Source organism: Alcaligenes sp. SJTW-7 (genome assembly GCF_047716895.1).
Lineage (GTDB): Bacteria > Pseudomonadota > Gammaproteobacteria > Burkholderiales > Burkholderiaceae_B > Alcaligenes > Alcaligenes ammonioxydans.
On record NZ_CP136682.1, the window covers coordinates 742303 to 971553 of the forward strand.

Genomic DNA, 229251 nt, shown 5'->3' on the forward strand with positions numbered 1-229251 from the left:
CAAACCCAGGGCATTCCGGGCGATGCGCTGGTGGTGGAAATTACGGAGCGTCTGTTGCTCGATGATCAGGGGCAGGCCTTGCAGCAGCTGCGCTCCTTGCGTGAATATGGCATGAGTGTGGCGCTGGATGATTTCGGCACAGGCTATTCCTCTCTGTCCCATTTGAAGCGCTTTTCCATCAATGTGCTCAAGATTGATCAGTGCTATATCCGTAATTTGGCGCTGAGCAGCGAGGATCTGGTCCTGACCCAGGCCATGATCGTCATGGCGCAAAAACTGGGTTTGCGCGTCGTGGCAGAAGGAGTGACCAGCCACGAGCAGCTGGACTTGCTCAACCATGCCGGCTGCGATTACATGCAGGGCTATTTGTGCTCGACGCCGATCCCGGCAGACGAGTTTGTGGATTGGTGCAAGACCTGGAATCGGGACCATGCAGGGGGATTTGCCGCGGGTCTGTATCCCGTGGGTCCCCAGGCGCTGCAGTAAGAAGGTCTGTTCAGGCGACGCGGTCGCTGGACATGTCGGCGTGCCGCACCCCCGGTGCTCAGGATGAGCGGCGAGCGCGCCAGGCAAACATAATCAGCAAGAGGCTGGCCCAGATCAGAAAGGGCAGGTTGCCGTATTTTACGTAGGGTGTCAGGCCAGTGGTGCCCTGTACTTCCACATCCAGTACGCCCGGTGTCAAGGGCGGCAGCACGGCGCGAATCCGTCCATACGGATCAATGGCAGCCGTCATGCCGGTGTTGGTCGCGCGCAGCATGGGACGTCCTGTTTCCAAGGCTCGCATGCGCGAGATCTGCAAATGCTGGCTCAAGGCCCAGGAGTCCCCGAACCAGCCCAGATTGCTGATATTTAGCAGCACGCTCGCCCCCTGCTGACCAGGGCGGCCCTGGACGGCCTGGATGATCTCTTCACCAAAAACGTCTTCATAGCAGATATTGGCCGCGACACGACCTTCTGGCAGCTGGAAAGGAGCTTGTGGCAGGGCGCCCCGGTGAAAGTCACCCAAGGGGATATTCATCATGTCCACGAACCACCGAAAGCCGGCGGGGATGAATTCGCCAAAGGGCACGAGATGGTGTTTGTCGTAGTAGGCAGCAGTGCTGTTGATGATGTCCTGAGGCTGAGTTTGGGGGGTGATCAGCAAGGCACTGTTGGTATAGCTGAGTTTGCCATCGACCGTACCGCGATCCATGGGTACGCCCAGCACCAGATTGGCTTGATGACGTTGGGCCAGTTCTGTCCAGCGCAACCAGAAGCTGGTTTCCAGACGGTTCTGCAAAACCGGGATGACGGTCTCGGGCAGGACAATCAGACGCGGCGCGTCCTCGGGGGATTTGGCGTCCAGATTGGCCAAGTCGTAATAGCGTTCTATGCCCTCGCCCATCGCGGGGCCAAACTTGGCGCTCTGGTCGACATTGCCTTGCACCAGCCGGGCGATGAACGGATCACCCTGAGGTTTAACCCAGGCGATATGCGGCAAACTGATGCCGATCAGGCCGAAAACCATGGCGATGCCAATACCAATGGCACTAGAAGGGCTCTGGTTTTTGTCTTTGGAGGCGGCAAACTGGGCGATGACCGCGGCACTGAAGGCGGACAGCCAGGCCAGACCATAGACGCCGACAAGTGGAGCCCAGCCGGTAAACATGCCTTCCGCATGGGCGTAGCCGATGTTCAGCCAGGGGAAGCCGGTCAGTAGCGTGCCCCGCAGCCATTCGCTCAGCGCCCAGCAGCTTGCAAACCCCGCGGACAATAGCAGTCGTGGTAGCCAGGCATCACTATTGTGTTTGGGACGCAGCTTTTGCCACACGGCCGCAGCCAGGGCGGGGAAAAGGGCCAGTGCAGCTGCCAGCAGCAAGACCCCCAGGGCCGCCAGCCAGGATGGCATCCCGCCATACTGGTGCATGCTGATGTAGAGCCAATACACGCCGACGGCAAAGTTGCCCAGACCAAACCAATAGCTGCGTCCGAAAGCTTGTCGTAACGACTGCGCTGCCATGATCTGCGAACAGGCTATGGCTAGCAGGGTGATCTGATAAAACGGCAGAATCCAGGAGGGCAGCGGGCCTATCGAAAAGGACAGGGCATGCAAGCCCCCCAGAGCCAGCATTAACGCGACGCGCAGCGCCTGGGGGACAGGTTTGGAATCAGGATTGTTCAAGATGGGGCTCGGCGGGTGTGGCTCGCTGAACGTGCAGCCAAAGGGCTCGTTTGGCATCGGCACGCACGACGGTGATGCTGATGCCGTCAAGCTGGGCGACATCGCCCCGGCGAGGGATGTGCCCCAGTTCGGATGCCAGCCAGCCACCCACGGTATCAAAGTCGTCGTTGGGCAGATTGGTATGGAACGCTTCGTTGAAATCGGGGATTTCGGTCAGGGCCATGACCCGCCAGCTGTCAGGGCCTGCCTGGAAAATGGTCTGTTCGGCATCTTCATCGTATTCGTCCTCGATGTCGCCGACAATTTGTTCCAGCACGTCTTCCATCGTGACCAGCCCGGCGGTGCCGCCATGTTCGTCAATGACGACGGCCAGGTGATTGCGGCTGCCACGGAACTCATGCAGCAGCACATTCAGGCGTTTGGTTTCGGGAATGAACACGGCAGGGCGGATCAGTGGCCGCAGATCCAGTGTGGGGTTGGCAATGGACAGCAGCAAGTCTTTAGCCAGCAATATACCGATGATGTTGTCGCGTTCCGTCTCATAGATGGGGAAGCGGCTGTGGCCCGTTTCAATAATGATGGGCAGCATCTCGGTCAAGGGCTTGGCGATGTCCAGCATATCGATCTTGGAGCGCGGCACCATGATATCGGCCACCGTCTTGTTGGCCATATCCAGCGTTCCAGCGATCATGGAGAGCGATTCGTCGTCGATGACTTTGCGAGCGTGGGCCGCAACCAGGACAGACTTAAGGTCTTCTCGGTCTTCGGGCTCGTGACGCCGATTGAAAAAAGCACTTAAGCGAGAGATAGGATTGTTTGAGCTGGCCTTGGAAGGGCGGGGCTCAGGGTCGGTAGCAGAGTCTGACATTGTCCGAAGGACGAGTTAAGGAAAAATTAAGCATAACCGAAAAACGATGACAAGGTATGGACCTGTCATCATTCGCAAGGCGTGAAGCACGGCGCGTATTGATGCGGTTTTGTCATCGGCGGCCACACGAAGCCGGCACAGCGCGCGCTAGCGTTCCTGATAGGGATCAGGAATACGAAAGCTGGCCAGCACGGCTGTTTCCAGTGCTTCCATGTCCTGGGCCTCGTCTTCTTCGAGGTGGTCATAACCCAGCGAATGCAGGCAGCCGTGCACAACCAGATGAGCAGCATGATGCAAAAAGGGTTTGTCTTGTTCCTGGGCTTCACGTTCCAGAACGGGCAGACACAACACAATGTCGCCATGGACCACGCCGTCTTCGTCCTGACCATATTCAAAGGTCAGCACATTGGTCGCGTAGTCGCGATCTCGGTAGCTCAGGTTCAGGCTTTGGCCTTCCTGGGCTCCCACAATGCGCAAGGTGGCAGACAGACCCGTAAAGCGATCCTCGGGGTGGATGCGTTCGACCGCCATCTCAAGGGTGCGCTGCATCCAGCGGCGGATACGGGAGCGGCTCAGTTCGGGACATTCAACAGCGTACTGGACGCTCAAGGACAGATCAGGCATCACCGGCTCGTTCGTATGCGTCCACAATTCGCGCAACCAGGGGGTGGCGCACCACATCACGGCTGCTAAAGCGCGAGCAGGAAATACCTTGCACGTTTTCCAGCACCGTGACGGCATGGGTCAAACCACTGCGCTGGCCTTTGGGCAAGTCCACCTGGGTGGGGTCACCAGTAATAACGGCCTTGCTGCCAAAACCGATACGGGTCAGGAACATTTTCATCTGTTCCGGCGTGGTGTTCTGGGCTTCGTCCAGAATCACAAAAGCATGGTTCAGCGTGCGGCCGCGCATGTAGGCCAGCGGTGCGATCTCGATGGTCTGCTTCTCAAACAGGCGCTGCACTTTTTCCACGCCCATCAAGTCGTACAGGGCGTCGTACAGGGGGCGCAGATACGGGTCCACCTTTTGGGCCAGATCGCCGGGCAAAAACCCCAGCCGCTCACCGGCTTCCACTGCCGGCCGGGTCAGAATCAGACGATGGACGGATTCGCGCTCCAGTGCATCAATGGCGCAGGCCACGGCCAGCCAGGTTTTGCCGGTACCGGCCGGGCCGATGCCAAAGTTGATGTCGTGGTTCAGAATGTTGCGCAGGTACTCGCGCTGACCAGGGGTACGTGGCCGCAGGTCGCGTTTGGCCGTGCGCAGGGAAATGTCGTCCTGACCCACAGGAGGCAGCTCGGGCAAAGCCTCTGGCGCAGGTTCCTTTTCGTGGCTGCGGCTGGCGCCCAGCTCGACCAGACCCAGTTGGATATCGTCGATATTGAGCGCCCGATGCACTGCGCGCGAATGAAACCAATCAATGGCCTTGGCGGCCTGTTCCGCACGCGCGCCTTCAATCGAAACATGGCTGCCACGCCGACGCAGCGTGACGTCGTAGGCAATGGCAATCTGCTTGATGTTCTCGTCCAAGGGGCCACACAGATTGGCCAGATGGGTGTTGTCCCCATCCAGACGCACAGCAGTGGGCAGGCGGCGGCGTTGACTAGTCATAGATCAGGCTCCTGCAACCCGGTCATGGGTCACGATTTCTCCGCGCAATGTGTTGGTCAGTACCTGGGTGACATGCACATCCACGATTTGTCCGATCAGGCGAGGATCACCCGGGAAGTTGATGATGCGGTTGTTTTCGGTACGGCCTTTCAGTTCCGAATCGTCTTTGCGTGAGGTGCCTTCGACCAGAATGCGCTGCACGCTGCCGACCATGGCCTGGCTGATGGCCTGGGCCTGTTCGTTCACCAGTGCTTGCAGGCGGTGCAAACGGTCCAGTTTTTCTTCTTTGCTGGTGTTGTCTTCCAGGTCGGCGGCAGGCGTGCCAGGGCGACGGGAGTAGACAAACGAGAAGGACTGGTCGAAATTCACATCGCGAATCAGTTTCAGGGTTTTCTGGAAATCCTCTTCTGTCTCGCCGGGAAAGCCGACGATGAAGTCCGAGGAAAGGACGATATCCGGTCGGGCTTCGCGCAGGCGGCGCACGATGGATTTGAACTCCAGCGCAGTGTAGCCGCGTTTCATGGCAGCCAGAATACGGTCGCTACCTGCTTGCACCGGCAGGTGCAGGAAGGGCACGAGCTTGGGCAGATTGCCATGGGCTGCGATCAGGCGCGAGGTCATTTCCTTGGGGTGCGAGGTGGTGTAGCGAATGCGCTCGATACCGGGAATCTCGTGTACGTATTCCAGCAGCATGGCGAAGTCGGCAATTTCGCCCGCCACGTCGGTAGGGCCACGGTAGGCGTTCACGTTCTGGCCCAGCAGCGTCACTTCACGCACACCCTGGTCGGCCAGGTCAGCCACTTCCATCAGCACGTCGTCAAAGGGACGGGAGACTTCGGGGCCGCGGGTGTAGGGCACCACACAGAAGCTGCAGTACTTGCTGCAGCCTTCCATGATGGACACAAAGGCCGAATAGCCTTCCACGCGTGCGGGGGGCAGGGCGTCGAATTTTTCGATTTCCGGAAAGCTGATGTCCACCTGCGAGCGGCCGCTGTTGCGCCGCTTGACGATCAGCTCGGGCAGGCGGTGGAGTGTCTGGGGGCCAAACACCACATCCACGTAAGGCGCGCGACGAATAATCGTGTCACCTTCCTGGCTGGCCACACAGCCACCCACGCCAATGACCAGATCGGGATTCAGCGCCTTCAAGTGCTGGACCCGGCCCAGGTCCGAGAACACCTTTTCCTGCGCCTTCTCGCGTACCGAACAGGTATTGAACAGGATGATGTCGGCTTCTTCGGGATTGGTGGTCAACTCCACGGGGCGATCCTGATTCAGGATATCAGCCATTTTTTCGGAGTCGTACTCGTTCATCTGGCAGCCAAAGGTGCGAATGAAGAGTTTGCGGGCAGGTTTGGCGGCAGCGTCCGCCGTGTCGGGGCTAGGGTGTGTGGTGTCAGTCATAAGAGAAGCCGTGACGGGTGTATATCCCGCGGGCCATTGAGAATGAAGAATCGAGCATTATAACGCCCCGTCTTACAGGGGGCACAAACAAGGGACTGTTCTTGTTCAACTTGTTGCGGGCAGGCCGCCCCTCAGAGGTGCGTTTATGGGAAGCCGCCACAGGGGTGAACTGGCCGTATCTGACGCGTTCAACTCGGCCCTCTTGCGAAGGGCTTTCTATGAATATATGATTCATATGTGTTTCATATAGAGGTTGAGTGATGGGTATTGTCAATATTGATGATGAGTTACACGATCAGTTGCGCAAGGCGAGCACCGTTTCGTGTCGCTCCATTAACGCGCAGGCTGCCTTCTGGATACGTATGGGTTTGCTGTGCGAATTGAATCCCACTTTGAGCTTTAACGACATCGTTGCCCGAGAGATGAGGGCGGTCGGTTTGGGTGAGCCGGCGGTGCCCCTGGAACAAACGGAGCCCGCATGATCAAGACGGCAGGCGAAATTGCCTTGATGGCCGAGTCGGGTCGTTTGCTGGCGCAAGTGTTCACGCGTCTGGATCAGTTGGATCTGATTGGCATGAACACCATGCAGGTCAATGATCTGGTCGAGAGCTACATCGTCCAGGACCTGCAAGCCCGGCCCGCCAGCAAAGGGCAGTACGGTTATGCCTATGTTCTGAACTCATCGCCCAATCAAGTCGTGTGTCACGGTATGCCGTCCACGGCGGATGTGTTGAAAGAGGGAGATATCGTGAACTTCGATATCACCCTGGAGAAGAATGGCTTTATCGCGGATTCCAGCAAAACCTACACGGTGGGGCAGGTTACGTCTGCTGCGCAAAAACTGGTCGATGCCTGCTATATGGCGATGTGGAAAGGCATACAAGCCGTGCGTCCGGGCGCGACTTTGGGTGACGTGGGATTTGCCATCTCGCAATACGCACGCACGAACGGCTACTCCGTTGTGCGCGATTATTGTGGGCACGGCATCGGACGAGAAATGCATGAAGCCCCCGAGGTCCTGCACTGGGGTACGCCGCGCACAGGCTTGCGATTGAAGGAGGGCATGGTGTTCACCATTGAACCTATGCTCAATCAAGGCGGTCATGCGGTGCAAACCGGGAAAGATGGCTGGACCGTACGTACCTGTGATGGCTTGCTGTCGGCACAGTTTGAGCACACGGTGGCTGTGACAGAAAGTGGTGTGCGTGTATTGACGCTGCGGCCGGATGAAACCATCCCGCATTAATTAAGTAGACTGCGCTTATTTTGTTCCCTCGACTGTCGGATTGTTGTGTCTTATCCGGTCCTTGCAGCGTGTGGGCTGAGAGTGGCGGCGATAAGCTCTATCAGCCTTATGGAAATGAGATTCGCTCTAGACAGCGCTGGAGCCGCTACAGCAGTAAGGTTCTGCCATATTGCCATCGCAGTATTGCTCGCTGTATAGCTGTCGTGCCGAGGTCTCTCTTTAGATCAATATAGGGTGGCAGGCCTTTGTTTTCTTGGGGGACCCGAGCCGGTCAGCTTGGCGGGCCATTCGCCCGTGCGGTGCACGGGTCCCCTTGTCAGTGCTCTGCTGCGGGCGGGTCGTGAACTCGGAGCGCAGTTTGTCCCCCGGACAAACCACAAGCGTGCTCCTCAAACAGCACGACCCTTGCATCCCGCATCAGAGCACTGCCTGTGGCGAACGGCCTGACTCGCCCCGCCGACCGGCTCGGGTCCCCCAAGAAAACAAAAAGAGGCTTGTTGCTGCCACCCTATTGCTTGCAATCTAGCAGCCTTAGAAACAAAAAAGCCCGACATTGTTTTAATGTCGGGCTTTTCTTTAACAGCGACTAAAGAAGCAACTTAGCCTTCTACAACCTCGCCGCCTTCGTCTTTCTTGATCGGCTTGACCAGATCCTCACGTTTCACGCCCAGCCACATGGAAATAGCGGCAGCCACGAACACGGAGGAGTAGATACCAAACCAGATGCCGATGGTCAGCGCCAGCGAGAAGTTGTGCAGTGTGGGGCCGCCGAAGAAGAAAATCGACAGCACCATCATCTGGGTAGAACCGTGGGTGATGATGGTACGCGAGATGTTCTGGGTAATGGACAGGTCGATAATCTCGGCTACCGACATCTTGCGCTGCTTGCGGAAGTTTTCACGGATACGGTCCATCACCACAACGGATTCGTTCACGGAGTAACCCAGCACCGCCAGCACACCGGCCAGTACCGACAGCGAGAATTCCCATTGAAAGAAAGCGAAAAAGCCGAGGATGATGACCACGTCGTGCAAGTTGGCAATGGCACATGCCAGTGCCAGCTTCCATTCAAAGCGGAAACCCAGATAGAGCAAAATACCGGCGACCACAAAGGCCAGGGCCATCAAGCCGTTATGCAGCAACTCCTGTCCCACCTGTGGCCCGACGAACTCCACACGACGCAGTTCTACGTCCGGGTGTTGCTGCTTCAGTGCCTGGATGACCTGTTCGCTTTGCTGGGTGGAATCCTGCCCATCCAGGATGGGCAGGCGGATCATGATGTCCTGGGAGGTGCCGAAGTTCTGTACCTGGAAATCGGTGTAGCCCAGAGACTGGACCGAGCGGCGCACATCTTCGACCTGTACGGTTTGTTGATAATGCACTTCCATGACTGTCCCACCGGTAAATTCGATGGACAGGTGAAAGCCGCGCACGATAATAAAAACAACCGCTGCGATAAACGTCAGAAAACTGATCAGGTTCAGCACCAGTGCATGGCGCATGAACGGGATAGTGCGGTGAATACGAAAAAATTCCATGATGCTTTATGCCTGTAGTTGGGCCTGGCCGGCTTGCGCCGGCCCTGGCGCTTTACTTCTTGTCCTGTGGCTTCCAGACCTGGCCGATCGAAATCCCTTGCAGGCGACGACGGTTGCCATACCAGAGATTGACCAGGGCACGAACCCCAACCACCGAAGAGAACATGGAGGTCAGAATACCGATCACGTGTACAACCGCAAAACCGCGGATGGGGCCGGAACCGAAGGCCAGCAAAGCGACACCCACAATCAGGCTGGTCAGGTTGGAGTCGAAGATCGTGGCCCAGGCACGATCAAAACCCAGGTGAATGGCCTGTTGCGGGGAAGCACCATTGCGCAGTTCTTCGCGGATACGCTCGTTGATCAGGACGTTGGCGTCAATGGCCATGCCCAGCGTCAAGGCAATGGCGGCAATACCCGGCAAGGTCAGGGTCGCCTGCAGCATGGACAGCACGGCCAGCAGCAAGAGCACGTTGAAGGTCAGGCCAATGGTCGAGAACAGGCCGATCAGGTGGTAATACAGCATGATGAAGATGGCAATCGCAATAAAGCCGTACAGCGTGGCGTTAAAGCCCTGGCGAATATTGTCGGCACCCAGGCTGGGGCCAATGGTGCGCTCTTCGATGATGCTCATGGGCGCGGCCAGTGAACCGGCACGCAGCAGCAGGGAAATGTCAGCCGCTTCCTGGGCATTCATGCTGCCGCTGATCTGAACCTGACCGTTGGGGATTTCGCTGCGGATAACCGGTGCAGTGACCACTTCACCCACGCCATTCTCAAACAGCACAATGGCCATGCGTTTGTTGATGTTGTTGCGGGTAATATCGCGAAAGATCCGTGAACCCTTGTTGTCCAGCGTCAGGTTGACAGTGGGCTGTTGGGTCTGCGAGTCGCGGCCGGGCTGGGCATCCTGCAGGTTTTCGCCTGTCAGGATTACCTGGCGACGCAGCAGCAAGGGGGCGCCACCGCGCTCGGTATAACGCTCCAGCCCAAAAGGCACGGTGCCCGAGTTCAAGGCAGCAACGGCAGCGGGGGAGTCTTCCACCATGCGCAATTCCAGCGTGGCAGTACGACCCAGGATTTCCTTGGCCTTGGCCACATCCTGCACGCCGGGCAACTGGACGACGATGCGGTCGGAACCTTGTTGCTGGATAACTGGTTCAGCCACGCCCAGCTCGTTGATCCGGTTGTGCAAGGTGGTGATGTTTTGTGTGAGCGCGTTTGTCTGGACTTGAATGGTGGCGGTCTCGGTCAGCCGCGCCGTCAGCCCGCTGTCGCCCGCAGGGGTAAAGGCCAGGTCGGGGATGGCACGACGAAGCTCAGACTGGGCGCGGTCGCGTTCGTCAGCCGAAGCAAAGCTCAGGCGCAGGGACTGGCCTTCACGCTCAATAGTGCCAACCGGTACCTTGGCTTCACGCAGCACACTGCGGGCGTCCGCGACCATGGAGTCGTAGCGGGCTGTCAGGGCGCCTTGCATATCGACCTGCAGCAGAAAGTGTACGCCGCCACGCAGGTCCAGCCCCAGATGCATGGGGTGCGCGCCCAGCGCGGTCAGCCAGGCGGGCGAGGCAGACACCAGGTTCAGGGCGACGGTGTAGTCGGGAGCAGACGCGGCAGAGTCCTTGTTCAGCTCGCGCTCGATCAGGTCCTTGGCCTTGAGCTGGACGTCAGTAGACGCAAAACGGAAACGCGCTGTGGCGCTGGGTCCGTTCTGTTCAAAATACGAGCCCGTCGTAGGGATATTGTTCTGCTTGAGCAGCGCTTCAACATGCGTGATCAGGCTGGTTTCAAGCCGGACCGTGGATTTGGCGCTGGAAACCTGCACAGCAGGAGACTCACCAAACAGATTGGGCAAGGTATAGATCAGGCCGATCGCCAGCGCGACCAATACGATGGCATATTTCCAGAGGGGATAACGATTCATGGGATATCTACGACGGGTGCAGAAATGGCAACCCCGGACCGAGGTCCGGGGTCGGAGGCATTACAGCGACTTGATGGTGCCTTTGGGCAGAACAGTCGTAACGGCCACGCGTTGGACCAGAACTTCGACGGGTTTGTCGGTCAGGTTGGCCACTTCAACGGTCAGGTAGTTGTCGTGAACTTTGCTGACTTTGCCCAGCAGACCGCCGGAGGTGATGACTTCGTCGCCTTTGGCCAGGTTGGACACCAGGTTGCGGTGCTCTTTCTGGCGTTTCATCTGAGGACGAATCATCAGGAAGTACAGCACAACAAACATCAAGATGATGGGCAGCATGCCCATCAGGGCGTTTTCGCCGCCGGCAGCTGCCTGGGCGGGGATGAGAGTCAGAATGTCAACAGCGGACATGTGGGGCTCCTGAGGATTTTTTTGTGTGGGTTGTCAAAAACTAACGGTGTATTGTAGCGGCACTTTATTGCCGGATCACAAACAGCCTGTTATTCGATGCCGCGTGCCCGGTCCTGGTGAAATTGCTCCCGCCAGGCTGCAAAACGCTTTTGCTCGATGGCATCGCGCATCTCTTGCATGATCTGCAAATAGAAATGCAGGTTGTGCAAGGTATTCAAGCGTGAGCCGGTAATCTCATTGGAACGCTGCAGGTGATGCAGGTAGCCACGCGAAAAATGCTGGCAGGTATGGCAGCTGCAACTGGGGTCCAGCGGGCGGGTATCGTCCCGATAGCGGGCGTTGCGGATCTTGATATCGCCGTAACGCGTGAACAGCCAGCCATTGCGCGCATTGCGGGTAGGCATCACGCAGTCGAACATGTCCACGCCCTGGCTGACGCCTTCGACCAGATCCTCAGGCGTGCCCACACCCATCAGATAGCGCGGGGCATGGGCGGGCAGTTTGGGGGTGGTGTGCGCCAGAATGCGCATCATGTCTTCTTTGGGTTCGCCGACCGACAGACCACCAATGGCGTAGCCCTCAAAGCCGATTTCCGTCAGGCCCGCCAGTGATTCGTCGCGCAGGTCTTCATACATGCCGCCCTGCACAATCCCAAATAAGGCATTGGGATTGCTCAGACGCTTGAATTCCTCGCGTGAGCGACGGGCCCAGCGCAGGGACATACGCATGGATTTGGCCGCCTCGGTGTGAGTGGCCGGGCGATCGTCAATCAGATAGGGCGTGCATTCGTCAAACACCATGGAAATGTCGGAGTTCAAGGAATACTGGATCTGCATGGACACTTCAGGCGTTAAAAAAAGGCGTTCGCCGGTGATGGGGGAGGCAAATTTCACCCCTTCCTCGGTAATTTTGCGCATGCCTTTCAGACTGAATACCTGAAAACCGCCCGAGTCGGTCAGGATGGGCTTGTCCCACTGCATGAAGTTATGCAGGCCCTTGTATTTGTCCATCACTTCCGTACCGGGACGCAACCACAAATGAAAGGTATTGCCCAAGATGATCTGGGAGCCGATGTCCTTTAATTCGTGCGGCATCATGGCCTTGACGCTGCCATAAGTGCCTACCGGCATGAAAATGGGGGTTTGCACCACACCGTGGTTCAGGGTGATCTGGCCACGGCGAGCGGCGCCGTCGGTGCTTAAAAGGTCAAACTTCAGTCCACTCATGGGGTAGGGGGCTCAATGAACATAGCATCGCCATAACTGAAAAAGCGATACCGGGATTGGACGGCGTGCTGGTAGGCACGTTGTATGGGTTCGATCCCCGCCAGGGCTGACACCAGCATCAGCAAGGTGGACTGGGGCAAATGAAAATTGGTGATCAGTGCATCAACCCATTGATATTGGAAGCCGGGAGTGATGAACAGGCGTGTATCGCCTTCAATACTGCCATCGGCGCAGCGCTGGTTCATGCCGGGCTCTTTGCTGGCGGCCGATTCCAGTGAGCGCACGCTGGTGGTGCCCACGGCGATGATGCGGCCACCCGCAGCCCGGGTTGCCTCAATCTTGGCCAGGGTGGCGGCGGGTACGTGGTAGCGCTCGGCGTGCATGACGTGTTCGCTGATATTGTCGACACGCACCGGCTGGAAGGTGCCGGCCCCTACATGCAAGGTGACAAAGGCCTGGTCCACGCCTTGCGCACGCAAGGTGGCCAGCATGTCGTCGGTAAAGTGCAGGCCTGCCGTAGGAGCGGCCACGGCACCGGGGTGTCGGGCATAAACGGTCTGATAGCGTGATTCGTCCTGCTCATCGGCCGCATGGGTGATGTAGGGGGGCAGGGGCGTGGCCCCGTACTGCTCCAGCATGTCCAGCACGGGTTCATGAAAGCGCAGGGCAAACAGGGCATCCTCGCGGCCTGTGCAGTCGGCCAGCACCTTGCCATCGGCCAGTTCCAGCAAGGTGCCTGGCTTGGGCGACTTGCTGGCGCGGATATGCGCCAGGGCGGTGTCAGGGCCGGTCACGCGCTCGATCAGCACTTCGACTTTGCCGCCGCTGCTTTTCTGACCATGCAGGCGCGCCTTGATGACTCGCGTGTCATTAAAGACCAGCAGATCGCCTTTGCGCAGCAGGCCAGGCAGGTCGGTGAACTGGCGGTCATGCAATTGGCCGGCCCCGTCCAGATGCAGCAGACGGCTGCCTTGGCGCTGGGCCGGAGGGCTTTGAGCGATCAGCTCGGGGGGGAGCTCGTAGTCGAACTGGGCGATGGTTAAAGAGGGATCGATGCTCATGGTTTGTCGTAAAGGGCCACGGACTGCAAGGTCGGGCCTGATGGGGTAACCGACTATTTTAACGCTTTGCCGTCAGATTGCTGAATCGGCCATATCCGCAGTGTTTTTCTTTCGGTATGCTTGGGTTTTTCCTGAATTGATCTGTTGGAGACGAGGGCATGGGTGTTTTGAAGACAAAGCCTGTTTTGAGTCGTTGCAAGCATATGGCTCTGGTAGCCTTGCTGATGGTGCAAGGCGCCTCACTGGCTCTGGCCCAGGCCCTGCCTCCCGAGTTGGCGTCGGTCTGGAGTGCCAGCCGCCTTCCCCAATCGTCTTTGTCGATTGTGGTGGACGAGGCAGATGGCCCGCGTCTGATTGGCGTCAATCCCCAGGAGCCCCGCAACCCCGCTTCGGTCATGAAGCTGGTCAGCACCTGGGCTGGCTTGTCCGCCTTGGGGCCGGAATATACCTGGCGCACCACCTTGATGGCCCAGGACGGCCTGCAGGTTGATGAGCAGGGCACCTTGAAAGGACCCTTGTATATCAAGGCGGGAGGCGATCCGTTTCTGACCGTGCCGCAGTTATGGGACATGTTGCGTGAACTCCGTTTGCGTGGGGTGAAGAATCTGACCGAAGTGATTGTGGATCGTTCCATTTTTGGCAATGTGACGATCAATCCGGGGGATTTTGATAACGCGGGTGATCGACCCTATAACGCCAGCCCGGATGCCATGATGGTCGGGCTGGGAGCCTCCCGGCTGGTATTTCAACCTGATGCGCAGGCGCGCAAATGGGTGGCGATTATTGATCCGCCGCTGCCGGGTGTGCGCGTGCAGGGTGAAGTGGAGTGGTCGACCGCAACGTGCCCGGGCTCACCGGTGATCGGCACCCAGATTCAACCCGAAGCCGGGGGCATGGTGGTACGCGTCAGCGGTAAGGCGGCCGCCTCTTGTGGCGAATTCAGCGTGTATCGTCTGGTGCACTCTCAAACTGAGTTTTTCGACAAACTGTTTCGCAGTCTGTGGCGCGATCTGGGCGGCACCCTGGCGCGTGATATCAAGCCTGGCCGGGTGCCGGGTCGTGCCCAGGCCATTACCTGGCATGATTCGCAGTCCCTGTCTGACCTGATCCGTCTGGTGAACAAGCAAAGCAATAATGTGATGGCCCGCACCATCTTGCTGACCGTGGGCGCGGAGATGAGCGGTCCCGGGGCCACCGTGGCCAGCGGCGAGCGGGCAGTCATGAACATATTGGGACGCCAGGGCGTCAACACCAGCGGCTGGGTTGTGGACAATGGCTCGGGCCTGTCGCGCAACGGACGGGTGACCGCCGGCGGCATGGCTGATATGTTGAAAGTTGCCTGGCGCTCGAACTGGATGCCTGAATATATTTCCTCTTTCGCCATCTCCGGTGTGGATGGCACGGTACGTTCACGCTTGCGGGACGACGAGGTGCAGGGGCGCGCCCACCTGAAAACAGGCACCTTGCGCGACAGCCGTGCGCTGGCCGGTTACGTGCTGGGAGCGAGCGGAAAGCGGTATATTGTTGTCATGACGGTCAATGACGAACGTTCTGCCTCTGCCCGGCCCTTTTTTGACGCAGTGGTGAAGTGGTTGGCAGTGCGTTAATGATCACGATAGTGCGGGCTGCTGTGCAGCGGCCCTGTTTGTAGTTTGTTCCTAATTTGATGAAGCAATCATGCCCATACACGAAATACGTCACCCTTTGATCCGCCATAAACTGGGCCTGATGCGCAAGGCAGATCTGAGCACGAAAAATTTCCGCGAAATGTCCCAGGAAATCGCCTCCTTGCTGACCTACGAGGCTTGTAAGGATTTGCCCCTGGAGCCCACCACGATTGAAGGCTGGTGTGGGGATGTGGAAGTGGAAAAGCTGGCAGGCAAGAAAGTGACGGTGGTTCCCATCTTGCGTGCCGGTATTGGCATGCTGGACGGGGTGTTGAACCTGATTCCGGGTGCCAAGGTCAGCGTGATCGGCATCGCCCGAAATGAAGAGACCCTGGAGGCCCAGGCCTATCTGGAACGTCTGGTCGGGGAGCTGGATCAGCGCCTGGCCCTGATTATCGACCCCATGCTGGCAACCGGAGGTTCCATGGTTGCCACCATCGATCTGCTGAAGAAAGCAGGCTGCAAGAACATTCGCGCCCTGGTGCTGGTGGCAGCGCCTGAAGGCATTGCCACTCTTGAAAAACACCACCCTGACGTACATATCTATACCGCGTCCATTGACAAGCACCTGGACGAGCATGGTTATATTGTGCCGGGCCTGGGGGATGCGGGGGACCGTATTTTCGGCACCCGTCAAAAAGTGCAGGACGGCGAGGTGTAGGCCGGGAACTTGTCGCGCTTTTTTACAATCCCTTGCTCGTCCCCTAGAGGGGATAGGCATAATAAAGAGTCAAACCTACGTTTCACTGAATTCAGGATGTGCATGAAACTGAAAGCTTGGATGGCTGCTCCGCTGTTGGTGATATCGGGCCTGGGTTCGGCTCAGGCCGGTCTGTGCGACGTCCCTTTCATGCGTGATGGCGGCCAGGTTCAATTGACGGGTTCGGGTTTTCTGGCCATGGGCGCAGACCTTGCTTTTTCCGACGTGAAAAAGCAGGGGGGCGACCAGTGTCAGGCGCGCGTACAGGGCAAGGCTAGTGTGGCCCTGGCTGGCTTACCGGCCAGCAAGCCCAATATTGACTATGTCATGACAGTGCGTGATGGTCGTACCCGCTTTCAGCGTGACGATGGCCGAGGTGGCTTGGAAGCGGTCCACGGTTCATTTGACTTGCGTTTGCTGGGGCTGTTTTCCTACGAGCACGGCGGCTTGCAGGAAGGCCAGACCTTCCCCCGCCAGGACTTCCAGATCAATCTGGACAAACGAGCCCAGTCCAATGTGCTGCGTGTCCATACTGGTGCCAAAACGGTGGGCGCCCAGCAGACGGTGCAGACGGCCTTGGGCAATTACGAATGCTGGCCGATTCGCTACCAGCGAGAGATCGAGCCTACCCAAGCCAGTTTCAGCGGCATCAGCCTGCCTATTCCGGGTATTAATTCTCAGGTTACCGATTGGTACTGCCCGGAAGTGCAAATGGTGATGAAGCAGGAAAGCATTCAGAATGGTGTACCGTCTACGGTAGACGTGACCCACTTGAAGTAAGCTTGCGACGCGTCCGTTGCAGGTTTACGGAGTATCTTTATCCTGAATAGAGCGGGTTAAAGAATTTTGTGCGGCGCTGTGATGGCGTCATTCACTTGGCGATACGTATTTGTCGCGTGTCCCTTTCAACTGCAAGGAGTTATTTATGGCTACCAAGAAAAGTCTGGAAAACAGCGGAGACAAATTCATCGAGGAAGTGAAAGCGAGCTTGGATGAAGCTGAGCAACTGATGCGTGAAGCAGCCGAAGCGACGGGCGATAAAGCTGGAGAGCTCCGTGAGCGAGCTTTGCGTTCATTGCGTGTGACCCGCGATTCGCTGCATGATGCCCAGGAAGCGGTGGTTGAGCATAGTGTTCGTGCGGCCAAGGCCACCGATAACTATGTGCATGACAAACCCTGGCAAGCCATCGGCGTGGCCGGTATTGTGGGCCTGATGTTCGGCATGCTGATCAGCCGTCGTTAATCTGTCTGTGCTCTGCGCTGCTGACTGGTTTCAGCAGCAGAAAAAGTAGCCCTGCCGATCCGAACCTTCCGGTTCGGATCGGCAGCCTCTTCGCAATCAGGCTCCTGACATTGCGTGCAATGGCAGGATGTCGCAGAGCAGGAATAAAACATGGCGCTAAGGCAAACTATCAGTCAGCTTGGTTCTACCTTGATAGGGGCCGTCAGTACTCGATTGGAGCTGTTCGCTCTGGAAGCTGGCCAGCAAAAGGCGAGCCTGATCACGCTGTTTAGCATGGTGTTCGGCGCGCTGCTCTTCTCAACGCTGGCAGTGCTGGTGTTCAGCTTGCTGCTGGCTTTGTATTTCTGGCCGACAGAATATCGCTACTGGGCTCTGGGCGTGTTGGTCGTGCTGTATGCGGGTTTGGGAGTGGGTCTGTTCATGGCGGTACGCCGTCGTTTGACCTCCGGTCCGATTCCTTTTTCGGCCACTTTGTCCGAGTTGCGTCGCGATGTTGCATTTATTGAGCGCTTGCGGGATACCGAAGGAGACGGTAAATGAGCATCAAACAAGAGAGCATGTCTGCCCAGGAGCGGGCTGTGCGTATTGAATTGTTGCGAGTGCGCGCCTCCCTGGAGCGCCAGACTTTATCGTCCCAGGTCCATTCGCTGGGGCAGGACTTAAGCCCTGGCAATTTGTGGAACAGTGTCAAACCTTCTGGTCTGAGCATGGGCGGCGTGGTTAGTAATGCGTTGTCTTTGTCGCGTCGTTATCCGTTTTTGCTCTCCGGTGCATCGGCATTGCTGAGCAGTTTGGGTGGGCGCTGGATGCGGATTGGCGCTCTGGCCCTGGGAGCGTGGAAGTTGTACGACTCGTCTAAATCAGCGCGTGAAAAAGCCCGCAATGTTCTGGTTCCCGTGCGACGCAGTCCCCGCGTGGACGAGTAAGTGGCGCGTATTTTGAAAAACCGGCTCCGGCCGGTTTTTTTTGCGTCTGATCCTGGCTTTGCATTCTGCCCGACTGGTTTTTGAGGGCAGCAGGGCTTATGCTCCCGATAATCAATAATTCCAATTGAACTAGACCCACCCCAGGAGACATCGCCCGTCATGCAGGTGCCATTACTGAATGCGTTAAGAACTTTTACGGTATCGGCGCAAAGGCTGAACTTTACCAAGGCAGCCGAGGATTTGCTGGTCTCCCCCTCAGCGGTCAGCCATCAGATCAAAGTGCTGGAGGAGTATCTGGGCTGCAAACTGTTTTTGCGCAAAAACCGTTCCCTGGAGCTGACGGATCAAGGGCAGTTTCTGTTTGATCGTTTGCAGCGGCCTTTTTACGAGATCAATCAGGCCTTGCGCGAATTGCGTATGCCACACGGCAAAAGCCGCATCAATCTGTCCTTGCGCCCCTTTGTGTCCAGCATGTGGTTTACCAGGCAGCTGTGTGACTTCTGGTTGAAGCACCCGGATATTGAAATTAATTTACTGCATAGCTTGCAGGCGCCGGATTTCTTCAGAGACAACATCAATTTTGCGATTGTCTGGGGCAAGCAGGGGGACTGGCCGCACTTACAGACTTTGCGCATCATCCCCGGTAATTTGACGCCCGTGTGTGCGCCATCGTATTTGCAGGCGCATGGCCAGATTAGGTCTTCGGCAGATCTCAACCAGCATGTGCTGATTCACGAAGAGAATCAACTCTGTTGGGAGCAGTGGTTACGCAAGGCGGCTGGTCAGGAACTGACGGCTAAAAAGAGCTTTCATATCGATGACACGAATGTACGCCTGAATGCGGTTCTGAACGGTCAAGGGGTGATGCTGGGTTGTCCGGCTCTGTTGCAGCCACTGATCGAGAAAAAGGAACTGGTTCAGCTGTTCGATGTTTGTCTGGATGAATACGCGTATTTCCTGGCTTATCCCAAAGAGGCGAATCATAGTCGGCAGGAGCAGGAGTTTGTGGATTGGGTGGCGTCCATTGCAATCCGCTAGGCGGTAGGGTCGGAGCGTTTCCCCGGCTGGCGTTCAGTGATGGGACTTTCTCAGTTTTACTGGGGTTGCCACTGCCACTGCCACTGCCACTATCCCTTTGTCCCTAGTCTCTAAGGTAATGCTTGAGGCTTGGGAGGCCGTTCTTGCAACGCATCGGGCTTGTGAACCCTTTATTGCGCGCTATTTTGCTCACCTCAGGCATGGAGCGGACTTGCCAGCGGCCGTTCCGCAGACCTTGAATCGGGGTTGAGGCCGGACTGGTCGTTCTCAATCCGCAACGATTGCAGCCTTCCGTTTCTCCTTCCTTCGTTTCAACAACAAAAAAAACTCATCGTTCCGTCAAATTTACTCAATTTTCAAGCGCCACTCCCTGTCGCATCATGGGCCTGACCAAATAAAAGCCATTCATGGTGCTCATGCAAACCAGAGGAGATATCGAGATGAATCATGCTGTGCGCTCGCCGATTGCGATTGAAGAATTTGACCGCAGCTATTTTCAGCAGGAAACCGACGAGGTTTTTGCCTTGCCTCCCGAGTGTTTTACCTCGGAAGCGTTTTTTCAGTTTGAACTGAATGCTGTGTGGAAGAAGCAGTGGTTCTGTGTGGGCCGTGCAACCGACATCCCCAATGCCGGTGACTTCTTCACCTTTGATGTAGGCAATGATGCCTTGTTCGCCATTCGCACGCGTGAAGGCGGGATCAATGTCCTGTCCAACGTCTGTCGCCACCGCAATATGCTGTTGCTGGAAGGGGCGGGGAATGTACGTCGCATCAGTTGCCCCCTGCATGCCTGGGTGTACAACATGGAAGGTGAACTGGTTTCGGCTCCCGGCCTGACGGATACTGACGCCAGTTTCGACCCCAAGAGTGTCTGTCTGCCCAAGATCCGCACCGAGGTCTGGGAAGGCTTCATCTTCATCAACTATGACGCCACCGCGCCCGCTTTGCATACCCGTCTGGGTAATCTGGGCAAGCAGTTGGCCAACTACCGCATGGCCGAACTGAAGTCCTCGGAACCCTTGAAGATGGAGAGCTTCGACTGGAACTGGAAGATCTTCAATGACGAGTGCTATCACTGCAGCTTTTTGCACGCCTCGTCCTGGGGAGGCATGTATGAAACCAATCCGGACCGGGTGGATGAAACCGCTGTCTTTAATGATGTGCCCAATGGCATTGTGTCCTACAACCTCATCTCCACACATAGAGATGCTGCACCCACCCATACCGGCTCCATTTTGCAGCCGCCCATGGATGGCTTGACCGACCAGGAACGTACCCAGCTTTCCTACGTGACGGTGGCCCCCAACCTGTTGCTGGTGGCCATGCCCGACAAGGTCAAGTATTTCATGTGGTTGCCCAAAAGTGCCCAGCAGTCCACCTATGGTGTGTCCTGGATGTACCCGCAAGCCACGCTGGAGCGTGAGGACCACAAAGAGAAGTTCGATCAGGAACACGACGATCTGTACCCCGTCATGATCGAGGATCTGTTTGCCTGGCGTCGTTCGCATCAAGGCATGCAGTCCAACTTTGCGTCCCGTGGCCGTTTGACCAACGAAGAGCTGGTCATCAAGCGTTTGCAGAACTGGCTGATCGATCTGTACCGCGCCGAAGAGCGTCGTGCGGACGAACAAAGCCGGGTGTTGCCGATCAGAGCGATCGCCTAAGGGAGCAGGAGCCGCATCATGCAGCAAACTTTGCAAACACGCGTGCTGAAGAAAACCAGGCTCTCGGACCGTGTCGTCGGTCTGACCCTGGGTTTGCAAAACGGGGCCGAGTTTCCCGCCTGGGAGCCGGGGGCCCATATTGAGTTGGAGCTGGCGGTCTCGCAGAGCGAGCCGCTATACCGTCAGTATTCCCTGTGTGGCCAGCAGGCCAACACCCGTGAATGGCAGATTGCCGTTCTGAAAGAGGACGCGGGGCGAGGGGGCTCGGCCTACATCCATGAAGTGTTGCAAGAAGGGGATGCGCTGGCTGTCAGTCTGCCGAAAAACCACTTCCCCTTTGCTGCCAACAAGAAGTGCTTTTTTATTGCCGGTGGCATAGGCATCACGCCTATTGTGCCCATGGTTCAGGCGGCTGCAGCCGCTGGCCTGGACTGGCATCTGTTGTATCTGGCCAGAAACGCAGCAGATTTTATTTTTCTGCAAGAACTGCAGCAGGTGGACGGCCAGCGCATCACCACGCATGCCTCCAATCAGGACGGCCTGTTTGATCTGCAAGGAGCATTGAAAGCGCTGGATGCACAAACCGTCGTCTATTCCTGCGGTCCGCAGCCGTTGCTGACGGCCTTGGAAAACTATCAACAGGAACAGGCCGACAGTGGCTGGCAACTGGTGCTGGAGCGTTTCTCGGTGGAGACCGATCCAGCCATGCTGCAGGGCAAGAGCTTTACCGTGACGTTGCAAAAATCGGGCAAACGCATTGCGGTAGCCGGGGATGAAACGATTCTGGCGGCCTTGAAACGGGAAGGCATACGGGTCAAGTGCTCATGCCAGAACGGAACTTGCGGGACTTGTGAAACTGGGGTGATTGCCGGTCTGCCGGAGCATCGTGATTTTGTGCTGTCTGAGCAGGAACGCCAGCTCAATGAAACCATGATGATTTGTGTTTCGCGTGCCGTGTCGGCTGAATTGGTATTGGATCTATAACAATAAACAGGAGAAACACCATGAAGAAAGTGGTGGTTACAGGCGGTTCGGGCCGTGTGGGCTCGTACGTCGTACAGCAATTGATGCAGACCATGGATGTGGTCGTGGCGGACTTAAAGCCCAGCCAGCATCAGGTTTCCTTTGTGCAAACCGATGTGATGGATCTGGACGCGGTTCGTGCCGCGACCAAGGATGCGGACGCGGTTATTCACTTGGCCGCTATCGATTTTGACTGGAAAGCGCCCGAGGAGCAGTACATCAATGTGAATGTACGAGGCACTTGGCATGTACTACAAGCTTGTCGGGAAAATGGCGTAAAAAAAGTGGTGCTGTGTTCCAGCATCTCCGCCTGCGGCCTGTCGGAAATGCGGGCGGACTGGAAGCCCCAGTATCTGCCCGTGGATGAAGCTCACGACAACAAACCTTATCAGGCTTACAGCGTCAGCAAAATCATGATGGAGCAGATGGCCAAGAGTTTCAGCGAGGCCACGGATATGGAGATTATCTGCCTGCGTCCGCTGGCCGTGGTGTTGCCCGAAACCATTCACGAATATATCCAGTTTGTGGACAGCCCCGACCGTAACTGGCTGTTTTATTACATCTGGGCAGCGGACTTGGCACGCGCCTTTGAGGCGGCCGTGAATCTGCAAGGTCTGCGCTACGGCGTGTTTTTCATCAGCGCAGACGATAGTTCCCACCCCCTGGCAACGACAGACTGGTATCAGCAGATTATTGGTCCTGTGCCTGAAATCAAGAACCCGCGCTGGTATCAGAACAATCCTCGTGCTTCTATTTTCAGCAGCCAGGCCGCCAAGGAAATTCTGGGATGGCAGCCAAGTACGGATTTCCAGCACCTGCGTGAGCAATACGCGGTGGAAAAAGACCTGGCCTGACGGGCCCAGGTACCCATGATGAATAATTTGAACACGGAGACTTGAGCATGACGGGTATTAAAACCGGTACGCTGGATTGGACAGGCGACAACCCTTTTATTTATTTAAAGACCGACCCTGAGCAGGATTGGTCGTCCTTGTCCCTGTATTTTCGCATTGCCAGCTCGGCTTATGGCAGCGGCCAGGCCATTCTGGTTCTGGACAAGCCCTACGAGGACGGACAGGACAATGACGCGCGTTTGCTGATCACGGACAACCAGCCCTTGGCCCACTATCTGGTGCAGGATTTTGTGCGCCATTTCGGCCTGTTTCGCAAGGCGGTGGCGCTGGACAGGTTGCAGGTGTTTGATGACGGCGTTTTTCAGACGGTGAACCGTTTCCCGGAACTGGTCAGCGAGTCTGTGACCTCCGCCCGTGCTGGTCTGACGGTGGAGTTGCAATGGCATCAAATGACGCAACCAGCTATTTGCGTGGATCTGCCGCAAAGCCAGACCCAAACCCAGAAGCACGAAATGATGTGTGTGTTTCACCCGGCGCAGCAAGCCAAGGTGCTGATCAATGGCACGGCCTTGCCGGGCAACACCATCGAGCGTGACTTTAACGGCTCGCGTGCGCAGTCCGCCAGTCTGGCGAACAGCGAGACCTGGGTGCGTGTGGCATAAGGAGACGAGATGGCTCAGCATGTAGAGACACAGGCTCTGGCCGTGATGCCAGCCTGGACGGGGGTGCGGTCCCTGCAATCCATTTTGCCTTCGCAAGACCGCCTGGTCTTGCATGCCGGGCCACCGTTTCGGGATGCGCAGGAACTGCCTGCTGCGATACGAAACTCGGTCCTGATTGGCATACTGTACGAGGGGTGGGCCACGAGCAAGCAAGAGGCGCAAGCCTTGCTGGAGGCGGGCGGCGTGCAGCTGGCCCCCGCTCAGGATTATGGGGTGGTCGTGCCGCTGGCCGGCGTTGCGACACCGTCCATGTGCCTGATCGAGGTCAGCGACAGCAATCGGCCCGAGAACAAAAAATACTCGGTGTTCAATGAGGGCATGCAGTGGTGCACTCGACTGGGTATTTTTGCTGATGAGATGGTGCTGCATCTGCGTTGGCTGCATCAGGATTTGGGTGCACGGCTGGCCGCGCAGTTCCAGGGGCCGGTAGAACTGGCACCCATCGTTCAGGCGTCCTTGCTAAATGGTGATGATGGCCATGCGCGGACCCTGCATGCTTCCCGGCAACTGGCCGACATTATTGTCTCCTGGGGCATCAATGATGAGGCCAGTCAGACTTTCCTGCATGGCGCGATGGCCTGGGCATTGAATTACTGGATGGCGGCCAGCGCGCTGATCCTGGCATATCAGACACCTGCCGATGGCGCTAACGCCATTGTTAAAGTGGGGGGCAATGGTTTGCGTTTTGGTTTGCAGCTGGCCGGCTCCACGAGCTGGTTGGTGACGGATGCTCCTGTCATTGCGGGCAATAAAGAGCCCGGCCATGAGCAGGCGAACGCACTGGGTGCCTTGGGTGACAGTGCCGTGGTGGATTTTGTGGGACTGGGTGGTCAGTGTCTGGATCTGGCCAGTCTCAGTGCCAGAAATCTGCAGGCATTCCTGCCCTCGGATTATCTGACGCGTCAAAGTTTGTTCTTGAAGACTCGCTTGCCTTTTCTGGCCGGACGCCCCGGCATTACCGATTTTGCGCAAGTGATGGCCAGCAATACCGGACCGTTGGTGCTGCTGGGCATGATTGACGGTGCTGGCGAGCGTGGTCGTGTTGGCGGCGGGGTGGCGACGGTGGACGCCTCTTTATTGCAGGCTCTCAAGGAGTGGCACAATGAAACGACAGTGGTTTAAGCTGCCTTTGCATCAATTGCTGCATGCTCTGCATTCGGGTCAGGCCAGTCTGCCCGAGATCGTGGCCTCGTTCTATGAGCGTATCGCCCTACGTGATGACAAGATCGGCGCCTGGCAGTATTTGATTGATCAAGAAGACTATCTGGCCGAATACGAAAGTCGCAGCGATTTTTACAAGGCCTCGCCCTTGATGGGCCTGCCCTTTGCGGTCAAGGACGTGATTGACACGGCGGGCATTCCCACTAGCATGGGATCGGCCATTCACCAGGATCGGATTCCAGACATGGATGCTTCCTGTGTTACCGCAATCAAAGCGGCAGGCGGCATCTTGATGGGCAAGACGGTCACGACCGAGTTTGCTTACTTTCAGGCAGGCAAGACAAACAACCCGCATGATGCCGAGCGCACACCCGGTGGTTCGTCCAGCGGCTCTGCTGCCGCTGTCGCTGATTTCATGGTGCCGGTCGCCTTTGGCACACAGACGGCGGCCTCGGTCATACGACCCGCCTCTTATTGCGGTTGCACAGGCTATGTAGGCACCCGCAATGAGTTTTCCTTACGCAATATTCAGCCCTTGGCGCAGTCGCTGGATTCGCTGGGGATACTCAGCAATGATGTGCTGGATACGCTTTTGCTGCGTAATCTGCTATTGCACAAACCGTTGAATCTGGCGGCGCCAGGCACCCAGAGCAGCAGTGTGTTCACGATGTTTACCGGCCAGGCACTGGGCGAGGTTCAAGACAAGATGCTGGAGACCCTCCAGGCCTGCCAGCAGGATCTGATCGGGCAGGGGCATCAGTGTGTGGATTTTCCCTTGCAGGACAGCATTGTTGAGCTGACGTCATTGCACGCCCAGATCATGGCTTACGAGGTGGCGCGCAATCTGGTGTATGAACAACAGCACCATGACAGCTTGAGTGCCCATGTGCAGTCCTTGATTCGTATGGGACTGGCTTTTCCCTACAAGGACTACATCGCGGCCTTGCGGCGGGCGGATACACTCAAACAGCGGCTGCTGGACTGGTTCGAACAGGCAGGGGCGGATTTCATCCTGGCACCTGCGGCAGCAGGGATAGCGCCTTGTAAAACCGAGGGCACCGGGGCGCCATTCATGAGCCGGGCCTGGCAACTGTTGGGCTTGCCCGTGGTCTCCCTGCCTTTGGGTTATGCCCAGAAAATGCCGATGGGCTTGCAGTTGATCGGCAAGCCGCATCAGGATGATGATTTGCTGCTGCAGGCGCTGCAGTTTCAGCAACATTTTCTAAGTACGGATTCGGTTCTGGCCGTGTAATTTCCTGTTTTCTTTTTTCTTTTGAACGCTCTGTAAAAACAGAGCGTTTTTTTTGACGCTGCGCTTTTACAGTTTAGGCAGTAAGTATTTTTCCAATAAGCACTTCAAACCGTAGAGTGCTCCGCCGATAATCGCCGCAATGGCCAGAAAGTCGGCGCTGAACACACTTTGTTCCTTATCGGCCAGTTCCATATAGATGTGTTCGTTAGCGGGTCGCGCGTAGGTCATGGGAATGGAAGGCCTGGGCAAGTCCGCCTGCAGGACCAGATAGTTGCCATTCGGGCCTGCCTGCAACAGAAGCGTGTCGACCGGGGTGGGGGCCAAACCATTGCTGTTTCCCAGTTCGCACAGTGTCCGGGCTCCTTGCGCCCAGTTGTCCTGGCTGTCCGGACAGTAGGCCTGAATGCTGTAGCCGTTGCTGAACTGCACCGTCAGCCACCCTTGGACGTGCGAGGCGGGGTCGCTGCTTACAGTTACGTTGGTCAGGCTGACAGTGGTCATGGTGCAAATTCCTTGGCAGTGCAAACGCGCTTTTCAGTCTGCTTAGGGCAAGGACTCAGTCTATATTTGATGCGCGCTTCAACAGGCTATTCTATAGAAGCTGGCATGGGAATATGGCTTTAGGTATAGATAGAATCACCTTGAGAAGACTGGCTTTTAATGTAAATCAAATTGTTTCGTAAAAAAACAGCCCTGCAAAGCAGGGCTGTTGATAGCGGAAAGCTGGCAAAAGAGGGAAAGCCTAGCTGGCGCTTGCCTTGCCCATGTTGATAGCCGGTTTGGCATCATGGGCCGGTTCGGTGTGATAGCGACGTAGCGGCTTGTTGGCCGTTTCGGGCATCAGAACCGTAACCCAGAAAAAGCACAATACCGCGACGATCGTGACGTAAAAAGCCGGAGCCAGGTAGCTGCCAGTCTGGGTGGTCAGCCAGATGGCCAGGTAGGGCGCCGTACCGCCAAAAATGGCGAAGGTGATGTTGTAGCACATGCTGGAGGCGGTATAGCGCATGTCGGTGGGGAACATCTCCGAGAGCAAGGTCACGGCCACGACACTGGCGGCCACCTGCCCGATACCAATGATCAGCATGCCGAAAATGGCCGCTTCCAGGGACGCTCCTTTGCTGACGATCATGTAGGCCGGTATGGTGAACAGTGCATGCCAGACAGCGGCAAACTGCATCATGCGACGGCGGCCCACCCGGTCCGAGATCACGCCGGCAATGGGGGTCAGGGCGGTGACAAACAGCAGGGCCACCATGTTCGCGGTCAGGGACTGGACCGAGGACAAGCCAATGACCGTGCGCAAAAAGGTGTTCATGTAGGTGGAGAAGATATAGAAAGACAGGGCGTACAGCACAATGAAGCCGCCCAGCTTCACAATATTGGAACCCTCTGCCTTGAATACCTGGGAGGCGCTGTAGCTGAGCTGCCCTTTCTTCTCTGCACGCATCTGTTGAAACTCGGGCGATTCGGCCAGATGATCGCGGATGAAGAAGGCCACAATACCCATGGGGATGGCCAGCAGGAAGATGATCCTCCAGCCCCAGTCACCCATGGCGTCGGTACCCACAATCGCAGCCAGACCGGCACTGATACCGGCAGCCAGCGCAAATGCAAAGTACGTGGCGCCAGACATGGCCCAGGCGTAGGAATTACGCTTGTTCATGGGGCTGTGCTCAACCGTGTAGATGGTGGCGCCTGTGTATTCGCCACCGGCCGACAGCCCCTGGATACAGCGGATGATAATCAGCAAAACCGGTGCCCAGATACCAATACTGTCATAAGTTGGAATCATGCCAATGGCCGCGGTCGAGCCGGACATCAGCAAGACGGTCAGGGCCAGGATTTTCTTGCGGCCAATCCGGTCGCCCAGTCTGCCGAAATAGATGCCGCCTAGAGGCCGCACAATAAAGGACACCAGGAATACCGCAAAGGTGGCCAGCAAGCCGGCCATCTTGTCTTCCGAAGGGAAGAAGTTCTGTGCAATGTAAACGGCCATATAGCCGAACAAGGCAAAGTCAAACCATTCAACGATCGTGCCGGCCGCTGAGCCCATCATTACTTTTTTAATGTGACCGGTCTCGGTATGTTCCGATTCGGCCACCGTGTTTGCCCTTTGCATACTTATGTCTCCTCAAGTATTGGGACTATCTGTTTTTTGAAATCAAACCCTGTGGGGGTAGCTGGTTTTTTATTATTTACTGGCGTGTGTGGCTGTCTTTTATTCGTATTGGTATTGGTTGGATGCTCGATCAGAGCACCGGCTGCAACAGGATGAGTTCCTCCTTTTTGTAGGGCTGGGCATCCGGTCCTGGCCTGCTTGCAAAGCGCCATCCAGTGCGTGCTAGATAAGCTAATCCTCTGCCAATCGCTTGTCCATTCACTATTCACGCACTATTATTGACCGCGATGTTATCAATCTAAAATATGAGCAAAATCATGATTCCCGCACGCCTGGATTTGCATCATCTGCGGGCCTTTAAAACGGTGGCCGAACAGTTGCATTTCAAAAAGGCGGCCGAGCTGCTGCATATCACGCAGCCAGGGCTGACGCGCATCATCAAAAAGCTGGAAGATGATTTGCAGGTGGATCTGTTTGAGCGCAGCACCCGCCAGGTCCGGCTCACGGCGGCTGGTTTTTTGCTGCTGCAGGAAATTGAACAGGTGTTCGTGCATCTGGAGCGCGGCATCGAGTTGGCTCAGAAAGCCAAGTTTGGCGATATTGGGCATCTGATCATTGCCTACAATGACTATGCGGTGCAGGACGTGCTGCCCAGAACGCTGGAACATTTCAAGCAGCAATATTCAAACATCACAACCGATTTGTTATATATGCCCACGCAGCAGCAAATTCAGGGCTTGCAGCAAGGCAGTCTGGACCTGGGTTTTGGCTTTGCCTTCTCGGATGATCCCGAAGAGCTGGGCGTGCAGTGGAAGCCTGTGTGTCATGATGACCCGATTGTGCTGTTGCAAAGCGATCATCCCTTGGCCCGGGAAAAGTCCATCCCCTTGGTCGAGCTGGCCCATGAGCGGTTTGTGGTGGGCAGCAAGACACACTGGCAGGTCTGGCGCCGCTACTTTTATTCATTGTGCCGACATGCCGGTTTTCACCCCAACTCTGTGCAGGAAGCCAGCACTATTACCGGCATCATGAGCATGGTGGCGGCCAATATTGGCATCGCCATTTTGTCGCAATCCTTGCGCAAATATGTACACCGTGATCTGGTGGCGATTGATCTGGATTTGTCCGGGCAGCATCCGCAATCCTTTATCAACATCATGTGGCAGGAAAGCAATGCCAATCCTTGCGTGCCTTTATTCATCCAGACCATTACCTCGGAGCTGATGACGGCGCGAGCCTGAGGCTTGAGTATTTCTCATGGACCCTTGATGAGCGGTCATGATGCAGGGCGGGCTGTTTTGCTACAGTGCAGTTTTTAAACCCGTCCCCTGCTATGAGTACTTCCACAATACAGTTTGGCCTGGATCACGTCATGCTACGTGTGCTGGACCTGGACCGATCGCTGGCTTTTTATCGCGATGTTCTGGGCATGCAGGTAGTGCGTCACACGGATTATGAATCCGGCCGTTTCACCAATGTCTTTCTCAGCTTTGACCCGAGCACGCAGTCCAGCCTGGAACTGACCTGGAACTGGGATCAAGACGAACCTTATGAAAAAGGCGGGGCGTTCGGTCATCTGGCCCTGATGGTCAGGGACGTGCATCAGGCAGTGGATTATCTGCAGGAGCAGGGGGTCAGAATCAAAACCCCACCCAAGCAGATGAGTCATGGCAAACGTACGATTGCTTTCGTATTTGATCCCGACGACTACCTGATTGAGCTGGTGGAGCCGCTGGCTTAGGCCTGACCGGCGCATTGGGAAGGCCAGGCGGCCGGCCTGCTTGGTGTGCCGGCTTAATGCACCCAATAAAACAAAGACCATGCACCGTTGCGGTGATGGTCTTTGTTGCGTTTGATGCGTACGGGCTAAACGCGCGCTCTGCCTTACAGCCCTAGCGAGCCCCACATATCATCCACTTTCTTTTTGGTGGACTCATCCATTTTGATCGGTGTGCCCCATTCGCGCTGGGTTTCTCCCGGCCACTTGTTGGTGGCATCCATGCCCATCTTGCCACCCAGTCCCGAGACGGGCGAAGCAAAGTCCAGGTAGTCGATAGGGGTGTTCTCGACCAGCACAGTATCGCGCACCGGGTCCATGCGGGTGGTCATGGCCCAGATCACTTCCTTCCAGTCGCGGGTGTTGACGTCCTCGTCCACGACCACGATGAACTTGGTGTACATGAACTGGCGCAGAATGCTCCAGACCCCGAACATCACGCGTTTGGCGTGGCCCGCGTACTGCTTGCGTATGGACACCACAGCCAGGCGGTAGCTGCAGCCTTCGGGTGGCAGATAGAAGTCCACGATTTCGGGCAGTTGCTTGCGCAGCAACGGTACAAAGACTTCGTTCAGCGCGACACCCAGAACAGCAGGCTCATCAGGTGGTTTGCCGGTATAGGTGCTGTGATAGATCGGGTTGCGACGCATGGTAATGCGCTCGACCGTAAAGACCGGGAACCAGTCCTGCTCATTGTAGTAACCAGTGTGGTCGCCATAAGGGCCTTCCAGCGCCATTTCGTAGTGGCTGTCGGCAGGCGGTTTCATGCCTTCAGGCACGTCGGGTGTCAGGGCGTCCGGGTGATTGCTGGGCAGGATATGGCCTTCCAGCACAATTTCGGCCCAGGCAGGCACGGACAAGTCGCTGCCCAGTGCCTTGGCAACTTCGGTGCGTGAGCCGCGCAACAGCCCGGCAAACTGATATTCGGACAGGCTGTCCGGGACAGGTGTGACCGCCCCCAGAATGGTGGCAGGGTCTGTCCCCAGAGCAACCGCAATCGGGAAGGGTTTGCCGGGATTTGTCAGGGCGTGGTCGCGAAAGTCCAGTGCTCCGCCGCGATGGGACAGCCAGCGCATGATCAGCTTGTTGCGACCAATCAGTTGCTGGCGGTAAATGCCCAGATTCTGGCGCTTGGCATGTGGGCCTTTGGTAATGACCAGACCCCAGGTCAACAAGGGAGCGACGTCACCAGGCCAGCACAGTTGCAAGGGAATCTGGTTTAGGTCCACATCCTTGCCTTCCAGTACGACTTCCTGGCAGGCAGGAGAGCGTACGTGCTTGGGGCTCATGTCCCACAAGGCGGATTTGAGCATGGACACTTTGGACAGTGCATCGCGCATGCCGGTGGGGGCTTGCGGTTCTTTCAGATTGGCCAGTAGTTCGCCTGTGTCGCGTAATGCCGACACCTCTTGCGCGCCCATCCCCCAGGCAACGCGTTGCGGCGTACCGAACAAATTGGCCAGGACCGGCATGGCGGCCTTGACGCCTTGATGCTGGGCATTCTCAAACAAGAGTGCCGGTCCACCGGCACGCAGTACCCGGTCACTGATTTCAGTCATTTCCAGCGAGGTGGAAACGGGCTGCGTAATCCGCTTCAGATCGCCCCTGGCTTCCAGTTGGGCAATAAAGTCTCTCAAGTCACGGTATTTCACAGAAGAACGGGGCTCCGCTTGCAGATATTTTGGTTAAGACCTTGAACAGGTTCTAAGGTTAACATCGGGCAGTTAGCAATACTAAGGATGAACCCATGGGCTTCCAAGATATGGACTATGTACTTAGTCGCTCAGCCCGTACCCTGACGTATCGCATCGGCGAGTTTGTACATGTGTGTGCCATGTATCTGGGCATAGCCGTACTGGTGACGATTGCAGCCTGTGTGGTTGTACCTTCCATGCGTGCTCAGTTTAACCAGCTTTATACCGGTCTCGTGCAAACCCTGCGCCCCGAGGCGGTCAAATACGATGCGTACAGTCTGGCGGTCTGGCCGGCAGACACGAGTCAGCCGGCCCTGTCTGAAGATGGCCAGGATTTGACCCAGACGGAACAGCAGCAGGCGGTTTCTGCCTATCAGGGCTTTATGAAAAATCTGCGTGCCTCGGTGACGGGGCAGCCCATCGCAGGCGTGACAGCCGCCCAGCAGCAGGCCTTGCGCAGCTACCTGGCGCGCAAGTACAAGATCGCCTATTCGGTATCCGGGGCCCTGATCCACACGGCTTTTATTGTGGGCAAGGAAAAGAACCTGGACCCACAACTGATTCTGGCCGTCATCGCCATTGAGTCACGTTACAACCCCTATGCAGAAAGTCATGTGGGGGCCCAAGGGCTAATGCAGGTCATGACTAAAGTCCATAAAGAGAAGTTTGATATCTATATGGAGGGCACGCTGGCGGTATTGAGCCCTGAGGCCAATATCCGGGTGGGCGGTCAGATTTTGTCCGACTGTATCCGTCGCCGTGGTTCCATTGAAGGGGGACTAGCCTGTTATGTGGGGGCCACCGGCCCCAGCGATGGTGGTTACGGGGCCAAAGTGCTGGCAGAGCGTCGCCGTATTGCCCTGGCCTCCGGTATCCCGGTCCGGACACGCTAGGCGGTCCGGATGGGAGGTAACGAGTGTCTGGGCGTCTGAGGGCCGGGCCCAGAGCGGGGCTTAGCGGCCCAGGAACTGGCCCAGACGACTGATTGCCTCTTGCAGGCGGTCCATGCCGGTGGCATAGGACAGGCGCAAGGTATAGGGCGCGTGAGCGGTGCCAAAGTCTCGGCCCGGTACCGCTGCCACACCGGCCTCGTGCAGCAATTGCTGCGAGAACGCATCGCTGTCCTGGCTGTATTCACGGATATCCGTATAGATATAGAAAGCGCCATCCGGGCGGACAGGCACGCGCAGACCCAGACGCTCCAGCTCGGGCAGCAGGTAGTCCCGCCGTTGCTTGAAAGCCAGACGGCGTTCTTCGTAGATCGCCATGGTTTCCGGCTCAAAGCAGGCCAGGGCGGCATGCTGGGCCAGTGAGGGGGCGCAGATTGCCAGGCTGGCGGCCATGCGCTCGCAGGCTTCGGTCATCCAGGAGGGCAGGATCAGCCAGCCCAGACGCCAGCCCGTCATGTGGAAGTACTTGGAAAAGCTGTTAATAACAATAATGTCCTGATCCAAGGTCAAGGCGCTGAGGGGCGCCTGTTCGTAAAACAGACCCAGATAAATCTCGTCCATGATGATAAAGCCATCACGGGCGCGCACTTCCTTGATCAGCTCTTGCAGGGCTGGGCGGGAAATCGTGGCACCTGTCGGATTGTTGGGCGAGGCAATCAGCACGCCGCGCGTGTTGGGACCCCAATGATCGCGAATGTGCTGGGCGCTCAGTTGAAAGCGTCCTTCTGCCGAGGCGGGGATCAGACGGGCTGTGCCGCCCGCTGCCATGATGAAGTTCTGGTTGGCCGGGTAGGAGGGGTCGGGCATCAGCACTTCATCGCCGGGATTGATCAGGGCCAGGGTCGCCAGTGACAGGGCGCCCGAAGCCCCTGCCGTGACCACGATGCGAGACGGGTCGACACGGGCCTGGAACTGCTGTTCGTAATACAGGGCGATGCGCTCGCGCAAGGCGCTCAAGCCCGCTGGGGCGGTGTACTGGCCCAGGCCTTGATTGCTGGCCTGATGCAGCGCATCGACCACGGCTTGCGGGGCGGTAAAGTCCGGTTCACCTATGCCCAGGCTGATAATGTCGCGGCCCGTGGCCTTTAAGGCATTGGCCTGTTTGAAGAGTTCAACAGCATGAAAAGGAAGAACGTGTTCGGTACGACTGGCGAGGCGGGACATACGGCAAATCTCGGGTAAAAAGTGTATTGTAGGACCTTGCTCAAAAGGGCGTCAGGTGGCTGTGGCAGGTGCGCATGCTCAAGAAGGGTGCAAGCCGGCGGGCCAGTTGGCCTCAAGTGTAGGTTTGTTGCAGGAAAAGTCTATGGTTTCTTCGTCCAGGCGTGCATTTTTGATGGGTCGTCGTCCTCCCCAGACGGCCTGGCAGTCATTTTGTTCGCGTCTGAAAGCCCGGGTTCAGGGCGAGTGGTCCTTGCTCAGTGCGGAGCCGGATCATGAACAGGCGCGCCTGGAGCCGGCTTCCAGCGCGGACGTGCATATGGTGTTGACGCTGGCCGCCGAGTATGGGGTCACGGTGTGTCTGGAGGGTGTGCCGCAGGCTAGCGAGACGGATGGTCCGGTGATTGTTCTGGCTCCGGGTCGACAAATGGCACGCTGCGACCGTCTGGAACCCAACTCCAATCGCTGGTTTGTTCAGCCGGGTTGTTTGCTCGGAGAGATGGAGGCCAAAGGCTTTCAGGGGCTTGCCACTGCGCCTGCCGGCATGACGGTGGCCGCCTGGCTGGCTGACCGTCGTCAGCATGATTGGCCCAGTGGTCGTACGGCGTTGTCGGGTGTTCTGCATTGCTCGGTCATTCTGGCGGACAACACACAAGCGGCGCTGGGCCCCTTCGGACAGGACAACCGTAACCCTCTGGACAGCCTGCGTATGCAGCAGTTGATCCCCGCTTTGTTTCGCTTGATGGGCGAGCCCGACACGCAGGCCCTGCGTCAGGAGCATTGGCCCTGCCGTTACCGCCTGGATGCGCTCGAACCACGTGACGGCGATGGCATCAATCTGGCGCATCTGATGTTGGGCCACGGTGGTGATCTGGCCTGGGTGGAGTGGCTGGTGCTGGATGAGACCGTGCTTAGTGGCTCGGACCCGCAAGACTGGTCCTGGCCCAATCAGGAGCAGCCGTGGCAGGCCCAGGATGTGGATAGCCGCATCAAGGCCCTGTTTGATCCCACCGACCGCTTTTCTTATCCTGGCCAGATGCTGTGAGTTTGTCCTGGCCCGTGCTTGACCCCTGATGTAACTCAAGGGCTAGAATGGTTCCTGCCTGGGCCGCAAAGGCTCGGCAAGGCGACCGGGATGGAGGCTGTCAGCAGGGCAGATGAGGGCAGACGGTTTGAACAGGCTGCAGGTCTGTTTGAATGGACGCTGTTAGACAATGGCCGCTTTCAGGCGATCCCGGTCCGTTTTAAATGGATTTTTGAGTGGGTAACAGCATGGACGCCAATTTTCGGAAAGCAGCTCTGGAATATCATGAACAGGGCAGGCCCGGAAAGCTTTCGGTCACGCCGACCAAGCAATTATCGAACCAGCGGGATCTGGCGCTGGCGTATTCGCCCGGGGTGGCAGCCGCTTGTGAAGAAATCGTCAAGGACCCACAAAACGCCTTTCGCTATACCGGGCGGGGCAATCTGGTCGGCGTCATCTCCAACGGTACCGCCGTGCTGGGTTTGGGAAATATCGGCGCCCTGGCCTCCAAGCCCGTCATGGAAGGCAAGGCCGTGCTGTTCAAGAGCTTTGCCGGTCTGGATGTGTTTGACATCGAGATCAATGAAACCGATCCCGACAAGCTGGTCGACATCATCGCGGGTCTGGAGCCGACCTTTGGCGGCATCAACCTGGAAGACATCAAGGCGCCCGAGTGCTTTGAAGTCGAGCGCAAGCTGCGCCAGCGCATGAGCATTCCTGTTTTTCATGACGATCAGCATGGCACGGCCATTTGCGTCACCGCTGCCTTTCTGAACGGCTTGAGCGTGGTTGAAAAAGACATCAAGCAAGTCAAGGTGGTGACGTCCGGTGCGGGTGCGGCGGCCCTGGCCTGCCTGGACCTGATGATTGATATGGGGCTGCCACTGGAAAATATCTGGGTTACGGATATTGATGGCGTGCTCTACGAAGGTCGCTCCGGCAATCCTGTGCCCGAACTGGCCCGTTTTGCCAAGCAGACCGATGCCCGTACCCTCAGTGAGGTGATCGAGGGGGCCGATGTATTCCTGGGGCTGTCCGCCGGTGGCGTACTCAAGCCCCAGATGCTGGAGAAGATGGCGGCCCGACCGTTGATTCTGGCTCTGGCCAACCCCAATCCCGAGATCCTGCCGGAAGACGCCCACGCCGTGCGTGATGATGTGGTCATGGCAACCGGCCGGTCGGACTATCCGAATCAGGTCAACAATGTATTGTGCTTCCCCTACATCTTCCGTGGGGCGCTGGACGTGGGGGCCACCACCATTACGCGGGGCATGGAAAAAGCCGCTGTGCAGGCCATTTGCCAGTTGGCACGCGAAGAGCAGGATGAGGGCGTTGCGGCTGCCTATGGGCTGGAAGAGGTCTCTTTCGGTCCGTCCTTCTTCATTCCTCGTCCCTTTGATTCGCGTCTGATTGTGCGTATTGCTCCGGCCGTGGCCAAAGCGGCGATGGAAGAGGGCGTGGCGACCCGTCCCATAGCGGACTTGAACAACTACATTTATCAGCTACGCCAGTTTGTTTATAAATCCGGCTCCTTCATGAAGCCAATTTATTCACTGGCTCGGGGGCTGGTGCAAGATGGTGCCAAATCCCGTGTGGTCTTTAGTGAAGGCGAGGACGAACGCGTCCTGCGCGCCGTACAGATTATTGTGGATGAGGGGTTGGCCAGTCCCATCTTGGTGGGCCGTCCCGCTGTCTTGCAACAGCGCATTGAACGTTATGGTCTGCGTCTGCGTCTGGGCATTGACGTGGAGGTGACCAACCCCGAACAGGACGATCGCTTCCACCGTTACTGGACCAGTTACTGGGAAATCATGTCGCGTCGCGGTATCAGCAAAGAGATGGCTCGCGTGGAAATGCGGCGTCGCCCGACCCTGATCGGGGCCATGATGCTGCATCTGGGCGATGCCGATGGCATGATCTGTGGCACAGTGGGACGTTACGAAAATCACCTGGAACTGGTGGACCAGGTCATTGGCAAAGCACCGGGTGTCAAAACCTATGCTGCCATGAATATTTTATTGCTCAGTGAGCGCAGTGTGGCCCTGACCGATACGCACATTAACCACGATCCCGATTCGGACCAGGTGGCCGAGATCACCCTGGCGGCAGCGCGTAAAATGCGCCAGTTCAATATCGAACCCAAGGTGGCTCTGCTGTCCAGTTCCAATTTCGGGACCAATAATTCGCCCGCAGCGGTCACCATGCGCGGTGCGCTGGAGCGCGTGCGCCAGCTCGACCCCAGCCTGGAAGTGGATGGTGAAATGCACGGCGACTGCGCTCTGGATGAAAAGGCCCGTCATCAGATCCTGCCGACCTCGGCCCTGAGCGGCGAGGCCAATCTGCTGGTCTGCCCGAACGTGGAAGCGGGCAATATTGCCTACAACCTGCTCAAGACGGCTGCGGGTGGTAACGTGGCAATTGGCCCTTTCCTGCTGGGAGCCCGGGCACCGGTTCATATCATGACCTCGACCTCGTCAGTGCGCCGTATCGTCAATATGACGGCCGTCACGGTGGTGGATGCCAACGTCGCTACTGAAGGCTGATACGGATCATGATTCAGCGCTCACCCGCCCCGCTGGCCTTGATCCTGAACGGGGGCGGGGCGCGCGGCGCGTATCAGGCCGGGGTGCTGGCCGGCCTGCTGGAGCTGCTGGACCCGGAGCGCAACCCCCAGTTCAGCAATCCTTTCGATATTATTTGCGGCTCGTCGGCCGGTTCCATCAATGCGGCCGGTCTGGCCTGCCGCGCAGATAAACCGCACGAAGCTGTCGACCATATACAACAGCTGTGGGGGTCCTTGCGCACCAATGACATCTTTCATGCCGACCCCTTGCAGTTGCTGGCCACCAGTGCGCATTGGGTAGCCACGCTAGCCCTGGGCTGGCTGGCCCCCCGTCTACGCGATCATGTGCCGCACTCCATGCTGGACAACTCACCCTTGCGCGAGTTGCTGGAACAGAGCCTGGACTTTGAGCGCCTGCAACGCAATCTGGCCCAGCAGCATGTGGGGGCGCTGGCCATTACCGCTGCCGCCTACACCACTGGCGAGCACCTGACTTTTTACCAGTCGGATGAGCGCATTCGCCCCTGGACACGCAATCTGCGTCGCGCCATTCCCGGCGTCATCGGAGTGGACCATCTGATGGCTTCCAGCGCCATTCCCTTCATGTTTCCGGCGCAGTCACTGCAAGTGGGTAAGCAAACTCAATGGTGTGGTGACGGCACTATGCGTCAGTTGGCCCCCATCAGTCCGGCCATACATCTGGGCGCCCATAAAGTCTTGATTGTGGGGACGGGATATGCGGACAACACGTACCACGAGCAAGAATGTGCAGACCCGCCATACCCCTCTTTGGCGCAGATCAGTGGCTATGCCTTGTCCAACATATTCCTCGATAGTGTGTCAACGGATATTGAACGTATGGAGCGGATCAATACATTGCTTGCCTATATGCCTGCAAATGTATTACAAAGCCAATCGCTGCGTCCTGTCAGCACGTTTGCCATCACCCCCAGCCGCTCGCTGGATGAAATTGCCACCCGGCATATTCATCAGATGCCAACTGCTGCACGTACCCTATTTCGAGTACTTGGTGTATCTTCAAAGTCCGGTCCGACCACAGGCGGTGCATTAATTTCATATTTGTTATTCGAGTCCGGCTACACCCAAGAGCTGATCGAGTTAGGAAAGACCGATACCATGAGTCGTCGTGAAGAAGTATTAGCGTTTTTTAAGGAAGCGTCCTGATGAGCCAATCCCTGACTTTGCAAGAGGCTTTGCAACAAGGCGGCGTGCTCGACGCAACGGGCCTGACGGCTGCTGATTTTCTGAAGCAGGCACAGGACCAGGGGCTCACTGCCCTGGAAGTAAGTTGCGATCGTGCGCGCAATCGCTCCGCTGTGCTGCGAGCAGTCGCCAAAGCTGTTGATTACCCTGAATTTTTTGGTGGCAATCTGGATGCGCTCTACGATTGCCTGTGCGACACCGTACTGGATCAAAAGGCTGGTTTGGCCTTGTGGCTGGACAACCTGCACAGTGGCGATCCCGCATTGGAAAAAGACGCCCAGGCTATCTTGGGCGTGTGTGAGGATGTGCATGCCTGGGCCTCGAACAACGAGCGCCGTTTTGTCTGTGTTGTTTTACATGCCGGCAAGCATCCTGATCCGGAACCAGGCGAGACCCCTGCCTCCTACTCCAGCCAGGACGAGGAATAAGCCTTATTCCCAGCCTTGCAAGGCGCTGATCGCTGCCGTCAGCGCCAAGGCAGCGGTCTCGGTTCGCAGTACGCGGTGCCCGAAGCGAATGGCCTGCGCCTGGGCAGCCAGCGCCACTTTTTGTTCTTCGGGCGACCAGCCGCCTTCGGGGCCAATCAAAATGGTGACGGCCTGGTCCTGCGGCTTTATGGCTTGTGCCAGTTGCTGAGGCGCATCAGGGTCACAAAACAGATGCAGACCCGTTCGGGCATCCCGAAAGTAGTCGGACAAGCTCAGCGGCGCCGCCAGTTCCATCAGACGATTGCGGCCACACTGCTCGCTGGCTGACTCGATGACCCGCTGCCAGTGGACCATGCGTTTGGCCTGCCGTTCCGCGCTCAGTTGCAGCACGCTGCGTTGCGCGCGAATCGGCACCAGGCAGCTCACTCCCATTTCCACCGCTTTTTCGATAATCCAGTCCATTTTGTCGCTGGAGGCAATGCCTTGCAGGACGGTAATGCGGCCAGCCAGTTCGCGTACGGGTGTTTCGGCCGCCCCCAGGTTGGCAAACCCTTTTTTGCCCTCGATGCGCAAGGTAGCGGGAAATTGGGTGCCCAGTCCGTCAAACAGGACGATGTCCTGCCCATCTTTTAAACGCAGTACCCGGATGGCGTGATGCGCCAGGGCGTCGGGCAGGGCGATCTCGGTGTGGGCCGTCAGGGCAAAGGGATGATAAAAACGGGGAGCTGCCATATCAGGACACCATCAAGGGTAAAAAAACCGCACAAGCATACCGTACCTGGGCTGGGGGAAGAAAGCGCAAGGCCGCAGCGCAAGTGAGGGCGATTTAGCGCCAGCAATGCTAAAATAGCGCGTTTTATAAACTAATCAGGGCCGTGAGCCGTCCGCTAGCCGGAATTGTCGCGCCGCCGCCCCAATGAGCTTCTAATGGATATTGCGTCAGCCTCTGATAAAACCCTAGCCAATGCCATCCGTGCCTTGGCTATGGATGCCGTGCAACAAGCTAATTCGGGCCACCCCGGTGCGCCTATGGGCATGGCCGATATCGCCCAGGTTCTCTGGTCCCGGCACCTGAAACACAACCCCGCCGACCCCGCCTGGTTTGATCGTGATCGTTTTGTGTTGTCAAACGGCCACGGTTCCATGCTGATCTACGCTTTGTTGCACCTCAGCGGTTACGACCTGTCTCTGGACGAGTTGCGCAACTTCCGCCAGATGCATTCGCGTACCCCCGGCCACCCAGAAGTGGGTATTACGGCTGGCGTGGAAACCACGACCGGCCCCTTGGGCCAGGGTCTGGGCAATGCGGTTGGCTTTGCGCTGGCCGAAGCCTTGTTGGCCCGCGAGTTCAACCGTGACGGCCACGAGGTGGTAGATCACCTGACTTGGGTTTTTGCAGGCGACGGCTGTTTGATGGAAGGGATCTCGCACGAGGCCTGCTCCTTGGCCGGCACCTGGAAGCTGTCCAAGCTGGTCGTGCTGTACGACGACAACGGCATCTCTATTGATGGCAAGGTCGAGAACTGGTTCGGTGACGATACGCCCGCCCGCTTTGAAAGCTATGGCTGGAACGTCATCCGTGCTGTTGACGGTCATGACGCCGCCTCGATTCACAACGCGATTGAACAGGCCCGCCGCAACGCCAAAGAAGGCACCGGCCCCACTTTGATTTGCTGCCGCACCGTGATCGGCAAGGGCGCGCCTAACGCGGCCGGCTCCGAGAAGGTCCACGGCGCTCCGCTGGGTGCTGAGGAAATCGCCGCCACCCGTGCTGCGCTGGGCTGGAACCACGGTCCGTTTGAAATCCCTCAGGAAGTCTACCAGGGCTGGGATTGCCGCGAAAAAGGGGGCGTCCAGCAAGCGGAATGGCAAGCGCGTTTTGACGCCTACAGCCAGGCCTATCCTGAACTGGCCGCGGAACTGGCCCGTCGTCTGAAAGGCGAACTGCCTGCCGATTACAGCGCTAAAGTACAGGCCTTTATTGAGGAAACCGCTCAGAAAGCTGAAACCATTGCCTCGCGCAAGGCCTCGCAACTGGCAATTAGCGCGCTGGTCAATGTGCTGCCAGAAATGTTGGGCGGCTCGGCTGATCTGACCGGCTCCAACTTTACCGACTGGAAGGGCGCCGAGGCAGTGCGCGCTCACGCCGACGGTGTACATTTTGGTCGTCACATCAACTACGGTGTGCGGGAATTCGGTATGGCTGCCATCATGAATGGCGTGGCCCTGCATGGGGGCTACCTGCCGTTTGGTGGTACCTTCCTGACTTTCTCGGATTACTCGCGCAACGCCATTCGCATGGCAGCGCTGATGAAGCAGCGCGTGGTGCATGTCTTTACCCACGACTCCATCGGTCTGGGCGAGGATGGTCCGACGCACCAGTCCATTGAACACGCCAATAGTCTGCGACTGATCCCCAACCTGCATGTCTGGCGTCCTTGCGACACCACGGAAACGGCCGTAGCCTGGGCCTGCTCGATCGAGCGTCCCGCCAGCATCGGCATGAATGTGCAGGACGGCGGCCCCAGTGCCTTGCTGTTGTCGCGCCAGAATCTGCCATTCGTGGAGCGCGATGCACAAACCATCCAGAACATCCGCCGTGGTGGCTATGTGCTGCGCGATGCGCCAGATGCGCGCGCCATCATCATGGCAACCGGTTCGGAAGTCGGTCTGGCCTTGCAGGCGCAGGAGCAGTTGGCTCAGCAAGGAATTGCGACCCGCGTGGTATCCATGCCATGTACCAACCTGTTTGATGCCCAGGACAAGCAATGGCGCGATCAGGTTCTGACCCCGGGCATCCCGCGTGTGGCGGTGGAAGCGGGTACGACGGGTCTGTGGTTCAAGTACGTGGGTCTGGAAGGCGCGGTGGTGGGGATTGATACCTACGGCGAATCGGCTCCGGCTGGCGTCCTGTTCAAGCATTTTGGTCTGACAGCAGAGAAAGTCGCTGCGGCCGTTCAAGAAATTTTGTAATTGGAGTCTGACATGACGATTCGCGTCGCAATCAATGGTTATGGTCGTATCGGCCGCATGATCTTGCGTGCCCACTACGAGTACGGCAAAAAACACGATATCGAGATCGTGGCCATCAACGCCTCGGGCGGTGCCGAGATCAATGAACACCTGACTCGCTATGACTCCGTGCATGGCCGCTTTAACGCCGATGTGTCGCTCGACGGCGACTATCTGGTGGTCAATGGTGATCGCATCCGCCTGCTGAGCCAGCGCGATGCCCTGACCTTGCCTTGGGCCGAGCTGGGTGTGGACGTGGTACTGGAATGTACCGGTGCTTTCACCAGCAAAGAAAAGGCCAGCGAGCACATCCAGGCCGGCGCCAAGAAAGTCATTATTTCCGCCCCCGGCGGCAAGGATGTGGACGCCACGATTGTCTATGGCGTGAACCACGACATTTTGAAGAGCACCGACACGGTGATCTCCAACGCCTCGTGTACGACCAACTGTCTGGCTCCTCTGGTTGCCCCCCTGCACAAGGAACTGGGCGTGGTCAGCGGTCTGATGACTACCATCCACGCTTATACCAACGACCAGGTCCTGACGGACGTGCGTCACAAGGACATGCGCCGTGCCCGTTCGGCCACCAGCAGCATGATCCCCACCAAGACCGGCGCAGCCGCTGCCGTAGGTTTGGTGTTGCCAGAACTGAATGGCAAGCTGGACGGTTACGCTGTGCGCGTTCCAACCATCAACGTGTCCATGGTTGACCTGACTTTTGTGGCTAGCCGCAACACGACGGTTGAAGAAGTGAACGGCATTTTGAAGGCCGCTTCCGAAGGCGCCATGAAAGGCATCCTGGACTACTGCACCGAGCCCTTGGTGTCCATCGACTTTAACCACACCACCGCTTCCAGCACGGTTGACTCCCTGCTGACCAAAGTGACCGGTGGCAATATGGTGAAAGTGGCTGCCTGGTACGACAACGAGTGGGCTTTCTCCATTCGCATGCTCGACAGCACCATCGCACTGATGTCGGCCAAATAAGATCTGAATAGCAGGGGCGGGATTTCCCGCCCCTGTCACGTTAATTCCCAGAACAAAAAATCATGTCTACAAGCATCAAGACCTTGTCTGCGCTGGCCGAAACGGACGCGCTGCGAGGCAAGCGGGTATTTATCCGCTCTGATCTGAATGTCCCTTTGCAAGACGGGCGTATTACCGAAGACACGCGAGTCCGTGCTTCGGTGCCTGCCATTCGCATGGCGCTGGATGCCGGCGCTGCGGTGATGGTCACTTCGCACCTGGGGCGGCCCAAAGAAGGCGAGTGCCAGCCCGTGGATTCTCTGGAACCCGTGGTGCAACGTCTGTCCGAATTGCTGGGCATGCCGGTTGAGCTGCGGCGCAATTGGCTGGATGGCGTGCAGGTGTCGCCCGGTCAGCTTGTTTTGTTGGAGAACTGCCGCTGCAACGTCGGTGAAAAGAAGAATGATCCTGAGTTGGCCCGCAAAATGGCCGCTTTGTGTGACGTTTACGTAAACGATGCCTTCGGTACGGCTCACCGTGCCGAGGCCACCACGGAAGGGATCGCCCGTTTTGCGCCGGTGGCTTGCGCTGGCCCCTTGCTGGAAGCCGAGCTGAACGCTCTGGGGCGTGCCTTGAACCAGCCTGCGCGGCCCTTGGTAGCCATTGTGGGGGGGGCCAAGGTCTCCACCAAACTGTCCATCCTGCGCGCTTTGGCTGAAAAAGTTGATCAGCTGGTGGTCGGGGGCGGCATTGCCAACACCTTTATGATGGCTAGCGGCTTGTCCGTGGGCAAGTCACTGGTCGAAGAAAGCCAGTTGGAAGAAGCTCGCGAGGTGATCCGCATCATGAAAGAGCGCGGTGCCGACGTGCCTATCCCCGTCGATGTGGTATGCGCCAAGTCTTTTGCGGCTGATGCTGCCGCTGAAATCAAGGCTGCTGACCAGGTTCAGGATGATGACATGATTCTGGATGTGGGCCCTGAAACGGCGCGCCAGATCGCTGACATCATTGCCAAGGCCGGTACGGTTGTCTGGAATGGCCCTCTGGGCGTGTTCGAATTCCCGGCCTTTGCACAAGGTACGGCAAGCTTGTCGCGCGCGATTGCCGATTCCAAGGCTTTCTCGATTGCCGGGGGGGGCGACACCCTGGCGGCGATTGCCCAATTCAATATTGGTGAAGAGGTGGATTACATCTCCACCGGCGGCGGTGCATTCCTGGAGTTTCTGGAAGGCAAACGTCTGCCCGCTGTGGCTGCCCTGGAAGACAAGGCTTAAGTTTTGCCGCCTATCGCGTGACCCGTCCTCAGACTGGTTCATGCCTCAGAAAGCCAGCCAACGAAAGTTGGCTGGCTTTTGCTTTTGTGTAAAGACCGGACGCGATGGGGTTACGCCCCCTCTTTAATCAGTTGTCCATAGCCCTGCATGGCATCGGGCCATTCCAGCTTGAAGCCGCTATCGAGCAGGCGCTGGTTGCGCAGGCGTTTGCCGCCTTCTGCAGACGGGCGTCGTTCCGGGTGTGGCACACCCAGCAGATCGGCCAGCCCGTCATATAGCTCGGTAATCCGGTAGGGCCGACTGTCGGTGCCGATATAGCACGGGAAGGGCGCAGGAGCGCGTAGCAGATGCCAGCAGGCCGCTGCGGCATCCTCGATATGCAGGCGGTTGGCCCAATGCTCCGGGTCATCCGGTACGGTGGCCCGTCCTTCGCGCAGCCGATCCAGTAGTTGGGTGCGTCCGGGGCCGTACAGACCGCTGGGGCGGATGACCACAGCCTGGGCGGGGATGCGGTGATGAAGCCTTTGCTCGGCTTCCAGCAAGATTTTTCCATTGAACTGGGTGGGCTCCGTGGGGGAGTTTTCGTCCACCCAGTCTGTCGAGGGGCCATATACCGCCGTCGAGGAGACAAAGACAAAACGTTTCAGGGCTTTCAGGTCCAGCTCGTTGAGCAGATTTTCCAGACCTTGTAGAAAAACGCGCTCATAGGCAGCCTGGTTTCGCTGGTCAGGGGAGACCGCGTAAAGGACGTGAGTGATGGGGCGGTGTTTCAGTCGTAATGACGCAGGTTCGCTCAAATCGGCCTGTACCCACTCTATGCCGCTGTGATCGTCCAGGGGGGGGTGACGGCGCAGGCCGATAACCGGCCATTCATGACGACGGGCCAGCATTCCGGTGCGTGTGCCCAGATCGCCAGCGCCCGCCAGGAGCAAAGTACAGTTTTGAGAATCCACAGCAGCAGGTCCTTGAGTAGAATGATCTCGAGCAAAGCTCGATTGGCTGAGACAACAATAGCATTGGAGGCGGTCATGGAGTGTCGCAATTGGATTGACGGACAGCAACTTGGCGCGGAGGGCGGTGGTTTGCTACCGGTGATCGACCCCTCCACAGGCGAAACCTTTGCCCGACTGGCGCAATCATCCGCGGTGGATATTGATTGGGCCGTGCAGGCCGCCAGGCGTGCCAGTCAGGGGACGTGGCGCCGCCTGAGCGCAGCGCAGCGCAGTCAGTTATTGCTGCGTTGTGCCCGAACCCTGTCCGATGCTCGCGAGGAGTTGGCGCGGCTGGAGTCGCGGGATACGGGCAAGCCTTTGCGCCAGGCCCAGTCCGATGCTGACGCCATTGTCCGCTATTTCGAGTTTTATGCGGGTGCGGTGGACAAGCTGCACGGTCAAACCATTCCCTTGGGTTGGGAAACGACGGCCTTTACGTTGCGCGAGCCCTTGGGCGTCACAGCGCATATCATTCCCTGGAATTACCCCCTGCAGATCTTTGGACGCAGTGTGGCGGCCTCCCTGGCCGCAGGTAATACCTGCGTGGTGAAGCCGGCTGAAGATGCCAGTCTTTCTTTGCTGCGCGTGGCGGAGTTGTTGCACGAGGCGGGCTTGCCTGCCGGGGTGCTGAATATTTGTACGGGCCTGGGCAGTGAGGCCGGACAGGCCCTGGCCGCGCATCCTGATATCAACCATATTTCCTTTACGGGCTCTCCTGCCACGGGCCGTCAGGTGGCCTTGCAGGCCGCGCAGAATTTTGTGCCTGTCACGCTGGAGCTGGGCGGCAAATCGCCGCAGATCGTATTTTCAGATGCGGATCTGGACGTGGCCCTGCCGGTTATTGTCAATGCGATTGTGCAGAACGCAGGCCAAACCTGCTCGGCAGGCAGCCGTGTATTGATTCAGCGTGCGATTTATAGTGACTTTACGGAACGTCTGGCTGAAAGCTTCAAGGCCTTGTTGACGGGGGCAGCGAGCGACAATCTGGATTGCGGCCCTCTGATCAGCGCGCAGCAGCAAGCTCGGGTGCGTTCTTATCTGGAGAATCTGGATGAGGATGGCATTGTGGTGCTGGCGAAAGGCAAGCTGGACTCCAAGGCCCCGACGGGTGGTTTCTATCAAGTGCCTGTCTTGCTCGATCACGTGCCTGTCCAACATCGTCTGGCCCAGGAGGAGATTTTCGGACCAGTCCTGATTGCCCAACCTTTCGGTACGGAGCAGGAGGCCATCACCCTGGCCAATGGTACGCCTTACAGCCTGGTGGCGGGGGTCTGGACACGCGATGGTGCGCGTCAGATCCGCATGGCCAGACAACTACGGGCCGGCCAGGTCTTTGTGAACAATTATGGCGCTGCAGGCGGGGTAGAACTGCCGTTTGGCGGTACCGGACAGTCTGGTATTGGCCGAGAGAAGGGGTTTGAAGCGCTGTACGCCCTGACCAGCCTGAAAACGGTTGCGCTACGTCATGCCCCTGCTTGATGCCGGGGAATGTAGGGGTTAGCGCGGCTGTGGTGTTGGGGGTTTTCTGGCAGCATGGCATTTGAACGCTAAAACAGCATTTCTTTAGGGCGGCATCGAGCCGCCCTTTTTATGGAAATAAAAATAACAGAAGGAGACAAACATGCGATTGCAAGACAAGGTGGCCATCGTGACCGGTGGCGCATCGGGCTTTGGCCTGGGTATCGCACAGCGCTTTGCACGTGAAGGTGCGCGCGTGCTGATTGCCGACTTGAATGTGGAGCAGGGGCGGGCGGCAGCGGCCCAGATTCAGGCGACGGGCGGGCAAGCCATTTTTGTCGCTTGCGATGTGTCACAAGGGGACGAGGTTCAGGCCTTGCTCGATATTGCGCTGCGCGAGTGCGGCGGGCTGCATATCGTGGTGAACAATGCGGGCACCACGCATCGCAACAAGCCTTTGCTGGAAGTGAGCGAAAGTGAGTTCGATCTGGTGTATGCCGTCAATGTGAAAAGCATTTACTGGACAGCGAAACATTTTGTGCCCTATCTGCGGGCTCAGGGTTCAGGTTCCTTCATTAATATCGCTTCGACGGCCGCCTTGCGTCCGCGCCCCGGACTGGTCTGGTACAACGGCACCAAAGGCGCGGTGGTTACCATCAGCAAAGGCATGGCGGCCGAGTTGGGGCCAGACAATATCCGCGTGAATTGTGTCAATCCGGTGATTGGGGACACCGCCTTGCTGGAACAGTTCATGGGCATGCCCGATACGCCGGAAAATCGCAGCCGTTTTCTGGCGGGAATTCCACTGGGGCGTTTTTGCACACCCAAGGATGTGGCGGCGGCGGCTCTGTATCTCGCCTCCGACGAGGCTGAGTTCATTACCGGCACCTGCATCGAGGTAGACGGCGGCCGTTGTATTTAAGCCCCACTGTGATTCGTTACAATCGTGCTGTTGGCAGGCCCGTTCAGGGCCTGTAGTTTATTTCGCTTCCAAGGAAAAGCATGACATTCAATCGACAGTCTCCCCGCGAGCATCCGGATCAGTTGCGTATCGGCTTGGTGTCGGTGTCGGACCGCGCCTCCAGCGGACAGTACCAGGATGAAGGCATTCCCGCGCTGCGTCGCTGGCTTGACCGCGCCTTGACGGTAGCGCCGGCCTATCTGGAGCGACTGATTCCCGATGAGCGAGCCCTGATTACCGCTACCTTGGTCGAGCTGGTGGAAGCCGGTTGCGATCTGGTTTTGACTACGGGTGGCACCGGCCCGGCTCGTCGCGACGTGACCCCGGAGGCGACTCTGGATGCAGGAACACGCGAAATGCCCGGATTCGGTGAACAGATGCGCCAAATCAGTTTAAAATTCGTACCAACAGCGATTTTGTCGCGGCAAGTTGCGGTGATCCGAGAAATTCAGGACCACGCTGCTCTGATTATCAATCTGCCTGGGCAGCCCAAAGCCATTCAGGAAACACTGGAAGGATTACGGGATTCAGAAACCGGTCACGTATTGGTTCCCGGTATTTTTGCAGCCGTCCCGTATTGCATCGATCTGATTGGCGGACCTTACGCACAAACGCATGAGCAGGTGGTGCAAGCGTTCCGCCCCAAGTCGGCGCGTCGGAGCGCCCGTTAACAGGCTCAACCAACAATGGGCTGGACACAGACTGTGTCCAGTCAAGTTTTTCACTTATTTTAGTCTTCAGGAGGTCTTCTCATGGCCCTAGTTTCCATGCGCCAGCTGCTCGATCATGCGGCCGAGCACGGTTATGGTATTCCAGCGTTCAACGTCAATAACCTGGAGCAGGTCCAGGCCATTATGGAAGCCGCCTCGGAGACGGATAGCCCCGTCATCATGCAAGCCTCGGCGGGCGCCCGCAAATATGCCGGCGAGGCTTTTTTGCGTCACCTGATCGAAGCGGCTGTCGAGTCCTACCCCCACATCCCCGTGGTGATGCACCAGGACCACGGTCAGTCGCCCGAAATCTGCAAGGGCGCCATTGAACTGGGTTTCTCCAGCGTGATGATGGACGGCTCCTTGCTGCCTGACGGCAAAACCATTGCCGACTTTGAGTACAACGTGGAAGTGACCCGCAAAGTGGTCGATATGGCTCACAAGCTGGGCGTGACCGTAGAAGGCGAACTGGGCTGCCTGGGCTCTCTGGAAACCATGCAAGGTGACAAGGAAGACGGTCACGGTGCAGATGGTGTCCTGACCCTGGATCAGTTGCTGACGGACCCCGAGCAGGCGGCTGAGTTTGTGAGCCGCACGCAACTGGACGCGCTGGCGATTGCCATTGGTACCAGCCACGGCGCTTACAAGTTCACCCGCAAGCCTACCGGCGATATTCTGTCCATCGAGCGTGTGAAAGAAATCCACCGTCGTCTGCCCAACACCCACCTGGTGATGCATGGCAGCTCCAGTGTGCCTCAGGAACTGCTGGCTGAAATCCGCCAGTTCGGCGGCAACATGAAAGAGACGTACGGCGTGCCCGTTGAGGAAATTCAGGAAGCCATCAAGTACGGCGTGCGCAAGGTCAATATCGACACCGATATCCGTCTGGCGATGACGGCTGCCATCCGTCGCTTCCTGTTTGAAAACCCAGAAAAATTCGACCCGCGCGAATATCTGAAACCTGCTCGTGAAGCGGCCAAAAAAGTGTGTGTGGCCCGTTACCAGCAGTTCGGCGCCGCGGGTCAGGCATCCAAGATCAAGGCCATTCCTTTGCAGGAAATTGCCCGCCAGTACAGCACCGGCGAGCTGTCTCAGATCGTTCAGTAATTATGTCAGGCGAAGCCGGCGTGGGCAGCACGACTGCCTGCCCCGGTCTTCGCGTCTTTGCCCGGTGCCGCAGGCGCCGGGATTGTCGTCCCGCCTGCATCCATAGTCAGCGGGATGTTTTCGTTTTAAGGATGAAATCGTGCAAGAGCCCTTACATCAATCCAGCCTGAGCTCCCTGCCCTTGCTGGCGCGTGGCAAAGTTCGGGACATGTATGCGGTGGGTGAGGACAAGTTGTTGATTGTGGCCAGTGATCGCATTTCGGCATTCGATGTGATTCTGGACGACCCCATTCCTGGCAAGGGCGCTGTCTTGACGCAGATGACCGAGTTCTGGCTGAACAAGCTGGCACACATCATCCCCAACCATACGACTGGCGTTAACCCGGTCGATGTCGTGGCGCCTGAAGAGCGCGCGCAGGTCGAAGGTCGCTCCATGGTGGTCAAGCGCCTCAAACCCATCATGGTGGAAGCCGTGGCCCGTGGTTATCTGATCGGTTCGGGCTGGAAGGATTACCAGGCAACCGGCGCTGTGTGCGGCATTACCTTGCCTGCTGGCCTGAAGCAGGCCGCCAAGCTGCCTCATGTGCTGTTCACCCCGGCCGCCAAAGCAGAAATGGGCTCGCACGACGAGAACGTGGATTTCGCTCATGTGGTCAAGGAAGTCGGACAGGAGTTGGCCGAGCAAATCCGCGATGTGACCCTGCGTCTGTACACGGAAGCCGCCGATTACGCGGCCAGCCGTGGCATCTTGATTGCCGATACCAAGTTCGAGTTTGGCCTGGACGAGCAGGGCCAGCTGCATTTGATGGACGAAGTGCTGACCCCCGATTCCTCGCGATTCTGGCCTGCCGACAGCTATGCCGAAGGCATCAGCCCCCCATCCTACGACAAGCAATTCGTGCGTGACTGGCTGGAAACCCAGGTTTGGGACAAGACGCCACCCGCTCCTCGTTTGCCTGCTGAAGTAGCCCAGCGTACCGCTGAGAAGTACCGCGAAGCACTGGAGCGCCTGACAGCGTGAACGGTGTGCAGCCCGGACAGGTGCTCGCCGTCAGCGAGCCGCCTCATCGTCATCAGCAGGGTGCTGAACGACGACAGCTCGTTGGACGACGCTGCGATGAGGAGCCGGGCTCTGGGGACGGGCCAGGGGCACCGTACAGCCTGCCCCGTCTGAAAACCCATCATTGGATGGGCCCTGCTGTTTTTCCATTTACCAAGGCGCCTGGCAGCATGGCGCCTTCTTCCTTTTAGGGCGTATCTCTGATGAGCGTACAAACTCCTGTAGCCCCTGTGGTGGGCATTGTGATGGGCTCCTCCAGCGACTGGGAGGTCATGAGCCAGGCCGTCGCCATTCTGGACGAATTTGGCGTGTCTCATGAATGCCGCGTGGTCTCGGCCCACCGCATGCCCATCGATATGGTGGATTACGGTGCCCAGGCGCCCGCCCGTGGCCTGAAAGCCATTATTGCGGGTGCTGGTGGCGCGGCCCACTTGCCTGGCATGTTGGCTGCCCTGACACACCTGCCTGTCTTTGGGGTTCCCGTGCCGTCGCGTTACTTGCGCGGCGAGGATTCCCTCTTGTCGATTGTGCAAATGCCCAAAGGCGTGCCGGTTGCCACCTTCGCGATTGGCGAGGCCGGTGCCGCCAATGCCGCCTTGCATGTGATTGCCAATCTGGCCGTCAACGATGCGGTGCTGACTGAAAAACTGATTGCGTACCGTGCCCGCCAGACCGAGGCTGCCCGCGCTATGCGTGTCCCTCCTGTTACTGCCTGATTTTATTTTGTGATGATGACCCCCATGAATGATGCTGCCCTTCTGGTTCCTGGCTCCTGGCTGGGCATGATTGGAGGCGGCCAACTAGGCCGCATGTTCTGCCATAGCGCCCAAAGCCTCGGTTACAAGGTGGCCGTGCTCGACCCGGACACTCATAGCCCGGCCGGTGCGGTCGCGGATCTGCATATTTGTGCAGCCTACGATGATGCGCAAGCATTGGTTCAACTGGGGGAGCTGTGCCAGGCCGTCAGTACCGAATTTGAAAACGTGCCTGCACAGTCCCTGCTGACCCTGGCTCAACATACACGGGTCACGCCTTCGGGTGATGCCGTGGGCATTGTGCAGGATCGCATTCGTGAAAAGGCCTTTATTTCGCAGGCCGGTGTGCCGGTGGCCCCCTATGCCGCCATTGAAAGCCTGGATGATTTGCACGTCGCTGACAGCGCCTTGTTCCCCGGCATTCTGAAGACGGCGCGCTTTGGTTACGACGGCAAGGGGCAGGCACGGGTGGCAGACCGCGATCAGGCCTTGGCCGCCTTCCAGGAATTTGGCTCTCAGGCCTGTGTGCTGGAGGCCCTGCAGCCCCTGAAGTCTGAGATTTCGGTGGTGCTCGCCCGTGGTCTGGACGATCAGGTCAAAACCTTTCCGTGTGCCCGCAATGAGCATCGCGATGGCATTTTGGCCGTGTCCACGATCAGCGCCCAGTTCCAGGACGATGCTCTGTCCGAACAGGCTCGTCAGGCGGCCGCCGCGATTGCCCGCACGCTCAATTACGTGGGCGTGTTGTGCGTGGAGTTCTTTATTCTGGAAGATGGCCGCTTGCTGGCCAATGAAGTGGCCCCTCGTCCGCACAATAGCGGTCACTACACCATGAATGCCTGCGTCACCAGCCAGTTTGAACAGCAGGCCAGGGTGATGGCGGCTCTGCCCCTGGGTGACACGAGCGCCTTGTGTCCGTCCATGATGCTCAATATCCTGGGCGATATCTGGTTTGATGAACACGGTCAGATGCGTGAGCCGGATTGGGCCGCCTTGCTGGCGGTGCCGGGTGTGTCCCTGCACTTGTACGGCAAAGCTGAGGCGCGTGTTGGCCGCAAGATGGGGCACGTCAATATTGTGGGGGCATCGGATGAGCAAGTGCGCGAGCGCACTGCCCGTGCCGCTGCCGCGTTGCGCATTGCATTTGATCATGACTGATACCACCACCCCTGGCCCTTCCGAGCAGCAGATAGAGCAAGCCGCCCATGTGCTGGCACAAGGGGGGCTGGTGGCCTTTCCGACCGAGACGGTGTATGGCTTGGGTGCGGACGCGGAGAACCCGGCCGCCGTGCAATTGATCTACAAGGCCAAGGGCCGTCCTGCCAATCATCCTCTGATTGTGCATGTGGCCCCTGGCGCCGATCTGCGTTATTGGGTGAAAGATATCCCCGCGGTTGCGCAACAATTGATCGACGCCTTCTGGCCCGGTCCTTTGACGCTGATCTTGCCGCGTAATCCGGCGATTCCGGATACGGTCAGTGGCGGTCAAAGCAGCATTGGTATTCGTTGTCCTTCCCATCCGGTGGCTCAGGCTCTGCTCAAGCGCATGGCGGAACTCAAGCCCAGCGGTCAGGCCGGTGTGGCGGCGCCTTCGGCCAACAAGTTTGGACAGGTATCGCCCACAGCGGCCAGCCATGTACGCGATGAGTTCGTGGATATGGGGCCAGATCAGTTGCTGATTGTGGAAGCGGGTCCCTCAGAAGTGGGGATTGAATCCACCATCGTGGATGTGTCGCGAACCCACCAAGGCGTAGGTGCCGTGCTGTTGCGTCCAGGTCATATTACCGCCGCCATGATTGCCGAGGTCATTGGCTACGAACCGGCCAGCCCCGATCAACAGGCTCCACAGGTGTCGGGCAGCTTGAAAGCGCATTATGCGCCGCGTACCCCTTTGTCTTTATTTGATGAAGACAGTGTGCCTGCGGTGCAGGCTGCTTTGGCTCAAGGGGGCAAGCAGGCCATTGTGGCTTTTGCCGCTATGCCTCCTTTTCTGGCTGATGTACATGACTGGTATGTCTGCAGTTCGGATGCCCAGGCTTATGCCCAGGACCTCTATGCCATGCTGCGTCGCCTGGACCAAGGCCAGTACCAGCATATCTGGGTGCAGCGTTGCCCGGATACGCCAGACTGGCAGGCAGTCAATGACCGCCTGGGTCGAGCAGCCGCGGCCTTTGAGTAAATCAGCCGCGGATGACTGCAGAGGGTTGTGAGTTCCTCAGGAACTGGGAGAGTCTGCTGTTGAGCGGGCTGTTTGCTGCAAAAACTCCGCAATCGCCTGGTTGACCTGCGTTTCCTTGTCCCGGTAGGGCAGGTGGCCACATTGCTCCAGCTCCAGCAGCTCGGTGTGAGGCACCAACTGCTTGATGCGCCGGATTTGCTCCAGCGTGCCATATTCATCATCGACCCCCTGAATCGCCAGGACCGGACACGGAATCCGGCTGACCTCCTGTTCAATGTTCCAGTCGCGGAACTCGGGCTCCGTCCAGGTTGCGTTCCAGCCCCAGAAGGCAGATTCCACGTCATCGTGATAGCGTGCCAGACGTTCACGCAAAAATCCTTGTTCATAGGCTTCACGGGCCACCAAAATGCCACGCAAGGAAATATCTTCCACAAACAGGTGGGGGGCCATCACGACGATACCTTGCAGTTTCTCGCCAAAACCACTGGCTGCCAACAGGGCAATTGAGCCTCCGTCACTGTGACCCACCAGTACAATCGGCCGTTTCTGGCCGTCCTCGCCCAGGTGCTGGAGCAGTTGAGGCAGGACATCTAGGGCCTGCTCATGCAGGTAGTCGGGGGTTTTGGGGCGGTTGTCGGGGCGCGGAGTGCTGCGGCCATAGCCATAGCGTGAGTACATCAGGCCACTACAGCCAGTATGCTCACACAACTGCGCTGGCCAGTTCTTCCACATGGCAATGGAGCCCAGCCCTTCATGCAGGAATACCAGTAGCGGGGCAGTTTCCCGTTCTGGGTAAATGCGTTGATATTCCAGTTCAATGGCTTGTGTGCCTTGAGTCAGACTCGCAAATTGCAAAGATGAATCCAGTGTTGTCATAGCCGTGTGATCTTCAGATGCCCTGAACCGACCGGGCGCAAAGGTAATCGGAAAACCCTCTTTATGCCATAGATTGAGGTCGGGCGTACAGGCAGGCCAATGCGGGTCCTTGATGTGGACATTTTGCCGCTGTTTATGGCTGCTTCGGCTGCGATGCTGCAAATTCTGGCAGAGATGGTAGAGTGGCGATCTCGATCTTTTTTTTGTTGCGCCACAACATGAAATTTGCTGAATTTGAAGTGGGCATGCTGATTAAGCATCCACTCGTACCGGTAACGCGCGAAGAGATGCTGGATTTTGCCCGCAAGTACGATCCGCAGTCTTTTCACATTGATGAAAATCAGGCTGAACAAGGCCATTGGGGCGGCCTGATTGCCAGCGGCTGGCTGACCTGTGCTAAAGCCATGCGTATGGCAGTGGATACGAGCCTGCATGACTCTGAATCCTTTGGGTCGCCCGGGGTGGAGCGTCTGCGTTGGGTCTTGCCCGTGCGGGCGGGAGACTCCATTCGTCTGGAAGCCACGGTTGCATCCAAACGGGTGTCCAGCAGCCGTTCGGATCTGGGCATCATCCGCTGGAACTGGAATGTATTTAACCAGCGCGATGAACTGGTGCTGGAGCTGGATGCGACCAGCATGTTTGAACTGAAGCCTTCACAAGAATAATAAATAGCGTCACGGCGGTGACGCGACTCTCTCGCGAGACAAATATTCACACCTTGTTAGGGATGAGCAGCCCCTTGTTGGGGATGCTTTTTGCAGCTGGGCGCCTTGTTCGTCCGTGCAGCGGCGGTTTGTAATGGGGTATGAAATCGCCCGCGCCCAACCTCCCAAAGAGGCAGGGGCAAGCCGTCTTGCCCCTGTTGGCTTCGGTTTAAAAGAAAGCCTGAATTCCGGTTTGTGCGCGACCCAGTATCAGGGCGTGCACGTCGTGCGTGCCTTCGTAGGTATTGACGACCTCCAGATTGACCAGATGGCGGGCGATGCCGAACTCGTCGGAGATGCCGTTGCCGCCCAGCATGTCGCGTGCCAGACGAGCGATGTCCAGCGCCTTGCCGCAGGAGTTGCGCTTCATGATGGAGGTGATCTCGACTGCTGCCGTGCCTTCGTCTTTCATTCGACCCAGACGCAGGCAGCCTTGCAGTGCGAGAGTGATCTCGGTTTGCATATCGGCCAGCTTTTTCTGTATCAGTTGATTGGCAGCCAGTGGACGGCCAAACTGCTTGCGGTCCAAGGTGTACTGACGAGCGGTATGCCAGCAGGATTCGGCGGCGCCCAGAGCGCCCCAGGCAATTCCGTAGCGCGCCGAGTTCAGGCAGGTGAAGGGACCGCGCAAGCCTGAAACATGAGGCAGCATCTGGCTGTCGGAGATTTCCACATCGGCCATGACAATCTCGCCGGTCAGTGAAGCGCGTAAACCTACCTTGCCGTGAATGGCGGGCGTGGACAGGCCTTTCATGCCTTTTTCCAGAATGAAGCCGCGGATCTTGCCGTCGTCTTCACCGCCCACGACTTTGGCCCAGACCACCAGCACATCGGCAATCGGGGAGTTGGTAATCCAGGTTTTGCTGCCGCTCAGGCGATAGCCGCCGTCCACTTTGAGGGCGCGACTTTCCATGGCTCCAGGGTCCGAGCCATGATTGGGCTCGGTCAGCCCAAAGCAACCGATCCATTCACCGCTGGCCAGTCTGGGCAGATATTTCTGTTTCTGCTCCTCGCTTCCAAATTCAAAAATCGGCACCATGACCAAGGAGGACTGCACGCTCATCATGGATCGGTAGCCCGAGTCCACCCGCTCTACTTCGCGGGCAATCAGGCCATAGCTGACATAGTTCAGCCCCGCGCCACCATAGGTATCCGGAATGGTGGCACCCAGCAGGCCCAGCGACCCCATCTCGGCAAAGATGGCCGGGTCAGTCTGCTCGTGGCGGAAGGCCTCCAACACGCGCGGCAGCAGTTTCTCCTGTGCGTAAGCATGGGCCGCATCGCGCACCATACGTTCTTCATCGCTCAACTGCTGGTTCAGCAGCAGGGGGTCGTCCCAATGGAAAGAGGGGTTGGCAGACATAGAGGTACTCCGGGAAAAGCAAATTGGGTCAATCAGGTGGTGCCAGAAAGGCCGCCATCGGTCTGAGAAACAAAAAGAGCGGTTTGAACATCGCTGACCGCAGCCACGAGGAGTCGTGGTGTGCACATTGTTGTGCTCTCAGAAGGCAAGGGGCCGACGATATTCCTGTAAAGTCTCAGCATAGTGTGCATAAAGCGCACAAGGCAATTGATAAAATTGCACAATGTCGTGTGCTGGCGTAACGATGTCGCCGCAGGATAGGTAGCCAGTCAGGAAAAGAGGGGGAGCAAATGAGACAAGGTGTGCCCAGCTTGGGTGCCTTACAGGCCTTTGAGGCCACTGCACGCCTGGGAACCTTTTCCCGTGCCGCGGAAGAACTGTCCTTGACGCATAGCGCTGTGTATCGGCAGGTGAGCGGCCTGGAGCAGCGTCTGGGTGTCACCTTGTTGACGCGGGTGCGGCGGCGTTTGGTCTTGACGGCGGCAGGGCGCGATTATGCGGCGCGCATTCGCCATCATCTGGAGCAGATCGGTAAAGACACATTCAGTCTGATTGCGCGGGCCGGTGTAGGCCGCAACATTCATCTGGCTGTGCTGCCGACCTTGTCCACCGTCTGGCTGATGCCGCGTCTGGCCCGTTTCGCCCAGTGCTACCCCGATATCACGGTCAGCCTGTCGGTTCGTACCACACCGTTTCAGTTCGGGGACCACCCCTTTGATGCTGCTATCTATCATGGGCGGCAGCTCTGGCCGCAAACCGAAGGCATCAAACTGTTTGATGAAGGCGAGCTCGTGCCGGTCTGCTCACCTCATCTTGCAGTCGACGGGAGCTGGCAAAAGTTGGTCCACCTGCATATGTCGACGCGTCCGGATAGCTGGTTACACTGGTATCGGTCTGCGGGTCTGGAGCCTGATCTGCGTGTCAGTTCGGGACCGCGCTACGAGCTGTTCAGCCTGCTTCTGGCTGCCGTGCAGGCTGGGATGGGGATGGCGCTGATGCCACGCTTTCTGATCCAGACCGCGCTGGAGCAGGGCGAATTGCTCATGCCATTCCCCCATGCCATGCCCGTGAGCGAGGCATATTTTTTTAGTTATCCGACCGCCAATCAACCCAGTGAAGCGGTGCTGTTGCTGGAGCAATGGTTGCTGGATCAGGAAAAGGAGAATCCATGAGCGTGTATTGGAAGCCGGCACTGCTGTCGGCGCTTGTAGCTTTGTCGCTGGCCTTGCCCGCGCAGGCCAGTCAAACCGCGAGCCAGCATGCGAACCCGGAAGCCGCCAGCAATGTCATGCAACGTGACAGGCTGGTCACTCAGAAAAGCATGGTGGTGACGGCGCATCCTTTGGCAAGCCGGGCTGGTTTACGTATGCTGGATCAGGGAGGCAGTGCGGTGGATGCGGCTATTGCCGCTCAACTGGTCTTGGGGTTGGTGGAACCCCAGTCGTCCGGTATTGGTGGAGGTGGCTTTGTTTTGCTATTTCAGCCAGAGTCGGGTTTGACGAGTTACGACGGGCGCGAAACCGTGCCTGCCGCCAGCCCTCCGGACCGTTTTGAGCTGGACGGTCAAACCCTGTCTTTCAAGCAGGCAGTCAATAGCGGACGTTCCGTAGGGGTGCCGGGTTTGTTGCGCGCCCTGGAGCTGATGCACAAGGACGGTGGCGTCCTGCCCTGGGCCTCCCTGTTTGAACCGGCCATTGAGCTGGCCGAAGATGGCTTTGAGGTCAGCCCCCGCTTGCACACCTTGATTGCCGACAACCCCGAGCTGGCCGACAAGGCGGCTGCGCGTGCCTATTTTCTGGACGGACAGGGAAGACCATGGCCGGTTGGCCACCGTCTTCGGAACAAGGAGTATGCACAGGTGCTGCGCTTGTTGGCCAGCCAGGGCGCACAGGCTTTCTATCAAGGGGAACTTGCCCAGGATATGGTGGCTGCTGTTGCCGCCGACCCGATTGCGGGCGACTTGACGGTGTCCGATTTGACGCAATACCGGGCGCTGCGACGTGAGCCCCTCTGTATGGACTGGCAGCAGGTGGCGCTCTGTGGCATGGCACCGCCCAGTTCAGGGGCGATCAGTGTGATGCAGATGCTGGGTATCTTGCAGCACACGCCTATTGCTGATGTGAAGCCGCAATCTGTGGAAGCGATTCATTATTTCTCTGAAGCAGGGCGTCTGGCCTTTGCAGATCGGGATGCCTGGGTTGCTGATCCGGCATTTGTGTCTGTGCCACAGCAGGCTTTGCTGGCACCGGCGTATTTGAAATCCCGTGCCGCCTTGATTCAGCCAGGCCGATCCATGGGTCATGCCCAGCCGGGCAAGCCTTTGGCTGACGCACAAGCCGCCACTGACAACACGCCCGAGTTGCCCTCCACCACGCATCTGTCGGTGGCGGACGCCAAGGGGCAGGTGGTTTCCATGACCACCTCGGTGGAGTCGGCCTTTGGCAGCAAGATCATGGTTCGTGGCTTCTTGCTGAATAATCAGCTGACAGACTTTGCCTTGAACCCCAAAGACGAGATGGGCCGTTTGTCTGTTAATCGGGTTGAACCGGGCAAGCGCCCGCGCAGTTCGATGGCTCCGATGATGGTGATGCAGGATGGGCGTCCTGTGATCGCGCTGGGTTCTCCCGGCGGCAGCGCCATTATTCCCTATGTAGCCCAGGCCCTGACGGGCATGCTGATGTGGAACTTGGATGCTCAAGAAGCCGTCAGCCTGCCGCACTATGGCAGCCGCAATTGGGCGACAGAGCTGGAGGCCGGCACTGCGGTGACGGAACAGTCGCAGGCATTAAGGGCGATGGGGCACGAGGTACGCGAGCAGCCTTTTCCCAGCGGTACGCATGTCATACGCTGGACCCAGGAAGGGCTGGAAGCGGGGGTAGACCCTCGGCGGGAAGGATTGGCGTTAGGGCAGTAGACCAGCGTGGCGGTGCTTGGTCCGAGGTCAATCTGCGAGGAACCGGGCGAGGCATGGCTCATGATGCATTTGGGGCTGCCGTCCGTCTTGGCGACAGGCCGGTGGTGTTCTGGCAAAGAGACTGGCACAGCGAACGGTCTGTTGTTAGCAACGGTCCACAGGACTCATTGACAGGAAGCGAGCAATTCTCAGGCTTTGCCCTCTGAAGCCAATCGGCTGGTCATTAAAAAAGCCCTCAATGCGGTGGATAGAGATCCACGCATTGAGGGCTTTTTATAAGGTTTCTGGCAGGCTTGATCGTGCGGCTTAGCGGAACACGACGGTGCGCTGATCGTTCAACAAAATCCGGTGCTCCACATGGGCGCGCACGGCACGGGCCAGAACCAGAGACTCCACATCGCTACCGATCTGGGTCAGTTCGGCTGGGCTGACAGCGTGGGTTACATGTTCCACGTCCTGCTCAATGATCGGGCCTTCATCCAGATCTGCAGTCACGTAGTGGGCAGTGGCGCCGATAATTTTCACACCACGGGCATGGGCCTGGTGATAAGGACGTGCGCCCTTGAAGCTGGGCAGGAAGCTGTGGTGAATATTGATTGCGCGGCCTGACAGGGACTGACACAGATTGGTGGACAGAATCTGCATATAGCGGGCCAGTACGACCAGATCAATTTTCAGATCACGAGCCAGATCGATGATCTGCTGCTCTTGTTGTGGGCGGGTTTCCGGTGTCACCGGCAGGTGATGGAAAGGAATGCCGTACGAGGAAGCCAGACCGGCGTGGTCCGTGTGGTTGGAGGCCACAGCCGCGATTTCCACAGGCAACTGGCCGCTGTGGGCGCGAAACAGCAGATCGTTCAGGCAGTGGCCCTGGCGGCTGACCAGAATCAGCAGGCGGGCTTTGCGCTGGGCGTCGTAAATATTGGCGTCCATGCTGAATCTTTCAGCAATGGGGGCAAAGCTGGCTTGCAGGGCGCTGACGTCCTGTGTTTCAGGCAGGGAAAACTGGATGCGCAGGAAAAAGCGGTTGGTGGCGGCATCGCCAAACTGCTGTGCTTCAAGAATGTTGCCGTTTTGCTCAAGCAGCCAGCCCGATACGCTGTGGACAATGCCGGTGCGATCCGGGCAGGATAGGGTCAAGATGTAATCGTTCATCGACAGTATTGTAAAGATTTCAGAAAAGTTTTTAAGCTGCCTGGGCCAGAACGTGCTGGCCGTGTTGTGCAATCGCTAAACACGCGGTCAGGCCGGGTGATTCGATGCCGAACAAATTCAGCAAACCCGGGATGCCGTGGGTGGCAGGTCCCGAAAAAACGAAGTCGGCGGCCGCGTGGCCTGCAGGCACAATTTTAGGCCGAATACCGCTGTAGGCGGGGTTCAGGCTGTTATCGGGCAAAGCGGGCCAGTATTCGCGCACGGCGGCATAAAAGGATTGACCGCGTTGCGGGTCCAGGTCGTAGTTTTCGTCCTGCACCCACTCCGTGTCAGGGCCAAAGCGGGCCTGTCCAGCCAGATCCAGGGTCAGATGCACACCCAGTCCGGCTTTATTGGGCATGGGGTAGATCAGGTGCTTGAAGGGGGAGCGGCCCGCCAATGAAAAATAGCTGCCCTTGCACAGATAGGCCTGGGGAATATGGCTGGGGTCCAGCCCCTCGATATGTCGTGCTGCCATTACCGCGCCTAGTCCGGCCGCATTGATCAGGTGTGTGGTGGTCAGGCTGAAGGGCTCAGCCCCGCCCACGTGAACCTCAAAACCTTGGCCGGGCAGGACCTGCGCACGGATAAAGGGGGTATTGAACACCAATTGTGCGCCGTGGTTCTCTGCATCGCCTTGCAGTGACAGCATGAGGGCATGGGTGTCTACAATGCCGGTCGAGGGCGATAAGAGGGCGGCGCTGCAGCTCAGGGCAGGCTCCAGCGCCTTGGCCTGGGCGGCATCCAGCCACTGCAAGTCGTTTACGCCACAGGCGCTTGCCTGGGCCTGCAGTTTGCGCAAGTCGGCTTCCTGTTCAGCGCTGCCCGCCACAATCAGCTTGCCACAGCGTTGGTGATCGATATGGTGATCCCGGCAATAGTCATACAGCATGTCTTTGCCTTCGACACACAGCCGGGCCTTCAGGCTGCCCGGGGTGTAGTAAATGCCCGCGTGTATGACTTCCGAATTACGCGAACTGACGCCGTTGCCGATACTGGCGGTTTGCTCGATCAGCAAAACCTCCATGCCTTGCCGGGCCATTTGCCGGGCGCAGGCCAAACCCACGACACCCGCTCCCAGCACTATGCAGTCGACATCGTTTGGCATGATTAATACCTTATTGGCGTAGTAGAGCAAAAGGCGTAGTGTACTCCCGCCCTGAAGCGGCGGGCAGGCGCGTTTTGCAACAGCCCATCACGCCAGGGACGGGGTCAGATCAAAGTCGCCCGCATGGTAGATCAGGGGCTGGTGAGCGCTGCGCTCGCAGTGGGTAACTTCACCGATAAAGATCAGGTGGTCGCCGGCCTCATGGACGGCATAGGGCTTGCATTCGAACCAAGCGCTGCAACGATCGTCGTCCAGCATGGGCAAACCTCGCGGTGAGCGTTTGAGCGGGTGATCCCGAAAGCGCTCAGCGTGCTCTCCCCAGGCAAATCGCTTGGCCAGCGCTAGCTGACTGGCCCCCAAAACGTGAATCACGTAACCGTCACCCTGCACAAAATGCGGCAGGGATTGAGAACGTTTGGCCAATGACCACAAGACCAGAGGCGGGTTCAGAGAGACGGAGTTGAAAGAACTGACGGTCAGGCCAACGGCCTGGCCTGGAACGTCTTTGTTGGCGCCGGTCACGACCGTCACGCCTGTGGCGAAACGGCCGAGTGCCGAACGAAAGAAATCACTATCGAAAGAAGAAGAAAAAACAGTCATTGCATCGAGTCTGACGGGAGGGCACCCCCAAAGGGTACATTACGGAGCCAGTCGGCTCACCTGCCAATCAGATGGGTCCTTGCGGTCGAACACCAGCCTGTCGTGCAGGCGCGAGGCGCGGCCCTGCCAGAATTCGACGTGGTCTGGAGTCAGTCGGAAGCCACCCCAGTGTTCAGGGCGGGCGGGATGTTCACCTAAGCTTTCAGTGTACTGCTTGGCACGTGCATCCAGCTCGGCACGGCTGATGGGCTGGCTTTGTGGCGAGGCCCAGGCGCCAATGCGCGAGCCCAGAGGGCGGCTGTGGTAATACTCGTCCGATTCGGCCGCGCTGATACGACTGATACGGCCTTCAAAGCGCACTTGACGCTGCATGGAGGGCCAGAAAAAGGACAGGCTGGCCCATGGGTTGTGGTCCAGCTCCGTACCTTTGCGAGACGTGTAGTTCGTGAAAAACACCAGCCCTTGTTCGTCGTAAGCTTTAAGCAGGACCACACGCGCCGATGGGCGGCCGTCGGCACCTACGGTGGCCAGGGTCATCGCATTGGGTTCAACTTCCTTCAGTTCAATGGCCTGATCCAGCCAGCGTTGGAATTGCTGGCGAGGATCGGCACATAGTTCATCTTCGCTCAGGGAAAAGCGTTCGTACTCGTTACGCAGATCGGCAAGGGACATGGGGCGCTCTTAGGCTTGTTGAGGATTAAGCAGTGCAGTGTGACTCTGTAGCAATTGAACCACTGATTGCAGGCGTTTATCCAGAATTTTAGAGCGTTGCAGCGCCGAGGCGGTTTCCATGACGTATTCAATGCAAGGGCCATTGGTGCCCTGGGCCGAATACACCACTTGTCGCAGTTGCTCGTCGGGCATGCGGGGAACGTAGGCATCGGTCTTGCGATTCATGGTAAAGACCAGTGCACGAATATCGCCCTGGCTGGTGCGGCAGCGCAACCAGCGGGGAATGTATGCCCCGCTGGGCATCTCGCGCAGCCACAGGGCATCGAATACCTTGGGCACGCTTTCAGCAGGAATACGAAACGCCATGCCCCGGCACGATCCGCCCACATCCAGGCCAAACACCAAACCGGGTTGTTCAGGAGTGCCGCGGTTGATCCGTGACCACAGGCACAGCGCCCGGTGATAGCCGCGCAGCAGGGCCTGGCGTTGTTCGGCGAACTCAAAATCGGGACGCCAGATCAGGGAACCGTAGCCATAGACCCATAGGTCCTGCTTTTCACACCACTGCACCTCTTCCAGGGATTGACGCAAAGAGGCGTTGCGCTCTTCGTCGGTCAGGACACGGAAGCTGCACGGTGTGGGTACGGCGGAAGGCGAGGCGGAAATAGAATCGATGTTCACGGCAAAAAAGGGGGAAAGCCAAAATCACAGATGCTTGAAACCTATGACGATTGTAGAACAAGCACAGTCCACTGTAGCGGGCTTTCTCGCTGATAACTAAGGAAAAATACTAATTTGCTTATATGAGTGTTGCTATTTGGCAGGGACCCGTCAAGCCGCCAGGGCATAAGGCCTGTTTCACGGGCTGTGCAGGCGAAATTAGACGTAGAATTATCCATTAGCCTTGGTGCAGACCTTGCTGTTGATGGCCTGGTCGAGCAAGGCAAGAGGGATATGGGGCGCCGCAGGCGCCCCTGCCTTGTGGTGGAGACATGCTGGCCTGCAGGCTGGCGTTCTGCACGGGTTTGGTCGCAACGGCCAGTGATGGACAGAGGGCATGACAGAGCAGCACAACATGGATGCCGAACGCCGTTTCGGCGGTTTGGATCGTTTGTATGGAGCCGGCGCGCGCGACCGTCTGGCTGCCGCCCATGTGATGGTGGCCGGCATCGGCGGCGTGGGAACATGGGCCGTGGAGGCGTTGGCCCGTTCTGCGGTGGGCCGGATTACCCTGATCGACCTGGACAATATTGCCGAGTCCAATATCAACCGCCAGTTGCCTGCATTGGACAGCACCTTGGGGATGGCCAAGATTGAGGCCATGGCCCAGCGCATCAGGCAGATCAACCCGCACTGTGTTGTGCAGTTGATTGAAGATTTCGTGACCGAGGACAATGCGGCCAGCCTGATGGAGCAGCGTCCTGACGTGTTTCTTGATTGTACGGACCAAGCCAGTGCCAAGATCGCGCTGATCTTGCAGGCCCGTCGTCTCAAGGTGCCCTTGCTCAGTTGTGGCGGTGCCGGGGGCAAGACCGATCCCTTGAGCTTGCGCCGGGGAGATTTATCGGTGGCGCGCCATGACGCCCTACTTGGCAAGCTGCGTCAGATTCTGCGCAAACAGCATGGCTTTGCCCGAGGCAGTGATGCACAGGGACGGGCCTTGAAGCGCGTGCCTCGCATGGGAGTGGATTGCCTGTGGTTCGAGCAGGAAACCCGCCTGCCGCAAAACTGGACTCAGGCTGAGGATGGGGCGTTGCAAGGGTTGGCCTGTGCGGGCTATGGCTCCGGGGTGACCATCACGGCCAGCATGGGCATGCTTGCGGCCGATTACGCCTTAAGCCGGATCTTGAATCAGTAAGGCATCCTGCCAGCCGCGCAGGGCGTTCGAGACCCGGATCGCACGGGCATTGAGCAAGGCGTCCAGGGAAATCTCGGTTTCACGTGCCAGACCGCTGTTAAGCAGGGCCTGCCGTTGTACACCGGGCAAGAGCCAGCCGTGGGCTGGAGGGGTCCACCACAGGCCCTGCTCATCCTGAATATAGATGTTGCTGCGGCTGCCCTCGCATACCCGATTTTGCGTGTCCAGAAAAATGACATCAAAAAGCTGGGGGTTTTGTTCCAGCAGGGCACTCGCTTCCTGATACCAGGGCCGATGCGTGGTCTTGTGCGAGAGCAGCGGGTCCAGTGCGGGTAGTGGGGTGGGGGACAGGCACAACTGCAAGGGCCCCTCCAGTGCAGGCAGGGGTTGGGCCTGGGCATGGGCGCTGGCCTGCGCACTCCAGAGTATGCGCAAGCGCAAGGGAGTATGGGCGGGGGCCTGGCCCAGAGCCTGGTGCATGGCTTGCAGCCAGGTTTGCGCATCCCAGTCGTAGCCCAGCTCTGCACAACTTCGCGCGACACGTTCCAGGTGCAGTTCCAGCAAGGGAATCTGGCCGTCAGCGTCTACTCGCAATGTTTCTATCAGCTCAGGTTTGCTTTGGCTCATGGTGCTGCCTTTAAGTCAGTGTTACAGGGGCTTGCAGGACCCGTGCTTTCCACAGGCACTCCAGCCACTCCTGGTCCGGGTCTGAGTCCAGTACGATCCCTCCGCCCACCCCAAAGACGCCCTGGCCGTGCATGTCCAGCTCCAGGCTGCGGATGCTGACATTCAAGGACAGGTCGCCTGCGGGGCTGAGGTAGCCCACTGACCCACAGTAAATGCCACGGCGCTGTGGTTCCAGCTTGCGTATGCATTGCATGGCGGCCAGCTTGGGGGCGCCCGTAATAGAGCCGCAAGGGAACAGGGCTCGCAGCAAGGTTTCCAGGCGGCAGTCCGGGTCTACTTCAGCCTGAATGCTGGAGGTCATGGTCCAGACCGAGGCGTATTGCTCAACATCGAACAAGCTGGTGGTTTGTACGCTGCCGGTGCGGGCGACTTGTCCCAGATCGTTGCGCAGCAGATCGACAATCATCAGGTTTTCAGCCCGGTCCTTAATGCTGTGCTGCAGCTCCTGGGCGTTTTGCTGGTCTTGAACCGGGTCCGTATCGCGGGGGCGCGTGCCTTTCATGGGCCGGGTACGCACGATATTGCCTCGTTTTTCCAGAAACAGTTCGGGCGAGAGCGACAAAATATGGCGATCCCCGATCTCCAGGTAGGCGGCATAGGCGACAGGGTGACGAGTGGCCAGAGCCGTATACAGATCGCGTGGGACCATCTCCGACTGGATACGCAGGGGCATGGTGTAGTTGATCTGGTAGAAATCCCCGGCTTGCAGGCCTTGCTGGACCTGGGCGAGCGCATCCCGATAGTTCTGCTGGCTGAGCTGCAACTGGACGCTCAGTTCAGGCACGACCTGGCTGTCCCACAAATCGACTTCCTGGGCGCCTTGGAATACCAGGGCATTGAGCGGCGCATGTTGGGTTTGTTCACGGGCGGGCAGACGCGGCTCGAACAGTTCGGCCAGCTCATAATCCAGGGCCAGAGCCACCCAGTGTCCCGCTTGCCGGGCATGTTCTATTTGTTCAAAAGCACGACCTAGCTCTTCAGGGCTACGGGCCTGGATATGGCCCACATAGCCCTGCATTTCCAGCGCATAGCCTTTTAGTCTGTCTTCAAATCGGCCATACATGCGCCGTGTTCCTTTAAAAATTGAGCCAGAGCCATGCCGGTATGCGAGGCACGGTTGGCCTGGACCTGATCGGGGGTGCCTTGCACCACCAGTCTGCCGCCGCCTGAACCTCCCTCGGGTCCCAGATCCACGATCCAATCGGCTTCGGCAATCAAATCCAGATTATGTTCAATCACCAGCACCGTATGGCCTGCATCGACCAGGCGGTGCAAGACCACAATCAGCTTTTCCACATCGGCCATGGACAGGCCCACGCTGGGCTCGTCCAGTACATAAAGCGTGTGCGGGGCCTTGTAGGCGCGTCCTGTACGCGTGATGCCTTCGTCCAGGCGGGCCTTGACCAGTTCGCTGACCAGCTTGACGCGCTGCGCCTCGCCGCCCGACAGAGTGGGGGAGGGCTGACCCAGAGTCAGATAGCCCAGCCCCACGCTTTGCATCAGTTGCAGGGGGCGCAATATTTTAGGATGGGCAGCAAAGTATTCAACCGCCTCGTCCACATCCATTTGCAACAGCTGGCCGGCGGAAACGTCGCGCCAGGTCACCGCCAGTGTTTCCGGATTGAAGCGCTGGCCGTGACAGGCGTCACAAGGCACCTTCACGTCCGGCAGGAAGCTCATTTCCAAGGTGCGCATGCCCTGGCCTTCGCACAAGGGGCAGCGACCATCGCCGGTGTTAAAGGAGAAGCGTGAAGCGCTCCAGCCGCGCAGGCGGGCATCGTTGGTATTGGCAAACAGTTTGCGTACTTCATCCCAGAAGCCGATGTATGTGGCCGGGCAGGAGCGGGGTGTTTTGCCAATCGGGGTCTGGTCCACTTCCAGCACGCGGTCCAGGCTTTCCCAGCCGCTGATGCTGGAGCAACCCTGCCACACAGGCTTTTCTTTGCTGCCGACAACGCGCTGCAAATTATCCAGCAGCACATCGCGGGCAAAGGTGGATTTACCGGAACCCGAGACACCGGTGACCAGACTGAGCTTGCCCAGCGGAATACCGGCCTGGACCTTGTTCAGGTTATGCAGGCTGGCATCGTGCACCGTCAGCATGGGCGCATCGGCCTGAACGGGACGGCGCGCCTGCATGGGGTGTTTAAGCGGCTCGCGCAAATAGCGGCCAGTCAGCGAATTGGGGTTGGCCTCGATTTCTGCCAGCGTACCCTGGGCGATGACTTCACCGCCACGTTTACCGGCACCGGGGCCCATATCAATAATGTGCTGGGCACGGCGTATGGTGTCCTCATCGTGCTCGACAACCACCAAAGTATTCCCATTGCCTTCCAGACGCGCCATGGCGTTCAGCAGAATCTGGTTGTCGCGCGGGTGCAGACCAATGGTGGGTTCGTCCAGCACATAGCACACGCCTTGCAGGTTCGAGCCCAACTGGGCGGCCAGACGGATACGTTGGGCCTCGCCACCCGACAAGGTGGGGGCGGCACGATCCAGTGCCAGATAACCCAGGCCCACTTCATGCATGAAGTCCAGACGGCTGCGGATCTCGTTCAGGATATCGCGGGCAATGTCCGCTTCACGACCACTCAGGTTCAGGTTGCCGAAAAAGGTTTGTGCCTCATCCACAGGCAGGCCGGCCAGCTTGGCAATAGACTGGTCGCGCCATTTGAACGCTAAGGAAACGGGGTTCAGACGCTGACCGTGGCAGCTCGGGCATTCCACCGCCTCGCCTTCATAACCGTTGTTCCAGCTGTTTTCTTCGCCGGTTTGATCCTGATCGAAGCCGGTCAGTTTCAGGCCGGTACCGAAGCAGTCCTTGCACCAGCCGTGCTTGGAGTTGTAGGAGAACATCCGGGGGTCCGGCTCGGGAAAGCTGGTACCGCAGCAGGGGCAGGCCCGTTTGACGGAGAAGTGCTGCTGACGGGCGTTGGACAGTGGCTTGCCCTGGCGGCGCTCGTCCAGCGACAGGCTGCCCGAAGGCGTCAAAGGGGCCAGCACGCTAAAGGAGCCGTGGCCCAGTTCCAGCGCATCGCGGATAGCCTGACGCAGTTGTAGCTCGTGGCGCGGATCAACAATCAGATCAGCCACCGGCAGTTCCAGCGTGTGCTCGCTGTAGCGATCCAGGCGTGGCCAGGGGGTCACGGGGATGAATTCGCCGTCGACGCGCAAATGAGTATAGCCCTTGCCCTGAGCCCATTTGGCCAGGTCGGTGTAATAGCCTTTGCGGGCGGTCACCAGCGGGGCCAGTAAACCAATATGCTCGCCCTTGTGGTCGCGCAACAGTTGGGCGGCGATCTGCTCGGCCGTTTGTGGTGCGACCGGGACTTGGCAGTCCGGGCAGTACTGGGTGGCCAGTTTCACATACAGCAAGCGCAGAAAGTGGTGGATTTCCGTCATGGTGGCCACCGTGGACTTGCGTCCGCCGCGGCTGGTGCGCTGTTCAATGGCGACCGTAGGCGGAATGCCATAAATCGCATCGACATCAGGCTGGCCAGCTGGCTGAACAATGGCGCGTGCGTAAGCGTTCAGGGATTCCAGATAACGGCGCTGACCTTCATTAAACAAAATGTCGAAGGCCAGGGTGGATTTGCCAGAACCGGACACCCCTGTCACTACCGTGAAGGTGTTGTGCGGGATGTGAACCGAGATGTTTTTCAGATTGTGCTCACGGGCATTCAGAATGGCGATCTGGCCATCGTTGCTGCCGCCTGAGCGGGCCTTGTAATCTACCTCGGGTTCCTGAAACAGGGCAGCGCCTGTGCCCAGAATAGCGTGTTCGTACTCTTTGAGGGCCTGGCCAGTGTGCGATTGGGCCAGCGCCATGATGTCGGCCGGTGTTCCTGCTCCCAATAACTGGCCGCCGTGTTCGCCCCCCTCAGGGCCCAGATCAATAATCCAGTCGGCAGCGCGGATCAGGTCTAGATTGTGCTCGATGATCAACAGACTGTGACCGGCGGCCAGCAGTTTGCGGAAGGCGCGCATCAGGCGGGCAATGTCGTCAAAGTGCAGGCCGGTTGTGGGTTCGTCGAACAGGAACAGATTGCCCTTTTTGGCGACCTTTACCTGGCTCAGGCGGGTGCGTGAGGCCTGGGCCAGATAGGCGGCCAGCTTTAGACGCTGTGCTTCACCGCCCGAGAGCGTGGGCACGGGCTGACCCAGTTTCAGGTAGTCCAGACCGACATCGGCCAAGGGAGCCAGGCCCGTTTGCACGTCGCGCAGGCCTTCGAAGAATTCCATGGCCTGATGCACGGTCATGTCCAGTACCTCGTCAATCGAGGCACTGCGTCCGAAGTGTTCAATACGCACTTCCAGCACTTCGGGGCGGAAGCGCTTGCCATCGCAATCCGGGCAGCGCAGGTACACATCGGACAGGAACTGCATTTCGATATGTTCAAAACCGGTGCCACCGCAAGTCGGGCAGCGGCCATCACCACTATTGAAGCTGAAGGTACCCGGCGTGTAGCTGCGTTCTTTGGACAGTGGAGCCTGGGCGAACAGCTTGCGGATCGGGTCAAAAGCGCCCACATAGCTGGCCGGGTTGGAGCGTGCCGTCTTGCCGATAGGTGTCTGGTCCACCATCACCACTTCGGCAATCTGCTCGGCGCCCAGCAGGGCGCCGTAAGAACCAGGGGCTTCTGTCGGTTTGCCTTGTTGTTTCAGGATGGCCGGGTAGAGCACGTCCTGGATCAGTGTGGATTTGCCTGAACCGGAAACGCCGGTCACGCAGACCAGACGGCCCAGCGGAATGGACACGGAGATATGGCGCAGATTGTGCGCACTGACATCTTCCAGCAGCAGGCGCGGGGTATTGTCGGCCACCGGCATGGGGCGGGGCGATTCGATGCTCAGCTCGCCACTCAGGTAGCGGCCTGTCAGCGTTTCCGCGCCGCGCAAGGCTTGGGGCGAACCATCAAACAGAATCTGGCCACCGCGCTCGCCCGGGCCGGGGCCCATATCCAGAATACGGTCGGCAGCCACCATCACTTGTGGGTCGTGCTCGACCACAACCAGCGTGTTGCCATTGCCGCGCAGACGGTGCATCACTTCAATAATGCGGTGCATGTCGCGCGGGTGCAGACCAATCGACGGCTCGTCCAGCACGAACAAGGTGTTCACCAGCGAGGTGCCCAGCGCCGTGGTCAGGTTGATACGCTGTACTTCACCGCCAGACAGGGTGCGGCTTTGGCGGTCCAGGGATAGATAGGACAGGCCCACATCGCACAGATAATCCAGACGGGACAGGGTTTCTTTCAAGAGCAGGTCGATGGCCGCATCGCGTGCGTCGCCAAAGTGCAGGCCACGGAAAAACGTGCGCACGTGCTCGATAGGCAGGCGCATCAGGTCCGGGACGCTCAGGCCGGGCATGGCATCCAGTTGCTCGCGCAGCCAGTTGGAATGCACGGGCATGAAACGTGGGTAGCGGGAATCGGCGGGGGCGGCCTGATCGCCCACACGCCACAAGCTGGCTTCGGGTTTCAGACGAGAGCCGGCGCAGGCCGGACAGGTGGTGTAACTGCGGTATTTGGACAGCAACACACGCACATGCATTTTGTAGGCGCGTGATTCCAGCCAGTTAAAGAAACGCTGGGCGCCGTACCACTGGGTTTTCCAGGCTTGATTGCCACCCTTCCAGTCCGGGGTGCCATTAATCACCCAGTCGCGTTCTTCCTGGCTCAAGTCCTTCCAGGGCACGGACAGGCGCACGCCAGCAGCCGGTGCATAGCGCTCCATTTCCACTTGGCATTCTTTGTAGCTGGCCGTCTGCCACGGGCGGATCGCGCCTTCCAGCAGGCTTTTGCTGGGGTCGGGAACCACTAATCCGTAATCAATACCCATCACCCGCCCAAAACCGCGGCAGGTGTCACACGCGCCCAAGGGCGAATTGAACGAGAAGGTACTGGCAACCGGGGTACTGTATTCAATATCGCATTGGGCACAATGCAGGCCCTGGCTGAAACGCCAGGCGGTCTCGGGACCCTCTGCGCTGGCGGAGGCATAAACAGTCAGTTTGCCCTGACCATGGCGCAAGGCGGCCTCGATCGCTTCCATGAAACGCTCAGGTTCGACTGTGCTGGCACGGAAGCGGTCCTGAATGACATACAGAAGCTTCTGTTCAGTCGATGTGGCTCTGGCACTCTTGCCTTTCTTGGGGCCATCACCGCTGGCGGTGACCGTATGGGTTTCCTCGTGATGCAGGCGGGTGTAACCCTGCTGATGCAGCAAGGTTTCGATTTCTTCTTGCGTGAAGTTGGCGGGAACCTTGACCGCAAAGGTCAAAACCAGACGAGGGTCGTCATGGTCGGCTGCCAGTTTGCGAATTTGCTTGGCGATGCTGTCGGCATTGTCGCGGCGTACCGGCTGAGCACACTGGCGGCAATACAGCTCGCCCAGGCGGGCATACAAGAGCTTGATGTAATCGTTCAGCTCCGTCATGGTGCCCACCGTGCTGCGTGAATTGCGCACCGGGTTCACCTGATCGATGGCAATGGCGGGCAAAATGCCCTCGATGCGATCGACCTGGGGCTTGTCCATGCGATCCAGAAACTGGCGCGCATAGGGGGAAAATGTTTCCACGTAGCGCCGTTGGCCCTCGGCATACAGGGTGTCGAAAGCCAAAGAACTTTTGCCCGACCCCGATACGCCCGTAATAACCAGTAACTCGCCCGTTTTTATACGTACATTCAGATTTTTCAGAGTGTTCTGGCGGGCGCCAAAAATGCGGATTTCTGAGCTCATGGCAGGGTCGGCTTTCTGGAGATGGCAGGGTAAGGAAGCGGCAGGGGAAAGGCCTGGCAAACAGGCCTCATGCGCCAGTTGGAGCGGTACATGTCAGCAGGGTGTTGCCGGGGATGCACACTCTAGCCTTTGTATCTTAACGCGGATTACGGTAGAATTTCTGGTTAGCTATTGCGCTTTTGTCGGGATCATCCGGCAGGGCTTACATTAAGATCGGAGATCACCATGGCGGAAATCAAACGCACTCGCCGCAACACGCTGGAGCGTCGTTGCCTGGGTAAAGCATTCAAACGTCTGTTTGTGCGCGCACCCAAGGGCGTTTTCAAAATGCTGGAAAAAGTCAAGCGCGTCTAAGTGCCTGACGTAGGCAGTGTGCAGACGAAAACCTGGTTTTCCTTCCTGCATTCACCGCCAGCAGCAAAAAAACCACAGGCGTGCCTGTGGTTTTTTTGTGCGTGACCGGTTTTGCTTCCGGCCAGGGCAGGGCGGTGTGAATACTGCACGGCACCGTGTCCCGCTTGGCTTATGATGGTGTCATTGTGATGCAAAAATAAAACCTTGCCTGCAACCCTAATCAATACAGGTAATGGCATCTTTTGGGGACATCCGCTCATGGAATGGCGTCATTTATTCACCGTCCTGACACCGAGTTATAACCGCGCCCATACGCTGGAGCGGGTATATCGTTCCTTATGTGAACAAACTTGCCAGGATTTTGAGTGGGTGGTGGTTGATGACGGCTCCACTGACGGCACCCGGGAGCTGGTGCAAGGCTGGCAGCAGCAGGCCCCTTTTCCGATTCGCTATGCCTGGCAGGAAAACCGTCACAAGAAAGCCGCTTTCAATCACGGGGTGGCCCTGGCACAAGGCGAGCTGGTCGTGGCGCTGGACAGCGATGACACCTTGCTGGTCAATGCGCTCTACGATATGGCTCAGATCTGGGCTGACATTCCCCTGCAGGAGCGGGCAGGTTATGCCGGCATTACCGGCCTGTGCGTGCGTCCTGACGGTAAGGTCGTGGGCGATATGTTTCCCAAAGATGTATTCGATGCCAGCGCCTTGGATATAAGCTTTCGCTACCACGTGCGGGGCGAGAAGTTCGGCTGCTTGAGTACCGCCGTGCTGCGCAGGTTTCCCTTTCCCGATCAAATTGATGGCTTTGTACCTGAAAGTCTGGTGTGGCGGGCGATTGCCCGTGCGGGCTACAAGAACCGCTTTGTGAATATCGTGTTCCGCGTCTATCACGACAGTCCCGACTCTTTGTCGGTACAAGGCAAGACCAGCCAGCAGCACGCACTGGGTTTGTGGCTGCTGGCGCAGGATACGGTGGTGAAATGCTTGCCCTGGTTTCGCTACGAACCCAAGGCGTTTTTGATGGCCGCTGCGCGTTACACCCGCTTTGGGCTACACCTGCGGGCCAGTGGTCGTACGCCACCAGCAGGCTATGGGCTTGAAGGGCTGGCGTCCTATCTGCTGGTGGCCCTGATGTGGCCGGTGGGGGCCGCGCTCTATCTGCGTGACAAGCGACGGACCTGAGCGCAATTAGTGCAGGGTGTGACCATGCACGCCCGGCTCGGTGCTGTCATCATCGTCGTCCTCGTCATCGGTGTCGTCTTCGGGGGCAAAGGCTTCCTCGCCCAGCGCAAAGGGCAAGAGCTCTTCCAGTGTTTCGGTCCAGGCCACTTCTTCGCCCTCTTCGTCCACTTTGATAAAGCGCACCGGCTCAGCATCGCTCAACTGAATGGCCCACAGATAGCGGCAGGCGTAGACGGCTTTGTCTTGTGGGTCCAGCCCACCGCGGTTGCCCACGATACGGGCCTGTTCGCCGCCTATTTGCACGACCGTGAATTCGTTTTCGTCTTCGTCTTTGTCCAGCGGCATGGCAAAGATGACCCATTCAAAACCGGTTTCTTCTGCGCCCACGATCTCGGCCAGCACAGCCCGGCCCAGATAGGCGCTTAGCGCATCGGCCGTGCGACCCAGGGTTTCGATCTCTTCCGTGGTAAATACAAGTTCGGGGGCGTCAGATGTGGGCATGGCGTTTTTGGATTGTCAGCAAAAGTGAGTATATTACCCGAGACAAGCCTGCACTCAGGCCCGGTGTTTGGTTCTGGGTCCGACAGAAGCCTGCCTTTTGGGCGCCAAACGCCTACAATCCCAGTTTTCCGAACACGACCTGTTTTTCCTTTTTAGGTTTATATGGCTCAATACGTTTATTCGATGAACCGCGTGGGCAAGATTGTGCCGCCCAAGCGGCAGATTCTGCGCAATATCTCCTTGTCTTTCTTTCCAGGTGCCAAGATTGGTGTGCTGGGCCTGAACGGCTCGGGTAAATCCACCTTGCTCAAGATCATGGCCGGCGTAGATACCGAGATCGAGGGCGAAGCCGTCCCCATGGCAGGGATCAAAATCGGTTATCTGCCACAAGAACCTCAGCTGAATCCAGAGCACACGGTTCGTGAGGCTGTGCAGGCCGGTCTGGGCCAGGTTTTCGAGGCACGCCAGCGTCTGGAACAGGTCTACGCCGAATACGCCGAGCCCGATGCGGACTTTGACGCTCTGGCCGCCGAGCAGGCCGAGCTGGAATCCATTATTGCGGCCGCCGCGACCAGCGGTGCGGACGATATCGAAACCCAGATGGAAATTGCGGCCGATGCGCTGCGTCTGCCACCTTGGGATGCCTCCATTGCAAACCTGTCCGGTGGTGAAAAGCGTCGCGTGGCCCTGTGTCAGTTGCTGCTGTCCAAGCCCGACATGTTGCTGCTGGACGAGCCAACCAACCACCTGGACGCGGAAAGCGTGGACTGGCTGGAAGTGTTCCTGCGCCAGTTCCCCGGCACCGTTGTGGCGGTAACCCACGATCGTTACTTCCTGGATAACGCCGCCGAGTGGATTCTGGAGCTGGACCGTGGTCACGGCATCCCCTGGAAGGGCAACTACAGCTCCTGGCTGGAGCAGAAGGACGATCGTCTGAAGCAGGAAGAGGCTTCGGAAAGTGCTCGTCAGCGCACCATCAAGAAAGAGCTGGAGTGGGTACGTCAGAACCCCAAGGGGCGTCAGGCCAAAGCCAAGGCGCGTCTGGCCCGCTTCGAGGAACTGTCCTCGCACGAATACCAGAAGCGCAACGAAACCCAGGAAATCTTTATTCCGGTGGCCGAGCGTCTGGGTAATGAAGTGATTGAATTTGAAAACGTCAGCAAGGGCTATGGAGATCGTCTGCTGATTGACAACCTGAGCTTCAAGGTGCCAGCCGGTGCCATCGTCGGGATTATTGGCCCTAACGGTGCCGGTAAATCCACCTTGTTCCGCATGCTGGCTGGTAAAGAGCAGCCGGATTCGGGTACGGTCAAGCTGGGTCAGACGGTCAAGCTGGCGTATGTCGACCAGTCGCGTGATGCGCTGGAAAATGACAAAACTGTTTTCGATGCGATTGCTGACGGGGCAGATCTGCTGACCGTGGGTCGCTTTGAAATGCCATCGCGTGCGTATCTGGGGCGCTTTAACTTCAAGGGTGCGGATCAGAACAAAATTGTGGGCAATCTGTCGGGCGGGGAGCGTGGTCGTTTGCACCTGGCCAAGACGCTGATTGCGGGTGGCAACGTGTTGCTGCTGGACGAACCCTCCAATGACTTGGATGTGGAGACCTTGCGTGCGCTGGAGGATGCTCTGCTGGAGTTTGCCGGCTCGGTCATGGTGATCAGCCACGATCGCTGGTTCCTGGACCGCATCGCTACCCATATCCTGGCGTTCGAGGGCGATTCGCAGGTTGTATTCTTTGACGGCAACTATCAGGAATACGAGGCAGACAAGAAAAAACGCCTGGGCGAGGACGCTGCCAAGCCCCGTCGTATCCGCTACAAATCCCTGAAATAAGGAAGGTGCCATGCCTGTGCTCAATGCCCATCAGTCCGTCGTCTTGATTGTTGATATGCAAACGGGTCTGTTGCCCGCCATTGCAGACCACCAAGCCTTGGTCGAACGTGCCGGGAAGGTGGCACAGGCGGCTCGCCTTTTAGGGGTGCCGGTTCTGGCAACCGAGCATTGGGCTGAGAAAATCGGCCCGACCGACGCCTCCCTGCTACCGCATATTGATAAAGTGCTGCATAAAACGCACTTTGATGCCACGCGTGAGGCCGATTTCCTGCCTGCCTTGCCGGTAGGCCGCCCACGAGTGTTGTTACTGGGTACAGAGTCTCACGTGTGTGTGTTACAAACTGGCCTGGGTTTGAGTGAGCGCGGGTATGAACCCGTGTTGGTCGGCGATTGTGTGGGCTCGCGTCATCCCGAGTCCCGGCAGGCAGCCTGGGATCGCTGGGCGATGCATGGATTGGAGCGCGTTAGCGCCGAAATGGCCCTGTTTGAATGGCTGGAAACACCGGCCAACCCGGCTTTCAAATCAGTTCTGGCCCTGATCAAAAAAATGGATTCCTAGCGAAATTACATCTGTTGCGTTGCCTAACAATAGGATCTGGACTAATTTGCTCCGCAGGGTGAAGATAGACTTTAATGCCGTGTCGAGCACGGATACTTCACGGAGGTTAACGGATGAATATGACGACTATCACTAAAGTGGGTTTGGCCACGGTTCTGGCCGTCGTGATGGCGGGCTGCTCTTCCTGGGATGGGATGAGCAAACGTCAAAAAGGCGCCGTAACGGGCGCGGGTCTGGGCGGTGTGGCCGGTGCGGTCATTACAAATGGTGGTGTGCTGGGCACCGTGGGTGGGGCTGCGATTGGCGGCGTCATCGGCGATCAGATCGGCAAGAACCGCTAAACTCAAATTTGCCGGACGAGCTGAAACGCTCGCCAGCGTCAAAAGCCTCAAGGTACTGGGAATCCATCCCGACCTTGAGGCTTTTTTTATGGGGTACGCAGCAAAAGCTCGAGGCTTTATCGGTAGCCGTCCTCATCCATCATGGATCTATACCACTGGTGAAAATGTTTCATCCCGTCCTCGAGCGGAGACTGGTAGGGGCCCACTTCGCAGACTCCTCGTTCCATCAGGGCGCGACGTCCGGCATCCATGCGCTCCGCAATCTCGTCATCTTCCACGGCTGTTTCCATGTACGCCGCGCGCTGTGCATGCACAAAGTCCCGTTCAAAAGCCACGATCTCTTCGGGATAGTAAAACTCCACCACGTTCAAGGTCTCCTGTGGGCCCTTTGGGTACAGGGTGGACAGTACCAGTACATGGGGATAGATCTCGATCATGTGGGTGGGGAAATAAGTGACCCAGACAGCACCGAAATCTGGCGCTTCGCCTTGGCGGTAGGCCAGCAGACTGTCGTGCCATTGGCGGTAGGTGGGCGAACCGGGATGGGCCAGGGCCTGGTGTATGCCCACACGCTGCAAGCTGTACCAGTCACTGAACTCCCATTCCAGATCGTCACAGGTGACGAACTGGCCCAGGCCGGGATGGAACGGGGCGACGTGATAGTCCTCCAGATAGACCTCGATAAAGGTCTTCCAGTTGTAGTTGCACTGGTGAATTTCGACATGATCGAGCACGTAGTCCTGAAAGTCGAATTCTGGCCGGCTGAACAAGGCCGCCATATCCCGGGCCGGATCCCGTGACCCTTCAAACAAGAGGCCGTGGCAGTCGCGTAAAGGATAGCGTTCCAGGTTCAGACAAGGTTTGTCCTTGAATCGGGGCGCGGCCAGTAAATCACCCTGGGCACTGTAGGTCCAGTTGTGCAGGGGGCAGACAATATGGCCGCCTGTACTGCTCAGGGAGCCGTGGCTGGCCTGATTGGGCTGGCCGGGCATGCCACCCAGCATCAGGGCCTGGCGATGCCTGCAGACGTTCGAGAGCAGTTCTACGCCGTGTTGGCTGCGTATCAGGGTACGGGCAGCATTTTCCTGAATCAGGGTGCGCCAGTCGCCGGGTTCGGGAACGAGCTTTTCATGGCCGACATACAAGGCGGACTGTTGAAAAATGCGCTCTTGTTCACGTTCAAACAAAGCGTGGTCGAAATAGGCGCTAACAGGAAGCTGGGGGTGAGCGGGCACAAGACGTTTCATCTGACCGAGATCGGTCATGATTCCCTCCGCATAGGTCAATAAGCCAGGCCTGGATGGGCGTTTGATGGCCTTAACCACCATCTCTGGCGCGAAGAAAAATCGGAACTGGCCGATTACCAAGGCGAAATTGTACCTTATCTATTAGCCACCTAGCCGCAAGATGGACGGCGTTTGGCGGGTTTTACGCGCGTTGCCGTGCGAAGCAGACAGCCAAGAAAATGACCATCCCAGGGGATGGCCATTTCAAGCAGCAAGATGGTGTGTGCCGGGTGCGCTTTATTTGTTTTCCATGGCACTGGCATCGATCTGCGGCATTTCGATTTTGACTTCCAGCACTTCCAGCGAGTCCTGGCGATCAAGGTTCACCTTGATGTCATCGGGATTAATCTTCACGTAACGTGAAATGACTTCCACCAGCTCTTTTTGCAAGCGGGGCAAGTAGTCAGGTGCAACCCCACCTTGACCGCGTTCGTTGATGAGGATTAGTTGCAGACGGTCTTTGGCGACCGTTGCCGACGTTTTCTTGTGACCGAGCAGGAAGGACAGGAAAGACATATTACTTTCCTCCGAACAGGCGCTTGAACAGACCTGGCTTTTCGTAATCCACAAAACGCAACGGTTTCTCTTCACCCAGGTAACGATCTACGATGTCCTGATAGGCTTGGGACACATCACTTTCCTTGATATGGATAACAGGTACTCCTTGGTTGGACGCTTGCAGTACGGTTTCCGATTCCGGGGTCACGCCAATCAGTTTGATACGCAAGATATCTTCGACGTCTTGCAGGGACAGCATTTCACCATCCGAGACACGTTTGGGGCTGTAGCGGGTCAACAGCAAGTATTCTTTGATCGGTTCTTTGCCTTGCTCTCCACGTCGCGATTTGGCCGCCAAAATCCCCAGAATGCGATCCGAGTCGCGCACCGAGGATACTTCCGGGTTGGTCACTACCAGGGCATCGTCCGCAAAATAGGAGGCCATCAGTGCGCCGGTTTCGATACCGGCAGGCGAGTCGCAGACAATGTATTCAAAACCCATGCCCTTGAGCTCTTCGAGCACCTTTTCCACGCCTTCGCGGGTCAGTGCATCTTTGTCGCGTGTCTGGGAAGCGGGCAGGATGAACAGATTTTCCAGCTGCTTGTCACGGATCAAGGCCTGGTTCAATGTGGCTTCGCCCTGGATCACATTGACGAAGTCGTACACCACGCGTCGTTCGCAACCCATGATCAGATCCAGGTTGCGCAAGCCGACGTCAAAGTCGATGACCACGGTCTTGTGACCGCGCATCGCAAGACCAGATGCAAAACTGGCACTGGTGGTGGTTTTACCCACGCCGCCCTTGCCGGAGGTCACTACAACTATACGCGCCATGACAATCGGATTCCTTTGTTTTTCAAGTCACATAATCGTAAAGCATAACGGGCCTGATGTTGACATCCGTTGTGCCGCTTAGCCTACTGCTTAGAAACAAAACATATCAATTGCTTTGTTCGGTGTCAGCTTACACGTTTGTTTTCACGCTTGCTTGCCTGCCCGTATCTATTTGTCGGGGTTCAGCTCAGCCAGGCAAAAAGCAGCCTGCCCGGTACGGTCACAACCTGACCGGGTAGGGGCGGGTGGGAACGATTCCACCAGGCAGCGCTGCGTGTGTATTGCTCTTTATAAAAAGCGCCGGCAAAAGCCGGCGCCTGTTACTGCTAGGAGCTCAGGGGATCAAACCTGAGCGTGTCTTCTTCCAGTGTCACCATGACCGGCTTGTTGCGCAGTTGCGCGTCCAGCCGGGTCTCGATGATGCGGTACACACCGGCAATCGCAATCAGCTCCGGGTCCAGTTCGGTCGTGAAGATGCGTGCCTTGCTGTCACCCCGGGCGCCTGCCATGGCTTTACCACGCAGTGGACCATACACATGAATATTGCCATCGGCCACGACTTCGGCCCCCTGGCTAACCGCACCAATGACGATCAGGTCTGTGTGACGGGCGTAAATCCGTTGACCGGAACGTAACTGGCGGTGGATGGTCAGGGCTGCCGGGGCAATAGCCGGCGGTGGCGGGGCGGCCGCTGCAGGAGCTTCCTGCGTCGTTGTTTGCGAGAGCACCGGAACTTCCTTGTCAGGGGCCGCCTGTGTTTGTGGGCGCGCCGGAGGATTGGACAGTTCCACCTGGGGCAGACCGCTGTCGATGGCGTTGTCTGCGTGATCGGCATGCGCAATGACGCCTACCGGGTGCAGCTTGTGCTGGCGCAGCGCCTCGATCAGGGCTGACCAGTCCACAGGCGCATCGATGCCGCTGGCATCAATCACCACCGGTTCGTCCTCGAAAAAGGAGCCGGCATCTTTCATGCGTTGCGCCAAGGCGGCTAGCTGCTCGGCCGTGTCGGCCGAACGCAACACCACCCGTACGGCATACAAGGTGGCACTTTTGAAATCCAGGGCCTGAGGCCCTTTGGCATACGTCTGATCGTTCACGTCAATAGCCTTAGACCCAGGTGTCTTTCAGAGTCGTGGTGCGGTTAAGAACGGGTTTTTCGGCCGTGGAGTCGACACGATCCGCCACAAAATAGCCCAGGCGTTCAAACTGCCAGCGGGCGTCGGGCGTTGCCCGGGTACCTGGCTCCAGCCAGCCCTGAATCACGCGCAGCGAGTTGGGGTTGATGTGCTCCAGAAAGTCCTGGTCGGCCGCATCGGGCTGAGGATGGGCAAAGAGGCGGTCATAGAGACGAATCTCGGCGGCCACCGCATGTTCGGCACTGATCCAGGTGATATTGCCCTTGACCTTGACCGAGTCTGCGCCAGGGGTGCCACTTTTGGTGTCAGGCAGGTATTCCGCCAGCACCTGGGTGACATTGCCTTGCTCGTCCTTGACGCAGCCGGTACAGCGCACGACGTAGCCGTATTTCAGACGCACGGTATTGCCGGGGAACAGGCGGAAGTACTTTTTGGGCGGCTCTTCCTTGAAGTCCTCGCGCTCAATGTACAGGCGACCCGAAAAGGGGAACTCGCGCTGTCCGGCTTGCGGATTGTGCGGATTGCGCGGTGCATGGCACAGCTCGGTTTGCCCTTCCGGGTAGTTCGTAATGATCAGTTCGATCGGGTCCAGGATCGCCACGCTGCGATCGGCCACCGGGTCCAGATCATCGCGCAGTGCTTGCTCGAGCAGACTGTAATCCACATGCTGGGCGGCTTTGGATACGCCCAGGCGGTCCGTAAACAGACGGATGGCTCCGGGACTGTAGCCGCGGCGACGCAAGCCGGCCAAGGTAGGCATGCGGGGGTCGTCCCAGCCTGAAACATGGTTTTCCTGAACCAACTGACGCAGTTTGCGCTTGCTGGTGATCACATAGGACAGGTTCAGCCGCGAGAACTCGTACTGCTTGGGCAGGGGTTCGGACAACTGGCCCAGCTCGACCAGCCGCTCCAGAATCCAGTTGTAGAACGGACGCTGGTCTTCAAATTCCAGAGTGCACAAACTGTGCGTGATTCGCTCGAGCGCATCTTCCACGGGGTGAGCCCAGCTGTACATCGGGTAAATGCACCACTTGTTGCCCGTGCGATGGTGTTCGGCGTGGCGGATGCGGTACATGACCGGGTCACGCATATTGATATTGGGCGAGCCCATGTCAATCTTGGCACGCAAGGCCATGCTGCCATCGGGATGCTTGCCCTCGCGCATCTCGCGCAAGAGCCGGATGGATTCCTCGGCGGGGCGGTCGCGCCAGCGCGAGTTCACTCCCTTTTCGGTCAAGGTGCCCCGGTTGGCACGCATTTCCTCGGCGCTTTGCTCGTCCACGTAGGCATAGCCGGCGTTGACCAGTGCCTCGGCGAATTGGTACATGTAATCAAAGTAGTCGCTGGCAAAGTACAGGTTCTCTTCGTTTTTGAAGGTCCAGTCAAAGCCCAGCCATTTGACCATGTCGATAATGGCGTCCACGTACTCCTGTTCTTCTTTTTCGGGGTTGGTGTCGTCAAAACGCAGGTGGCAGGCCCCCTGGTAGTCGCTGGCCAGTCCGAAGTTCAAACAGATGCTTTTGGCATGCCCAATGTGCAAATAGCCGTTGGGTTCGGGGGGGAAGCGCGTACGAATGCGCGCGGCATCGACAGCGGCCCCTTCCTGGGTGCTGGCCGGGCCCGGCTGGCCGGCCCAGGATTTTTGTGCGTAACGGCCAGCGCTCAGATCCTGGTCGATGATCGTGCGCAGAAAATTGGAGACGGGAGCGGGAGTGGTGTCAGAGGTCATACACGTTTGAAATAAAGAAGCCGACGGACTAATCGGCCATTTTGCCACGTTCTTGTTTTAGAGGGGTATTTGCCCTGAGAATTGCGGCAATAACTTAGGGTAGTATGGTGGCGTTTGCAGGCCAATTCACCCTACACTAGCGCTCATTATGACGCACTCCGCCCTTTCCTTGTCCCACGCCCAGTTCTTCCTCAGCCTGGGATTCATGCTGCTGTTTCTGGCCCTGGAGCTGGGATTGGCCTGGGTGCTGCTGTATTTCAAGCTTAGAACCTTTGGCAGTAAGGCAAGCGCCTGGATGGGAGCCTACCGGTTCTGGGTGCGTCTGTTTGCACTGGCGTTTATTTTAAGCTTTGCCGCCTCCATGCCCGTGCTGATTCAGTTCGGCAGTGTCTGGCCGGGGCTGATGGAACAGGTAGGCGATGTGATTGGCCCGATGCTGGCCGCTTCCATGCTGTCCCTGTTTATCTTCAAATCCTGCTTTCTGGGCGTGATGCTGTTTGCGCAGCGCATGCTCTCCAATCTGGTTCACACGCTGGTTGTGCTGATGGTGGCGTTGGGCGTCACGGTGACGGCGTTCTGGCTGCTGGCGATCGTGGCGTGGATGCAGGTGCCCACGGGGGTGGACGTGATCGACGGTCATTACGTGGTGATGGATTGGCTTGATGTGCTCAGCACGCCTGCCTTGCCCTGGTACGCCGGTCTCTTGCTGGCAGGCAGCTTGCTGACGGTTGCCTTTTTCATGCTGGGTGTGACTTGTGCCCAGACCATGCAAAAGCCGGTCACTGACCAGGAACGTCTGGCATTTCGCAGCGCCCTGTTTTTAGGCGTGGCGGCCTGGCTTGGGCTGTTGTGTTCTGTGGTGGGCAATGGATTCATGACGGCTCAGTATCAGCCTGCCAAAGCGGCGGCGGCGGCCGCATATTGGGAAAGTGGTTCGCAGCCGGACCTGATTTTGATCGCGGCGCCTTCAGCCATGCAGGACAGCGTACTGGGCGTACTGCGCTGGACTCATGCCGGTGGGCGCTGGCTGGGACGCAATGACAGCGGTATTTTGATGGGGCTGGATCAGTTTTCCGAGGCCATGCCGCCTGTCACCTTGACATTCTGGTCCTTTCGTTTGGCTGTGCTGGCAGGAGCCCTGATGCTGGGGGTATTGCTGTGGGTCTTGCTGCGTACTCGGCGCTATGGGCTGGACCCGCACTCGCTGTCTTATCGAGAGCGTCAGGTGATGGTGGTCTCGTCGGTACTGGGCTGGGTCATGTTGCTCGCCGGCGCTGCTTACCTTTTGCTCGGTTTCCTTCCCTATCTGGTGGGCACGGATATTCAGGCGGTGCAGGTGCAGAGCAGTGAAAATGTTCTGACGGTAGCCCTGGGCTTACTGGCGTATGGCGCGGTCTACATCCTGTGCATGATTGGATTTTTCCAGAAGTTGCGACATGCCGTTCGGTTTGGCGTGGTGCCGATTGCACGTCATCGGGGGCGGGCATGATTGATTCCTTTGCAAATGCGCTGGGGCTAGGGGCGCATGACCCTGCGTTCTGGATGCCGCTGGCGTTTTTAGCCCTGTTCTTTTTGATCATCGTAGCCGGTACGGTTCTGGATGGGTTCGATATCGGGGTGGGGTGCCTGTCCTTGCTGGCACCGGACTCCTTGCGTCCCCGCATGCTGTCTTTGCTCAGCCCTTGGCGCGATGCGAACGAGTTTTGGTTGTTTCTGGGTCTGGGCCTGTTTGTCTGTGCCTTCCCCAAAGCCTGGGGAGCGGTAATGGGCGGATTGTATGGACCGCTGTGTGCTCTGGGCGTGGGCGTATTTGCCCGCTCCGTGTCTTTCGAGTTCCGGCTGCGCGCCCCGGTAGAGCGCCAGTCTCGTTGGCAAATGGGGTTTGCGCTGGGCTCTTGGCTGACAGCTTTTTCCCATGGCGTCCTGCTGGCCCAGGTTGTAGTGGGCTTTCAAAGCGATGCGGGCTACATCTGGTTCTCCGTCTTTATGGGGTTTTGCGCCATTGCCGCCTACTGCCTGTTGGGGGCGAGCTGGCTGATCATGCGCGAGGCCGGTGAGCTACGCGCGCGTGCCGTGAACTGGGGGCGCCGTTCCGTGCGCTGGTTCGCCGCGGGCGCCGTCGGAGTGTCCGTGGTGCTGGCCTTTGTGAATGCCGGCGTGCTGCTCAAATGGAGCGATGGCCCATACTGGGGCCTGGTGCTGTTCTTGTGGGCGCTGATTCTGAGCTGCTTTGTGTCGATTGAAATGAGCTTGCAGCGCATGATTAACAGCAGCTATCGCACCACTGCCTTGCCTTTCTTGCTGACCTTGTTCGTGATGGTCTGCGTCATGGCGGGCCTGGCGTTCAGCTTTTTTCCTTATCTGATCCTGGACGAGATGACCATTTGGGATGCTGCTGCTGGAGTTCCGGCACTGGGTCTGATCCTGTCGGCCATTGTGATTGCCCTGCCCATTGTGTTGATATTCAACGTGTGGGTGTACTGGCGCATGTTTGGTTTGTCCCGCCCGCCTTTGCCGCCCAGCTTTAAAGGCTGACCTTTTTTATGATTGCCCATTCTGTACTGTCGATGCGCAAGCGTTTGCAGGGATTCAAGTGGTTGTCCGACATGCCTGCCATGCTGGCCTGGGCGGTTCTGGCCGGTATTCTGGGAGCCTTGGCCACTTTGGCCTTCCATCAGGGTATGCGCTTCGTTCAGCAAGTGGTTGCCGGACAGCATGGCGGCATCGTGGCCGTGACCGAAAGTTTGAGCTGGTACATGCGCCTGCTCTTTCCCACGGTGGGTGGCCTTTGTGCAGGCGTGTTGCTGTGGCTGGCCGGACGGCTGCCCTCGGGCAGTAATTCGGACTATATGGAAGCAGTAGCCATTGGCGATGGTCGCTTGTCGATCCGGCAGGGTTTGCTGCGCTCCCTGTCCTCCCTGATGACGGTCGCGTCGGGCGGCTCGATTGGTCGGGAAGGGGCCATGGTGCATTTGGCGTCCTTGTCCGCGTCAGCCATTGGTCGTTTCACCCTGTTCAGCGAGGCTCGCCTGCGCTTGCTGGTGGCCTGTGGCGCGGCGGCCGGTGTGGCCGCTGCGTATGGTGCGCCGATTGCCGGGGCGGTATTTGTGGCCGAGATTGTGCTGGGTACCATGACCATGAGCAGTTTTGGTCCGTTACTGATGGCAGCCGTCAGTGCCCACCTGACCATGCGCATGCTCGGTGGTTACCATGCTCCGTATGAAATGGTGAATGTGCAGGCAGTGGCAGGCTGGGACATCCTGCCGTTTCTGCTGCTGGGCGTATTGATCGGTCTGGCAGCCCCGGCCTTCCTGAAGCTGCTGAATCTGTTTCGCACGCTCTTCAAACGTACTGGGCTGGGTTTGCCGCTACGCCTGGCCCTGGGCGGTCTGTTGCTGGGGTTCTTGCTAATAGCCATACCGCGCGTGGCTGGCAACGGTTTCAGCGTCGTGTCCTCCATGCTGCACACCGACTGGGCCTGGTATAGCGTTTTGCTTATCCTGGTGTTCAAGGTGCTGGCGACGGGGCTGACCGTCGGCTCCGGGGCGGTGGGCGGGGTCTTTACACCCGCCATCTTTGTAGGGGCCGCCTTTGGCACTTTGTTCGGGCAGGTGATCTTGCTGGTATTGCCCGGTCTGGACTTGCCTTTGTACCTCTTCACCCTGGTGGGAATGGGTGCATTTCTGGGCGCAGCAACCAGTGCCCCGTTCATGGCCATTCTGATGCTGTTTGAAATGACGCTGAGCTATCAGTTGGTGCTGCCCTTGATTGTGGCTTGTGTCATGGCCTATTTTGTGTCGCGCGGCGTGGCTGAGGTGGCCATGTATGAAGTGACGCTGGTGCGCGAACGAGATGCCCTGCTGCGGCACAAACTGCGTCATACCACCCTGGCTGAGCTGGTACGTCCGGCCGATACCGTGGTCAGCACCACGACCCAGATGCGTGATGCCTTGCAGATGTTTCTCGATTACCCGGTGCGTTATTTGTACGTGGTCAACGAGGAGCAGGTTTATCAAGGGGTGATTGCACAGCCTGACCTGACCCGGATGTTGCTGGACGACAACGCTGCGCAGGATCGCGTGGTCGGTGATATTTTGCGTATGGATTTCGTCAAGACGCTGTACCCGAATATGAGTCTGGACGAGGCTCAGGAGCACTTTGTGAACTTTGCTGGAGAGCGCTTGCCTGTATTGAATGGTGACGGCTCGGGACGGCTGATTGGTGTAGTCTATAAATCTGCTGTGCTGGAAAAGTACTCTGCCATCAAACGCTCGCTGGATGCGAGCGGCGAAGTGATGTTGGATGCCCGGCGCTAAACTCTTTTTGTGACATTCATCATGCGTATAAAAGCTTGCCAGCGAGGTTTGGCAGGCGGGCTGGTTGTTGGTCTTGCCATGCTGTTCGCTGTTCCATTGGCCACGGCGCAAGCTCGTGTCGGGCTGGAAAATCTGTCCGCAACCCGTGTGTACGGGGTGGACGATGCGCCGGCGATTCAGGCTCAGGAGCTTCCGCCCGTGGAGCCGTTTTTTGATGCCTCCCTATGGCATCGTCAGGGCGACCAGGATCTGCTCAGTCCTGCCTCGTCCATGGATTTTTCTTTTGCCGACTTCAGCCTGAGCGGCTCCCAGACCGCCAGTCTGGCCCGGTCCATTCAATATAGCCAGCAGTCCTCGCCCATCTGGAGCGCACGCTGGCTAAGCAGTGCGCCGGATCAGGTCTGGCAGTTTGGCGAGCGCAATTGGCGTTATGTGAATGGAGAGGGCCTGCAGCTGACGCTGGGCAATGATACGGTGACGGCTCCGGACTGGGCGCGACCCGTGGAGCTGGGTGGTGTCAATATCAGCCAGCAGTTCGAGCAGGGCCCCGCGGGGCCCTGGCGCTACGCGCTGGCGATCGGTGCGCTGGATATGAGCGGCAAGCAGGATAATGGCGATCTTGTGTATGGGTCTTCGGCCAGCAGTCTCATGGTCAGTACTGATCTGACCAGCCGAACCAGTCTTGACACCCAAATGGAAAGCGCGCGAGATTTCGGCCTGACAGGTTTGGGGGCGACCTATCGCTCGCCGGATTTTGGGGTGTGGCAGGCCAGTGTCGCCAAGGCCTCCCATTCGGTAGGGCAGGGCTGGCGCTATCAAGCGGCCTATGGTTTGGACGTGCTGGGCGATTTGCACCTGCAATGGCAGGGTGAGCGCTACCAGGATAACTTTCTGGATTTGAGTCGTTATCAAGGCATGAAGGTGGCGGCGGCCAGTAGTCGGCAAATGCTGGGCCTGTCCGTGCCCTTGCGCGGCTGGGGCGAGGTCAAGACCCAGTACGAGGTACAGCAGGTCGTAGCCGGTGGGGAGAATCGCTACCTTGGGGTCACGCAGCAGTTCTGGTACAGTCCCCACCTTAGGGTGGGTTTGCAGGCCCGCCGTCATCTGGAAAGTCGTCAGTCGAACATCGCGCTGCGTTTTTCTATTCCGATTTTTTAAGCAGGCGGCATGGCCCAGTCAGCACTTGAGGTTCTTCAGGAAGTTTTTGGTTATGACAGTTTTCGTGGTTCTCAGCACGAGATTATCGAGACCCTGATCCAGGGCGGTGATGCCCTGGTCCTGATGCCTACCGGTGGCGGCAAGTCCTTGTGCTATCAGATCCCCGCCTTGGTGCGCCCCGGCACTGGCGTGGTTGTCTCTCCACTGATTGCGCTGATGCAGGATCAGGTGGATGCGCTCACTGAACTCGGTGTGAATGCCGCCTATCTGAATTCCACCCAGGATTGGCAGACTGCCCGTGAGGTCGAGCGCGAGTTCCTGACCGGGCAGCTGGATCTATTGTATGTGGCGCCAGAGCGCCTGCTCACCGATCGTTGTTTGGACTTGCTGGCTCGGGGCCAGATTTCCCTGTTTGCCATTGATGAGGCCCACTGCGTGTCCCAGTGGGGGCACGACTTTCGCCCCGAGTACCTGGGACTGGATTTGCTGGCCCAGCGTTGGCCTGGCGTGCCGCGCGTTGCCTTGACCGCGACGGCTACCCAGTTGACACGGGTGGAGATTGCCCAGCGCCTGAAGCTGGAACAGGCACGGCATTTTGTCGCCAGTTTTGATCGCCCCAATATCTGTTATCGCATCATTGAAAAAAACGAGGTGCGCAAACAGCTTTTAAGCTTTATCCAGGAAGAGCACGCAGGAGACGCAGGCATTGTGTACTGTCTGTCGCGCTCACGGGTGGAAGATACGGCGGAATTTCTGTGTAAAAACGGTATCCATGCCTTGCCCTATCATGCCGGGCTGGATGCGCAGCAACGGGCTATCAACCAGGCTCGCTTTCTGCGTGAGGAAGGGGTCGTCATGGTGGCGACCATTGCATTCGGGATGGGTGTCAATAAACCCGATGTGCGCTTCGTGGCCCATATTGATCTGCCCAAATCGGTGGAAGGGTATTACCAGGAAACCGGGCGGGCAGGGCGCGATGGGGAAGCGGCAACCGCCTGGCTGGCGTATGGCCTGCAAGACGTGGTGCAACTGCATCGCATGATCAACCAGTCACAGGGCGATGCAGCCCACCGCCGCCAGCAAGGGCAGGCGCTCGATGCCATGCTCGGTCTGTGCGAAACCATTTCCTGCCGCCGCCAGCGCTTACTGGCTTATTTTGATCAGCACATCGAGCCTTGCGGCAATTGCGACACATGCCTGGAAGCGCCGCAGGCCTGGGACGGCACCGTGGCGGCTCAGAAAATGTTGTCCACGATCTACAGGCTGTGGCGCGAGCGAGGTCAGCGTTTCGGCGCAGGGCATTTGATCGATATTTTGCTGGGCAAGCTGACCGATCGGGTCAAGGAGCACGAGCATGACAAGCTGACGGTCTTCGGGGTGGGCAAAGACCTGACCGATCAGGCCTGGCGAGGCGTGTTGCGTCAGCTGCTGGCCCACAGTCTGGTCACGGTTGATCCGGAAGGTTATGGCACTTTGCTGCTGACCGAAGCCAGCCGCGAGGTGCTCAAGGGGGAACGCACCCTGATGCTGCGGCGCGAAACCGTAACACGGGGACCGGCGGCGCATCGAGTCAAGGGCCAGGCACCTGCCGGTCCGGCGCTGGACCCGGATCAACAAAGGCGTTTCGAGGCTTTGCGTACCTGGCGGGCTGCCATCGCGCGCGAGCATGGGGTGCCGGCTTACGTTATTTTCCACGATGCGACCTTGCGAGAGGTGGCGATCCGCTGCCCAGGCTCAGAAGCTGATCTGGAGCCGATTACAGGCATCGGGGTGCGCAAAAGAGAGGCCTATGGCGAGGCCTTGCTGCGCTGCGTCCAAGAGTTCCAAACGCAGTAAAATTTGTTAATCGCGCAAAGTTTGGTTGCATGTTCCTGCCCCAAAATCTGCCGTGCGATGATAAAACCACTATTCGCTCAATCCGCTATATGTAGTAGAATGGCGGCAATATCACACTATATATGGTGTGCATCACATGACGCTGGCGGCTGCAAAAGCCGCGTCTTGCGTCACTCACCATCGATTTCCGAGACTGAAATGCAATCAACCGAACAGTTAATGGTCACCAAGCGAGATGGCCGTACCGAACCTATTAACCTCGACAAGATTCACCGGGTGGTTGATTGGGCCGCTGAAGGTTTGAACAATGTGTCAGTCTCTCAAGTGGAACTGCGTTCCCATATCCAGTTCTACAATGGTATTCGCACCAGCGATATCCACGAAACCATCATCAAGTCGGCTGCGGATCTGATTTCTGAAGAAACACCCGACTATCAGTACCTGGCTGCGCGCCTGGCGATCTTTCACCTGCGCAAGATCGCTTTTGGCCAGTTCGAGCCACCAAGCCTGTTTGATCACGTCACCCTTCAAACCAAGGAAGGTCGCTACGATCCGCATCTGCTGCAAGATTACACGCGCGCCGAATTCGACGAGCTGGACGCTCATCTGGATCACTGGCGTGACATGAATTTCTCGTACGGTGCCGTCAAGCAACTGGAAGGCAAGTACCTGATCCAGAACCGCGTGACCAAGCGCATCTACGAAAGCCCCCAGTTTCTTTACATGCTGGTGGCCATGTGCCTGTTTGCCCGCTATCCCGCTGAAACCCGCCTGAGCTATATCAAGCGTTTTTACGATGCGGTATCGCAGTTCAAAATTTCCCTGCCCACGCCCATTATGGCGGGGGTGCGCACCCCCACCCGTCAGTTCAGCTCCTGCGTGCTGATCGAGTGTGATGACAGTCTGGACAGCATCAATGCCACGACCAGCGCCATTGTGCGCTACGTTTCCCAGCGTGCCGGCATTGGTATCAACGGCGGCCGCATTCGTGCCGTAGGCAGTGAGATTCGGGGGGGCGAAGCCCAGCACACGGGCTGCCTGCCTTTCTTCAAAATGTTCCAGGCTGCCGTGAAGTCCTGCTCGCAGGGCGGCGTGCGTGGTGGCGCGGCAACCTTGTTCTACCCCATGTGGCACCTGGAAGTGGAAACCCTGCTGGTCCTGAAGAACAACCGGGGTGTGGAAGAAAATCGCATCCGCCATCTGGATTACGGCGTGCAGATCAACCGTCTGCTGTATCAGCGCCTGATCAAGGGCAGCCACATTACGCTGTTCTCGCCTCATGATGTTCCCGGGCTGTATGACGCCTTTTTTGCCGATCAGGACGAGTTCGAGCGTCTGTACGAAAAGTACGAGCAGGACCCCGCCATCCGTAAGCGCAGTTTACCGGCCATCGAGTTGTTCTCCCTGCTGATGCAAGAGCGGGCCAGCACCGGCCGCATCTACATTCAGAACGTAGACCACTGCAATACCCACAGCCCGTTCCAGGCAGATCGCGCACCGGTGCGCCAGTCCAACCTGTGCATGGAAATCGCGCTGCCGACCAAGCCCTTGAACGATCTGAACGATCCCGAGGGTGAGATCGCGCTGTGTACCCTGTCTGCGTTTAACCTGGGCGCCCTGGAGTCGCTGGACGAGCTCGATGGTCTGTCCGAGCTGATCGTGCGCGCGCTCGATGCGCTGCTGGACTACCAGGATTACCCGGTCAAGGCAGCCCTCAATGCGACCAACAAGCGCCGCTCCCTGGGAGTTGGCGTGATCAACTACGCCTACTACCTGGCCAAGAACGGGACTCGCTATTCTGATCCCGCCGCGCTGGGTCTGACCCATCGCACTTTCGAAGCCATCCAGTACTACCTGTTGAAGGCTTCGGTACAGTTGTCGCGTGAGTATGGTCCTTGCGCGGCCTTTGATGAAACGACGTACGCCGCCGGTTTGCTGCCAACCGATACCTACAAGAAAGATGTGGATGGTATCTGCAACGAGCCGCTGCACTTGGATTGGGAAGCCTTGCGTGCGGACATCGTCAAGCATGGCCTGCGCAACTCGACCCTGACCGCCTTGATGCCGTCGGAAACTTCCAGCCAGATTGCCAATGCCACCAACGGTATTGAGCCTCCACGTGGTCTGGTCTCGGTCAAGCAGTCCAAGGACGGGATCTTGCGCCAGGTCGTGCCCGAGTTTGAAAAATATAAGGATCAGTATGAGTTGCTGTGGCAAATGCCCGGTAACGAGGACTATCTGAAGTTGGTTGGCGTGATGCAGAAGTTTGTCGACCAGTCGATCTCTGCGAACACCAACTATGACCCACAGCGGTTCGAGGGTGGCCGTGTGCCGATGAAGCAACTGCTCAAGGACTTGCTGCTGGCCTACAAATATGGTGTGAAGACCTTGTACTACCACAACACGCGCGACGGTGCCGATGATTCGCATGGCGAAGTCGAGGACGACGGTTGCGCAGGTGGTGCGTGCAAGATCTAAGCAAGGGTAAAGAGCATCATGACTACCTATAGTACTTTTTCGAAAACGGATAACGATCAGCTCAAGGAACCCATGTTCTTTGGGCAGCCGGTGAACGTGGCTCGCTACGACCAGCAAAAGTATCCGATTTTTGAAAAGCTGATTGAGAAACAGCTGTCCTTCTTCTGGCGTCCAGAGGAAGTGGACATCACTCAGGACCGGATCGACTACCAGAACCTGCCCGACCACGAAAAGCACATTTTCATCAGCAATCTGAAGTACCAGACCTTGCTGGACTCCATCCAGGGCCGCAGCCCCAACGTGGCGTTTCTGCCGCTGGTCTCGATTCCTGAGCTGGAAACCTGGATTGAAACCTGGGCTTTTTCCGAGACCATCCACTCGCGCTCGTACACGCACATCATTCGCAATATTGCCAATGACCCGTCTGTTATTTTTGATGACATCGTGCGCAACGAGAACATTCAGCTGCGTGCCGCCGATATTTCCTCGTATTACGACGATTTGATCAGCGACACCATGCTGTATGCCCAGTTGGGTGAGGGTGAACACCAGATCAACGGTCAAACCCGCAAGCTGAGCGTTTACGAGCTGAAGAAGAAGCTGTATCTGTGCATGATGAGCGTCAATATTCTTGAGGCCATCCGTTTTTACGTCAGCTTTGCCTGCTCATTTGCTTTTGCCGAGCGCAAGCTGATGGAAGGCAATGCCAAGATTATTCGTCTGATTGCGCGTGATGAAGCGCTGCACCTGACAGGTACACAGCACATCATCAATATCATGCGTTCGGGCAGTGATGATCCTGAGTTTGCGCAGATCGCCCGTGAGCTGGAGCCAGTTTGCTTTGCCATGTTCAAGGATGCGGCCGAGCAAGAGAAGCAGTGGGCGGACTATCTGTTTCGCGACGGCTCCATGATTGGCCTGAACAAGGATATTTTGGGGCAGTACGTGGAGTACATCACCAATATCCGCATGGGTGCAGTGGGCCTGAAGCCTGCGTTTGAGTCCGTCAAGCACAACCCCATTCCATGGATCAACACCTGGCTGTCCTCGGACACCGTGCAGGTGGCACCTCAAGAGGTGGAATTGAGCTCGTACCTGGTCGGCCAGATCGATTCGGCCGTGTCGGCTGGCGATTTCGACGGTATCGAGTTATGAGTCAAGTCCGGACAACTGATCATGACTTTCAGTTGCGGGACGGCGAAACTTTGTTGGAAGGTTTGGAACGAACCGGCCATCAGGTTGAGTACCAATGCAGGAGCGGCTATTGCGGCTCCTGCCGTATTCCTCTTGTGTATGGAAAGGTTGCTTATAAAGAGCAGCCCTTGGCGTATGTCGGCCCAGGCGAGGTTCTGCCGTGTTGTTGCACGGTACTTGAACCGATCATGGTCGACTGTCAGCGCATTGCCCGGGTTGAGGAGGAACCAGAAGATCAGTTCGGTTTTACCGGGCTGAATCCCTGATTCCACTGTCTCCCTTTAGCTGGCCAAGCGCTTTTCTTCCAGCTTTTCCCAACGCTCAAATAACTGCTCCAGGTCAGTGTTGAGCTGATCCAGTTGCTGGTTGATCTCGTCGGCTCGGGCAGAGCCATCTTTATACAGATCCGGTGCGCTCAGTTGCTCCGCTAGTTCGGCTTGCTGGCTTTCTATAGCCGCAATCTTCTCGGGCAAAGCTTCCAGTTCCTTTTCTTCCCATGGGGCCAGACGGCCAGGCTTGTTAGCCTTGTTGTTGCGCTCAGCAGCAGGCTTTTCTGCAGCGGCGGGAGTTGACGCGCTGGCTGCGGGTGTTTCGGCTTTGGCTTGCGGACGTTGTGCCAGCCACTCGTCGTAACCACCCACATACTCGCCCCAATGGCCGTCGCCTTCGGCCGCAATCACCTGGGTGACCACGTTGTCCAGAAAGGTACGGTCGTGGCTGACCAGCAGCACGGTGCCCGTGTAATCCTGAATCAGGTCTTCCAGCAGCTCCAGGGTTTCGATATCCAGATCGTTGGTCGGTTCGTCCAGTACTAATACATTAGTAGGCTGGGCAAACATGCGGGCCAAAGCCAGGCGGGCGCGCTCGCCACCGGACAGGCTGCGCACGGGGGAGTGCGCGCGGGCAGCCGGGAACAGGAAATCTTCCAGATAGCTCATGATGTGCTTGCGCTGATTGCCGATTTCCACCCATTCACTGCCTGGGCTGATGGTATCGGCTAGCGTGGCATTTTCGTCCAGGTTGCTGCGCATCTGATCGAAATAGCCGATATTGAGCTTGGTGCCGTGGCGCACGGTGCCCGAATTGGGCTCTTGCAGCCCCAGCATGATGCGTAGCAAGGTGGTTTTTCCCGCGCCATTGTGGCCGATCAGGCCTATGCGGTCACCGCGCATCAGTACGGTCGAGAAGTTCTTGATCAGGATGCGGTCATCGTAGCCGTGTGTGACGTCCTGCAACTCGGCAACCAGCTTGCCCGAGCGCTGGCCTTCAGATATGGCGAACTTGACGTCTCCCGAGCGCTCACGTCGCTCGGCCCGGTCGCGACGCAGTTGCTCCAGGCGTCGTACCCGGCCTTCGTCGCGGGTGCGGCGTGCTTGCACACCTTTGCGTATCCAGACTTCTTCCTGAGCCAGAAATTTGTCGAACTTGGCATTTTGTTGCTTTTCTGCTTCCAGGTACTCGGCCTTGCGTTCCTGCCATTGGCTGAAGTTACCGGGAAAGCTAAACAGCTTGCCACGATCCAGTTCGACAATACGTGTCGCCACCACGTCCAGAAAACGACGATCGTGGGTAATGATGACGGCGCTGCCGCGAAAGTCCAGCAGCAGTTGTTCCAGCCAAAGAATGCCGTCAAAGTCCAGATGGTTGGTGGGTTCGTCCAGCAAGAGCAGATCGGGTTCATTGACCAAAGCATTGGCCAGGGCCACGCGTTTGCGCTGCCCGCCCGACAGGCTGCCGGCGAGCGCATCCGGGTTCAAGCCCAGCTTGTCGATCAGGGCGTTGACACGCGCCGGGCGTTGCCAGTCCTCGGTTTCGGTGAAATCGCCGCACAGTAAATCGTAAATGCTGAGAGTGGGGTCCAGCTCGGGCTCTTGCTCGACTGTTGCCACTATCAAACCGCCCAGGCGTTTGACTTGCCCATCATCGGGAGCCTGACGTTGGTCCAGAATTTTCAACAGCGATGATTTGCCAGCACCATTGCGTCCGATCAGGCCGATACGTTCGTTGCTTTGAATGACCAGATCGGCGTGGTCCAGCAAAGCATGGTGGCCGAATGCCAGCTGGGCATCGGTCAGGGAAATCAGATTGGTGGACATAAGACTCCAGATAAAACAGCGCGTCCTGCGAATTTCTCTATTGTCGCAGGTTACAATGCATCTGTGAGGCAGGCTGGGCAGTCGCGGTGCGCAAGCATCGAGGAAGGTCCGGACTCCATAGAGCAGGGTAGCGGCTAACAGCCGTCCGGCAAGTGTGGCGCCACGCCAGATGAGCCGAGGAACAGGGCCACAGAGACGAGACCACAGCAAGGGCTTGCGCAAGCAGGCACAGATACGGCGACTTCCGTGTTTTCTTGCACTCCGGTGCAAAGTGCTGTGGGGTGAAACGCGGTAACCTCTACCCGGAGCAATACCAAATAGGCATACGCAGGCTTTTAGCCCGAGAGGCGGCTCGTCTCAGTATGCGGGTAGGTAGCTAGAACCGGCCAGCAATGGTCGGTCCAGAGGAATGATTGCCGGCCAGTGGAATCCCGCTGGCATACAGAATCCGGCCTATAGGCCTGTCTCACACTTCTTACGGCCTGCGCTGCCAATTGCTCCGATTTCGCACATTTGAAAGCAATTGTTAAGGACGATGAATCCTTGGCAAGAGTCGCTCGTGCGCGTTTTTATAACAATTCACTTTTAATGCGCCCTGCAATTTCTTGATTTCACTCAGTATTTTTTTTTAGCCACTTCTTGGATAGTGCGCTAAGTGCTTGTTGTGATTGAAAAAATTGCAACCACTGCCTTGACCGCAAAGGCTTTCCCCCGTAGAGTGGGGAAAAGTAGGAAATAGTGTAAAAAAGTGGGGGGAAAAAGTGTTCCAAGGCAGCAGCGCACTCACACTGGATGCAAAGGGGCGGATGTCTATTCCGACCCGGCACCGTGACGCGCTTTTGCAGCAGGAACAAGGCCGCCTGACCCTCACTCGCCATCCCGACGGCTGTTTGCTGGTGTATCCGCGCAGTGTGTGGGAAGAAAAGCGCGAACAGATTGCCCGCTTTCCCATGAGTGCCCGTTTCTTGCAACGCCTGCTGCTGGGCAGTGCTCAGGACGTTGATCTGGACTCCGCTGGTCGGATATTGATCGCTCCCGAACTGCGCGCGGCAGTTGGTCTGGAGCGCGACGCCATGTTGCTGGGTATGGCCACCCATTTTGAGTTGTGGAATGCGCAGGAACTGGAACGCCGACAGGCTCAGGATCTGGCAGAGAACTCCACAGACGTATTCGACACTTTTTCTTTCTGAGTAAGTCATGACGCTGGTACATCGATCCGTGCTGCTGGAGCCTACGGTGGCGGCCCTCGTGGATCCGTCCTTTGAGGCTCGGCGCTGGGCGCAAAACCCCACACTGCACGGGCAGGTCGATGGTGTGTACGTAGATTGCACGTTTGGTCGGGGTGGGCACAGCCGCTTGTTGCTGTCGCACCTAAGTCCTCAGGGGCGCCTGATTGTGATCGACAAGGACCCGCAGGCCATTGCCGTGGCCCAGGAGCTGGCCGCACAAGATAGCCGCGTGACAGTGGTGCATAGTGGTTTTGGTGATCTGGCCCAGGCTCTGGATGAACTGGATGCAGGTCCATTGCAGGGCGTCATGATGGATCTGGGCATTTCATCGCCTCAGATCGATGACGCGCAACGAGGTTTTTCTTTCATGCGTGAAGGTCCTTTGGACATGCGCATGGATACCAGCGGCGGTTTGACCGCTGAACAGTGGCTGGCCGACGTCAGCGTGGAAGATTTAAAGGAGGTCATTGCAGAATATGGCGAAGAACGGTTTGCTTTCCAGATTGCAAAGGCGATTGTTGATCGCCGCCAATCCCGCCCGCTACATACAACGCGTGATCTCGCCGAGCTCGTCGCCGGTGTCGTCCGCACGCGCGAAAAGGGTCAACATCCGGCAACCAGGACCTTCCAGGCTATACGGATTTACCTCAATCGTGAGCTCGAAGAGCTCGCGCACGCGCTTCCGTCAATTCTGAGTCGATTGGCGACGGGTGGCAGGCTTGCGGTGATTGCATTTCATTCGCTGGAGGACCGTATGGTCAAACAGTTCATGAACGCGGCTGCGCGCCCTGCGCAGGAACAGTCACGTCTACCCATTCTTGAAAAAGACTTGCCCCAACCGTTGGTGCAGTCGCTGGGCAGAATCCTGCCCACGGATGAGGAGTCCAGCGACAATCCCCGAGCCCGCTCGGCGGTACTACGCGTGGTGCAACGCACCGCTACCCCCATTCCCCAGGACTGGATGCGCAGCGCCAGTGATCGTCTGCTGCAACAGGCCGCCTACCGCCGTCAGCCTGCTGGCAAGCGAGGCCGCCGATGATGCGCCTGGTCATCACCCTTTCTTTGGTGTTGATGCTGTCGGCCATCTCCCTGGTGACGGCGCGCTATCAGGCGCGCGAGCTGTTCGTGCAAACCGATCGTTTGGTCACCAAGGCCCGTGAGCTCGATACGGATTGGCGTCGCTTGCAACTGGAGCGTGCCGAACTGGCGCGTAACGCCAGGGTGGATGACATCGGCCGCAACGAGCTGGGTCTGGTGCTTAGCTCCCCGGAGCGTACGCTTTACTTGCAAGGCGGTGAGTTGAGTTCGAATCAGGCGCAGCCCGGGGGGCGCCCATGAGACGATTCGGCTATCACGACAATCCCGTCCTGAGCGTGCAGATTCCGTTCTGGCGCTCACGTTTGGTGCTGGTTCTTTTATTTCTGGGCTTTGGGGCATTGATCGTCAAAGCCCTGTACTTACAGGGCCTGTCCACCGAATTTTTGCAGCAGCAGGGTGAGCGCCGTTATGAGCGCACCCAGGTGCTGCCGCCCATGCGTGGCAAGGTTTTTGACCGTAGCGGGTCTGTTGTGCTGGCCTCCAGTGTGCCGGTCAAGGCTATTTGGGCCATTCCCGATGATGCCCGCAATGCCAAGCCCGAGCAGATCGGTCAACTGGCCAAGCTGCTGGGTATGGGCCAGTCCGATATCGAGCGCCGTTTGTCTGTTGAGGACCGCAATTTCGTCTATATCAAGCGGCAAGTGGACGTGGACGTTGCCGCCCAGATTGCGGAACTGAAAATACCGGGCATCCACCAGCAGGAAGAAATGCGGCGCTTCTATCCCGAAGGGGATGTGATGGCGCACATTGTGGGCTTTACCAATATTGAGGACCAAGGCATTGAAGGTATTGAGCTGGCCTTCAACTCCGCCTTGTCGGGCACACCGGGTTCGCGCCGTGTGATTCGGGATCGTCTGGGTCGTGTCGTCGAAGACGTTCGCGCCATCATCCCGCCTACTCACGGCCAGGACCTGCATTTGTCGATTGATGCCGGCCTGCAGTTTGATGCCTACACCGCACTGAAAAAAGGGATGGAGGACGTCAAGGCCAATGCCGCGGCTGCCGTGGTCATGGACGTCAAAACCGGGGAAATTCTGGCCCTGGTGAATCTGCCTACCTACAACCCCAACGACAGGGATGACCGCAAGGGTCCGGCCCTGCGTAACCGTGCCCTGACTGACACTTTTGAGCCCGGCTCGATCATGAAGCCGTTCACCGTCGCCTTGGCGCTGGACATCAACCGCATCACGACCTCCACCCAGTTCAATACAGGCAATGGCCAGTATCGGTATCAGGGCAGCGTGATCAGCGACGTCAGCCGCAATAACGGCATGCTGGATGCGGCCGGCATTTTGCGTCGTTCCAGCAATATTGGCATGACCATGATTTCCGAGCGGCTGACCTCGCAGGAAATGTGGAACAAGTTTACCGAGCTGGGCTTTGGCCGTTCTCCTCAGGCCGATTTTCCGGGCATTGCCAGTGGGCGGCTGCGTCCCTGGGAGCGCTGGCGTCCGATTGAACGCGCCACCATGTCGTATGGCTATGGCCTGTCTGTTTCCCTGCTGCAGATTGCCCACGCCTACACGGCGTTTGCGCGTAATGGCGACATGGTCTCCATGACTTTGCTCAAGCGTGAAGGCAAACCGGCCAGTGTTCAGGTCTACACCCCCAAAGTCGCTGCGGAAGTGCGTGCCATGCTGGAGGCCGCGGCCGGCCCGGCAGGCGCCCGTCTGGCTCAGGTTCAGGGGTATCGCGTAGCCGGCAAGAGCGGTACAGCGCGCAAGATTGTGGACGGACGCTACAGCAAGTCCTTGTATCGCGGCTCTTTTGTCGGTTTTGCGCCTGTCTCCGATCCTCGTATTGTCGTGGCCGTCACCATTGACGAGCCCCATAGTTCCAACTACTACGGCGGGCGTATTGCCGCGCCTGTTTTTTCAGAAATTGTGGCCCGGAGCTTGCGACGCCTAGGTGTCCAGCCTGATGCGCCCATAGATTCGCTGGTGGCTGTTGGCCCCGGTACGGAGAATGTACGATGAACGCCGCAGCAATATTGGAGTGGCTGGCGCAGCATGTCGCGCCCACGGCCAATCTGTGTTTGGATTCCCGCCAGATCAAGGCGGGTGACGCGTTTTTTGCTTGCCGTGGCTACCATGGGGATGGTCGTGAATATGAAGTTCAGGCTGTGCAGCAGGGGGCCGTCGCCATTGTGCGCGAGCAGGGCGATCAGGCTGTCGATCCTGGCGTGCCTGTGTTGCAGGTCCCCAACCTGAGCGCCTTGCTCGGTGAAGTGGCCCACCAATGGTGGGGACGTCCTTCCGAGGCCATGACTGTGGTGGCTGTGACCGGCACCAATGGCAAAACATCGACCGTGCAGTGGGTGGCTTCCGCCCTGAATCACTCTCAAGTGCCTTGCGGCACCATTGGTACGTTGGGCGTGACCTTGCCCGATGGCTCCAATCTGGGGGGTGTCCTGACTACTCCGGATGTATTGACCGTGCACCGTAGCCTGGCCGCTATTCGTGCCCAAGGCGGCAATGCCGTTGCGCTGGAAGCTTCGTCCATCGGTCTGGAGCAGGGTCGTCTGGATGGTGTCCGTATTGATATTGCCGGGTTTACCAACCTGACCCACGATCATCTGGACTATCACCACAGCATGGAAGCCTACAAGCAGGCCAAATTGCGTCTGTTCAGCTGGCCCGGTTTGCGCAGCGCTGTGGTAAATGCTGATGATGCAATGGGCCGTGAGTTGATGCAGGCCGGTCTGGCTGCGCGTGTGATTTCTTACTCCATGAGCCAGCCCGATGTGGATTTGCTGGCACAGGACGTGCATACCGGTGCTGATGGCCAGGTATTCAATCTGGTCACTGCTCATGGCACCGCCCAGATTCTCACCCATCTGCTCGGTGAGCATAACGTGGCCAACCTCTTGCTAGTGGCCGGTGTGCTGCAGGAAGTGGGCTGGCCTGTGTCCAAGATCGCTCGTATCATGGACAAGCTGGAGTCGGTTCCCGGCCGCTTGCAGATCGTGACACCCAAGAGCACGGCGGGTCGTTCGCCCTTGCCGTTGGTTGTGGTGGACTATGCCCACACGGCCGATGCCTTGGAGCGCGCCCTGCAAGCCCTGCGCGACGTCGCCCGTGTGCGCGGCGGCAAGCTGATTTGTGTCTTTGGTTGTGGCGGTAATCGCGACACCACTAAGCGTCCCATCATGGGCGAGGTGGCGGCCCGTCTGGCCGACAGCGTGCTGGTGACCACAGACAACCCCCGTTTTGAAGACCCCGCCGAGATCATTCGCCAGATTGTGGCCGGCATGCCAGAGGCGCCAGCGGTACAAATGGATCGCGCCCGTGCAATTCTGTCCTCCATCTGGGCGGCCAGCCCGGAAGATATCGTATTGCTGGCCGGCAAAGGCCATGAAACCTATCAGGAAGTACAAGGCGAGCGCTCGGTGTTTGATGACACTGACTGGGCGAAAGCCGCCTTGCTGTGGTTGCGTGGCGTACGCTTGAGCACGGATTCGCGCAGCCTGAGCAAAGGCGAGGTGTTTCTGGCCCTGAGTGGTGAGCAGTTTGATGGTCACCGCTATCTGGAAAAAGCCAGGGAGCAGGGTGCCGTTGCGGCGATTGTGGCGCAGCGTGATCCTGGTGTGGACCTGCCGCAAATTGTGCTGGGCGATACCCGTCGTGCCTTGATGAGTCTGGCCACCGAGTGGCGTTCGCGTTTTGACATTCCCATGATCGGCGTGACCGGCAGCAATGGCAAGACAACGACCAAGGAAATGATTGCTGCGATTTTGCGTGCCTGGCTGGGCGAGTCGGAAAGCCTGGCCACCCGCGGCAACCTGAATAATGATCTGGGCGTTCCCCTGTCCATCCTGCGCCTGAGTGCCGAGCATAAAGCCGCGGTACTTGAAATGGGCATGAACCACCCCGGTGAGATCGCCGTGCTGGCCGCGATGGTACGGCCGACGATCGCTCTGATTAATAATGCCCAGCGCGAACACCAGGAGTTCATGCACAGCGTGGAAGCGGTTGCGCGTGAAAATGGCGCTGTCATTGATGCGCTGCCTCAGGATGGTGCCTTGGTCATTCCGGATGACGATGCGTTTAGCGCCATGTGGGCTGAACGGGCAGGGGCGCGCGCTGTATTGCGTTTTGGTCTCAGCGGCCAGGAAACCGTTTTTGCGGCGGACATGTTCGTCGAACCTGCTCAAACCCGCTTTGTGCTGCACGTGGCCGGCCAGTCTACGGCCCTGACCCTGCACAGCCCTGGTATTCATAATCTGCGTAATGCCTTGGCCGCAGCGGCATGTGCACATGCCGCCGGTGCTCCCTTGACTGCGATTGTGCAAGGCTTGGAGAGCTTCCGTCCTGTAACGGGCCGCATGCAGCCCAAGCAACTGTCCTCCGGTTATCAACTGATTGACGATACCTACAACGCCAACCCGGATTCGGTACGTGCCGCCATTGATGTGCTGGCCCAACTGAAAGGACGCAAGGTGCTGGTGCTGGGCAATATGGCCGAGATCGGTGACAACAGCTCCGAACTGCATGCCGAAGTGGGTGCCTATGCCAAAGAGCGGGGCATGGATGAGTTGCTGACCCTGGGAGGCGATGCGAGTCATGCCGCCCAAGCCTTTGGCGCGCGTGCGCATCAGTTCGAAACTCTGGAAGACATGGTGTCTTACCTGCTGGCCCTGGAGCCGTCCCATGTGCTGATCAAGGGGTCGCGCAGCGCCCGCATGGAGCGCGTGGTGGCTGCGCTGGAGAGCCACTTCTCCCGTAACGAGGGGGCTACCCATGCTTCTTGAACTGGCACGCTGGCTCTCGGACGATCATATTCGCGCCTTCGCGGTGTTTGAGTACATCACCCTGCGTGCTATTTTGGCCAGCGCAACCGCCCTGGCCATTGGCTTGTTGGCGGGTCCCTGGGTTATTCGCAAGCTGACTGAGCTGAAAATTGGTCAGGCTGTGCGTGCCTATGGCCCCGAGTCGCATTTGCAAAAGAACGGCACCCCCACCATGGGCGGTGTGCTCATTCTCATCTCCATCGGTATCAGCACCCTGTTGTGGGCAGACTGGACCAATCGTTTTGTATGGGTCGTTTTGCTGGTGACCTTTGGTTTTGGCTGGATTGGCTGGGCAGACGACTACAAGAAAGTGGTGAACCGTGACCCCGAGGGCATGTCCTCTCGGCAAAAGTTTTTCTGGCAAGCCTTGATCGGCATGATCGCGGCTGTGTACCTGAGCTTTGCCGTGTCCGTGCCCGCCAATACCGAATTGTGGCCTTTGTTCAAAGAATGGGTCTTGAGCGGTTTCACCATGTCCCTGCCAGCTCAGGCTGACCTGATCGTGCCCTTTTTCAAGTCTGTGAGTTACCCGCTGGGTGTGCTCGGTTTTGTGGTCTTGACCTGGGCGGTGATTGTGGGCTCGAGCAACGCTGTCAATCTGACCGATGGTCTGGATGGGCTGGCCATCATGCCCACCGTGCTGGTGGGTTCCGCCCTGGGTATTTTTGCCTATGTTGTCGGTCGGGTGGACTACTCCAAATATCTGTTGTTTCCCTATATACCCGGCGCGGGCGAACTGCTGGTGATCTGCGCGGCCATCGCTGGTGCAGGTCTGGCTTTTCTGTGGTTCAACGCCTATCCCGCGCAAGTGTTCATGGGTGACGTAGGGGCACTGGCCCTGGGCGGAGCGCTGGGCACGATTGCCGTGATCGTACGCCAGGAAATTGTGCTGTTCATTATGGGTGGCGTGTTTGTGGTCGAAACCTTGTCGGTCATGCTGCAGGTGACCTGGTTCAAATACACCAAGAAGCGCTACGGGCAGGGAAGGCGAATATTCCGGATGGCACCGCTGCATCATCACTTTGAAGTCAGCGGTTGGAAAGAAACCCAGGTGGTGGTCCGCTTCTGGATCATCACCATGATGCTGGTCATGATTGGTCTGTCTACATTGAAATTGCGATGAATGCCCTGAGTTTTCCTTCGATCCGCAAAGACGGTCTCATGCTTATCCTCGGGTTAGGCGAGACCGGCTTTGCTGCGGCTCGCTGGTGCTTGGCCCAGGGAGCCGGTGTCCGTTTGGCGGATACGCGTGAAACGGTGCAGGGTCTGGACATGCTCCAGGCGCTGAGCCGCGAGCCGCTGGATGTGCGTCTGGGCACGCAGGCCTTGCAAACCGAAAGCCTGAAGGATGTACACACGCTGGTGCTCAGTCCCGGTCTGTCGCCGCTGGAGCCCACCCTGGCCGCCTTTTTGGCTCAGGCTCGGGAGCGTGGCATCGAGATCATCGGCGAGATCGAGCTGTTTGCTCGGGCCTTGAAGGACCTGGCCGATCAAGGGCAGGAAAGCCGCGTGCTCGCCGTGACCGGCACCAACGGTAAAACCACCGTTACAGCCATGACACGCCACTTGCTGGAGCAAGCCGGTATCTCTGCGCGGGCCGTGGGCAATATCAGCCCTGCTGCCTTGACTGCCTTGTGTGATGCTCTGGAAAGTCAGGCTTTGCCCCAAGTGTGGGTGCTTGAGTTGTCCAGCTTCCAGCTCGATAGCACGTTCAGTCTGCGGGCCGATGCGGCGGTCGTGTTGAATATTTCCCAGGATCACCTGGATTGGCATGGCGGCATGGACGCCTACGTTCAGTCCAAACAGCGTTTGTATGGCATGTGCGATGTGGCTCTGGTCAACCGTGACGATCCTGTCGTCATGGCGATGATTCCCGATGCCAGTCAGGAATCCGTGCGCAGCTTTGGGCTGGACAAGCCCGTGTTGCTGGGTGATCTGGGCTTGCAGACCGATGGTGGCATGCAATGGCTGGTGGCCAACGAGCCTACCGATTTTGAGCTGCCCGCCACCGGCCTGAAAAAACGTCACGCAGCCGCGGCAGGAACTGTTCGTGGCAAAGGGGGCCTGAAGCGGCTGATGCCGGTTGAGGCCTTGCAGATCAAGGGTCGTCATAACGCCTTGAATGCACAAGCCGCCCTTTTGCTGGCCCGCTGCCTGGGGCTGGGTTGGGCCGAGCTGCTCAATGGCCTGCGCACCTATCAAGGCGAACCTCATCGTGTGGAGCTGGTACGTGTGCTCGATGGCGTTCAGTATCTGGACGACAGCAAAGGCACGAATGTGGGCGCTACTGTTGCTGCCCTGCGTGGCTTTGATCAGCGTGTCTGGCTGATTGCGGGAGGTTTGGGCAAGGGTCAGGACTTTGAACCTTTGGCGATGGCCGCCAAGCATAGCGTGGCAGAGGTGTTCTTGATCGGCCAGGATGCCAGATTGATCGCTGCTGTTTTGCAGGCCCACGATATTCCTCATCGTTTTTGCGAGGGCTTGGAAGCGGCCGTGCAGGCTGCCGCCGGGCAAGCGCGTTCGGGTGATGTGGTGTTGCTGTCGCCTGCCTGCGCCAGCATGGATATGTTCAAGAGCTATCACCATCGTGGTCTGTGCTTTGTGGCGGCAGTCACTGAAATGGCTCTGGATAGAGGAGAGCTGGCATGAGTCTGTTTGCTGAGCTGACCTCGGGTGTCAATGCCGTTCGCCCTGGACGTACGGCATTACCCGTGTTTGATCGCCCCTTGTTGGCGGCCACGCTGATGCTGACCCTGTTCGGGCTGCTGATGGTGTACTCGGCCTCGATCGCTCTGGCAGACGGACCACGCTATGAAAGCTACGGCCGCTACTATTTTGTCATTCGCCACGCTCTGTTCATTGTGGTTGGGGTGGTGCTGGCCATGTTCACGGCCACCGTACCCATGCGGGTCTGGCAGAAGCTGGCCGTCCCCCTGTTTGCATTTTCCATTTTTCTTTTGCTGGTGGTTCTGATTCCCGGCATTGGTCGTGAGGTGAACGGGGCGCGCCGTTGGTTGCCCCTGGGCATCATCAACTTCCAGCCCTCGGAACTGATGAAGGTAGCCATGGTGCTGTACGCCGCCGATTACACGGTGCGCAAGCAGCAGCATTTGCAAACCTTTGTGCGGGGCTTTTTGCCTATGGCTGTGGCCTTGGGCCTGGTGGGGGTTCTGTTGCTGATGGAGCCCGATCTGGGCGCCTTCATGGTGATTGTGGCCATTGCCGTGGGCATTTTGTTTATCGGCGGAATCAATGGCAAGTTGTTCTCGGCGTTGCTGGGCATACTGGTCAGCAGTTTTCTTTTGCTGATCTGGCTCTCTCCCTGGCGTCGGGAGCGGCTTTTCGTTTATCTGGACCCCTGGAATCCTGATAACGCCTATGGCAGTGCTTATCAGCTGTCGCATTCGCTCATTGCGCTGGGTCGTGGCGAATGGTTTGGGGTGGGCCTGGGTTCCAGCGTGGAAAAGCTGCATTACCTGCCTGAAGCGCATACCGACTTTATCGTTGCCGTGATAGGCGAGGAACTGGGTTTTGTGGGTGTTTCCGCCCTGATCCTGACCTTTGGCTTTCTGGTCTGGCGCAGCTTCAATATCGGCCGCCAGGCCAGTGCAATGGATCGTCTTTTTAGCGGCATCGTTGCCCAAGGCGTGGCTTTGTGGTTTGGCGTGCAGGCTTTCATCAACATTGGCGTGGTGCTGGGTCTGTTGCCGACCAAAGGGCTGACCTTGCCTTTGGTCAGTTATGGCGGCTCGGGGATTGTGATGAATCTGATGGCCTTTGCCTTGTTGCTGCGGGTGGATTTTGAGAACCGGCAAATGATGCGAGGTAAGCGCACATGAGCACGCCAACCATTCTGATCATGGCAGGCGGCACGGGCGGGCATATCATGCCTGGTCTGGCCGTGGCACAGGCCATGCAGCAGCGCGGCTGGAACGTGCTGTGGCTGGGGCATCCAGAGCGTATGGAAGGTAGCCTGGTTCCTCAGCATGGGATTAAAATGCTGCCTCTGCGATTTTCCGGATTACGAGGCAAAGGCGTGAAAGCGTTGCTCTCCTTACCCTTTACCTTGCTCAGTGCCTGCTGGCAGGCGCATCGCTGTCTGCAGCAAGCCAAACCGGATGTCGTGCTGGGCATGGGCGGCTATGTCGCCTTTCCGGGTGGTCTGATGTCCTTTGTGTCGCGTCGCCCGCTGGTGGTGCATGAGCAAAATGCGGTGGCGGGAACGGCCAACCGCTATCTGGCCAAAATGGCGACCCGCGTGCTGACCGGTTTTCCCGGCGCTTTGCCCGGTGCGGTGACAGTCGGCAACCCGGTGCGTGACGCCTTCGTGGGTCAAGGCCCTGCCGCTGAACGCTATGCCAAACGTAGCGGTCCCTTGCGCCTGTTGGTGGTGGGTGGCAGCCTGGGGGCCGCCGCGCTGAACCAGGTGGTACCCGAGGCCTTGGCCTTGATCCCGCCCGAGCAGCGCCCGCAGATCACGCATCAGTCCGGCCAGCAGCATCTGGACAGCTTGCAACAACGCTATGCACAGCATCAGGTGCAGGCCGAGTGCACTGCCTTTATTGGTGACATGGCGCAGGCCATGAAAGAGGCTGATGTGCTGATTTGCCGAGCTGGCGCCATGACGGTGGCCGAAGTTGCCGCCATTGGGGTGGCCGCCCTGTTTGTGCCGCTACCTCATGCCATTGACGACCACCAGACAGCCAACGCCCGTTATCTGAGCGACTGTTCGGGCGCGTGGCTCAAGAAACAATCGGAGTTGACGGCCCAGTGGCTTGCACAGTGGTTGCAAGGGCTGGATCGTGAAGAGTTAAGTCGTGTGGCCAGCCACGCGCAAGAACATGCACAGTTGAATGCCACGCAGCAAATTGCCGAAGCATGTCAGCAGGCGGCAAGGAGGGTGAGATGAAACACCGCATTCAACGTATTCATTTTGTAGGGATTGGCGGTTCGGGCATGAGCGGCATTGCCGAGGTCATGCTGAACCTGGGCTTTGCCATCAGTGGGTCCGATATTCAGGAAACGGCGGTCACTCGTCGCCTGGAGCAGCTTGGCGCCCGTATTGTTATCGGCCACAAGGCGGAAAACGTCGCCGGCATGGGCGCGATCGTCACATCGACCGCGATTGCCGGCGATAACCCCGAAGTGCTGGCTGCTCGTGCTGCGCGCATTCCTGTGGTGCCTCGCGCCCTGATGCTGGCTGAACTGATGCGCCTGAAGCGCGGCATTGCGGTGGCCGGTACTCACGGCAAGACCACCACCACCAGTCTGGTGGCCAGTTTGCTGGGGGCCGCCGATCTGGACCCGACTTTTGTGATTGGCGGGCGCCTGAATTCAGCCGGTGCCAACGCCCGACTCGGGCAGGGCGATTACATCGTGGTGGAAGCCGACGAATCCGACGCTTCGTTCCTGAACCTGTTGCCGGTGATGGCCATCATCACCAATATCGACGTGGACCATATGGATACCTATGGTCATGATGTGGCCCGACTGAAAAGCGCCTTTATCGATTTCACACACCGTCTGCCGTTCTACGGTAGTGCCATCGTCTGTAACGACGATGCCAATGTACGCGAAATCATTCCTTTTGTATCGCGCCCTGTCACCACGTATGGCATTGATACGGAGGCTCAGGTACGTGCAGTCAACATTGAAAGCCGTGGTACCACCATGTGTTTTGATGTGCAGCGCAAGGGGGCGAGCGGCGACCTTCCCTTGTTGTCCGTGTGCCTGAACCTGCCCGGAAAACACAATGTACTCAATGCTTTGGCGGCTATCGCCGTGGCCACGGAACTGGGCGTGAGCGACGAGGTCATTGCCCGCGGTCTGAAAGAGTTTACCGGTGTGGGCCGTCGTTTCTCCCTGGTGGGCGACTTCCCGGTTCCCCAGTCGCAAGGCGGCGGCACGTTTACCGTTGTTGACGATTATGGTCACCATCCTGTCGAAATGGCTGCTACCTTGGCGGCCGCACGGGGTGCTTGGCCAGATCGCCGGATCGTGTTGGCGTTCCAGCCGCACCGCTATACGCGTACCCGTGATTGCTTTGAAGATTTCGTGCAGGTGCTCAGCCAGGCCGATGCGGTTCTTCTCGGAGAAGTGTATCCCGCTGGCGAGGCCCCCCTTGTGGCCGCCGATGGCCGAGCCTTGAGTCGCGCAGTGCGTGTGCTCGGCAAGGTCGAACCCATTTTCGTGGCCGAAATCAGCGATATGGCACAAGCCGTACTGGACTTTGTCCGTGACGGCGATGTGGTGTTGGTAATGGGTGCAGGGTCCATCAGCCGGATTCCTGCTCAACTGGGAGAAATGGCATGACTGCGGATTTTGGTCGGGTCGGCGTGTTGTACGGCGGCAAGTCCGCCGAACGGGAAGTGTCCTTGATGTCCGGTCAAGGTGTGCATGAAGCCCTGCGTAGCATGGGTGTGGACGCGCATTTGTTCGATATGGGCGAGAAAGGATTGACCGAACTGGCGCAGGCTGGCTTTGATCGTGTGTTTATCGCTTTGCATGGTCGTTACGGCGAAGATGGCACGTTGCAGGGAGCCTTGGAATGGTTGGGCATCCCTTACACCGGCAGCGGTGTGATGGCCTCCAGCCTGGCCATGGACAAGATCATGACCAAGCATGTGTGGCAGCACCTGGGTCTGCCAACCCCCGGCTTTGCGCAGCTGGATCATGCCAGCCAGGTTGCTGGGGCAGTGGAGCGTCTGGGCGTACCGCTGATCATGAAGCCGCCCCACGAAGGTTCTACGGTCGGTGTCGTGCGTGTGGACCGTGCCGATCAGGCGGTCGCCGCCTTTGAAACCGCCATGCATTACGACACGGTTGTGCTGGCTGAGCAATTCATTCGTGGTCGCGAGCTGACGGTGCCCATTATCGGCCAGGGTGAGCAGGCACGCGCCTTGCCCGTCATCGATATTGTGGCGCCCCAGGGTAACTACGACTTCGAGCACAAGTACTACTCGGACGAAACCCAATACTTCTGCCCGGCGGATTTGTCGCCTGAATTGACGGCCCACATCCAGGATTTGTCGGTCCGCGCCTTTAATGCGCTGGGCTGTGAAGGCTGGGGCCGTGCCGACTTTATGCTGGACGAGCAAAATCGTCCCTGGTTGTTGGAGATGAACACCTCTCCTGGCATGACCAGCCACTCGCTGGTGCCGATGGCAGCCAAAGCGGAGGGCATCAGCTATGCCCAGTTGTGCGTGAACATTTTGGCAACAGCCCGCTGCAAAGTGCAGGCTATTGCCCGCAGCCTATAGAACGGGGAGCCTGATTCATGTTTTCCGATGCACGTCTGACCAACCTGATCGCCAATACGCTGGCTCTGCTAGCAGTATCGGCATTGGTGATCGGTGTTGTGATTTGGGCTGTGCGTCGTCCGTACTTCAATATCGAGCGCATTCAGATCGAGTCCACGCAAGGCGAGCCGCTGGCCTACGTCACGGCAGAAGGGGTGAAAGCCACTATCGCCGGTCGCCTGCAAGGCAACTTCTTCACCGTCGATCTGGACCAATCCCGCGCCTTGATTGAAACGGCCCCCTGGGTACGACGCGCGCAGATCCGGCGCGTCTGGCCCAACAGCCTGTCAGTACGGATTGAAGAGCAGCAGCCGCTGGCCTATTGGAACGAAGACGAAATGATCAACACCTGGGGTGAATCGTTTTCTGCCAACAAGGCGGTGGTGCCCGATGAAATGGATTTGCCCCAGTTAAGCGGCCCTCCGAACTCGGAGCGTCTGGTGGTGCAACGGTATGCCGAGCTGGCTCGCTGGTTCGGACCTCTGGACGTGCAGGTCAGTGAAGTGACCCTGAGCCCGCGCTATGCCTGGGATGTGGTGTTGTCCAACGGAATGCAGCTGAGCCTGGGCCGCGACCCGGCAGCGGATATTGCAGACCCCCACGGTCGTAAAGGGGCTTTGCCCTTTGCGGTTCGTGTTGAACGATTTGTGCAGGCATGGCCTGCCTTGATGCAGCGGCTTGGCGACCGTGCTTTGCAAAGTGCCGACTTACGTTACCCGAATGGCTTTGCGATAACGCTGGCTCCGGTTTCATCTACCCCTGTGAAGTAAAGAACATATGACTCGTGACATCAAAGACCTGATCGTTGCATTGGATATCGGCACCAGCAAAGTGGTTGCGGTGGTAGCCGAAGTGCTGCCGGAAGGCCGGTTTGAAGTGCTTGGTCTGGGCCAGCATGAATCCCAGGGCATGCGCAAAGGGGTAGTCGTCAATATCGAGACGACGGTCAATTCCATTCAGCGTGCGCTGGAAGAGGCCGAGCTGATGGCTGACTGCAAGATCCGCGAAGTCTATACCGGAATTGCGGGCAGCCACATCACCAGCTTCAACTCCAGTGGCATGGTGGCGGTAAAGGATAAGGAAGTGACCGCCACGGATGTGGCGCGTGTGATCGAAACGGCCAAGGCCGTGAATATCCCTACCGATCAGCAGGTGCTGCATGTGCTGACGCAGGAATTCATCGTGGACTCGCAAGAGGACATCCGCGAGCCTATCGGCATGAGCGGGCTGCGTCTGGAAGTGCGGGTACACATTGTGACTGGTGCCGTCAGTGCCGCCCAGAACATTGTCAAGTGCGTGCGCCGTTGCGGCCTGGAAGTGCAGGATCTGATCTTGCAGCCTTTGGCCTCCAGCCTGTCCTGCCTGACGGCCGATGAGAAAGAGCTGGGCGTAGTGCTGGTGGATATTGGCGGCGGTACGACCGATATTGCCATTTACACCGGCGGTGCCATCCGTCACACCGATGTGATCCCGATCGCCGGCGACCAGATCACCAGCGATATCGCAGCCATGCTGCGCACGCCGACGCCAGATGCGGAAGAAATCAAGTTGCGCTTTGGGGTTGCCAAGCAATCGCTGGCTCATCCCGAGGAAATGATCGAAGTGCCCGGTTTGGGTGATCGTCCCAACCGTCAGGTCAAGCGCCAGGCTTTAGGTGCCGTGATTGAGCCACGCGTCGAGGAGTTGTTCACGTTTGTGCAACAAAGCCTGCGCGAGTCGGGCTACGAAGATCTGCTGTCGTCGGGCGTGGTGCTGACTGGTGGCACGGCCATGTTGCCGGGCATTGTGGAACTGGCCGAGGACGTATTCCTGAAACCGGTGCGTATTGCGGTGCCCAGCTACGAAGGCAGCCTGGCGGATGTGATGCGCAACCCGCGCTTTTCGACGGTGATGGGCCTGTTGACTGAAGCCCGCCTGCAAAGTGCGCGTGGTCGCAAGGTGGCACAGCAAAAAGGCAGTGTCAAAGGTCTGGTGGCCCGCATGAAAGAATGGTTTATGAATTAAGGGCGTTGCAAGACGCTCAGGTCGGGCCGCCTGAAAGGGCGGTCCGGGAGGCAGTTCAAACCGGGTGCGAACCCCCTGGTTGGCAGATGTTTTGAGCTGATTCCAAATTTTGGTTGTATCGGGGAAGTACGTAGAAACTTGACTAATTAGTGTTTGAGTGGGAGTCAATCATGATGAACTTTGAAATGTTAGATACCAGCAGCAGCGGCACGGTCATCAAGGTCGTGGGCGTGGGCGGCGCAGGCGGCAACGCAGTGACGCATATGATCAAGTCGGGCGTGCAGGGCGTGGATTTCATTTGCGCCAATACCGACTCGCAAGCGCTGGCCAGCAGCGATGCTCCTATCCAGATCCGTCTGGGACGCAGTGGCCTGGGTGCTGGCGCCAAGCCCGATCAGGGCCGTGCGGCTGCTGAAACCGCTCGTGAAGAAATCCGTGCCGCCCTGAACGGTGCCAACATGGTGTTTATTACGGCCGGTATGGGTGGTGGTACCGGTACCGGTGCCAGCCCCGTTGTGGCTGAAGTGGCCAAGGAGCTGGGCATTTTGACCGTGGGCGTGGTCACCAAGCCTTTCTCTTTTGAAGGCAACCGCCGTCTGCGCATGGCCGAAGAAGGAATCGAGGAGCTGAGCAAGCACGTTCACTCCCTGATCGTGGTACTGAATGAAAACCTGTACGACTTGATGGACGAGGATGCGACTCAGGCCGATTGCTTCAAGGCGGCGGACGACGTGCTGCACAATGCCTGCGCCGGTATTGCCGAGATCATCAATGTTGAAGGGAATGTGAACGTTGACTTTGAAGACGTGAAAACCATCATGGGTGAGCAAGGTCAAGCCATGATGGGTACGGCGGTGGCCTCCGGCTCGAACCGTGCCCGCGAAGCGGCTGAACGTGCAATTGCCTGCCCATTGCTGGAAGGGGTGGACCTGCACGGTGCTCGCGGCATGCTGGTGAACATCACTTCCTCGTCCTCGCTGAAGATGCGCGAAACCCGCGAAATCATGGACACCATCCGTGGTTACGCCGCAGAAGATGCAACCGTCATCTTCGGTACGGCTTACGATGAGTCCATGGGTGACAGCCTGCGCGTGACGGTCGTGGCTACGGGTCTGGGTCGCAAGCAAGCACGTCCACAGTTGGTACAAAACAACGAGGAAGTGTTACGTACTGGTACGGACAATATGCCCGTGATTGGTGCTGATTACGCCAATGCGGATGTGCCTGCGGTTATCCGCAATCCACGCAGCCAGGCCTCGGCTCAGGTGCGTGCTCTGGAGACGGCCGGTATGGATCATTTCGATATTCCGGCGTTCTTGCGCAAGCAGGCTGATTAAAAATCAAGTTCGGCGATTACCCGAGTCGTCAATTTGATTTCTCCCACGACTCCCCCTGAGCGTTCGCGTTCAGGGGGCGTAAGTGTTTCGTAGTGTCGCTATGTTTGACGCTTGACAATTGCGTATGTTTTTAGAAAGCGTATAGTGGATAACCCGTATTACGGTTACAATAGTCTTTGCGAACAACACTTTACAAATACAAGAATAGCCATGCTCCGTCAGCGCACCATCAAAAATGTCATCAGTACCAAAGGGGTCGGCCTGCACTCCGGTCGTCGTGTCGAGCTGACATTACGCCCCGCCGCGCCTGACACCGGTATTGTGTTTCACCGTATTGATCTGCCGGAGATTGTGGATCTGCCTGCGCAGGCCGACAAGGTCGGTGGCACGCGCATGGCCTCGGTGCTCATCAAGGACAATGTTCGTGTCTCAACGGTTGAGCACCTGATGTCTGCCATTGCGGGTTTGGGTATTGATAATCTGCATGTGGACCTGACTGCTGAAGAAGTGCCCATCATGGATGGCAGCGCAGGCACGTTCGTGTATTTGTTGCGCTCGGCCGGCTTGCAAGAGCAGGAAGCGCCCAAGAAATTTTTGCGTGTCCTCAAGCCCGTTGAAGTCTCTGAAGGCGAGGGAAAGGACATTAAATGGGCCCGTCTGGAGCCCTATGAAGGCTTTGCCCTTCAGTTTTCGATTGATTTTCATCACCCGGCAATTGATGCAACGGCCAATTTTGCCGAGGTGGATTTTGCGCATGACTCGTATGTGAAGACGATCTCACGTGCGCGCACCTTTGGCTTTGCCAGCGAGGTCGAGGCGTTGCGTGCGGCCGGTCTGGCCCGTGGTGGCAGTCTGGACAATGCCATCGTCATGGACGAATACCGCGTCCTGAACAGCGACGGTCTGCGTTACGAGGATGAGTTCGTCAAGCACAAGATTCTGGATGCGATTGGCGACTTGTACCTGATTGGCCACCCCTTGATTGCCCGTTATGTAGCGTGCAAATCCGGCCACGGCCTGAACAACCAGTTGGCGCGTGCCCTGCTCGCCGCCCAGGACAGTTGGGAATTGGTCACGTTCGAGTCTGCGGCTAGCGCGCCTCATGCGTTTTCCAGCGAGTGGAAATTCGCTTGATACGGGTGTAAGGGCGCTATCTGCGCGCCCGGTTTAACTGCGATGATGACGCAACAGGCGTTCGATGGCTTGGGCCAGAGGACCTTGCGGTAATGAGTCATGCAGCTTTTCAAATGATTCCAGGGCCCGCTCGTCCAGGACTTGTACCTGGCGTGCGGGCTTTTCTGTCACAGCTGCAAACAAATGGGCTTGCACGTGAACCAGCGTCTCGCTAATGTTCCAGCCAGCGGCATTCATCTGTCGGGTGACGGTGGGCAAAAGCTGACGCAGCTTGGCCGCATGCGCTGCGCTGGGAACTGCCAGCGTCAATTGCTGTCTGTCTATACGTGCAACTTTACAGGCCTTGCCCAAAGCAGGGGGCAGGGCTTTGCTTACATGGGTCTGGGCTGCCATCAGCTGCCGGGCCATTTCCAGTACCTGGGAACCTTGCTGGTCCTTGGCCAGCCAACCCAAAGCGTGGCTTTGCCCGCTACTGCGTTTTGGCGCGGATGAGGAAAAAGGGGGCTTCCAGGTCATGTTCGAGGTTATACAAGAGTGGATCAACATAAAGACTATACGTCCTTAGATGTTAAAGCCAAAGGGGTGCGCCGCACGGTGATCGCCGTGGTGGCCTTGGTATCGCTGGGCGTTTCTGCTGCGGCGGGCGCTCTGGTGCAGTCGCACTGGAGTGAGCGCAACGGCGTTTCGCTGGATACGGAGATGGCCCAGAGCCAGGCCGCCGCGATGCAGGACAACGTCACCCGCCTGGCTGAAAAAGTGGGCGGTTTGCAGGCCAAGCTGATCGAAATGGACGGTGTCAGCAAGCGCGTTGCCAAGGCGGCGGGCATCGAGTACACCGATCCGGAGCTGGCCGGTTCCATGCCGGTTCAGGATCTGGCCGTGATGGACAGCATGGATGGCGCCGACCTGGTGTGGAACGCCGATCGTCTGGGCGAGCAACTGGACAATCTGGCCAAACAGATGTCCGAGCAGCAAGACTGGTTTCAGATGCTAGACAGCGTGCTGACCGAGCGCACCGGCAACGAGGCCCGCCTGCCCAATTATCGCCCGGTGGATTACGATGAGGTCGCGTCTTCCTTTGGCTGGCGGCGTCACCCGATTTCGGGTCGCCATGCTTTGCACGAAGGCCTGGATTTTCCTGCTCCCAAGGGTACGCCCATCTATGCCGCCTCCGGCGGCGTGGTGTCCGAGGCGCGTTACATGACAGGGTATGGCAAGCTGGTGGAAATCAACCATGGCAATGGCATGAGCACGCGATATGCCCATGCTTCCTCGATCGTTGTTAAATTAGGCGACGTAGTGGAAAAAGGGCAGTTGATTGCCCGAGTCGGCTCCACCGGGCAGTCCACAGGTTCGCACCTGCATTTTGAAGTGCGCATGGCCGGACACGCCCTGGACCCCAAGCTTTTTCTGCCGGCGCGTGAGTACGTAGAGCAGCAGATCGCGCAATTGGATTCGGACAAGTAGTTCCGTCTTGCAGCATGTGCGTTAAACTGATCGTTTGCTTGCGCATCCCTTTTAACCAGAGATAGGCTCGAGGCACAGATTCAAGCCCTTGCGGCCTCGCCTACATTGACGACACAAGAATGGTTTCATTGCTGAAAAAGCTTATTGGCAGTCGTAACGACCGACTGCTCAAACAGTACCGTAAGCAGGTCGCCCAGATTAATGCTCTTGAGCCTGCCATGCAGGGACTCAGTGACGAGGCCTTGGCAGCCAAGACGCAGGAGCTGCGCCAGCGTGTTCAGGATGGCGCCTCGCTTAACTCGCTCCTGCCCGAGGCCTTTGCCGTGGTGCGCGAAGCGGGTGTCCGTGTGTTTGGCATGCGTCACTTTGACGTGCAGATGCTCGGCGCCATTGCCTTGCACAATGGCAAGATTGCAGAAATGCGTACGGGCGAAGGCAAGACGCTGACCGCTACCTTGGCCGTGTATTTGAATGCGCTCTCGGGTAAGGGCGTGCATGTGGTGACGGTGAACGATTACCTGGCTCGACGGGATGCCGCCTGGATGGGCCGTCTGTACAACTTCCTGGGTATGAGCGTGGGTGTGGTGGTTCCCCAGCAAGACAACGCTGAGAAGATTGCCGCCTATCAGGCGGACATCACCTACGGTACCAATAACGAATTCGGTTTTGACTACCTGCGCGACAATATGGAATACCGCGCCGAGGATCGCCGCCAGCGCGGCCTGTCCTACGCGATTGTCGACGAAGTTGACTCCATCCTGATCGATGAAGCCCGTACACCGCTGATCATCTCCGGCCAGGCCGAAGACAATACCGAGCTGTACGTGCGCATGAACGTGGTTCCGCCCATGCTGACCCGCATGACGCAAGAGCCTCGTCCACACGAGCCCGAGCCTGAAGGCGACTTCTGGGTCGACGAGAAAGGTCAGCAGGTTCATATTTCCGAAGCCGGTCACGAACGTGCCGAGCAGATTCTGACGGAAATCGGTCTGTTGCCCGAAGGCGAGTCGTTGTACGAGCCACGCCATATTTCCCTGATGCACCACCTGATGGTCGCCTTGCGCGCCCACAACCTGTTCTTCCGCGATCAGCAATACGTGGTTCAGGATGGTGAAGTGGTGATTGTGGATGAATTTACCGGTCGTTTGATGGCGGGTCGCCGCTGGTCCGATGGCTTGCATCAGGCGGTGGAAGCAAAAGAAGGCGTACGCATTCAGAACGAGAATCAGACGCTGGCCTCGATTACTTTCCAGAACTACTTCCGCATGTACGACAAGCTGGCCGGCATGACCGGTACGGCCGATACGGAAGCCTACGAGTTCCAGGAAATCTACAGCCTTGAAACCGTCATCATCCCGCCTAACCGTCCTTTGGCGCGTAAAGATCAGAACGATCAGGTTTTCAAAACCGATGACGAGAAGTTCAATGCCATTCTGAAAGATATTCAGGACTGTCACGAACGCGGTCAGCCTGTACTGGTGGGAACCACCAGCATCGAGAACTCCGAGCTGATTTCCACGCGCCTGAACGCTGCCGGCGTCAAGCACGAGGTTCTGAACGCCAAGCAACATGCTCGCGAGGCCGATATCGTGGCTGAGGCTGGCAAGCCGGGTCACGTCACGATCGCCACCAATATGGCCGGTCGTGGTACCGACATTGTGCTGGGTGGCAGCATCGAGCGTGCCATTTCCGCCGTGCGTGAAGATCAGTCGCTGAGTGCCGAGCAGAAAGAGGCTCGCATTCAGGCTATCCGTGCCGAATGGGAGCCGCTGAACCAGCAGGTTAAACAGGCTGGCGGTTTGCGCATTATTGGCACCGAGCGCCACGAGTCCCGACGTATCGACAATCAGTTGCGTGGTCGTGCCGGTCGTCAGGGCGACCCAGGTTCGTCGCGTTTTTACCTGTCGCTGGAAGATTCCTTGATGCGTATCTTCGCTGGCGATCGCGTCCGCGCCATCATGGAGCGCCTGCGTCTGCCAGAAGGCGAGCCTATCGAAGCCCGCATGGTGACGCGCTCCATCGAGTCGGCCCAGCGCAAGGTCGAGGCGCGTAACTTCGATATTCGTAAACAGCTGCTGCAGTACGATGACGTGGCCAACGATCAGCGCAAGGTGATCTACGCCCAGCGTAATGAGGTGCTGGAGTCGGGCGATATTACGGAAACGATCAGCAGTTTGCGTGAAGCGGCCGTCAGCCGCCTGTTCCGTGAGTACGTGCCGCAAGACACGATGGAAGAGCAATGGGATATTCCGGGCCTGACCACCGCCTTGCAAAGCACTTTCCAGATTGATCTGCCTCTGGCCGAAATGCTGGAGAAAGAATCCAACCTGACAGACGACGATTTGCACGATCGTGTTATCGAGGAATCCCAACGTCTGTTGCAGGCCAAGATCGATCAGGTCGGTCAGCCCAACTGGGGTAATTTCGAGCGTGCAGTACTGTTGCAATCGATCGATACACAGTGGCGCGGGCACCTGCAGGCACTGGATCATCTGCGTCAGGGCATTCATCTGCGTGGCTATGCCCAAAAAGATCCTAAACAGGAATACAAGCGCGAAGCCTTCGAGCTGTTTTCCGATATGTTGGACCGGGTGCGTGACGAAGTGGTCAAGGTGCTGATGACGGTACGTATCCAGACGCCGGAGCAGGTTGAGGAAGCCGCTGCTGAAGTTCCCGCCAACTCCAATGTCCGTTTCCATCATTCTGACTACGATGCTGCCCTGAGCGGTGAGGATCCCGGTCTGGATGAAGTGGCCAAAGGCGAAGTGCCACGTGTGGGCCGTAACGATCCTTGCCCATGCGGCAGTGGCAAGAAATACAAGCAGTGTCATGGCCGATTGAACTGATCCCGGTTCAGATCGTCCTGCACGCTGGCAGCAACCCCATGAATCTTCGGTTCATGGGGTTTTTTTTCGGGTAAAGGCAGCGATCCGGGCGGCGACGTTGCGTTTGAATGTCTCTTGGCCCTCAGGGAAGTTTTACCGTTAAGCTACAGCCTGCAGCCGACTAAAGACGGCTGTCACTTCTCGTTTTCTCCGTGTGTTTTCTATGACAACAACTCCCTTATTGCATCGTGTCGCCCTGGTCGGGGCGGGTGAGGTGGCGCATTTTTATGGCGCAGCCCTGACGTCGGCTGGCGTACAGGTTCCGTTTATCTTGGTGCGCCGCGAAAGTGCAGTTGCCCGTGAGCTGGCCGAGCAATTGGGTGCGCAGCTGTGCCGGCAGGCAGATGCGCGCTGGCGGGATTTGGACGGGGTGTTGTCAGCCGTTACAGGGACGCAGGCTGGCGCCGTTGCCCGCGCGGTCATGCCCTGCTTGACGACCGGTGCCTTGTATATGGATTTGTGTACTGCTGAACCTGAGGACATGGAAGGCATGGCTGTCCTGGCGCAGCAGTACGGTGTTGAGTTGGCTGATCTGGCGATTATGGGCTCAGTGCCCGCTACAGGCGCTCAGACGGCGTTGCTGGCCGCCGGGCAGGGGGCTGGCAGGGCTGCGGCTTTCTGGCGGGCTCAGGGCGCTCCTGTGCGTGTTTTGCCGGGACAGGCCGGAGATGCGATGCGCCTTAAGTTACTGCGTAGCCTCATGACCAAGGGCTTGGAAGCCTTGGGGATTGAAAGTCTGATGCTGGCCGAACGCATGGGTTTGCGGGCCGAGCTGTACGAAGTGCTGGAGGATTTGAACCAGCGTGGCTTGCAGGACTTTATGGAGTCTTGCTTGCGCAGCCACCTGGTGCATGGTGTGCGCCGTCGTGATGAGGTTCTGCAAGTACGTCGTCAATTGGAACTGGCTGGCATTGCGCCACGGGTGACCAATGGCGTATTGGATTTCTTTGAGCACACAGCGCAGACAGCGTCTTTGCAAAGAGATCAGGCCGTAGGGACGGAGGAGAGTCTGGAGGTGTTTCTGGAAGAGGCTCGTTGCTCGTCTCCCCGGTCGTCGTTGCTTGGAAAACCTGTTTAGCGCTCCTGTCGGATGCGTCGCCTCTGGGTTTGAGACACTTTATGGGATTGGTCATCAAGGCTTGCACCGGAAGGGTAGAGAGCTTGTATCTAAGGAAATGAAGTCAACATACTGGAAGCTGACACGCCGACGCCCCGATAATCGGGCATACCAGTGTTTGGATGTTCAGATTTCCCTGGACCAAACGATTAAAAGACGTGATTGATTTCCTTTGATGCCGATATAAAGAAACCGGCCAGAAGCCGGTTTCTTTAATCGTGCCTGCTGGCGATTTATAGCAAGAATACCGTTGCCAATCCCAGGAACAGCAGGAAACCCAGCGAGTCCGTTGCGAAGGTTAGCAGTACCGAGGAACCCACGGCGGGATCATTGCCGAAGCGATCACGCAGAATCGGGATCATCACGCCCAGTGCTGCGCCGATCAGCATATTGCCGATCATGGCGGCCATCATCACCGCGGCAATCGCAATCGAGCCGGAGATAAACCAGGCAAAAAAGGCCGTTACCGCACTGCCACAGACGCCGACCAGAAAGGTCACCAGCAACTCACGCTTGATCAGCGGCAGGACGTTGGAACCGGTGACACGGCCCGTCGCAATGGCACGAATAATCATCGTCATGGTCTGGTTGCCGGAGTTGCCGCCAATCCCGGCCACAATCGACATCAGGAAAGCCAGGATCACGATGTGGCTGACGGTGTCCTCAAAGCGCGACGCAATGAAAGAGGCAGTGGCCGCCGTACAGAGATTGATCAGCAGCCAGGGGGCCCGGTTGCGGATGGCGGTACGGATGGGCGAGAAAATGTCATCCTCTTGCAGACCCGCACGCGACAAGGCTTGCTCTTCGGAGTCTTCTTGCAGCACGTCCACCACTTCGTCAATGGTGACTCGGCCTATCAGTCGGCCCATATCGTCGACGACCGGGGCCGAGACCAGGTCATAGCGCTCGAAAGCCCCGGCCGCATCCGAGTCCGAGTCCAGGGGATTGAGAGTCAGATAATCGGTGGACATGACCGAGGACACCAGCGTCTCGGGTTCACTGACCAGCATGCGGGTCAGGGACAGGGTGCCCTGCAATTTATCGGCACGGTCCACCACAAAAATCTGGTCAGTGTGGTCTGGCAGTTCCTGTAGACGGCGCAGGTAGCGCAGGACCACCTCCAGGGTGACATCCTCACGCACACGCACCATGTCAAAGTCCATGATGGCGCCCACCGTGTCCTCGGGGTAGCCCATGGCTTCAATCAGTTGCGCACGCTCTTCATCCGTCAGGCCGCGTTGCACGGCAGCCACCACATCGGGCGGCAGGTCGGGCACCAGATCAGCAATCTCGTCGGCATCCATATTGCCGGCGGCAGCGATCAGGTCTGCGGTATCCATGGAGCGAATCAGCGATTCGCGTGCCCAATCCGCCACTTCCAGCAGCACGTCCGCATCGTGTTCGGCGTCCACCAACTGCCAGATGGCCTGTCGTTCCAGCTCGGGCAAGGACTCCAGGATAAAGGCGATGTCGGCCGGGTGCAGATCATTGAGGATGGCCTTGATCTCGCTTTCATGCTGGCGATGGATCAGACCCTCAAGCAGGTTGGAGCGGTCGTCGTCCTCGAACTGACGCTGGGCCAGTGATTCGACGACCTCCTGGCGCTTCAGGATGTTCTTTAGGCGATAAAGCGCCTGTTGCGCATCCTCGGGCTCCAGGCGGCGCGGTTTGGGGGTGTCGCTGGGCGAAGTGGGGGGTACCAGGTTTTCCTGCATAGGCCTGCCTGTCACGAATACTTAGAGAGGGGGCAGCGGACGGCTGCGGCGCTCGTCATCGGTGGCCACGTAGGTCAGTGTGGCTTCCGTTACTTTGACCGTTTCCAGTTGCAGGCGTTTGCGCTCCGCGTACACTTCCACCGAAACCGTAATGGAAGTGCGGCCGGTTTTGATGATTTCCGTGTAAAAGCTGAGCAAATCACCCACAAACACGGGTTGCTTGAAGGTAAACGCATTCACCGAGATGGTGGCAACCCGGCCTTGAGCGCGTCGTGTTGCAGGAATCGCGCCGGCAATGTCCACTTGGGACATGATCCAGCCACCGAATACGTCACCGTGAATATTGGCGTCCGTAGGCATGGGCATGACGCGCAAGGTGGGGGCTCCGTCCGGAAGCGAAGAAAGGTTGCTTGATGTAGTCACAAAGACTCCCGTAGTGGAAGAAAGGGTGGGGCACTGATGCCCGTCGCGCGGGGTGGCTGCCCTCAGCAATAGAGCCTGCCATTGTAACGGCAAGCTTTAGGCCCGCTATGAAACATTTGTTAAAGCGTCAACGGTGTTGGGCCAGCCAGTCCAGAGCCAGTTTTACCCAGTAACTGGCGCCGACCGGAATCAGGGCATCGTTAAAGTCGTAGCTGCCGTTGTGCAGCATGCACGGGCCCATGCCGTGACCTGGGCTGCGGTGTTCGCCCTCGCCATTGCCCAGCCAGACATAGCAGCCTGGGACTTCCTGCAGCATGAAGGAGAAGTCTTCGGCCCCCATGGAGGGACGAATGTCCTGGCGCAGCTTGTCGGGGCCGACCAGTTCCCGGATGACTTGCGCGCAAAAGGCCGCTTGTTCGGGATCATTGATGGTGGGTGGGTAGCGGCGGTCAAAGTCAAACTCGGCCTTGCAACCCTGAGCGGCGCAGAGTTGTTCACACAGTTCGCGCATGCGGGTCTCGACCAGATCCAGCGCTTCGTTGGAAAAGGTGCGTACGGTGCCGCGCATGACAGCGTCGTTGGGGATGACGTTGTCGGCAGAGCCAGCATGAATCTGGGTAATGCTCAGCACCACGGGCTCGAGTGGGTCCACATTGCGGCTGACGATGGTTTGCAGGCTTTGCGCCAGTTGCACGGCCGCCATGATGGGGTCCACGCCCAGGTGGGGCATCCCACCGTGGGCCCCTTTGCCTTCAATACGAATTTCAAAGGTATTGCTCGAGGCCATCATGCCGCCTGGCAAAACCCCGAAGCTGCCTGCTGGCATGCCGGGCCAGTTATGCAGGCCAAAGACGGCCTGCATGGGGAACAGCTTGAACAAGCCGTCCTTGATCATTTCCCGTGCGCCGCCAAAGCCTTCCTCTGCCGGCTGGAAAATAAGGTAGATGGTGCCCGCGAAATCGCGGTGCTCAGCCAGATAACGAGCTGCGCCCAGCAGCATGGCGGTATGCCCATCGTGCCCACAGGCGTGCATCTTGCCATCGTGGCGGCTTTTGTGTTCAAACTCGTTCAGTTCCTGCATGGGCAAGGCGTCCATATCGGCACGCAGTCCCACGGACGGGCCCTGGCCGCCTGTGCCTTCCAGAATTCCCACTACGCCTGTGACGCCCAGGCCCCGATGCACCGGAATGCCCCATTTCTCCAGCCAGGATGCGACCTGATCGGCCGTCCGGGTTTCCTCGAAAGCCAGCTCGGGATGGGCGTGCAGATCACGCCGTATGGCTGCAATTTCATGGGACCAGGTGGAAATGGGTTCAAACAGCTTCATGATGCGGGCTTGTCCTTGGGCTTGAACAATAAAGTAGAGTAGAGTTAACCATAAATAAACACGTATTAGGTGACAAGCCCTTGGATACTCAGCAAAAACCTTGGCTCGAGCATTATCCGGCCTCCGTGCCCCACGACATTCAGCTGGGGGCCGGGCAGACCCTGATCGATTGTCTGGATGCTGCGATTAAAAAGCATAAGGACAGGACGGCGCTGACCTTTATGGGGCACGATATTTCCTACGACGAACTGGACCGCCGGGCCGATGCCTTTGCCGCCTGGTTGCAGGCACAAGGTCTGGAGCGCGGCAGCCGCATCATGTTGATGCTGCCCAATGGTTTGCCTTTTCTGATTTGTTTGCTGGGAACCCTGCGGGCAGGCATGGTGGGCGTGAACACCAACCCCCAATATACCGAACGCGAGCTGGAGTTCCAACTGGCCGACAGTCAGGCTCAGATCATCGTGATCCTGGAAACCTTTGCGCATGTGCTCGAACAGGTTCCGGCCAAACTCAGACCGGCCCATGTTGTGCTCAGTACCGTGGGCGATCTGATGGGGTTCAAAGGCAGTGTGGTGAATTTTGCCGTGCGCTATCTGAAACGCATGGTGCCCCCTTATTCCTTGCCGGGGGCGCAGCGCCTGCAGGCCGTGCTTGAGCAGGGCGGGCAAGCGAGCCTGCACCGGCAAGCAGCCAAGCCTGACGATCTGGCGCTGTTGCAATACACGGGGGGCACCACCGGGCGCCCCAAAGGCGCCATGCTCAGTCAACGCAATCTGATGGCTAACGTTTTACAGGTCGAGGCGGTCGGCTTTCCCGCGTTGGGCGATTTTAAAGGTCCTGCTTACACCATGATGGTGGCCCTGCCGCTCTATCATATTTTTGCGCTGACGGTATGCGGGCTGTTTGCCGTGTATGCGGGTATGCACATGGTGCTGGTGATGAATCCGCGTGATCTCAATTCCGTGTTCAAAGCCTGGAAGCGCAATCCACCTGAAGTTGTTCCCGCAGTGAACACCCTGTTTAACGCCCTGGCCAATCATGAGAAGTTTCGCAGCCTTCCTTTTGATCAGCTCAAGCTGTGCCTGGCCGGAGGGGCTGCGCTGCAAAAGACGGTGGCCGAGCGCTGGCTGGCGGTGACAGGCTGCCCTTTGATCGAAGGTTATGGTTTGTCGGAAACCTCGCCGGTGGTGGCGGTGAACTCCACGGATTCGCGTGACTTCAGCGGAACCATCGGTTTCCCGGTGCCTTCTACCGATGTATTACTGCTCGATGAACAGGGCCAGCCTGTGGCGATGGGCGAGCAGGGGGAGGTGGCCGTCAAAGGGCCGCAAGTGATGTCCGCCTACTGGAATCAGCCCGAAGAAACAGCGAATGTCTTTACGCCCAATGGATTTCTGAAAACCGGAGATATTGGCGTGATGGACCAGCAAGGGCGCATTCGCCTGGTGGACCGCAAGAAAGACATGATTCTGGTGTCAGGTTTCAATGTCTACCCCAATGAGATTGAGGAAGTGGTCGCCGCTCATCCGGATGTGCTGGAAGTGGCCGCCGTGGGGGTGCCCAGTGAGCACAGTGGCGAGAGCATCAAGCTTTTCGTGGTAAAGCGCAATCCTTCCCTGACAGAAGCGGATATCAAACAGTGGTGCAAAGAACGGCTGACGGCCTACAAGCGTCCCCGGATTATCGAGTTCCGGAACGAATTGCCCAAGAGCAATGTGGGCAAGATCTTGCGACGGGTTCTGAGAGATGAAGAGATCAAGCCCAACACGCAAGCCTGACAGGGCAGGTTCGTGATGGGTGTCCGCCGTGCAGCGTGGGGACAGCCTACCCCTAGAGGAAAAACAGCGGTCCATTTCAAATGGGGCCGCTGTTTTTTAATGTGATCCGTCCCGCTCACGAGGGGGCACGGTGCCTGCGCAGCTTAAGGGGCAGGTTTGACGGGACGCTGCGTCAGCGAAGGGCTCACCACGGCCAGCAACTCATCGGCTATATGGGCGTTACCCGCGTAGACATGACCACTGACGGGCCAGGGCTCTTCCTGATACAAATCCTGGCATACGCCCTTGGCTTCGCGTACCAGCAGTGTGCCAGCGGCAACATCCCAGGGCGCCAGGCCCATCTCCCAGTAGCCGTCGTACCGGCCGCAGGCAACCCAGGCTAGATCCAGGGCGGCTGCCCCCATGCGGCGTACCCCACGGCTGCCCGTGATGGCGGCGTTCAGGCCGGGCATGTATTGGTCGGAAAAAGAGAAGTCGCGAAAGGGGAAGCCGGTGGCCAGGACCGAGTCGGCCAGCTTTTGCGAGGATGACGTCTGAATGCGGCTGCCGTTCAGCCAGGCACCCACCCCGTACATGGCAGTAAACAGTTCTTCGCGGTTGGGGTCGTAGACCACGGCAATGACCGGAGTGTCCTGCGCCAGAATGCCGTTATCCATGGGCGTGCCGGCAGGTGCAATCAGGGCGACCGATACGGCATAGTGGGGAATACCATGCAGAAAGTTGGTCGTGCCGTCGAGCGGGTCGATATACCAGGTGGGGCGTCCCGTATTCACCCCGCCGCTTTCCTCGGCCACGATATCAATGTCCGGGGTGCGCTCCATCAGTACACTGATGCAGGCCTGTTCCGCTTCGTGATCCGCTTGCGACACCAGGTCGTTGTGCATTTTGCTGCTGATCACCAAAGCGCTACGGTCCGACGCATAGGCTTGTAAAATGGCGGCGGCGGCATGGGCTGCGGTAACGGCAGCGTCCAGGCAGGCGCTGAGCGGTAAACGTGACAATGGCATGGCAATCCGGTTCTAAAAAAGAAAAGTCAGAAGCAAAGACTTTTTATTGTACGTGTTTGTTGGTGTCAGTTTGATTAAGGCCAGTTTAAGGGGTTCGAGCGTGTATGAGTGTTGTGAAGGGCGGGGAAATTAATGGCGGCCTCTGCGTTTGAGCCCTTGGTGCCCGCCGTCCTTGCGTTCAACGAGCAGGGCGTACCCGTCAGCGCGGTCTATCAGGACACGTATCATCCGGCCGATGGCCCGCTGGGGCAGGCGCGGCGGGTGTTTCTGCAAGGTAATGGCCTGCCTGAACGGTGGCGGGGGCGAGCCCAGTTTACGATTTGTGAAACCGGCTTTGGACTGGGGGCCAGCTTTCTGGCCACCTGGCAGGCGTGGCGGCAGGACCCGCAGCGAAGCCACAGACTGCACTTTGTATCGGTAGAGGCGCATCCTTTTCACCGCTCTGATTTGGCTCTTTTATACGAGCGCTTGCCCCAGGAGCTGCAGGCGCTGGCTCAGGAGCTCTTGGCTGCCTGGCCCATTTTGGTGCCGGGGATACACCGTCTGGAGCTGGATCAGGGACAAGTCACCCTGACCTTGGCGTTCGGGCAGGCGCACACCATGATGCGTGAGCTGCAGTGCCATGCGGATGCGTTTTATCTGGATGGCTTCGCGCCTCGCGGCAATCCGTCCATGTGGTCACGTGCGGTTCTCGGACAACTGGTCCGTCTGGCGGCGCCGGGAGCCACGGCGGCCTCCTGGTGCTGTGCCGGGCAGGTACGCCGGGACTTGGCCTCAGTTGGTTTCGAGGTGGAGAAGGTGCCGGGAGCGGGTGGGAAATGGTGCACGATACGCGCCCGTCTGCGTTCACATCTGGGGCGCCGCCGTCCCGTGCCAAGTGCGCAGGGGCGAGTGCTTGTGGTGGGGGCCGGTTTGGCGGGGGCCGCCTGCGCCTGGGAAATGGCCCGCAAAGGGGTGCCCGTTCTGGTGTGTGACCCCGTGTTGAGCAAGGGGCTGGATGCCAGTCACCATGGCCACCGTCTGGCCGCGATCTCGCCGGTCTTTGCGCTGGATGACGCGCCGTTGGCCCGGTTGAGCCGCAATGCCGTGCTGCGTGTCTGGCAGGGCTGGAAAACACTGCCGCAGGCTGCCCGGCCCCGTCGGGTCGGCACGCTGGTATTTGGGCAGGCGGGCAACGGCGATGCCGAGATTCAGCAAGCCTTGGCCCGTTTGGCTTTGGACCCGGACTGGGTGCATTGGCAGGATCGTGAGCAGGCTTCCGCACTGGCTGGCGTGCCCTTGCAGCGTGGCGGCCTGTATTTTCCGCAGGGTATGGTGCTTGACCCCGGGGCACTGGTCGCTCATTTGCTCGATCACCCCTTGATTGAGTGCTTGCCAGAGCGGGTCTTTTTGCGTGCCGGACACGAACCCGGTGTCTGGCAAGTATGCAATCAGCACGGGGACTGCCTGGAAAGCAGCAATCGGGTGGTGGTGGCGGCAGCGGCGCAAAGCCTGAGCGTGTTGCCAGCCGAACTGTTGACCGAGTGCCTCATGCCCAGGCTCATGGCCATGCAGCGTCTGGCCGGACAGGTCAGCTATCTGCCTCCTGGGCAGTCCTTGACCCGTGGGGAGGTGACTTTAAGCGGCCAGGGCTATATCCTGCCGGTTGATTCCTACGGCCAGGTTATCGGCAGCACGTACGAGCGTTCTGGTGACGCTGCTCAGATCAGTCGCCTGGGGCATGCGCAAAATATAGAAAAAGTGTCTGCCATGTTGGCCAATCCCGCGGTTGGGGGGGATTTGCCCGAGCAGGGTTGGGCTGGCTGGCGCTGTGCATTAAGTGATCATTTGCCTGTGATGGGTTTTGTGCCGGGGCAGCCCGGTTTGTTTATGGCTGCGGCTTACGGCTCGCGTGGTTTGAGCTGGAGCCTGCTGGCAGCCAGTTTGTTTGCCGCCTATTGTCTGGAGGAACCCGTTCCTTTGGAGCGGCGTTTGGAGCAAGCCCTCCTACCTCGCTAAGGTCAGTCTTTCGATTTATTTCGACGAATTTTGAAGCAACATTTTCCTTTGTAGCGCAAATACGTCAAAATAGTGACCTTGTTAAGTAATCTTGAGCGTGACCCTGCGATCAGCATCGTGCCGTTCGCTCCACTCTGACGACGTGACACAATTGTTTAATCATCTGAGTTTGTTGACGACGAAACCGGCCCTGGCCGATTTCGCTTTTGTCGAAACCGATTTTGCGCTGCGTATCGAAGCTCATGCGCCGGGTGTTTTTCGTTTCCGCTGTATGCCACTGGCCCGGCTGGATAACGAAAAGCTCAGTGCTCGTGCCAAAGCTTTGGGCGACATGCTGCTGGCCCGCCACGAGGCGGTCAGCGAGTTTCAACTGGAAGCTGCCGATTCGGGGTGGCGGATTGAGCAAGGCGAAGTGGCCTTGCATATTCAGTCCAACCCCTGGCGCTTTGAGGTCCGGCGGGGCGAGCAACTGCTGTTGAGCAGTGCGGCGCAACCGCTGACCTTTGTCCAAGAGCCCAGCCCATGCTGGCAACTGGATCTGGCCCTGGCCGAGGAAGACGCCCTGTATGGTCTGGGCGAAACCCTCGGTGAGCTGGACCGGCGCGAGGAAACGGTTGACTCCGATCGTCCGGAAGATCGCAGCCTGCCTTTGCTCTGGAGCACTCAGGGCTGGGGGCTGTACATCAATACGTTCGAGCGGGTTGAACACGATCTGGGGCAGCACGATTTGGATGCGTATCGTGCTCGTGTCCATGCCGCCGACCTGGATTTTTTCCTGTTTTTGGGCGATCCCAGCGAAATCATCAATCAGTATTCGGCCCTGACGGGACGAGCCGGCCAGCCGGGTGTCACACCGATGGGGTTGTGGCTGGATGGCGCCCAGGCTCGGGACGTGACCTCCTTGCGTGAGCTGGCCAGTCAGTGTCGCGAACAGGGCATTGCCCTGGATGTGGCTGTCCTGCCGCCACCGGAGCCCTACGATTTTCAACAGGACAAGCCTACATTGGAATGGGACGCGGCACGCATGGCCGATCCCCGTGAGTCCTTCTCGGCCTTGCAAAACGACCAGTTGCAACTGGCTGCCTGGACGCGCCCTTGTGTGCTGGCCGGCACCAGCTTGTTTGAAGAGTGGGAAGACCGCGGCTGGTTGCTCATCAATGATGATGACGGTTGCGCCCATGTGTTCCCCGGTGACGAGCTGAGCGGTGGCCGAGACTACGGCTTGCTGGACCTGACTCACAAGGACGTGTTCCGCATGTGGGCCGAGCGTCAGCGTCAGATGGTCGATGATGGCCTGGGGGCGGTGTTGTGCAATGCCCGCTTTGAGATTCCTGATGCCATCACCAGCCGTGGTGGCGAGTCCGGCGCTTTGTTGCGTGCGATTTACCCTGTGCTGGCCCGTCAGGCTTTGTTTGACGCGGTTGCCGGTCACAAGACGCCGCAAGAAGGAGTCGTAGCCAGCCGCGACCTGAGTCCGTCCTCCCAACGCTTTGCCTGGCAGTTGGGGCCTCAGGTCGATAACACCTGGGCCGGGTTGACCCAGTCGTTGAAGTCGGCTCTGGCCACCGGTAATAGTGGCGTGCCCATCCAGATTCATGGCTGGGGCAATGCGGCAGCGCCCACCGATGCCATGACGCCTGAGCTGTACCTGCGGTGGTTGGCGATGTCGGTCTTTTCAGCCAATTTCAGCCTGCAAGGGGTCCCTGCGCTGCGTCCAGATGCATTTGACCAGGAAACGCAGGCGCTGGTTGCGCATTGGCTGGAGTGGCGTTTCCGTCTAGTGCCTTATGTGCTGGGCATTATTGAGGACGCCGTGCGTACCGGTCTGCCGGTGCAACGTTCCATGGCTCAAAGTTTCCCCGCCGATGCTCAGGCCCGCTTGTGGGATACCCAGTATTTGTTGGGGCCGGCCTTGCTGGTGGCACCTGTTTTGCAGCCTGGTCAGGATATTGAGGTCTATTTGCCTGCAGGCGATGCCTGGTGGGATCTGAGCACGGGTTGGCGTTACGAAGGTGGCACGACCCTGAAAATGACGGTGGGTCTGGATCGCTTGCCGGTCTTTGGCCGCGAAGGCCATATGTTGTGTCTGGGGCCGGTGGTCAAGCACACCTCCGAGTTCAACTCGGCGCGTTTGCTCGACGAGGTCTGGATGTTTGGCATGCCCGAGCACAGCCCGGTTGTGATGCGCAACAAGATTCGCGTCATGCAGATGCAGGGGTCCAGCTATATCAAGGGGCTGGAAGGGTTGAAGATCCTGCCGTCTGAGGGCTTGGAAGTCAAACGCCGTGGCGCCGAGGTTCGTATTTCTCGCGCCCGTTAAGCGCTAGACGAATCTGAATCGTCTTGGAATGCCTCCCGGCATTGAGGTCTGACCTCAGTATCGGGAGGCATTTTTTATGGCTGAGTGGTAGCTCATGTTCAGATTTTGTTTCTGCGGCAGGCAAAAGTGGGGTGGGAAAGGGCCTCGCGGCCTTCATTTTCAGGTCGTTTTAAAAAAAATCACCTTTTTGCGCATTATTTTGCATTTAGTGCTTGACGAGAGTTCGGAATCAGGACATAATTTCATCTTTCAGTAGGGGGTCGTTAGCTCAGTCGGTAGAGCAGCGGACTTTTAATCCGTTGGTCGCGCGTTCGAGTCGCGCACGACCCACCACTACACTGAAACGTAGAAACAAGGCCGCGCTTAGCGGCCTTTTTCTTTGGGCGCTTGCCTTGCACAGCCAAGGTCACATCCGCGCGCATTGGCCGGTCGGAAATCTTGCTATACAGTGCAGCCCTCAGTATGGTTTCAATATTTCCATGGGTTATATCTATCTGGTCATCGCCAAATTTGCTTTATGGTAAATTTCGCTTACAGCTCAGGCTTTTATAACTCGACTGACTAACTAGGCTGAGTTCATTTTGATTCGTCTTGAACACATCTCAAAAACCTATTCCCTGGCAGGCAAGACCGTTCACGCCTTGAACGACGTTTCCTTGCAGATTCACCAAGGAGAGGTCTTCGGTATTATTGGTCGCTCGGGTGCCGGGAAAAGTACGCTGATCCGCATGTTGAATCTGCTTGAGCAACCCAGCTCGGGCCAGGTCTGGGTGCAGGACCAGGACATCACGCGTTTTTCGGGCGCACAGTTGCGCGCCTTCCGGCAAGGCGTGGGGATGGTATTCCAGCATTTCAATCTGCTTCATTCCCGTACCGTTCTCGATAATGTTTGTTTTCCCTTGCGTTTGGCCGGGGTGGGGCGTGCCCAACGCCAACAGCGCGCTCTGGAAGTCCTGGAGCTGGTGGGCTTGAAGGACCACGCCAACAAATACCCGCGTCAGTTATCGGGCGGGCAGCAGCAACGTGTCGGTATTGCGCGTGCCCTGGCCAATCGTCCACAGCTTTTGTTGTGTGACGAGGCCACCTCGGCACTGGACCCGGAAACCACCCAGTCCATCCTGCGTTTGCTGCGCCAGATCAACCAAGAGCTGGGACTGACGATCGTTCTTATTACTCATGGCATGGATGTGATTCGTTCGGTTTGCGACCGGGTGGCCGTGATTGATGCTGGCAAGATTGTGGAATGTGGCGAAGTGCTGGATGTGTTCCTGCACCCGCATCATCCCACCACCCAGTCCTTGCTCAGTGAAAGTGGAGTGAATATCGACGACTGGCTTGCCTTGGCAGAAGGTGTACCTGGCAGTGTCATGCGCCTGAGTGTGCGTGGGGTGGCCACTACCGAGCCATTGATCAGCCGTATTACCAGCCAGTTGGGCCTGAATGTCAGTATCTTGCAAGGCGCCATTGGCCGTATCAAAACCGAGCCTTATGGGCAGTTGGTCGTGGCGGTGCAAGGGGATGCTCAGGCCAAAGCAGGGCTGGATGCCTTGCTGGATGAATTGAATGTGCAGTTTGAGGTATTGCGACCATGAACTTTAGCAATTTGGATTGGGCGCTGATTGGTGAAGCCACCATCGATACCTTGTTGATGACGGGTATCTCGCTGGGCTTTACCGCCATTATTGGTTTGCCCCTTGGCGTGCTGTTGTTTCTGACCAGTCGCAAGCAGATGCTGGACAACGCCTGGGTGTACCAGACTTTGTCGCTGATTGTGAACATTTTGCGGTCGGTGCCGTTTCTGATTCTCTTGATCGTCATTATCCCTTTGACCCGCATTCTGGCCGGTACGTCTTTAGGGGTGCAGGGGGCGATCCCGCCGCTGGTCTTAAGTGCTGCGCCGTTTTTTGCCCGTCTGGTGGAAAACGTCCTGCGTGAGCTGGACCCCGGCGTCAATGAAGCCTGTCGCGCCATGGGAGCCAACTCCCGTCAGACGGTTTTGCTGGCCTTGCTGCCGGAGGCGACCACGGGGATTGTGGCGGCCTTGATCGTGACTGCCATTGCCCTGGTGGGCTATTCAGCCATGTCTGGTGTGATTGGGGGCGGCGGTCTGGGTGACCTGGCGCTGCGCTTTGGTTATCAACGTTATCAAACGGATGTCATGGTGGTTACCGTGGCTATCCTGGTGGTGCTGGTGCAACTCCTGCAAGTGTTTGGAGACGCCATGGTGGCTCGTTTGAGCCGAAAATAAGTCCCGGCAGTGGTGGTTATCGTCCTGCCTTTCTGAAACTGGAGTCGCTCATGTCTTTGAAGAAATTTGTTCCCGTTCTGGCCTTGTCCGTGTCGGCTCTGCTGGCCAGCGTGGCCCAAGCTGCCGAGACCCTGTCGGTCGCTGCTACCCCTGTACCGCACGCCGAACTGCTGGAGTTTGTAAAGCCTGCTTTGGCCAAAGAAGGCGTGAACCTGGATATCAAGGTGTTCACCGATTATGTGCAGCCCAACCAGCAAGTGGCTGACGGTCATATCGATGCCAACTTCTTCCAGCACAAACCTTACCTGGATACCTTCAATAAAGAGCACAAAACCGATCTGGTGTCGGTGGCCCTTGTTCACGTTGAACCCTTTGGTGCTTATTCCACCAAGATCAAGAGTCTGGACGAGTTGAAAGAAGGCGCGCTGGTGGCGATCCCCAATGATCCTTCCAATGGTGCGCGTGCCTTGCTGCTCTTGCAAAAGGCGGGTGTGCTGACGCTGAAAGATCCTAGCAACATCTTGGCGACCTCGCGTGATGTGGATCAGAACCCCAAAAAGCTGAAGTTCAAGGAGCTGGAAGCCGCGACGCTGCCTCGCGTTCTGGCTGACGTGGATATTGCCCTGATCAATACCAATTACGCCCTGGAAGCCGGCCTCAATCCCACCAAGGATGCGCTGGTGATTGAAGGCGCTGATTCGCCGTACGCCAACCTGATCGCCGTGGCTGCCAAGTCCAAGGACGATCCACGGGTGGCCAAGCTGATCCAGGCATTGCACAGCGAGGACGTGAAAAAGTTCATCGCCGACAAATATAAAGGTTCGATTGTTCCTGCGTTCTAAGCCGGGTTTTGGCAGGACTGTCTGGACAAAAAACCTCGGGATTTCCCGAGGTTTTTCTTTTTTTAAAACACATAAAGCCAAAGAAGCAGTCCGCTTCGGGTAGCATAGATCAACGCTGGGGCAGGTCATGAGCCTGTGCCAGACTTGGGTAAACATCGAACTGGCTGATTGTGGGTCAGTCCCTACAGAGGAGTAACGGATGTTCAATAAAAAAATGAAAACCCTGATGGCCGGCTTGGCCTTGGCGTTGGCTTTGCCCGCGGGGCAGGCCCTGGCGCAACAAGGCAAAGAGCTGGTGGTCGCAACCGATACGGCGTTTGTGCCTTTTGAGTTCAAGCAAAACGGTAAGTACACCGGCTTTGATATCGACTTGTGGGATGCCATCGCGAAAAAAGCCAATCTGAATTACCGGTTTCAGCCCATGGACTTCAACGGCATTATCCCAGGTTTGCAAACCCGTAATCTGGATGCGGCGCTGGCAGGGATAACCATCCGGGACGATCGCAAGCAAGTCATTGATTTCTCCGATCCTTACTACGAGAGCGGTCTGGCCATTTTGGTGAACACGGATAACTCCGCCATCAAGTCCGCCTCCGATCTGGAAGGCAAGACGGTTGCGGTGAAGATTGGGACTGCCACCGTAGACTTCATGCAGCGTTCGGTGCCAACTGCCAAGCTCAAGCTGTTCCCCAATATCGATAATGCCTTCCTGGAACTGGCCACGGGTCGGGTGGATGCCGTGGTGCATGACACACCAAACGTGCAGTATTACGCTCAGACCGGCGGCAAGGATCGTGTGAAAGTTACCGGCGCGGTGAAAAGTGGCGACTTCTACGGTATTGCGTTTCCCAAAGACAGCGAACTGGTTCCTGTTGTAAACCAGGCATTGAAAGATATTCGGGCCGACGGCACTTACGACAAAATCTACCAGAAATGGTTTGGCAAGCAGCCTGATTAAACAGGCCTAGAGCCAAACGCATGCCAGGCGGTGATCGCGTGTCGTAACGGGATCACCGCTTTATTTTTTGACGCTCTGTTGTGGGCGTTTATTCAAAGACAAAGGTAGCACGGTGACTTTTGAATGGGACGCTATCTGGGGGGCCTTACCCAGCCTTCTGGAAGGAACAAAGATGACGCTGCTCATCACCCTGTCGGGTTTGGTGGGCGGCGCCATATTGGGTTTTTTGACCGGGGTGATTACCACCTATGTGCGGGTGCCGGTCACCTGGCGCCGGGCCGCCTGGTTTGTGCTGGGGCTGCTTGTGCTCGGCTTTTTGCTCAAGGGCCTGTCCTGGCTGATGGATAACGGGTTGAGTTTTGTGCCCGCCTGGGTCTGGACCTCGCTGCAAGTGGTACTTGCCGTGTCGCTATTGGGCTTTTTCAGGCGTTATCTGCTGTTGACGCTCTCTATCCTGTGTCAGCTGTATGTGCTGATTATTCGAGGCACCCCGATTGTCGTACAGGTGATGTTCATCTATTTTGCCCTGCCCATGCTGGCCAATATTCGTATTGATGGCCTGACGGCAGCGATCTTTACCCTGATGATCAATTCGGGAGCTTATATTGCCGAGATTGTGCGTGGGGCCTTGCAGTCCGTGCCCAAGGGGCTGAAAGAGGCCGGTGAGGCAATGGGGCTGCCGTTTCACAAAATTTTGCGCCATATCATTGGGCCGGTGGCATTTCGCCGCATGATTCCGGCCATGGGCAACCAATGCATTATCAGCTTGAAGGACTCCTCGCTGTTTATTGTGATTGGGGTGGCCGAGCTGACTCGTCAAGGCCAGGAGATTATTGCCAACAACTTTCGTTCTGTGGAAATTTGGGGAGCGGTTGCCGTGATCTATCTGATCCTGACTGGCTTGATTGCCCTGACCTTGAAGTTGATTGAACACCGCATGAGGATCGTATGAGTATTGTCGAGTTCAAGGAAGTAACCAAGCGCTTTGGAGACAATATCGTGCTCGACAATATCAGTCTGCAGATTGATAAAGGCGAGGTGGTTGTCGTGGTCGGCCCCTCCGGGTCGGGGAAGTCGACTTTTTTACGCTGCATCAACAAGCTGGAAGATATCCAGGCCGGTGATATTGTCGTCAATGGTTTGAGTGTCAACGGGACGGCGGCCCAGGTGCGCGAACTGCGCCGGGAAGCGGGCATGGTGTTTCAGCAGTTCAATCTGTTCCCGCAGATGAGCGCTCTGGAGAACGTCATGTTCGGCCCGGTTCATACGCGAGGAACGAGTCGAGCCCAGGCACGTCAGGAAGCCCTGGATCTGTTGGCCAAAGTGGGGCTGGCTGAGCGGGTCAATCATTATCCCAACGAGTTGTCCGGTGGCCAGCAGCAGCGGGTGGCCATCGCCCGCGCCCTGGCCATCAAGCCCAAACTCATGCTGTTTGATGAGCCGACGTCCGCGCTGGACCCGGAGTTGCGCCAGGAAGTGCTCAAAGTCATGCAATTGCTGGCTGAGGAAGGCATGACCATGGTGGTGGTGACTCATGAGATGGATTTTGCACGTCGTGTCGGCAGCCGCCTGATCTTTATTGATCAGGGACGGGTGGCCCATGACGGCCCCCCGGCCGAGCTGCTCAGCCATCCTCCCAGCCAGCGTTTGAAGGACTTCCTGCAACACGTGGCCTAAAGCCCCGCGCAGGATGGCCGCAAAAAAGCCCTTCGGCATATTGGCAGTTGAGCCAGATGCCCGAAGGGCTTTTTGGTGACGGTGCAGCCTGCACGCGTCAATCTGAGCCTATGCTCAGCGAGAAGGCGTCACGTAGATCGTACGCGTGGCAACCACGCGGTTCGCACCGTCGGGTTTGATGCGGATGGTGACCTGGCGGGGCGTAAAGCCCGCGGGCAGCTCTGCAGTACCGTTGATGTAGGCATAGCGGCCCACGCTGACCGTCTGGCTGGGCAGGTCCACATTGCCGGAGCGGCCATTGCTGTACCGGCCGGCGGCGACAAACTCCATGGTGCCCTTGAATTCGGTCTCTTTGCCCTTGTCCTGCATCAGCAGTACAAAATGATTCAACTGGCCGTCCTGGACGGTGAACTCGGCAGCGCGAATGCCGGGTGAGGTGCCCCGTGGGTCGGGCGGCATGGCATCGGCAAACAAGGCAATGTCTTTTTCCAGCTTGGCGACCATAGCCTGCAGCTCGCTGGTCTGTTTATCCAGCCTGTCCTCTTTCTGGCTGACGTCCTCCAGTTCACGACTGGTCTGGTTCAACTGAGCTTGCAGACGCTGCTTTTCAGCATTGGCGCTGTTCAGATCATAGTGCAGCTGTTCCGACTGCTCCACGGTCAGACGTGTGGGGCCATAACTTTGTTGCAAGAACAGCAGGCCGCCGGCGCCCAGGGCGATACCGGTCAGCAGCAGGACAAACCAGCGTGGGATGCGGCGTTTTCGACGGCTGGAGCCGTAGGCGGTGGGCTTGAATACGGTGCGTTTGGAGGAACCAAGCATGAGAACAGACGTTCCTGTCAGACAAGGGACTCAAGACAGCTCAAGTCCTGATTACAAAACCCATTAGCATAGACGTCATTGGGGCGAGGAAGGCGCGGTTAGCTGGCTTTGTTGCCCTTTGTTGTGCTTGGAAACGTCTGCCAGCTAGCCGGGAAATCTCAGTTTACTGTGAGGGTGCCCGCGATTCCAAGTATTGGTTTAACTGTGCAAGGCGCTCGGGGGTGCCAATATCCATCCAGAAGCCTGCATGCAGAGTACCCAATACCTGTTTTCGTGCGATGGCCGCATGCAACAGCGGAGCTGCTTTGGCTGGCTGGCCTTTGGGCAACTGCGCAAAGAGCTCGGGCTTGTAGACCCCGATGCCGCTGAGTGTGGCACTCTGGGCGTTTGCGCAGGTTTTGGCGCATAGGTGCGCTTGACCATCCAGCATGCCAAAGTCCCCATCGGGATGGTGGGGCGGGTTCGGGGCCAGAACCAGCCAGGCCAGTTCCGGGCCTGTGTGCAGGCGCTCGGCCATGGCAAAAGCCTGCGCCGGGTTCCAGTCTGACCAGATATCCCCATTCATCAGCAAGAAAGGCTGACCCTGGAAAAAATCAAGCGCCTTGGCAATACCGCCGGCTGTCTCCAGAGCCGATGGCTCCGGGGAGTAGCTCAGGTGCAGTCCCCATTGGCTGCCATCGCCCAGGGTGGATTCAATCTGCTCACCCAGCCAGGCGTGGTTGATGATGACCTCACGAAAACCGGCTTTGGCCAGAGCCCGCAAATGCCAGACGATCAAGGGCTGGCCACCTGCCGGAATCAGGGGTTTGGGGCAGGTATCGGTCAAGGGCCGCATGCGCTCACCGCGACCGGCTGCCAGAATCATGGCACGCATTAGACGGTCATGCCCAAAACAGTCTGGCGTCCTTCCAGACGGTTGAGCAGGCGCAGCAGGCCGTTGAAGCTTTCGTAGCGGCTGGCAACCTGATGAACGTAGCCCAGCAGGCGTGGCATGTGGTCCAGATAGTGATGTTTCCCGTCACGCAGGGACAGGCGGGCGAATACGCCCAAAATACGTAGATTGCGTTGCAGGCTCATCCACTCGTATTGCTGGTGGAACACGGCAAAGTCAGCAGGGACGTCCAGGCCCGCTTCCATGGCCGCCTGCCAGTAGCGAATTGCCCAGTCCAACTGCTGTTCCTCGGTCCAGGTGACGCGTGCGTCCATGACCAACGAAGCGATGTCATAGGTGATGGGGCCAGCCAGCGCATCCTGGTAATCGATGACGCCCGGCTCAGTCTGGCCGGGCAGGGGCATCATCAGATTAGGGCTGTGAAAATCCCGGTGTACGAGTACAGTAGCGCTTTGTACATTGGCCTGAACCAGCTCTGCAAAGGTTTTGCGCAGCATGTTATGGTCTTTTTCGCTCAGTTCGAACTGGCGATGCTTTTGTACGTACCATTCGGGAAAGACTTGCAGCTCCTCGAGCAGGCGCTGTTCGTTGTAGGGCGGCAGGCCGGTGGTGTCGGCTTGTTGCAGTTTCACCAGGGTCAACAGCGTACTGCGGTACAGTTTGTCCAGCTCGCTTTGGGGCATGGGGGTTTTCAGCGCGGTCTGGAAGTTGTCCTGGCCCAGATCACTGAGCAACAAAAAGCCTTGTTCGGTATCGGCGGCCAGGATGTCAGGGACATGGATGCCCGTCGGGGCCAGCAATTGGGTGACCTGTACAAAGGGCTTGCAGTCTTCGGTTGCAGGGGGCGCGTCCATCAGAATCAGGCTGCGGTTCTGGGCTTGCAAACGAAAGTAGCGGCGAAAGCTGGCGTCGCTGGAGGCCGCTTGCAGGCTGTCCAGATCCAGCCCGAATTGGGTTTTCAGGGTGTTGAGCCAGGTGATCGCTTGCTGCAAACGAGGATCGGCAGCGGCAGAAATAGAAGCAGACATAAATAAAAGGAAGCAGAAGAACGTAACGGATTAGTGTTTAGCAGTGCCGCTAAACGGCAGGCTTAACTATAATACCGGGTCGCCAGGGTTTTTCACCTGGTACGAGCAAATGCAGGACACAACTGGAGGCGCGGTCTTAGTGCGAGTTGCGACGTTGTATACCGTCTTGATGATGACAGGCATGGGGCTTGCCCAGGCCGAGTCATCCGTGCGTCCGTCTTTAAAGACGTCCCCCAGTTTGCAGGTGCGCAATCTTCAGGAAGAAGACATGGCCGTCTATCTGATAGGCGACCAGATGAAAACCCTGGAGGACGGCACCTTGCGTCTGGAAGGCGGCGCGCAGGTGCGTCGTATTGATTCTGTCGTCAAAGGCGACCGCATCGACTACCAGGAAAAAACCGGCCAGGTGCAGGTGCGTGGCAATGGCCTGATCATGCGTGACGGTGCCCTGGTGCGCAGTCCTGAGTTTGATTACAACCTGGATGCAGACACCGGGCGCATGTCCTCTCCGGAGTTCTGGCTGGGGGCAAGCGGCGGCAGTGGAACGGCGACCCAGGCGGACATTCTCAACTCCAACCATATGCGTCTGGCCGATGTGAATTACTCCGGCTGCCCGTGTCCCGACCCTGCCTGGTACATCCGCTCCCCCAAGGTGGATCTGTATTCCAAAGAAAACGAAGGGGTGGCGCGCAATGGTGTGCTCTACTTTAAAGGCGTGCCGCTCCTGTATTCGCCCTACCTGACCTTTCCGCTGCGCAAGGAGCGTAAATCGGGTTTTCTGCTGCCCACTTATGGCATGACGACGCGGGGCGGTCTGGACCTGACGGTACCGTATTACCTGAATCTGGCCCCCAATTACGATGCCACCCTGGCCCCTCGTTTGATGAGCAAGCGTGGCGCCATGTTGGGCAGCGAGTTCCGGTATCTGGGTGACAGTTTCTCGGGGGAGCTGACCGGCAATTATTTGCCTGATGACAAGGAGCTGGGCTACAAGCGCTGGCTGTTCATGGGACAGTATCGCCAGAGTCTGCCTGCCAGTTTCTACCTGAATGCCGACATCCGCCGCGTCTCGGATGATGATTATTTCCGCGACTTCAGCAGCTTTGGCCTGAACGACTCCACGATCCAGGATCTGGCCAGCACGGTCACCCTGGGTTGGGCAGGTTCCAAATATTTTCGCGCTCACGTTAGTGGGACCCGCTATCAAACCCTGCAGGACGCCACCAGCAACTACCGTCAGCCGCAATACGACAAGTTGCCGGAATGGTATCTGGGCGCCTCTCGCTATAACTGGGGCGGCTTTGATGTGGTCAGCGATAACTACGCGACTCGTTTCCGCTTGCCGTTCTACAGTGGCAATCTGAGCGAATTTGACGATATGCGCAGTACCCGTCTGGCGCCAGATGGTACGCGTTTATCGTCCTATACGACGGTCGCTTACCCTATCATCCGCCCGGGTTGGTACATCACGCCCAAAGCTGGCTTGCACATGAGCCAATACCAGACCGACTGGTATGTGGGTGATCCTAGCCCTTACATGGCCAAGTACGCTGGGCGTTCCCGCACGCAGAGCCGTGTGTTGCCCATCCTGTCCCTGGACTCGGGCATGACCTTCGAGCGCAATACCACCTTGTTTGGCAACGACTCCATTCAGACCCTGGAGCCGCGTGTGTACTACCTGTACGTGCCCTATCGCGATCAGTCCACGCTGCCCGTGTACGACACCAGTCTGGCCAGCTTCAACTTTGCCCAGGCATTTAGCGAAAATATCTTCTCGGGTGGCTGGGACCGGATTTCCAATGCCAATCAGGTGACGGTCGGTTTGACCTCCCGCTGGCTGGATGCCGATACCGGGTATGAGCGTCTGGTCTTGCAAGCGGCACAGCGCCTGTATTTTGACAAGCAAACGGTCACCCTGAGTGACGAAAAGGCGCGTACCAGTACGCGTTCGGACTATCTGGTGGGGGCCAGCGCGGCCTTGACCAACACGTTTTCGGTCAACTTTGATGCCCAGTTCAATCCGGATGAGAGTCGTCGCAACCGCCTGACGTCCGGCATTCGCTGGCGGCCCAAGCGTCTTGCCACGCTGGGGGTGAACTACCGCTACGAACGTGATCCGCGTCAGGTTGTCGATCCGACCTTTACGCCGCTTGAAGAAGATCAGCGTGGCAAAGAATATGTTTCCATGACAGGCCAATGGCCCCTGAGCAACAGACTGTATGCAGTAGGACGTTACGACTATTCCATTCAGGAAAGTCGTGGTACACAAACTGTGTTGGGCCTGGAGTACAAAGGCGACTGCTGCTGGGCGGCGCGCGTGGTTCTGCAACGCTATGCGGTTTCGGCCAGGGAAACCAATAAAGCCATGTTCTTCCAGCTGGAGTTGTCCGGTCTGGGTGGCATTGGCAACGACCCCATCAAATTGCTGCGTGATCGCGTGATCGGCTATGAACCCATCTCGGACCCCGTACAGGAAAAAATGATTCATGAGAGGTATGAATAATATGCGTTTCAGCTTGAAAAACCGCACCCTGTCATTGGCCCTGATGGCCGTCATGGGTCTGGGTACGACCCAAATGGCACAGGCGCAGTCCAAGCCCGCCGCATCCAACAAGACGTCCACGGCCGCGCCCCAGTTTGTGGATGGCATCGCTGCCGTCGTCAATGACGAGGTGATTACCCTGCGTCAAGTGGACCAGGAGGCAGCGCAGGTGCTGGCGCAGTTAAAACAGCAGAAAATTCCTGCCCCGGATCAGGAGATATTGCGCAAACAGGTTCTCCAGCGTCTTATCAATGAACGCCTGGAGCAGCAGGAAGCGCGTGCCATGGGGATTTCTGTCGGCCCCCAGCAGGTGGAAGAGGGCGTGCGCATGATTGCCTCGCGCAACAATATGACGGAAGCCCAGTTGCGTGCCGAAATCGAAAAAAATGGTATTAGCTGGGAGCAGTACCGCGCCAATCTGAAACAGGAAATTTTGCTGGATCAATTGCGCATGCGCGCTGTCGACAGCAGCATCAATATTACGGATGCCGATATTGACATTTATCTGCGCTCTCAAGGCGGCGCCGGTTTAGGCAATCTGGGGCAGTCTGCGGCACAAAGTCAGGATGCGCCGGTGAGCCTGGCACAAATTCTGGTGCGGGTGCCTGAAAGTGCCAATTCTAGCGAAGAAGCCCGTTTGCGTACCAAGGCCGAGGGCTTGTTGGCTCAGGCCCGTTCAGGGGCGGATTTTGCCGGTCTGGCTGCTTCCAGTTCGGATGGGCAGGAGGCGCTGAGTGGCGGCGTCATGGGCACCCGTCCCTTGTCGGACTGGCCGGACCTGTTCGCGCAGGCGGTGCAGGATCTGGCCCCTGGGCAGGTGTCCAATCTGATTCGCAGTGGACAAGGCTTTCATATTCTGAAGGTGCTTGAACGTGGCGGCAGTGCTCCCGCCAATACCTCACCCGTACAGGGTGCGGCGGCGGTTCAATCTGGCCCCATGATGGTGACTCAGACTCATGCTCGTCATATTCTGGTCAAACTCTCCAAGGTCATGACCTCGGAGCAGGCTCGTCAGCGTATTGAGCAACTGCAAGAACGACTGCGTAATGGCGAATCTTTCCAGGATCTGGCCAAGCGCTACTCGGAAGACAGCAGCGCACCACAAGGTGGCGATCTGGGCTGGCTCTCGCCAGGGGAAACCGTGCCTCCGTTTGAGCAGGCCATGAACAAGCTGCAGCCCGGCAATGATACGGCAGTCGTGGAATCCCAGTTTGGCTGGCACCTGATCCAGGTTATTGAGCGTCGCACGCGCAATATGGAAGATGAGTACAAACGCATGCAAGCCCGTCAGGCACTGTTCCAGCAGCGTGCCGAGCCTGCGTTTGAGGATTGGCTGAACAGCCTGCGCGGCCGTGCCTATATTGATAACCGTCTGGACCCCGAGTCCAGCACCCGCCGTCGCTAAGGACAAGTATGGCCCAGCATCAGGCGCGCAAGCGCTTTGGACAGAATTTTCTGGAAGATGAGGCCGTCATCGACCAGATCATCCGTGCGATTGGCCCTCGGCCCGTCGATAATATGGTGGAAATCGGTCCGGGCCTCTCCGCCCTGACCCAGCCGCTGACGCAAGCGCTGGAGCGCCTGCGGGTGGTCGAGATTGACCGTGATCTGGCCGCGCGGCTGCGCAATCACTACTCGCCCAGCAAGCTGGAGATCATCGAGGCCGACGCGCTCAGTGTGGATTTTGGTGCATTAGGGCCGAATCTGCGCATTGTCGGCAATTTGCCCTATAACATTTCCAGCCCATTGCTGTTTCATTTGCTGGAATACGCGGATGCAGTGGTGGATCAGCATTTCATGCTGCAACGCGAAGTGATCGACCGCATGGTTGCCCAGCCCGGCTCGTCGGATTACAGCCGTCTGTCGGTAATGCTGCAGTCGCGCTACCGCATGGTCAAACTGTTTGAAGTGCCCCCCGAGGCCTTCAATCCACCGCCACGCGTGGTATCTGCCGTGGTGCGGATGGTGCCGTTGCCTGCGGATCGGCTTCAGGCGCGCGATGCGGGTGTATTCAGTCGGGTTGTGGCTAGGGCCTTTGCGCAAAAGCGCAAGATGTTGCGGGGTGGCCTGGGAGACTGGACGCCGCATATCGATTGGGATGGCCTGGGTATCGCACCCACCAGCCGCCCTGCTGATTTGTCTTTGGCGGACTATATAGCCTTGGCAGATCATCTGATGGATAAAGGCGTCGTGCAAGTTGCCTGATAATAAAAAAGCCCCCAAAGGTCGGATTAATGTCCAACTTTTGGGGTGCAGTTCACGAGGGGCTTTTTTATTTGTCCCCGCCTAGCCGAAGAACCAATAACAAACGGCGATGGCGGCCAGCACGCCAGCCAGATCAGCCAGCAAGGCGCAGGAGACCGCATGGCGAGCGCGTTGGATGCCCACCGCTCCAAAATACACGGCCAATACATAAAAGGTTGTTTCCGTGCTGCCTTGTACCGTAGCCCCCAGGAGTGCGGGGAAGCTGTCTACCCCATGATGCTGCATGGTTTCGATCAGCAGGGCGCGGGCTGCCCCAGCCGAGAAAGGTTTGACCAGAGCCGTCGGCAAGGCATCGATGAAACGAGTGTCCAGACCGGTCAGGTTGACCAGCCAGCGGATCATGTCCAGGACGATATCCAGCGCGCCTGAGCTTCTGAGCACGCCGACGGCACACAGCATCGCAACCAGATAGGGCAGCAAGTCCCTGGCAACGGCAAAGCCTTCTTTGGCGCCCTCCACGAAGGTTTCATACAAGGGGATGTTGCGACGCCACCCTATCAGCAGGAACAGCCAGATAATGGACAGCAAGGTCAGGTTGCCCAGCAGGGAAGACAGCGACTGAATGGCGGCCGCGCTCAGGGTGGCCAGCAAGGCCATGAACGAACCCAGAATAAGCGCAAACACCCCGAACCACAGCATCAGCACCGGATCAAACAGACGCAGGCGCTGTACCAACGCGACGCTGAGCAGTCCTGCCAGCGAGGAGGCGGTGGTGGCCAACAGAATGGGCAGAAACACCATGGTCGGGTCAGGCGCGCCCTGTTGAGCCCGATACATGAAGATGCTGATGGGGATCAGTGTCAGCGACGAGGCATTGAGCACCAGAAAAAGGATCTGGGCATTGGTGGCCGTGTCAGGATGCGGGTTCAGTGTTTGCAGCGACTTCATGGCACGCAGACCGATGGGAGTCGCCGCATTGTCCAGACCCAGACCGTTGGCGGCGAAGTTCAGGGTGATCAGACCCAGGGCCGGGTGGCCGGCGGGCACGCCAGGCATGAGGCGGCTAAACAGCGGGCCCAGCCAGCGTGCCAGCGTATCGATCAGCCCGGCTTTCTCGGCGATCTTCAAAAACCCCAGCCACAGGGTCAGCGTGCCAAAAAGCAGCAGCATGAGTTGGACGGACAGGGCAGCCATATCGAACAGGCTGCGCACCATCTGCGCAAAAATTTCGCTATTTCCCCCTACCAGCCATTGGTAAAAACCGCTGACAGCGGCAATCAGGAAGAAAAACAGCCAAAGAGTATTGAGCATAGTGTTGGCAGTAAGCAGGGCAGGGAAAAGCCAGACTAGATTGTCGCAGAATCCAGCCCGGTTTTATCGGCTACGGTATGTAAGGGTATTGGCACAAGCAGTCGCAAAACACGCATGGGAGTCAGAGCGCTGCCTGTTGGATGAGGTTTGCCTAAGGCACACAGCCCAAGGGCGCTCTTGATTCACAGGGAAAGAAGCGGTAGGTAACGGCTTATTGGTAAAACGGAGAGTGGACGACAGCAAGACGGCTCGGAAAGAGTGGCAAGCAGCAGGGGGGCGGGAACGTGGCGTGGAAGGCGGGACCGGCAAGGGGCGGTGTGAAAGAGACGTGGAAAGACAATGCGTCAGAAAGAGAGAGGAGGTACAAAGGATCGGGAGGAAAGGAAGGGGTGCAGCAGCCCGCGGGCAAGGCGTGTCATCACTGAGACGTTTTGACGGCCAGACAATCAAAAACCGGCCTCTCAAGGCCGGTTCCGTTGGCTTTAATCCACGCGCCCTTTGGCCTGGATCAGTTCAATTTTATAGCCGTCCGGATCTTCCACAAAAGCAATCACGGTCGTGCCGTGCTTCATGGGGCCGGCTTCGCGTACCACCTTGCCACCACGGGCCTTGATGTCCTCACAGGCTTTGTAGGCATCGGGCACTTCCAGTGCAATGTGGCCGTAGCCATTGCCCAGATCATAAGAAGGGGTGTCCCAGTTGTGGGTCAGTTCCAGCACAGCGGCTTCGGATTCGTCCTGATAGCCCACAAAAGCCAGTGTAAAGCGGCCGTCCGGGTAGTCGGACTGGCGCAGCAGCTTCATGCCCAAGACCTCGGTGTAAAAGGCCAGAGAACGGTCCAGATTGCCGACACGCAGCATGGTGTGCAGGATACGCATAAGGTAGAGCTCCTAGAGTTCAACCTGCCTTAAAGCAGGGGCAGGGTGCCTGGATCATACTGTCGTAGCTGATTGCGCGCATGGACAAAATCAGGATAGAGCGTTTCGACTAAAGCCCAGAAACGCGGACCGTGATTCATCTCTTGCAGATGCGCGACCTCGTGAGCGACGACGTAATCAATGATGGATGGGTGAAAGTGTATCAGGCGCCAGTTCAGCATAATCGTTCCGTCGCTATTGCAGGACCCCCAGCGTTTGGCGGGGGCGGCCAGACGTAATTTGCTGGCGCGCAGGCCTGACAGGTCCAGGTAGTGTTGCAGCCGCTGCTCAAACCACTGTTTGGCCTGTTTCTGCAGCCAGGCCTGAGTCAGCTCTTGAACGCGCAACGGCTCCGCATCGACTGGCAGGGGAAGCAATAGGCGCTGGCCCTGTCGGATCTGGCCCAGCATGCCCTCGAAATGAATCTGTTGAACCTGCGGGTCCAGGTCAAGACGGATCGGTGTTCCCATAAAAGGCAGGGTATCGCCATCGACCCACTGCAGGCTTTGCAACGCCAATTGTTCGCGACGCTGTTGGTACTCGCGCAGCTTGCGCAGTATCCAGGCGCTTTTGCTATGCAGAATTTGTTCGGCCTGGCTGAGTTTGACCCAGGAGGGCAGAGCGACGGTCAAGCCACTGTCATTGATAGTCAGGCCTAAAGTGCGGCGACGCGAGCGCTTGAGCTGATAACCGATAAGTTGACCCTCCAGCTGCACCTGCTGCCACTGTACGCCTTCGGGCAGGGTCTCGGGCCGAACCGTTAAATCAGCTTGGGGTGACACAGCAGAACCGGCAGGCGGCCGGGCGGGCCGCTGCGCCGGGTGGGGGAAGGCCGTGTCAGGAAACAGGGCCAGTTGTGGGGGGACCGTCATAGCGTTCCGGATTCAAGACGCGCATTTCGGTTTCAATCCAAGTTTGTACGCGTTGGTTGACTTCTTCAGGGGTCAAGCCCGTGGGATCAATGGGCGGCCCAAAGGAGATAGTAACCAAGCCCGGCGTCTTGATAAAGGCATTGCGACGCCAGCATTCGCCCGCGTTGTGCGCCACAGGGATGACCGGTGTGCCCGTACGGCTGGCCAGCAAGGCGCCGCCCATTTTGTAGCGGCCTGTCGTGCCTGGTGCGGTGCGGGTGCCTTCGGGAAACAGCAAGGGCCAGCGGCCTTCGTCAATGCGTTGTTGGCCAATCTTGATGACTTGTTCAAAGGCATCGCGGCCTTTGGCACGGTCAATCGGGATCATGCGCAGCAAAGCCAGCCCCCAGCCAAAGAAGGGCACTTTGTGCAGCTCGCGCTTGTAGACAAAGCACACCTGGCGCGGCATGTACGAGGGAAAGAACAGTGTTTCCCAGGCCGACTGGTGCTTGGACAGGATGATGGCCTTGCCATCAGGCAGGTTTTCCCAGCCTTTGGTCTGCCAGCGTATCCCCAGGATCGTGCGCGCACCCCAGATAGCCAGGCGTGGCCAGCCGGTCGTAAAGCGATAGCGTATATCTAGCGGCAAAGGGGCGATGAGCAGGCAGGCAAATGCGTAGGGAATGACGGTGATCAACAAGAACAGTTGATAAAGTGAAGCGCGGATAATGCCCATATCAGTTTCCGTGGAGCCATTTGTCGACAACAGCGGCCAGGTCGGCCTCGACGCGCGTGCCTTCGGGCAAGCCGCCTTTCTCTAAAGTACGCATGCCTTTGCCAGTCTGGACCAGCCAGGGCGCACAACCGGCCTGGCTGGCCGCTTGCAGATCGCGCAAGGAATCGCCTACCGAGGGTACGGTTTGCAGGTTTACTTCATAGCGCTGTGCAATGTCGCGAAACATGCCGGGGGCAGGCTTGCGGCAGGCGCAGCCATCATCGGGACCGTGCGGACAAATAAAGATGGCGTCGATCAAACCGCCCAGCAAGGCCAGCTCCCGACGCATCTTGGCGTGGATGGCGTTTAGCGTGGTCATGGAAAACAGACCACGCGCCAGACCGGACTGGTTGGTGGCAATCACCACCTTCCAGCCGTTTTCGGTCAGGCGGGCCAAGGCCTCCAGACTGCCTGGAATGGCCTCCCACTCTTGCGGGCTTTTGATAAAGGCATCGCTGTCATGGTTGATGACACCGTCCCGATCAATGATGGCAAGTTTCACTAGTTGGCCAGCCTGGAAAGATCCGCAACCTGGTTCATCAGTGCATGCAGCTTGGCAAGCAGGGCCAGACGGTTGGCGCGGATGGCTGGGTCTTCGGCCATGACCATGACGTCCTGGAAGAAGTTGTCCACGGCACCACGAGCCTGGGCCAGGGTGGCCAGGGAGGCGTCAAATTCACCCGCTTCAAACTGGGCCTGGGCCACAGGCTGCAATTCCTGAATCTTGGCAGCCAGCTCGCGCTCGGCTGGTTCGACCAGCAGCTTGTCGTCCAGCGTTGCCAGTTCGCCTTCGGCTTTCTTGAGCAGATTGCTGACGCGCTTGTTGGCAGCTGCCAGGCTCTCGGCTTCAGGGCGCTGGGCAAAGGAGGCACAAGCCTGTATACGGGCGTGCACCTGCTCCAGCGGTGGACGCAGCGCCAGCACGGCATCCACCACGCTGCGCTCGTAATCGTTGCTGAGCTGGTTACGGTAGCGTTCATAAATGAAGGCTTGGACCGCATCGACCGTGTCAGCAGCCAGCACGCCATCCTTGAAGAAGGAGGCAGTGGTGTTCAGCAGGGTATCCAGATTCAGGCGGTTGGCCTTCAATTGGGCACCGGCCTGCAATTGCTCGTAGGCGCTGATCAGGCCCAGGGCCGCACGGCGCAGGGCGTAAGGATCGCGCTCGCCGGTTGGAGCCAGACCAATGCCCCAGATACCGACCAGAACTTCGGCACGCTCAGCCAGGAACAGAATGGCTTGAGTCAGGCTGGCTTCTGTGACGGGCTGGTCCAGACGGTGACGGTATTGCTCGCGAATCGCCAGCACGATGTCCTCGGGCTCGCCATCGCCTTGGGCGTAGTAAGCCCCCATCACGCCTTGCAGCTCGGGGAATTCGCCCACCATATTGGAGTTCAGGTCTGCCTTGGCCAGAAGGGCGGCACGACGGGCGTGCTCTTCATTGGCACCCAGTTGCTTGGCGATGTAGCCAGCCACGGATTGCAGACGCTCGATACGGTCCAGCTGCGAACCCAGTTTGTTGTGGTACACGCTGCCAGCCAGTGTAGGAACACGTTCGGCCAGCGTCTGTTTGCGATCGGTTTCAAAGAAGAACTGGGCGTCCGCCAGACGGGGGCGAACCACGCGCTCGTTACCTTCGATGATGTTGCTGGGATCGTCCACCTTCATATTGCTGACGATCAGAAAGCGATTGGTCAGTTTTTGTGTGGCAGGGTCAAACAGCGGGAAATACTTTTGATTCAGACGCATGGTCAGAATCAGACATTCGGACGGCACTTGCAGGAACTGCTCGTCAAACTGACCCACGTACACCGTAGGGTATTCGACCAGAGCCGTCACTTCGTTCAACAGGGCTTCCACCTCGGGGTCATTGCCCAGTGTGGCGTTCAGGCGCTTGGCTTCGGCTTCCAGTTCTGTGCGAATTTGCTCGCGACGCGTTTCGAAGGAAGGAACCACCCAGCCTTGCTCCTGAACTTGGGCGACCCAGCTATCGGCATCACGGATGTCGAAGGGGGCGTCACACAGGAAGCGGTGGCCGTGTGTCTGGCGACCGGCTTGCAGGCCCAGCGCGCTGACGGGAACAATCTCTGAACCCCACAGGGCGACCAGACCGTGGGCAGGGCGCACAAAGCGGACGCTGCTGACACCATCGGCCAACTGGTAACGCATCACTTTAGGGATGGGCAGGTGGGTGATGGACCATTCCAGGGCTTCCTGCAGGCCATCCTTCAGAACGGCGCCGGTGGCAATGCCGCTGGCGTACAGGTAGTCCTGCTTGCCATCGGACTCGCGCAGCAGATCGCTGGCCTTCAGATGTTCCAGACCTTTGGCGGCCAGACGCTTGGCCAGGGCCGGGGCGATTTCCCCATTGGCATCCAGGCCGATATGGGCGGGCATCAGTTTTTCGGTATAAGGCTGGTCTTCAGCCTGCTGGTAGGCGGCGCTGAACCAGGCAGCCAGACGGCGTGGCGTAGCGTAAGCACGCACTTCGCAGTTTGGGGCCAGCAGGGCCTGTTCGCTCAATACTTTTTGCAGACCGTCACTAAAGGCCTGTCCCAGCTGTTGCAGCGCCTTGGGGGGCAGTTCTTCAGTAAAGAGTTCAATCAGCAAAGGCTGTGTCGTGGAGGCGTTCATTACTTGGCCTCCGGGGATGTGTTGCTCAGCATGGGGAAACCTAGGCGTTCGCGGGAGTCGTAGTAAGCCTGTGCGACAGCGCGGGACAGATTGCGGATACGGCCAATATAGGCAGCGCGCTCAGTCACACTGATGGCGCCGCGGGCATCCAGCATATTGAAGGTGTGGGCAGCTTTCAGCGTTTGTTCGTAGGCAGGCAGGGCCAGCGGCACATCGATGATGCGCTTGGCTTCGGCTTCGTAGTCGTTAAAGTGCGCAAACAGAACGTCGGTGCTGGCGTGCTCGAAGTTGTAGGTGGACTGCTCCACTTCGTTCTGGTGGAACACGTCGCGGTAGTAAATACGCTGGCCGTTGTGACCTTCGGTCCAGACCAGATCGTAGACGCTTTCCACGCCTTGCAAGTACATGGCCAGACGTTCCAGACCGTAGGTGATTTCGCCCGTGGTTGGCGTGCAATCCAGGCCGCCTACTTGCTGGAAGTAGGTGAACTGGGTGACTTCCATGCCGTTGAGCCAGACCTCCCAGCCCAGACCCCAGGCGCCCAGCGTGGGGTTCTCCCAGTCATCTTCCACAAAGCGGATGTCGTGCGCCTTGGGGTTGATGCCCAGGGCCTCCAGCGAGCCGATGTACAAGTCCAGAATGTTTTCAGGCGCAGGCTTGAGCACCACCTGAAACTGGTAATAGTGTTGCAGGCGGTTGGGGTTGTCGCCGTAGCGCCCGTCCTTGGGACGGCGTGAAGGCTGCACATAGGCCGCGCGCCAGGGCTCGGGGCCAATAGCCCGCAAAAAGGTTGCCGTATGGGAGGTTCCTGCACCGACTTCCATGTCGTAGGGCTGAAGCAGAGCGCATCCGTGCTTGTCCCAGTATTGCTGGAGCGTAAGTATGATTTGCTGAAAGGTGAGCATGAGCAATGGCCAGTAAAGCGAGAATCTGCAAAATTTTTCTATTTTAGCGTGAACTGCGCCCTTACAGCAGAAAAGCGCCTGCAATGCCTGGTTTTGGCCGTCCGGACTACGGGCAAGCGCTGTTTGTACCGGGCGGTCAGCTGGCATTTGGACGTATCATATGCGTTTGTCCAAATACTGCTTATTTGCTGGCCTGATTCCCGAGCGGGAGCCCGGGCCGCAATTTACAGGAGGCTAGGTCCATGAGTGAGCTTGTCACGCTAGAGCGTAAAGGCAAGGTATTGTTGATTACCTTGAACCGTCCCGAGGCACGTAATGCCATTAACCTGGAAACGGCCCAGGCGCTGGCCCAGGCGCTTGACGCGTTCGACGCCGACTCCACTATTGCCGTGGGCGTGCTGACGGGCGCCAACAACACATTTTGTGCTGGTATGGATCTGAAGGCCTTTGCCAAAACGGGGCAGCGTCCCTATGTGGGTGACCGTGGCTTTGCGGGTATTTGCGAACGTCCACCCGCCAAGCCCCTGATTGCCGCGGTGGAAGGCTACTGTCTGGCGGGCGGCTTTGAGATTGCCCTGTCCTGTGACCTGATTGTGGCTGCCAACAATGCCAACTTTGGTCTGCCTGAAGTCAAGCGTGGCATTGTGCCCGGTTCCGGCGGCATGGTGCGTTTGCCCAGTCGCATTCCGTACCACATGGCCATGGAGATGGTGCTGACTGGCGGCATGTACCCGGCTGCCCGTATGGCCGAACTGGGCCTGGTCAGCCGTCTGGCCGAGCCCACCCAGGCCACTGAGCAGGCGTTGGAGCTGGCCGCCCAGATTGCTGCCAATGGTCCGTTGGCCGTGCAAACCGCCAAAAGCATTATTTCCCAGTCGCGCGACTGGCGTCAGGCGGATCTGTTTGATCTGCAGCGCCCTCGCATCGCCGGCATCTTCACCTCTGCAGACGCCAAAGAAGGCGCGACGGCTTTTGCCGAGAAGCGCGAGCCTGTCTGGCAGGGCAAGTAGTTTCCCCTTGTTCATCCCGTTTTTGATATTGACGCCACCATGACCACCATTAAAGAAGACGATCTGATTCAGTCCATCGCCGACGCGGTGCAGTTCATCAGTTACTACCATCCCACTGATTATCTGGAGCATCTGGCCCGCGCCTACGAGCGTGAGCAGAACCCGGCGGCCAAAGATGCCATCGCCCAGATCCTGACCAACTCGCGCATGTGCGCCGAGGGCCACCGCCCCATCTGTCAGGACACCGGGGTGGTGAACGTATTCCTGAAAGTGGGGATGGGTGTGCGTTTCGATACCCAGCGCTCCTTGCAGGAGCTCTGTGACGAGGGGGTGCGTCGCGGTTATCTGAATCCGGATAACCCGCTGCGGGCCTCCATCCTGAACGACCCTCTTTTCACGCGCAAGAACACGCGCGACAACACCCCCTGTATCGTGAATGTCGAGCTGGTCGCCGGCGATCAGGTTCATATTCAGGTTGCAGCCAAGGGCGGTGGCTCGGAGAACAAGAGCAAGTTTGTGATGCTCAACCCCAGCGACTCCCTGGTGGATTGGGTTCTCAGGACCGTTCCTACGATGGGTGCGGGCTGGTGTCCTCCCGGCATGCTGGGTATTGGTGTGGGCGGCACGGCCGAAAAAGCCATGCTGATGGCCAAAGAGGCCCTGATGGAAGACATCGATATGTACGAGCTGCTGCAACGCGGCCCGCAAAGCAAGCTGGAAGAGCTGCGTATCGAGCTCTACGAGAAGGTCAATGCCCTGGGCATCGGCGCTCAGGGTCTGGGTGGTTTGACTACTGTGCTGGATGTGAAGATCAACACCTTCCCGACCCATGCCGCTTCCAAGCCTGTAGCCATGATCCCCAACTGTGCCGCGACGCGCCACGTCCATTTTTCGCTGGACGGTAACGGCCCCGCCGAGTTGGTTCCTCCTCCTTTGTCAGCCTGGCCTGACATTCACTGGGCACCGGATTACAACAAGTCCCGCCAGGTGAACCTGGACGAACTGACGCCAGAAGAGGTGGCTTCCTGGAAACCTGGTCAGACCCTGCTGCTGTCGGGCAAGATGTTGACGGGCCGTGATGCGGCTCACAAACGCATCCAGGACATGCTGGAAAAGGGTGAGTCCCTGCCTGTGGACTTCACCAACCGCGTGATTTACTACGTGGGCCCGGTTGACCCCGTGCGTGACGAAGCCGTTGGTCCAGCAGGCCCAACCACCGCTACTCGCATGGACAAGTTCACCGAGATGATGCTGTCTAAAACCGGCCTGATCTCCATGATCGGCAAGGCCGAACGCGGCCCGGCCGCCATTGAGGCCATCCGTGCTCACAAATCGGCCTACCTGATGGCCGTGGGTGGTTCCGCGTACCTGGTTTCCAAGGCCATTCGCAATGCGAAAGTGGTGGCTTTTGAAGATCTGGGCATGGAAGCCATTTACGAGTTCGAGGTTCAGGATATGCCCGTGACCGTCGCGGTGGATTCGCAAGGTGTGTCCGTGCACAACACCGGCCCCGCCGAATGGCGCAAACGTATTGCAGAGATCTCTTTGGTCGCTGTGTAAGACGTAAAGCGGGAAGCTTGGGCTTCCCGGCGTTGTTGATAAAAACCCGCATGAGTGTTTCTGGCCTGCTTGTAAAAGCAGCGTCAGTACAGCATTCAATGCGGGTTTTCTTTGGCCTGGACACTGGCTCCTTTTAGCATCACCCGTTCAGGACCTGAGCAACAAGCCTCGCAGCCGCAAATCCAAGGCTGCCAGCCGCTTGTGCCAAGCGGGCATCGCCATCCTCTTTCTGGGCTACCCAGAATGCGGTTTCGGCCAGACTGCCGTAAATCAGGCAAGCCAGGGCATGGGGGTCTGCCCGTTCAATTCGGCCTTGATCCAGCAGCGCCTGGTTCCTGGCTCGGCGGGCAACTGGTGCATGCGTATTGTGTGCAGGCCAATCCGGGGCTGAGCAGTGTGGGATCGGGTGTTGTGTTTCTGCTGCTCTGGGCACAGGTATTGCGTCGCCAAAACTGGATTCGGGAAGGTGGCAGGCTGTTTCTTTGGGTTTCACCAAGCGCAAGCGCGGGTTATTGCGGATTGGTATCTGGCATGCGTACTGCGACGATGATTGTCAGAACTCATTGAAATATTCTGTACATCGTTATGGTGTACGGTATAGGGATGCTTTCTGGCTGACCACCGAGGGGGCCCACACAAGCGGCCCATAGAGGTGGTCTTAATCAAGGGCCTTGTATGACGCAACTTCAGCGCTCCACCACTATTCCGCAGCTCAACCCCATGATTTGGAACACGCTTGAGCTTGTGCGTTTACGCCAGACTCCCTGGCACAAGAAACAAGCCGTGTTTGAACAATTACAGTCGCTGGGATTAGTTCAGGCCATCCCACAAACGACGCAGACTCCTTCTCCTTTTCCCGCGCCTTTGATTGCCATGTTGACCGAAGAAGGACGGCAATTGCTGGAGGCTCGCTCTCATCATCAAGAGGCATTGATCAAGCTGCTGGACGCTTGACCGTCGCTATAACGGGCCTGACGGTCAGCTGCCTGGCAGCCTGACCGGTGCAAGGTTTTCTTTTTTTGCCGAGTCGCAGGCTTGGTGACGCCGTCGCTGAAAACGGTATAATACTGTTTTTATATACAGCAATGGTGCCATGGAGCTTGCGCGCAAACTTGAGATTCTGGCTGACGCGGCCAAGTATGATGCCTCGTGCGCCAGCAGTGCGGCCCCCAAACGGGATTCCCGTGGGCGCACGGGTCTGGGCGCCAGTACCGGTGCCGGTATCTGCCACAGCTTTACGCCGGACGGACGCTGCGTTTCGCTGCTCAAGATACTGCTGACCAATTTTTGCCAGTATGACTGCCTGTATTGTGTGAACCGGCGCTCCAGCAACGTGCCACGCGCGCGTTTTCGGCCTGCAGAAGTGGTGGATCTGACGCTGGATTTTTATCGGCGCAACTATATAGATGGGCTTTTCCTGAGCTCGGGCATTATCCGCAGCTCGGACTACACCATGGAGAGTCTGGTCGAAGTGGCGCGTTCCTTGCGCGAGGATCATCATTTTCGTGGCTATATCCACCTTAAAACCATTCCGGATGCCGACCCGCAGTTGATCACGCTGGCAGGCCAGTACGCGGACCGGCTCAGCGTCAATATTGAGCTTCCCACGGATGCCGGCCTGAATCGCCTGGCTCCGGAAAAAAGCGGTCACACGATCAAGCGGGCCATGGGGGTGATTCGTCTGGCCCAGGAGCAGGCCCAGCAAGAGAAACGGCCCAAGGTGCCGGCGGGGCAAAGTACGCAGATGATCGTGGGGGCCGATGCGGCCGATGACCGCAATATTTTGCAAACCGCCCAGACGCTGTACGGGGCTTACAAGCTCAAACGGGTGTATTACTCCGCTTTTAGTCCTATTCCGGATAGTTCCTCGGCGCTGCCGGCGCAGCCGCCCCCGCTCTTGCGCGAGCACCGTCTGTATCAAGCCGATTTTTTGTTGCGCAGCTACGGGTTTCGGGCCGAGGAACTGTTTCAGAATACAGGCGACCTGCCTTTGGATATTGATCCCAAGCTGTCTTGGGCCTTGTCGAACCGGGATATTTTTCCGGTGGATCTGAACCGGGCCCCTGAACGACTGATTGCCCGTGTGCCGGGCATTGGTATTCGCAATGCCAAGCGTCTGGTGGAACTGCGTCAGATGCGGGCTATTCGATACCAGGACCTGATCCGTTTGCGTTGCTCTATCCGTACATTGCAGCCTTTTGTTGTGGTGCAGGATTATCGTCCCGGGCTAGCCGAGGCGGCCTCCGACACCTTACGTCGCATGCTGTCGAGCAATCCGCAGCAACTGAGCCTGCTATGAGGCCCGCTTGCCAGCTCTCCGCGTGGCCGACACCCGGCAAGGGCAGGCCCGGATGGTAACCCTGCAGGTAGACGGGGGGTACGCTGGCTGGCGGGAACAGGCTTTACGTGCTCTGGCCGCCGGCTGGGCACCGGAACAACTTTGCTGGGCAGACTCCTTCGCGGAACCGGGGCCCAGGGCGGGGCAAATCGGGCTGGAATATGAGCTCTCCCAGTCGCTGCCCCCCGCAACTGAGGTGTTGCAAGAGCCCCAGGGGCATGAACCCGCCAACCGGCCGTCGGTCCGTATTTCAAAAGGACTGGCTGCTTTGCTGCAAGATGCGGCGTTGTGCCGTACTGCACAGCGATGGGCCTTGCTCTATCGTGTCTTGTGGCGCTGGCACCACGGTGATCGCAGTGTGGAGTCCGTGGCCGACGAGGATGGGGCGCGTTTGTATGAGATGGCCAAGGCCGTTCGCAAGGAAAAGCACGACATGATGGCGTATGTGCGGTTTCGCCATTGTGGAACGGGCCAGTTGCCTGAGTACTGGGCTTGGTTTGAGCCTGAGCACGATGTTCTGGAGTGGATCGCTGATTATTTTTCCAGACGGATGGGGGGAACCTCTTGGTGTATTGCGACGCCTCGGCGTGTGGCGCTGTGGGATGGTCATACGCTGCAGCTACGGGATGCGCCGGACGATCTGAAAGCCCGACAGGCTGATCCGGGGCAGGACCAGGTAGAAGCCTTGTGGCTTCGTTATTACCAAAGCATTTTTAATCCCGCGCGCTTGAATGAAACGGCTTTGCAGCAGAGCATGCCGGTTCGATTCTGGAAGGGCTTGCCTGAAGCGAGCCTGATTCCGGCCATGGTCAGTGAGGCCCGTCGTGGAGCCCGACGAGTCGGCCAGTTCAGTGCGGTAAGTCAGATGCTAGGCAAGGTGATTGCGGTCCAGGCCGACCATGCACAGCCCGAACGCAGTGCGCCGTCGGTCCTGGAGGCCTGTCGTCGCTGCGGCCTTTGGGAGCACGCGACACACGGGGTGCCGGGGGAGGGCCCGGCAAGGGCCCGCATGATGCTGCTGGGGGAGCAGCCTGGCGACTACGAGGATTTGGCGGGGCGCGTTTTTGTAGGGCCTGCTGGGCAGATTCTGGATCAGGCATTGCAGCGTGCCGGTATTGAGCGCAACGCGCTGTATCTGAGCAATGCCGTCAAGCATTTCAAGTGGAAAGCGAGGGGTAAGCAGCGTTTACATGTCAGCCCCTCCCAGGCCGAAGTGCAGGCATGCGGGTATTGGCTGCAAGAGGAACTGGCGCGCCTTGAACCGGCTGTCATTGTTACGCTGGGAGCCACCGCCTTGTCTGCTTTGCTGGGGCCTGAGCGACGGCTTGCCGAATATCTGGCCAAACCTTTTCTCTGGGGGCAGACTTGGGTCATTGCGACCTGGCACCCCTCCTATGCGCTGCGTGTGGGCAATGCGGCCCGTCGTGAAGAGATTGTCAGCAGCATTGCCCAGGTGCTGCAAATGGGGTGGCAGCGGGCTGCAGAGCCGGCTGCGGACAGGGCTGAAAGCAGCCTTAGCCCAGCCGTGTGATGGCCTGGTCGCGCACCTGGGCAAGCAAGTCCTTCACGCTGCCTTGCGCCAGTTCAAGCTCAGGTGCCAGATCAGCCAGCGGAACCAGCACAAAGGCACGTTCGTGCATGCGCGGGTGTGGCACGGTCAGCCGTTCGGTGTCGATTTGTTCTTGACCGTAAAGCAGCACGTCCAGATCCAGAGTGCGGGGCGCATTGCGGTACAGGCGAGTGCGACCGTGCTCTTGCTCGATGGCTTGCAGTCTGTCCAGCAAATCCTCGGGGGCCAGCGTACAGGTGAATCGGGTGACGGTGTTGACGTAGTCCGGGCCACTGGAATCCACCGGTGCGGTGCTGTAGAAGTGCGCCAGTGTCAGATCCTGGATGCCGGGAGTAGCGGCCAGCTCTGCCGCCGCGGTTTCCAGTGTCTGACGTGCCTGACCCAGGTTCGCACCCAAGGCCACATAAACCGTTGTTCCGGCTGTGCTCATGCTGCATTTCCGCTGCTGGTACTGCTGCGCTTGGCATTGGAGCGGCGGCGGCGCGTGCGACGTTGTCCGCTGCGAGAGCCCGTGGCGGTCGCTGTAGCGGGTTTGCGCACGGCAATCATGGTGCTGCGCTCCTCGTCGCCTGCATCGGCCAGATCCATCCACCACTGTGCCTGCACGCTATCGACTTCTTTGGCTTCAGCACGAAGTTGTAAAAAGTCCACAGCGGCGCGAAAACGGGGCTGTTCGGTCATGCGCCAGATTGCACGGTTGGCGATGCGTTCAAAACGCGGCTGCATGAACCAGATTTCCCGCATATCCGATTGGAAGCGCTTTTGGATCGGCATGATGCGGCTTTGCTTTTCCAGAACCAGGTCGGCTGCCTCCAGCAGGGCTTGTTGAGGATGCATGTCCTGGCTGCTGCGTCGGTCCCACTCCTGCTTGACCAGTTTCCAGAGCAGGCAGGCATAAATAAAGCTGGGGCTGACGGATTTGCCGGCGCGCACACGGGTGTCGGTACGGGCCAGGGCCATATCCAGAAATTCCGCGCCGCCGGGCAGGCGCTGAACCGGCTCCACCATAGGCAATAGTTTGCTGTGCAGGCCCAGCGCTTGCAGGCGCTGTATGCAGTCCATGGCGTGACCGCAGTTCAGCAGTTTCAGCGTCTCGTCGGCCAGACGGGACTCGGGCACGTTCTCGATCAGACGTGACAAGGAACGGATCGGCGCGTCGGTGGCTGGTTCGATGGTGGCATCGAGCTTGGAGGCAAAGCGCACGGCGCGCAACATGCGCACCGGATCTTCGCGATAGCGGGTTTGCGCATCACCAATAATGCGCACCTGACGGTTTTTCAGATCGGCTACCCCGTTGTGGTAGTCGATGACGGTCTCGGTCAGCGGGTCGTAATAGAGCGCGTTCAGCGTAAAGTCACGGCGTGCGGCATCGTCTTCGATGGTGCCGTATTCATTGTCGCGCAGGATACGGCCATGCTCGTCCGTTTGTTTGCCGCTGTCATCGGCCCGGAATGTAGAGGTCTCGATGACTTCCTGACCAAAGACCACGTGGACCAGACGGAAGCGGCGCCCAATAATGCGTGCGCGACGAAACAGAGGACGGATCTGTTCGGGCGTGGCATTGGTGGCCACATCAAAGTCCTTGGGCTCCAGGCCCACCAGCAGATCGCGCACGGCGCCACCCACGACATAGGCTTGATAGCCTTCGTGGTTCAGGACCTCGCACACTTTGATGGCATGACGCGAGACCAGACGCCGGTCTATGCCATGTTCTTCACGTGTGTAGCGGCGCGGCCCTTTGGGACGCGCGCTTTTGGCTGGTTTGAGCAGCCGATCGACAAATGTTTTTATTGTTCGCTTTAGCATGCGTCTGATTTTACGATTTGCTGTCCATCATGTCAGCGAACAAATCGATGACTTCCCAATTACGTTCGGTCGCTACGGCGCGCAGTTTGTCGCTGGGGTTGGTGGCAACGGGGTCCGTCACCACTTCCATCAGGGGCAGATCGTTGGGCGAGTCGCTGTAGAACCAGCTGCGCTCGAAGTCGGACAGGGATTTGTCCATGGTCTGCAACCATTGTTGCACACGGGTAATCTTGCCAGCCTGAAAGCTGGGCACACCACTGATCTTGCCCGTGTAGCGACCTTCCTTCATTTCGGGGGTGGTGGCTATCAGGTGGTCCACGCCCAGCGCGGCGGCAATGGGGCGGGTCACAAATTCGTTGGTGGCAGTCACAATCGCCACCAGATGGCCCTGATCCTGGTGTTTGGCCAGCAACTCGCGGGCAGCCGGGCTGATCGAGGGCAGGATCACGGCTTGCATGAACTCGTCCTGCCAGGTCAGCAGTTCTTCCTGGCTGGCGTTGGTGAGCAGGCCCAACATGAATTCGGCCGATTCTTCGGCCGTCAACAATCCCTGGTTATAGCGTTCCATCAGTTCTTCATTCAGACGGATGGCTTGGACAGGATCGCCGACGCGGCCGGTACGGGCCAGAAAGTCTGCCCACTGGTAATCGCTATCTAAAGGAAGCAGGGTGTGGTCCAGATCAAACAGGGCAATAAAAGAAGAAGCAGTCATGACTCAACTAGAAGATTGGGTCTGGCTGTTGGCCAGAAGTTCTTTGAGCAGGGGTAAAGTGATGGGGCGTTTCTTTACCAGTGAATAGTTGTCCAGCGCATCAATCAATGCGCTCAGGCGGTTCATATCGCGATCGTAGTGAGTCAGTATCCAGCTGAGCACTTCTGCTTGCAGTTGCAGCCCGCGGGCCGCAGCCCGCTGTTGCATGGCTTCGGCCCGGTGGGCGTCCGACAGGTATTCCAGCCTGAACACCAGGTCCCACCCCAAGCGTGTGCGCAAGTCCTCGCGCACGGACATGGTTTTGGGAGCCCGGTCGCCGGAGACCAGCAGTGTGAAGGCGTCTGGCCGGGTGGCCGACTCGCGCCAGCGATTGTACAGTGCAAATACGGCAGCCTGTCCGTGCTCGTCAAAACGTTCGATATCGTCGATGGCTAAAAGGCTGGGAGGGGCTTTGTCATCGGTAGCGATGTCAAAGATGGGCTGGAAAGGAGTATCTGCACTAAAATAGCGGCTGTCGTCTCGACTGGCCATCGCCCGCAGCAGATGTGTTCGACCTGCACCGGGCGGTCCCCACAGGTAAACCGCGCGTCCTGGACTACACTGACGCAGAGCCTGCAACGCAGCCTGATTCGCTCCGGCAACAAAGTTGTCCAAAGAGGCAGGCGGTGCTGGAGATATATCCAGAATCAGTTGCTCGGTCATGTGTCGTACAATTTCGTCCAACTCGCAATTTTCACATATCCCACGGCTTTTCCCATGAAAAACACTACTTCTGTTTCCTTGACCTACCGCGATGCAGGCGTGGATATCGACGCGGGCGATGCCCTGGTCGACCGTATTAAACCACTGGCTGCCAAAACCATGCGTGCAGGCGTCATGGCTGGAATCGGAGGCTTTGGCGCTTTGTTTGAAGTGCCTACCCACCTTAAAGAGCCCGTTCTGGTGTCCGGCACCGACGGTGTTGGTACCAAACTACGCCTGGCATTTGACTGGCAGCGCCACGACACTGTGGGTATAGACCTGGTGGCCATGAGTGTCAACGACATTCTAGTCCAGGGCGCAGAACCCTTGTACTTTCTGGATTATTTTGCCTGCGGCAAGTTGTCGGTGGATACGGCAGCCCAGGTGGTCGGTGGTATTGCCAAGGGGTGCGAACTGTCCGCTTGCGCCCTGATCGGTGGCGAAACAGCCGAGATGCCCGGCATGTACCCCGAAGGTGAGTATGACCTGGCTGGTTTTGCAGTGGGTGCGGTGGAAAAATCCCGCATTATTGATGGCAAGTCCATTGTGCCAGGGGATGTGGTCCTGGGTCTGGCCTCCAGCGGCGCCCACTCCAACGGCTACTCGCTGATCCGCAAGATTCTCAAGCATGCCAATGCCAAGCCGACTGACGAGCTTGATGGCCGTCCGTTGGCGGATGTGGTCATGGAGCCCACCCGCATCTATGTGAAATCCGTCCTGGCTGCCCTGGCTGCCCACGGTGCGGACATCAAGGGTCTGGCCCATATCACGGGTGGCGGATTGCTGGAGAACGTGCCCCGTATCCTGCAAAAGAACCTCACCGCCCGTCTGAATCGTGATTCCTGGACCATGCCAGCCTTGTTCCAGTGGCTGCAAGCCAATGGCAACGTAGCGGACGAAGAAATGTACCGCGTGTTCAACTGCGGTATTGGCATGATCATGATTGTTCCTGCCGACAAGGCTGAGGCCATCAGTGCAACCCTGTCCGAGCATGGGGAAACCGTTTACACGCTGGGCGAGATCCTGGAACGTCAGGAAGGGCAGGCGCAGACTGAAGTGGTGTAAACCACGGAGATCGCGTTAACCCATGAAGCGGAAAAAGGCAGCGACAGGCTGCCTTTTTTTTGCCCTGTTCCCGTCCCTGACGCTGCCCCTGATTCAGTTTGCAGTCCCCAGGCTCGGATTTTTCGACCTTGCTTCCCAGCCTCGACGCTCTCCCTTGATCCAAGCTCAGGTGCCAAGCCAACATCGCCATGCTGCCCCCTCGCGTTGAGGTAGGGCTTTGGGTCTGCAATCTTGGCCCATCGTCTTGCCTCAAGGCCTGGAACCGACGTCTTACGCGAATCGCCGGGGCCTCATCTCTATCTTGTCGTTTGCTCTTGTGTGCCGGGCTTATGGCTTGTGCGCACAGCGCTGGCCTGCCAGATCCTCATGCAGGCCAGTAGTGGCGCGCTGCCGCTACGATGTGTTCGGCTGCCTGCGGGTCCTGGCAGTTGAATTGCAAACGGCCAGGCTCGGAGCGCAGCCAGGTTAATTGGCGTTTTGCCAGTTGTCGGGTAGCGGCAATGGCCTGCTCAACAGCCTGTTCCAGGCTCACCTCACCGTCCAGATAAGCCCAGAGTTGCCTATAACCTACACACCGGATGGAGGGCAGACCCGGGTGCAGATCAGAGCGCTGATGCAATTTTTCGACCTCCTGCAGCAGACCCTGCTCGATCATGTCCCGGTAACGGGTGGCGATGCGACGGTGCAGCCAGGCCCGGTCTTGGGGCTCCAGACTCAGGGTGATGTAGTGGTGGCTCTTTTCTTGCGGCTGGGCTTTCTCTTGTAACCAGTCGCTCATGGTTTTGCCGCTGATATGAAAAATTTCCAGGGCACGCTGAATGCGCTGGCTGTCGCGTGGGGCCAGCCGGGCGGCGGTGTCCGGGTCGATACGGCGCAGTTCTTCATGCATCGCGGGCCAGCCGATTTCCTGGGCTCGCTCATCCAGTTGTCGCCGGATGACCGGATCTGCCTGCGGCAGGTCATTCAGCCCTTCACGCAGGGCTTTGTAATACAGCATGGTGCCGCCGCACAGCACGGGGTAACGTCCGCGCGCCTGGATGCCTTGAATCAGGCGGCTTACGTCGCTGGCAAACTCGGCAGCCGAGTAGCTCTCTGCCGGATCGCGAATATCCAGCAGGTGGTGGGGGATAGCGGCTTGTTCCTGAGCACTGGGCTTGGCCGTGCCAATGTCCATGCCACGATAAATCGTCGCTGAATCCATCACGATCACTTCAATCGGCCAGTATTGGGCCAAGGTGTGCGTGGTGGCGCTTTTGCCGCTGGCGGTGGGCCCTGCCAGGCAAAGAATGGGTAAATCGTTCATTGTCCACGCATAAAAAGTTTGTCCAGCTCACTCAGCGTCCATTGGAACCAGGTGGGGCGGCCATGATTGCACAGGTCGGCCCGGTCGGTTTGCTCCATTTTGCGCAGCAGGGCGTTCATCTCCGGGATGCTCAGACGGCGGTTGGCGCGCACGGCACCGTGGCAGGCCATGGTGGAGAGCAGCTCGTTACGTTGTTCGTCCAGGTGGCGTGAGGAGCCCACCTGAGCCAGGTCGCGCAGAACAGCCCGGGCCAGGGATTCAATATCGCCTTGTGCCAGCAGTGCAGGAACGGCGCGCACAGCGATTGTGGCAGGGCCAGCCGGATTCATGCTCAAGCCCAGTTCGCTCAGGGTGTCGTGATGCTCGTCCAGCAAAGCAAGGTCCGTTTCTGAACAACTGAACACTACCGGTACCAGCAAATCCTGGCGGGGCAGATCGCGGCCATCGAGCGCCTGCTTCAACTGTTCATACACCACCCGCTCATGGGCGGCATGCATATCCACCAGAATCATGCCCTGACGGGTTTCGGACAGAATGTAGACACCGTGCAACTGGCCTAGTGCCATGCCCAGGGGGAACTCGTCAATAGCCGTGTCGGTATCGCTTTGATAGTGGGTGGCGGGAGGGTTGTCGTGCGTTGGCTCAATGGGGCGGTACAGGGATTTCCAGTCCGCATTGCCGCCCCCCGCGGGTTCGCGCAGACTAAAACTGGATTGCCAGCCTTGACGGGCCGGATGGCTGTAAGGCAGGGACGGTTCGTGGCTACTGTACTCGCCTGATGAGCCCAGGCTCGCAGCGCCCGCCGGTGAGGCAGAAGCCATGTCGGGCAAGGAGGTTGCGCTTTGTGGCAGGGGCATGGCGGCCACCGGTGTATCGCCGGCCATGCTGCCCTGAGCCAGAGCTTGTCCGACCGCCTGCAAGACAAAGCGGTACACGGCGCCACTGTCGCGAAAGCGAACCTCGTGCTTGGCCGGGTGCACGTTCACATCCAGCGTAGAGGGGGCAATGTCCAGAAAGAGCGCATAGGCAGGTTGGCGATCCCCGTGCAGCACATCAGCATACGCGCTGCGTATGGCGTGCGATACCGTGCGATCACGTACAAAGCGGCCATTGACGAACAGGAACTGCTTGTCTGCGTTGGGGCGAGCATGGGCCGGGTGGATCACCAGCCCGCGCAAGCCAATCAAACTTTGTTCTTGAGCCACGGGCAGGCTTTGTTCGATGAACTCCTTGCCCAGAATATCCAGCAGACGCTGTTCCAGGGGGCCACTGCGCCAGTGACGCTGCGGCTTGTCATTGTGGAACAATCGAAAAGCGATCTGTGGTTGAGCCAGAGCGATGCGCTCCAAGGCGGTCACACAGTGACCGTATTCGGTTCCTTCGGTGCGCAGAAATTTGCGGCGTGCGGGAATATCGTCAAAAAGCTGGCGTACATCCACATGCGTGCCAATCTGCCCCGAGGCTGGTTGCGGTTCACTCAGGCCCAGCGAATATTCCCAGGCGTGCGGATCTTCCTGGGTGCGCGAATTGATGGTCAGGCGGGCCACCGAGGCAATGGATGGCAGGGCCTCGCCCCGAAAGCCCATCGAGGCAACGGATTCCAGCTCGTCCAGCGAGCGGATTTTGCTGGTGGCGTGCTGCAGCAGCGCCAGGGGCAGTTCGTCCTGGGGAATGCCGTGGCCGTCGTCGCTGACACAGATGCGGCGTATGCCTCCGCCGTCCAGGCGAATCTCGATGGCACTGGCTCCGGCGTCAATGGCGTTTTCCAGTAGTTCTTTCAGGACCGATGCCGGGCGCTCAATAACCTCACCGGCTGCAATTTGGCTTACAAGCAGGTCCGGGAGTGGGATAATACGGCGTCGTGATGACATAGGGCGGCTGGCCTTGTGTGTATTCAGGGTTGAACGGTACAGGTTCAACGGGTTTCAACAGGTAGCGGCTTATTTTACCCGCTTGCTCTAGCGGGCCGGTCTGAGCCGTATCGGACCGGCTAAATTATTATTTTGGTGTGGAACTATGCCCGATTTACTCAGCATGATCCTTCATATTGACCAGTACCTGGGTGTGTGGGTCGAGCAGTATGGAGCATGGATTTATCTTGTTCTGTTCTTGATTATATTTGGCGAAACCGGGCTTGTGGTTTTGCCCTTTTTGCCAGGCGACTCCCTGCTGTTTATTGCGGGGGCCTTCGGGGCCTCGGGCATGCTGGACCCGGTGTTGCTCGGTGGGCTACTGATTGTGGCGGCAGTGCTGGGCAATACCGTCAATTACCATGTGGGACGTTATATAGGTCCGAAAGTCTTTACCCAGGAATCGCGCTTTCTGGATCGCCGCGCGCTGGTCAAGACCCATGCATTCTATGAAAAGCACGGGGGCAAGACCATTGTCATTTCTCGCTTCCTGCCCCTGTTTCGCACCTTTGCCCCCTTTGTGGCGGGGGTGGGCCATATGAACGCCTTGCGCTTTCAGGCGTACAACGTGACCGGGGCGGTGCTGTGGATTTGCAGCTTGATCACCCTGGGCTATTTTTTTGGAAATGTGCCCTTCATCAAGGCGCACTTGAACACTATTGTGTTGATCGGCATTGCGGCTGCGGCCGTGCCGGTTGTGCTCGGTGCCGTATGGAAACTGCTCAAACGCAAGAGCAAGGGGGACGCCGCGCTCTAGGCTGGCCGGCCATCGGGCGAGTGTACAAAAAGGACGCTAAGGCGTCCTTTTTTATTCTGCCTGCTTGGGGTCTGTCACCGCTTCGCTGAACCGTCCCAGCCCGACGGTGGTCAAGCGATTGTCGCGTCGCAGCAGCCACAGCGCCTCGATACCCAGGCTTTGTGCCAGTGCCATGCCATCGTTGCCGCTGACCAGCAAGGCAGTGGCCCAGGCGTCAGCCCGCATACAGTCTGGCGCCAGAACGGTGACAGAAGCGATATCGTTGCGAACGGGTGCGCGCCGCCGACCATTCATGGTGTGTGCGACTCGAACTTCACCGAGTTGTAGAAAGTGCCGGTAATCGCCCGAGGTGGCGATGGACAGATTATCCAATTCAACCACGCTGTGCGTGGCGCGTCGTCCGTCCTGGGGGTACTCGACCGCTACCGCCCAAGGTTGGCCTTGAGCCTGGCTGTTCAGAGCGCGAAGTTCGCCGTCCAGGGCCAGCAAGGCGTGATCAAGTCCATATTGACGCAGCACCAGGGCCATACGGTCTACGGCATAGCCTTTGGCGATCCCGCAAAGATCCAGCTGTATCGGCGCGTGCTTGATGGCGCGGCCGGCGGCCACATCCAGCTCCAGTGTCTCATGAGCCGGGGCAGAAGTAGCTTGGGCAGCACGACGGATGGCAGCAGCATCGGGGCTCTGTCGGGCCGGGCCAAAGCCCCAGGCCTGCACCAGATCCCCGACTCCAGGGTCAAAAGCACCCTGGCTGCGACGATTGACCTCCAGGGCGCAGGCCAAAACCTCAAGAATTTCTGGCGGTAAATCCAGCCAGGTGCCAGCAGGAGTGCGATTGAGCCGGTTCAGCGCGCTGTCGGGTAGCCACGGGGACATCTGCCGGTCCACCTGCTGGACAGCGTCTGCCAACGCCTTCTGCAGGCCTGCAGCCTGTGCCGCATCGTCTGTATCCACCAAGGCAGACCATCGCGTGCCCATGGTGGGGCCGTTCAGCGTCAGACGTTGAACGTTAGAAGAGGTCTTCGGCATAGCGCCCGTTCTCCTTGAGCCAGGCCAGGCTTTTGCCCATGTCCATCAGAATCGTGTCCAGCTGCTGTTTGACGGCCTGAGCCATGGGGCGGCTGCCACAAACACGCACAAGCGCGCCTTTTTCCAGAAGGGTACGGATCTGTTGAGCGTCACGCTGCACGGCGTTCTGGACATAACCGCCCCCATCGGGCATTCGGGAAAAAGTGGAGTGTAGTTCGCGCAGATGGCCCTGGGTCTGCCAGTCCTTGAGCTCCTTGCCAAAATAGAAATCCCGCTTGCAGTCCCGGGTACCGTAATACAGGTACATGGGACGATGGCGTGTGTTGTCTCGAATAAAGCCAGCCAGTGGGGCGACGCCGGTCCCTGCGCCGATCAGCACCACCGGGCGTCGGGAGCCGGTAAGCGTGAAGCCGGGGTTGGGTCGGATGAAGGCTTGAATCGTGTCCCCGATGTGCAGGCTATGCAAATAGGGAGAGCAGACTCCGCCGCTGGTGTGTCGCACACAGATTTCCAAGAATCCATCCTGTTTGCCTGAGGCCAGAGAGTAGTAGCGTGGGACTGACTGCTCACCGGGAGGAAGAATGCCCAGCAGGTCTCCGGCCGCGAAGCGTGCCAAGGGCTGGTCGGGCAGCGCAAAGCGCAGGATGACGGCAGGCTGGCCCGCTGCACCGGGAAAGTCCTGGCGTGACAGCAGGGTCAGGCTTGCCATGCGCGGCAGTCGGGGTTGATAGGCCAGCGGCACAGGTTGACCCAGTACGTCGGACAGTGCGCGCCCCCAGCGGGCAAATTCCTGGGGGGACTGCTGATGGATACGCTCCAGCGCCATCAAGGGTTGCCACCCCCGTTCCCGTAAGCTGTGTTCGAGCGCGTTGGCAAATCCGCAGAAATCAGGAAACTGGCGATCCCCAAACCCTAGAACGGCGACTTGAGCGTCGGTGGGTGGCTGGCTGGCGATCCGCTTGAGTGCTTTTTGTGCGTGGGCAGGAGGCTGGCCTTCACCGTACGTGGCGGCGAGGATATACACATGGCGTGCCGCGGGCGGCACCCGCCAGTTCTCCAGCGATGTGGTATGAACCTGACGGCCCATGGCTTTGAGGGCATCGTGCAACGCTTGCGCAAAGCCCCAGGTACTGCCGCCTTCACTCGCGACAAAAATCAGGCTGTCGGCCTGGGTCAGAGGGCTATTGCCTTTAAGTCTCGGGCGGCTGCGGCGCGCTTGCCACCACATCAGAAGGCCTGTGTACCAGAACAGGGGGATGCTCGCTGCCGACAGGCACAGAAAAACAGCCCACAGCCAGGCTCCCTCTCCGGTATGTAAAAGCAGGACCCAGTCGTAGAGGCGCTGTGCCTGGGTGGATGCTTCCCACGCCAAGGTCTGGCCCCTGTACTGGTCTGCCCAGCCCTGGCCTTGAGCGGTGACCACACGCCAGGTGTCCTGTGGATCATCGGGCGTGGGCAGATTGAGCCGTTCCAGATCCTGCGCGCGCAAGCTCCGAAGCAGTTCGATCTGGTCCGGGGGAAGTGGTGGCTGTCCGGTGGCTTGTGAGCTCACCTCGGGCTCCGTGTCCGGACTCAGGGTAATGAGTTCGAACGTGCTGGCGCTCATGTAAAGAGCGGTGGCTGAGGACAGGGCCAGGATCAGCACAATGACCCTGCCGCTCAGGACATGCAGGCGTTGGGGGAGGGTTCCGCGAACGGGGCCGGCAAGACCCCGCCATCCTCCCATACGACGCAGCAGCAGTAGGAGTCCGGACACGGACAAGACCAACATGGCCAGCGCCACCATGGCGGCGGTAATGCGCCCCGGATCGTCCATCAAGAAAGTACGATGCAGGTTCTTGACCCAGCGTGGCAGCAGGGAAGCCTGGTAGTCCCCCAGAATCTTGCCGTCTGCCGGGTCCACACGTACGGCCTGGGCTTGTCCGTCCTCAAACGCATAGACAACGAAGATCCCCGAGGGCAGATGACGGATTTCTTCTGCGCCAGGGACGGTGCCCTTGATGCGCTCAACCAGTGTGGCAAGCGGCAGGTCGGACTCGGTAGGAGCCGCCTGCACGGCGTTACGCAAGGGGTCAAGTGCCAACATCGTGCCCGTGATGCCCAGAACCAGCGCGAGGGTGCCCGCTACCAGCCCCAGCCATCGATGGACGAATCGCCAGATCATGTGGATTCCTTACTGCAACTGATAGGTCAGGGATTGAATATATTGTTTACCTGCCTGGGGCGAACCGGCATTGGCGGCAGTCAGGGGAACACGGATTTCCGAAGGGCTGTCCCGCATGTCTTCGGCGGCAGCATCGACACGCAGCTCGTACCCGGCATCAATTAGGGCATCCTCCAGTTCTGCTGTCACCTCCAGCGTGCGCCCGGCACCGACGCTGGCGCCTGTTACGCCTTGCAGACGTTGCCCATCGCCGGCTGACAGGCGATTCCAGTCCGACAGATGTTTGTAGTATTTGGCTTTGCCGCCGGCGACCCACAGCGTGCGCACGTAGGCGCCTTGGGCATCGGTCAGGTAGACCGCCAGGTAGGCCCCGTCACCGCCATAGTTTTTCAGAGTGGTGGAAAGTGCCACAGTACGGCCCTGCGCTAAAGTGGGCAGGGCCACGCTACAGGCTGCAGCCAGGGTGGTGAGAAGAAAGCGTTTGGACATATTGGTCCTCCAGGGTGAGCAAAGGGAAACGACTTCAGGATGGGAGTAAGAGCGGCGGCACTCAGGCACACGCGTTAGTGGCTTCTTTCGCGGTCACGTTCGCGCTCCGGTTTGTCATGGCCATCGCGCACTTTCATTTTCACGACGCGCAGCGTTTGCGGATCAAGCTTGGCTTTAAATGAGCGACCCTGGGCATCCCGCCCGCGGATTTCATAGCAGCCGTCGTCTATTTTCAGGCGTTGCACCTCCCAGCCCAGACTGGCGGCATGTTCCAGCGCAGCATCCCGGCTCTGCCATTGCTGTACGGGGACATCACAGTCGTCGTCAGCATGGGCTGGAGCGACCATCAGGGACAGACAGAGGTACACAATAAGCAGGCAGGGGCGGTGTTTCATGATCTTTTCCTTGTCGTTTGGAGCAAAGGCAGGAACGCTTGGCGGACGGGGCAGGGCAGGCGGGTCAGCGTGCTGAGCCAGGCTGCCACTTGTGGCAGAGGCGGCCGTTCAGGCAGGCGGCTCGGACGGGGCGGGCCCCGCCGCTGGATTTGTGGCTCCGGTCTGAGATGAGGCGCACGGGCAGGGAAGGCGATAAAGCGCCAGACCGGGCAGGCTGAACATAGCCTGGTTGGGACGGCGCCAAAAAGTAGAAGGAGACTGGATTTGCCTCATCGACTATCTCTTGGAAAGGTGTGTCGCTTAAGGTGTGCTCACGTAAAAGCGCTGTAAACAGGAATAAGGATAGTGTAGCGGGTAAGGGGGGCGGTGAAACGGCGTTAAGCCGGCAGCCATTGCCAAAGATCAAAAAAAGCGCAGCAGAAAACTGGTGCGCTTTTTTGGGCAGGGGCTGTCGGGTTTAGCTCCGGCTGGCCAGTGCGGGGAATTCGGCAAAATACCCCCGGATGCCGGTCAGAATGGCCTGGGCAATTTTGTCCTGATGGGAAGCGCTTCGTAACAGGCGTTCTTCTTCAGGATTACTGATAAACGCAGTCTCGATCAGGATGGATGGGATGTCCGGTGCCTTGAGCACCGCAAAACCCGCCCGCTCAACATTGCGTTTATGCAGACGATTGATCTTGCCGATCTCACTTAGCAATCGTGAACCCACTTTGACGGAGTCGTTAATCTGGGCTGCCGTGGACAAGTCCAGCAGAATCTGGGCGACCTGACGGTTGTGGGAGCCCAGATTCAGTCCACCGATCAAGTCGGCATCGTTTTCTTTCTTGGCCAGCCAGCGGGCGGCCGAACTGGTCGCGCCGTTCTGGGACAGGGCGTAAATGGACGAGCCACGGGCACTGGGTTTGATCCAGGCGTCAGCATGAATACTGATGAACAGGTCTGCCTTGACCCGCCGCGCTTTCTGTACTCGCACCTGCAGCGGCACGAAGAAATCCGAGTCGCGGGTCAGGTACGTGCGCATATTTGGCTGGGCATCGATCAAGCGTTTCAGCCGTCGAGCGATGTTCAGCACGACATCTTTTTCCCGTGTTCCACCGGGGCCGATCGCACCTGGGTCCTCGCCGCCATGGCCAGGGTCCAGCGCAATCAGCAAGGGGCGATTGGGCGTGCCGGGCGTGGCCGCGGGAGCGGGAGAGCGGGGAGGCGTGCTGACCGGTGGCGGCGTCGGGCGGGCCACCGGAGGCAGTGTTTGCCCCTGTACCGTTGGCACGGGTGCGTCGGGCGAGTTTTGTGCCAGGCTTTCCAGGACGGAGGCCAGCGGATCGTTGTCGTCCTGGATTTGCAGGGCCAGCAGGGGGTCTTGCGCGACGCGCGGATATAAGTCCAGAACCAGACGGTACTTGTATTCGCCAACGGGCTTGAGCGTGAAAATCTGCGGAGCGACGGCTTGTTTCAGATCCAGCACCAGACGCACCACGTCGGGGCGGTTCTGGCCCACGCGTACGGAGCGGATGTAGGGATCATTGGGGCGGACCTTGGACACCAGCTCTTCAATGGTGCGGTTCATGGTCAAGCCCTGGATATCGACCACCATGCGGTGGGGATTTTCCAGTGTGAAGTGCTCGGCCTTGAGCTCGCTATCCATTTCCAGGGTAACGCGAGTGTATTCGTCGGCCGGCCAGGTGCGGACCGCCACAATGGTGCTGGCATTGGCCAGTCGCGGGATGACAGGAAGCAGGAACAGGGTCGTGGCCGAGGCGACGAATCGGCGACGGGCCTTGCCGGCTGGGGCTACTTCTGCAGGCTGGGGGCGAGTGTCGTAATCCATAGCGTTCCTTTGGCGCTGTGTGCATCCAGGGTGGCCAAACGACCGTCACCACAATAATCCAGGTGTAAATCCAGATCGGGCTCGGGCAATAAATCCCCTGCTTTTTCGGGCCATTCGATCAGCACAACAGCATTGTCTTGCAAAATATCGCGAAAACCTGCATCGACCCATTCTCGTGGATCGCTAAATCTATAAAAATCAAGATGATAGAAGTATAAGCTAGAAACTTTATAACTTTCAAGCAAAGCATAGCTGGGACTTTTGATACGGCCGGTAACGCCGCAGGCACGCAACAAGGCGCGCACAAAGTGGGTTTTACCGGCGCCCAGGTCGCCATGTAGATGGATTCGGCCGCCTGGCGGCACACCGGCTACCTGACCGCTGAGCAGCGGCGCAAGGCCCTGGGCCAGGGCGGTCGTGGCGTCCTCGTCAGGCAGGGATACAGTCAAGGAGTGCGGATTCATAGGCACAGATCAGGGAGCAAGGGATAACCACAGTGGAATGGTCAAGCCCGCTAGTATAGTGCCGATCGACATGCTCAGCGCGACCAGGCGGCTGTCGGCGCCCATGCGGGCAGCCAGCACATGAGCCGAGGAAGCGGTGGGCAGGGCGGCAAACACCAGTAGCATTTGACGCTCCAGGGCGCTCATGTCCAGGGCCCAGGCAATCAGCAGTGCGGCGGCCGGCAAGGCAAGCAGTTTGACGGTGCTGATCCAGCCGATCAGGGCACTGGCCTGACGTGAACCCTGCAGCGACAAGGTCGCACCCACGCACAGCAAACCGATACCCAGGGCGCACGCTCCCAGCCGGCCCAATGCGAGCTGCACAGGCGCGGGCACGGACAGGCCGGCCAGGTTCCAGGCCAGGGCTGCCAGGGTGGACAAAATAAGCGGGTTTTTAAGCAGCTCAATGGCGATGCGTCCTTGTTGACCGCGAGCCAGCACCGTGACTGCCACCATATTGGCCATCGGAACAGAAAAACCGACCAGCAAGGCCATGACAGCCACCCCTGGCGGGCCGGCAATTGCGCTGGCCAGGGACATGCCCAAATAGGTATTAAAACGAAAAGCGCACTGGGTCAGCGCGGCGTGTTGCAGGGGATCCGGTTTGAGAACCGGCAGTGCCAGCCAGGCCAGTGCCGTGCCTACGGCAATCAGGGTCGCGGCTGCCAGCAACAGGGGCCAGGTATCGCTCAGGTTCAGGGGGATGCGGGTAATGGAATCAAACAGCAAGGCAGGAAACAGGACGTAATAGACCAGTTTTTCCGCACCGAGAAAGAATTCCCGACTGAAATGAAAGCGATGCAGCAGCAGCGCCCCCAAGGCGATCAATAAAAAGTCGGGCAGGATCAGCGGGAATATTGTGACCATGATGACGGTAAATGCCAGCAGATATAGGTATATCCCCGGTGGGTATCTGCAACGATAATTAAGTATTGAGGGGACCGAGCTGCGCTATGATTAGTTAGGTCCCCTTACCCAGGGGAAGGATCGACAAAAAGATGAAAGAGGAGATGTTCCCATGATAGAGAAGTTTCCCAAGAAATTTGCGCTGCTATCCCTTTGTGCAAGTTTGTCCATGATCGGCACGGCAACAGTGGCGCACGCTCAGGCCGATTACCCCAGTCAGCCGATTCGCGTCATTGTGCCGTTTGCTCCCGGCGGTTCCACTGACATTGTGACGCGCATTGTGACCAAAGGCATGAGCGAAGTATTGGGCCAGTCCATGGTGGTTGAAAACAAGGGCGGCGCCGGTGGTGCTATCGGTGCGGCCGAGGCAGCGCGTGCCAAACCGGACGGCTATACCTTGTCCATTGCCACTATCTCGACCCTGGCGGTGAACCCTGCCTGCCGCCCCAATGATTTGCCCTACGATCCCTTGAAAGATTTTGTGCCGGTCAGCAATTTTGCAAACCTGCCCAACGTGATCGAAGTCAATCCCAAGTTTCCGGCACAGAACTTCAAAGAGTTCGTGCAGCAGTTGAAAGACAATCCTGGCAAGTACTCCTACGGCAGCTCGGGCACCTGCTCGGTACTGCATTTGTTTGGTGAGGCCTTCAAGCTGGCAACCGGCACCGATATTGTGCACGTCCCCTATCGTGGCGCAGGTCCGGCGGTAACCGATGCGGTGGGTGGCCAGATCAATGCGATGTTCGATAATCTGCCCTCGTCCATGGCCCAGATTCAGGCAGGCAATCTGCGTGCTTTGGCCATTGCCTGGCCCGAGCGTCTGCCCGCCTTGAAAGATGTGCCAACCCTGGCCGAAGAAGGCTATCCGCAGCTGAACAGCCCTGCCTGGTATGGTCTGCTGGCCCCCAAGGGCACCCCGCCGGAGATCGTCGCCAAGCTGCATCAAGCGGCTGTTGAGGCGTTGAAGAAGCCTGAAATCATTGCGGCCTTGGAAAAGCAGGGTGCAACGCCATCGGGTAATTCGCCTGAAGAGTTCGCCAAGGAAATTCAGGAGCAATACGACTGGGCACATGATGTTGTCAAGAAAGGCAATATCAAGCTGGAATAAGCGCTTTTTGTCGTTCCATCAATACAAAAAACCGGCCTGAAAAGGCCGGTTTTTTGTTTCTGCCTAGAGGCTTTAGCCGCGATTGGCCTGCAGCACAGTCAGTGCGGTCATATTGATGATGCGACGTACCGTTGAGCTGTAAGTCAGGATATGCACTGGGGCATTGGCGCCCATCAGGAAGGGCCCGATGGCCACGTTGCTGCCGGCAGCCGTTTTGAGCAGGTTGTAGCTGATATTGCCGGCGTCCACGTTCGGGCAGACCAGCAAGTTGGCCGAGCCTTTCAGTGGGGAGTTGGGCAGGGTGCGGCTACGCAGGGCCTCGTCCAGCGCGCAGTCGGCATGCATCTCGCCATCAACCTGCAGGTCAGGGGCCTGTTCCTGAATCAACTTCAGGGCTTCGCGCATTTTGGGGCCCGACGCGGCCGAGTCCGAACCGAAGTTCGAGCGCGACAGCAGGGCCACTTTGGGCTCCAGGCTCAAGGTGCTGAGCATGCGGGCTGCTTCAATTGTGTATTCCGCTATTTCCTGCGCATTGGGGTCGTCATTGACATGGGTGTCGGTCAAGGCCACCGTGCGCTCGCCCAGCAACAGGATGTTCATCGCGGCATAAACGCTGGAACCGGGCTTGCGTCCGATCATCTCGTCGATGTAGCGCAAGTGGTTGTGATAAGAGCCGATCGTGCCGCAGATCATGCCATCGGCATCACCCAGGTGCACCATGGTGGCGCCGATCAGCGTCAGGCGGCGGCGCATTTCCACCCGTGCCATCTCTTTGCTGATGCCGCGACGGCACATTTTTTCCCAGTAGGTCGTCCAGTACTGGTGGAAACGGTCGTCAGACTCTGGATTGGTCACTTCAACGTCCACACCCAGGCGCAGGCGCAGGCCGAATTTTTTGATGCGGGACAGCAGGACAGCGGGGCGGCCCACCAGAATCGGATGAGCCAGTTTTTCGTCCACGATCACCTGCACCGCACGCAGCACACGCTCTTCCTCGCCCTCGGTAAAGACGATGCGGGCTTTGCCGCCTTCACGTACCAACTGCTTGGCAATGGCGAACACGGGCTTCATGAAGGCGCCCGAGTGATAGACAAATTGCTGCAGCTTGGCAATGTAGCCTTCCAGGTCTGCGATGGGGCGTGTCGCAACCCCTTCTTCCATGGCAGCCTGGGCCACGGCAGGGGCGATACGCACGATCAGACGGGGGTCAAAGGGCTTGGGAATCAGGTAGTCGGGGCCAAAGCTCAGGCCATAACCGCCATAGGCGGCCGCCACGGCTTCGTCCTGCTCTTCTTCCGCCAGCGCGGCAATAGCACGCGCTGCAGCTTTTTCCATGCCGCGGGTAATGGTGGTGGCCCCCACATCCAGCGCACCGCGGAAGATGTAAGGAAAGCACAGTACGTTATTGACCTGGTTGGGGAAGTCGGAGCGACCCGTTGCCATGATAATGTCGTCACGAGCGGCCTTGGCCACCTCCGGCAGGATTTCAGGTGTGGGATTGGCCAGCGCCATCACGAAAGGACGGTCTGCCATTTTCTGCACCATTTCGGCTTTGAGTACGCCGCCGGCGGACAGGCCCAGGAACACATCGGCATCTACAATCACATCAGCCAGCTTGCGGGCTTCGGTTTCCTTGGCAAAACGGGCCAGTTCGGGCACTTGATGACCGGGGCGGCCTTTGTAGACCACGCCATCAATGTCAGTCACCCAGACGTTCTCTTCCGGCAGCCCCATATCCACCATCAGATCCAGGCAGGCCAGCGCGGCCGCACCGGCACCCGATGTGACGACTTTGATCTTCTTGATGTCTTTGCCGACGACTTTCAGGCCATTCAGAAAGGCGGCTGTCACACAAATGGCGGTGCCGTGCTGATCGTCGTGAAAGACGGGGATGTTCATGCGCTCGCGCAGTTTGCGCTCGACCTCAAAACATTCGGGTGCCTTGATGTCTTCCAGGTTGATGCCGCCGAAGGTCGGCTCCAGACCCGCGATGATGTCAACCAGTTTGTCCGGATCGGTTTCATTGATCTCAATATCAAACACGTCCAGGCCTGCAAACTTCTTGAACAGCACGGCCTTGCCTTCCATCACGGGCTTGGAGGCCAGGGCGCCAATATTTCCCAGACCCAGCACGGCGGTACCGTTGGAGATGACGCCGACCAGATTGCCACGGCCGGTATAACGGAAGGCATTTTGCGGGTCGGCCACAATTTCTTCGCAGGCGGCAGCCACACCAGGGGAATAGGCCAGGCCCAGATCACGTTGGCTGACCAGGGGTTTGGTCGCGGCAATGGTCACTTTGCCGGGAATGGGAAACTCGTGGTAGTCCAGGGCGGCTTGTCGATCTACAGGTGAACTCATCGTGTCCTCTTGCTCAGGCGCCAAACAGATGTTTGGTGAAATCCAGGGAAGGTCTGGCCACTCGTACGCCAGTACCGGTTTTCAACAAGTGTAGATAATTAATCTGGCGCGGCTATTAGGGCTTATTATTACCCTATTAGTAAAAGCTTATAATGGAAGGTAAAGGCTTGGAAACAAACGATATCGCGCATCGCTTGGTGCAACGGCTCAAGTTGCGCCATCTGGCCTTGCTGATCGAGATTGAACGTCTGGGTTCACTGACCAAAGTGGCGGATTTGATGGCCATGAGTCAGCCTGCAGTGACCCAGGCACTGGCCGAGGTCGAGCAGGTGTTTGGTACGTCGCTGTTTCTGCGTTCCTCCCGGGGTATGGAGGCCACTGCACAGGGGCAGATTGTGATTTCACGCGCCCGGGCGCTGGTCCAGGACATGGAATTGTTGAGCCTGGATTTGCAGGCCCACAGCCGGGGGCGTCAGGCTCATTTGCGTTTGGGCGTGATTCCACTGGTGTCCGGCAAGCTGGTGTCCACTGCTTTGCGGGCGACGCGTCCGCAGGGGCAGGTGGTGTCGGTCAGCATTACTGAGGGGCTGACAGAAACTTTGCTGGAGCAACTGCGCGATCATGCCTTGGATGCGGTGGTTGCACGCAGTTCCCCCGATCTGAATATGAAAGGGCTGCGCCATGAGGCCCTATATAGTCAGCAGCCGCGGCTGATTGCCAGCCGGGAGCTGGCGGGACGTCTGGGTCGCCGCAAACTGGACTGGGCGCAACTGCAGGACCTGGACTGGATTCTGGGACCACGTCATACCCCGATGCGACAGCAGGTAGCGAACCTGTTTTTGCGGGCTGGCCTGCCCGAGCTGGTGCCCAGCGTAGAAACATCCTCGCCCAAGTTGATCGGTGAGCTGATCGTAAACCATGCGCGTGCCGTGTCGGTGGTGCCTACTGAAATTGCCGAGGAACTGGTGCGGGTGTCGGGGGTGGCGATTGTGCCCTATTCCTTCGAGTGGGGCTTGGCACCCATTGCCCTGTTCACACGGATGGCGGGGTCCCAGCGTGCGGTGGACAAGCTGTTTGCTCAGGAACTCAAGCGTGTGTGTACCGACAAGACGGTACCGCTGGAGCGAGGGGCCTTCTTTTACTGAAGCCGTGGATGTTGGGGAGCGGAGGGCGGCCCTGGAAAGGATGCCGCCCCCGCAGCCCCTGGTCAAACTGGCGTACCAAGGGGCGGGGGCGTTGAAAGGCCGATCAGCTGTGGCGCCGCTTGCCGGCTCCAACCCACTTATTGGTTGACGTACCAGATCACCTTGGTTTGCTGGTACTGGTCCAAGGCTTCCATCCCCTTGTCCTTGCCGCCAAAGCCAGACTGCTTGAAGCCTCCAAAGGGCGCCGTGATATCGCCTTCGGAAAACCCATTAATGGAGACCGTTCCAGCCTTGATCTTGCGAGAGACGCGCTGGGCTCGACGTACGTCATGGGTATAGATGGAGGCGGCCAGGCCATATTGGGTGTCATTGGCCAGTGCAATGGCTTCTTCCTCTGTGTCAAAAGTGCTCACGGCAAGGACCGGGCCGAACACTTCTTCCTGAAACAAGCGGTCTTGCGGCGTGATTCCGTCGAAAATAGTGGGTTCGATGTACCAACCGCTGCCTAGTTCGCTGTGAATCCGCCCACCATGAACCAATTTGGCATTTTTGCCCGGGTTCTTCAGAAAGCTGGCGACTTTTTCAAAGTGTGCCTGCTCGACCATCGGACCAATCGCGACTTCTGGGTCTGTAGGCAGACCCACTTTCCAGGATTCCAGGCCCTGCTTGAGTTTTTGCAGCAGCGCGTCTTTCAGGCTGCTGTGAACAATCAAGCGTGAGCCGCAGCTGCAGTTCTCGCTCATGTTCCAGAAGGCTGCCGCCAAAATGGAAGGCACGGCCTCGTCCAGCACAGCATCGTCAAAAACGACTTGCGGGCTTTTGCCGCCGCACTCGAGCACGACTTCTTTCAGATTGCTTTCCGCCGAGTATTTCAGGAACAGTCGGCCCACGTCGGTCGAGCCCGTAAAAGAGACGATGTCCACGTCTTCGTGGCGGCCGAGCGGTTCACCGACCTGTTCGCCCGTGCCCGTGACCAGAATCAGCGCCCCTTCAGGAATGCCAGCCTGGTGCGCCAGTTGCGTCATCCGATAGGCGCTCAGGCTGGTCAGCTCGGAGGGCTTCACAATTACAGAGTTACCGCATATCAGGGCAGGTGCCACTTTCCAGGCGTACATCTGGGCGGGAAAGTTCCAGGGCAGCACGGCTGCCACGACACCAATCGGCTCTTTGGTAATCAGGCCCAGTGCCTCGGAGCCGGTTGGAGAAATGCGACCAAAGCATTTGTCGGCGGTTTCTGCATACCAGCGGAAGGTGTCGATGGTGGCTGGCATATCGGTATTCAGGCATTCCGTGATGGGTTTGCCGGCGTCCACACAGTCGAGCGCTGCCAGCTCCTGGGCATGTTGCTCCAGCAAGGCAACCCACTTGAGCATGATTCTTTTGCGCTCAGCCGGAGATTGTGCCGACCACTCGCCAGACTCGAAGCTGGCCCGGGCCGCGTTGACCGCCGCCTGCACGTCAGCCGCCTCTCCCGAGGCGATTTTGCCAATGACCGCTAGATCAATGGGGCTGATGTTATCGAGCTGGGCCTGGCCGGCCGCCTGATGGGCGGGGATCAGGTGCGAGGCATGCAGCTTGCCGGCGCGGGCCAGTGCAAGGACGGATTCTATCTGCGTGGACATTCAGGCCTCCTGTGCCAGTTGGAAGGTGTTGAGTTGTGCCAGAAACTGATCGCGCTCCTCGGCCTCGACGGGCAGCAGCGGCAAGCGAACCTGGCCCACATCAATGCCATGGCGGATGCAGCCCAGCTTGGCTTTCTGGTTGTAGTTACCGGATTCCATGGCCGCGATCGCGGGCAGCATGGCGCTCATCATCTGGCGCACGCTGGCCCAGTCTTCACGTTCGGCCGCTTTCAACATTTGTACCTGTTCCGCAGGAAAGACGTTGGCTCCGCCGCTGATCCAGCTGCGAACGCCCCAGAACAAGAAGTCGGCTGCCTGATCGTCGCAGCCGCACACCACCTGAAAGTCAGGAAGATTGGCGTTCACCATGGCCACGACCCGGCTGAAGTTGCCGCTGCTCTCTTTGATACCCACAATGTTCTTGACCTGGGCCAGCTCGTAGACGGACTCCAGCTCAATCTGGATGCCAATGCGGGCTGGAAAGTTGTACATCACGATCGGCAGGTCGGTTGCAGCGGCCACTTCCTTGAAGTAGGCGATGACCTCATTTTGTCCGGGCAGGCTGTAGGGTGTGGGTGAGAGCATCAGCGCCTCGTAGCCCAGCTCTTCTGCCTCGCGGATGCGGCTGATGGCTTCGGCCGGTGACAGGGAGTTCACGCCGGCAATCAGGGTGGTGCGGCCCCGGCCGGTCTGCGCCACGATTTCCAGCACGCGGCGGCGCTCTTGTGCGCTCAAGGCGTAGTATTCTCCCGTCGTTCCGCAGGCCACGATGCCTCCCACGCCTGCTTCAATGAAACAGTTCACCAGACGTACCAGCGCGTCTTCATTTAACTGGTTGTTGGCGTCAAAGGGGGTAACGATAGGAACGAGAATTCCGTTCAGCTTCATGATGTCTCCAGATTATTAGGTGTTGGTCTATAGCGTTATTCAATGACTTTGCGGGTGAAGGCACTGAGGTAGGCCATCAGTGTCTCCGAGCCCTGCAAGGCCTTGTCGGGATCGCCGTCCTGAATGCCTTGAGCCAGGGTCAGATGGGCCTGCGCTCCGGCTTCCAGATCGCCTTCATATTGGTAGGCATACCAGAATCGTCGGCATTGAACGATCATGGGGGTGACGGCTTGTACAGCGAAGGTGTTGCGGCAGGCCTGATGGATCACCTCATCCAGATGCTGGTCTGCCAGCATGTAGGCGTCGATGTCTTTGGCGTCGGCGGCGTCTACCATGGTCTGTGCGTGAGCCAGCAAGGTGCTGCGCTGGGCCGGGGTGGCCCAGCGGGCTGCGCCTTGCACAATCAGACGTTCCAGGACCCGACGCGTTTCGATCAGGGTTAAATGCTCTGCTACGCGGATTTCGCTGACGCGCAGCCCGCGGCGTGGTTGCTGCTCGATCAGCCCCAAGGCCACCATGCGCATCAGGGCTTCGCGCAAGGGGGTACGCCCAAGGCCCGTCATTTCCACCAGATCACTTTCCACAATGGCCTGGCCAGGCTCCAGTTTGAGTGTGGCAATTAACTGCTCAATCGCTTGGTAGGCGACTTCAGCGGCACGAGAAGAGGGGGAGGGGGCGCTACTCACAGGGACTCCAATATAAAAAATGGCATTAGAAGCCGGATACTTGCTGGGGCAGCCAAGTGGCAATTGCCGGGAACAGGGCGACGATCAGCAGGGTCAGCAGTTGGGCAAGAATGAAGGGCAGAACACCCCGGCAAACCTGCCCGTAGCTCATGTCTTTCGGGGCAATCGACAAGAGATAGAAGATCGACGAGGCCAAGGGAGGCGTCAGGTAACTGGTCTGAATCACAACGATGACCATCACGCCAAACCATAAGGGGTCCAGGCCACTTGCCACAATAAAGGGCAGGAACAAGGGCACGCAAATGAGCACGTTGGCGGTCCAGTCCAGCACAAAACCCAGCAGGAACACAATAGCCAGGAACAGGATGATCGTACCGGTAGTGCCCAGTCCCAGATCGCTGGTCAGCATTTGCACCAGTCTGGCGCCGCCATTGGCAGCAAACGCCCCGGTAAACATGGTGCCCCCGGCCACAATCAACATGATCATGGCGGTAATGCGCACGGTAATGCGCAAGGCGCCGCTAAAGACCGTCCAGTTGAACTGACGATAGAACATGCACAGAACAGCCGCAGCCGCAGCGCCCAGGGCGGCTGCCTCGGTGGGGGAGGCGATGCCTTTCATCAAGGAGCCCAATACAGCGATGATCAGCAGCATCATGGGAACCAGACCACGCATGGTGATACTGATTTTTTCTCCGATAGGCCGGCGCATGTCCTCGTCATCGGCTCGTGGGCCCAGCTCCGGCTTGAGCGTGGTGGCAATGAGGATATAGGCCACAAACATGCCAGTCATCAGCAGACCGGGAAAAAGCATGGCCGCAAACAATTCCCCTACCGGTACCTGGGCCAGGGAGGCATAGACCACCGCCACCACCGAGGGTGGAATCATGGTGCCTAACGATCCGCCAGCGCAGATCGTGCCTGCAATCAGGGAGTTGTTGTAGCGAAAGCGCTTCATGGCTGGAATGGCCATCAGCCCGACCATGATTTCCACCGCCCCGACCACGCCTGCGGCAGCGGCAAAGGTAGCCGCCATGGCGATGGTGGCAATGGCCAGCCCGCCAGGCAGTCCGCCCAGCCAAAGCTGCATGGTGCGAAACAGGCGTGCAGCAATGCCTGAACGCTCCAGCAAGGCGCCCATCAGCACAAACATGGGAATGGCCGACAGGATATGGTTGGTGGCCGCTCCGTACAAGGCGCCATACATCTGGTCAAAAATCATGGGGCCAAAGGCGTACCACCCTGCCAGAAAGGCGGGCAGAATCAAGGCAAATGCTACCGGCATGCCCTGAAAAATCAGCATGAACAAGGCTGGGAACATCAGTGCGGCGACCCATAAATTCATGGCGTCACCTCCGTGTGCTCAGGGCCCGCTTGCTTGGCGGCACAGCGCACGCCATGCGCCAGCAGTTGCAGGGTAAAGGCGATCAGGCCCAGGGCGATGCAGGCGTAAAACGGCCACATGAGCGGAGCCCAGGGGCTGACCATCTCGACCTCATTCAGTTTCCAGGCCATCCAGGCTTTGTGAATGCTGACTTTGCTCAACACGGCAAACAAAGGAAACAGCACCAGCAGATACAGGACCAGGTCTGAAATGCGAGCAAAGGACTTGGGCAAGTGCTTGCGAACCACATCAATGCTGATGTGTTCGTTCTGGCGCATGACCCAGGCCGTGCCCAACAGGAAAATGGCACCGTTCATCATGTAGGCCACATCGAACGCCCAGACCGTGGGGGCATGCAGAACGTAGCGTGCAAAGACTTCCCACACCATGGCCGTAACCAGAATGGCTGCGGCCAGTTCTGCCAGCCTGGCGCTGGCAAGGGCGATCAAGTCGATCAGTTTTGAAATAGGCTGCAGCATGGCAGCTCTCCTTCAGAAAGTAGGACTTAGTCGCGGATCAGGTAGTTGCTTTCGCTGCGCCAGCGGTTCAGAAACCCATCGTAGTCGGCGAGCAGGTTTTTCATGTAGTCGTTGCCCGACTGTGCCTGGGCGTCGGCTTTCTTGTGAACCCAGTCATTACCGGCATCGGCCAACTGTTTGATGAAGGCAGGGTCCAGCGTAATGACCTCGTTGCGCCCCTGACGATACTTTTCCATGGCCTTGATGTCGGCGTTATAGAAGTAGTCCAGCGATTGGTGGGTGGTCAGCTCTGCGGCAGCCTCGATAAGCTGTTGCAGATCGGCGGGAACTTTGTCCCAGGTGTCTTGCTTGAGCACGACTTCCCACATGAAGGTGGGCTGGTGTACACCGGGCACGACGATATACTTGGCCGCCTGATGAAAACCTTCGGGCGTGTTCGAGGAGGGGGTGGCCCATTCCACCGCGTCTACCCCTTTGCGCTGCAACAGCGTGTAGGTGTCGCCAGGGGGCACAACCGTGGGAACGGCGCCGAAATAGTCTTTCATCACATCCGCCCAGGCGCCAGACGTGCGGTACTTCAGACCCTTCAGGTCCTCTGCGGTACGGATGGGGGTGTTGGAGTGGGCCATGACTTCCGTGGACCCCAAACCCACAATCATGGTTTTCAGCCCACTTTTGGCGCGCAGCTCCTGCAACTTTTCCTTGCCGCCGCCTTCATACAGCCAGACGCGGTACGCATCGGGCCCCATACCACCGGGATAGCCCGCAAAAATGGCATTGGCCGGGTCCTGATTGACCAGGTAGCTGGAGGTGGAGTGACCCGCTTCCACCACACCTGTCTCTACCGCTTCAAATACCTTGAGGGCGGGCACGATGACTCCGGCCCCAAAGGGTTGGATCTCAACGCGGTCACCCGTCATCAACTTCACATTCTTTGCAAAGCGCTCCAGAAAGTTCTGGTAGAACGGAGAACCCTCAGGTACGGAAGTGGGAACGCGCCAGCTGATTTCGGCTGCCTGTGCCAGACTCATGCCGCCCAGTAAAAACAAGCCGGCAAGCGTGGATGCACCAAGTTTGGTTTTCATGTTTGTCTCCAGTGGTTTTTTTATCGTCCCGCTCTGTCAGGGGCCTGAGGCCATGGCGAGAGCATGGAAAGCATCTTAATATTTTATAAATATATTAACAACATATTTAGATTGGGGTTTGTCCTAAACCGTTGTGCAGGGCTAGCCGGTGGCTCAGGCAGACGGAGAGGCTTGGAGAGGGAGACCTGCGCCACTTGTTAAATAGCAGGTCGATGTGTACCGAGGAGCCTAGGGCGCGACGCAGGCGGTGCGCCGGGGGAGGGATACGGATGAGGGGGCTTTTCGATGGCCCGCGAACGGACTGGATCGTGGGTTTGCGTGTTTCGGGTCTTTCGTCGCTGCGGTCTAGCTGATACACTTTGCGGCTGCTTTTCTGCGTGAAGCGCCGTGGGTGGTTGATAATCCGTCAGACGCGGTAAGGCCTAACCAGAAAGTGTGTTTGCGGTCATTTTGCAGTCGATGGGGCAGAACGGGGGCTTAACCCTCCCCTCTCGTTTGTGCTTATGTGTACGTGTCGACTCTGCATTGCTGGCTGGCAGAAACGCCCGCCGGGCCCATAGTTAAATGGATATAACTTTCCCCTCCTAAGGGAAGATTGCAGGTTCGATTCCTGCTGGGCCCGCCATTGCTGGGTAGGAAGCCGATCTGGCTGTATCGTCCGCCACGCTTCTTTTTGACACCCCAGACGTTCCCTCCTGATGTGATCCCTGACATTCTGCGCAGAATCGGGGGCTTGGCGTGTGTCCACCTCTTTTCAGGGAGCCAGCCTTGTCACGTGAAAAACAAGGCTGGCGGCAGACCCGCGCCCGGCGGGTCCGGCCAACAAGGCGGAAGATCGCAGTGGTGGCGAAAGCGCATCGCGCTAATGGAGAGGTCGCTTGCCTAGTTCCTTGAGCGAGTGACGGTGCGCGTTGGCTGCACTCCATGTGCTGACCGAGTTTCGTGTGGAAGACAGGTAGTCATTTAAATCCCCGCTCCAAAGTTTGAATCCCAGGCAACTTTCCCATTTGTCTTGCTGATAAAGCCAGTAAGTTTGGCAGACGGTGCAGCAAAACAGACTTTGTATTCCTTGAGCCCCGCAGTTTTCTGCCTGGGTGACGCGTTTCATATAGGTATGTTTTGGGGTGTGCGCCTTTGAAAGAGGCAGGTTTTGGCACAAAATGCACATGCCTTTATGGTCGATTTTGCCCACTTCTTGCTCCTTTTTAAATAAAGGCGATGAATAGGGTGTTTGAAAAAAGACTGCAAGCTACTTTCTACAAAAACTATCAAACTGAAAGCAAGCTAGTCAGACCGCATCTTACAAATCTTGATGTGTCTTGGGTAGTGTCACCTGTAAAAAAATATTTCGTTCGCAAACAGCCGTAAATCGAGGGGACCAGCAAGCCTTGGAAACGTGTGCTTATGCTCAGACATTGCCCGCTTGCCGCAGGTCTGAGCCGCGCTGCAACAAGTCTGCGCAGCCGCAAGGCATGTGAGCTTTCGCGCCTTGTGCTCAGTTGCTGGCTTTGGGGGCCGTCAGGGCGAAAGGGGCAGCGTACGTGTGGTTTACCGAGCCATCGGGCGGAAAATATGTCATGGTTTGAAACCTGTTTTAATTTTGCCCAGTTTCGTTTTTATTTGAAATATATGCGGCTAAGCCCGGACTACACTGCCTTTATTTAGGAGGGATTAGCCATGAAAAACGACAAGGATTTTCTGGACAAGGACGAGATGTTTTCCTCGGATTGTCGGGATCAGTCGCCACCGTTTGTGAAACCTTGCAAACCTGATTCCATAGACGGTTTTTTCGACCGTTTCGCCAAGGCAGTGACACGCTTTGCCGGCTCTCCTATCATGTTTTCCGTTGCGGTGCTGGCTGTGCTGGTATGGGCCTTGTCCGGCCCTTATTTTAATTATTCGGAAACCTGGCAGCTAATTATCAATACCGGCACCACCATTATTACGTTTTTAATGGTGTTCTTGATTCAGCAAAATCAAAACAAGGACAACAAGGCCATACACATCAAGCTCGATGAACTTATTATTTCCTTGACGGATGCCAATGAGCGTCTGATTGATGTGGAAGAGCTGGATGAGAAACAGCTCAAGAAGCTGGAGGCCTACTATTCTGCGATTGCCTTGAAGGCACGCCGCCGTCTGGATGGGGACGCATAAAGAAAAAGGGCCGTAAGGCCCTTTTTATTAAAGCATTTTGCTGCGTTGCTGCTCGGCCCGTGAGGCTCCGATTGGTGTTTCGACCTGTTTTTGCTCTTCCGGTGGGGGCAGCACGGCGGGAAAGCCCAAGGACTGAATCCAAAGTTCGCGTGACCAGCCTTGCGTATGGTAGAGGTGGTGACCTTCATCGGGCGCGACTGCATCATGGGCCTGTTTAAGCAAGGAGGCCAGTGTCTTGTCCTTGCTTTGTTCGCCAACCAGTCCAATCAACTGCCAGTTCAGGTGATCTTTGGTTTCGGCCAGAATGACACATTCAGAGGCCACCAGCTCAGCAGCGTTGGGGTCGCCCGCTTGCTTGGCCAGTTCCATGGCCTTGACCAGCGCCGTGGCGATATGCTTTAAGACTTGTCGGCCAGGAGTTTGCTTAGCAGGGTCCAGGTTCAGCTGCTCGAAAATACGCATTAACACTTGTTGATGTGTCATGGTTTCGTCCAAATAGCCTTCCCATTCTTTTTTCAGGTCCGGGTTCTGTGCGCAGGAGATGGCCGACTTATAGACTAGTTCCCCGCCTAATTCGGTTTCCAGGGCTTGATACAGAAGTTCATGCAGCTGTTCGGTGTTGGCTTTATGGCTTGTCATCGTTCGCTCCAGTCCAAAAGTTAAGGTAGGAAGCTTCACCTTAAAGGCTCTGGCGCTAACAGATTATGCGATTTGATGGGGAGTGATACGGGCTGTGAATGACGTAAGCCCCAGGTAACAAACGGCGTGTGTTCAGGTTGAAAAGGCTTATTGCCGATGACTGGCTAAAGCCCTTGCCGGCTTGTGGTAGGATTGTGCGCTTTATCGCAGTGACGGTGCCGGCTCAAAGGGCTGCCGCAGCGGGCTGCGACTCATTGTTGAACGCATCGTCTCGTCCGGCTGGGTGTTCTCCAGTGCCAGGCTGATGCACTGCAGCAGGGTAGTCATGACACTCCAAGGTTGGAAACGCCGCGTTTTTTACGTGGGTTTGTTTGAGTTTTTTGCTATTGTTTTTTCATCCTTCTTGCTGGCGTATTTTGCCGGGGGCAAGGCATCCGAGTCCGCCCCTATCGCTGTGGCGATCTCAGTCATTGCGATAGTCTGGAATTATGTGTTCAACACGGCGTTTGAACACTGGGAGGCCCGACAAACCGTCAAGGGCCGCAGCCTGTTACGCCGCAGTGTGCATGCCATTAGTTTCGAGGCCGGCCTGGTGGTGTTTATCGTGCCTTTGTACATGTGGTGGTATCAGGTTGGCCTGTTGGAGGCTCTGCGTATGGAAGTGGCCATTCTAGTGTTCTTCCTGATTTACTCCTTCATCTTCAGTTGGACGTTTGACCGTGTGTTTGGCTTGCCGGCCAGCGCCGCCTGAGCCTGGGGGTCGATGAAAAAGCCGCGTAAAGCGGCTTTTTTCTTATCCGGCCAGGGCTGGGCTTCCCGGTCTGTTCAGCCCAGTTCAGCTTGCCGGCGTGCCTGGCAGATGCGGGCGTGATGGATATCGGCCCATTTCACCAGTTCTCTCATGGGCGTCAGAAAGGACTGCCCCAGGTCAGTGAGTGTGTACTCCACGCGCGGCGGGACTTCCGCATAGAGCGTTCGCTGAACAAACCCGTCTGTTTCCAGGCGTTTGAGAGTCCGTGAGAGCATTTGGCGCGATATATCACCAATTTCCCGGCCTAGCTCATTAAAGCGCAGGGTGCCTGGCGCCAGGGCTTCCAGAATCAGCAGGCTCCACTGGTCGCCAATGCGATCCAGCACATCTCGAATGGGGCAGGGCTGCGCAAATTCTTCTTGCAAAGGACGGGGAGCGGGTGGAGCAGTGCTCGATGAGGGCATGGCTGAGGATCTTCCTGGGTTCAATAGTCACCTTCGTGTGACCTGGTCTGGCCGATGTGACTTCTTGTGGTCGCTCAAAAAACTGTCTAGCATCACACTTAATGGTCTATTTTATAGACCAGGTCTTTATATGAGCACACAAGGAGCGTTTATGTCTCGTATTGCATTGATGGGGGCTTCTGGCGAAGTCGGCTCACGCCTGTTAAAAGAGCTGTCGGATCGTGGTCATACGGTGACAGCGATTGCCCGCCATCCCGAAAAAATAGTCAGCCTGCCCAATGTCAGGGCTGTTCAGGGTGATGTGAATGATCTGGATGGATTGATCGCACTGTTGAAAGGACACGATATTGCGGTCAGCGCAGTTCGTTTTGTGTCCTCAGATCCTTCCAAGCTGATTACGGCGGTTCGGGCGGCCGGTGTGCCGCGTTATCTGGTGGTGGGTGGCGCAGCCAGTCTGGACGTGGCCCCCGGTCAGCGATTGATTGATCAACCTGCCTTCCCGGATGCTTATCGAGCCGAGGCGCTGGGTGGCATCGCCTTTCTGGATCAACTGCGTCAAGAAAAAGAGCTGGACTGGACGTTCTTGTCGCCCTCCGCCGAGTTTGGCCCCGGCCAGCGCACGGGCACGTTCCGTATTGGTACAGACAGTCTTTTGGTGTCCGACCAAGGCAGCAGGATTTCTTACGAGGATTACGCCGTCGCGTTGGTCGACGAAATTGAGCGACCGGCTCATTCGCGACAGCGCTTTACCGTCGGTTATTGAGCCAGGAGCGGGATAGTGGGAGGATGTGATCTGATGGGCATCTCCAATTTTGTGGGCGGGCTTTTTCTGGTTGGGCACAAATGCAGCGTTGGCTGTCAATTCGCAAACTCGTGATGGGGGCAGGAAGAACGCCATCGTAAGTGAGTGATCGATTTTTACGATAGCGTCTTTAAACCGTACCGTATCGGGTTCAGGAAGCCGTGTTTGTCGCGCCGAGGACTATATCCAGCCCCATCCGCAAGCGCCAGACGGCAAGATCATGGAGCATTGGGTGGTGATTCAGGCTGTGCCGCAGGCCACCATTACTATCAACACCCTGTTTCAAGCCCAGTTGCGTGGGCTTGATGCTCTGCGCCGGTGTAAAGAGGGCGTATGGGTACCAGAAATAAAAGACCCGCCATCACTGACGGGTCTTTTTGTTGTAGGGGCAGTTAAAAGGACTGTTTTACGGACCAGCGTTTTTGCTGTTGTTTGGCAGGGTTTCACGTCCGGCCGCCTAAGCCGTCTGCATCCTGATCTTGGCTTCGCGGATCGGCAGATTGACGATGGCGGCCAAGGTGGCCAACGCAATATCGGCCCACCACATCCAGCTATAGTCCCCGAATCGGGTTAAGGCAATACCGCCTAGCCAGGCCCCTAGAAAACCGCCAATCTGGTGTGAGAACAAGGCCAGACCAAACAAGGTAGCCAGATAGCGTGTGCCAAATAGCTTGGCGACAATATTGGCCGTCGGCGGCACGGTAGCCAGCCAGGTCAAGCCCAGGCCCACCGCAAAAATATAGAACACCAGATCGGTTTTGGGCATCATCAAGTACCACAGAATCAGTACGGCCCGCGACGCATACATCAATGCCAATACGTATTTGCTGCGCCAGCGGGCAATGCAGGAACCGGCGGCAATGCTGCCAAAAATGTTTGCCAGACCAATCAGTGCCAGCGACCAGCTGGCTACCGAAGGGGGCAGGCCGCACAGATCAATTTCGCCCGGCAGATGCGTGACCAGAAAGGCAATATGAAAGCCACAGGTGAAAAACCCCAGGCTCAGCAGCAGGTAGCTGCGGTCTTTCATGGCATTTTTGAGGGTCTGGGCCAGGCCTGGCCCGCTGGCAGGCGGTGCCGGCGTGAAGGCCACTGCTTTCTGGGCCTTGTTGCCCACGCTGAGTTTGCGAATCAGTGGCAAGGTCAGCAATGCCGTTAGCGCCAGGACCCAAAACGTGGACATCCAGCCGACCCAGCCGATCAGTTTTTGAACCACAGGTGCAAAGACAAACTGGCCGAAAGAGCCGCCTGCATTGATCAGACCCGACGCCTGTCCACGCGCATGATCGGGAATGCGCTGGGCGGCGGCACCAATCAGCGTCGAGAAGCTGGCGGCGCCCGAGCCGATATTGGCCAGCAGCCCCAGCGTCAGTGTCAGGCCCAGGCCGGTGCCAATAAAAGGGCTTACCGCGCAACCCAGAGCCAGAATCAGCAGGCCCGCGATCAGTACCCGATCGGGGCCCCAACGGTCAGAGCACGCACCGGCAATCGGCTGGATTGCGCCCCAGGCCAGTTGCCCCACGGCCATGGCAAAGCTGATGGACAGGATGCCCATGCCGGTTGCTTTATCGATGGGGCCAACGAACAGGCCAAAGGATTGACGTATCCCCATGGTGACCATCAGGATGCCAGCAGCAGCCAAGGTCACCGTCATGACGGCAGGCTGGCGCAAAGATTGAAACATGGGGTCCCCTCTGATTATGCAGGCCTGAATTATCTGGCGAAAAGCCAAGCCGGTGCAATCACCTGGCCGGATGTGACGCGACTGGGCGGACAGTGTGGCTACATCTTGCCGCCCGATGCGCTCAGCCTTTTTCCAGACCGGCCTGTACCGGGCGCGCTCCCAGCACGTCGATCAGTACCTGGGGATGAATACCCAGCAAATAACCGCGTCGTCCGCCATTAATGTAAATGGTCTCGAACGCCAGCAATTCTTCTTCTAACCAAACGGGCATGGCTTTACGGGTAGCAAAGGGTGAGGTGCCGCCGACCAGATAGCCGGAATGCCGCTGGGCGACTTCGGGTTTGCAGGGGGCGATTTTTTTTGCCCCGGTTTGCCGAGCCAGGTTTTTGGTGGAGACTTCGCGGTCGCCGTGCATGACGATAATCAAGGGTTTGGCGTTTTCATCTTCCATGATCAGGGTCTTGGCGACCCGGTGCAGGTCCAGGCCCAACTGGGCTGCCGCTTCCATGGCTCCGCCGTGGTCGACATAGTTGTAGCTGTGCTCGCTAAAGGAAATGCCTTTTTTACGCAGCCACTGTGTGGCCGGTGTTTCGCTGACGTGTTTTTCTTTTGCCATATCGTGCTTGGGCGCTCAGGCGCGTGGGTGATGGGCCGCGTGCAGTGCTTTCAAGCGTTCACGCGCCACATGAGTATAAATCTGGGTGGTGGAAATGTCGGCATGTCCCAGAAGCATCTGCACCACGCGCAAGTCCGCCCCATGATTGAGCAGATGAGTGGCAAAGGCATGGCGAAGAACATGCGGGGACAAGGGGGCCAGGATACCGGCCTGGAGTGCATATTTTTTGACGATCAGCCAAAAAGACTGTCGGCTCATGCAGGTGCCGCGACCGGTAATAAACACAAAGTCGCTGCGCCGCTGTCCCAGTAAAGCGGGTCGGGCTTCGCGTAGATACCGGTCGACCCAGTGCATGGCTTCCTGCCCCAGGGGAACCAGCCTGTCTTTGCCTCCCTTGCCTTGGTCAATACGCAGTACGCCATCACTCAGGCTCAGGTTCTGCAAGGGTAATTCAGTCAGTTCGGTGACACGCAAACCGCAGGCATACAAGGTCTCCAGCATGCAGCGGTCGCGCAAGCCCAGGGGATGGTGGATATCTGGTGCGGCGAGCAGACGCTCGACCTGTTCTTCAGACAAGGTATGCGGGACACGCGGCGCCTGACGGGCACTGCTCAGTTCCAGGCAGGGGTCGTCCTGGCGCATGCCTTCCTGTACCGTCCAGTTGTAAAAGCGACGCAAGGTGGCCAGCCGCCGGTTGGCGGTGCTGGCCTTGCTCTGATCGGCTTGACTGGCCATCCATTCGCGCAAATCGCTGGCTTGCAGCTGTTCCAGGGCTTTGCCGTCGCGTTCGCGCTGCGCCCATTCCTGCAGGCGTTCCAGATCCTGCCGATACGCCTGCTGCGTGTTGGCGGCTAGGCCGTCTTGCAACCAGAGCATGGTGATGAAATCGGATATCAGACTGGCTGGCGTCATGAAAGAAAAGTGCTCAAGCGTGGCTGTCAGCGTGCCGTGGGCAACGCGGATCACAGGGGAAAGCCGCCATGCTATCACTCTCGGATGATGAACTTCATTCGGCAAGGGGCGCTGACTTGCGCTATATACCTATATATATTTCCTGATTATACTCATGCCCTACACCCGTTCCGGAGGAGAAAATCATGTTCAAACGTGTCGTATCGGTAGCCGCCTTATCCCTGTTTCTGCAAGGCACAGCCCAAGCCGATGAGTTGGTGGTGGCCGCTGCTGCCAGCCTGACCAATGCCTTCAAGGAACTGGCAGGCCAGTTTGAGGCTGAAAACCCGGGCACCAAAGTGCTGACCAGCTTTGCCGCCTCGGACGTGTTGCTGCAGCAGATCATCAACGGTGCCCCCGTGGATGTGTTCGCCTCGGCAGATCAGAAGGCCATGAACAAGGCCGAGCAGGCCAAGGTGCTTGACCCTGCTACACGCAAGAATTTTGTACAAAATCAGGTTGTGCTGATTGTGCCTGCTGACAATCCTGCCAAAGTGACCAATGCCGGCGATCTGGGCAAGCCCGAAGTCAAGCGCGTGGCTTTGGGCAACCCTGCTGTCGTCCCCGTTGGCCGCTACACCCAGGCGGCTTTGGAAAAAGCCGGGCAGTGGGAAGCCGTGAAGCAACGCGAGATTCTGGGGCAGAATGTGCGCCAGGTGCTCGATTATGTGGCTCGGGGGGAGGTGGAAGCCGGGTTTGTTTTCGCAACGGATGCTGCCATCATGAGCGACAAGGTTCAGGTGCTGGAAGTACTCAAGACGACCGAGCCGGTCACTTACCCCATCGCGCTGGTCCAGCGTGATGGTCGTCACGACAAGGCGCAGGCCTTCCAGGATTTCGTCATGTCCGAGTCTGGCCAGGCAGTGCTGGCAAAATACGGTTTTGCCCAACCTTGACAGGATATTGATTGCAGGATGACTTCACTTTGGATTCCCCTGAGCCTATCGCTCAAGGTCGCCGGTTGGGCGACCCTGCTGGCCTGTGTGCTGGGTATAGGGCTGGCCTATGCCCTGTCGCGCTGGCAGTCGCGCTGGTGCGATCTGCTCGACTCCGTCCTGACCTTGCCCATGGTTTTACCCCCTACGGTGATCGGCTATTACCTGCTGGTTCTGCTGGGCCGGCGCAGCAGTGTGGGTCAGTGGCTCTCCAGCATGGGGATTGAACTGGTGTTTACCTGGCAGGGGGCGGTAATAGCTGCGACGGTGGTCGCTTTCCCGATGATACTGAAAGCGGCCCGCGCCGCGTTTGAGGATGTGGACCCGCGTTTGGAACATGCTGCCAGTGTGCTGGGCCTCAAACCCTTGGCGATCTTCTTTCGTGTCAGCCTGCCTCTGGCGGCGCGTGGCATTATGGCCGGCGTCTTGCTGGCCTTTGCCCGTGCCCTGGGCGAGTTTGGGGCGACCTTGATGATTGCCGGCAGCATACCGGGTCGTACCCAGACCATGTCGATTGCCATTTACGAGGCCGTCCAGGCGGGCGAGGATCAGCAGGCCCTGGTGCTGGTGGCGATTATTTCAGTGACGTGCGTACTGGTCTTGTGGAGTACCAGTGCGCTGTCACCACGTCATGTGCGTCGTAAAAGAGGGATGCAATGAGCCTGACGGTACAGATTCAACGCAGCGTGTTCAGCGAGGCGCGCCGCTTCGAGCTGAATATACAGATTCAGACCGAAGCCCGTCATATCGCCCTTTATGGGCCTTCGGGTTCGGGCAAGTCTTTGACGGTGCAAAGTGTGGCCGGTTTGTTGCGCCCTGAGCGTGGCCGCATCCAGATTGACGGGCAGCTTTATTTCGATTCCGAGGCAGGCATCAATCTGAAGCCGCGCGAGCGCCGGGTCGCTTATCTGTTTCAGGATTATGGTCTGTTTCCGCACCTGACTGCTGCACAAAATATCTGCTTTGGCCTGAACAAGGGTTTGTTCAATCGCTCTGTACGGACCCTGCCCGCCGCCGCCCAGCGATGGGTCGAAGCGTTTGAGCTGGAGTCGGTGCTTGGCAGCTACCCGGCCCAGTTATCAGGCGGGCAAAAGCAACGCTGTGCCTTGGCACGGGCCCTGGCGCTTGAACCGCGGTTACTGTTGCTGGATGAGCCTTTGGCTGCGCTGGATCAGGACTTGCGCAGCCGTTTGCGCGCCGAGCTGGCCCAGTTGCAAAAGCAGATTGATATTCCTACCATCCTGATTACCCATGACCCCGAGGATGCCCGAGTGCTGGTCGAGGAGGTCTATCGCATTCGGGATGGGCGCGTCCTGGAGTGCTGTGCCAGCGCGGACTTGAGCGCGCTTACAGCGTAGCAATCATCACACTGGACGCTTTGAACAGGGCATAGGCTGCCTGGCCTGCTTTCAGTTGTAGATGCTCGGTGCTGTCCAGCGTGATGCTGGCAGTGACTGTCAGGCCCTGTGGCAGCTCCAGGCGGACTTCGGCATTGACCGCACCGTTAATGACATCCGTAATCGTGCCAGGCAACTGATTGCGTGCGGAGAGCGTGCTGCGTGTGTCACTGGTCCCAATCATGATCGAAGACGATTTCAGAAAGGCCAGCACTTTCTGTCCTTCGCGCAAGCCCAGGTTCTCAGTGCTTTCATGGGTGATGGAGGCCACAACCGTTTGGCCCTGGCCAATGTCCACATGAATTTCATCGTTGACGGCACCGGCCTTGATCGTGGTGACGATGCCGGGAAGCTGGTTGCGAGCCGAGGTTTGCATAATCATGGTTTGGAGTAACTCCATCTGAGTGGCTACGGTAGGCATCAAACGGCCAATACGGTTCATGAAACGCTGGTGCAGCCGGTCATAGGTCTGATAGAGCTCCAGCAGTTCTTCGGCTTTTGGGGTCAGGGTGGCACCGCCGCCGCGATGGCCTCCGGTGCTGCGCAGCACCAGGGGTTCGCCCGCCATATTGTTCATGATGTCGATGGCGTCCCAGGCCGCCTTGTAGCTGATGCCAATATGGCGAGCCGCGGCAGAGATCGAGCCTTGCTCGGCAATGGCAGCCAGCAAAGCCATGCGGCGTGCGCTGCCCCAGGTATGGTCGCCAGTACGCAGCGACAAGCTGCCGGTTAATTCAGTGTTGGGGGTGTTTGAGCTAGACATGGTGCTAAGTGTAAGTGCGGGAACAAACAAGTGATAGAGCGTCGGTACAATGGCCCGGTCAGCGCTGCTTGCTGTTCTGTTTTCTTGCAACCTTAACTGGTTTTTTCTATGTACGACACCCCTGCCGTTTCCCTGGCTCATTTGCAGACGCTTAACAGTGCGCAGACGATTGTTTTGACGGTGAACAAGCGTTATGCGCGTCGCCTGCTCGGGCACCTGTCGGCTCGTCTGGCCGGTGCCGGGGGGACAGTGGCGGTACCGGAAATTGTGCCCCTGGGCGCCTGGCTGGCACAGGCCAGTGATCAGCTGTGTTTTTCCGAACAGTGGCAGCCTGCGGCGCACCAGATGGATCGCTTCGCTGCCTTGCAGCGATGGGAGCACAGCATCGAGCAGTGCGAGGAAGAGGGCTATTTTCTGGATGTGGGCCAGGCAGCGCGGCTGGCGTGCGAGGCCGACACCTTGCTGGATGAATGGAATATCGAGCTCAAGCCCGGCGAAGCCAGTGTGGACTTCGAACGCTTCATGCAGTGGCGCGCTCACTATCGGCAAAGCCTGGCGCAGGCGGATCTGGATGACGCCAATCTGGCTGCGCAACGCGTCTTGGCCGCCGTGCAGGCCGGCGCCTTGCATATTCGTCATCGCCATATGGTGCTGCACGGTTTTCACGAGTACTCGCCGCGTCTGCAAAGTCTGTTGAGCGGTTTGCAGCAATTGGGGGTCGAGATTTTGCGCCTGGAGCATGAAGAGCCTGTGGCCACGGAGGTCCATCGGGTGCAGGCGCAGGATGCGGATACCGAATGGCGTCAGGCGGTCCAGTGGGCGCGGCGCCAATTGGACGAGGACCCCAGTCGCACCGTGGCGATTGTGGCAGCGCAGCTGGAAACACAATTGCCACTGGTGCACAGGCTCTTGCGGCAGGCCATGCACACGGATCAGGGGGCCTTGCCCTATAACGTGGCCGCGGCCCGCTCCCTGGCCGATTGGCCGGTGGTGGCCGCGGCCCTGGCCTGGCTGCAAGCCTTGTTTACCCTGGCGACCCGGGGACAGGCGGAACCGGCGCTGCTCGGACAGGCGTTGCGTCTGGGCGCCTGTCAGGCGGAACAGTCCGAAGCGGGTGGCCGCGCCCGTATTGACAAGGCGTGGCGTGACAATCGCATCACCCGGGTCAGTCGCACAGAGTTCGCTGACATGCTCAGCTTCCACACGCCCGAGCTGGCCCTGGCCTGGAACCGGGCCATGGATCGCTTTGCAGCGGTGTCCAGCGGCGCTCAAGGAGTGGATGCCTGGGCCTCAATCATGCGTCAGTGTTTGGAAGCCCTGGGCTTTCCAGGAACCTCGATGCTGGATAGTGCTCAGTTCCAGACCTTGGAGGCTCTGGAGGCCTTGCTGCTGCAACTGGCGCAACAGGCACCTGTCCTGGGGCGTGTCAGTCCTCTGAAGGCGCAAAGCACGCTGGCCCGTATGGCCCGGGAAAATTTGTTTCAGCCGCAGCGCGACCCGCGCTCCCGACTGGACGTACTGGGTTTTCTGGAAGCAGAGGGCGGGCGTTGGGACGCTGTGTGGGTGCTGGGCCTGACCGACGATATTTTGCCTGCCGCCGTCAAACCGAATCCCTTGATTCCGGCTCAGGTTCTGCGTCGTGTACAAGCCCCCCGCAGTACGCCCGAGCGTGAGCTGGAGTGGGCTCGCTGGATATTGAGTGCATTGCTGCGCTGCGGAAAACAGGTGTTGTTAAGTGCCCCTTTGCATCAAGGTGAGCAGGCGCTGCGGCCCAGCCCCTTGATTATGCAGTGGCCCGTGCTGGACATGCCCTGGGCGGTGCAGGCAGGGTCCGCAGCCGCTCAAGAAGCGCTGCTCGACGAACAGGGGCCAGGCCTGCAACAGGAAGAACGCATACGGGGCGGGATCAGTGTGTTGGATACGCAGGCCCGCAATCCCTTATGGGCGTTTGTGAAGTTCCGTCTGCATGGACAGGCACTGCCGGATTACGCCCGTGTGGGCGATATGAATACACGCGGCATGTTTCTGCACCGTGCCGTTGAATTGTTTTGGCTGCGCGTGAAAGATCAGGACTGTTTGCATGAACTGATGGGCGGGGGTTCACTGCAGGACGTGGTGCAATCGTGCATCGATCAGGCCGCCCAGGAAGAACTGGCAGATTACGGTCCGGTACTGCGCAGTCTGGAGATGGAGCGCGGCCGTGCAGTCTTGTGCGAGTACGCGCATCAGGAAGCTCAGCGCCCCCCATTTGCGTTGGGCGCGACGGAGCACGAGTTGCGGTGGAGTCGGGGTCTGCTGAGCCTGAACCTGCGTCTGGACCGTCTGGATGATCTGGTCGGGGGTGAGCAGTTGCTGCTGGATTACAAAACCGGCATAGGCGAGCTGAGGCCGGACAAGGACTGGCTGCGGCCCAGACCAGTGAATCTGCAATTGCCGTTTTATGCCGCGGCTCTGCAAGACGAGGGGCGCACGGTCAGTGGGCTGGCTTTTGTGCGTCTGCACGCTCGTCAGGTAGGCTTGAGCGGCTTGGCTGCGCCCGGCATGGATATTGACGGCCTGACCGAACTGGAAAGCGCGCAGCAATGGACGGCGCAGATTGCACAGTGGAAGCAGGCGGTCGAAGGACTGGCTGATGAGTTCCTGCAAGGGCAGGCTGCCAATCGAATCTGGAACCGCAACGATTTGCTGTATTGCGATGTTCTGCCTTTTTTACGCTTGTTTCAGGAAGACCTCCAGGATAATGGAGGCGAGGTGTGATGCTGACAGTCCCTAGCGATAGTGCCGCCCGAGCCCGGGCCCTGGACCCCGACTCCTCTTTTCTGGTGCAGGCCCCGGCCGGTTCGGGCAAGACGGAGTTGCTGACCGACCGGATTCTGGCTTTGCTGGCGCGTGTGCAGCGGCCAGAAGAAATCGTGGCGATTACCTTTACCCGCAAAGCCGCTGCTGAAATGCATGCGCGCGTGCTGGAGAAGCTGGCCGCAGCCCATCAGGAACGACCGTCCGAGCCCTACCGGGTACGCAGTTGGGAACTGGCGCGTGCCGCCATGCAGCGCAATCAGGAGCAGCAATGGGATTTGCTCGCGTATCCGGCGCGTTTAAGCATTCGCACCATCGACTCTCTGTGTGCTCATCTGGTGCGCGCCATGCCCTGGATTACGGGGCTGGGCGGCGTGCCGGCCATCACGGACAAGGCCCAAGAGCATTACGAAGCAGCCGCCTGGGCCACGCTTGAAATGGCTGAAAGCGTGCCCAGCGTGGCCCGTTTCCTGGAACATATGGATGTGAATCTGCTGCAGGCGCAAGCCTTGTTGGCGAGCATGTTGGCCAGCCGGGATCAGTGGCTGCCTGCCGTAGGGCAGGGTGGCGATGTGGCCTTTTTGCAGGACAGCTTGCGCGAAGTGGTGGAGCAGCAGTTGCAGCAGTTAAGCGACGCTTTGCCGCCGGGCTGGGCGCAGACACTGGCACCTGTGGCTTGCTTTGCAGCCTCGAATCTGGAGGCGGGCGATGTGTTGGCCCTGGCCGATTGGCAAGGCGATCCGCTGGCCCCGGTCATGGAGGACGTGCCGCGCTGGCGGGGATTGGCTGCCTTGTTGCTGACCGAGACGGGGAGCTTGCGCAAAAGCCTGACAGTGCGCAACGGCTTCCCACCCAAAACCGCACAAAAAGAAATCCTGACGGAATGGTTGGGCAATTGTCTGGGCACCGAACCCTGGATAGCCCGTTTGGCCAGTGCGCGGCTTTTGCCCGAACAGTATTCTGCTCAACAGCAAGAGGTTCTTGCCAATCTGATACAGGTCCTGTGGTTGGCTGCGGCGCAGTTGAAACTGCGTTTTGCGGAAAAAGCTGAGGTCGATTTCACCGAAATTGCGCAACGTGCCTTGCAAGCCCTGGGCGACGCCGACGAGCCGGGCGAGCTGCTGTTGCGGATGGACCGATCCATACGTCATTTGCTGGTGGACGAGTTTCAGGACACCAGCCAGTCCCAGGTACAGTTGCTGGAGCGTCTGACCAGTGGCTGGGAGCCGGGCGACGGACGCAGCCTGTTTCTGGTGGGCGATCCCATGCAGTCCATTTACCGTTTCCGCAAAGCGGAAGTCGGTTTGTTCCTGCAAGTCTGGCAAGCTCGACGACTGGGCGAGGTTGAGCTGGAACCACTGAATCTGAGCAACAACTTCCGTTCGCATCCGCGCTTGGTGGAATGGGTGAACCAGGTGGGGGCGCAACTGTTTCCGGCTCGCCCCGACCCGGATTTGGGGATGGTCACTTACGAACACTCGACGGCTTTCAAACCTGATATACCCGAGTGGGCTGTGCATTTTCACCCCTGCTGGCACTTTCGCGTTGCGCGGGGTGAGGATGCCATGCCGTCTCAGCAGGCGGCTCAAGAGCGTGCGGTACAAGAGGCCGTTCAGTGTGCCGCGCAGGCCCTGGAACGCTACCAGGATAGCGAGCATCCGGTGGCCATTTTGGTGCGGGCACGCTCACATTTGCACGGCCTGGTGCGCAAGCTGGGGGAGCAGGGCATTCCCTGTCGTGCCGTGGAGCTGGAGCCTTTGCAACAGCGCCCCGTGGTGGCGGACCTGGTGCAATTGGTGCGTGCCTTGGCACATCCGGCCGATCGCCTGGCCTGGCTATCCGTCTTGCGCTCGCCGCTGATCGGCTTGCGTCTGGAGAGTTTGCATCGCCTGTGTGCGCTGTATCCCACGCAGACCTTGGCAGAGCTGAGTTCTGGCCTCAGTGCCAGCCCCGTCATGCACGGTGAGCTCCAGCAGGCCCAGGCGCAAACGGGTCGACAGGAGCTCTCATCTGACGGCGGTAACGCTGTTACTGCCCGCCCGGAGCGTTTTTCTCATCCTTCACGTTTTCAGGACTGGGACGCGGATGAGCGTGCGCGTCTTTTATTTGCCTGCCAGATCTTGCTGGACAGGGGCAATCGCAGTGGCTTGATGCCCTTTGCGGCTTGGGTGCAGGAATGCTGGACGCGTCTGGGCGGGCCGCAAGTCTATCCAAGTCTGGCCGATCAGGCCGACGCTGAGCAAGTGTTGCGTTTGCTGGAAGAGCTGTGCCCTTATGGCCCGCCCGATCAGCAGCAGTTTCAGGCCCGTGTCGAGTCGTTGTACGCCACCCCACAAGGCACGGGTAAGGCAGTGGAGGTGATGACGATTCACAAATCCAAGGGTCTGGAGTTTGAAACGGTGATCTTGTTTGGGCTGCACAAGCAGTCGGCCAACGATTCCGAACCCTTGATTCGCCTCGAACACAGTGCCGACCGTCTGATCTTGGGGCCTATCAGCCACAAGGGCAGCGAGCAGCGCGATCCCGTGTCTCAATTTTTGGCCGCGCGAGAGCGTATACGGGCCGAGCAGGAAAGTCATCGCCTTCTGTATGTGGCGCTGACACGCGCCCGTCAAGAGCTGCATTTATTTGGTGAGCTGAGCATTACCCAGGACAAGGGGCTGCGTGAACCGGATGGCCGCTCTTTGCTCAGTCGCCTCTGGCCTGTGCTGCAGCAGCCGCAGGCTCCTGTGTGGCAAGCCGAGCAGGGCAGCCAGCACGAGGAGCCCGGGCAAGGCCCTGCTGCACTCTTGCAGCGTGTGGTGAGCCTGCCCGCCGCGCCGCCCGAGCAGTTGCAGACTGCCAGTTCGTCATATCAAAGCTGGCAGTGGTCTCTGGATACGACTCATGAAAAAGCCATTGGTACGGTTGCCCACGACTGGCTGGAAAAGCTGGGCCGTGAAGGTCTGGACCCGTGGCCGGTAGAACGTTTGCAGCAAAGCCGCACAGTGATGCGTCGGCAGTTGTTGCGGGCCGGGGTGCCTTCGACCTATCTGGATGACGCTGCCCAATCTCTGTTTGAAGCGATTATCGCAACGGTACAAACCGAGCGTGGCCGCTGGTTGCTGGGTGTCAGCCGGGCTTACCGGGAATGGTCCTTGCTGGACGTCAGTGGCCGGGTGTCGATTATCGACTTGGCCATCTCGCAGGAGGATCACTGGCTGGTGGTGGATTACAAGACCGGGAGACCTGCCGAGCATGAAAGCCTGGACGATTTCAAGGCCCGGATGCTGGATCGCTATGCACCACAATTGCAGCGTTATTGCGAACAGGTGCAGGCCCTGGACGGGCGTCCCGCGCAGGCTGCGCTTTATTTCCCGCGGGCTGATCTGTGGCTGCCATATTAATGCTACACTACTTGTCGGCGGGCCCCTCCGCATGGTTCGGCGGTGAATCTGGTCAGGTCGGGAACGAAGCAGCCACAGCCGTGCAGAATCAGTGCCGGAGTCAGGCTCGCCACTTCATTTGCTTGTCGGGTTACACGCGCCCGGTCTATCTGCTTCCCTTCAGCACCGAATCCGGTACACTTTTCCTTTCGCTTATTTGTATTGATGGTTCACGCCGTCCGGAATTCGCATGACCTATCTCGTTCTGGCCCGCAAGTGGCGCCCTCGTTCCTTTGACACCCTGGTGGGTCAGGACCACGTGGTGCGCGCCTTGACCCATGCCCTGGATACCCAGCGCCTGCACCACGCCTGGCTGTTTACGGGCACACGCGGTGTGGGCAAGACCACCTTGTCGCGCATTCTGGCCAAGTCGCTCAATTGCGAAACCGGCATTACCTCCAAGCCTTGCGGCGTGTGCCGCGCTTGTACCGAGATTGATGCTGGCCGCTTTATTGATTACGTGGAGCTGGATGCGGCGTCCAACCGGGGCGTGGAAGAGATGACCCAGTTGCTGGAGCAGGCGGTCTACGCCCCCAGCTCGGGTCGTTACAAGGTCTACATGATTGACGAAGTTCACATGCTGACCGGGCACGCCTTTAACGCCATGCTCAAGACGCTGGAAGAACCACCTGCGCACGTCAAGTTCATTCTGGCCACGACGGACCCACAAAAAATTCCGGTCACGGTCTTGTCGCGCTGTTTGCAATTTAATCTGAAGCAGATGACCGTGCCTGCGATTGTGGGGCATTTGCAGGACATTCTGACTCAAGAGGGCATGCAGTTCGAGCTGCCTGCCTTGCGTTTGCTGGCTCAGGCTGCCGATGGGTCCATGCGCGATGCCTTGTCGCTCAGTGATCAGGCCATTGCCTACAGTGCAGGCGACCTTAGCGCTCAGGCTGTACAAGCCATGTTGGGCACGATTGATCAACGCCATCTGGCGCAATTGTTGCAAGCGCTGATTGCTTACGATGCGCAGGCCATCCTGGCTGTGGCCGATGATCTGGCATTGCGTGGTTTGTCGTATGCCGGGGCTCTGGCTGATCTGGCTACCTTGTTGTCCCGTATCGCCATCGAGCAGCGCATCCCCGGTACCATTTCTGATGATGACCCCTTGGCAGAAGCCGTGCGGCAATTGGCGCCCATGCTCTCGCCCGATCATGTGCAGCTGTTTTATTCGGTCGCCGTGCACAGCCGTCAGGAATTGTCCCTCGCTCCGGATGAGTACGCCGGTTTTGTGATGGCGTGTCTGCGCATGCTGGCCCTGTTGCCCGAGCCTGTGTCGGCGCATGTGCCTCCCCCGGCAGGGCCGTCCGGTGAGGGGGCTGTTGCGAGCCAGGCTACTTCTGTTTCTGAAACGGGGCCGTCCGCTTCAGGGATGGAGACAGCTTCGGCTGTCTCTGGCGCGGTGGCCGTTTCTGCTGCGTCGGTACAGCAAGCCACGCAAGGCCTTCAGACAGAAACGCAAACGGCACGAACGACCCATACGTCCGCCGATTCCCAGGCGCGGTCTCATCAACCACAGGTGTCGGCTTCTGCCGGAACTCCTGCTGCTGATCCCGTCAGTGCTCACGCGGCTCAGTCTGCTCCCGTCGCAGAATCGGTTTCTGCAGACGACGATTTCGTACCGGCTTGGGAGGAGATGCCCGGGTCTGCAGCAGCAATGGCCTCTCAGGATTCGGGACTGTCCGCCGCGCAGGATGCTGGTGCTGACGAACAAGGGGTGACCAATCAGCCGTCATCCGTTGCGAGCGTCGCGGTAGGTGGTAGTGCAGAGGAGTCCGCCTCCGCCGTGTCAGCTTCCACCGCCCCTGAACCGGGTATATCAGTTCAAACAGAGTCCGACGCCGGGCCCTCCAAGGTCCCCGGCAAGAGCGGCGCTCAAGCTTTGATGTCATCGCAGGCGGCCGCCCGTGTGCAAGCTGTGGCACAGCCCCCCGCGCCGGCGTCCTCCCTGCAGGACGGTCTGCAAGAGCCCGCCTGGTTGTCCGAGGGCATGGACGAAGAATTCGAGAATTATCAGCCGTTGGATATGGACGCGGCTCTTGCCGAAGAAGAGGGCGATGTGCCTTCGGTGTCCATGTCTGATCGCTTCATGCCGGATACCGAGCTGGGCCTGCCGGTGCCGCACAGTGGCTCGGACAGCCCGCGCGCGGTCCGTTTGGGCGGCATGAAACCGGAAACCTGGCCCGACGTGGCAACCAGCTTGCCCTTGAGTGGCTGGGCTGCCGAGCTTGCCCGTCAAAGCGAATGGCTGGGGGTGAAAGGGCAGGAAATCCACTTGCGTGCCAAAATCAAGGCCACTGAAGGCAGCCAGGGCAAGGCGCGTTTGCGCACAGTATTGTCGGAATACTTTTCCCAGTCCATTCAGTTGGTGATCGAATACGGGGATACGGGCGATGCGACCGCGCATGCCGTGGAGCAGGCCAAGCTGGCCGAGCGCCAGCGACAGGCCGAAGAGCAGGTTGCCCGGGACCCCTTTGTCTTGAGCCTGATCCAGGACTTTGATGCCAGTGTCAAAGCCGGATCGATCAAGGCCACTCCTTTGGTTCGGGCCGCCTGAAAGGCCCCTTGTCAATTTCTATCAATCAGGAAAACCAAACCATGATGAAAGGTCAGATTGCCGGCTTGATGCGCCAGGCGCAGCAAATGCAGGAAAACATGAAAAAGGCCCAGGAAGCCTTGGCCGATATCGAGGTCGAGGGCGTTTCCGGGGGTGGTCTGGTCAAGGTCACCATGAACTGCCGCCATGATGTGCGCCGTGTCTCCATTGATCCCAGCCTGCTGGAAGACGATAAAGAGATGCTGGAGGATTTGATTGCTGCTGCCTTTAACGATGCACAGCGCAAAGCCGAGGCCACCTCGCAGGAAAAAATGGCGGGCGTGACCGCTGGCCTGCCACTGCCTCCCGGTATGAAGTTTCCGTTCTGATGAACGAACCGCAGATCGCAGAGCCCGAACCTCTTCGGGCTCTGATCCAGGCTCTGCGTCGGCTACCCGGTGTGGGCGAGCGTAGCGCTCGCCGCATGGCCTACCATTTGTTGCAACACGATCTGGTAGGTGCCGACCAATTGAGCCGTGCGCTTGAACATGCCACGACAGCACTGCAGCACTGCCAGCGCTGCAATGGTTTCACCGTCCAGCCCATTTGTGAGACCTGTGCCAATCCCCGCCGTGATCCGGCGTTGTTGTGTGTGGTGGAGACCCCTGCCGATCAAAACATGATCGAGGCTACGCATGGCTATCGAGGCCTTTACTATGTCCTGATGGGGCGCTTGACGCCGCTGGAAGGCATAGGCCCGGACGCCTTGCAATTTGACCGCTTGCTAGAGCGAGCCGGTGATGGCCTGGTGCAGGAAGTGATACTAGCGACCAATTTCACCGCAGAGGGCGAAACCACTGCCCACCATCTGGCGGAGATGCTGACCAGCCAAGGTTTGAAAGTGACCCGTCTGGCCCGCGGTGTGCCAGCCGGAAGCGAGCTGGAATATGTGGACCCCAGCACCATTGCCTGGGCCTTGATGGAGCGTCGCGCCACTTGAACAGGTTTGACCGCGTAGCGGACAAGGGGGGTATCCCCCTTTTGTTTTTAGTATAAGTATCAAGCCTAAATAGTTAATGACCAACAACAAGAAGGGGATTGCCATGAAACTGACACGTCGTCATGCACTCAAACTGGTTGGAGCATCGGGGCTGGCCCTGTCGTTGCCGACGCTGGCCCGTGCACAGGAAGTGGAAAAAAAGAACATCACGATTGCCGTCGGTGGCAAGGCGCTGATTTATTACCTGCCTTTGTCCATTGCCGAGATCAATGGCTACTTCGAGGACGAAGGCCTTAAAGTCAAAGTGGCAGACTTTGCGGGTGGCTCCAAGGCTCTGCAGGCCGTAGTGGGTGGCAGTGCAGATGTGGTGTCTGGTGCGTTTGAACACACCATCAATCTGCAGTCCAAAGGCCAGTTCTACCGTGCCTTTGTGCAGCAGGGGCGCGCTCCCGCCATTGTTCTGGCTGTATCCAACAAAACGATGCCAGACTATAAGTCGCCGGCTGATTTGAAGGGCAAGAAAATCGGTGTCACCGCGCCGGGCTCCTCGACCAATATGATGGTCAATTTTTATCTGGAGCAAAACGGACTTAAGCCCTCGGATGTGTCCTTTATCGGTGTGGGCGCTGGCGCCGGTGCCGTTACCGCCATGCGTACGGGTCAGATCGATGCCATGGCCAATCTGGACCCCGTCATCGGCACCTTGCTCAAGGAAAACGAAGTGCGTGTCATCGCTGACACCCGTACCGTTGCCGATACCAAGGCCATTTTTGGCGGCAATATGCCCTCGGCCTGCTTGTACGCGTCGGAAGACTTCATCACTCAGAACCCGAAAACGGCCCAGGCTCTGGCCAATGCCATCGTGCGCGCCGACAAGTGGATCCAGGCCAATGATGCCGAAACCATTGCCAAGACGGTGCCCGCCTCCTATCTGTTGGGTGATGTGGAGCTGTACAAGCAGTGTCTGGATGCCAATAAGGAATCCCTCTCGCCCGATGGCCTGGTCGATGAAGACGGTCCTTCCACCGCCTTGAAGGCCCTGGCTGCGTTCGTGCCGAATCTGGACCCCGCCAAGATCGATATCAGCAAGATCTACACCAACGAATTTGCTGACAATGCCAACAAGAAGTACCCCAATGTCTGAAGCAGCACTTTCTTTAGAGAACATCAGCTGTGTGTTTGCATCCCGTGATGGCAAAGGTACATACACGGCTGTTCGTGACGCCAGCCTGAGCATTGCTCCAGGCGAGTTTGTCTCGGTGGTAGGCCCAACGGGCTGCGGCAAGTCCACGCTCCTGAACGTAGGGGCGGGCTTGCTGAGCCCTTCGTCGGGCGAAGTGCGCGTGTTCGGTAAACCTTTGCAAGGGGTGAATGAGCGTGCGGGCTATATGTTTCAGGGCGAAGCGCTGATGCCCTGGCGCAGTGCCGAGTCCAACGTAATGGCCGGACTGGAATTTGCCGGTGTTCCGCAAGATGAGGCCCGCGACCGTGCTCAGGTCTGGCTCAAGCGAGTGGGGCTGGGTGGCTTTGGTGATCGCTACCCGCATCAGATGTCCGGTGGTATGCGCAAACGCGTCATGCTGGCCCAGACCCTGATTCGGGACCCCGATATCATTTTGATGGACGAGCCGTTTTCGGCGCTCGACATCCAAACCCGCCAACTGATGGAAAACGAAGTGCTGGAGATCTGGATGGCGCAGCGTAAAGCGGTGCTGTTCATCACTCACGATCTGGACGAAGCCATTGCCATGAGTGATCGTGTGGTGGTGTTGTCGGCCGGGCCGGGCACGCATCCCATTGGCGAATTCCATGTCGATCTCCCACGTCCGCGTGACGTGGCCGAAGTGCGCAATGACCCCCGCTTTGTCGAATTGCATGCGGCGATCTGGGCCGTCTTGCGCGATGAGGTTCTCAAGGGTTATGCCCAGCAAAAGCGTGCCTGATATGTCTAAATCCTTTACTCGATCCAAGCTGGCCCTGCGCGCTTGGCAAATCTCACTGCTCATCGTTATTTTGTTGGCCTGGCATTTTCTGACGCTGGACCCCAAAGTTGCGTTTTTCTTTGGTCAGCCACTGGAAGTGGTCAAGGTGATCTGGGCCTGGTTTGTCACCAACGGTGATATTTACCTGCACCTGGGCGTGACCTTGAGCGAAACCCTGCTGGCTTTTGCCATTGGCACGATTGCCGGCCTGGCATGTGGCTTGTGGCTGGGTCTGTCACCCCGTGCAGCAGCCTTGCTGGACCCCTACCTGACGGCTGCCAACTCCATGCCGCGCGTCATTCTGGCGCCGATTTTCGGCATGTGGTTCGGTCTGGGGATCTGGTCCAAAGTGGCTCTGGCGGTGACGCTGGTGTTCTTCATCGTGTTCTTCAACGTGTACCAGGGTGTGCGTGAAGTCAGCTCCACGCTGCTGGACAATGCCCGCATGCTGGGTGCCAGCCGTCGTCAGTTGCTGCGCCACGTCTATATTCCTTCGGCTACCAGCTGGGTGTTTTCCAGCTTGCACACCTCGGTCGGTCTGGCTTTTGTGGGGGCTGTGGTGGGTGAGTACCTGGGTTCAGCCAGTGGGGTCGGCTATCTGATCCTGCAGGCAGAGGGCACACTGGATGTGAATACGGTGTTTGCCGGTATTGTGGTGCTGACCGTTTTCGCGCTGATTCTGGATGGGCTGGTCAGCGTGTTTGAGGATCGCCTGCTGGCCTGGCGGCCTCAGGGTGGTGGCACAGAAAAGCTCTGAGCGTTATGTTGCCAGTCCCTTGATGGATGTGGCGCTCCGCAAAAAACGGCTCCTGAATCAGGAGCCGTTTTTTTATCAAGGAGCCAGGCCGGCAAGTTGGCCAGGTCGATCAGACCGCCTGTGTCCGGATGTCAGGCTGAGCAGTCAGGTCCGCTGGCGCGCCTGCTGAATCAGGCTGTCGAGTTTGATGCCATCGGCAGTGAACTGGCGGATCCCTTCCGCCAGCTTTTCAGTGGCCATGGCATCCTGGTTCAATTCCGTGCGGAAGGCAATTTCGTTGCTGGCACGCCATTCGGGGGCCACCGCCTTGGCACGTGCCACATCCAGTACGGCAGGAACCTCGCCTTGAGCCGCAGCGAGCTGACCCAGCAGCTCGGGGCTGATGGTCAGCAGGTCGCAGCCGGCCAATGCCTTGATCTGGCCGACGTTGCGAAAGCTGGCTCCCATGATTTCCGTGGGGATATCGTAGGTTTTATAGTATTCGTAGATGCCGCGCACTGAGCGTACGCCAGGGTCGTTTTCGCCTTGGTTGGCGCTTTCGTCCCAGTCCGGGCCGGCGGCTTTCTTGAACCAGTCGTAGATACGGCCCACAAAAGGCGAGATCAGGGTGACTTTGGCCTGGGCGCAGGCAATGGCTTGCGGCAGGCAGAACAAAAGAGTCAGGTTGCAGTGGATGCCTTCGGCCTGAAGCGCGCGGGCGGCCTGAATGCCTTCCCAGGTACTGGCCAGCTTGATCAGCACCCGTTCGCGCGGCACACCGGCTTTTTCGTACAGCTGGATGATGTGACGGGCGCGCTCGACACTGGCCAGGGCATCGAAAGACAGACGGGCATCGACTTCGGTGGAAACACGACCGGGCACAATGTCCAGAATCTGACGGCCAAAGGCAACCAGCAGCAGATCGCTGGTTTCAGCCAGACTGGCGTGGGGGTGGTCGGCGATGACGCGCTCGAGCAAAGGGCGGTAGGTCGCCTGCTGGACCGCCTTCAGAATCAGGGAAGGGTTGGTGGTCGCATCGGTGGGGCGATAGGCACGCATCGCCTCAAAATCGCCGGTATCGGCCACTACGGTTGTGCACTGGCGCAGAGAGTCAAGCTGAGTAGTCATGTCTGTTACTAGTCCATCGCAAAGCCATCAAACCAATCAACTACTGTAGTCGATTTTCCATGTTTTCGTGCCTGGTTTCAGCGTTATTACCGATAAACTACCGGAAAAACTTGGTTTGAGCATATAATTAGAAGGTTTAATATTAATTTCAGAATCCGGGGTTTTTAACGTGCTGCCGTCTTTATTTCCTGAGGAGTCCCGCACTATCACTAGTGCCGTCCTAGCCCTGGCGGATGGAACCCTATTCAAAGGGGTGTCAATCGGTGCCGAGGGGCACTGTGTTGCTGAGATCGTTTTCAATACAGCCATGACGGGCTATCAGGAAATCCTGACAGACCCAAGCTACAGCGGTCAAATTGTTACGCTTACCTATCCGCACATCGGTAATACCGGTGTCAATCCCGAGGACTCCGAATCCACCAAAGCCCATGCTGCTGGGCTTGTTATTCGCGATTGTCCCGCCCGCCTGTCCAACTTCCGCTCCACCCAGTCCTTGCCCGACTACCTGAAAGCTCAGGGCGTTGTGGCCATCTCCGGTATCGATACCCGCAAGCTGACCCGCATCCTGCGCGAGAAAGGCTCCATGGGTGCCTGCATCCTGGTCGGTGACGATACCGAGCGCGCTTTGGAACTGGCTCGTTCTTTCCCTGGCCTGAAAGGTCAGGATCTGGCCAAGGTTGTGTCCACGGACAAGCCCTACAACTGGACTGAAGGTTCCTGGGAACTGGGCCAGGGTTTCTCCAAGCCTGAAGGCAGCCGCTTTCACGTCGTGGCGTACGACTTCGGCGTCAAGGCCAACATCCTGCGCCTGATGGCCGACCGTGGCTGCAAAGTGACGGTAGTGCCTGCCCAGACTCCCCTGGCCGACGTATTGGCGTACGAACCCGATGGCGTGTTCCTGTCCAACGGCCCGGGCGACCCAGAGCCTTGTGATTACGCAATCGAAGCGTGCAAGGGCCTGCTGGAGCGCAAGTTGCCTGTGTTTGGTATTTGCCTGGGTCATCAGATCCTGGGTCTGGCCGTCGGTGCCCAGACCTTGAAGATGAAAAACGGCCACCACGGTGCCAACCATCCTGTGCAGGAGCTGGCCAGCGGCCGCGTGTTCATCACCAGCCAGAACCACGGTTTTGCGGTGGATGCCACTACGCTGCCTGCCAATGCCAAGGTCACGCACATCTCTTTGTTCGACCAGAGCCTGCAAGGTTTCGAGTTGACGGATCGCCCCGCGTTTTGCTTCCAGGGTCACCCTGAAGCCACTCCCGGCCCGCGCGATATTGCCTCGCTGTTCGACAAATTCATCAGCCTGATGGCTGCTCACCAGGCCAATAAATAAATCGCACTATGCCAAAGCGTTCAGACTTAAAAAGCATTCTTATCATTGGCGCCGGCCCGATCATCATTGGTCAGGCCTGCGAATTCGACTACTCGGGCGCCCAGGCGTGTAAGGCCCTGAAGGCCGAGGGTTACCGGACCGTGCTGGTCAACAGCAACCCGGCCACCATCATGACGGACCCGGATACGGCCGACGTCACCTACATCGAGCCCATCACCTGGCAAGCGGTAGAGAAGATCATTGAAAAAGAGCGTCCCGATGCGCTCTTGCCCACCATGGGCGGTCAGACTGCGCTGAACTGCGCCCTGGACCTGGCCAAACATGGTGTGTTGGAAAAATTCGGTGTCGAGCTGATCGGCGCCAATGCCGCTGCAATCGAAAAAGCCGAAGACCGCCTGAAGTTCAAGGACGCCATGACCTCCATCGGTCTGGAGTCCGCCAAGTCCGGTGTGGCTCACAGCATGGACGAGGCCTGGGCGGTGCAAAAGCGTATTGCTGAAGAAATCGGCACAGCCGGTTTCCCCGTGGTCATTCGCCCCAGCTTCACGCTGGGCGGCACCGGCGGGGGCATTGCCTATAACCCTGAAGAATTTGAAACGATCTGCCGTCGTGGTCTGGAAGCATCGCCTACCAAGGAACTGCTGATTGAAGAATCCCTGCTGGGCTGGAAAGAGTTTGAAATGGAAGTGGTGCGTGACCGCGCCGACAACTGCATCATTGTGTGCTCCATTGAAAACCTGGACCCCATGGGTGTTCACACCGGCGACTCCATCACGGTGGCGCCTGCCCAAACCCTGACCGACCGCGAATACCAGATCATGCGGAATGCATCGATCGCTGTGTTGCGTGAAATCGGTGTGGATACCGGTGGGTCGAACGTGCAGTTTGCGGTGAACCCCGATAACGGCCGCATGATCGTGATCGAGATGAATCCGCGCGTGTCCCGCTCTTCGGCGCTGGCTTCCAAGGCAACCGGTTTCCCGATTGCCAAGATCGCTGCGCGTCTGGCGGTGGGTTACACCCTGGACGAGTTGCTGAACGAAATCACCGGCGGTGCTACCCCTGCGTCGTTCGAGCCAACCATCGACTACGTGGTTACCAAAGTGCCACGTTTCGCCTTCGAAAAATTCCCTCAGGCCGACTCGCGTCTGACCACTCAGATGAAGTCCGTGGGTGAAGTGATGGCCATTGGCCGCACGTTCCAGGAATCCTTCCAGAAAGCCCTGCGTGGCCTGGAAGTGGGTGTGGATGGCCTGAACCAGAAAACCACCGACCGCGAAAAACTGCAGATCGAATTGGGCGAGCCTGGTCCAGAGCGTATCTGGTATGTGGGCGATGCTTTCGCTCAAGGTCTGAGCCTGGACGAGGTTCACAATCTCACCAAGATCGACCCCTGGTTCCTGGCCCAGATCAAAGAGATCGTGGACATCGAACTGGCGCTGGAACAAAAGACGCTGGCCGATCTGGACCGCGAGACGCTGTTCGGTCTGAAGCGCCGTGGTTTCTCCGACCGTCGTCTGGCCTTCCTGCTCGATACGGTGGAATCGGAAGTGCGCAAGTTGCGTCACCAGTTGAATGTGCGTCCTGTCTACAAGCGTGTGGACACCTGCGCGGCTGAATTTGCCACCGACACGGCCTATATGTACTCCACCTACGAGGAAGAGTGCGAGTCCAATCCGTCGGACAAGAAGAAGATCATTGTTCTGGGTGGCGGACCCAACCGTATTGGTCAGGGTATTGAGTTTGACTACTGCTGCGTGCATGCCGCCCTGGCTTTGCGCGAAGATGGTTACGAAACCATCATGGTCAACTGCAACCCCGAAACCGTTTCCACCGACTACGACACGTCCGACCGTCTGTACTTCGAGCCTCTGACGCTGGAAGACGTGCTGGAAATCGTTCACATCGAAAAACCGGTCGGCACCATTGTTCAGTACGGTGGTCAGACTCCCCTGAAGCTGGCGCGTGCGCTGGAGGCCAACGGCGTGCCCATTATCGGCACCAGCCCTGAATCCATTGACGTGGCCGAAGACCGTGAGCGCTTCCAAAAGCTCTTGAACAAGCTGGGCCTGCGTCAACCGCCAAACCGTACCGCCCGCACTGAAGGCGAAGCGATCGCTCTGGCGGCCGAGATCGGTTATCCGTTGGTGGTGCGCCCAAGCTACGTTCTGGGTGGCCGTGCCATGGAAATCGTGCACGAGCAGCAAGACCTGGAGCGCTACATGCGCGAAGCGGTCAAGGTCAGCAATGACTCGCCCGTGCTGCTGGATCACTTCCTGAACAATGCCACTGAAGTGGACGTGGACTGTCTGGCTGACGGCGAGCGCGTCTTTGTGGGCGGGGTGATGCAACACATTGAGCAGGCAGGTGTCCACTCCGGCGACTCTGCTTGCAGCTTGCCCCCATATTCGCTCAGCGATGAAACCGTTGCAGAAATCAAGCGCCAGACTGCCTTGATGGCCAAGGCCCTGAATGTGAAGGGCTTGATGAACGTGCAGTTCGCCATTCAGGACGGCGACGTCTACGTGCTGGAAGTGAACCCGCGTGCCTCGCGTACCGTGCCGTTCGTGTCCAAGGCTACCGGCTTGCAACTGGCCAAGATCGCAGCTCGTGCCATGGCCGGTCAGACGCTGGCCGAGCAGGGTATTACCGAAGAAATCACGCCTCCTTACTACAGTGTGAAAGAAGCGGTATTCCCCTTCGTAAAGTTCCCTGGCGTGGACACTATTCTGGGACCTGAAATGAAGTCCACCGGCGAAGTCATGGGGGTTGGTACCTCCTTTGCCGAGGCCTTTGTGAAGTCGCAGATGGCAGCCAGCGTGAATCTGCCTGACGGCGGTCTGGCGTTCATCAGTGTGCGCGCTCAGGACAAACCGCAAGCGGTTGAAGTGGCTCGCGGCTTGATCTCACTGGGCTTCAAGGTGGTGGCGACCCGTGGTACGGCCAGCGCCATCGAACAGGCTGGTCTGGCGGTTCAGGTGGTGAACAAGGTCACCGAGGGTCGTCCGCACATTGTGGATATGATCAAGAACGGGGAAGTTTCCCTGGTTATCAATACGGTTGAAGAGCGACGCAACGCCATTGTTGATTCGCGTACAATCCGTACACATGCCTTGGCTGCCAACCTGGCTTACTACACCACCATCGCGGGGGCTGTAGCGGCTGTGCAAGGCCTGCAGTATCTGCGTCATGGCGATGGCTTGAAGGTTTACGCGGTTCAAGAGCTGCACGCTCTGCTCGCGAAGCACTAAGTCGCTCCATGCTGGAAAGGCGCACCCTGGCGGTGCGCCTTTTTTGTTCTTGCCTCAGACAAGACCCGACCGTCGTCGTGTGACTGCACGCAGACTGCTTTAAGCCGGGCGTGGAAGTTTTCTTCTTTGGAGATCGTGTCGTGAAATGGTTCATTCTTGCCTTATTCATTGTGTGTACGATTGTCGTGCACTTCAGGGGTCGAGTCAGGCACCGCTTTTCCCGGCAGTTGCTGGACCATTCCACTTTCACGGCGCCGTTGAATGTGTTTATGTATGGCTTTTCGGCGGTACCGAATCAGCCCTATCTGGACCTGAAACATTTCCCGGAACTTAACAAACTGCTGGAACACTGCGATGAGATTCGCGCCGAGGCCCAGCACTTGTTTGGCGAAGGCCACATCAAGGCTTCGGACAAGTACAACGATGCAGGCTTTAACTCTTTTTTCAAAACCGGCTGGACGCGCTTTTACCTGAAGTGGTATGACGCCGATCATCCCTCGGCGCGCGAGCTGTGCCCGGTAACCACCAGCTTGCTCAAGGATATTCCCTCGATCAAGGCGGCCATGTTTACTTCTTTGCCGCCGGGCGCGCGCTTGCCGCGACACCGGGACCCCTACGCCGGTTCCTTGCGTTTTCACATGGGCTTGATGACACCCAATAGTCCTGACTGCTACATCGATGTGGATGGCCAGACCTATTATTGGCGTGATGGTGAAGCCGTCGTCTTTGATGAAACCTTTATTCATTACGCAGAGAACAAGACGGATCAGAACCGCATTATCCTGTTTGCCGATATTGAACGCCCCATGCGTTATCGCTGGGCACAGGCGGTCAATCACGCGGTAGGCGGGTTTTTGCTGCGTGCGGCGGCTGCCCCGAATCAGGAAGGCGACCGCACCGGCGGGATCAACCGCATCTTTGGCACGGTCTATGCGGTTCGTCGCTTTGGCAAGGCCATAAAGAAGAAAAACGAAACTCTGTACTACGTGCTCAAGTGGTTGCTGGTACTGGGCATTGCTGCCTTGATCTTCCTGTAAAGCGCGGGTACAGCCTTATGCAGACGGTCTTTATCACGGGTGCCAGCAGCGGTTTGGGTAAAGCGCTGGCGCAGCAGTACGCGGCTCAAGGCGCTTGCCTGGGTTTGCTTGGGCGGCGGCAGGAAGCACTCCAGGCGCTGGCTGACAGCCTGCCGGGCGAACATCGTATTTATGTTGCCGATGTCCGCGACAGGGAGGCTTTGCATCAGGCTGCCCAGGACTTTTTGCAGTTCACGGGCCAGAGAATTGACGTGGTTATTGCCAGTGCGGGGATCAGTGCGGGGACTTTGACGGAAGAAACGGAAGACTTTGCTGTATTCAAGGCCATTGTGGAGACAAATCTGCTGGCGATGGTGGCAACCTTTGAACCGTTTATCAGCACCATGAAAACGGCAGGCAAGGGCTCATTGGTCGGTATTGCCAGCGTGGCGGGTATTCGTGGGTTGCCCGGTGCGGGTGCGTACAGCAGCTCCAAGGCTGCGGTTATCGCTTATTGCGAAAGCTTGCGTCTGGAGTTGTCGCCTTACGGCGTGTCCGTCGTGACAATTACGCCTGGTTATATCCGCACGGCCATGACGGCCCATAATCCTTACGCCATGCCTTTCTTGATGCCGGCCCAAGACTTTGCCCGCAAAGCCCGCAAGACCATTGAGCAGGGTGTTTCCTACCGGGTTATTCCTTGGCAAATGGGGATTGTGTCGCGGCTGATGCGTCTTTTGCCTGACTGGCTCTACGACCGTCTTGCGCGCGGGGCTCCTCGCAAGCCACGGCTGAACAACAAGGCCTGATCACCTTCCTCTGGCTGCTGCCTGGCGCTACCGAGGCCTGGTGGTGGCTCAGGCTTGCTCGTCCAGCGCCGTATTCAGATGAGGCAGTTGCCCCCATTGCGTGCAGGTCCAGTTCAGGCCCTCATCAATATTGAAGAAGTTCAAACTGGTATTCAGAATGGCATGAGTGCGTTTGGCATTGAGTGCCTGTTGGTTCAGTTTTCGCCAGACCATATCAATGACGCCACCATGGGCGAAGACCAGCAGGTTCTTGCCGGCATGTGTCTGGGACAGCGTCTCAAAGCAGTCCAAAACCCGGGTTTGAAACTGGCGCAGTGATTCGCCGCCTTCTACCGCATAATCAATATCAACCGTGTCGTCGGGCTGGTCGGGACCATGTCGGCCTGCCGCATCCCAGGCCTGACCTTCCAGTTTGCCAAAGCCACGCTCGCGCAATCCGGGCAGCCGCTCAATGGCGATGTCCCAGTGCTGACAGGCTATCTCGGCGGTTTCCCAGGCGCGTTGCAGATCACTGCTGATGACGGCGTCCACGGACTGTTGAAATGCCGGAGAGCTCAGGTAACTGTGCAGGGCCCGGGCCTGCTCCCGCCCGGTCTCGTTCAGGGCGATATCCTGCCAGCCCTGTAAGCGACGTACAGCGTTCCAGGCGGTTTCACCGTGGCGGATCAGACAAATAGACGTACTCATGCTTGCGGCCATTATTCAGGTAGGGAATCTGACTGCCAAAGGCAGGCTGATTCGCTATTGTAACGGGCCGGTCAAGCACAAGCAGATAGAGAGGGTATATACCGCATATAGCCTGAGGATGGAGGCAGAAACCGTGGTGAAACCTGCTTCTGCTTGGTCCAACGTGGTGTTTATCGCGTGCAGCCTTATTTTCAGGTGCCTTGTTGGGTCTTTCACGTTTAAAATCATGCCTCAATGAATCCGCCGGTGCTTCTGGAAGCGCTGGTGCGAGCGTAGGCCGAATTCAGCGGTATTTCTTTATTCCTTTTCTGGAACCCTCTATGTCTCAGTCTTACTTTCCGCGTTGGCGCCGTGTGTCCGGTAGCGAACCGGGTGCGGTTGTGCAACCTGACGAGTGTCTGGCAACGCCGCAAAACATTGCGATGGGCGCCCAGCACGTGGTGGCCATGTTCGGTTCCACCATTCTGGCCCCCTTGTTGATGGGCTTTGATCCCAACTTGGCTATTTTGATGTCGGGTATTGGCACCCTGATCTTTTTCGTGTTTGTAGGTGGCCGCGTCCCCAGTTACCTTGGGTCCAGTTTTGCGTTTATTGGTGGGGTGATTGCGGTGACCGGTTATGCCGGTAGCGGTCCCAATCCCAATATTGGTGTGGCTCTCGGGGCCATTATCATCTGCGGTCTGGTCTATACGCTGATCGGTGCGCTGGTCTGGGTATTTAATGCGCGCACTCACGGTGGCGCGGCACGTCTGATCAACCAGTGGATGCCGCCAGTGGTTACCGGCTCCATTGTGGCCGTGATTGGCCTGAATCTGGCACCCATTGCTGCCAAGGGCGCCATGGGTGCCGGTACTTTTGATTCCCTGATGGCTTTGATGACGGTGCTGTGTGTGGGCGGGATTGCCGTCTATACGCGGGGTGTGGCTCAGCGCCTGTTGATTCTGGTGGGTCTGCTTCTGGCCTGCGTGCTGTATTGGCTGTTCACCAACGTGATGGGCTACGGCACCCCGATCAATTTCGCGCCGGTTGCCCAGGCGGCCTGGTTGGGCCTGCCCACCTTCTCCACGCCCGTATTTCAGGCGCACGCCATGACCGTGATTGTGCCGGTGGCCATTATTCTGGTGGCCGAGAACCTGGGTCACATCAAAGCCGTGAGTGCCATGACGGGCCAGGATCTGGACGGTTATCTGGGGCGAGCTTTTGTGGGAGATGGGGTGGCCACTATGCTGTCCGGCTCGGTAGGGGGAACCGGAGTCACCACGTACGCTGAAAATATTGGTGTCATGGCGGCCACGCGCATTTACTCGACGCTGGTATTTGCCTTTGCCGCGGTGATTGCGATTTTTCTGGGCTTCTCGCCCAAATTCGGTGCTGTCATTCAATCCATTCCCGGTCCGGTGCTGGGGGGCATGTCCATCGTCGTGTTTGGTCTGATTGCGATTGCCGGTGCCCGTATCTGGGTGGTGAACCAGGTGGACTTCAGCGATAACCGCAACCTGCTGGTCGCCGCGGTCACGCTCATCCTGGGGGCCGGTAACTTCTCCTTGCAGTTTGGCGTGATCCGGCTCGATGGGATCGGCTGTGCCACCTTTGGCGCCATTTTGCTCCACGCCTTGTTGCGAGGTTCTGGCCGAAACAAGGGCTAGTCGCCCGTAGAGCCAATCCCTTTTGCTGTGGCCCTCAGCGGCCCGGCAAACTCCCTGACCGGTGAGATGGCCAGCCTTCCCGCTTCTCAGACCTCTGTTTTTTTACACAGGGGTTAGAGGGGCTTGCTATTTTCAGGCAGTTTGCCGACAATAGATCTCACACCCCGGTTCTTCGCGGGGTTTTTTTCTGCCGCGGAAGTTCTCCGTGATGGAAAAGCCTTATTGGGGCAGTCGGCAGCTTAAGGCCTGGGCAGTGTGTTTGATGTACGCTGCACGGTCGGCAGGGCTTTCAGGTCAGCCGATCCGGCCTGTTTGATTGTTTGCCCCATCATCGTTATCCCCCTATCTTCCAGGCGCTCCTGCTACGGAGCGTCTTTTACTTGTTGAGCAGGAATACTATGTCTGCGATCCCATTGACTGCGCAGGGCGCACAACGTTTGCAAGTCGAATTACACCGCCTCAAGACGGTGGAACGTCCGGATGTGATTAACGCCATCGCTGAGGCGCGAGCACAAGGCGATTTGTCCGAGAACGCCGAGTATGATGCCGCGCGTGAGCGCCAGGGCTTTATCGAGGGGCGGATCGCCGAACTGGAAGGCACCTTGTCCAACGCCCAGATTATCGAGCCTGCCGCCCTGGAAGCCGATGGTCGCATCGTGTTTGGCGCCACGGTTGAAATCGAGGACCTGGAGTCAGGCAATACAGTGACTTACCAGATTGTGGGTGATGTTGAAGCGGATATCCGCGCCAACAAAATCTCCATCTCCAGCCCTGTCGCGCGCGCCCTGATCGGCAAGAGCGAGGGCGATGTGGTTGAGGTCAAGGCGCCAGCCGGCATTCGTGAATACGAAATCCTGTCGATCAAATACATTTGATCGGGCGTTGAGCGGCGGGTTTATCCCGCTGCTGCTGACTGCACGCAAAAGAAAGGCCCCTGTACATTGTGCCGGGGCCTTATAATTTACGGGCGCTTAGCGTTTGCCCGAACCGCCCAGTCCACGACGGGCGCCAGCTCGCAAGGACATGGCACTGCCCGGACGACTGGTGCTACGACGTGGCGCAGCAGCCGGTTTGACTGCGGTGAACTTCTGAACGCTGCGCGGGGCGGCCGAGGCTTTTTTCTCCTGGGTGCTGCTGCGTTCAGCCTTCATTTCCGCACGGCGAGCCCGTTCGGTGCTGCGTGTGCGTTGGACGCCGGATGCGGCCAGTTTCTTGGGCGTGTAAGGCTCCGAGGGCTTACGCACCGCGCGAGTAGGTTTTTCGATGGGCGCTCCCAAAACAGGGGGGCGTTCAATATTGGGTCTGTAGATCGTCAGGATTTTGCCCAGATGGTGAATAGGGGCAGCATCGAGCGCATCGCAGATTTGTTCTAACATGGTCAGACGAGCCTGACGGTCATCACCGGCCACGCGAATCTTGATGAGTTGGTGGGCTTGCAGGTGGACGGTGATTTCTTTGAGCACAGCGTCAGTCAGGCCATTGTCTCCAATCAGGACAACTGGGCGCAAAGCGTGAGCAGCAGCACGAAGGTCGCTGCGCTCATGAGGTGTAAGGTTGAGTTTTGGCATAAAGAGATTGTACGGGAATGGCCAAGAAAAAATTCTCTAAAGAGTGGGTTCAGCAGCATATAAATGACCCCTACGTCAAATTGGCGCAACAAAAGGGGTATCGTGCGCGTGCGGCCTTCAAGCTCAGTGAAATATTGGATCTGGAGAGGATTCAGGTTCAGGGCAAGGTCGTGGTGGACCTGGGGTCGACGCCGGGCAGTTGGTCGCAACTGATACGTGAACGCATGGTCGGCCCCGGCGGTGTGCTCAATGGTCGCATTATCGCACTGGATATATTGGAAATGGAACCCATTGCCGGGGTGGAATTCATGCAAGGCGATTTTCGCGAAGACTCGGTGCTGGCGCAGTTGCAGGATTCTTTAAAAGGCGCTGCAGTAGATCTTGTGATTTCGGATATGGCCCCCAACTTGTCTGGTGTGGCATCGGCCGATTCCGCCCGCATCCAGCATTTATGCGAGCTGGCGCAGGAATTTGCCTTGCAGCATCTGACCGATGAGGGTGTCTTGATTGTCAAAGCCTTCCATGGCAGCGGGTTTTCCCAGATCGTGGAATCTTTCAAACAGAATTTTGTCAGAGTCGTCGAGCGTAAACCCAAGGCTTCGCGCGATAAATCCGCCGAAACCTTTCTCGTTGCCCGTGGTGTAAAGCGCAGGTAATTTATGACTTGCCGGTCCTTGAATCGGGTAGAATGAACTATGTATGGCGCTTGTTCAGCTATGTGTAAGCATATCGGACAAGTTATCGCAATCGCAGGAGATTGGCTTTGAACAATTCGTTTTCCAAAGTCGCGATCTGGATGGTTATTGCGCTGGTGCTGTTTACTGTTTTCAAGCAGTTTGACGGCCGGCCGCCAGCCACTGATGGCGTCACTTACACGCAATTCATGAATGATGCCCGTTCCGGACGCATCAGCAAGGTGGATATTCAGGGTGATACCCTGCATGTCACGCCGGATTCCGGTCGCAGCTACACGCTGACGTCCCCCGGTGACCTGTGGATGGTCCCTGAACTGGTGAAATCCGGTGTGCAGGTATCGGGCAAGGCCCGTGAAGAGCCTTCCTTCCTGACCAGCCTGTTCATCTCCTGGTTCCCCATGCTCCTGTTGATTGGTGTGTGGGTGTTCTTCATGCGCCAGATGCAAGGTGGTGGCAAGGGCGGGGCGTTTAGCTTTGGTAAATCGCGTGCCCGTTTGCTGGACGAGAACTCCAACCCCGTGACCTTTGCTGACGTAGCCGGTTGCGACGAAGCCAAGGAAGACGTACAGGAGCTGGTGGACTTTCTGCGTGATCCAAGCCGCTTTCAGCGTCTGGGTGGTCGCATTCCTCGCGGCATCCTGATGGTCGGCTCGCCCGGTACCGGTAAAACCCTGTTGGCCCGTGCCATTGCGGGTGAGGCCAAAGTGCCGTTTTTCAGCATTTCCGGTTCGGACTTCGTGGAAATGTTTGTCGGTGTGGGTGCTTCTCGCGTTCGCGACATGTTCGAAACCGCCAAGAAGCAATCGCCTTGCATTATCTTTATCGACGAAATTGATGCTGTCGGCCGTCAGCGTGGTGCTGGCCTAGGCGGTGGCAACGACGAACGCGAACAGACACTGAACCAGTTGCTGGTTGAGATGGACGGTTTTGAAACGGGCCAGGGTGTGCTGGTGATTGCCGCTACCAACCGTCCTGACGTGCTGGACCCCGCTTTGCTGCGTCCAGGCCGTTTCGACCGCCAGGTCGTTGTCGGTCTGCCTGACATCCGTGGTCGCGAGCAGATTCTGAAAGTTCACATGCGTAAAGTGCCTTTGGCACCCAACGTGGACGCTGTGGTGCTGGCTCGCGGTACGCCCGGTTTCTCCGGCGCCGATCTGGCCAACCTGGTCAACGAAGCCGCCCTGTTTGCAGCGCGCCGTAACGGTCGCACCGTGGATATGCAGGACTTCGAGCGCGCCAAGGACAAGATCATCATGGGTGCAGAACGTCGCACCATGATCATGCCCGAGGAAGAGCGTCGCAATACGGCCTACCACGAAGCGGGTCACGCGCTGGTGGCTTGCATGCTGCCCAAGACAGACCCGGTTCACAAGGTCACGATCATCCCTCGTGGTCGTGCCCTGGGCGTCACCATGCAATTGCCGGAAGGTGATCGTTACAGCATGGACAAAGAGCGCCTGTTGAACATGATTGCCGTGCTGTTTGGGGGACGTATTGCTGAAGAAGTGTTCATGAATCAAATGACCACTGGCGCGTCGAACGACTTTGAGCGGGCTACGCAGATTGCTCGCGACATTGTGACGCGCTACGGTATGACCGACTCCCTGGGCCCGGTTGTCTACGCCGAAAACGAAGGTGAAGTGTTTCTGGGTCGTAGTGTGACCAAGACCACGCACGTATCCGAAGCCACCATGCAGAAAGTGGATTCCGAAATCCGCAAGATCATCGATGAGCAGTACGCTGTTGCGCGCAAGCTGATCGAGGACAATAGCGACAAGATGCATGCCATGGCCAAGGCTTTGCTGGAATGGGAAACCATTGATGCCGATCAGATCGACGACATCATGAAAGGTTTGCCGCCACGGGCGCCACACGTGCCCAACAGCAATGACAACACGCCTTCCGATGGCGCCACGCCTCCCGCAGCGGGTCCCAGCCCAGCGGATGACAAAGGTGCCGCGGCGTCAACGCCCGTTGCTTAACTTACTTACCTAGGCCACGCCTATTTCATGAATTACCCTGAGTGGTCTTGTGGGCGCTTCCAGTTTGGGCTGGAGCGCCCTTTGGTTATGGGGATTGTGAATGTCACCCCAGACTCCTTTTATGATGGCAATACTCACAATGACTTGCCTCGGGCGCTGGACCACGCCCGTCAATTAATCGCCGAAGGCGCAGACATTCTGGATATCGGTGGCGAGTCCACTCGCCCTGGTGCCGAGCCCGTTTCCCTGGAACAAGAACTTGAGCGTGTGATTCCTCTGATCGAGGGCCTGCGCGAGAGTGGTGTGGCTTTGTCGGTGGACACCTTCAAGCCAGAGGTCATGCGTGCCAGCCTGGCTGCCGGTGCCGATATGATCAATGACATCTACGCCTTGCGCATGCCCGGCGCCATCGAGGCTGTCCGGGACTCGGGTTGCGGCCTATGCGTCATGCATATGCAGGGCGAACCGAGAACCATGCAAGAGCAGATTCACTATGATGATGTTGTCGTTGATGTACGTCATTTTTTGCAACAACGATGTGACGCCTTAGTAAGCGCAGGCATTGAATCCAAGCGTATCATGCTGGATCCCGGCTTCGGCTTTGGTAAAACAGCAGCCCACAACTATCAGTTGTTACGTGGTTTGCAGCAGGCGGCAGTACCTGGTTACCCCTGGTTGATCGGTTTGTCGCGTAAATCCATGATTGGCCATGTCACGGGAAAACCCGCCAGTGAGCGTTTGATTGGCAGTCTATCGGCAGCCCTTGCCTGCGTGGCGCGGGGCGCAAAAATTGTCCGTGTCCATGATGTAGCCGCCACGCGCGAAGCGTTGGATGTGTGGAATGCGGTTGAATGTGGAGTCTCTGAATGAGCGATCGTAAATATTTCGGCACCGATGGTGTCCGCGGTGAAGTAGGTGGTCCAACCATTAACCCGGAGTTCGCCTTGCGTTTGGGTTACGCAGCTGGACAAGTGCTGGCCGCCCAGTACGAGGGTAGCGGTCGCCCCACTGTTGTAATTGGCAAGGACACGCGGATTTCCGGCTATATGCTGGAATCGGCGCTGGAAGCGGGCTTGTCGGCTGCTGGTATCGACGTCTTGCTGGCAGGGCCTGTGCCTACGCCTGCGGTGGCGTATCTGACACGTACGCTGCGTCTGGCAGCCGGTATCGTAATCTCCGCCTCGCACAATCCGTACTACGACAATGGCATCAAATTTTTCTCCGCTCAAGGCACCAAGTTGCCGGACGAGGTCGAGTTGAAGATTGAGCAGGCCATTGACCAGCCCATGCATTGGGTCAAGTCCGAGTCCTTGGGGCGTGCCCGCCGTCTGGCCGACTCGGCCGGCCGCTATATCGAATTTTGCAAGAGCGCTTTTCCCAATGACCTGAACCTGGATGGGCTGCGGATTGTGGTGGATGCGGCGCACGGTGCGGCTTACAACATTGCTCCGCATGTGTTTCGCGAGCTGGGTGCAGAGGTAATTGCCGTGGGCGTGCAGCCCGATGGCTTTAACATCAACCAGGAAGTGGGCGCTACCTATCCCGAGAAGCTGGCCGAAGAGGTGCGCAAGCATGGCGCTGATCTGGGTATCGCACTGGATGGCGACGCCGACCGTCTGCAGATGGTTGACTCGCAAGGGCGCATCTACAATGGTGACGAACTGTTGTATCTAATTGTTGCGGATCATCTGCAGACTCAGCCCGTTAAAGGGGTCGTGGGCACGCTGATGACCAACCTGGGTTTCGAGAAGAAGATGCAGGAACTGGGCGTGGAATTTGCCCGTGCCAAAGTGGGCGACCGCTATGTGCTGGAACTGATGCAGCAGAAAGGGTGGGTTTTCGGTGGCGAAAGCTCGGGTCATTTGTTGTGTCTGGAATGGCACACAACGGGCGATGGCATCATTGCCGCCCTGCAGGTCCTGACCGCTCTGTGTCACAGCGGCAAGAGCCTGCCTGAATTGACCCAAGGCCTGAAGATGTATCCGCAGATCATGGTTAACGTTCCTTTACAGCCCGGTCAGGACTGGAAGAACCATGCTGGTTTGCAACAAGCTACCCGAGAAGTCGAAGAAATGCTGGGCGATCGCGGTCGTGTGCTGATACGCGCCTCGGGCACCGAACCCAAGCTGCGTCTGATGGTGGAAGCAGAACAAACCGAGCTGGCTCAAGCAGGCATTGATACCTTGCTTGCAGTAGATTTAATGAAATAGTAATGTGGCTATCAAATACCTGAAACATTGTTTGTGCATGATGCACGAAAGTGTTTGGAGTCATCACGATGCTAAATCTTGAGCGCGAACGTACTGAAGTGGATTGGGGAAATACTTGGGCGGGTCATACTGTAGGAGGCTTGGCCTTGCGTCTGGCGCGCACCCAGGCCGAGCTCGAATGCCTTCAGCGCTTGCGTTTTCAGGTTTTCACTCAGGAAATGAACGCAGTCTTTCCAGACCAGCACAATGGTCTGGATATAGATCGCTTTGATCCCTGGTGCGAGCATTTCATGGTTACCGAGCCCGAAGAAAATCGGGTTGTCGGTACTTATCGCTTGCTCACCCCTGAAAATGCCTATAAAGCGGGCGGCTATTACTCAGAGTCCGAATTTGATATCAGTGCCCTGGATGGGCTGCGTCCCAGCCTGGTTGAGGTGGGGCGCTCCTGCATCCACCCCGACTATCGCAACGGGTCGGCCATCATGATGTTGTGGGGTGGTATTGCGGCATTGACACGGGTGGGGGGCTATCGCTATTTGCTGGGCTGCGCCAGCGTCAGCCTGCGCGATGATGGTGTTACGGCAGCCGAAGTCTGGCGTGTGGCCCAAAAGTCCATGCAGGACAATCCGCAGCTCCCTCGTGTGCAACCCTTGAACCGCTACCCGGTCGAGCGTTTGAACAGCGATTTGCCGGCGCGCATCCCCCCGCTGATCAAAGGATATTTGAAGCTGGGTGCCACCATTTGTGGTGAACCGGCCTGGGACCCCGATTTCAATACGGCGGACTTTCCCGTCCTGCTGGATCTGGAGGCCATGGACGAGCGCTACAAACGTCATTTTGGTCTGGTCTAGGCCGGGTCGGCTCCAAGCTGTTTGAGACGGGCCGGGGTTGCTTGCCTGGATTTGAAAAAACCCCCGAAAGTTGGATGACGATCCGACTTTCGGGGGTTTTTTTGAGTGGGCGGGCCGACGGGACCCCACAGACTTTTGACTTTGTTCCGGGCAGCAATCCCGATCCACCGTGGTGACTGTCTGGCCGTGTCTGGGCAGGGGCCGGGCGGCAAGGTGCTTAGACTAACTCCAGGCTCAGGTCATTGATGTCACTTTGCCAGGCTTGGACTTCAGCCTGCAAGGAGGCCTGCGTCAAAGGGTGATTGGCCATCCAGTCGTGATCGACATGAATCAGGACAGTTTTGCCACGGGCTTCCAGTCTGAGCGGCAACGTCTCTCTGTCCTCCCGGCGACGCATGAGCATGACCGCCAGGCGCAGGCTCAGTAAAGTCAGCCACCAGGCATTGGTGCTTTCAAAACGCTTCAGCTTGCCCAGCTTGCCTTGGTGACCCAAGCTCAGGAAACTGAGCAAGGCCTGGTCATCGTTGGAAAAGCCGGGCATATCGGCATGTTCCAGTACGTAAGCGGTGTGCTTGTGATAATCGGCATGCGCGATGCTCAGGCCCACTTCATGCAGATCGGCGGCCCAGCCCAACTGGCGTTGCAGCTCCTGAACTTCGGGCGTATCGGGCAGTTTCAACTGGTCGAAAAACTGCAGGGCGGCATCGTGAACCCGGTGAGACTGGCGCGTATCTACCTGATAACGCTTCATCATCTGCTGAACAGTCTGGTCGCGTTGATCGTGCTCTGATTCGCGCCCGAGCATGTCGTAGAGAACCCCTACTCGCAAGGCTCCTTCGCCGGGCAGCATCTGGCGGATCTTAAGCTCCTGAAAGGCGGCCATCATGATGGCCAGACCTGCTGCCAGTACCGGCGCGCGGTGCGGCTTGATGCCGCTCAGGTTGCGCATGTCCACCTTGCCATCCTGGATCAGGCGTTTGCGCAGCAATTCCATGCCTTCCAGGGTGATGCCCTTTTTGGACATGCCATTTTCCTGCAGGATGGCGATCAGTCCCTTGGCGGTGCCCGAGGAGCCGTAAGCTTCCTGCCAGCCAGTTTTGCGGTACTGACGCGTGATCCCTTCCAGTTCCCGGCGTGCCGCCAGAATGGCATGGCTCATGCGTTCTTCGGTAATGAGGCCGTCCGCAAAGAATTTGTCGGTGTAGCTGACACAGCCCATATAAAGCGACGACAGCAGCAAGGGCTTGAGACCTTTGCCAATAATGACTTCTGTCGAACCGCCACCAATATCAATCATCAGGCGGCGATTGGGGGAAGGGGGCAGCTCGTTGCTGATCCCCGAGAAAATCAGTCGGGCCTCTTCGTGGCCGGAGATGACCTCGATGGGAAAGCCAAAGGCTGCTTCGGCAGCGGGCAGCACTTCGCTCAAATTGCGTGCAACCCGAAAGGTGTTGGTGGCAACGGCACGAACACGATTGGGGTGAAAGCCGGCCAGGCGTTCGTTAAAGCGTTTCAGGATGACTACCGCACGTTCAATGGCATCGGGGCTGATGTACTTGTCGGGGCCCATGCCGGCGGCGAGTCGGACAGATTCGTTAAGGCGGTCAATGGTGTAGATCTGGGCATGACCGTTGTGCTGAACCACACGTCCAATGGATAAACGAAAGCTGTTGGAGCCCAGGTCCACAGCGGCAAGAAGTTGTTCCATGAGGCATCGCTCGGGATGATTACTGTGCGATTATAAGGACATTAATCATGGCTTTTGTTACATAAACAGGAAAATTAAGAAAAGTTAGCTTAAACCTGTGGGGAAGGCGATAGCCGGTCGTCTCTTTTGCTAGGCAGGCGTGAGTGGCACCCGGATGGCATCTGGGTCATAGAGCTGTAACATTCATGTAGTAAAAGTCTGACACTCCCCTCTTTTTTGGCTTTTTAACGACCTCACCATGCTGCCTTCCCCAGATTCAACCTTGCTAAACCGTGAGTTGTCCTTGCTCAAGTTCAATGAGCGAGTGCTGGCCATGGCCGAAAACCCAACTACGCCTTTGCTGGAGCGCTTGCGCTATATCTGTATTGTCAGTTCGAACATTGACGAGTTTTTCGAAATTCGCATCTCCAGCCTGAAAGAGCAGATTTTGCAGAATCCTCATCAAGTGGGGGATGACGGGTTTTTGCCTCAACAGGCGTTTGACAAGGTGCAGGCGGCCGCCCATCAACTGGTTGAGAAGCAAAACGATTTGTTGATGGACGATGTATTGCCAGCACTTATGGAGGAGGGCATTGGCTTACTACTGACCGCGCTATGGACACCGGCCCAGCGCGAGTGGGCTTATCAGACTTTTTTGCGTGATGTCATGCCTTTGCTCACGCCGATTGGCCTGGACCCGGCCCATCCCTTTCCCCGTGTCTATAACAAAAGCCTGAACTACATTGTGGAGCTCAGTGGCGAGGATGCTTTTGCCCGCAGCGGCACCATTGCCATTGTGCAGGCCCCCCGTGCCCTGCCGCGGGTAATCCGGGTCCCCGACGATATAGCGGGGATTCCTCAGGGCTATATGCTCTTGACCTCCCTGATCAGTGTATTTGTGGGGGAGCTGTTTCCCGGTATGGATGTAAAGGGCTGTTATCAGTGGCGGGTTACGCGCAACAGTGATCTGTTTGTGGACGAAGAAGAGGTCACCAATTTGCGCGCCGCCCTGCAAGGCGAGCTGTCGCAACGCAACTTTGGTGCAGCGGTACGCCTGGAAATTGACCGCTCCATGCCCGAGCGCCTGGAGCGCTTTTTGCAAAGCGAGTTTTCGCTGGATGTCCCTGATACCTACCGAGTCAGCGGCCCGGTCAACCTGACCCGTTTGATGCAGCTGTGCAATGTGCCGGATCGCCCTGATCTTCTGTTTCCGGATTACCGCGCTCCGATTCCTGCGCCTTTTGATTCAACGTTTGAGTCTCCGGCCCAGTTTTTCGAGGCGATTTCCCGCAAGGATCAGTTGCTGCACCATCCCTACCAGTCATTTCAGCCTGTCTTGAGCTTTTTGCGGGCTGCCGCAGCGGACCCGGCTGTGGTGGGTATCAAGCAGACCATTTATCGTACCGGTGAAGACTCGGAACTGATGAACATTCTCCTGTCGGCTGCGCGTGCAGGCAAGGAGGTGACGGTGGTGGTCGAGCTCATGGCCCGCTTTGATGAGCAGACCAATATCAATTGGGCGGCCAAGCTGGAAGAGGTGGGCGCGCATGTCAGTTACGGGGTGGTGGGGCACAAAACCCATGCCAAAATGGCGCTGGTCCTGCGTCGTGAAGCAGGAGCCATCCGTCGCTATGGCCATTTGGGGACGGGAAACTATCATCCACGTACCGCTCGCCTGTATACGGACTTCGGTTTGCTGACCGCCAATCAGGAAGTTTGCGAGGACATGGACAAGGTGTTTTCCATGCTGACCGGTCTGGGCGCCTGGCGTCCCTTAAAGCGCTTGCTGCAGTCGCCCTTTACCCTGCACGACAGCATGATGGACCGGATTCAGGCCGAAACCGAGCGCGCGTTGGCAGGCAAGAAAGCCCGTATCATGGCCAAGATGAATTCCTTGCTGGAGCCCAAGATCATTCAGGCGCTCTATGACGCCAGCCAGGCAGGGGTCAAGGTGGATCTGATTGTGCGTGGCGCTTGCGCGCTGCGTGCCGGCGTAAAGGGCTTGTCGGAGAACATCCAGGTGCGTTCGATTATCGGACGCTTTTTGGAGCACTCACGGGTTTTCTATTTCTACAATGGTGGGCAGGAAGAAGTCTTTATTTCTTCGGCCGACTGGATGGACCGAAACTTCTTTCGCCGGGTCGAACTGGGTGTGCCCGTACTGGATCGCAGCCTGAAAAAGCGGGTGATTGCCGAAGCCTTTACCTACGCCTTGCGCGACAATCAATTGTCCTGGAAGGCCAGCCCGGACGGGACGTATAACCGTATTCGCAGCCGTGGGGCGCCATTTAACCTGCACCAGAACCTGATGCAACGACTGGGTGCTGGATGAAATACAGACTGTCATGAACATGTCATATAGCCTGTTTATGATGACGTTACATACAGGGTGGGCCTGTCTTCTGACTATCATCAAGAGGATTTCTCGATGTTAAAACGTGTATTCAACAAGGTAAGTATTGCTCTGGCGTTCAGCGCTTTTGCGGCCACTGCCACAGCTGCAGACGTCACCGGTGCGGGTGCGTCGTTCCCTTACCCAATCTATGCCAAATGGGCGGCTGAATACGCCAAGCAAACCAATAACCGCGTCAACTACCAGTCGATTGGTTCGGGTGGTGGTCAGCAGCAGATTATTGCCAAGACGGTGGATTTCGGTGCTTCGGATGACCCGATGAAGGTCGAGACGCTGGAAAAAGAAAACCTGTTGCAGTTCCCCGCCGTCATCGGTGGTGTGGTGCCTGTGATCAACGTGGAAGGCATCGAGCCTGGCAAGCTGAAACTGTCGGGCAAAGTGCTGGCTGACATCTATCTGGCCAAGATCACCAAGTGGGACGATGCAGCCATCAAAGAGCTGAATCCTGATCTGACTCTGCCTAACAAAGACATCGTGGTGGTTCACCGCTCCGACGGTTCGGGCACCACCTTTGGCTGGACCAACTACCTGTCCAAAGTGTCCCCCGACTGGAAATCCCAGGTTGGTGAAGGCAAGGCTGTGAAGTGGCCTACCGGTCAAGGTGGCAAGGGTAACGAAGGCGTGGCCGCTTACGTGCGTCAGCTGCAGAACTCGATCGGCTACGTGGAATACGCCTACGCCAAGCAGAACAAACTGTCCTGGACCCAGTTGCAGAACAAGGACGGCCAGTTCGTCCAGCCTGGTCAGGAAAGCTTTGCGGCCGCCGCTGCCAATGCAGACTGGGCCGGTACGCC

197 protein-coding genes, 2 tRNA genes and 2 other RNA genes (2 of these 201 cut by a window edge) are annotated in these 229251 nt (G+C 58.1%); 121 read left to right on the forward strand and 80 right to left on the reverse strand.

All coding sequences use genetic code 11. The features are described 5' to 3' along the window. Nucleotides 1-486, forward strand: partial view of an EAL domain-containing protein gene (locus RSQ48_RS03295; protein ID WP_415302159.1) — the 3' portion only. The gene continues 2337 nt to the left of window position 1, outside the view; only the last 486 of its 2823 coding nucleotides appear in the window; its start codon lies beyond the left edge, outside the window; its stop codon occupies nucleotides 484-486. A 58-nt stretch (nucleotides 487-544) separates the two neighbouring features. On the opposite strand, the gene lnt is transcribed toward RSQ48_RS03295, so the two are convergent. The 5 genes from lnt to miaB form a co-directional block, all read right to left on the reverse strand. Further along, nucleotides 545-2113: an apolipoprotein N-acyltransferase gene (lnt, locus tag RSQ48_RS03300; RefSeq protein WP_415302350.1), complete on the reverse strand. Its 1569-nt coding sequence runs from the start codon at nucleotides 2111-2113 to the stop codon at nucleotides 545-547. Nucleotides 2114-2150: 37 nt separating this feature from the next. After that, a complete protein-coding gene (locus tag RSQ48_RS03305) occupies nucleotides 2151-3032 on the reverse strand; it encodes an HlyC/CorC family transporter (protein WP_039943754.1) in 882 nt (293 codons plus the stop codon). 147 nt (nucleotides 3033-3179) lie between these two features. Next, nucleotides 3180-3656, reverse strand: coding sequence for an rRNA maturation RNase YbeY (ybeY, locus tag RSQ48_RS03310; protein ID WP_003803700.1), 477 nt, complete (start codon nucleotides 3654-3656; stop codon nucleotides 3180-3182). Then, entirely contained in the window at nucleotides 3649-4644 is a 996-nt protein-coding gene (locus tag RSQ48_RS03315; RefSeq protein WP_003803699.1) for a PhoH family protein, read from the reverse strand. Before RSQ48_RS03315 ends, ybeY begins: the two co-directional genes overlap by 8 nt. Before the next feature lie 3 nt (nucleotides 4645-4647). Then, nucleotides 4648-6048 carry a tRNA (N6-isopentenyl adenosine(37)-C2)-methylthiotransferase MiaB gene (gene miaB / locus RSQ48_RS03320; protein WP_003803697.1) on the reverse strand — a complete coding sequence of 467 codons (1401 nt, stop codon included), beginning with the start codon at nucleotides 6046-6048 and terminating at the stop codon, nucleotides 4648-4650. A 260-nt stretch (nucleotides 6049-6308) separates the two neighbouring features. On the opposite strand from miaB, the gene RSQ48_RS03325 reads away from it, so the two are divergent. Together RSQ48_RS03325 and map are read left to right on the forward strand one after the other, a co-directional pair. Continuing rightward, nucleotides 6309-6530, forward strand: a complete 222-nt coding sequence (locus RSQ48_RS03325) for a ParD-like family protein (protein ID WP_003803695.1) — start codon at nucleotides 6309-6311, stop codon at nucleotides 6528-6530. Further along, entirely contained in the window at nucleotides 6527-7294 is a 768-nt protein-coding gene (gene map / locus RSQ48_RS03330) for a type I methionyl aminopeptidase (RefSeq protein WP_003803693.1), read from the forward strand. Before RSQ48_RS03325 ends, map begins: the two co-directional genes overlap by 4 nt. 599 nt (nucleotides 7295-7893) lie before the next feature. Here the strand turns inward: map and secF are convergent. The 5 genes from secF to queA all read right to left on the reverse strand — a co-directional run bounded on the left by secF (nucleotide 7894) and on the right by queA (nucleotide 13448). Continuing rightward, complete coding sequence (secF, locus tag RSQ48_RS03335) at nucleotides 7894-8832, reverse strand: protein translocase subunit SecF (RefSeq protein ID WP_003803691.1); 939 nt, start codon at nucleotides 8830-8832, stop codon at nucleotides 7894-7896. 52 nt (nucleotides 8833-8884) lie between these two features. Next, nucleotides 8885-10756, reverse strand: a complete 1872-nt coding sequence (secD, locus tag RSQ48_RS03340; protein ID WP_003803690.1) for a protein translocase subunit SecD — start codon at nucleotides 10754-10756, stop codon at nucleotides 8885-8887. 60 nt (nucleotides 10757-10816) lie between these two features. Next, nucleotides 10817-11161: a preprotein translocase subunit YajC gene (gene yajC, locus RSQ48_RS03345; RefSeq protein ID WP_003803689.1), complete on the reverse strand. Its 345-nt coding sequence runs from the start codon at nucleotides 11159-11161 to the stop codon at nucleotides 10817-10819. Between the two features lie 89 nt (nucleotides 11162-11250). Further along, nucleotides 11251-12387, reverse strand: coding sequence for a tRNA guanosine(34) transglycosylase Tgt (gene tgt / locus RSQ48_RS03350; RefSeq protein WP_003803688.1), 1137 nt, complete (start codon nucleotides 12385-12387; stop codon nucleotides 11251-11253). Next, nucleotides 12384-13448: a tRNA preQ1(34) S-adenosylmethionine ribosyltransferase-isomerase QueA gene (gene queA, locus RSQ48_RS03355; RefSeq protein WP_003803687.1), complete on the reverse strand. Its 1065-nt coding sequence runs from the start codon at nucleotides 13446-13448 to the stop codon at nucleotides 12384-12386. The genes tgt and queA overlap by 4 nt, the downstream gene beginning before the upstream one ends. A gap of 158 nt (nucleotides 13449-13606) precedes the next feature. On the opposite strand from queA, the gene dacB reads away from it, so the two are divergent. The 13 genes from dacB to RSQ48_RS03420 all read left to right on the forward strand — a co-directional run bounded on the left by dacB (nucleotide 13607) and on the right by RSQ48_RS03420 (nucleotide 25698). Beyond that, entirely contained in the window at nucleotides 13607-15055 is a 1449-nt protein-coding gene (gene dacB / locus RSQ48_RS03360) for a D-alanyl-D-alanine carboxypeptidase/D-alanyl-D-alanine-endopeptidase (RefSeq protein ID WP_415302160.1), read from the forward strand. Between the two features lie 70 nt (nucleotides 15056-15125). Beyond that, entirely contained in the window at nucleotides 15126-15776 is a 651-nt protein-coding gene (gene upp / locus RSQ48_RS03365) for a uracil phosphoribosyltransferase (RefSeq protein WP_003803685.1), read from the forward strand. 102 nt (nucleotides 15777-15878) lie between these two features. Then, on the forward strand, nucleotides 15879-16595 hold the full coding sequence (locus RSQ48_RS03370; protein ID WP_003803684.1) for a hypothetical protein: 717 nt from the start codon (nucleotides 15879-15881) through the stop codon (nucleotides 16593-16595). 145 nt (nucleotides 16596-16740) lie between these two features. Then, a complete protein-coding gene (locus RSQ48_RS03375) occupies nucleotides 16741-17058 on the forward strand; it encodes a DUF883 family protein (RefSeq protein ID WP_003803683.1) in 318 nt (105 codons plus the stop codon). 150 nt (nucleotides 17059-17208) lie between these two features. Further along, nucleotides 17209-17598 carry a phage holin family protein gene (locus tag RSQ48_RS03380; RefSeq protein WP_039943748.1) on the forward strand — a complete coding sequence of 130 codons (390 nt, stop codon included), beginning with the start codon at nucleotides 17209-17211 and terminating at the stop codon, nucleotides 17596-17598. Next, complete coding sequence (locus tag RSQ48_RS03385) at nucleotides 17595-17984, forward strand: hypothetical protein (RefSeq protein WP_003803681.1); 390 nt, start codon at nucleotides 17595-17597, stop codon at nucleotides 17982-17984. The genes RSQ48_RS03380 and RSQ48_RS03385 overlap by 4 nt, the downstream gene beginning before the upstream one ends. Nucleotides 17985-18143: 159 nt before the next feature. Beyond that, nucleotides 18144-19022 carry a LysR substrate-binding domain-containing protein gene (locus RSQ48_RS03390; protein WP_003803680.1) on the forward strand — a complete coding sequence of 293 codons (879 nt, stop codon included), beginning with the start codon at nucleotides 18144-18146 and terminating at the stop codon, nucleotides 19020-19022. 440 nt (nucleotides 19023-19462) lie between these two features. After that, nucleotides 19463-20686, forward strand: coding sequence for an aromatic ring-hydroxylating oxygenase subunit alpha (locus RSQ48_RS03395; protein WP_003803678.1), 1224 nt, complete (start codon nucleotides 19463-19465; stop codon nucleotides 20684-20686). A gap of 18 nt (nucleotides 20687-20704) precedes the next feature. Further along, complete coding sequence (locus RSQ48_RS03400) at nucleotides 20705-21670, forward strand: PDR/VanB family oxidoreductase (RefSeq protein ID WP_003803675.1); 966 nt, start codon at nucleotides 20705-20707, stop codon at nucleotides 21668-21670. A 20-nt stretch (nucleotides 21671-21690) separates the two neighbouring features. After that, a complete protein-coding gene (locus tag RSQ48_RS03405; RefSeq protein ID WP_003803672.1) occupies nucleotides 21691-22563 on the forward strand; it encodes an NAD-dependent epimerase/dehydratase family protein in 873 nt (290 codons plus the stop codon). 47 nt (nucleotides 22564-22610) lie between these two features. Then, nucleotides 22611-23225 carry a hypothetical protein gene (locus tag RSQ48_RS03410; protein ID WP_003803670.1) on the forward strand — a complete coding sequence of 205 codons (615 nt, stop codon included), beginning with the start codon at nucleotides 22611-22613 and terminating at the stop codon, nucleotides 23223-23225. A 9-nt stretch (nucleotides 23226-23234) separates the two neighbouring features. Next, a complete protein-coding gene (locus RSQ48_RS03415) occupies nucleotides 23235-24407 on the forward strand; it encodes a DUF1116 domain-containing protein (RefSeq protein WP_240208982.1) in 1173 nt (390 codons plus the stop codon). Next, nucleotides 24388-25698 carry an amidase gene (locus RSQ48_RS03420; RefSeq protein ID WP_415302161.1) on the forward strand — a complete coding sequence of 437 codons (1311 nt, stop codon included), beginning with the start codon at nucleotides 24388-24390 and terminating at the stop codon, nucleotides 25696-25698. The genes RSQ48_RS03415 and RSQ48_RS03420 overlap by 20 nt, the downstream gene beginning before the upstream one ends. Before the next feature lie 66 nt (nucleotides 25699-25764). Here the strand turns inward: RSQ48_RS03420 and RSQ48_RS03425 are convergent, their stop codons facing one another. Further along, nucleotides 25765-26199 carry a hypothetical protein gene (locus RSQ48_RS03425; protein WP_003803663.1) on the reverse strand — a complete coding sequence of 145 codons (435 nt, stop codon included), beginning with the start codon at nucleotides 26197-26199 and terminating at the stop codon, nucleotides 25765-25767. A gap of 241 nt (nucleotides 26200-26440) precedes the next feature. Further along, nucleotides 26441-27820 carry an MFS transporter gene (locus RSQ48_RS03430; protein ID WP_003803661.1) on the reverse strand — a complete coding sequence of 460 codons (1380 nt, stop codon included), beginning with the start codon at nucleotides 27818-27820 and terminating at the stop codon, nucleotides 26441-26443. A 317-nt stretch (nucleotides 27821-28137) separates the two neighbouring features. On the opposite strand from RSQ48_RS03430, the gene RSQ48_RS03435 reads away from it, so the two are divergent. Both RSQ48_RS03435 and gloA (RSQ48_RS03440) read left to right on the forward strand, forming a co-directional pair. Then, the gene (locus RSQ48_RS03435; RefSeq protein ID WP_230406254.1) at nucleotides 28138-29061 is read left to right on the forward strand and encodes a LysR family transcriptional regulator; all 924 of its coding nucleotides are present in this window, start codon (nucleotides 28138-28140) and stop codon (nucleotides 29059-29061) included. Between the two features lie 92 nt (nucleotides 29062-29153). Continuing rightward, the gene (gene gloA, locus RSQ48_RS03440) at nucleotides 29154-29561 is read left to right on the forward strand and encodes a lactoylglutathione lyase (RefSeq protein WP_240208985.1); all 408 of its coding nucleotides are present in this window, start codon (nucleotides 29154-29156) and stop codon (nucleotides 29559-29561) included. Between the two features lie 143 nt (nucleotides 29562-29704). Here gloA (RSQ48_RS03440) and RSQ48_RS03445 read toward each other — a convergent pair whose 3' ends face one another. Further along, nucleotides 29705-31249, reverse strand: a complete 1545-nt coding sequence (locus RSQ48_RS03445; RefSeq protein WP_415302162.1) for a UbiD family decarboxylase — start codon at nucleotides 31247-31249, stop codon at nucleotides 29705-29707. A gap of 95 nt (nucleotides 31250-31344) precedes the next feature. Here RSQ48_RS03445 and RSQ48_RS03450 point away from each other — a divergent pair, with 95 nt between their 5' ends. Beyond that, entirely contained in the window at nucleotides 31345-32184 is an 840-nt protein-coding gene (locus RSQ48_RS03450) for a lytic transglycosylase domain-containing protein (protein ID WP_003803654.1), read from the forward strand. A gap of 60 nt (nucleotides 32185-32244) precedes the next feature. On the opposite strand, the gene RSQ48_RS03455 is transcribed toward RSQ48_RS03450, so the two are convergent. Next, the gene (locus RSQ48_RS03455; protein WP_003803653.1) at nucleotides 32245-33405 is read right to left on the reverse strand and encodes a pyridoxal phosphate-dependent aminotransferase; all 1161 of its coding nucleotides are present in this window, start codon (nucleotides 33403-33405) and stop codon (nucleotides 32245-32247) included. A 142-nt stretch (nucleotides 33406-33547) separates the two neighbouring features. On the opposite strand from RSQ48_RS03455, the gene RSQ48_RS03460 reads away from it, so the two are divergent. From RSQ48_RS03460 to RSQ48_RS03475, 4 genes are all read left to right on the forward strand, one after another. Then, a complete protein-coding gene (locus RSQ48_RS03460) occupies nucleotides 33548-34447 on the forward strand; it encodes a hypothetical protein (RefSeq protein WP_003803651.1) in 900 nt (299 codons plus the stop codon). A 227-nt stretch (nucleotides 34448-34674) separates the two neighbouring features. Beyond that, on the forward strand, nucleotides 34675-36969 hold the full coding sequence (locus RSQ48_RS03465) for an NADP-dependent malic enzyme (protein ID WP_003803650.1): 2295 nt from the start codon (nucleotides 34675-34677) through the stop codon (nucleotides 36967-36969). 8 nt (nucleotides 36970-36977) lie between these two features. Then, nucleotides 36978-38174 carry a patatin-like phospholipase family protein gene (locus RSQ48_RS03470; RefSeq protein WP_003803648.1) on the forward strand — a complete coding sequence of 399 codons (1197 nt, stop codon included), beginning with the start codon at nucleotides 36978-36980 and terminating at the stop codon, nucleotides 38172-38174. Next, the gene (locus RSQ48_RS03475; protein ID WP_003803646.1) at nucleotides 38174-38641 is read left to right on the forward strand and encodes a barstar family protein; all 468 of its coding nucleotides are present in this window, start codon (nucleotides 38174-38176) and stop codon (nucleotides 38639-38641) included. The genes RSQ48_RS03470 and RSQ48_RS03475 overlap by 1 nt, the downstream gene beginning before the upstream one ends. 3 nt (nucleotides 38642-38644) lie before the next feature. Here RSQ48_RS03475 and RSQ48_RS03480 read toward each other — a convergent pair whose 3' ends face one another. After that, entirely contained in the window at nucleotides 38645-39373 is a 729-nt protein-coding gene (locus RSQ48_RS03480; protein ID WP_003803644.1) for a 16S rRNA (uracil(1498)-N(3))-methyltransferase, read from the reverse strand. A gap of 195 nt (nucleotides 39374-39568) precedes the next feature. On the opposite strand from RSQ48_RS03480, the gene tkt reads away from it, so the two are divergent. The 3 genes from tkt to RSQ48_RS03495 all read left to right on the forward strand — a co-directional run bounded on the left by tkt (nucleotide 39569) and on the right by RSQ48_RS03495 (nucleotide 43893). Next, nucleotides 39569-41614 carry a transketolase gene (gene tkt, locus RSQ48_RS03485; RefSeq protein ID WP_003803642.1) on the forward strand — a complete coding sequence of 682 codons (2046 nt, stop codon included), beginning with the start codon at nucleotides 39569-39571 and terminating at the stop codon, nucleotides 41612-41614. Nucleotides 41615-41626: 12 nt separating this feature from the next. Next, nucleotides 41627-42640 (forward strand): type I glyceraldehyde-3-phosphate dehydrogenase, encoded by a 1014-nt coding sequence (gene gap / locus RSQ48_RS03490; protein WP_003803641.1) that lies wholly within the window; start codon nucleotides 41627-41629, stop codon nucleotides 42638-42640. A 62-nt stretch (nucleotides 42641-42702) separates the two neighbouring features. Continuing rightward, nucleotides 42703-43893: a phosphoglycerate kinase gene (locus RSQ48_RS03495; protein WP_051010456.1), complete on the forward strand. Its 1191-nt coding sequence runs from the start codon at nucleotides 42703-42705 to the stop codon at nucleotides 43891-43893. Nucleotides 43894-44003: 110 nt separating this feature from the next. Here RSQ48_RS03495 and RSQ48_RS03500 read toward each other — a convergent pair whose 3' ends face one another. Next, nucleotides 44004-44846, reverse strand: a complete 843-nt coding sequence (locus tag RSQ48_RS03500) for an NAD-dependent epimerase/dehydratase family protein (RefSeq protein WP_003803639.1) — start codon at nucleotides 44844-44846, stop codon at nucleotides 44004-44006. A gap of 75 nt (nucleotides 44847-44921) precedes the next feature. Between RSQ48_RS03500 and RSQ48_RS03505 the strand changes: the two genes are divergently transcribed. From RSQ48_RS03505 to RSQ48_RS03525, 5 genes are all read left to right on the forward strand, one after another. Beyond that, nucleotides 44922-46364 carry an aldehyde dehydrogenase family protein gene (locus tag RSQ48_RS03505; RefSeq protein WP_415302163.1) on the forward strand — a complete coding sequence of 481 codons (1443 nt, stop codon included), beginning with the start codon at nucleotides 44922-44924 and terminating at the stop codon, nucleotides 46362-46364. A gap of 142 nt (nucleotides 46365-46506) precedes the next feature. Further along, a complete protein-coding gene (locus RSQ48_RS03510; protein ID WP_415302164.1) occupies nucleotides 46507-47265 on the forward strand; it encodes an SDR family oxidoreductase in 759 nt (252 codons plus the stop codon). A gap of 80 nt (nucleotides 47266-47345) precedes the next feature. Beyond that, on the forward strand, nucleotides 47346-47975 hold the full coding sequence (mog, locus tag RSQ48_RS03515) for a molybdopterin adenylyltransferase (protein WP_131071310.1): 630 nt from the start codon (nucleotides 47346-47348) through the stop codon (nucleotides 47973-47975). Nucleotides 47976-48056: 81 nt separating this feature from the next. Further along, the gene (gene fba, locus RSQ48_RS03520) at nucleotides 48057-49121 is read left to right on the forward strand and encodes a class II fructose-bisphosphate aldolase (protein WP_003803631.1); all 1065 of its coding nucleotides are present in this window, start codon (nucleotides 48057-48059) and stop codon (nucleotides 49119-49121) included. Nucleotides 49122-49260: 139 nt separating this feature from the next. After that, nucleotides 49261-50142, forward strand: coding sequence for a phosphoribosylaminoimidazolesuccinocarboxamide synthase (locus tag RSQ48_RS03525; RefSeq protein ID WP_003803629.1), 882 nt, complete (start codon nucleotides 49261-49263; stop codon nucleotides 50140-50142). A 30-nt stretch (nucleotides 50143-50172) separates the two neighbouring features. Here the strand turns inward: RSQ48_RS03525 and RSQ48_RS03530 are convergent, their stop codons facing one another. Further along, entirely contained in the window at nucleotides 50173-50331 is a 159-nt protein-coding gene (locus RSQ48_RS03530; RefSeq protein ID WP_415302165.1) for a hypothetical protein, read from the reverse strand. 53 nt (nucleotides 50332-50384) lie between these two features. On the opposite strand from RSQ48_RS03530, the gene purE reads away from it, so the two are divergent. Genes purE through RSQ48_RS03545 form a run of 3 tightly spaced genes read left to right on the forward strand, consistent with a single transcriptional unit; the run spans nucleotide 50385 to nucleotide 53115 of the window. After that, nucleotides 50385-50897, forward strand: coding sequence for a 5-(carboxyamino)imidazole ribonucleotide mutase (purE, locus tag RSQ48_RS03535; RefSeq protein WP_003803624.1), 513 nt, complete (start codon nucleotides 50385-50387; stop codon nucleotides 50895-50897). A gap of 15 nt (nucleotides 50898-50912) precedes the next feature. Further along, complete coding sequence (locus RSQ48_RS03540; RefSeq protein WP_039943851.1) at nucleotides 50913-52094, forward strand: 5-(carboxyamino)imidazole ribonucleotide synthase; 1182 nt, start codon at nucleotides 50913-50915, stop codon at nucleotides 52092-52094. After that, entirely contained in the window at nucleotides 52087-53115 is a 1029-nt protein-coding gene (locus RSQ48_RS03545; RefSeq protein ID WP_131071311.1) for an L-threonylcarbamoyladenylate synthase, read from the forward strand. The genes RSQ48_RS03540 and RSQ48_RS03545 overlap by 8 nt, the downstream gene beginning before the upstream one ends. Before the next feature lie 36 nt (nucleotides 53116-53151). Here the strand turns inward: RSQ48_RS03545 and RSQ48_RS03550 are convergent, their stop codons facing one another. After that, the gene (locus tag RSQ48_RS03550; protein WP_003803616.1) at nucleotides 53152-53991 is read right to left on the reverse strand and encodes an alpha/beta fold hydrolase; all 840 of its coding nucleotides are present in this window, start codon (nucleotides 53989-53991) and stop codon (nucleotides 53152-53154) included. A gap of 218 nt (nucleotides 53992-54209) precedes the next feature. Between RSQ48_RS03550 and RSQ48_RS03555 the strand changes: the two genes are divergently transcribed. Next, the gene (locus RSQ48_RS03555) at nucleotides 54210-54656 is read left to right on the forward strand and encodes a MaoC family dehydratase (protein WP_039943847.1); all 447 of its coding nucleotides are present in this window, start codon (nucleotides 54210-54212) and stop codon (nucleotides 54654-54656) included. 208 nt (nucleotides 54657-54864) lie between these two features. Here RSQ48_RS03555 and RSQ48_RS03560 read toward each other — a convergent pair whose 3' ends face one another. Next, nucleotides 54865-56058 carry an acyl-CoA dehydrogenase gene (locus RSQ48_RS03560; RefSeq protein ID WP_003803610.1) on the reverse strand — a complete coding sequence of 398 codons (1194 nt, stop codon included), beginning with the start codon at nucleotides 56056-56058 and terminating at the stop codon, nucleotides 54865-54867. A gap of 290 nt (nucleotides 56059-56348) precedes the next feature. Between RSQ48_RS03560 and RSQ48_RS03565 the strand changes: the two genes are divergently transcribed. Together RSQ48_RS03565 and ggt are read left to right on the forward strand one after the other, a co-directional pair. After that, the gene (locus RSQ48_RS03565) at nucleotides 56349-57230 is read left to right on the forward strand and encodes a LysR substrate-binding domain-containing protein (RefSeq protein WP_003803608.1); all 882 of its coding nucleotides are present in this window, start codon (nucleotides 56349-56351) and stop codon (nucleotides 57228-57230) included. Continuing rightward, a complete protein-coding gene (ggt, locus tag RSQ48_RS03570; RefSeq protein ID WP_003803606.1) occupies nucleotides 57227-58972 on the forward strand; it encodes a gamma-glutamyltransferase in 1746 nt (581 codons plus the stop codon). Before RSQ48_RS03565 ends, ggt begins: the two co-directional genes overlap by 4 nt. 306 nt (nucleotides 58973-59278) lie before the next feature. On the opposite strand, the gene purU is transcribed toward ggt, so the two are convergent. The 5 genes from purU to RSQ48_RS03595 all read right to left on the reverse strand — a co-directional run bounded on the left by purU (nucleotide 59279) and on the right by RSQ48_RS03595 (nucleotide 63227). Beyond that, nucleotides 59279-60133 carry a formyltetrahydrofolate deformylase gene (gene purU, locus RSQ48_RS03575; RefSeq protein ID WP_201024875.1) on the reverse strand — a complete coding sequence of 285 codons (855 nt, stop codon included), beginning with the start codon at nucleotides 60131-60133 and terminating at the stop codon, nucleotides 59279-59281. Nucleotides 60134-60158: 25 nt separating this feature from the next. After that, nucleotides 60159-61274, reverse strand: coding sequence for an NAD(P)/FAD-dependent oxidoreductase (locus tag RSQ48_RS03580; protein WP_003803603.1), 1116 nt, complete (start codon nucleotides 61272-61274; stop codon nucleotides 60159-60161). Between the two features lie 87 nt (nucleotides 61275-61361). Continuing rightward, nucleotides 61362-61874 carry a flavin reductase family protein gene (locus RSQ48_RS03585; RefSeq protein WP_336579802.1) on the reverse strand — a complete coding sequence of 171 codons (513 nt, stop codon included), beginning with the start codon at nucleotides 61872-61874 and terminating at the stop codon, nucleotides 61362-61364. Nucleotides 61875-61913: 39 nt separating this feature from the next. Next, complete coding sequence (gene pdxH / locus RSQ48_RS03590) at nucleotides 61914-62546, reverse strand: pyridoxamine 5'-phosphate oxidase (protein ID WP_003803601.1); 633 nt, start codon at nucleotides 62544-62546, stop codon at nucleotides 61914-61916. A 9-nt stretch (nucleotides 62547-62555) separates the two neighbouring features. Next, nucleotides 62556-63227, reverse strand: a complete 672-nt coding sequence (locus tag RSQ48_RS03595; RefSeq protein ID WP_003803600.1) for a gamma-glutamylcyclotransferase — start codon at nucleotides 63225-63227, stop codon at nucleotides 62556-62558. A gap of 376 nt (nucleotides 63228-63603) precedes the next feature. On the opposite strand from RSQ48_RS03595, the gene RSQ48_RS03600 reads away from it, so the two are divergent. Further along, the gene (locus RSQ48_RS03600) at nucleotides 63604-64404 is read left to right on the forward strand and encodes a ThiF family adenylyltransferase (RefSeq protein WP_415302166.1); all 801 of its coding nucleotides are present in this window, start codon (nucleotides 63604-63606) and stop codon (nucleotides 64402-64404) included. Here the strand turns inward: RSQ48_RS03600 and RSQ48_RS03605 are convergent. From RSQ48_RS03605 to uvrA, 3 genes are read right to left on the reverse strand one after another with little or no spacing between them, the layout of a single operon-like run. Next, the gene (locus tag RSQ48_RS03605; protein WP_415302167.1) at nucleotides 64381-65031 is read right to left on the reverse strand and encodes an aminotransferase class IV; all 651 of its coding nucleotides are present in this window, start codon (nucleotides 65029-65031) and stop codon (nucleotides 64381-64383) included. The genes RSQ48_RS03600 and RSQ48_RS03605 overlap by 24 nt on opposite strands. Before the next feature lie 10 nt (nucleotides 65032-65041). Beyond that, complete coding sequence (pabB, locus tag RSQ48_RS03610) at nucleotides 65042-66154, reverse strand: aminodeoxychorismate synthase component I (protein ID WP_003803597.1); 1113 nt, start codon at nucleotides 66152-66154, stop codon at nucleotides 65042-65044. Beyond that, entirely contained in the window at nucleotides 66127-71832 is a 5706-nt protein-coding gene (gene uvrA / locus RSQ48_RS03615) for an excinuclease ABC subunit UvrA (protein ID WP_415302168.1), read from the reverse strand. The genes pabB and uvrA overlap by 28 nt, the downstream gene beginning before the upstream one ends. A 225-nt stretch (nucleotides 71833-72057) precedes the next feature. On the opposite strand from uvrA, the gene RSQ48_RS03620 reads away from it, so the two are divergent. Both RSQ48_RS03620 and RSQ48_RS03625 read left to right on the forward strand, forming a co-directional pair. After that, nucleotides 72058-72186: a hypothetical protein gene (locus tag RSQ48_RS03620; RefSeq protein WP_003803595.1), complete on the forward strand. Its 129-nt coding sequence runs from the start codon at nucleotides 72058-72060 to the stop codon at nucleotides 72184-72186. A gap of 258 nt (nucleotides 72187-72444) precedes the next feature. Beyond that, nucleotides 72445-73368, forward strand: coding sequence for a glycosyltransferase family 2 protein (locus RSQ48_RS03625; protein ID WP_415302169.1), 924 nt, complete (start codon nucleotides 72445-72447; stop codon nucleotides 73366-73368). A 6-nt stretch (nucleotides 73369-73374) separates the two neighbouring features. On the opposite strand, the gene RSQ48_RS03630 is transcribed toward RSQ48_RS03625, so the two are convergent. Beyond that, complete coding sequence (locus tag RSQ48_RS03630) at nucleotides 73375-73869, reverse strand: hypothetical protein (RefSeq protein WP_219235696.1); 495 nt, start codon at nucleotides 73867-73869, stop codon at nucleotides 73375-73377. 162 nt (nucleotides 73870-74031) lie between these two features. Here RSQ48_RS03630 and ettA point away from each other — a divergent pair, with 162 nt between their 5' ends. From ettA to RSQ48_RS03645, 3 genes are all read left to right on the forward strand, one after another. Next, the gene (gene ettA / locus RSQ48_RS03635; RefSeq protein ID WP_003803590.1) at nucleotides 74032-75705 is read left to right on the forward strand and encodes an energy-dependent translational throttle protein EttA; all 1674 of its coding nucleotides are present in this window, start codon (nucleotides 74032-74034) and stop codon (nucleotides 75703-75705) included. A gap of 10 nt (nucleotides 75706-75715) precedes the next feature. Continuing rightward, the gene (locus RSQ48_RS03640; protein WP_003803589.1) at nucleotides 75716-76264 is read left to right on the forward strand and encodes an isochorismatase family protein; all 549 of its coding nucleotides are present in this window, start codon (nucleotides 75716-75718) and stop codon (nucleotides 76262-76264) included. A 113-nt stretch (nucleotides 76265-76377) separates the two neighbouring features. After that, nucleotides 76378-76605 carry a glycine zipper 2TM domain-containing protein gene (locus tag RSQ48_RS03645; protein ID WP_003803588.1) on the forward strand — a complete coding sequence of 76 codons (228 nt, stop codon included), beginning with the start codon at nucleotides 76378-76380 and terminating at the stop codon, nucleotides 76603-76605. Nucleotides 76606-76721: 116 nt separating this feature from the next. Here RSQ48_RS03645 and RSQ48_RS03650 read toward each other — a convergent pair whose 3' ends face one another. The 5 genes from RSQ48_RS03650 to RSQ48_RS03670 form a co-directional block, all read right to left on the reverse strand. After that, the gene (locus tag RSQ48_RS03650; protein ID WP_003803587.1) at nucleotides 76722-77870 is read right to left on the reverse strand and encodes an aromatic ring-hydroxylating oxygenase subunit alpha; all 1149 of its coding nucleotides are present in this window, start codon (nucleotides 77868-77870) and stop codon (nucleotides 76722-76724) included. Between the two features lie 258 nt (nucleotides 77871-78128). Continuing rightward, nucleotides 78129-78407: a cell division topological specificity factor MinE gene (minE, locus tag RSQ48_RS03655; RefSeq protein ID WP_003803586.1), complete on the reverse strand. Its 279-nt coding sequence runs from the start codon at nucleotides 78405-78407 to the stop codon at nucleotides 78129-78131. 1 nt (nucleotide 78408) lies between these two features. Further along, a complete protein-coding gene (gene minD / locus RSQ48_RS03660) occupies nucleotides 78409-79224 on the reverse strand; it encodes a septum site-determining protein MinD (RefSeq protein WP_003803585.1) in 816 nt (271 codons plus the stop codon). Nucleotides 79225-79550: 326 nt separating this feature from the next. Continuing rightward, the gene (gene minC / locus RSQ48_RS03665; RefSeq protein ID WP_003803584.1) at nucleotides 79551-80321 is read right to left on the reverse strand and encodes a septum site-determining protein MinC; all 771 of its coding nucleotides are present in this window, start codon (nucleotides 80319-80321) and stop codon (nucleotides 79551-79553) included. Nucleotides 80322-80331: 10 nt separating this feature from the next. Then, on the reverse strand, nucleotides 80332-82089 hold the full coding sequence (locus RSQ48_RS03670; RefSeq protein WP_415302170.1) for a glutamine--tRNA ligase/YqeY domain fusion protein: 1758 nt from the start codon (nucleotides 82087-82089) through the stop codon (nucleotides 80332-80334). Nucleotides 82090-82237: 148 nt separating this feature from the next. On the opposite strand from RSQ48_RS03670, the gene RSQ48_RS03675 reads away from it, so the two are divergent. From RSQ48_RS03675 to yfaE, 8 genes are all read left to right on the forward strand, one after another. After that, nucleotides 82238-83578: a cytochrome ubiquinol oxidase subunit I gene (locus tag RSQ48_RS03675; RefSeq protein ID WP_039943741.1), complete on the forward strand. Its 1341-nt coding sequence runs from the start codon at nucleotides 82238-82240 to the stop codon at nucleotides 83576-83578. Then, complete coding sequence (locus tag RSQ48_RS03680; protein WP_003803579.1) at nucleotides 83575-84624, forward strand: cytochrome d ubiquinol oxidase subunit II; 1050 nt, start codon at nucleotides 83575-83577, stop codon at nucleotides 84622-84624. The genes RSQ48_RS03675 and RSQ48_RS03680 overlap by 4 nt, the downstream gene beginning before the upstream one ends. A gap of 8 nt (nucleotides 84625-84632) precedes the next feature. Further along, nucleotides 84633-86405 carry a ClcB-like voltage-gated chloride channel protein gene (locus RSQ48_RS03685; RefSeq protein ID WP_003803577.1) on the forward strand — a complete coding sequence of 591 codons (1773 nt, stop codon included), beginning with the start codon at nucleotides 84633-84635 and terminating at the stop codon, nucleotides 86403-86405. A gap of 21 nt (nucleotides 86406-86426) precedes the next feature. Then, nucleotides 86427-87563 (forward strand): hypothetical protein, encoded by a 1137-nt coding sequence (locus RSQ48_RS03690; protein ID WP_415302171.1) that lies wholly within the window; start codon nucleotides 86427-86429, stop codon nucleotides 87561-87563. Between the two features lie 9 nt (nucleotides 87564-87572). Continuing rightward, the gene (gene recQ / locus RSQ48_RS03695) at nucleotides 87573-89399 is read left to right on the forward strand and encodes a DNA helicase RecQ (RefSeq protein ID WP_003803573.1); all 1827 of its coding nucleotides are present in this window, start codon (nucleotides 87573-87575) and stop codon (nucleotides 89397-89399) included. Nucleotides 89400-89597: 198 nt separating this feature from the next. Next, nucleotides 89598-91877: a class 1a ribonucleoside-diphosphate reductase subunit alpha gene (nrdA, locus tag RSQ48_RS03700; protein ID WP_003803571.1), complete on the forward strand. Its 2280-nt coding sequence runs from the start codon at nucleotides 89598-89600 to the stop codon at nucleotides 91875-91877. Between the two features lie 18 nt (nucleotides 91878-91895). Further along, entirely contained in the window at nucleotides 91896-93032 is a 1137-nt protein-coding gene (gene nrdB, locus RSQ48_RS03705) for a class Ia ribonucleoside-diphosphate reductase subunit beta (RefSeq protein ID WP_003803570.1), read from the forward strand. Beyond that, nucleotides 93029-93337 carry a class I ribonucleotide reductase maintenance protein YfaE gene (gene yfaE, locus RSQ48_RS03710; RefSeq protein WP_003803568.1) on the forward strand — a complete coding sequence of 103 codons (309 nt, stop codon included), beginning with the start codon at nucleotides 93029-93031 and terminating at the stop codon, nucleotides 93335-93337. Before nrdB ends, yfaE begins: the two co-directional genes overlap by 4 nt. Nucleotides 93338-93352: 15 nt before the next feature. On the opposite strand, the gene RSQ48_RS03715 is transcribed toward yfaE, so the two are convergent. Continuing rightward, nucleotides 93353-95167 carry an ATP-binding cassette domain-containing protein gene (locus RSQ48_RS03715; protein ID WP_415302172.1) on the reverse strand — a complete coding sequence of 605 codons (1815 nt, stop codon included), beginning with the start codon at nucleotides 95165-95167 and terminating at the stop codon, nucleotides 93353-93355. 65 nt (nucleotides 95168-95232) lie between these two features. Here RSQ48_RS03715 and rnpB point away from each other — a divergent pair. From rnpB to lpxC, 16 genes are all read left to right on the forward strand, one after another. Further along, nucleotides 95233-95639, forward strand: an RNA gene (rnpB, locus tag RSQ48_RS03720) — RNase P RNA component class A. 289 nt (nucleotides 95640-95928) lie between these two features. Further along, nucleotides 95929-96357 (forward strand): division/cell wall cluster transcriptional repressor MraZ, encoded by a 429-nt coding sequence (mraZ, locus tag RSQ48_RS03725; RefSeq protein ID WP_003803565.1) that lies wholly within the window; start codon nucleotides 95929-95931, stop codon nucleotides 96355-96357. Nucleotides 96358-96364: 7 nt separating this feature from the next. Continuing rightward, nucleotides 96365-97435 carry a 16S rRNA (cytosine(1402)-N(4))-methyltransferase RsmH gene (gene rsmH, locus RSQ48_RS03730; protein WP_003803562.1) on the forward strand — a complete coding sequence of 357 codons (1071 nt, stop codon included), beginning with the start codon at nucleotides 96365-96367 and terminating at the stop codon, nucleotides 97433-97435. Continuing rightward, nucleotides 97432-97734 carry a cell division protein FtsL gene (ftsL, locus tag RSQ48_RS03735; RefSeq protein WP_003803561.1) on the forward strand — a complete coding sequence of 101 codons (303 nt, stop codon included), beginning with the start codon at nucleotides 97432-97434 and terminating at the stop codon, nucleotides 97732-97734. The genes rsmH and ftsL overlap by 4 nt, the downstream gene beginning before the upstream one ends. Next, complete coding sequence (locus RSQ48_RS03740) at nucleotides 97731-99470, forward strand: peptidoglycan D,D-transpeptidase FtsI family protein (RefSeq protein WP_003803558.1); 1740 nt, start codon at nucleotides 97731-97733, stop codon at nucleotides 99468-99470. Before ftsL ends, RSQ48_RS03740 begins: the two co-directional genes overlap by 4 nt. Further along, nucleotides 99467-102244, forward strand: coding sequence for a bifunctional UDP-N-acetylmuramoyl-L-alanyl-D-glutamate--2,6-diaminopimelate ligase MurE/UDP-N-acetylmuramoyl-tripeptide--D-alanyl-D-alanine ligase MurF (gene murF, locus RSQ48_RS03745; RefSeq protein ID WP_415302173.1), 2778 nt, complete (start codon nucleotides 99467-99469; stop codon nucleotides 102242-102244). The genes RSQ48_RS03740 and murF overlap by 4 nt, the downstream gene beginning before the upstream one ends. After that, on the forward strand, nucleotides 102234-103406 hold the full coding sequence (mraY, locus tag RSQ48_RS03750; protein ID WP_003803555.1) for a phospho-N-acetylmuramoyl-pentapeptide-transferase: 1173 nt from the start codon (nucleotides 102234-102236) through the stop codon (nucleotides 103404-103406). Before murF ends, mraY begins: the two co-directional genes overlap by 11 nt. Continuing rightward, entirely contained in the window at nucleotides 103403-104932 is a 1530-nt protein-coding gene (murD, locus tag RSQ48_RS03755) for a UDP-N-acetylmuramoyl-L-alanine--D-glutamate ligase (RefSeq protein ID WP_131071322.1), read from the forward strand. The genes mraY and murD overlap by 4 nt, the downstream gene beginning before the upstream one ends. Next, nucleotides 104929-106122, forward strand: coding sequence for a putative lipid II flippase FtsW (gene ftsW / locus RSQ48_RS03760; protein ID WP_003803551.1), 1194 nt, complete (start codon nucleotides 104929-104931; stop codon nucleotides 106120-106122). The genes murD and ftsW overlap by 4 nt, the downstream gene beginning before the upstream one ends. After that, nucleotides 106119-107192, forward strand: a complete 1074-nt coding sequence (gene murG, locus RSQ48_RS03765) for an undecaprenyldiphospho-muramoylpentapeptide beta-N-acetylglucosaminyltransferase (protein WP_003803549.1) — start codon at nucleotides 106119-106121, stop codon at nucleotides 107190-107192. Before ftsW ends, murG begins: the two co-directional genes overlap by 4 nt. Further along, nucleotides 107189-108595 (forward strand): UDP-N-acetylmuramate--L-alanine ligase, encoded by a 1407-nt coding sequence (gene murC, locus RSQ48_RS03770; RefSeq protein ID WP_003803547.1) that lies wholly within the window; start codon nucleotides 107189-107191, stop codon nucleotides 108593-108595. Before murG ends, murC begins: the two co-directional genes overlap by 4 nt. Next, nucleotides 108592-109542 (forward strand): D-alanine--D-alanine ligase, encoded by a 951-nt coding sequence (locus tag RSQ48_RS03775; RefSeq protein WP_415302174.1) that lies wholly within the window; start codon nucleotides 108592-108594, stop codon nucleotides 109540-109542. Before murC ends, RSQ48_RS03775 begins: the two co-directional genes overlap by 4 nt. Before the next feature lie 17 nt (nucleotides 109543-109559). After that, the gene (locus RSQ48_RS03780) at nucleotides 109560-110351 is read left to right on the forward strand and encodes a cell division protein FtsQ/DivIB (RefSeq protein WP_003803543.1); all 792 of its coding nucleotides are present in this window, start codon (nucleotides 109560-109562) and stop codon (nucleotides 110349-110351) included. A gap of 7 nt (nucleotides 110352-110358) precedes the next feature. Continuing rightward, nucleotides 110359-111585 (forward strand): cell division protein FtsA, encoded by a 1227-nt coding sequence (gene ftsA / locus RSQ48_RS03785; RefSeq protein ID WP_003803541.1) that lies wholly within the window; start codon nucleotides 110359-110361, stop codon nucleotides 111583-111585. A gap of 170 nt (nucleotides 111586-111755) precedes the next feature. Beyond that, on the forward strand, nucleotides 111756-112922 hold the full coding sequence (gene ftsZ, locus RSQ48_RS03790; protein ID WP_039943740.1) for a cell division protein FtsZ: 1167 nt from the start codon (nucleotides 111756-111758) through the stop codon (nucleotides 112920-112922). Nucleotides 112923-113132: 210 nt separating this feature from the next. After that, nucleotides 113133-114056, forward strand: a complete 924-nt coding sequence (lpxC, locus tag RSQ48_RS03795; protein ID WP_003803538.1) for a UDP-3-O-acyl-N-acetylglucosamine deacetylase — start codon at nucleotides 113133-113135, stop codon at nucleotides 114054-114056. 33 nt (nucleotides 114057-114089) lie between these two features. Here lpxC and RSQ48_RS03800 read toward each other — a convergent pair whose 3' ends face one another. Further along, nucleotides 114090-114572 carry a DciA family protein gene (locus RSQ48_RS03800; protein WP_003803536.1) on the reverse strand — a complete coding sequence of 161 codons (483 nt, stop codon included), beginning with the start codon at nucleotides 114570-114572 and terminating at the stop codon, nucleotides 114090-114092. An 18-nt stretch (nucleotides 114573-114590) separates the two neighbouring features. Here RSQ48_RS03800 and RSQ48_RS03805 point away from each other — a divergent pair, with 18 nt between their 5' ends. The 3 genes from RSQ48_RS03805 (at nucleotide 114591) to RSQ48_RS03815 (ending at nucleotide 119486) form a co-directional block, all read left to right on the forward strand. After that, nucleotides 114591-115523 carry a M23 family metallopeptidase gene (locus RSQ48_RS03805; protein ID WP_003803534.1) on the forward strand — a complete coding sequence of 311 codons (933 nt, stop codon included), beginning with the start codon at nucleotides 114591-114593 and terminating at the stop codon, nucleotides 115521-115523. A 119-nt stretch (nucleotides 115524-115642) separates the two neighbouring features. Beyond that, nucleotides 115643-118369: a preprotein translocase subunit SecA gene (gene secA / locus RSQ48_RS03810; protein WP_003803532.1), complete on the forward strand. Its 2727-nt coding sequence runs from the start codon at nucleotides 115643-115645 to the stop codon at nucleotides 118367-118369. Between the two features lie 202 nt (nucleotides 118370-118571). After that, complete coding sequence (locus tag RSQ48_RS03815) at nucleotides 118572-119486, forward strand: DUF1932 domain-containing protein (RefSeq protein WP_219235707.1); 915 nt, start codon at nucleotides 118572-118574, stop codon at nucleotides 119484-119486. 272 nt (nucleotides 119487-119758) lie between these two features. Here the strand turns inward: RSQ48_RS03815 and mgtE are convergent, their stop codons facing one another. The 3 genes from mgtE to RSQ48_RS03830 form a co-directional block, all read right to left on the reverse strand. Continuing rightward, nucleotides 119759-121240, reverse strand: a complete 1482-nt coding sequence (mgtE, locus tag RSQ48_RS03820; RefSeq protein ID WP_003803528.1) for a magnesium transporter — start codon at nucleotides 121238-121240, stop codon at nucleotides 119759-119761. 21 nt (nucleotides 121241-121261) lie between these two features. Further along, nucleotides 121262-121606 carry an acyl-CoA thioesterase gene (locus RSQ48_RS03825; protein WP_003803527.1) on the reverse strand — a complete coding sequence of 115 codons (345 nt, stop codon included), beginning with the start codon at nucleotides 121604-121606 and terminating at the stop codon, nucleotides 121262-121264. A 184-nt stretch (nucleotides 121607-121790) separates the two neighbouring features. Continuing rightward, nucleotides 121791-122990: a M20 aminoacylase family protein gene (locus RSQ48_RS03830; protein WP_003803524.1), complete on the reverse strand. Its 1200-nt coding sequence runs from the start codon at nucleotides 122988-122990 to the stop codon at nucleotides 121791-121793. Nucleotides 122991-123070: 80 nt separating this feature from the next. On the opposite strand from RSQ48_RS03830, the gene RSQ48_RS03835 reads away from it, so the two are divergent. Beyond that, entirely contained in the window at nucleotides 123071-124768 is a 1698-nt protein-coding gene (locus RSQ48_RS03835; RefSeq protein WP_003803523.1) for an AMP-binding protein, read from the forward strand. Nucleotides 124769-124911: 143 nt separating this feature from the next. Here RSQ48_RS03835 and RSQ48_RS03840 read toward each other — a convergent pair whose 3' ends face one another. Beyond that, entirely contained in the window at nucleotides 124912-125775 is an 864-nt protein-coding gene (locus tag RSQ48_RS03840; protein WP_003803521.1) for an inositol monophosphatase family protein, read from the reverse strand. Nucleotides 125776-125907: 132 nt separating this feature from the next. Between RSQ48_RS03840 and mnmD the strand changes: the two genes are divergently transcribed. The 9 genes from mnmD to glnQ all read left to right on the forward strand — a co-directional run bounded on the left by mnmD (nucleotide 125908) and on the right by glnQ (nucleotide 135818). Further along, entirely contained in the window at nucleotides 125908-127773 is a 1866-nt protein-coding gene (gene mnmD, locus RSQ48_RS03845) for a tRNA (5-methylaminomethyl-2-thiouridine)(34)-methyltransferase MnmD (protein WP_003803520.1), read from the forward strand. Between the two features lie 151 nt (nucleotides 127774-127924). After that, nucleotides 127925-130093 (forward strand): glycoside hydrolase family 31 protein, encoded by a 2169-nt coding sequence (locus RSQ48_RS03850; protein ID WP_059318806.1) that lies wholly within the window; start codon nucleotides 127925-127927, stop codon nucleotides 130091-130093. A gap of 257 nt (nucleotides 130094-130350) precedes the next feature. Beyond that, nucleotides 130351-130426 (forward strand) — tRNA-Lys (locus tag RSQ48_RS03855). A gap of 248 nt (nucleotides 130427-130674) precedes the next feature. Further along, nucleotides 130675-131685, forward strand: coding sequence for a methionine ABC transporter ATP-binding protein (locus RSQ48_RS03860; RefSeq protein ID WP_003803516.1), 1011 nt, complete (start codon nucleotides 130675-130677; stop codon nucleotides 131683-131685). Further along, nucleotides 131682-132341: a methionine ABC transporter permease gene (locus RSQ48_RS03865; protein ID WP_003803514.1), complete on the forward strand. Its 660-nt coding sequence runs from the start codon at nucleotides 131682-131684 to the stop codon at nucleotides 132339-132341. The genes RSQ48_RS03860 and RSQ48_RS03865 overlap by 4 nt, the downstream gene beginning before the upstream one ends. A gap of 50 nt (nucleotides 132342-132391) precedes the next feature. Further along, on the forward strand, nucleotides 132392-133183 hold the full coding sequence (locus RSQ48_RS03870; protein WP_003803512.1) for a MetQ/NlpA family ABC transporter substrate-binding protein: 792 nt from the start codon (nucleotides 132392-132394) through the stop codon (nucleotides 133181-133183). Between the two features lie 226 nt (nucleotides 133184-133409). Continuing rightward, nucleotides 133410-134141, forward strand: a complete 732-nt coding sequence (glnH, locus tag RSQ48_RS03875; protein ID WP_407927744.1) for a glutamine ABC transporter substrate-binding protein GlnH — start codon at nucleotides 133410-133412, stop codon at nucleotides 134139-134141. Between the two features lie 172 nt (nucleotides 134142-134313). Then, nucleotides 134314-135093: an ABC transporter permease subunit gene (locus RSQ48_RS03880; RefSeq protein WP_003803509.1), complete on the forward strand. Its 780-nt coding sequence runs from the start codon at nucleotides 134314-134316 to the stop codon at nucleotides 135091-135093. After that, nucleotides 135090-135818, forward strand: a complete 729-nt coding sequence (gene glnQ, locus RSQ48_RS03885; RefSeq protein WP_003803507.1) for a glutamine ABC transporter ATP-binding protein GlnQ — start codon at nucleotides 135090-135092, stop codon at nucleotides 135816-135818. Before RSQ48_RS03880 ends, glnQ begins: the two co-directional genes overlap by 4 nt. Before the next feature lie 114 nt (nucleotides 135819-135932). On the opposite strand, the gene RSQ48_RS03890 is transcribed toward glnQ, so the two are convergent. From RSQ48_RS03890 to RSQ48_RS03900, 3 genes are all read right to left on the reverse strand, one after another. Then, the gene (locus tag RSQ48_RS03890) at nucleotides 135933-136640 is read right to left on the reverse strand and encodes a DUF6776 family protein (protein ID WP_003803505.1); all 708 of its coding nucleotides are present in this window, start codon (nucleotides 136638-136640) and stop codon (nucleotides 135933-135935) included. A 163-nt stretch (nucleotides 136641-136803) separates the two neighbouring features. Continuing rightward, nucleotides 136804-137514 carry an N-acetylmuramate alpha-1-phosphate uridylyltransferase MurU gene (gene murU, locus RSQ48_RS03895; RefSeq protein ID WP_301606834.1) on the reverse strand — a complete coding sequence of 237 codons (711 nt, stop codon included), beginning with the start codon at nucleotides 137512-137514 and terminating at the stop codon, nucleotides 136804-136806. Then, nucleotides 137514-138560, reverse strand: a complete 1047-nt coding sequence (locus tag RSQ48_RS03900; RefSeq protein ID WP_003803501.1) for an aminoglycoside phosphotransferase family protein — start codon at nucleotides 138558-138560, stop codon at nucleotides 137514-137516. Before RSQ48_RS03900 ends, murU begins: the two co-directional genes overlap by 1 nt. A 109-nt stretch (nucleotides 138561-138669) precedes the next feature. Here RSQ48_RS03900 and RSQ48_RS03905 point away from each other — a divergent pair, with 109 nt between their 5' ends. Genes RSQ48_RS03905 through rsmA form a run of 3 tightly spaced genes read left to right on the forward strand, consistent with a single transcriptional unit; the run spans nucleotide 138670 to nucleotide 143307 of the window. Further along, the gene (locus RSQ48_RS03905; RefSeq protein ID WP_237714448.1) at nucleotides 138670-141063 is read left to right on the forward strand and encodes an LPS-assembly protein LptD; all 2394 of its coding nucleotides are present in this window, start codon (nucleotides 138670-138672) and stop codon (nucleotides 141061-141063) included. Continuing rightward, nucleotides 141056-142507, forward strand: a complete 1452-nt coding sequence (locus tag RSQ48_RS03910; RefSeq protein ID WP_003803498.1) for a peptidylprolyl isomerase — start codon at nucleotides 141056-141058, stop codon at nucleotides 142505-142507. The genes RSQ48_RS03905 and RSQ48_RS03910 overlap by 8 nt, the downstream gene beginning before the upstream one ends. An 8-nt stretch (nucleotides 142508-142515) precedes the next feature. Beyond that, nucleotides 142516-143307 (forward strand): 16S rRNA (adenine(1518)-N(6)/adenine(1519)-N(6))-dimethyltransferase RsmA, encoded by a 792-nt coding sequence (gene rsmA, locus RSQ48_RS03915; protein ID WP_415302175.1) that lies wholly within the window; start codon nucleotides 142516-142518, stop codon nucleotides 143305-143307. Between the two features lie 81 nt (nucleotides 143308-143388). Here rsmA and RSQ48_RS03920 read toward each other — a convergent pair whose 3' ends face one another. The 7 genes from RSQ48_RS03920 to glyQ all read right to left on the reverse strand — a co-directional run bounded on the left by RSQ48_RS03920 (nucleotide 143389) and on the right by glyQ (nucleotide 150700). Beyond that, the gene (locus RSQ48_RS03920; RefSeq protein ID WP_003803489.1) at nucleotides 143389-144618 is read right to left on the reverse strand and encodes a nucleoside recognition domain-containing protein; all 1230 of its coding nucleotides are present in this window, start codon (nucleotides 144616-144618) and stop codon (nucleotides 143389-143391) included. A gap of 482 nt (nucleotides 144619-145100) precedes the next feature. Next, nucleotides 145101-145496: a lactoylglutathione lyase gene (gene gloA / locus RSQ48_RS03925; protein WP_003803488.1), complete on the reverse strand. Its 396-nt coding sequence runs from the start codon at nucleotides 145494-145496 to the stop codon at nucleotides 145101-145103. A gap of 29 nt (nucleotides 145497-145525) precedes the next feature. Beyond that, nucleotides 145526-146407 carry a M48 family metallopeptidase gene (locus RSQ48_RS03930; RefSeq protein WP_301606843.1) on the reverse strand — a complete coding sequence of 294 codons (882 nt, stop codon included), beginning with the start codon at nucleotides 146405-146407 and terminating at the stop codon, nucleotides 145526-145528. Further along, entirely contained in the window at nucleotides 146373-147122 is a 750-nt protein-coding gene (locus tag RSQ48_RS03935) for a lysophospholipid acyltransferase family protein (protein ID WP_003803484.1), read from the reverse strand. The genes RSQ48_RS03930 and RSQ48_RS03935 overlap by 35 nt, the downstream gene beginning before the upstream one ends. Nucleotide 147123: 1 nt before the next feature. Then, nucleotides 147124-147663, reverse strand: coding sequence for a D-glycero-beta-D-manno-heptose 1,7-bisphosphate 7-phosphatase (gene gmhB / locus RSQ48_RS03940; protein ID WP_003803481.1), 540 nt, complete (start codon nucleotides 147661-147663; stop codon nucleotides 147124-147126). After that, complete coding sequence (gene glyS / locus RSQ48_RS03945; RefSeq protein WP_131071332.1) at nucleotides 147663-149795, reverse strand: glycine--tRNA ligase subunit beta; 2133 nt, start codon at nucleotides 149793-149795, stop codon at nucleotides 147663-147665. The genes gmhB and glyS overlap by 1 nt, the downstream gene beginning before the upstream one ends. Continuing rightward, entirely contained in the window at nucleotides 149795-150700 is a 906-nt protein-coding gene (glyQ, locus tag RSQ48_RS03950; protein WP_003803477.1) for a glycine--tRNA ligase subunit alpha, read from the reverse strand. The genes glyS and glyQ overlap by 1 nt, the downstream gene beginning before the upstream one ends. Nucleotides 150701-150942: 242 nt before the next feature. Here glyQ and RSQ48_RS03955 point away from each other — a divergent pair, with 242 nt between their 5' ends. Continuing rightward, nucleotides 150943-151710, forward strand: coding sequence for a crotonase/enoyl-CoA hydratase family protein (locus RSQ48_RS03955; RefSeq protein ID WP_003803475.1), 768 nt, complete (start codon nucleotides 150943-150945; stop codon nucleotides 151708-151710). A 39-nt stretch (nucleotides 151711-151749) separates the two neighbouring features. Beyond that, nucleotides 151750-153270, forward strand: coding sequence for a fumarate hydratase (locus RSQ48_RS03960; protein WP_219235715.1), 1521 nt, complete (start codon nucleotides 151750-151752; stop codon nucleotides 153268-153270). 139 nt (nucleotides 153271-153409) lie between these two features. Here RSQ48_RS03960 and RSQ48_RS03965 read toward each other — a convergent pair whose 3' ends face one another. Further along, nucleotides 153410-153763, reverse strand: coding sequence for a hypothetical protein (locus RSQ48_RS03965; RefSeq protein ID WP_415302351.1), 354 nt, complete (start codon nucleotides 153761-153763; stop codon nucleotides 153410-153412). A gap of 182 nt (nucleotides 153764-153945) precedes the next feature. Between RSQ48_RS03965 and RSQ48_RS03970 the strand changes: the two genes are divergently transcribed. From RSQ48_RS03970 to RSQ48_RS03980, 3 genes are all read left to right on the forward strand, one after another. Next, the gene (locus RSQ48_RS03970) at nucleotides 153946-154224 is read left to right on the forward strand and encodes a hypothetical protein (protein WP_003803472.1); all 279 of its coding nucleotides are present in this window, start codon (nucleotides 153946-153948) and stop codon (nucleotides 154222-154224) included. A 139-nt stretch (nucleotides 154225-154363) separates the two neighbouring features. Further along, nucleotides 154364-155569, forward strand: coding sequence for a putative DNA modification/repair radical SAM protein (locus RSQ48_RS03975; protein ID WP_003803469.1), 1206 nt, complete (start codon nucleotides 154364-154366; stop codon nucleotides 155567-155569). A 52-nt stretch (nucleotides 155570-155621) separates the two neighbouring features. Next, nucleotides 155622-157139: a UdgX family uracil-DNA binding protein gene (locus RSQ48_RS03980; protein ID WP_131071882.1), complete on the forward strand. Its 1518-nt coding sequence runs from the start codon at nucleotides 155622-155624 to the stop codon at nucleotides 157137-157139. On the opposite strand, the gene folK is transcribed toward RSQ48_RS03980, so the two are convergent. The 4 genes from folK to hda are packed head-to-tail and all read right to left on the reverse strand — an operon-like array spanning nucleotide 157123 to nucleotide 160398. Beyond that, nucleotides 157123-157608 carry a 2-amino-4-hydroxy-6-hydroxymethyldihydropteridine diphosphokinase gene (gene folK / locus RSQ48_RS03985; protein WP_131071333.1) on the reverse strand — a complete coding sequence of 162 codons (486 nt, stop codon included), beginning with the start codon at nucleotides 157606-157608 and terminating at the stop codon, nucleotides 157123-157125. The two genes, RSQ48_RS03980 and folK, sit on opposite strands and share 17 nt — an antisense overlap. Further along, nucleotides 157605-158984 (reverse strand): polynucleotide adenylyltransferase PcnB, encoded by a 1380-nt coding sequence (pcnB, locus tag RSQ48_RS03990; protein ID WP_219235717.1) that lies wholly within the window; start codon nucleotides 158982-158984, stop codon nucleotides 157605-157607. The genes folK and pcnB overlap by 4 nt, the downstream gene beginning before the upstream one ends. A 10-nt stretch (nucleotides 158985-158994) precedes the next feature. Continuing rightward, nucleotides 158995-159696: an HAD family hydrolase gene (locus RSQ48_RS03995; RefSeq protein WP_003803460.1), complete on the reverse strand. Its 702-nt coding sequence runs from the start codon at nucleotides 159694-159696 to the stop codon at nucleotides 158995-158997. A 3-nt stretch (nucleotides 159697-159699) separates the two neighbouring features. Continuing rightward, nucleotides 159700-160398, reverse strand: coding sequence for a DnaA regulatory inactivator Hda (gene hda / locus RSQ48_RS04000; protein WP_003803457.1), 699 nt, complete (start codon nucleotides 160396-160398; stop codon nucleotides 159700-159702). A 54-nt stretch (nucleotides 160399-160452) separates the two neighbouring features. On the opposite strand from hda, the gene purM reads away from it, so the two are divergent. Next, nucleotides 160453-161502, forward strand: a complete 1050-nt coding sequence (gene purM, locus RSQ48_RS04005; protein WP_059318701.1) for a phosphoribosylformylglycinamidine cyclo-ligase — start codon at nucleotides 160453-160455, stop codon at nucleotides 161500-161502. A gap of 364 nt (nucleotides 161503-161866) precedes the next feature. Here purM and miaA read toward each other — a convergent pair whose 3' ends face one another. Then, on the reverse strand, nucleotides 161867-162805 hold the full coding sequence (miaA, locus tag RSQ48_RS04010) for a tRNA (adenosine(37)-N6)-dimethylallyltransferase MiaA (protein ID WP_415302176.1): 939 nt from the start codon (nucleotides 162803-162805) through the stop codon (nucleotides 161867-161869). Next, nucleotides 162802-164676: a DNA mismatch repair endonuclease MutL gene (gene mutL, locus RSQ48_RS04015; RefSeq protein ID WP_415302177.1), complete on the reverse strand. Its 1875-nt coding sequence runs from the start codon at nucleotides 164674-164676 to the stop codon at nucleotides 162802-162804. Before mutL ends, miaA begins: the two co-directional genes overlap by 4 nt. Before the next feature lie 145 nt (nucleotides 164677-164821). On the opposite strand from mutL, the gene RSQ48_RS04020 reads away from it, so the two are divergent. Further along, the gene (locus RSQ48_RS04020) at nucleotides 164822-165472 is read left to right on the forward strand and encodes a VTT domain-containing protein (RefSeq protein WP_003803450.1); all 651 of its coding nucleotides are present in this window, start codon (nucleotides 164822-164824) and stop codon (nucleotides 165470-165472) included. 51 nt (nucleotides 165473-165523) lie between these two features. Here RSQ48_RS04020 and RSQ48_RS04025 read toward each other — a convergent pair whose 3' ends face one another. From RSQ48_RS04025 to RSQ48_RS04055, 7 genes are all read right to left on the reverse strand, one after another. After that, entirely contained in the window at nucleotides 165524-166501 is a 978-nt protein-coding gene (locus tag RSQ48_RS04025) for an FAD:protein FMN transferase (RefSeq protein WP_415302178.1), read from the reverse strand. Further along, entirely contained in the window at nucleotides 166482-168665 is a 2184-nt protein-coding gene (locus RSQ48_RS04030; RefSeq protein ID WP_415302179.1) for a PepSY domain-containing protein, read from the reverse strand. The genes RSQ48_RS04025 and RSQ48_RS04030 overlap by 20 nt, the downstream gene beginning before the upstream one ends. Nucleotides 168666-168674: 9 nt before the next feature. Then, nucleotides 168675-169154 (reverse strand): DUF2271 domain-containing protein, encoded by a 480-nt coding sequence (locus tag RSQ48_RS04035; protein WP_003803447.1) that lies wholly within the window; start codon nucleotides 169152-169154, stop codon nucleotides 168675-168677. 74 nt (nucleotides 169155-169228) lie between these two features. Next, a complete protein-coding gene (locus tag RSQ48_RS04040) occupies nucleotides 169229-169549 on the reverse strand; it encodes a PepSY domain-containing protein (protein ID WP_059318705.1) in 321 nt (106 codons plus the stop codon). 457 nt (nucleotides 169550-170006) lie between these two features. Beyond that, the gene (locus tag RSQ48_RS04045; RefSeq protein WP_240209005.1) at nucleotides 170007-171377 is read right to left on the reverse strand and encodes an N-acetylmuramoyl-L-alanine amidase; all 1371 of its coding nucleotides are present in this window, start codon (nucleotides 171375-171377) and stop codon (nucleotides 170007-170009) included. Continuing rightward, the gene (locus RSQ48_RS04050) at nucleotides 171341-171841 is read right to left on the reverse strand and encodes a bifunctional alanine racemase/tRNA (adenosine(37)-N6)-threonylcarbamoyltransferase complex ATPase subunit type 1 TsaE (RefSeq protein ID WP_003803444.1); all 501 of its coding nucleotides are present in this window, start codon (nucleotides 171839-171841) and stop codon (nucleotides 171341-171343) included. The genes RSQ48_RS04045 and RSQ48_RS04050 overlap by 37 nt, the downstream gene beginning before the upstream one ends. A 9-nt stretch (nucleotides 171842-171850) precedes the next feature. Next, nucleotides 171851-172747 (reverse strand): AEC family transporter, encoded by an 897-nt coding sequence (locus RSQ48_RS04055; protein ID WP_003803443.1) that lies wholly within the window; start codon nucleotides 172745-172747, stop codon nucleotides 171851-171853. A gap of 208 nt (nucleotides 172748-172955) precedes the next feature. Here RSQ48_RS04055 and RSQ48_RS04060 point away from each other — a divergent pair, with 208 nt between their 5' ends. After that, nucleotides 172956-173894 carry a tripartite tricarboxylate transporter substrate binding protein BugE gene (locus tag RSQ48_RS04060; protein WP_230406312.1) on the forward strand — a complete coding sequence of 313 codons (939 nt, stop codon included), beginning with the start codon at nucleotides 172956-172958 and terminating at the stop codon, nucleotides 173892-173894. Nucleotides 173895-173966: 72 nt separating this feature from the next. Here the strand turns inward: RSQ48_RS04060 and RSQ48_RS04065 are convergent, their stop codons facing one another. After that, on the reverse strand, nucleotides 173967-176255 hold the full coding sequence (locus tag RSQ48_RS04065; protein ID WP_003803441.1) for an NADP-dependent malic enzyme: 2289 nt from the start codon (nucleotides 176253-176255) through the stop codon (nucleotides 173967-173969). A gap of 152 nt (nucleotides 176256-176407) precedes the next feature. Here RSQ48_RS04065 and RSQ48_RS04070 point away from each other — a divergent pair, with 152 nt between their 5' ends. Continuing rightward, nucleotides 176408-177400, forward strand: coding sequence for a LysR substrate-binding domain-containing protein (locus RSQ48_RS04070; RefSeq protein WP_240209006.1), 993 nt, complete (start codon nucleotides 176408-176410; stop codon nucleotides 177398-177400). Nucleotides 177401-177537: 137 nt separating this feature from the next. Here RSQ48_RS04070 and RSQ48_RS04075 read toward each other — a convergent pair whose 3' ends face one another. From RSQ48_RS04075 to dctP, 6 genes are read right to left on the reverse strand one after another with little or no spacing between them, the layout of a single operon-like run. Next, nucleotides 177538-179022: an aldehyde dehydrogenase gene (locus tag RSQ48_RS04075; protein ID WP_240209007.1), complete on the reverse strand. Its 1485-nt coding sequence runs from the start codon at nucleotides 179020-179022 to the stop codon at nucleotides 177538-177540. Further along, entirely contained in the window at nucleotides 179023-179910 is an 888-nt protein-coding gene (locus RSQ48_RS04080; RefSeq protein ID WP_003803436.1) for a dihydrodipicolinate synthase family protein, read from the reverse strand. A 35-nt stretch (nucleotides 179911-179945) separates the two neighbouring features. Beyond that, on the reverse strand, nucleotides 179946-180596 hold the full coding sequence (locus RSQ48_RS04085) for a GntR family transcriptional regulator (protein WP_240209008.1): 651 nt from the start codon (nucleotides 180594-180596) through the stop codon (nucleotides 179946-179948). Nucleotides 180597-180621: 25 nt separating this feature from the next. After that, nucleotides 180622-181941, reverse strand: a complete 1320-nt coding sequence (locus RSQ48_RS04090) for a TRAP transporter large permease (RefSeq protein WP_240209009.1) — start codon at nucleotides 181939-181941, stop codon at nucleotides 180622-180624. After that, nucleotides 181938-182459, reverse strand: coding sequence for a TRAP transporter small permease subunit (locus tag RSQ48_RS04095; protein WP_003803430.1), 522 nt, complete (start codon nucleotides 182457-182459; stop codon nucleotides 181938-181940). Before RSQ48_RS04095 ends, RSQ48_RS04090 begins: the two co-directional genes overlap by 4 nt. Before the next feature lie 26 nt (nucleotides 182460-182485). Continuing rightward, a complete protein-coding gene (dctP, locus tag RSQ48_RS04100) occupies nucleotides 182486-183544 on the reverse strand; it encodes a TRAP transporter substrate-binding protein DctP (protein WP_003803428.1) in 1059 nt (352 codons plus the stop codon). A gap of 550 nt (nucleotides 183545-184094) precedes the next feature. Between dctP and RSQ48_RS04105 the strand changes: the two genes are divergently transcribed. Together RSQ48_RS04105 and RSQ48_RS04110 are read left to right on the forward strand one after the other, a co-directional pair. Continuing rightward, a tRNA-Arg gene (locus RSQ48_RS04105) sits at nucleotides 184095-184169 on the forward strand. Nucleotides 184170-185221: 1052 nt separating this feature from the next. Further along, nucleotides 185222-185701 carry a low affinity iron permease family protein gene (locus tag RSQ48_RS04110; protein ID WP_240209010.1) on the forward strand — a complete coding sequence of 160 codons (480 nt, stop codon included), beginning with the start codon at nucleotides 185222-185224 and terminating at the stop codon, nucleotides 185699-185701. 27 nt (nucleotides 185702-185728) lie between these two features. On the opposite strand, the gene RSQ48_RS04115 is transcribed toward RSQ48_RS04110, so the two are convergent. Beyond that, the gene (locus RSQ48_RS04115; protein ID WP_003803424.1) at nucleotides 185729-186340 is read right to left on the reverse strand and encodes a ferritin-like domain-containing protein; all 612 of its coding nucleotides are present in this window, start codon (nucleotides 186338-186340) and stop codon (nucleotides 185729-185731) included. A gap of 325 nt (nucleotides 186341-186665) precedes the next feature. Here RSQ48_RS04115 and RSQ48_RS04120 point away from each other — a divergent pair, with 325 nt between their 5' ends. Further along, entirely contained in the window at nucleotides 186666-187091 is a 426-nt protein-coding gene (locus tag RSQ48_RS04120) for a PACE efflux transporter (protein WP_003803423.1), read from the forward strand. Nucleotides 187092-187165: 74 nt separating this feature from the next. On the opposite strand, the gene RSQ48_RS04125 is transcribed toward RSQ48_RS04120, so the two are convergent. Then, a complete protein-coding gene (locus RSQ48_RS04125) occupies nucleotides 187166-187555 on the reverse strand; it encodes a winged helix-turn-helix transcriptional regulator (RefSeq protein WP_003803422.1) in 390 nt (129 codons plus the stop codon). Nucleotides 187556-187706: 151 nt separating this feature from the next. Between RSQ48_RS04125 and RSQ48_RS04130 the strand changes: the two genes are divergently transcribed. Continuing rightward, nucleotides 187707-188318, forward strand: a complete 612-nt coding sequence (locus RSQ48_RS04130; protein WP_003803421.1) for an NAD(P)-dependent oxidoreductase — start codon at nucleotides 187707-187709, stop codon at nucleotides 188316-188318. Nucleotides 188319-188814: 496 nt separating this feature from the next. Here RSQ48_RS04130 and RSQ48_RS04135 read toward each other — a convergent pair whose 3' ends face one another. From RSQ48_RS04135 to xerD, 3 genes are all read right to left on the reverse strand, one after another. Beyond that, nucleotides 188815-190041 carry an MFS transporter gene (locus RSQ48_RS04135; RefSeq protein WP_003803419.1) on the reverse strand — a complete coding sequence of 409 codons (1227 nt, stop codon included), beginning with the start codon at nucleotides 190039-190041 and terminating at the stop codon, nucleotides 188815-188817. 121 nt (nucleotides 190042-190162) lie between these two features. After that, on the reverse strand, nucleotides 190163-190657 hold the full coding sequence (gene ybaK / locus RSQ48_RS04140) for a Cys-tRNA(Pro) deacylase (protein WP_003803417.1): 495 nt from the start codon (nucleotides 190655-190657) through the stop codon (nucleotides 190163-190165). A gap of 15 nt (nucleotides 190658-190672) precedes the next feature. Continuing rightward, nucleotides 190673-191569 (reverse strand): site-specific tyrosine recombinase XerD, encoded by an 897-nt coding sequence (gene xerD / locus RSQ48_RS04145; RefSeq protein WP_039943829.1) that lies wholly within the window; start codon nucleotides 191567-191569, stop codon nucleotides 190673-190675. 185 nt (nucleotides 191570-191754) lie between these two features. On the opposite strand from xerD, the gene modA reads away from it, so the two are divergent. The 3 genes from modA to RSQ48_RS04160 are packed head-to-tail and all read left to right on the forward strand — an operon-like array spanning nucleotide 191755 to nucleotide 193901. After that, nucleotides 191755-192504: a molybdate ABC transporter substrate-binding protein gene (gene modA / locus RSQ48_RS04150; RefSeq protein WP_003803413.1), complete on the forward strand. Its 750-nt coding sequence runs from the start codon at nucleotides 191755-191757 to the stop codon at nucleotides 192502-192504. A gap of 18 nt (nucleotides 192505-192522) precedes the next feature. Beyond that, the gene (modB, locus tag RSQ48_RS04155) at nucleotides 192523-193203 is read left to right on the forward strand and encodes a molybdate ABC transporter permease subunit (protein ID WP_415302180.1); all 681 of its coding nucleotides are present in this window, start codon (nucleotides 192523-192525) and stop codon (nucleotides 193201-193203) included. Further along, complete coding sequence (locus tag RSQ48_RS04160; protein ID WP_003803409.1) at nucleotides 193200-193901, forward strand: ATP-binding cassette domain-containing protein; 702 nt, start codon at nucleotides 193200-193202, stop codon at nucleotides 193899-193901. The genes modB and RSQ48_RS04160 overlap by 4 nt, the downstream gene beginning before the upstream one ends. On the opposite strand, the gene RSQ48_RS04165 is transcribed toward RSQ48_RS04160, so the two are convergent. Then, on the reverse strand, nucleotides 193891-194703 hold the full coding sequence (locus tag RSQ48_RS04165) for a TOBE domain-containing protein (RefSeq protein WP_039943730.1): 813 nt from the start codon (nucleotides 194701-194703) through the stop codon (nucleotides 193891-193893). The two genes, RSQ48_RS04160 and RSQ48_RS04165, sit on opposite strands and share 11 nt — an antisense overlap. Nucleotides 194704-194811: 108 nt before the next feature. Between RSQ48_RS04165 and RSQ48_RS04170 the strand changes: the two genes are divergently transcribed. From RSQ48_RS04170 to RSQ48_RS04210, 9 genes are all read left to right on the forward strand, one after another. Then, the gene (locus tag RSQ48_RS04170) at nucleotides 194812-197460 is read left to right on the forward strand and encodes a hypothetical protein (protein ID WP_415302181.1); all 2649 of its coding nucleotides are present in this window, start codon (nucleotides 194812-194814) and stop codon (nucleotides 197458-197460) included. Beyond that, nucleotides 197460-200885: a UvrD-helicase domain-containing protein gene (locus RSQ48_RS04175; protein WP_003803402.1), complete on the forward strand. Its 3426-nt coding sequence runs from the start codon at nucleotides 197460-197462 to the stop codon at nucleotides 200883-200885. The genes RSQ48_RS04170 and RSQ48_RS04175 overlap by 1 nt, the downstream gene beginning before the upstream one ends. A gap of 16 nt (nucleotides 200886-200901) precedes the next feature. Continuing rightward, nucleotides 200902-200999: signal recognition particle sRNA small type (gene ffs / locus RSQ48_RS04180), an RNA gene on the forward strand. 115 nt (nucleotides 201000-201114) lie between these two features. Continuing rightward, a complete protein-coding gene (gene dnaX, locus RSQ48_RS04185) occupies nucleotides 201115-203484 on the forward strand; it encodes a DNA polymerase III subunit gamma/tau (RefSeq protein ID WP_415302182.1) in 2370 nt (789 codons plus the stop codon). A gap of 41 nt (nucleotides 203485-203525) precedes the next feature. After that, entirely contained in the window at nucleotides 203526-203852 is a 327-nt protein-coding gene (locus RSQ48_RS04190; RefSeq protein WP_003803398.1) for a YbaB/EbfC family nucleoid-associated protein, read from the forward strand. Beyond that, nucleotides 203852-204463 (forward strand): recombination mediator RecR, encoded by a 612-nt coding sequence (recR, locus tag RSQ48_RS04195; protein ID WP_240209016.1) that lies wholly within the window; start codon nucleotides 203852-203854, stop codon nucleotides 204461-204463. Before RSQ48_RS04190 ends, recR begins: the two co-directional genes overlap by 1 nt. Before the next feature lie 103 nt (nucleotides 204464-204566). Then, entirely contained in the window at nucleotides 204567-205607 is a 1041-nt protein-coding gene (locus RSQ48_RS04200; protein WP_131071350.1) for an ABC transporter substrate-binding protein, read from the forward strand. Then, entirely contained in the window at nucleotides 205600-206406 is an 807-nt protein-coding gene (locus RSQ48_RS04205) for an ABC transporter ATP-binding protein (protein ID WP_059318716.1), read from the forward strand. Before RSQ48_RS04200 ends, RSQ48_RS04205 begins: the two co-directional genes overlap by 8 nt. Before the next feature lies 1 nt (nucleotide 206407). Continuing rightward, the gene (locus RSQ48_RS04210) at nucleotides 206408-207202 is read left to right on the forward strand and encodes an ABC transporter permease (protein ID WP_003803390.1); all 795 of its coding nucleotides are present in this window, start codon (nucleotides 206408-206410) and stop codon (nucleotides 207200-207202) included. A 144-nt stretch (nucleotides 207203-207346) separates the two neighbouring features. On the opposite strand, the gene tal is transcribed toward RSQ48_RS04210, so the two are convergent. Then, nucleotides 207347-208309 (reverse strand): transaldolase, encoded by a 963-nt coding sequence (gene tal, locus RSQ48_RS04215; protein ID WP_059318717.1) that lies wholly within the window; start codon nucleotides 208307-208309, stop codon nucleotides 207347-207349. Nucleotides 208310-208478: 169 nt separating this feature from the next. Between tal and carA the strand changes: the two genes are divergently transcribed. The 4 genes from carA (at nucleotide 208479) to RSQ48_RS04235 (ending at nucleotide 214718) form a co-directional block, all read left to right on the forward strand. After that, entirely contained in the window at nucleotides 208479-209642 is a 1164-nt protein-coding gene (carA, locus tag RSQ48_RS04220; RefSeq protein ID WP_039943727.1) for a glutamine-hydrolyzing carbamoyl-phosphate synthase small subunit, read from the forward strand. 8 nt (nucleotides 209643-209650) lie between these two features. Next, nucleotides 209651-212893: a carbamoyl-phosphate synthase large subunit gene (gene carB / locus RSQ48_RS04225; RefSeq protein WP_240209017.1), complete on the forward strand. Its 3243-nt coding sequence runs from the start codon at nucleotides 209651-209653 to the stop codon at nucleotides 212891-212893. Between the two features lie 140 nt (nucleotides 212894-213033). Further along, the gene (gene lpxO, locus RSQ48_RS04230; RefSeq protein ID WP_059318718.1) at nucleotides 213034-213930 is read left to right on the forward strand and encodes a lipid A hydroxylase LpxO; all 897 of its coding nucleotides are present in this window, start codon (nucleotides 213034-213036) and stop codon (nucleotides 213928-213930) included. Between the two features lie 17 nt (nucleotides 213931-213947). Beyond that, the gene (locus RSQ48_RS04235; protein ID WP_240209018.1) at nucleotides 213948-214718 is read left to right on the forward strand and encodes an SDR family oxidoreductase; all 771 of its coding nucleotides are present in this window, start codon (nucleotides 213948-213950) and stop codon (nucleotides 214716-214718) included. Nucleotides 214719-214766: 48 nt separating this feature from the next. Here RSQ48_RS04235 and RSQ48_RS04240 read toward each other — a convergent pair whose 3' ends face one another. Next, nucleotides 214767-215405, reverse strand: coding sequence for a histidine phosphatase family protein (locus RSQ48_RS04240; RefSeq protein WP_240209019.1), 639 nt, complete (start codon nucleotides 215403-215405; stop codon nucleotides 214767-214769). Between the two features lie 320 nt (nucleotides 215406-215725). On the opposite strand from RSQ48_RS04240, the gene RSQ48_RS04245 reads away from it, so the two are divergent. Next, nucleotides 215726-217051, forward strand: a complete 1326-nt coding sequence (locus RSQ48_RS04245) for a solute carrier family 23 protein (RefSeq protein WP_003803372.1) — start codon at nucleotides 215726-215728, stop codon at nucleotides 217049-217051. A 398-nt stretch (nucleotides 217052-217449) separates the two neighbouring features. Further along, complete coding sequence (greA, locus tag RSQ48_RS04250; protein ID WP_003803370.1) at nucleotides 217450-217926, forward strand: transcription elongation factor GreA; 477 nt, start codon at nucleotides 217450-217452, stop codon at nucleotides 217924-217926. A gap of 96 nt (nucleotides 217927-218022) precedes the next feature. On the opposite strand, the gene RSQ48_RS04255 is transcribed toward greA, so the two are convergent. Then, nucleotides 218023-218619, reverse strand: coding sequence for a YhbY family RNA-binding protein (locus RSQ48_RS04255; protein ID WP_003803369.1), 597 nt, complete (start codon nucleotides 218617-218619; stop codon nucleotides 218023-218025). Between the two features lie 17 nt (nucleotides 218620-218636). Between RSQ48_RS04255 and RSQ48_RS04260 the strand changes: the two genes are divergently transcribed. From RSQ48_RS04260 to RSQ48_RS04280, 5 genes are all read left to right on the forward strand, one after another. Next, nucleotides 218637-219275: an RlmE family RNA methyltransferase gene (locus tag RSQ48_RS04260; protein WP_240209020.1), complete on the forward strand. Its 639-nt coding sequence runs from the start codon at nucleotides 218637-218639 to the stop codon at nucleotides 219273-219275. A 107-nt stretch (nucleotides 219276-219382) separates the two neighbouring features. Continuing rightward, nucleotides 219383-221296, forward strand: a complete 1914-nt coding sequence (gene ftsH / locus RSQ48_RS04265) for an ATP-dependent zinc metalloprotease FtsH (protein ID WP_003803362.1) — start codon at nucleotides 219383-219385, stop codon at nucleotides 221294-221296. Between the two features lie 27 nt (nucleotides 221297-221323). Continuing rightward, on the forward strand, nucleotides 221324-222166 hold the full coding sequence (gene folP / locus RSQ48_RS04270) for a dihydropteroate synthase (protein ID WP_039943726.1): 843 nt from the start codon (nucleotides 221324-221326) through the stop codon (nucleotides 222164-222166). After that, on the forward strand, nucleotides 222163-223506 hold the full coding sequence (gene glmM, locus RSQ48_RS04275; RefSeq protein ID WP_003803357.1) for a phosphoglucosamine mutase: 1344 nt from the start codon (nucleotides 222163-222165) through the stop codon (nucleotides 223504-223506). Before folP ends, glmM begins: the two co-directional genes overlap by 4 nt. Nucleotides 223507-223574: 68 nt before the next feature. Beyond that, nucleotides 223575-224357: a GNAT family N-acetyltransferase gene (locus RSQ48_RS04280; protein WP_003803355.1), complete on the forward strand. Its 783-nt coding sequence runs from the start codon at nucleotides 223575-223577 to the stop codon at nucleotides 224355-224357. 217 nt (nucleotides 224358-224574) lie between these two features. On the opposite strand, the gene RSQ48_RS04285 is transcribed toward RSQ48_RS04280, so the two are convergent. Further along, nucleotides 224575-226065 carry a Ppx/GppA phosphatase family protein gene (locus RSQ48_RS04285; protein ID WP_003803353.1) on the reverse strand — a complete coding sequence of 497 codons (1491 nt, stop codon included), beginning with the start codon at nucleotides 226063-226065 and terminating at the stop codon, nucleotides 224575-224577. A 238-nt stretch (nucleotides 226066-226303) separates the two neighbouring features. On the opposite strand from RSQ48_RS04285, the gene ppk1 reads away from it, so the two are divergent. Together ppk1 and pstS are read left to right on the forward strand one after the other, a co-directional pair. After that, nucleotides 226304-228376, forward strand: a complete 2073-nt coding sequence (gene ppk1, locus RSQ48_RS04290; RefSeq protein ID WP_131071352.1) for a polyphosphate kinase 1 — start codon at nucleotides 226304-226306, stop codon at nucleotides 228374-228376. A gap of 96 nt (nucleotides 228377-228472) precedes the next feature. Continuing rightward, nucleotides 228473-229251 carry the 5' portion of a phosphate ABC transporter substrate-binding protein PstS gene (pstS, locus tag RSQ48_RS04295; RefSeq protein ID WP_003803350.1) on the forward strand. Its footprint extends 265 nt past the window's final position, so the window shows 779 of its 1044 coding nt (coding positions 1-779); it begins with the start codon at nucleotides 228473-228475; its stop codon lies beyond the right edge, outside the window.

Excerpts from the sequence above, each read along its gene's own strand:
- lnt (WP_415302350.1), bottom strand. The coding sequence starts at position 2,113 with ATGCTGGCTCTGGGGGGCTTGCATGCCCTGTCCTTTTCGATAGGCCCG.
- RSQ48_RS03305 (WP_039943754.1), bottom strand. The coding sequence starts at position 3,032 with ATGTCAGACTCTGCTACCGACCCTGAGCCCCGCCCTTCCAAGGCCAGC.
- ybeY (WP_003803700.1), bottom strand. The coding sequence starts at position 3,656 with ATGCCTGATCTGTCCTTGAGCGTCCAGTACGCTGTTGAATGTCCCGAA.
- RSQ48_RS03315 (WP_003803699.1), bottom strand. The coding sequence starts at position 4,644 with ATGACTAGTCAACGCCGCCGCCTGCCCACTGCTGTGCGTCTGGATGGG.
- miaB (WP_003803697.1), bottom strand. The coding sequence starts at position 6,048 with ATGACTGACACCACACACCCTAGCCCCGACACGGCGGACGCTGCCGCC.
- RSQ48_RS03325 (WP_003803695.1), top strand. The coding sequence starts at position 6,309 with ATGGGTATTGTCAATATTGATGATGAGTTACACGATCAGTTGCGCAAG.
- map (WP_003803693.1), top strand. The coding sequence starts at position 6,527 with ATGATCAAGACGGCAGGCGAAATTGCCTTGATGGCCGAGTCGGGTCGT.
- secF (WP_003803691.1), bottom strand. The coding sequence starts at position 8,832 with ATGGAATTTTTTCGTATTCACCGCACTATCCCGTTCATGCGCCATGCA.
- secD (WP_003803690.1), bottom strand. The coding sequence starts at position 10,756 with ATGAATCGTTATCCCCTCTGGAAATATGCCATCGTATTGGTCGCGCTG.
- yajC (WP_003803689.1), bottom strand. The coding sequence starts at position 11,161 with ATGTCCGCTGTTGACATTCTGACTCTCATCCCCGCCCAGGCAGCTGCC.
- tgt (WP_003803688.1), bottom strand. The coding sequence starts at position 12,387 with ATGAGTGGACTGAAGTTTGACCTTTTAAGCACCGACGGCGCCGCTCGC.
- queA (WP_003803687.1), bottom strand. The coding sequence starts at position 13,448 with ATGAGCATCGATCCCTCTTTAACCATCGCCCAGTTCGACTACGAGCTC.
- dacB (WP_415302160.1), top strand. The coding sequence starts at position 13,607 with ATGGGTGTTTTGAAGACAAAGCCTGTTTTGAGTCGTTGCAAGCATATG.
- upp (WP_003803685.1), top strand. The coding sequence starts at position 15,126 with ATGCCCATACACGAAATACGTCACCCTTTGATCCGCCATAAACTGGGC.
- RSQ48_RS03370 (WP_003803684.1), top strand. The coding sequence starts at position 15,879 with ATGAAACTGAAAGCTTGGATGGCTGCTCCGCTGTTGGTGATATCGGGC.
- RSQ48_RS03375 (WP_003803683.1), top strand. The coding sequence starts at position 16,741 with ATGGCTACCAAGAAAAGTCTGGAAAACAGCGGAGACAAATTCATCGAG.
- RSQ48_RS03380 (WP_039943748.1), top strand. The coding sequence starts at position 17,209 with ATGGCGCTAAGGCAAACTATCAGTCAGCTTGGTTCTACCTTGATAGGG.
- RSQ48_RS03385 (WP_003803681.1), top strand. The coding sequence starts at position 17,595 with ATGAGCATCAAACAAGAGAGCATGTCTGCCCAGGAGCGGGCTGTGCGT.
- RSQ48_RS03390 (WP_003803680.1), top strand. The coding sequence starts at position 18,144 with ATGCAGGTGCCATTACTGAATGCGTTAAGAACTTTTACGGTATCGGCG.
- RSQ48_RS03395 (WP_003803678.1), top strand. The coding sequence starts at position 19,463 with ATGAATCATGCTGTGCGCTCGCCGATTGCGATTGAAGAATTTGACCGC.
- RSQ48_RS03400 (WP_003803675.1), top strand. The coding sequence starts at position 20,705 with ATGCAGCAAACTTTGCAAACACGCGTGCTGAAGAAAACCAGGCTCTCG.
- RSQ48_RS03405 (WP_003803672.1), top strand. The coding sequence starts at position 21,691 with ATGAAGAAAGTGGTGGTTACAGGCGGTTCGGGCCGTGTGGGCTCGTAC.
- RSQ48_RS03410 (WP_003803670.1), top strand. The coding sequence starts at position 22,611 with ATGACGGGTATTAAAACCGGTACGCTGGATTGGACAGGCGACAACCCT.
- RSQ48_RS03415 (WP_240208982.1), top strand. The coding sequence starts at position 23,235 with ATGGCTCAGCATGTAGAGACACAGGCTCTGGCCGTGATGCCAGCCTGG.
- RSQ48_RS03420 (WP_415302161.1), top strand. The coding sequence starts at position 24,388 with ATGAAACGACAGTGGTTTAAGCTGCCTTTGCATCAATTGCTGCATGCT.
- RSQ48_RS03425 (WP_003803663.1), bottom strand. The coding sequence starts at position 26,199 with ATGACCACTGTCAGCCTGACCAACGTAACTGTAAGCAGCGACCCCGCC.
- RSQ48_RS03430 (WP_003803661.1), bottom strand. The coding sequence starts at position 27,820 with ATGCAAAGGGCAAACACGGTGGCCGAATCGGAACATACCGAGACCGGT.
- RSQ48_RS03435 (WP_230406254.1), top strand. The coding sequence starts at position 28,138 with ATGATTCCCGCACGCCTGGATTTGCATCATCTGCGGGCCTTTAAAACG.
- gloA (WP_240208985.1), top strand. The coding sequence starts at position 29,154 with ATGAGTACTTCCACAATACAGTTTGGCCTGGATCACGTCATGCTACGT.
- RSQ48_RS03450 (WP_003803654.1), top strand. The coding sequence starts at position 31,345 with ATGGGCTTCCAAGATATGGACTATGTACTTAGTCGCTCAGCCCGTACC.
- RSQ48_RS03455 (WP_003803653.1), bottom strand. The coding sequence starts at position 33,405 with ATGTCCCGCCTCGCCAGTCGTACCGAACACGTTCTTCCTTTTCATGCT.
- RSQ48_RS03460 (WP_003803651.1), top strand. The coding sequence starts at position 33,548 with ATGGTTTCTTCGTCCAGGCGTGCATTTTTGATGGGTCGTCGTCCTCCC.
- RSQ48_RS03465 (WP_003803650.1), top strand. The coding sequence starts at position 34,675 with ATGGACGCCAATTTTCGGAAAGCAGCTCTGGAATATCATGAACAGGGC.
- RSQ48_RS03470 (WP_003803648.1), top strand. The coding sequence starts at position 36,978 with ATGATTCAGCGCTCACCCGCCCCGCTGGCCTTGATCCTGAACGGGGGC.
- RSQ48_RS03475 (WP_003803646.1), top strand. The coding sequence starts at position 38,174 with ATGAGCCAATCCCTGACTTTGCAAGAGGCTTTGCAACAAGGCGGCGTG.
- RSQ48_RS03480 (WP_003803644.1), bottom strand. The coding sequence starts at position 39,373 with ATGGCAGCTCCCCGTTTTTATCATCCCTTTGCCCTGACGGCCCACACC.
- tkt (WP_003803642.1), top strand. The coding sequence starts at position 39,569 with ATGGATATTGCGTCAGCCTCTGATAAAACCCTAGCCAATGCCATCCGT.
- gap (WP_003803641.1), top strand. The coding sequence starts at position 41,627 with ATGACGATTCGCGTCGCAATCAATGGTTATGGTCGTATCGGCCGCATG.
- RSQ48_RS03495 (WP_051010456.1), top strand. The coding sequence starts at position 42,703 with ATGTCTACAAGCATCAAGACCTTGTCTGCGCTGGCCGAAACGGACGCG.
- RSQ48_RS03505 (WP_415302163.1), top strand. The coding sequence starts at position 44,922 with ATGGAGTGTCGCAATTGGATTGACGGACAGCAACTTGGCGCGGAGGGC.
- RSQ48_RS03510 (WP_415302164.1), top strand. The coding sequence starts at position 46,507 with ATGCGATTGCAAGACAAGGTGGCCATCGTGACCGGTGGCGCATCGGGC.
- mog (WP_131071310.1), top strand. The coding sequence starts at position 47,346 with ATGACATTCAATCGACAGTCTCCCCGCGAGCATCCGGATCAGTTGCGT.
- fba (WP_003803631.1), top strand. The coding sequence starts at position 48,057 with ATGGCCCTAGTTTCCATGCGCCAGCTGCTCGATCATGCGGCCGAGCAC.
- RSQ48_RS03530 (WP_415302165.1), bottom strand. The coding sequence starts at position 50,331 with ATGGAAAAACAGCAGGGCCCATCCAATGATGGGTTTTCAGACGGGGCA.
- purE (WP_003803624.1), top strand. The coding sequence starts at position 50,385 with ATGAGCGTACAAACTCCTGTAGCCCCTGTGGTGGGCATTGTGATGGGC.
- RSQ48_RS03540 (WP_039943851.1), top strand. The coding sequence starts at position 50,913 with ATGACCCCCATGAATGATGCTGCCCTTCTGGTTCCTGGCTCCTGGCTG.
- RSQ48_RS03545 (WP_131071311.1), top strand. The coding sequence starts at position 52,087 with ATGACTGATACCACCACCCCTGGCCCTTCCGAGCAGCAGATAGAGCAA.
- RSQ48_RS03550 (WP_003803616.1), bottom strand. The coding sequence starts at position 53,991 with ATGACAACACTGGATTCATCTTTGCAATTTGCGAGTCTGACTCAAGGC.
- RSQ48_RS03555 (WP_039943847.1), top strand. The coding sequence starts at position 54,210 with ATGAAATTTGCTGAATTTGAAGTGGGCATGCTGATTAAGCATCCACTC.
- RSQ48_RS03560 (WP_003803610.1), bottom strand. The coding sequence starts at position 56,058 with ATGTCTGCCAACCCCTCTTTCCATTGGGACGACCCCCTGCTGCTGAAC.
- RSQ48_RS03565 (WP_003803608.1), top strand. The coding sequence starts at position 56,349 with ATGAGACAAGGTGTGCCCAGCTTGGGTGCCTTACAGGCCTTTGAGGCC.
- ggt (WP_003803606.1), top strand. The coding sequence starts at position 57,227 with ATGAGCGTGTATTGGAAGCCGGCACTGCTGTCGGCGCTTGTAGCTTTG.
- RSQ48_RS03580 (WP_003803603.1), bottom strand. The coding sequence starts at position 61,274 with ATGCCAAACGATGTCGACTGCATAGTGCTGGGAGCGGGTGTCGTGGGT.
- RSQ48_RS03585 (WP_336579802.1), bottom strand. The coding sequence starts at position 61,874 with ATGACTGTTTTTTCTTCTTCTTTCGATAGTGATTTCTTTCGTTCGGCA.
- pdxH (WP_003803601.1), bottom strand. The coding sequence starts at position 62,546 with ATGTCCCTTGCCGATCTGCGTAACGAGTACGAACGCTTTTCCCTGAGC.
- RSQ48_RS03600 (WP_415302166.1), top strand. The coding sequence starts at position 63,604 with ATGACAGAGCAGCACAACATGGATGCCGAACGCCGTTTCGGCGGTTTG.
- RSQ48_RS03605 (WP_415302167.1), bottom strand. The coding sequence starts at position 65,031 with ATGAGCCAAAGCAAACCTGAGCTGATAGAAACATTGCGAGTAGACGCT.
- pabB (WP_003803597.1), bottom strand. The coding sequence starts at position 66,154 with ATGTATGGCCGATTTGAAGACAGACTAAAAGGCTATGCGCTGGAAATG.
- uvrA (WP_415302168.1), bottom strand. The coding sequence starts at position 71,832 with ATGAGCTCAGAAATCCGCATTTTTGGCGCCCGCCAGAACACTCTGAAA.
- RSQ48_RS03620 (WP_003803595.1), top strand. The coding sequence starts at position 72,058 with ATGGCGGAAATCAAACGCACTCGCCGCAACACGCTGGAGCGTCGTTGC.
- RSQ48_RS03625 (WP_415302169.1), top strand. The coding sequence starts at position 72,445 with ATGGAATGGCGTCATTTATTCACCGTCCTGACACCGAGTTATAACCGC.
- RSQ48_RS03630 (WP_219235696.1), bottom strand. The coding sequence starts at position 73,869 with ATGCCCACATCTGACGCCCCCGAACTTGTATTTACCACGGAAGAGATC.
- ettA (WP_003803590.1), top strand. The coding sequence starts at position 74,032 with ATGGCTCAATACGTTTATTCGATGAACCGCGTGGGCAAGATTGTGCCG.
- RSQ48_RS03640 (WP_003803589.1), top strand. The coding sequence starts at position 75,716 with ATGCCTGTGCTCAATGCCCATCAGTCCGTCGTCTTGATTGTTGATATG.
- RSQ48_RS03645 (WP_003803588.1), top strand. The coding sequence starts at position 76,378 with ATGAATATGACGACTATCACTAAAGTGGGTTTGGCCACGGTTCTGGCC.
- RSQ48_RS03650 (WP_003803587.1), bottom strand. The coding sequence starts at position 77,870 with ATGACCGATCTCGGTCAGATGAAACGTCTTGTGCCCGCTCACCCCCAG.
- minE (WP_003803586.1), bottom strand. The coding sequence starts at position 78,407 with ATGTCTTTCCTGTCCTTCCTGCTCGGTCACAAGAAAACGTCGGCAACG.
- minD (WP_003803585.1), bottom strand. The coding sequence starts at position 79,224 with ATGGCGCGTATAGTTGTAGTGACCTCCGGCAAGGGCGGCGTGGGTAAA.
- RSQ48_RS03670 (WP_415302170.1), bottom strand. The coding sequence starts at position 82,089 with ATGACCTCTGACACCACTCCCGCTCCCGTCTCCAATTTTCTGCGCACG.
- RSQ48_RS03675 (WP_039943741.1), top strand. The coding sequence starts at position 82,238 with ATGACGCACTCCGCCCTTTCCTTGTCCCACGCCCAGTTCTTCCTCAGC.
- RSQ48_RS03680 (WP_003803579.1), top strand. The coding sequence starts at position 83,575 with ATGATTGATTCCTTTGCAAATGCGCTGGGGCTAGGGGCGCATGACCCT.
- RSQ48_RS03685 (WP_003803577.1), top strand. The coding sequence starts at position 84,633 with ATGATTGCCCATTCTGTACTGTCGATGCGCAAGCGTTTGCAGGGATTC.
- RSQ48_RS03690 (WP_415302171.1), top strand. The coding sequence starts at position 86,427 with ATGCGTATAAAAGCTTGCCAGCGAGGTTTGGCAGGCGGGCTGGTTGTT.
- recQ (WP_003803573.1), top strand. The coding sequence starts at position 87,573 with ATGGCCCAGTCAGCACTTGAGGTTCTTCAGGAAGTTTTTGGTTATGAC.
- nrdA (WP_003803571.1), top strand. The coding sequence starts at position 89,598 with ATGCAATCAACCGAACAGTTAATGGTCACCAAGCGAGATGGCCGTACC.
- nrdB (WP_003803570.1), top strand. The coding sequence starts at position 91,896 with ATGACTACCTATAGTACTTTTTCGAAAACGGATAACGATCAGCTCAAG.
- yfaE (WP_003803568.1), top strand. The coding sequence starts at position 93,029 with ATGAGTCAAGTCCGGACAACTGATCATGACTTTCAGTTGCGGGACGGC.
- RSQ48_RS03715 (WP_415302172.1), bottom strand. The coding sequence starts at position 95,167 with ATGTCCACCAATCTGATTTCCCTGACCGATGCCCAGCTGGCATTCGGC.
- rsmH (WP_003803562.1), top strand. The coding sequence starts at position 96,365 with ATGACGCTGGTACATCGATCCGTGCTGCTGGAGCCTACGGTGGCGGCC.
- ftsL (WP_003803561.1), top strand. The coding sequence starts at position 97,432 with ATGATGCGCCTGGTCATCACCCTTTCTTTGGTGTTGATGCTGTCGGCC.
- RSQ48_RS03740 (WP_003803558.1), top strand. The coding sequence starts at position 97,731 with ATGAGACGATTCGGCTATCACGACAATCCCGTCCTGAGCGTGCAGATT.
- murF (WP_415302173.1), top strand. The coding sequence starts at position 99,467 with ATGAACGCCGCAGCAATATTGGAGTGGCTGGCGCAGCATGTCGCGCCC.
- mraY (WP_003803555.1), top strand. The coding sequence starts at position 102,234 with ATGCTTCTTGAACTGGCACGCTGGCTCTCGGACGATCATATTCGCGCC.
- murD (WP_131071322.1), top strand. The coding sequence starts at position 103,403 with ATGAATGCCCTGAGTTTTCCTTCGATCCGCAAAGACGGTCTCATGCTT.
- ftsW (WP_003803551.1), top strand. The coding sequence starts at position 104,929 with ATGAGTCTGTTTGCTGAGCTGACCTCGGGTGTCAATGCCGTTCGCCCT.
- murG (WP_003803549.1), top strand. The coding sequence starts at position 106,119 with ATGAGCACGCCAACCATTCTGATCATGGCAGGCGGCACGGGCGGGCAT.
- murC (WP_003803547.1), top strand. The coding sequence starts at position 107,189 with ATGAAACACCGCATTCAACGTATTCATTTTGTAGGGATTGGCGGTTCG.
- RSQ48_RS03775 (WP_415302174.1), top strand. The coding sequence starts at position 108,592 with ATGACTGCGGATTTTGGTCGGGTCGGCGTGTTGTACGGCGGCAAGTCC.
- RSQ48_RS03780 (WP_003803543.1), top strand. The coding sequence starts at position 109,560 with ATGTTTTCCGATGCACGTCTGACCAACCTGATCGCCAATACGCTGGCT.
- ftsA (WP_003803541.1), top strand. The coding sequence starts at position 110,359 with ATGACTCGTGACATCAAAGACCTGATCGTTGCATTGGATATCGGCACC.
- ftsZ (WP_039943740.1), top strand. The coding sequence starts at position 111,756 with ATGATGAACTTTGAAATGTTAGATACCAGCAGCAGCGGCACGGTCATC.
- lpxC (WP_003803538.1), top strand. The coding sequence starts at position 113,133 with ATGCTCCGTCAGCGCACCATCAAAAATGTCATCAGTACCAAAGGGGTC.
- RSQ48_RS03800 (WP_003803536.1), bottom strand. The coding sequence starts at position 114,572 with ATGACCTGGAAGCCCCCTTTTTCCTCATCCGCGCCAAAACGCAGTAGC.
- secA (WP_003803532.1), top strand. The coding sequence starts at position 115,643 with ATGGTTTCATTGCTGAAAAAGCTTATTGGCAGTCGTAACGACCGACTG.
- RSQ48_RS03815 (WP_219235707.1), top strand. The coding sequence starts at position 118,572 with ATGACAACAACTCCCTTATTGCATCGTGTCGCCCTGGTCGGGGCGGGT.
- mgtE (WP_003803528.1), bottom strand. The coding sequence starts at position 121,240 with ATGCAGGAAAACCTGGTACCCCCCACTTCGCCCAGCGACACCCCCAAA.
- RSQ48_RS03825 (WP_003803527.1), bottom strand. The coding sequence starts at position 121,606 with ATGCCCATGCCTACGGACGCCAATATTCACGGTGACGTATTCGGTGGC.
- RSQ48_RS03830 (WP_003803524.1), bottom strand. The coding sequence starts at position 122,990 with ATGAAGCTGTTTGAACCCATTTCCACCTGGTCCCATGAAATTGCAGCC.
- RSQ48_RS03840 (WP_003803521.1), bottom strand. The coding sequence starts at position 125,775 with ATGCCATTGTCACGTTTACCGCTCAGCGCCTGCCTGGACGCTGCCGTT.
- mnmD (WP_003803520.1), top strand. The coding sequence starts at position 125,908 with ATGGCGGCCTCTGCGTTTGAGCCCTTGGTGCCCGCCGTCCTTGCGTTC.
- RSQ48_RS03865 (WP_003803514.1), top strand. The coding sequence starts at position 131,682 with ATGAACTTTAGCAATTTGGATTGGGCGCTGATTGGTGAAGCCACCATC.
- RSQ48_RS03870 (WP_003803512.1), top strand. The coding sequence starts at position 132,392 with ATGTCTTTGAAGAAATTTGTTCCCGTTCTGGCCTTGTCCGTGTCGGCT.
- glnH (WP_407927744.1), top strand. The coding sequence starts at position 133,410 with ATGGCCGGCTTGGCCTTGGCGTTGGCTTTGCCCGCGGGGCAGGCCCTG.
- RSQ48_RS03880 (WP_003803509.1), top strand. The coding sequence starts at position 134,314 with ATGACGCTGCTCATCACCCTGTCGGGTTTGGTGGGCGGCGCCATATTG.
- glnQ (WP_003803507.1), top strand. The coding sequence starts at position 135,090 with ATGAGTATTGTCGAGTTCAAGGAAGTAACCAAGCGCTTTGGAGACAAT.
- RSQ48_RS03890 (WP_003803505.1), bottom strand. The coding sequence starts at position 136,640 with ATGCTTGGTTCCTCCAAACGCACCGTATTCAAGCCCACCGCCTACGGC.
- murU (WP_301606834.1), bottom strand. The coding sequence starts at position 137,514 with ATGCGTGCCATGATTCTGGCAGCCGGTCGCGGTGAGCGCATGCGGCCC.
- RSQ48_RS03900 (WP_003803501.1), bottom strand. The coding sequence starts at position 138,560 with ATGTCTGCTTCTATTTCTGCCGCTGCCGATCCTCGTTTGCAGCAAGCG.
- RSQ48_RS03905 (WP_237714448.1), top strand. The coding sequence starts at position 138,670 with ATGCAGGACACAACTGGAGGCGCGGTCTTAGTGCGAGTTGCGACGTTG.
- RSQ48_RS03910 (WP_003803498.1), top strand. The coding sequence starts at position 141,056 with ATGAATAATATGCGTTTCAGCTTGAAAAACCGCACCCTGTCATTGGCC.
- rsmA (WP_415302175.1), top strand. The coding sequence starts at position 142,516 with ATGGCCCAGCATCAGGCGCGCAAGCGCTTTGGACAGAATTTTCTGGAA.
- RSQ48_RS03920 (WP_003803489.1), bottom strand. The coding sequence starts at position 144,618 with ATGCTCAATACTCTTTGGCTGTTTTTCTTCCTGATTGCCGCTGTCAGC.
- gloA (WP_003803488.1), bottom strand. The coding sequence starts at position 145,496 with ATGCGTATCCTGCACACCATGCTGCGTGTCGGCAATCTGGACCGTTCT.
- RSQ48_RS03930 (WP_301606843.1), bottom strand. The coding sequence starts at position 146,407 with ATGACGGTCCCCCCACAACTGGCCCTGTTTCCTGACACGGCCTTCCCC.
- RSQ48_RS03935 (WP_003803484.1), bottom strand. The coding sequence starts at position 147,122 with ATGGGCATTATCCGCGCTTCACTTTATCAACTGTTCTTGTTGATCACC.
- glyS (WP_131071332.1), bottom strand. The coding sequence starts at position 149,795 with ATGAACGCCTCCACGACACAGCCTTTGCTGATTGAACTCTTTACTGAA.
- glyQ (WP_003803477.1), bottom strand. The coding sequence starts at position 150,700 with ATGCTCACCTTTCAGCAAATCATACTTACGCTCCAGCAATACTGGGAC.
- RSQ48_RS03955 (WP_003803475.1), top strand. The coding sequence starts at position 150,943 with ATGAGTGAGCTTGTCACGCTAGAGCGTAAAGGCAAGGTATTGTTGATT.
- RSQ48_RS03960 (WP_219235715.1), top strand. The coding sequence starts at position 151,750 with ATGACCACCATTAAAGAAGACGATCTGATTCAGTCCATCGCCGACGCG.
- RSQ48_RS03970 (WP_003803472.1), top strand. The coding sequence starts at position 153,946 with ATGACGCAACTTCAGCGCTCCACCACTATTCCGCAGCTCAACCCCATG.
- RSQ48_RS03975 (WP_003803469.1), top strand. The coding sequence starts at position 154,364 with ATGGAGCTTGCGCGCAAACTTGAGATTCTGGCTGACGCGGCCAAGTAT.
- RSQ48_RS03980 (WP_131071882.1), top strand. The coding sequence starts at position 155,622 with ATGGTAACCCTGCAGGTAGACGGGGGGTACGCTGGCTGGCGGGAACAG.
- folK (WP_131071333.1), bottom strand. The coding sequence starts at position 157,608 with ATGAGCACAGCCGGAACAACGGTTTATGTGGCCTTGGGTGCGAACCTG.
- pcnB (WP_219235717.1), bottom strand. The coding sequence starts at position 158,984 with ATGCTAAAGCGAACAATAAAAACATTTGTCGATCGGCTGCTCAAACCA.
- RSQ48_RS03995 (WP_003803460.1), bottom strand. The coding sequence starts at position 159,696 with ATGACTGCTTCTTCTTTTATTGCCCTGTTTGATCTGGACCACACCCTG.
- hda (WP_003803457.1), bottom strand. The coding sequence starts at position 160,398 with ATGACCGAGCAACTGATTCTGGATATATCTCCAGCACCGCCTGCCTCT.
- purM (WP_059318701.1), top strand. The coding sequence starts at position 160,453 with ATGAAAAACACTACTTCTGTTTCCTTGACCTACCGCGATGCAGGCGTG.
- miaA (WP_415302176.1), bottom strand. The coding sequence starts at position 162,805 with ATGAACGATTTACCCATTCTTTGCCTGGCAGGGCCCACCGCCAGCGGC.
- mutL (WP_415302177.1), bottom strand. The coding sequence starts at position 164,676 with ATGTCATCACGACGCCGTATTATCCCACTCCCGGACCTGCTTGTAAGC.
- RSQ48_RS04020 (WP_003803450.1), top strand. The coding sequence starts at position 164,822 with ATGCCCGATTTACTCAGCATGATCCTTCATATTGACCAGTACCTGGGT.
- RSQ48_RS04025 (WP_415302178.1), bottom strand. The coding sequence starts at position 166,501 with ATGCCGAAGACCTCTTCTAACGTTCAACGTCTGACGCTGAACGGCCCC.
- RSQ48_RS04030 (WP_415302179.1), bottom strand. The coding sequence starts at position 168,665 with ATGATCTGGCGATTCGTCCATCGATGGCTGGGGCTGGTAGCGGGCACC.
- RSQ48_RS04035 (WP_003803447.1), bottom strand. The coding sequence starts at position 169,154 with ATGTCCAAACGCTTTCTTCTCACCACCCTGGCTGCAGCCTGTAGCGTG.
- RSQ48_RS04040 (WP_059318705.1), bottom strand. The coding sequence starts at position 169,549 with ATGAAACACCGCCCCTGCCTGCTTATTGTGTACCTCTGTCTGTCCCTG.
- RSQ48_RS04045 (WP_240209005.1), bottom strand. The coding sequence starts at position 171,377 with ATGGATTACGACACTCGCCCCCAGCCTGCAGAAGTAGCCCCAGCCGGC.
- RSQ48_RS04050 (WP_003803444.1), bottom strand. The coding sequence starts at position 171,841 with ATGAATCCGCACTCCTTGACTGTATCCCTGCCTGACGAGGACGCCACG.
- RSQ48_RS04055 (WP_003803443.1), bottom strand. The coding sequence starts at position 172,747 with ATGGTCACAATATTCCCGCTGATCCTGCCCGACTTTTTATTGATCGCC.
- RSQ48_RS04060 (WP_230406312.1), top strand. The coding sequence starts at position 172,956 with ATGATCGGCACGGCAACAGTGGCGCACGCTCAGGCCGATTACCCCAGT.
- RSQ48_RS04065 (WP_003803441.1), bottom strand. The coding sequence starts at position 176,255 with ATGAGTTCACCTGTAGATCGACAAGCCGCCCTGGACTACCACGAGTTT.
- RSQ48_RS04070 (WP_240209006.1), top strand. The coding sequence starts at position 176,408 with ATGGAAGGTAAAGGCTTGGAAACAAACGATATCGCGCATCGCTTGGTG.
- RSQ48_RS04075 (WP_240209007.1), bottom strand. The coding sequence starts at position 179,022 with ATGTCCACGCAGATAGAATCCGTCCTTGCACTGGCCCGCGCCGGCAAG.
- RSQ48_RS04080 (WP_003803436.1), bottom strand. The coding sequence starts at position 179,910 with ATGAAGCTGAACGGAATTCTCGTTCCTATCGTTACCCCCTTTGACGCC.
- RSQ48_RS04090 (WP_240209009.1), bottom strand. The coding sequence starts at position 181,941 with ATGAATTTATGGGTCGCCGCACTGATGTTCCCAGCCTTGTTCATGCTG.
- RSQ48_RS04095 (WP_003803430.1), bottom strand. The coding sequence starts at position 182,459 with ATGCTGCAGCCTATTTCAAAACTGATCGACTTGATCGCCCTTGCCAGC.
- dctP (WP_003803428.1), bottom strand. The coding sequence starts at position 183,544 with ATGAAAACCAAACTTGGTGCATCCACGCTTGCCGGCTTGTTTTTACTG.
- RSQ48_RS04110 (WP_240209010.1), top strand. The coding sequence starts at position 185,222 with ATGAAAAACGACAAGGATTTTCTGGACAAGGACGAGATGTTTTCCTCG.
- RSQ48_RS04115 (WP_003803424.1), bottom strand. The coding sequence starts at position 186,340 with ATGACAAGCCATAAAGCCAACACCGAACAGCTGCATGAACTTCTGTAT.
- RSQ48_RS04120 (WP_003803423.1), top strand. The coding sequence starts at position 186,666 with ATGACACTCCAAGGTTGGAAACGCCGCGTTTTTTACGTGGGTTTGTTT.
- RSQ48_RS04125 (WP_003803422.1), bottom strand. The coding sequence starts at position 187,555 with ATGCCCTCATCGAGCACTGCTCCACCCGCTCCCCGTCCTTTGCAAGAA.
- RSQ48_RS04130 (WP_003803421.1), top strand. The coding sequence starts at position 187,707 with ATGTCTCGTATTGCATTGATGGGGGCTTCTGGCGAAGTCGGCTCACGC.
- RSQ48_RS04135 (WP_003803419.1), bottom strand. The coding sequence starts at position 190,041 with ATGTTTCAATCTTTGCGCCAGCCTGCCGTCATGACGGTGACCTTGGCT.
- ybaK (WP_003803417.1), bottom strand. The coding sequence starts at position 190,657 with ATGGCAAAAGAAAAACACGTCAGCGAAACACCGGCCACACAGTGGCTG.
- xerD (WP_039943829.1), bottom strand. The coding sequence starts at position 191,569 with ATGACGCCAGCCAGTCTGATATCCGATTTCATCACCATGCTCTGGTTG.
- modA (WP_003803413.1), top strand. The coding sequence starts at position 191,755 with ATGTTCAAACGTGTCGTATCGGTAGCCGCCTTATCCCTGTTTCTGCAA.
- modB (WP_415302180.1), top strand. The coding sequence starts at position 192,523 with ATGACTTCACTTTGGATTCCCCTGAGCCTATCGCTCAAGGTCGCCGGT.
- RSQ48_RS04160 (WP_003803409.1), top strand. The coding sequence starts at position 193,200 with ATGAGCCTGACGGTACAGATTCAACGCAGCGTGTTCAGCGAGGCGCGC.
- RSQ48_RS04165 (WP_039943730.1), bottom strand. The coding sequence starts at position 194,703 with ATGTCTAGCTCAAACACCCCCAACACTGAATTAACCGGCAGCTTGTCG.
- RSQ48_RS04170 (WP_415302181.1), top strand. The coding sequence starts at position 194,812 with ATGTACGACACCCCTGCCGTTTCCCTGGCTCATTTGCAGACGCTTAAC.
- RSQ48_RS04175 (WP_003803402.1), top strand. The coding sequence starts at position 197,460 with ATGCTGACAGTCCCTAGCGATAGTGCCGCCCGAGCCCGGGCCCTGGAC.
- dnaX (WP_415302182.1), top strand. The coding sequence starts at position 201,115 with ATGACCTATCTCGTTCTGGCCCGCAAGTGGCGCCCTCGTTCCTTTGAC.
- RSQ48_RS04190 (WP_003803398.1), top strand. The coding sequence starts at position 203,526 with ATGATGAAAGGTCAGATTGCCGGCTTGATGCGCCAGGCGCAGCAAATG.
- recR (WP_240209016.1), top strand. The coding sequence starts at position 203,852 with ATGAACGAACCGCAGATCGCAGAGCCCGAACCTCTTCGGGCTCTGATC.
- RSQ48_RS04200 (WP_131071350.1), top strand. The coding sequence starts at position 204,567 with ATGAAACTGACACGTCGTCATGCACTCAAACTGGTTGGAGCATCGGGG.
- RSQ48_RS04205 (WP_059318716.1), top strand. The coding sequence starts at position 205,600 with ATGTCTGAAGCAGCACTTTCTTTAGAGAACATCAGCTGTGTGTTTGCA.
- RSQ48_RS04210 (WP_003803390.1), top strand. The coding sequence starts at position 206,408 with ATGTCTAAATCCTTTACTCGATCCAAGCTGGCCCTGCGCGCTTGGCAA.
- tal (WP_059318717.1), bottom strand. The coding sequence starts at position 208,309 with ATGACTACTCAGCTTGACTCTCTGCGCCAGTGCACAACCGTAGTGGCC.
- carB (WP_240209017.1), top strand. The coding sequence starts at position 209,651 with ATGCCAAAGCGTTCAGACTTAAAAAGCATTCTTATCATTGGCGCCGGC.
- RSQ48_RS04235 (WP_240209018.1), top strand. The coding sequence starts at position 213,948 with ATGCAGACGGTCTTTATCACGGGTGCCAGCAGCGGTTTGGGTAAAGCG.
- RSQ48_RS04240 (WP_240209019.1), bottom strand. The coding sequence starts at position 215,405 with ATGAGTACGTCTATTTGTCTGATCCGCCACGGTGAAACCGCCTGGAAC.
- RSQ48_RS04245 (WP_003803372.1), top strand. The coding sequence starts at position 215,726 with ATGTCTCAGTCTTACTTTCCGCGTTGGCGCCGTGTGTCCGGTAGCGAA.
- greA (WP_003803370.1), top strand. The coding sequence starts at position 217,450 with ATGTCTGCGATCCCATTGACTGCGCAGGGCGCACAACGTTTGCAAGTC.
- RSQ48_RS04255 (WP_003803369.1), bottom strand. The coding sequence starts at position 218,619 with ATGCCAAAACTCAACCTTACACCTCATGAGCGCAGCGACCTTCGTGCT.
- RSQ48_RS04260 (WP_240209020.1), top strand. The coding sequence starts at position 218,637 with ATGGCCAAGAAAAAATTCTCTAAAGAGTGGGTTCAGCAGCATATAAAT.
- folP (WP_039943726.1), top strand. The coding sequence starts at position 221,324 with ATGAATTACCCTGAGTGGTCTTGTGGGCGCTTCCAGTTTGGGCTGGAG.
- glmM (WP_003803357.1), top strand. The coding sequence starts at position 222,163 with ATGAGCGATCGTAAATATTTCGGCACCGATGGTGTCCGCGGTGAAGTA.
- RSQ48_RS04280 (WP_003803355.1), top strand. The coding sequence starts at position 223,575 with ATGCTAAATCTTGAGCGCGAACGTACTGAAGTGGATTGGGGAAATACT.
- RSQ48_RS04285 (WP_003803353.1), bottom strand. The coding sequence starts at position 226,065 with ATGGAACAACTTCTTGCCGCTGTGGACCTGGGCTCCAACAGCTTTCGT.
- ppk1 (WP_131071352.1), top strand. The coding sequence starts at position 226,304 with ATGCTGCCTTCCCCAGATTCAACCTTGCTAAACCGTGAGTTGTCCTTG.